Annotated in this window: 205 protein-coding genes and 14 pseudogenes (2 of these 219 running past the window's edge); 115 read left to right on the forward strand and 104 right to left on the reverse strand. The window is 35.7% G+C overall.

Annotated features, from left to right (window positions below; all coding sequences use genetic code 11):
- The 6 genes from GFS03_RS13540 to GFS03_RS05095 form a co-directional block, all read right to left on the reverse strand.
- Positions 1 to 18 carry the start of a Trp family transcriptional regulator gene (locus GFS03_RS13540; RefSeq protein WP_238699215.1) on the reverse strand. It extends 381 nt beyond the left edge of the window, so only the first 18 of its 399 coding nucleotides appear in the window; it begins with the start codon at positions 16 to 18; its stop codon lies off the left edge, out of view.
- Positions 19 to 227: 209 nt separating this feature from the next.
- Entirely contained in the window at positions 228 to 953 is a 726-nt protein-coding gene (locus GFS03_RS05075; RefSeq protein ID WP_153422803.1) for a CRISPR-associated endoribonuclease Cas6, read from the reverse strand.
- Positions 950 to 1,213, reverse strand: a complete 264-nt coding sequence (locus GFS03_RS05080; RefSeq protein WP_153422804.1) for a hypothetical protein — start codon at positions 1,211 to 1,213, stop codon at positions 950 to 952. Before GFS03_RS05080 ends, GFS03_RS05075 begins: the two co-directional genes overlap by 4 nt.
- Complete coding sequence (locus GFS03_RS05085; protein ID WP_153422805.1) at positions 1,210 to 1,764, reverse strand: hypothetical protein; 555 nt, start codon at positions 1,762 to 1,764, stop codon at positions 1,210 to 1,212. Before GFS03_RS05085 ends, GFS03_RS05080 begins: the two co-directional genes overlap by 4 nt.
- A gap of 1,053 nt (positions 1,765 to 2,817) precedes the next feature.
- A complete protein-coding gene (locus GFS03_RS05090; protein WP_153422806.1) occupies positions 2,818 to 3,657 on the reverse strand; it encodes a hypothetical protein in 840 nt (279 codons plus the stop codon).
- A gap of 567 nt (positions 3,658 to 4,224) precedes the next feature.
- Positions 4,225 to 5,091, reverse strand: a complete 867-nt coding sequence (locus GFS03_RS05095; RefSeq protein ID WP_153422807.1) for an NAD(P)-dependent oxidoreductase — start codon at positions 5,089 to 5,091, stop codon at positions 4,225 to 4,227.
- A gap of 511 nt (positions 5,092 to 5,602) precedes the next feature.
- Here GFS03_RS05095 and csa3 point away from each other — a divergent pair.
- Positions 5,603 to 6,262, forward strand: coding sequence for a CRISPR-associated CARF protein Csa3 (csa3, locus tag GFS03_RS05100; protein ID WP_153422808.1), 660 nt, complete (start codon positions 5,603 to 5,605; stop codon positions 6,260 to 6,262).
- A gap of 126 nt (positions 6,263 to 6,388) precedes the next feature.
- Here the strand turns inward: csa3 and GFS03_RS05105 are convergent, their stop codons facing one another.
- The gene (locus GFS03_RS05105) at positions 6,389 to 7,441 is read right to left on the reverse strand and encodes a hypothetical protein (protein WP_153422809.1); all 1,053 of its coding nucleotides are present in this window, start codon (positions 7,439 to 7,441) and stop codon (positions 6,389 to 6,391) included.
- Positions 7,442 to 8,467: 1,026 nt separating this feature from the next.
- Here GFS03_RS05105 and GFS03_RS05110 point away from each other — a divergent pair.
- Positions 8,468 to 9,157, forward strand: coding sequence for a GntR family transcriptional regulator (locus GFS03_RS05110; protein ID WP_153424552.1), 690 nt, complete (start codon positions 8,468 to 8,470; stop codon positions 9,155 to 9,157).
- Positions 9,158 to 9,299: 142 nt separating this feature from the next.
- Here GFS03_RS05110 and GFS03_RS05115 read toward each other — a convergent pair whose 3' ends face one another.
- Positions 9,300 to 10,640, reverse strand: a complete 1,341-nt coding sequence (locus GFS03_RS05115; RefSeq protein WP_153422810.1) for an amidase — start codon at positions 10,638 to 10,640, stop codon at positions 9,300 to 9,302.
- A 729-nt stretch (positions 10,641 to 11,369) separates the two neighbouring features.
- Between GFS03_RS05115 and GFS03_RS05120 the strand changes: the two genes are divergently transcribed.
- Positions 11,370 to 12,320 (forward strand): IS1 family transposase, encoded by a 951-nt coding sequence (locus tag GFS03_RS05120; protein WP_167738480.1) that lies wholly within the window; start codon positions 11,370 to 11,372, stop codon positions 12,318 to 12,320.
- A gap of 339 nt (positions 12,321 to 12,659) precedes the next feature.
- Here the strand turns inward: GFS03_RS05120 and GFS03_RS05125 are convergent, their stop codons facing one another.
- From GFS03_RS05125 to GFS03_RS05135, 3 genes are read right to left on the reverse strand one after another with little or no spacing between them, the layout of a single operon-like run.
- Positions 12,660 to 12,878, reverse strand: coding sequence for a hypothetical protein (locus GFS03_RS05125; RefSeq protein WP_153422811.1), 219 nt, complete (start codon positions 12,876 to 12,878; stop codon positions 12,660 to 12,662).
- A gap of 11 nt (positions 12,879 to 12,889) precedes the next feature.
- A complete protein-coding gene (locus GFS03_RS05130) occupies positions 12,890 to 13,384 on the reverse strand; it encodes an aromatic-ring-hydroxylating dioxygenase subunit beta (RefSeq protein ID WP_153422812.1) in 495 nt (164 codons plus the stop codon).
- Complete coding sequence (locus GFS03_RS05135) at positions 13,381 to 14,682, reverse strand: aromatic ring-hydroxylating oxygenase subunit alpha (protein ID WP_153422813.1); 1,302 nt, start codon at positions 14,680 to 14,682, stop codon at positions 13,381 to 13,383. The genes GFS03_RS05130 and GFS03_RS05135 overlap by 4 nt, the downstream gene beginning before the upstream one ends.
- 239 nt (positions 14,683 to 14,921) lie before the next feature.
- Between GFS03_RS05135 and GFS03_RS05140 the strand changes: the two genes are divergently transcribed.
- The 3 genes from GFS03_RS05140 to GFS03_RS05150 are packed head-to-tail and all read left to right on the forward strand — an operon-like array spanning position 14,922 to position 17,080.
- Positions 14,922 to 16,322, forward strand: a complete 1,401-nt coding sequence (locus GFS03_RS05140) for an aromatic ring-hydroxylating oxygenase subunit alpha (protein ID WP_162000405.1) — start codon at positions 14,922 to 14,924, stop codon at positions 16,320 to 16,322.
- Between the two features lie 12 nt (positions 16,323 to 16,334).
- Entirely contained in the window at positions 16,335 to 16,835 is a 501-nt protein-coding gene (locus GFS03_RS05145; protein WP_153422815.1) for an aromatic-ring-hydroxylating dioxygenase subunit beta, read from the forward strand.
- A gap of 14 nt (positions 16,836 to 16,849) precedes the next feature.
- The gene (locus tag GFS03_RS05150) at positions 16,850 to 17,080 is read left to right on the forward strand and encodes a dihydrodiol dehydrogenase (protein ID WP_181443780.1); all 231 of its coding nucleotides are present in this window, start codon (positions 16,850 to 16,852) and stop codon (positions 17,078 to 17,080) included.
- A gap of 28 nt (positions 17,081 to 17,108) precedes the next feature.
- On the opposite strand, the gene GFS03_RS05155 is transcribed toward GFS03_RS05150, so the two are convergent.
- From GFS03_RS05155 to GFS03_RS05165, 3 genes are all read right to left on the reverse strand, one after another.
- A complete protein-coding gene (locus GFS03_RS05155; RefSeq protein ID WP_153422816.1) occupies positions 17,109 to 17,828 on the reverse strand; it encodes a 4-carboxy-4-hydroxy-2-oxoadipate aldolase/oxaloacetate decarboxylase in 720 nt (239 codons plus the stop codon).
- Positions 17,825 to 18,544 (reverse strand): PIG-L deacetylase family protein, encoded by a 720-nt coding sequence (locus tag GFS03_RS05160; protein ID WP_153422817.1) that lies wholly within the window; start codon positions 18,542 to 18,544, stop codon positions 17,825 to 17,827. Before GFS03_RS05160 ends, GFS03_RS05155 begins: the two co-directional genes overlap by 4 nt.
- 96 nt (positions 18,545 to 18,640) lie before the next feature.
- Positions 18,641 to 19,453, reverse strand: coding sequence for a hypothetical protein (locus tag GFS03_RS05165; RefSeq protein ID WP_162000406.1), 813 nt, complete (start codon positions 19,451 to 19,453; stop codon positions 18,641 to 18,643).
- Positions 19,454 to 19,728: 275 nt separating this feature from the next.
- Here GFS03_RS05165 and GFS03_RS05170 point away from each other — a divergent pair, with 275 nt between their 5' ends.
- The 5 genes from GFS03_RS05170 (at position 19,729) to GFS03_RS05190 (ending at position 25,601) form a co-directional block, all read left to right on the forward strand.
- Positions 19,729 to 21,105, forward strand: coding sequence for an MFS transporter (locus tag GFS03_RS05170; protein WP_153422819.1), 1,377 nt, complete (start codon positions 19,729 to 19,731; stop codon positions 21,103 to 21,105).
- Positions 21,106 to 21,227: 122 nt separating this feature from the next.
- Positions 21,228 to 22,205 carry a hydroxyacid dehydrogenase gene (locus GFS03_RS05175; RefSeq protein ID WP_153422820.1) on the forward strand — a complete coding sequence of 326 codons (978 nt, stop codon included), beginning with the start codon at positions 21,228 to 21,230 and terminating at the stop codon, positions 22,203 to 22,205.
- 121 nt (positions 22,206 to 22,326) lie between these two features.
- Positions 22,327 to 24,396 (forward strand): xanthine dehydrogenase family protein molybdopterin-binding subunit, encoded by a 2,070-nt coding sequence (locus GFS03_RS05180; protein WP_153422821.1) that lies wholly within the window; start codon positions 22,327 to 22,329, stop codon positions 24,394 to 24,396.
- A 4-nt stretch (positions 24,397 to 24,400) separates the two neighbouring features.
- Entirely contained in the window at positions 24,401 to 24,850 is a 450-nt protein-coding gene (locus GFS03_RS05185) for a GlcG/HbpS family heme-binding protein (protein ID WP_153422822.1), read from the forward strand.
- Positions 24,851 to 25,307: 457 nt separating this feature from the next.
- Positions 25,308 to 25,601 (forward strand): hypothetical protein, encoded by a 294-nt coding sequence (locus GFS03_RS05190; protein WP_153422823.1) that lies wholly within the window; start codon positions 25,308 to 25,310, stop codon positions 25,599 to 25,601.
- 809 nt (positions 25,602 to 26,410) lie between these two features.
- On the opposite strand, the gene GFS03_RS05195 is transcribed toward GFS03_RS05190, so the two are convergent.
- The 6 genes from GFS03_RS05195 to GFS03_RS05220 all read right to left on the reverse strand — a co-directional run bounded on the left by GFS03_RS05195 (position 26,411) and on the right by GFS03_RS05220 (position 33,000).
- Positions 26,411 to 26,923 carry an aromatic-ring-hydroxylating dioxygenase subunit beta gene (locus tag GFS03_RS05195; protein WP_153422824.1) on the reverse strand — a complete coding sequence of 171 codons (513 nt, stop codon included), beginning with the start codon at positions 26,921 to 26,923 and terminating at the stop codon, positions 26,411 to 26,413.
- The gene (locus GFS03_RS05200) at positions 26,920 to 28,236 is read right to left on the reverse strand and encodes an aromatic ring-hydroxylating oxygenase subunit alpha (protein WP_153422825.1); all 1,317 of its coding nucleotides are present in this window, start codon (positions 28,234 to 28,236) and stop codon (positions 26,920 to 26,922) included. The genes GFS03_RS05195 and GFS03_RS05200 overlap by 4 nt, the downstream gene beginning before the upstream one ends.
- 67 nt (positions 28,237 to 28,303) lie before the next feature.
- Positions 28,304 to 29,740 (reverse strand): UbiD family decarboxylase, encoded by a 1,437-nt coding sequence (locus GFS03_RS05205; protein WP_153422826.1) that lies wholly within the window; start codon positions 29,738 to 29,740, stop codon positions 28,304 to 28,306.
- Positions 29,741 to 29,756: 16 nt separating this feature from the next.
- Positions 29,757 to 30,791 (reverse strand): NAD(P)-dependent alcohol dehydrogenase, encoded by a 1,035-nt coding sequence (locus tag GFS03_RS05210; protein WP_153422827.1) that lies wholly within the window; start codon positions 30,789 to 30,791, stop codon positions 29,757 to 29,759.
- Positions 30,792 to 30,794: 3 nt separating this feature from the next.
- A complete protein-coding gene (locus GFS03_RS05215; RefSeq protein ID WP_153422828.1) occupies positions 30,795 to 32,132 on the reverse strand; it encodes an MFS transporter in 1,338 nt (445 codons plus the stop codon).
- A gap of 214 nt (positions 32,133 to 32,346) precedes the next feature.
- Entirely contained in the window at positions 32,347 to 33,000 is a 654-nt protein-coding gene (locus GFS03_RS05220) for a helix-turn-helix domain-containing protein (RefSeq protein WP_153422829.1), read from the reverse strand.
- A 78-nt stretch (positions 33,001 to 33,078) separates the two neighbouring features.
- Here GFS03_RS05220 and GFS03_RS05225 point away from each other — a divergent pair.
- The 3 genes and pseudogenes from GFS03_RS05225 to GFS03_RS05235 all read left to right on the forward strand — a co-directional run bounded on the left by GFS03_RS05225 (position 33,079) and on the right by GFS03_RS05235 (position 37,928).
- A pseudogene (locus tag GFS03_RS05225) lies at positions 33,079 to 34,829 on the forward strand (AMP-binding protein).
- A gap of 67 nt (positions 34,830 to 34,896) precedes the next feature.
- A complete protein-coding gene (locus GFS03_RS05230; RefSeq protein ID WP_153422830.1) occupies positions 34,897 to 35,661 on the forward strand; it encodes an enoyl-CoA hydratase/isomerase family protein in 765 nt (254 codons plus the stop codon).
- A 2-nt stretch (positions 35,662 to 35,663) separates the two neighbouring features.
- Positions 35,664 to 37,928 carry a xanthine dehydrogenase family protein molybdopterin-binding subunit gene (locus GFS03_RS05235; protein WP_153422831.1) on the forward strand — a complete coding sequence of 755 codons (2,265 nt, stop codon included), beginning with the start codon at positions 35,664 to 35,666 and terminating at the stop codon, positions 37,926 to 37,928.
- 247 nt (positions 37,929 to 38,175) lie between these two features.
- Here the strand turns inward: GFS03_RS05235 and GFS03_RS13665 are convergent, their stop codons facing one another.
- Positions 38,176 to 38,301: a hypothetical protein gene (locus GFS03_RS13665; RefSeq protein ID WP_256365648.1), complete on the reverse strand. Its 126-nt coding sequence runs from the start codon at positions 38,299 to 38,301 to the stop codon at positions 38,176 to 38,178.
- Positions 38,302 to 38,733: 432 nt separating this feature from the next.
- Here GFS03_RS13665 and GFS03_RS05240 point away from each other — a divergent pair, with 432 nt between their 5' ends.
- The 4 genes from GFS03_RS05240 (at position 38,734) to GFS03_RS05255 (ending at position 44,612) form a co-directional block, all read left to right on the forward strand.
- Positions 38,734 to 41,223 carry a penicillin acylase family protein gene (locus GFS03_RS05240; RefSeq protein ID WP_153422832.1) on the forward strand — a complete coding sequence of 830 codons (2,490 nt, stop codon included), beginning with the start codon at positions 38,734 to 38,736 and terminating at the stop codon, positions 41,221 to 41,223.
- A gap of 5 nt (positions 41,224 to 41,228) precedes the next feature.
- Positions 41,229 to 41,579 (forward strand): hypothetical protein, encoded by a 351-nt coding sequence (locus GFS03_RS05245; protein ID WP_153422833.1) that lies wholly within the window; start codon positions 41,229 to 41,231, stop codon positions 41,577 to 41,579.
- Between the two features lie 533 nt (positions 41,580 to 42,112).
- A complete protein-coding gene (locus GFS03_RS13375; RefSeq protein ID WP_181443781.1) occupies positions 42,113 to 42,895 on the forward strand; it encodes a hypothetical protein in 783 nt (260 codons plus the stop codon).
- A 451-nt stretch (positions 42,896 to 43,346) separates the two neighbouring features.
- Positions 43,347 to 44,612, forward strand: a complete 1,266-nt coding sequence (locus GFS03_RS05255; protein ID WP_153424554.1) for an ATP-binding protein — start codon at positions 43,347 to 43,349, stop codon at positions 44,610 to 44,612.
- Between the two features lies 1 nt (position 44,613).
- Here GFS03_RS05255 and GFS03_RS05260 read toward each other — a convergent pair whose 3' ends face one another.
- The 3 genes from GFS03_RS05260 to GFS03_RS05270 all read right to left on the reverse strand — a co-directional run bounded on the left by GFS03_RS05260 (position 44,614) and on the right by GFS03_RS05270 (position 46,660).
- Positions 44,614 to 45,189, reverse strand: a complete 576-nt coding sequence (locus GFS03_RS05260) for an alpha/beta hydrolase family protein (protein WP_153422834.1) — start codon at positions 45,187 to 45,189, stop codon at positions 44,614 to 44,616.
- 122 nt (positions 45,190 to 45,311) lie between these two features.
- Positions 45,312 to 45,587, reverse strand: a complete 276-nt coding sequence (locus GFS03_RS05265) for a hypothetical protein (RefSeq protein WP_238699217.1) — start codon at positions 45,585 to 45,587, stop codon at positions 45,312 to 45,314.
- A 398-nt stretch (positions 45,588 to 45,985) separates the two neighbouring features.
- Positions 45,986 to 46,660 (reverse strand): TIGR00266 family protein, encoded by a 675-nt coding sequence (locus GFS03_RS05270; protein WP_153422835.1) that lies wholly within the window; start codon positions 46,658 to 46,660, stop codon positions 45,986 to 45,988.
- A 997-nt stretch (positions 46,661 to 47,657) separates the two neighbouring features.
- On the opposite strand from GFS03_RS05270, the gene GFS03_RS05275 reads away from it, so the two are divergent.
- Complete coding sequence (locus GFS03_RS05275) at positions 47,658 to 48,215, forward strand: hypothetical protein (protein ID WP_153422836.1); 558 nt, start codon at positions 47,658 to 47,660, stop codon at positions 48,213 to 48,215.
- Positions 48,199 to 48,582 carry a hypothetical protein gene (locus GFS03_RS05280; protein ID WP_153424555.1) on the forward strand — a complete coding sequence of 128 codons (384 nt, stop codon included), beginning with the start codon at positions 48,199 to 48,201 and terminating at the stop codon, positions 48,580 to 48,582. Before GFS03_RS05275 ends, GFS03_RS05280 begins: the two co-directional genes overlap by 17 nt.
- A 267-nt stretch (positions 48,583 to 48,849) precedes the next feature.
- On the opposite strand, the gene GFS03_RS05285 is transcribed toward GFS03_RS05280, so the two are convergent.
- The 6 genes and pseudogenes from GFS03_RS05285 to GFS03_RS05310 all read right to left on the reverse strand — a co-directional run bounded on the left by GFS03_RS05285 (position 48,850) and on the right by GFS03_RS05310 (position 58,168).
- A complete protein-coding gene (locus tag GFS03_RS05285; protein ID WP_153422837.1) occupies positions 48,850 to 50,970 on the reverse strand; it encodes a nitric-oxide reductase large subunit in 2,121 nt (706 codons plus the stop codon).
- Positions 50,971 to 51,141: 171 nt separating this feature from the next.
- Complete coding sequence (locus tag GFS03_RS05290; protein WP_153422838.1) at positions 51,142 to 51,684, reverse strand: TorD/DmsD family molecular chaperone; 543 nt, start codon at positions 51,682 to 51,684, stop codon at positions 51,142 to 51,144.
- Positions 51,681 to 53,024 (reverse strand): annotated as a pseudogene (locus tag GFS03_RS05295) (4Fe-4S binding protein). The gene GFS03_RS05290 and the pseudogene GFS03_RS05295 overlap by 4 nt, the downstream one beginning before the upstream one ends.
- Positions 53,025 to 53,030: 6 nt before the next feature.
- Complete coding sequence (gene nrfD / locus GFS03_RS05300) at positions 53,031 to 54,326, reverse strand: NrfD/PsrC family molybdoenzyme membrane anchor subunit (RefSeq protein WP_153422839.1); 1,296 nt, start codon at positions 54,324 to 54,326, stop codon at positions 53,031 to 53,033.
- The gene (locus tag GFS03_RS05305) at positions 54,323 to 55,009 is read right to left on the reverse strand and encodes a 4Fe-4S dicluster domain-containing protein (RefSeq protein ID WP_153422840.1); all 687 of its coding nucleotides are present in this window, start codon (positions 55,007 to 55,009) and stop codon (positions 54,323 to 54,325) included. Before GFS03_RS05305 ends, nrfD begins: the two co-directional genes overlap by 4 nt.
- 6 nt (positions 55,010 to 55,015) lie before the next feature.
- Positions 55,016 to 58,168, reverse strand: coding sequence for a molybdopterin-dependent oxidoreductase (locus tag GFS03_RS05310; RefSeq protein WP_153422841.1), 3,153 nt, complete (start codon positions 58,166 to 58,168; stop codon positions 55,016 to 55,018).
- Between the two features lie 275 nt (positions 58,169 to 58,443).
- On the opposite strand from GFS03_RS05310, the gene GFS03_RS05315 reads away from it, so the two are divergent.
- The 3 genes from GFS03_RS05315 to GFS03_RS05325 all read left to right on the forward strand — a co-directional run bounded on the left by GFS03_RS05315 (position 58,444) and on the right by GFS03_RS05325 (position 62,466).
- The gene (locus GFS03_RS05315) at positions 58,444 to 60,330 is read left to right on the forward strand and encodes a 4Fe-4S binding protein (RefSeq protein ID WP_153422842.1); all 1,887 of its coding nucleotides are present in this window, start codon (positions 58,444 to 58,446) and stop codon (positions 60,328 to 60,330) included.
- A 24-nt stretch (positions 60,331 to 60,354) separates the two neighbouring features.
- The gene (locus tag GFS03_RS05320) at positions 60,355 to 61,248 is read left to right on the forward strand and encodes a DUF973 family protein (protein ID WP_153422843.1); all 894 of its coding nucleotides are present in this window, start codon (positions 60,355 to 60,357) and stop codon (positions 61,246 to 61,248) included.
- 753 nt (positions 61,249 to 62,001) lie between these two features.
- Positions 62,002 to 62,466 (forward strand): peroxiredoxin, encoded by a 465-nt coding sequence (locus GFS03_RS05325; protein WP_153422844.1) that lies wholly within the window; start codon positions 62,002 to 62,004, stop codon positions 62,464 to 62,466.
- A 564-nt stretch (positions 62,467 to 63,030) separates the two neighbouring features.
- On the opposite strand, the gene GFS03_RS05330 is transcribed toward GFS03_RS05325, so the two are convergent.
- From GFS03_RS05330 to GFS03_RS05340, 3 genes and pseudogenes are all read right to left on the reverse strand, one after another.
- On the reverse strand, positions 63,031 to 63,927 hold the full coding sequence (locus GFS03_RS05330) for a hypothetical protein (RefSeq protein WP_153422845.1): 897 nt from the start codon (positions 63,925 to 63,927) through the stop codon (positions 63,031 to 63,033).
- Positions 63,928 to 64,352: 425 nt separating this feature from the next.
- The gene (locus GFS03_RS05335) at positions 64,353 to 65,888 is read right to left on the reverse strand and encodes an AMP-binding protein (RefSeq protein ID WP_153422846.1); all 1,536 of its coding nucleotides are present in this window, start codon (positions 65,886 to 65,888) and stop codon (positions 64,353 to 64,355) included.
- Between the two features lie 4 nt (positions 65,889 to 65,892).
- Positions 65,893 to 67,527, reverse strand: a pseudogene (locus GFS03_RS05340) (DNA alkylation response protein).
- A gap of 412 nt (positions 67,528 to 67,939) precedes the next feature.
- Here GFS03_RS05340 and GFS03_RS05345 point away from each other — a divergent pair.
- From GFS03_RS05345 to GFS03_RS05365, 5 genes and pseudogenes are all read left to right on the forward strand, one after another.
- Positions 67,940 to 68,863: a DUF973 family protein gene (locus GFS03_RS05345; protein WP_153422847.1), complete on the forward strand. Its 924-nt coding sequence runs from the start codon at positions 67,940 to 67,942 to the stop codon at positions 68,861 to 68,863.
- Positions 68,864 to 69,022: 159 nt separating this feature from the next.
- Positions 69,023 to 69,632: pseudogene (locus GFS03_RS05350) on the forward strand (IS6 family transposase).
- 23 nt (positions 69,633 to 69,655) lie between these two features.
- Positions 69,656 to 70,009: a GntR family transcriptional regulator gene (locus GFS03_RS05355; RefSeq protein WP_153422848.1), complete on the forward strand. Its 354-nt coding sequence runs from the start codon at positions 69,656 to 69,658 to the stop codon at positions 70,007 to 70,009.
- Between the two features lie 5 nt (positions 70,010 to 70,014).
- Positions 70,015 to 71,050 (forward strand): annotated as a pseudogene (locus tag GFS03_RS05360) (DUF5808 domain-containing protein).
- A gap of 6 nt (positions 71,051 to 71,056) precedes the next feature.
- Entirely contained in the window at positions 71,057 to 71,752 is a 696-nt protein-coding gene (locus GFS03_RS05365; RefSeq protein WP_153422849.1) for a symporter, read from the forward strand.
- On the opposite strand, the gene GFS03_RS05370 is transcribed toward GFS03_RS05365, so the two are convergent.
- Both GFS03_RS05370 and GFS03_RS05375 read right to left on the reverse strand, forming a co-directional pair.
- Positions 71,722 to 73,029: an MFS transporter gene (locus GFS03_RS05370; RefSeq protein ID WP_153422850.1), complete on the reverse strand. Its 1,308-nt coding sequence runs from the start codon at positions 73,027 to 73,029 to the stop codon at positions 71,722 to 71,724. The two genes, GFS03_RS05365 and GFS03_RS05370, sit on opposite strands and share 31 nt — an antisense overlap.
- 181 nt (positions 73,030 to 73,210) lie before the next feature.
- A complete protein-coding gene (locus GFS03_RS05375; protein ID WP_153422851.1) occupies positions 73,211 to 73,747 on the reverse strand; it encodes an adenosylcobinamide amidohydrolase in 537 nt (178 codons plus the stop codon).
- Positions 73,748 to 73,911: 164 nt separating this feature from the next.
- Here GFS03_RS05375 and GFS03_RS05380 point away from each other — a divergent pair, with 164 nt between their 5' ends.
- The 4 genes from GFS03_RS05380 to GFS03_RS05395 all read left to right on the forward strand — a co-directional run bounded on the left by GFS03_RS05380 (position 73,912) and on the right by GFS03_RS05395 (position 77,968).
- Positions 73,912 to 75,321, forward strand: coding sequence for a phenylacetate--CoA ligase family protein (locus GFS03_RS05380; RefSeq protein ID WP_153422852.1), 1,410 nt, complete (start codon positions 73,912 to 73,914; stop codon positions 75,319 to 75,321).
- A 124-nt stretch (positions 75,322 to 75,445) separates the two neighbouring features.
- Positions 75,446 to 76,513: an amidohydrolase family protein gene (locus tag GFS03_RS05385; protein ID WP_238699218.1), complete on the forward strand. Its 1,068-nt coding sequence runs from the start codon at positions 75,446 to 75,448 to the stop codon at positions 76,511 to 76,513.
- A 4-nt stretch (positions 76,514 to 76,517) separates the two neighbouring features.
- Positions 76,518 to 76,937, forward strand: coding sequence for a metal-sulfur cluster assembly factor (locus tag GFS03_RS05390; RefSeq protein WP_153422853.1), 420 nt, complete (start codon positions 76,518 to 76,520; stop codon positions 76,935 to 76,937).
- Positions 76,934 to 77,968 carry an NAD(P)-dependent alcohol dehydrogenase gene (locus GFS03_RS05395; RefSeq protein WP_153422854.1) on the forward strand — a complete coding sequence of 345 codons (1,035 nt, stop codon included), beginning with the start codon at positions 76,934 to 76,936 and terminating at the stop codon, positions 77,966 to 77,968. The genes GFS03_RS05390 and GFS03_RS05395 overlap by 4 nt, the downstream gene beginning before the upstream one ends.
- On the opposite strand, the gene GFS03_RS05400 is transcribed toward GFS03_RS05395, so the two are convergent.
- The 6 genes and pseudogenes from GFS03_RS05400 to GFS03_RS05425 form a co-directional block, all read right to left on the reverse strand.
- Entirely contained in the window at positions 77,954 to 79,462 is a 1,509-nt protein-coding gene (locus GFS03_RS05400; RefSeq protein ID WP_153422855.1) for a thiamine pyrophosphate-binding protein, read from the reverse strand. The genes GFS03_RS05395 and GFS03_RS05400 overlap by 15 nt on opposite strands.
- Positions 79,463 to 79,531: 69 nt before the next feature.
- A complete protein-coding gene (locus GFS03_RS05405) occupies positions 79,532 to 80,737 on the reverse strand; it encodes an RNA-guided endonuclease InsQ/TnpB family protein (protein WP_153422856.1) in 1,206 nt (401 codons plus the stop codon).
- Positions 80,712 to 81,102, reverse strand: a pseudogene (tnpA, locus tag GFS03_RS05410) (IS200/IS605 family transposase). Before tnpA (GFS03_RS05410) ends, GFS03_RS05405 begins: the two are co-directional and overlap by 26 nt.
- 144 nt (positions 81,103 to 81,246) lie before the next feature.
- On the reverse strand, positions 81,247 to 81,768 hold the full coding sequence (locus GFS03_RS05415; protein WP_153422857.1) for a TQO small subunit DoxA domain-containing protein: 522 nt from the start codon (positions 81,766 to 81,768) through the stop codon (positions 81,247 to 81,249).
- A gap of 6 nt (positions 81,769 to 81,774) precedes the next feature.
- Positions 81,775 to 82,296, reverse strand: coding sequence for a DoxD domain-containing protein (locus GFS03_RS05420; protein ID WP_153422858.1), 522 nt, complete (start codon positions 82,294 to 82,296; stop codon positions 81,775 to 81,777).
- A 371-nt stretch (positions 82,297 to 82,667) separates the two neighbouring features.
- Positions 82,668 to 83,213 carry an MBL fold metallo-hydrolase gene (locus tag GFS03_RS05425; RefSeq protein ID WP_413789014.1) on the reverse strand — a complete coding sequence of 182 codons (546 nt, stop codon included), beginning with the start codon at positions 83,211 to 83,213 and terminating at the stop codon, positions 82,668 to 82,670.
- 16 nt (positions 83,214 to 83,229) lie between these two features.
- Between GFS03_RS05425 and GFS03_RS05430 the strand changes: the two are divergent.
- The 3 genes and pseudogenes from GFS03_RS05430 to GFS03_RS05440 form a co-directional block, all read left to right on the forward strand.
- A pseudogene (locus GFS03_RS05430) lies at positions 83,230 to 83,439 on the forward strand (flavin-dependent oxidoreductase); the annotation flags it as partial.
- Positions 83,440 to 83,682: 243 nt separating this feature from the next.
- Entirely contained in the window at positions 83,683 to 83,910 is a 228-nt protein-coding gene (locus GFS03_RS05435) for an AbrB/MazE/SpoVT family DNA-binding domain-containing protein (protein WP_153422859.1), read from the forward strand.
- Positions 83,885 to 84,286: a PIN domain-containing protein gene (locus GFS03_RS05440; protein WP_153422860.1), complete on the forward strand. Its 402-nt coding sequence runs from the start codon at positions 83,885 to 83,887 to the stop codon at positions 84,284 to 84,286. Before GFS03_RS05435 ends, GFS03_RS05440 begins: the two co-directional genes overlap by 26 nt.
- 53 nt (positions 84,287 to 84,339) lie before the next feature.
- Here GFS03_RS05440 and GFS03_RS13545 read toward each other — a convergent pair.
- Positions 84,340 to 84,441: pseudogene (locus GFS03_RS13545) on the reverse strand (IS6 family transposase); the annotation flags it as partial.
- A 48-nt stretch (positions 84,442 to 84,489) separates the two neighbouring features.
- On the opposite strand from GFS03_RS13545, the gene GFS03_RS05445 reads away from it, so the two are divergent.
- Positions 84,490 to 85,314: a DMT family transporter gene (locus GFS03_RS05445; protein ID WP_153422861.1), complete on the forward strand. Its 825-nt coding sequence runs from the start codon at positions 84,490 to 84,492 to the stop codon at positions 85,312 to 85,314.
- On the opposite strand, the gene GFS03_RS05450 is transcribed toward GFS03_RS05445, so the two are convergent.
- The 4 genes from GFS03_RS05450 to GFS03_RS05465 all read right to left on the reverse strand — a co-directional run bounded on the left by GFS03_RS05450 (position 85,276) and on the right by GFS03_RS05465 (position 91,016).
- Positions 85,276 to 87,279 (reverse strand): DEAD/DEAH box helicase, encoded by a 2,004-nt coding sequence (locus GFS03_RS05450; RefSeq protein WP_153422862.1) that lies wholly within the window; start codon positions 87,277 to 87,279, stop codon positions 85,276 to 85,278. The two genes, GFS03_RS05445 and GFS03_RS05450, sit on opposite strands and share 39 nt — an antisense overlap.
- A gap of 456 nt (positions 87,280 to 87,735) precedes the next feature.
- Positions 87,736 to 89,028 carry a hydroxyacid-oxoacid transhydrogenase gene (locus GFS03_RS05455; RefSeq protein ID WP_153422863.1) on the reverse strand — a complete coding sequence of 431 codons (1,293 nt, stop codon included), beginning with the start codon at positions 89,026 to 89,028 and terminating at the stop codon, positions 87,736 to 87,738.
- A 6-nt stretch (positions 89,029 to 89,034) separates the two neighbouring features.
- Positions 89,035 to 89,850, reverse strand: a complete 816-nt coding sequence (locus GFS03_RS05460) for an N-acyl homoserine lactonase family protein (protein ID WP_153422864.1) — start codon at positions 89,848 to 89,850, stop codon at positions 89,035 to 89,037.
- A 419-nt stretch (positions 89,851 to 90,269) separates the two neighbouring features.
- Positions 90,270 to 91,016: an SDR family NAD(P)-dependent oxidoreductase gene (locus tag GFS03_RS05465; protein ID WP_153422865.1), complete on the reverse strand. Its 747-nt coding sequence runs from the start codon at positions 91,014 to 91,016 to the stop codon at positions 90,270 to 90,272.
- A 795-nt stretch (positions 91,017 to 91,811) separates the two neighbouring features.
- On the opposite strand from GFS03_RS05465, the gene GFS03_RS05470 reads away from it, so the two are divergent.
- From GFS03_RS05470 to GFS03_RS05485, 4 genes are all read left to right on the forward strand, one after another.
- Positions 91,812 to 92,306, forward strand: a complete 495-nt coding sequence (locus GFS03_RS05470; RefSeq protein WP_153422866.1) for a hypothetical protein — start codon at positions 91,812 to 91,814, stop codon at positions 92,304 to 92,306.
- Between the two features lie 61 nt (positions 92,307 to 92,367).
- On the forward strand, positions 92,368 to 93,504 hold the full coding sequence (locus GFS03_RS05475) for a radical SAM/SPASM domain-containing protein (RefSeq protein ID WP_153422867.1): 1,137 nt from the start codon (positions 92,368 to 92,370) through the stop codon (positions 93,502 to 93,504).
- On the forward strand, positions 93,477 to 94,526 hold the full coding sequence (locus GFS03_RS05480) for a TIGR04053 family radical SAM/SPASM domain-containing protein (protein ID WP_153422868.1): 1,050 nt from the start codon (positions 93,477 to 93,479) through the stop codon (positions 94,524 to 94,526). Before GFS03_RS05475 ends, GFS03_RS05480 begins: the two co-directional genes overlap by 28 nt.
- A gap of 132 nt (positions 94,527 to 94,658) precedes the next feature.
- The gene (locus GFS03_RS05485; protein WP_153422869.1) at positions 94,659 to 96,068 is read left to right on the forward strand and encodes an aldehyde dehydrogenase family protein; all 1,410 of its coding nucleotides are present in this window, start codon (positions 94,659 to 94,661) and stop codon (positions 96,066 to 96,068) included.
- A 624-nt stretch (positions 96,069 to 96,692) separates the two neighbouring features.
- Here GFS03_RS05485 and GFS03_RS05490 read toward each other — a convergent pair.
- The 3 genes from GFS03_RS05490 to GFS03_RS05500 all read right to left on the reverse strand — a co-directional run bounded on the left by GFS03_RS05490 (position 96,693) and on the right by GFS03_RS05500 (position 99,078).
- Positions 96,693 to 97,322, reverse strand: a complete 630-nt coding sequence (locus GFS03_RS05490) for a type 1 glutamine amidotransferase (protein WP_153422870.1) — start codon at positions 97,320 to 97,322, stop codon at positions 96,693 to 96,695.
- Positions 97,323 to 97,815: 493 nt separating this feature from the next.
- The gene (locus GFS03_RS13550; protein ID WP_238699220.1) at positions 97,816 to 98,028 is read right to left on the reverse strand and encodes a hypothetical protein; all 213 of its coding nucleotides are present in this window, start codon (positions 98,026 to 98,028) and stop codon (positions 97,816 to 97,818) included.
- Between the two features lie 114 nt (positions 98,029 to 98,142).
- Complete coding sequence (locus tag GFS03_RS05500; protein ID WP_153422871.1) at positions 98,143 to 99,078, reverse strand: zinc metalloprotease HtpX; 936 nt, start codon at positions 99,076 to 99,078, stop codon at positions 98,143 to 98,145.
- A gap of 233 nt (positions 99,079 to 99,311) precedes the next feature.
- On the opposite strand from GFS03_RS05500, the gene GFS03_RS05505 reads away from it, so the two are divergent.
- The 4 genes from GFS03_RS05505 (at position 99,312) to GFS03_RS05520 (ending at position 102,998) form a co-directional block, all read left to right on the forward strand.
- Positions 99,312 to 100,154 carry a KaiC domain-containing protein gene (locus GFS03_RS05505; RefSeq protein WP_153422872.1) on the forward strand — a complete coding sequence of 281 codons (843 nt, stop codon included), beginning with the start codon at positions 99,312 to 99,314 and terminating at the stop codon, positions 100,152 to 100,154.
- A gap of 36 nt (positions 100,155 to 100,190) precedes the next feature.
- Positions 100,191 to 101,387: an MFS transporter gene (locus GFS03_RS05510; protein ID WP_153422873.1), complete on the forward strand. Its 1,197-nt coding sequence runs from the start codon at positions 100,191 to 100,193 to the stop codon at positions 101,385 to 101,387.
- On the forward strand, positions 101,332 to 102,267 hold the full coding sequence (locus GFS03_RS05515; protein WP_153422874.1) for a dipeptidase: 936 nt from the start codon (positions 101,332 to 101,334) through the stop codon (positions 102,265 to 102,267). Before GFS03_RS05510 ends, GFS03_RS05515 begins: the two co-directional genes overlap by 56 nt.
- Before the next feature lie 299 nt (positions 102,268 to 102,566).
- Positions 102,567 to 102,998, forward strand: a complete 432-nt coding sequence (locus tag GFS03_RS05520; RefSeq protein ID WP_153422875.1) for a universal stress protein — start codon at positions 102,567 to 102,569, stop codon at positions 102,996 to 102,998.
- Here the strand turns inward: GFS03_RS05520 and GFS03_RS05525 are convergent.
- A complete protein-coding gene (locus GFS03_RS05525) occupies positions 102,991 to 103,380 on the reverse strand; it encodes a metal-sulfur cluster assembly factor (protein ID WP_153422876.1) in 390 nt (129 codons plus the stop codon). The two genes, GFS03_RS05520 and GFS03_RS05525, sit on opposite strands and share 8 nt — an antisense overlap.
- Before the next feature lie 92 nt (positions 103,381 to 103,472).
- On the opposite strand from GFS03_RS05525, the gene GFS03_RS05530 reads away from it, so the two are divergent.
- The 3 genes from GFS03_RS05530 (at position 103,473) to GFS03_RS05540 (ending at position 104,753) form a co-directional block, all read left to right on the forward strand.
- The gene (locus GFS03_RS05530) at positions 103,473 to 103,706 is read left to right on the forward strand and encodes a C2H2-type zinc finger protein (RefSeq protein WP_153422877.1); all 234 of its coding nucleotides are present in this window, start codon (positions 103,473 to 103,475) and stop codon (positions 103,704 to 103,706) included.
- A 67-nt stretch (positions 103,707 to 103,773) separates the two neighbouring features.
- On the forward strand, positions 103,774 to 104,121 hold the full coding sequence (locus GFS03_RS05535; protein ID WP_153422878.1) for a DUF488 domain-containing protein: 348 nt from the start codon (positions 103,774 to 103,776) through the stop codon (positions 104,119 to 104,121).
- A 17-nt stretch (positions 104,122 to 104,138) separates the two neighbouring features.
- Complete coding sequence (locus GFS03_RS05540) at positions 104,139 to 104,753, forward strand: helix-turn-helix domain-containing protein (RefSeq protein ID WP_153422879.1); 615 nt, start codon at positions 104,139 to 104,141, stop codon at positions 104,751 to 104,753.
- Positions 104,754 to 104,825: 72 nt separating this feature from the next.
- On the opposite strand, the gene GFS03_RS05545 is transcribed toward GFS03_RS05540, so the two are convergent.
- Positions 104,826 to 105,101 (reverse strand): hypothetical protein, encoded by a 276-nt coding sequence (locus GFS03_RS05545; protein WP_153422880.1) that lies wholly within the window; start codon positions 105,099 to 105,101, stop codon positions 104,826 to 104,828.
- A gap of 124 nt (positions 105,102 to 105,225) precedes the next feature.
- On the opposite strand from GFS03_RS05545, the gene GFS03_RS05550 reads away from it, so the two are divergent.
- The 3 genes from GFS03_RS05550 to GFS03_RS05560 all read left to right on the forward strand — a co-directional run bounded on the left by GFS03_RS05550 (position 105,226) and on the right by GFS03_RS05560 (position 106,952).
- Complete coding sequence (locus GFS03_RS05550; protein WP_153422881.1) at positions 105,226 to 105,741, forward strand: hemerythrin domain-containing protein; 516 nt, start codon at positions 105,226 to 105,228, stop codon at positions 105,739 to 105,741.
- A 104-nt stretch (positions 105,742 to 105,845) separates the two neighbouring features.
- Positions 105,846 to 106,604, forward strand: coding sequence for a plastocyanin/azurin family copper-binding protein (locus GFS03_RS05555; RefSeq protein ID WP_153422882.1), 759 nt, complete (start codon positions 105,846 to 105,848; stop codon positions 106,602 to 106,604).
- A 3-nt stretch (positions 106,605 to 106,607) separates the two neighbouring features.
- Positions 106,608 to 106,952 (forward strand): hypothetical protein, encoded by a 345-nt coding sequence (locus GFS03_RS05560; protein ID WP_153422883.1) that lies wholly within the window; start codon positions 106,608 to 106,610, stop codon positions 106,950 to 106,952.
- On the opposite strand, the gene GFS03_RS05565 is transcribed toward GFS03_RS05560, so the two are convergent.
- Positions 106,933 to 107,175 (reverse strand): hypothetical protein, encoded by a 243-nt coding sequence (locus GFS03_RS05565; RefSeq protein WP_153424557.1) that lies wholly within the window; start codon positions 107,173 to 107,175, stop codon positions 106,933 to 106,935. The genes GFS03_RS05560 and GFS03_RS05565 overlap by 20 nt on opposite strands.
- Before the next feature lie 590 nt (positions 107,176 to 107,765).
- Between GFS03_RS05565 and GFS03_RS05570 the strand changes: the two genes are divergently transcribed.
- Together GFS03_RS05570 and GFS03_RS05575 are read left to right on the forward strand one after the other, a co-directional pair.
- Entirely contained in the window at positions 107,766 to 108,365 is a 600-nt protein-coding gene (locus GFS03_RS05570) for a DUF2249 domain-containing protein (RefSeq protein ID WP_153422884.1), read from the forward strand.
- Between the two features lie 60 nt (positions 108,366 to 108,425).
- On the forward strand, positions 108,426 to 109,616 hold the full coding sequence (locus tag GFS03_RS05575) for a metal-dependent hydrolase family protein (RefSeq protein ID WP_153422885.1): 1,191 nt from the start codon (positions 108,426 to 108,428) through the stop codon (positions 109,614 to 109,616).
- On the opposite strand, the gene GFS03_RS05580 is transcribed toward GFS03_RS05575, so the two are convergent.
- Positions 109,617 to 110,804, reverse strand: coding sequence for an ABC transporter permease (locus GFS03_RS05580; protein ID WP_153422886.1), 1,188 nt, complete (start codon positions 110,802 to 110,804; stop codon positions 109,617 to 109,619).
- A 33-nt stretch (positions 110,805 to 110,837) separates the two neighbouring features.
- The gene (locus GFS03_RS05585) at positions 110,838 to 111,371 is read right to left on the reverse strand and encodes a hypothetical protein (protein ID WP_153422887.1); all 534 of its coding nucleotides are present in this window, start codon (positions 111,369 to 111,371) and stop codon (positions 110,838 to 110,840) included.
- Positions 111,372 to 111,614: 243 nt separating this feature from the next.
- Between GFS03_RS05585 and GFS03_RS05590 the strand changes: the two genes are divergently transcribed.
- Positions 111,615 to 112,313 carry a class I SAM-dependent methyltransferase gene (locus tag GFS03_RS05590; RefSeq protein ID WP_153422888.1) on the forward strand — a complete coding sequence of 233 codons (699 nt, stop codon included), beginning with the start codon at positions 111,615 to 111,617 and terminating at the stop codon, positions 112,311 to 112,313.
- 363 nt (positions 112,314 to 112,676) lie between these two features.
- Here GFS03_RS05590 and GFS03_RS05595 read toward each other — a convergent pair.
- A pseudogene (locus tag GFS03_RS05595) lies at positions 112,677 to 114,055 on the reverse strand (APC family permease).
- Between the two features lie 46 nt (positions 114,056 to 114,101).
- Here GFS03_RS05595 and GFS03_RS05600 point away from each other — a divergent pair.
- The 3 genes from GFS03_RS05600 to GFS03_RS05610 all read left to right on the forward strand — a co-directional run bounded on the left by GFS03_RS05600 (position 114,102) and on the right by GFS03_RS05610 (position 117,421).
- On the forward strand, positions 114,102 to 114,731 hold the full coding sequence (locus GFS03_RS05600) for a DUF981 family protein (protein WP_153422890.1): 630 nt from the start codon (positions 114,102 to 114,104) through the stop codon (positions 114,729 to 114,731).
- Positions 114,732 to 114,850: 119 nt separating this feature from the next.
- Complete coding sequence (locus GFS03_RS05605) at positions 114,851 to 116,833, forward strand: acetate--CoA ligase family protein (RefSeq protein ID WP_153422891.1); 1,983 nt, start codon at positions 114,851 to 114,853, stop codon at positions 116,831 to 116,833.
- A gap of 57 nt (positions 116,834 to 116,890) precedes the next feature.
- Entirely contained in the window at positions 116,891 to 117,421 is a 531-nt protein-coding gene (locus GFS03_RS05610) for a hypothetical protein (RefSeq protein ID WP_153422892.1), read from the forward strand.
- A gap of 306 nt (positions 117,422 to 117,727) precedes the next feature.
- Here the strand turns inward: GFS03_RS05610 and GFS03_RS05615 are convergent, their stop codons facing one another.
- The gene (locus tag GFS03_RS05615) at positions 117,728 to 118,522 is read right to left on the reverse strand and encodes a DUF4097 family beta strand repeat-containing protein (protein WP_153422893.1); all 795 of its coding nucleotides are present in this window, start codon (positions 118,520 to 118,522) and stop codon (positions 117,728 to 117,730) included.
- 248 nt (positions 118,523 to 118,770) lie between these two features.
- Here GFS03_RS05615 and GFS03_RS05620 point away from each other — a divergent pair, with 248 nt between their 5' ends.
- Entirely contained in the window at positions 118,771 to 119,112 is a 342-nt protein-coding gene (locus GFS03_RS05620; RefSeq protein ID WP_153422894.1) for a hypothetical protein, read from the forward strand.
- A 64-nt stretch (positions 119,113 to 119,176) separates the two neighbouring features.
- Here GFS03_RS05620 and GFS03_RS05625 read toward each other — a convergent pair whose 3' ends face one another.
- Positions 119,177 to 120,430 (reverse strand): MFS transporter, encoded by a 1,254-nt coding sequence (locus tag GFS03_RS05625; protein ID WP_153422895.1) that lies wholly within the window; start codon positions 120,428 to 120,430, stop codon positions 119,177 to 119,179.
- 104 nt (positions 120,431 to 120,534) lie between these two features.
- On the opposite strand from GFS03_RS05625, the gene GFS03_RS05630 reads away from it, so the two are divergent.
- The 5 genes and pseudogenes from GFS03_RS05630 to GFS03_RS13555 form a co-directional block, all read left to right on the forward strand.
- Positions 120,535 to 124,056: a nitrate reductase subunit alpha gene (locus GFS03_RS05630; protein ID WP_153422896.1), complete on the forward strand. Its 3,522-nt coding sequence runs from the start codon at positions 120,535 to 120,537 to the stop codon at positions 124,054 to 124,056.
- A 1-nt stretch (position 124,057) separates the two neighbouring features.
- On the forward strand, positions 124,058 to 125,542 hold the full coding sequence (gene narH, locus GFS03_RS05635) for a nitrate reductase subunit beta (protein ID WP_153422897.1): 1,485 nt from the start codon (positions 124,058 to 124,060) through the stop codon (positions 125,540 to 125,542).
- Positions 125,539 to 126,039 (forward strand): nitrate reductase molybdenum cofactor assembly chaperone, encoded by a 501-nt coding sequence (narJ, locus tag GFS03_RS05640; RefSeq protein ID WP_153422898.1) that lies wholly within the window; start codon positions 125,539 to 125,541, stop codon positions 126,037 to 126,039. The genes narH and narJ overlap by 4 nt, the downstream gene beginning before the upstream one ends.
- Complete coding sequence (gene narI, locus GFS03_RS05645; RefSeq protein WP_153422899.1) at positions 126,032 to 126,709, forward strand: respiratory nitrate reductase subunit gamma; 678 nt, start codon at positions 126,032 to 126,034, stop codon at positions 126,707 to 126,709. The genes narJ and narI overlap by 8 nt, the downstream gene beginning before the upstream one ends.
- 754 nt (positions 126,710 to 127,463) lie before the next feature.
- Positions 127,464 to 127,589: pseudogene (locus GFS03_RS13555) on the forward strand (IS1 family transposase); the annotation flags it as partial.
- Positions 127,590 to 127,690: 101 nt separating this feature from the next.
- Here the strand turns inward: GFS03_RS13555 and GFS03_RS05650 are convergent.
- Positions 127,691 to 128,005 carry a 4Fe-4S dicluster domain-containing protein gene (locus tag GFS03_RS05650; RefSeq protein ID WP_153422900.1) on the reverse strand — a complete coding sequence of 105 codons (315 nt, stop codon included), beginning with the start codon at positions 128,003 to 128,005 and terminating at the stop codon, positions 127,691 to 127,693.
- Positions 128,006 to 128,156: 151 nt separating this feature from the next.
- Between GFS03_RS05650 and GFS03_RS05655 the strand changes: the two genes are divergently transcribed.
- The 5 genes from GFS03_RS05655 (at position 128,157) to GFS03_RS05675 (ending at position 131,327) form a co-directional block, all read left to right on the forward strand.
- A complete protein-coding gene (locus GFS03_RS05655) occupies positions 128,157 to 128,600 on the forward strand; it encodes a hypothetical protein (protein WP_153422901.1) in 444 nt (147 codons plus the stop codon).
- Between the two features lie 27 nt (positions 128,601 to 128,627).
- Complete coding sequence (locus GFS03_RS05660) at positions 128,628 to 129,068, forward strand: hemerythrin domain-containing protein (RefSeq protein ID WP_153422902.1); 441 nt, start codon at positions 128,628 to 128,630, stop codon at positions 129,066 to 129,068.
- A 47-nt stretch (positions 129,069 to 129,115) separates the two neighbouring features.
- Positions 129,116 to 130,159, forward strand: coding sequence for a nitric oxide response protein (locus tag GFS03_RS05665; protein WP_153422903.1), 1,044 nt, complete (start codon positions 129,116 to 129,118; stop codon positions 130,157 to 130,159).
- The gene (locus GFS03_RS05670) at positions 130,156 to 130,878 is read left to right on the forward strand and encodes a hypothetical protein (RefSeq protein ID WP_153422904.1); all 723 of its coding nucleotides are present in this window, start codon (positions 130,156 to 130,158) and stop codon (positions 130,876 to 130,878) included. Before GFS03_RS05665 ends, GFS03_RS05670 begins: the two co-directional genes overlap by 4 nt.
- A 206-nt stretch (positions 130,879 to 131,084) precedes the next feature.
- Positions 131,085 to 131,327, forward strand: a complete 243-nt coding sequence (locus GFS03_RS05675) for a sulfurtransferase TusA family protein (protein WP_153422905.1) — start codon at positions 131,085 to 131,087, stop codon at positions 131,325 to 131,327.
- Positions 131,328 to 131,371: 44 nt separating this feature from the next.
- Here the strand turns inward: GFS03_RS05675 and GFS03_RS05680 are convergent, their stop codons facing one another.
- The 6 genes from GFS03_RS05680 to GFS03_RS05705 form a co-directional block, all read right to left on the reverse strand.
- Complete coding sequence (locus tag GFS03_RS05680; RefSeq protein WP_153422906.1) at positions 131,372 to 132,511, reverse strand: peptidase U32 family protein; 1,140 nt, start codon at positions 132,509 to 132,511, stop codon at positions 131,372 to 131,374.
- 434 nt (positions 132,512 to 132,945) lie between these two features.
- The gene (locus tag GFS03_RS05685; protein WP_153422907.1) at positions 132,946 to 133,752 is read right to left on the reverse strand and encodes a PD-(D/E)XK nuclease family protein; all 807 of its coding nucleotides are present in this window, start codon (positions 133,750 to 133,752) and stop codon (positions 132,946 to 132,948) included.
- Between the two features lie 631 nt (positions 133,753 to 134,383).
- Positions 134,384 to 134,944 carry a hypothetical protein gene (locus tag GFS03_RS05690; protein WP_153422908.1) on the reverse strand — a complete coding sequence of 187 codons (561 nt, stop codon included), beginning with the start codon at positions 134,942 to 134,944 and terminating at the stop codon, positions 134,384 to 134,386.
- The gene (locus GFS03_RS05695) at positions 134,917 to 135,120 is read right to left on the reverse strand and encodes a hypothetical protein (RefSeq protein ID WP_153422909.1); all 204 of its coding nucleotides are present in this window, start codon (positions 135,118 to 135,120) and stop codon (positions 134,917 to 134,919) included. The genes GFS03_RS05690 and GFS03_RS05695 overlap by 28 nt, the downstream gene beginning before the upstream one ends.
- Positions 135,121 to 135,307: 187 nt before the next feature.
- Positions 135,308 to 136,111: an enoyl-CoA hydratase/isomerase family protein gene (locus GFS03_RS05700; protein ID WP_153422910.1), complete on the reverse strand. Its 804-nt coding sequence runs from the start codon at positions 136,109 to 136,111 to the stop codon at positions 135,308 to 135,310.
- 9 nt (positions 136,112 to 136,120) lie between these two features.
- Positions 136,121 to 136,891, reverse strand: coding sequence for a 1,2-phenylacetyl-CoA epoxidase subunit PaaC (locus tag GFS03_RS05705; RefSeq protein WP_153422911.1), 771 nt, complete (start codon positions 136,889 to 136,891; stop codon positions 136,121 to 136,123).
- A gap of 101 nt (positions 136,892 to 136,992) precedes the next feature.
- Between GFS03_RS05705 and GFS03_RS05710 the strand changes: the two genes are divergently transcribed.
- From GFS03_RS05710 to GFS03_RS05740, 7 genes are all read left to right on the forward strand, one after another.
- Positions 136,993 to 137,697 (forward strand): 1,2-phenylacetyl-CoA epoxidase subunit PaaC, encoded by a 705-nt coding sequence (locus GFS03_RS05710; RefSeq protein ID WP_153422912.1) that lies wholly within the window; start codon positions 136,993 to 136,995, stop codon positions 137,695 to 137,697.
- A gap of 69 nt (positions 137,698 to 137,766) precedes the next feature.
- A complete protein-coding gene (locus tag GFS03_RS05715) occupies positions 137,767 to 139,362 on the forward strand; it encodes a benzoate-CoA ligase family protein (RefSeq protein WP_153422913.1) in 1,596 nt (531 codons plus the stop codon).
- 111 nt (positions 139,363 to 139,473) lie between these two features.
- Positions 139,474 to 140,274: a PaaX family transcriptional regulator C-terminal domain-containing protein gene (locus tag GFS03_RS05720; RefSeq protein WP_153422914.1), complete on the forward strand. Its 801-nt coding sequence runs from the start codon at positions 139,474 to 139,476 to the stop codon at positions 140,272 to 140,274.
- Between the two features lie 186 nt (positions 140,275 to 140,460).
- On the forward strand, positions 140,461 to 141,147 hold the full coding sequence (locus GFS03_RS05725) for a class II glutamine amidotransferase (protein WP_153422915.1): 687 nt from the start codon (positions 140,461 to 140,463) through the stop codon (positions 141,145 to 141,147).
- Entirely contained in the window at positions 141,147 to 142,202 is a 1,056-nt protein-coding gene (locus tag GFS03_RS05730; protein WP_181443782.1) for a glycosyltransferase family 4 protein, read from the forward strand. Before GFS03_RS05725 ends, GFS03_RS05730 begins: the two co-directional genes overlap by 1 nt.
- A complete protein-coding gene (locus tag GFS03_RS05735; protein WP_153422916.1) occupies positions 142,199 to 142,999 on the forward strand; it encodes an FkbM family methyltransferase in 801 nt (266 codons plus the stop codon). Before GFS03_RS05730 ends, GFS03_RS05735 begins: the two co-directional genes overlap by 4 nt.
- A gap of 116 nt (positions 143,000 to 143,115) precedes the next feature.
- The gene (locus GFS03_RS05740; protein ID WP_153422917.1) at positions 143,116 to 144,783 is read left to right on the forward strand and encodes an FAD-dependent oxidoreductase; all 1,668 of its coding nucleotides are present in this window, start codon (positions 143,116 to 143,118) and stop codon (positions 144,781 to 144,783) included.
- A gap of 215 nt (positions 144,784 to 144,998) precedes the next feature.
- On the opposite strand, the gene ssh7a is transcribed toward GFS03_RS05740, so the two are convergent.
- Complete coding sequence (gene ssh7a, locus GFS03_RS05745; RefSeq protein WP_012713334.1) at positions 144,999 to 145,193, reverse strand: chromatin protein Ssh7a; 195 nt, start codon at positions 145,191 to 145,193, stop codon at positions 144,999 to 145,001.
- Between the two features lie 209 nt (positions 145,194 to 145,402).
- Positions 145,403 to 145,582, reverse strand: a complete 180-nt coding sequence (locus tag GFS03_RS13300; RefSeq protein ID WP_153422918.1) for a hypothetical protein — start codon at positions 145,580 to 145,582, stop codon at positions 145,403 to 145,405.
- A 160-nt stretch (positions 145,583 to 145,742) separates the two neighbouring features.
- Between GFS03_RS13300 and GFS03_RS13760 the strand changes: the two genes are divergently transcribed.
- The gene (locus GFS03_RS13760) at positions 145,743 to 145,961 is read left to right on the forward strand and encodes an SWIM zinc finger family protein (RefSeq protein WP_153422919.1); all 219 of its coding nucleotides are present in this window, start codon (positions 145,743 to 145,745) and stop codon (positions 145,959 to 145,961) included.
- Entirely contained in the window at positions 145,958 to 146,488 is a 531-nt protein-coding gene (locus GFS03_RS05760) for a DUF1286 domain-containing protein (RefSeq protein ID WP_153422920.1), read from the forward strand. Before GFS03_RS13760 ends, GFS03_RS05760 begins: the two co-directional genes overlap by 4 nt.
- A 22-nt stretch (positions 146,489 to 146,510) precedes the next feature.
- Here the strand turns inward: GFS03_RS05760 and GFS03_RS05765 are convergent, their stop codons facing one another.
- Complete coding sequence (locus tag GFS03_RS05765) at positions 146,511 to 147,068, reverse strand: class I SAM-dependent methyltransferase (RefSeq protein ID WP_153422921.1); 558 nt, start codon at positions 147,066 to 147,068, stop codon at positions 146,511 to 146,513.
- A gap of 91 nt (positions 147,069 to 147,159) precedes the next feature.
- On the opposite strand from GFS03_RS05765, the gene GFS03_RS05770 reads away from it, so the two are divergent.
- The 5 genes from GFS03_RS05770 to GFS03_RS05790 all read left to right on the forward strand — a co-directional run bounded on the left by GFS03_RS05770 (position 147,160) and on the right by GFS03_RS05790 (position 152,530).
- A complete protein-coding gene (locus GFS03_RS05770; RefSeq protein ID WP_153422922.1) occupies positions 147,160 to 147,798 on the forward strand; it encodes an HAD family hydrolase in 639 nt (212 codons plus the stop codon).
- Between the two features lie 90 nt (positions 147,799 to 147,888).
- Positions 147,889 to 148,614 (forward strand): hypothetical protein, encoded by a 726-nt coding sequence (locus GFS03_RS05775; RefSeq protein WP_153422923.1) that lies wholly within the window; start codon positions 147,889 to 147,891, stop codon positions 148,612 to 148,614.
- On the forward strand, positions 148,611 to 150,203 hold the full coding sequence (locus tag GFS03_RS05780; RefSeq protein ID WP_153422924.1) for an ABC transporter ATP-binding protein: 1,593 nt from the start codon (positions 148,611 to 148,613) through the stop codon (positions 150,201 to 150,203). Before GFS03_RS05775 ends, GFS03_RS05780 begins: the two co-directional genes overlap by 4 nt.
- The gene (locus GFS03_RS05785) at positions 150,187 to 151,152 is read left to right on the forward strand and encodes an energy-coupling factor transporter transmembrane component T family protein (RefSeq protein ID WP_153422925.1); all 966 of its coding nucleotides are present in this window, start codon (positions 150,187 to 150,189) and stop codon (positions 151,150 to 151,152) included. The genes GFS03_RS05780 and GFS03_RS05785 overlap by 17 nt, the downstream gene beginning before the upstream one ends.
- 97 nt (positions 151,153 to 151,249) lie before the next feature.
- Positions 151,250 to 152,530 carry an MFS transporter gene (locus GFS03_RS05790; RefSeq protein ID WP_153422926.1) on the forward strand — a complete coding sequence of 427 codons (1,281 nt, stop codon included), beginning with the start codon at positions 151,250 to 151,252 and terminating at the stop codon, positions 152,528 to 152,530.
- Positions 152,531 to 152,535: 5 nt separating this feature from the next.
- On the opposite strand, the gene GFS03_RS05795 is transcribed toward GFS03_RS05790, so the two are convergent.
- Positions 152,536 to 154,194 carry an AMP-binding protein gene (locus GFS03_RS05795; RefSeq protein ID WP_238699228.1) on the reverse strand — a complete coding sequence of 553 codons (1,659 nt, stop codon included), beginning with the start codon at positions 154,192 to 154,194 and terminating at the stop codon, positions 152,536 to 152,538.
- A gap of 63 nt (positions 154,195 to 154,257) precedes the next feature.
- Here GFS03_RS05795 and GFS03_RS05800 point away from each other — a divergent pair, with 63 nt between their 5' ends.
- The gene (locus GFS03_RS05800) at positions 154,258 to 155,355 is read left to right on the forward strand and encodes a CaiB/BaiF CoA transferase family protein (RefSeq protein WP_153422927.1); all 1,098 of its coding nucleotides are present in this window, start codon (positions 154,258 to 154,260) and stop codon (positions 155,353 to 155,355) included.
- 7 nt (positions 155,356 to 155,362) lie between these two features.
- On the opposite strand, the gene GFS03_RS05805 is transcribed toward GFS03_RS05800, so the two are convergent.
- The 3 genes from GFS03_RS05805 to GFS03_RS05815 all read right to left on the reverse strand — a co-directional run bounded on the left by GFS03_RS05805 (position 155,363) and on the right by GFS03_RS05815 (position 158,104).
- Complete coding sequence (locus GFS03_RS05805; protein ID WP_153422928.1) at positions 155,363 to 155,950, reverse strand: zinc ribbon domain-containing protein; 588 nt, start codon at positions 155,948 to 155,950, stop codon at positions 155,363 to 155,365.
- 437 nt (positions 155,951 to 156,387) lie between these two features.
- Positions 156,388 to 156,909, reverse strand: a complete 522-nt coding sequence (locus GFS03_RS05810; protein ID WP_153422929.1) for a hypothetical protein — start codon at positions 156,907 to 156,909, stop codon at positions 156,388 to 156,390.
- 34 nt (positions 156,910 to 156,943) lie between these two features.
- Positions 156,944 to 158,104, reverse strand: coding sequence for an MFS transporter (locus GFS03_RS05815; protein WP_153422930.1), 1,161 nt, complete (start codon positions 158,102 to 158,104; stop codon positions 156,944 to 156,946).
- Positions 158,105 to 158,224: 120 nt separating this feature from the next.
- Between GFS03_RS05815 and GFS03_RS05820 the strand changes: the two genes are divergently transcribed.
- Both GFS03_RS05820 and GFS03_RS05825 read left to right on the forward strand, forming a co-directional pair.
- The gene (locus GFS03_RS05820; protein ID WP_153422931.1) at positions 158,225 to 159,256 is read left to right on the forward strand and encodes a DEAD/DEAH box helicase; all 1,032 of its coding nucleotides are present in this window, start codon (positions 158,225 to 158,227) and stop codon (positions 159,254 to 159,256) included.
- A 37-nt stretch (positions 159,257 to 159,293) separates the two neighbouring features.
- A complete protein-coding gene (locus tag GFS03_RS05825; protein ID WP_153422932.1) occupies positions 159,294 to 160,964 on the forward strand; it encodes a thermopsin family protease in 1,671 nt (556 codons plus the stop codon).
- 2 nt (positions 160,965 to 160,966) lie between these two features.
- Here the strand turns inward: GFS03_RS05825 and GFS03_RS05830 are convergent.
- A pseudogene (locus GFS03_RS05830) lies at positions 160,967 to 161,838 on the reverse strand (metal-dependent hydrolase).
- Positions 161,839 to 162,345: 507 nt separating this feature from the next.
- Here GFS03_RS05830 and GFS03_RS05835 point away from each other — a divergent pair.
- Genes GFS03_RS05835 through GFS03_RS05845 form a run of 3 tightly spaced genes read left to right on the forward strand, consistent with a single transcriptional unit; the run spans position 162,346 to position 166,419 of the window.
- Positions 162,346 to 163,629, forward strand: coding sequence for an MFS transporter (locus GFS03_RS05835; protein WP_153422933.1), 1,284 nt, complete (start codon positions 162,346 to 162,348; stop codon positions 163,627 to 163,629).
- An 8-nt stretch (positions 163,630 to 163,637) separates the two neighbouring features.
- On the forward strand, positions 163,638 to 164,864 hold the full coding sequence (locus GFS03_RS05840; RefSeq protein ID WP_153422934.1) for a metal-dependent hydrolase family protein: 1,227 nt from the start codon (positions 163,638 to 163,640) through the stop codon (positions 164,862 to 164,864).
- A gap of 58 nt (positions 164,865 to 164,922) precedes the next feature.
- Positions 164,923 to 166,419, forward strand: a complete 1,497-nt coding sequence (locus GFS03_RS05845; RefSeq protein WP_153422935.1) for an acyl-CoA synthetase — start codon at positions 164,923 to 164,925, stop codon at positions 166,417 to 166,419.
- 4 nt (positions 166,420 to 166,423) lie between these two features.
- Here GFS03_RS05845 and GFS03_RS05850 read toward each other — a convergent pair whose 3' ends face one another.
- A complete protein-coding gene (locus GFS03_RS05850) occupies positions 166,424 to 167,905 on the reverse strand; it encodes an NCS1 family nucleobase:cation symporter-1 (RefSeq protein WP_153422936.1) in 1,482 nt (493 codons plus the stop codon).
- A 395-nt stretch (positions 167,906 to 168,300) separates the two neighbouring features.
- Here GFS03_RS05850 and GFS03_RS05855 point away from each other — a divergent pair, with 395 nt between their 5' ends.
- Together GFS03_RS05855 and GFS03_RS05860 are read left to right on the forward strand one after the other, a co-directional pair.
- Positions 168,301 to 170,151 carry an APC family permease gene (locus tag GFS03_RS05855; RefSeq protein ID WP_153422937.1) on the forward strand — a complete coding sequence of 617 codons (1,851 nt, stop codon included), beginning with the start codon at positions 168,301 to 168,303 and terminating at the stop codon, positions 170,149 to 170,151.
- A gap of 310 nt (positions 170,152 to 170,461) precedes the next feature.
- Positions 170,462 to 171,721 carry a Glu/Leu/Phe/Val family dehydrogenase gene (locus GFS03_RS05860; protein WP_153422938.1) on the forward strand — a complete coding sequence of 420 codons (1,260 nt, stop codon included), beginning with the start codon at positions 170,462 to 170,464 and terminating at the stop codon, positions 171,719 to 171,721.
- Positions 171,722 to 171,749: 28 nt separating this feature from the next.
- Here the strand turns inward: GFS03_RS05860 and GFS03_RS05865 are convergent, their stop codons facing one another.
- Both GFS03_RS05865 and GFS03_RS05870 read right to left on the reverse strand, forming a co-directional pair.
- Positions 171,750 to 172,052, reverse strand: a complete 303-nt coding sequence (locus tag GFS03_RS05865) for a DUF4898 domain-containing protein (RefSeq protein ID WP_153422939.1) — start codon at positions 172,050 to 172,052, stop codon at positions 171,750 to 171,752.
- Between the two features lie 118 nt (positions 172,053 to 172,170).
- The gene (locus GFS03_RS05870) at positions 172,171 to 173,589 is read right to left on the reverse strand and encodes an MFS transporter (RefSeq protein WP_153422940.1); all 1,419 of its coding nucleotides are present in this window, start codon (positions 173,587 to 173,589) and stop codon (positions 172,171 to 172,173) included.
- A gap of 218 nt (positions 173,590 to 173,807) precedes the next feature.
- Between GFS03_RS05870 and GFS03_RS05875 the strand changes: the two genes are divergently transcribed.
- Complete coding sequence (locus GFS03_RS05875) at positions 173,808 to 174,158, forward strand: DUF4898 domain-containing protein (protein WP_153422941.1); 351 nt, start codon at positions 173,808 to 173,810, stop codon at positions 174,156 to 174,158.
- 9 nt (positions 174,159 to 174,167) lie between these two features.
- Here the strand turns inward: GFS03_RS05875 and GFS03_RS05880 are convergent, their stop codons facing one another.
- The gene (locus GFS03_RS05880) at positions 174,168 to 174,662 is read right to left on the reverse strand and encodes a hypothetical protein (RefSeq protein ID WP_153422942.1); all 495 of its coding nucleotides are present in this window, start codon (positions 174,660 to 174,662) and stop codon (positions 174,168 to 174,170) included.
- Positions 174,663 to 174,727: 65 nt separating this feature from the next.
- On the opposite strand from GFS03_RS05880, the gene GFS03_RS05885 reads away from it, so the two are divergent.
- Entirely contained in the window at positions 174,728 to 175,135 is a 408-nt protein-coding gene (locus tag GFS03_RS05885; protein ID WP_181443783.1) for a hemerythrin, read from the forward strand.
- On the opposite strand, the gene tfs4 is transcribed toward GFS03_RS05885, so the two are convergent.
- The 8 genes and pseudogenes from tfs4 to GFS03_RS05925 form a co-directional block, all read right to left on the reverse strand.
- Positions 175,132 to 175,410: a transcription factor S4 gene (gene tfs4 / locus GFS03_RS05890; protein ID WP_153422944.1), complete on the reverse strand. Its 279-nt coding sequence runs from the start codon at positions 175,408 to 175,410 to the stop codon at positions 175,132 to 175,134. The two genes, GFS03_RS05885 and tfs4, sit on opposite strands and share 4 nt — an antisense overlap.
- 17 nt (positions 175,411 to 175,427) lie before the next feature.
- Positions 175,428 to 176,201 carry a DODA-type extradiol aromatic ring-opening family dioxygenase gene (locus tag GFS03_RS05895; protein ID WP_153424560.1) on the reverse strand — a complete coding sequence of 258 codons (774 nt, stop codon included), beginning with the start codon at positions 176,199 to 176,201 and terminating at the stop codon, positions 175,428 to 175,430.
- A 418-nt stretch (positions 176,202 to 176,619) separates the two neighbouring features.
- On the reverse strand, positions 176,620 to 177,033 hold the full coding sequence (locus GFS03_RS05900; protein ID WP_153422945.1) for a type II toxin-antitoxin system VapC family toxin: 414 nt from the start codon (positions 177,031 to 177,033) through the stop codon (positions 176,620 to 176,622).
- The gene (locus GFS03_RS05905) at positions 177,020 to 177,256 is read right to left on the reverse strand and encodes an antitoxin (protein WP_181443785.1); all 237 of its coding nucleotides are present in this window, start codon (positions 177,254 to 177,256) and stop codon (positions 177,020 to 177,022) included. The genes GFS03_RS05900 and GFS03_RS05905 overlap by 14 nt, the downstream gene beginning before the upstream one ends.
- Before the next feature lie 463 nt (positions 177,257 to 177,719).
- Positions 177,720 to 179,195: a 4-hydroxyphenylacetate 3-hydroxylase family protein gene (locus GFS03_RS05910; RefSeq protein ID WP_153422947.1), complete on the reverse strand. Its 1,476-nt coding sequence runs from the start codon at positions 179,193 to 179,195 to the stop codon at positions 177,720 to 177,722.
- Complete coding sequence (gene hpaD / locus GFS03_RS05915) at positions 179,192 to 180,139, reverse strand: 3,4-dihydroxyphenylacetate 2,3-dioxygenase (RefSeq protein WP_153422948.1); 948 nt, start codon at positions 180,137 to 180,139, stop codon at positions 179,192 to 179,194. Before hpaD ends, GFS03_RS05910 begins: the two co-directional genes overlap by 4 nt.
- 54 nt (positions 180,140 to 180,193) lie before the next feature.
- The gene (locus GFS03_RS05920) at positions 180,194 to 180,661 is read right to left on the reverse strand and encodes a flavin reductase family protein (RefSeq protein WP_153422949.1); all 468 of its coding nucleotides are present in this window, start codon (positions 180,659 to 180,661) and stop codon (positions 180,194 to 180,196) included.
- Positions 180,662 to 180,716: 55 nt separating this feature from the next.
- Positions 180,717 to 182,196, reverse strand: a pseudogene (locus tag GFS03_RS05925) (MFS transporter).
- 132 nt (positions 182,197 to 182,328) lie between these two features.
- Here GFS03_RS05925 and GFS03_RS05930 point away from each other — a divergent pair.
- The gene (locus GFS03_RS05930) at positions 182,329 to 182,961 is read left to right on the forward strand and encodes a helix-turn-helix domain-containing protein (RefSeq protein WP_153422950.1); all 633 of its coding nucleotides are present in this window, start codon (positions 182,329 to 182,331) and stop codon (positions 182,959 to 182,961) included.
- On the opposite strand, the gene GFS03_RS05935 is transcribed toward GFS03_RS05930, so the two are convergent.
- On the reverse strand, positions 182,953 to 184,821 hold the full coding sequence (locus tag GFS03_RS05935) for an AMP-binding protein (protein WP_153422951.1): 1,869 nt from the start codon (positions 184,819 to 184,821) through the stop codon (positions 182,953 to 182,955). The genes GFS03_RS05930 and GFS03_RS05935 overlap by 9 nt on opposite strands.
- Before the next feature lie 100 nt (positions 184,822 to 184,921).
- Between GFS03_RS05935 and GFS03_RS05940 the strand changes: the two genes are divergently transcribed.
- From GFS03_RS05940 to GFS03_RS05960, 5 genes are all read left to right on the forward strand, one after another.
- A complete protein-coding gene (locus tag GFS03_RS05940) occupies positions 184,922 to 186,037 on the forward strand; it encodes an acyl-CoA dehydrogenase family protein (RefSeq protein ID WP_153422952.1) in 1,116 nt (371 codons plus the stop codon).
- 62 nt (positions 186,038 to 186,099) lie between these two features.
- Complete coding sequence (locus GFS03_RS05945) at positions 186,100 to 187,245, forward strand: thiolase domain-containing protein (protein WP_153422953.1); 1,146 nt, start codon at positions 186,100 to 186,102, stop codon at positions 187,243 to 187,245.
- On the forward strand, positions 187,242 to 188,420 hold the full coding sequence (locus GFS03_RS05950) for a thiolase domain-containing protein (protein ID WP_153422954.1): 1,179 nt from the start codon (positions 187,242 to 187,244) through the stop codon (positions 188,418 to 188,420). Before GFS03_RS05945 ends, GFS03_RS05950 begins: the two co-directional genes overlap by 4 nt.
- Positions 188,421 to 188,431: 11 nt before the next feature.
- Positions 188,432 to 188,929, forward strand: coding sequence for a Zn-ribbon domain-containing OB-fold protein (locus tag GFS03_RS05955; RefSeq protein ID WP_153422955.1), 498 nt, complete (start codon positions 188,432 to 188,434; stop codon positions 188,927 to 188,929).
- Entirely contained in the window at positions 188,930 to 189,364 is a 435-nt protein-coding gene (locus tag GFS03_RS05960) for a Zn-ribbon domain-containing OB-fold protein (RefSeq protein ID WP_153422956.1), read from the forward strand.
- On the opposite strand, the gene GFS03_RS13560 is transcribed toward GFS03_RS05960, so the two are convergent.
- Positions 189,361 to 190,263: a hypothetical protein gene (locus tag GFS03_RS13560; RefSeq protein WP_153422957.1), complete on the reverse strand. Its 903-nt coding sequence runs from the start codon at positions 190,261 to 190,263 to the stop codon at positions 189,361 to 189,363. The genes GFS03_RS05960 and GFS03_RS13560 overlap by 4 nt on opposite strands.
- 143 nt (positions 190,264 to 190,406) lie before the next feature.
- Here GFS03_RS13560 and iorA point away from each other — a divergent pair, with 143 nt between their 5' ends.
- The 3 genes from iorA to GFS03_RS05980 are packed head-to-tail and all read left to right on the forward strand — an operon-like array spanning position 190,407 to position 194,627.
- Positions 190,407 to 192,245 carry an indolepyruvate ferredoxin oxidoreductase subunit alpha gene (gene iorA / locus GFS03_RS05970; protein ID WP_153422958.1) on the forward strand — a complete coding sequence of 613 codons (1,839 nt, stop codon included), beginning with the start codon at positions 190,407 to 190,409 and terminating at the stop codon, positions 192,243 to 192,245.
- Positions 192,233 to 192,817: an indolepyruvate oxidoreductase subunit beta gene (locus GFS03_RS05975; protein WP_153422959.1), complete on the forward strand. Its 585-nt coding sequence runs from the start codon at positions 192,233 to 192,235 to the stop codon at positions 192,815 to 192,817. Before iorA ends, GFS03_RS05975 begins: the two co-directional genes overlap by 13 nt.
- Complete coding sequence (locus tag GFS03_RS05980) at positions 192,807 to 194,627, forward strand: AMP-binding protein (protein ID WP_153422960.1); 1,821 nt, start codon at positions 192,807 to 192,809, stop codon at positions 194,625 to 194,627. Before GFS03_RS05975 ends, GFS03_RS05980 begins: the two co-directional genes overlap by 11 nt.
- On the opposite strand, the gene GFS03_RS05985 is transcribed toward GFS03_RS05980, so the two are convergent.
- The 5 genes from GFS03_RS05985 to GFS03_RS06005 form a co-directional block, all read right to left on the reverse strand.
- Positions 194,624 to 195,085 carry a peroxiredoxin gene (locus GFS03_RS05985; RefSeq protein ID WP_153422961.1) on the reverse strand — a complete coding sequence of 154 codons (462 nt, stop codon included), beginning with the start codon at positions 195,083 to 195,085 and terminating at the stop codon, positions 194,624 to 194,626. The genes GFS03_RS05980 and GFS03_RS05985 overlap by 4 nt on opposite strands.
- A gap of 153 nt (positions 195,086 to 195,238) precedes the next feature.
- A complete protein-coding gene (locus GFS03_RS05990) occupies positions 195,239 to 195,496 on the reverse strand; it encodes a DUF3834 domain-containing protein (protein WP_153422962.1) in 258 nt (85 codons plus the stop codon).
- A gap of 1 nt (position 195,497) precedes the next feature.
- On the reverse strand, positions 195,498 to 195,647 hold the full coding sequence (locus GFS03_RS13820) for a hypothetical protein (RefSeq protein ID WP_153424561.1): 150 nt from the start codon (positions 195,645 to 195,647) through the stop codon (positions 195,498 to 195,500).
- 245 nt (positions 195,648 to 195,892) lie between these two features.
- Positions 195,893 to 196,636: an MBL fold metallo-hydrolase gene (locus GFS03_RS06000; protein ID WP_153422963.1), complete on the reverse strand. Its 744-nt coding sequence runs from the start codon at positions 196,634 to 196,636 to the stop codon at positions 195,893 to 195,895.
- Between the two features lie 31 nt (positions 196,637 to 196,667).
- Positions 196,668 to 197,339, reverse strand: a complete 672-nt coding sequence (locus tag GFS03_RS06005) for a TrmB family transcriptional regulator (protein WP_153422964.1) — start codon at positions 197,337 to 197,339, stop codon at positions 196,668 to 196,670.
- Between the two features lie 43 nt (positions 197,340 to 197,382).
- Here GFS03_RS06005 and GFS03_RS06010 point away from each other — a divergent pair, with 43 nt between their 5' ends.
- Positions 197,383 to 198,474: an MFS transporter gene (locus GFS03_RS06010; RefSeq protein ID WP_153422965.1), complete on the forward strand. Its 1,092-nt coding sequence runs from the start codon at positions 197,383 to 197,385 to the stop codon at positions 198,472 to 198,474.
- A gap of 68 nt (positions 198,475 to 198,542) precedes the next feature.
- Here GFS03_RS06010 and GFS03_RS06015 read toward each other — a convergent pair whose 3' ends face one another.
- Positions 198,543 to 198,725, reverse strand: coding sequence for a hypothetical protein (locus tag GFS03_RS06015; RefSeq protein ID WP_153422966.1), 183 nt, complete (start codon positions 198,723 to 198,725; stop codon positions 198,543 to 198,545).
- 403 nt (positions 198,726 to 199,128) lie between these two features.
- Between GFS03_RS06015 and GFS03_RS06020 the strand changes: the two are divergent.
- From GFS03_RS06020 to GFS03_RS06030, 3 genes and pseudogenes are all read left to right on the forward strand, one after another.
- A pseudogene (locus tag GFS03_RS06020) lies at positions 199,129 to 199,838 on the forward strand (IS6 family transposase).
- A 483-nt stretch (positions 199,839 to 200,321) separates the two neighbouring features.
- Entirely contained in the window at positions 200,322 to 200,888 is a 567-nt protein-coding gene (gene dps, locus GFS03_RS06025) for a DNA protection during starvation protein (protein ID WP_153422968.1), read from the forward strand.
- Positions 200,889 to 200,955: 67 nt separating this feature from the next.
- The gene (locus GFS03_RS06030) at positions 200,956 to 201,282 is read left to right on the forward strand and encodes a Rieske (2Fe-2S) protein (protein WP_153422969.1); all 327 of its coding nucleotides are present in this window, start codon (positions 200,956 to 200,958) and stop codon (positions 201,280 to 201,282) included.
- Here the strand turns inward: GFS03_RS06030 and crn1 are convergent.
- The 6 genes from crn1 to GFS03_RS06060 form a co-directional block, all read right to left on the reverse strand.
- Complete coding sequence (crn1, locus tag GFS03_RS06035) at positions 201,279 to 201,815, reverse strand: CRISPR-associated ring nuclease Crn1 (RefSeq protein ID WP_153422970.1); 537 nt, start codon at positions 201,813 to 201,815, stop codon at positions 201,279 to 201,281. The two genes, GFS03_RS06030 and crn1, sit on opposite strands and share 4 nt — an antisense overlap.
- A 33-nt stretch (positions 201,816 to 201,848) precedes the next feature.
- Positions 201,849 to 202,352: a hypothetical protein gene (locus tag GFS03_RS06040; protein ID WP_153422971.1), complete on the reverse strand. Its 504-nt coding sequence runs from the start codon at positions 202,350 to 202,352 to the stop codon at positions 201,849 to 201,851.
- 41 nt (positions 202,353 to 202,393) lie between these two features.
- Positions 202,394 to 203,323 carry a metallophosphoesterase family protein gene (locus GFS03_RS06045; RefSeq protein WP_153422972.1) on the reverse strand — a complete coding sequence of 310 codons (930 nt, stop codon included), beginning with the start codon at positions 203,321 to 203,323 and terminating at the stop codon, positions 202,394 to 202,396.
- A gap of 129 nt (positions 203,324 to 203,452) precedes the next feature.
- Positions 203,453 to 204,226, reverse strand: coding sequence for a dienelactone hydrolase family protein (locus tag GFS03_RS06050; RefSeq protein WP_153422973.1), 774 nt, complete (start codon positions 204,224 to 204,226; stop codon positions 203,453 to 203,455).
- A 62-nt stretch (positions 204,227 to 204,288) separates the two neighbouring features.
- Entirely contained in the window at positions 204,289 to 206,109 is a 1,821-nt protein-coding gene (locus GFS03_RS06055; protein WP_153422974.1) for a S53 family peptidase, read from the reverse strand.
- 47 nt (positions 206,110 to 206,156) lie between these two features.
- Positions 206,157 to 206,777, reverse strand: coding sequence for a TenA family transcriptional regulator (locus GFS03_RS06060; protein ID WP_153422975.1), 621 nt, complete (start codon positions 206,775 to 206,777; stop codon positions 206,157 to 206,159).
- A 116-nt stretch (positions 206,778 to 206,893) separates the two neighbouring features.
- Between GFS03_RS06060 and GFS03_RS06065 the strand changes: the two genes are divergently transcribed.
- The 5 genes from GFS03_RS06065 to GFS03_RS06085 all read left to right on the forward strand — a co-directional run bounded on the left by GFS03_RS06065 (position 206,894) and on the right by GFS03_RS06085 (position 215,748).
- A complete protein-coding gene (locus GFS03_RS06065; RefSeq protein WP_153422976.1) occupies positions 206,894 to 208,987 on the forward strand; it encodes a xanthine dehydrogenase family protein molybdopterin-binding subunit in 2,094 nt (697 codons plus the stop codon).
- A 54-nt stretch (positions 208,988 to 209,041) separates the two neighbouring features.
- Positions 209,042 to 209,527 carry a hypothetical protein gene (locus GFS03_RS06070; RefSeq protein WP_153422977.1) on the forward strand — a complete coding sequence of 162 codons (486 nt, stop codon included), beginning with the start codon at positions 209,042 to 209,044 and terminating at the stop codon, positions 209,525 to 209,527.
- A gap of 20 nt (positions 209,528 to 209,547) precedes the next feature.
- A complete protein-coding gene (gene treZ / locus GFS03_RS06075; RefSeq protein WP_153422978.1) occupies positions 209,548 to 211,233 on the forward strand; it encodes a malto-oligosyltrehalose trehalohydrolase in 1,686 nt (561 codons plus the stop codon).
- A 169-nt stretch (positions 211,234 to 211,402) separates the two neighbouring features.
- Positions 211,403 to 213,559, forward strand: a complete 2,157-nt coding sequence (gene glgX / locus GFS03_RS06080; protein WP_153422979.1) for a glycogen debranching protein GlgX — start codon at positions 211,403 to 211,405, stop codon at positions 213,557 to 213,559.
- Entirely contained in the window at positions 213,556 to 215,748 is a 2,193-nt protein-coding gene (locus tag GFS03_RS06085; protein ID WP_153422980.1) for a malto-oligosyltrehalose synthase, read from the forward strand. The genes glgX and GFS03_RS06085 overlap by 4 nt, the downstream gene beginning before the upstream one ends.
- 34 nt (positions 215,749 to 215,782) lie before the next feature.
- Here the strand turns inward: GFS03_RS06085 and GFS03_RS06090 are convergent, their stop codons facing one another.
- The 3 genes from GFS03_RS06090 to GFS03_RS06100 form a co-directional block, all read right to left on the reverse strand.
- Positions 215,783 to 216,988 (reverse strand): RNA-guided endonuclease InsQ/TnpB family protein, encoded by a 1,206-nt coding sequence (locus GFS03_RS06090; protein WP_153422981.1) that lies wholly within the window; start codon positions 216,986 to 216,988, stop codon positions 215,783 to 215,785.
- Positions 216,963 to 217,358, reverse strand: a complete 396-nt coding sequence (gene tnpA / locus GFS03_RS06095; RefSeq protein ID WP_153422982.1) for an IS200/IS605 family transposase — start codon at positions 217,356 to 217,358, stop codon at positions 216,963 to 216,965. The genes GFS03_RS06090 and tnpA (GFS03_RS06095) overlap by 26 nt, the downstream gene beginning before the upstream one ends.
- Before the next feature lie 89 nt (positions 217,359 to 217,447).
- The gene (locus tag GFS03_RS06100; protein WP_153422983.1) at positions 217,448 to 220,474 is read right to left on the reverse strand and encodes a S41 family peptidase; all 3,027 of its coding nucleotides are present in this window, start codon (positions 220,472 to 220,474) and stop codon (positions 217,448 to 217,450) included.
- Between the two features lie 68 nt (positions 220,475 to 220,542).
- Between GFS03_RS06100 and GFS03_RS06105 the strand changes: the two genes are divergently transcribed.
- Together GFS03_RS06105 and GFS03_RS06110 are read left to right on the forward strand one after the other, a co-directional pair.
- Positions 220,543 to 221,175 (forward strand): 2,5-diamino-6-(ribosylamino)-4(3H)-pyrimidinone 5'-phosphate reductase, encoded by a 633-nt coding sequence (locus GFS03_RS06105; protein WP_181443800.1) that lies wholly within the window; start codon positions 220,543 to 220,545, stop codon positions 221,173 to 221,175.
- Positions 221,176 to 221,244: 69 nt separating this feature from the next.
- Positions 221,245 to 222,780, forward strand: coding sequence for an APC family permease (locus GFS03_RS06110; RefSeq protein ID WP_153422985.1), 1,536 nt, complete (start codon positions 221,245 to 221,247; stop codon positions 222,778 to 222,780).
- 26 nt (positions 222,781 to 222,806) lie between these two features.
- On the opposite strand, the gene GFS03_RS06115 is transcribed toward GFS03_RS06110, so the two are convergent.
- Positions 222,807 to 223,946 carry an MFS transporter gene (locus tag GFS03_RS06115; protein WP_153422986.1) on the reverse strand — a complete coding sequence of 380 codons (1,140 nt, stop codon included), beginning with the start codon at positions 223,944 to 223,946 and terminating at the stop codon, positions 222,807 to 222,809.
- A 194-nt stretch (positions 223,947 to 224,140) separates the two neighbouring features.
- Here GFS03_RS06115 and GFS03_RS06120 point away from each other — a divergent pair.
- A pseudogene (locus GFS03_RS06120) lies at positions 224,141 to 225,519 on the forward strand (MFS transporter).
- A gap of 79 nt (positions 225,520 to 225,598) precedes the next feature.
- The gene (locus GFS03_RS06125) at positions 225,599 to 226,132 is read left to right on the forward strand and encodes a class I SAM-dependent methyltransferase (RefSeq protein WP_153422987.1); all 534 of its coding nucleotides are present in this window, start codon (positions 225,599 to 225,601) and stop codon (positions 226,130 to 226,132) included.
- Between the two features lie 147 nt (positions 226,133 to 226,279).
- Here GFS03_RS06125 and GFS03_RS06130 read toward each other — a convergent pair whose 3' ends face one another.
- Positions 226,280 to 227,353, reverse strand: coding sequence for an aminotransferase class I/II-fold pyridoxal phosphate-dependent enzyme (locus GFS03_RS06130; RefSeq protein WP_153422988.1), 1,074 nt, complete (start codon positions 227,351 to 227,353; stop codon positions 226,280 to 226,282).
- Positions 227,354 to 227,426: 73 nt separating this feature from the next.
- On the opposite strand from GFS03_RS06130, the gene hjc reads away from it, so the two are divergent.
- Positions 227,427 to 227,834, forward strand: a complete 408-nt coding sequence (gene hjc / locus GFS03_RS06135; protein WP_153422989.1) for a Holliday junction resolvase Hjc — start codon at positions 227,427 to 227,429, stop codon at positions 227,832 to 227,834.
- Here the strand turns inward: hjc and GFS03_RS13710 are convergent.
- Positions 227,823 to 229,628 (reverse strand): hypothetical protein, encoded by a 1,806-nt coding sequence (locus GFS03_RS13710; protein WP_181443786.1) that lies wholly within the window; start codon positions 229,626 to 229,628, stop codon positions 227,823 to 227,825. The two genes, hjc and GFS03_RS13710, sit on opposite strands and share 12 nt — an antisense overlap.
- Before the next feature lie 170 nt (positions 229,629 to 229,798).
- Here GFS03_RS13710 and GFS03_RS06145 point away from each other — a divergent pair, with 170 nt between their 5' ends.
- A protein-coding gene (locus tag GFS03_RS06145) for a sodium:calcium antiporter (protein ID WP_181443787.1) crosses the window boundary here: on the forward strand, positions 229,799 to 230,686 show its 5' portion. Its footprint extends 42 nt past the window's final position; 888 of the gene's 930 nt are visible here — the first part of the coding sequence; its start codon is at positions 229,799 to 229,801; its stop codon lies beyond the right edge, outside the window.

Below are 230,686 nucleotides of genomic sequence, written 5' to 3' on the forward strand. Positions count from 1 at the left end.
GAAATTCCCACTAAGCAAAACAACATAGCTATCCTTACTATTACCAATCCTCTTAGCAACACTCTCAGCTATTCCCTCAACACTTAGATAACCACAATTCTCAATTACTTCAACCCTCTTTTCAACCCTCAGCCTTTCTTCCTTAACGTCTCCACAGATAATAACCCTATTAACATTCCTCGTATAATTCTCTATCTCGTAATTAAGGTAAACTAAATCAGAGGCAATTATCGTGACCAGCTTACCTCAACCCCCTTAATTCTCACAACCCCAAACCCATTCCTCCTAGAAGAACCAATACCCCTTACAATTGCGTCCTCCAAAACCTTAATTAAAATCTCATCCTCCCCCTTAACTGAATACCTCAACTTACCAACCATTCCAACAACCAACTTATTATCATACCTCACTTTAGCGTATCCCATGATTGACGGTTCCTCCCAAAGTAATTGAGCTAAACTAGAGGTTACCTCATTTAACTTAGCATCACCTCTACTCAACCCAGTAGCGTCAATAACGTTATTGAAGAAAACGTACTCAGACTTGTTAGTGAATACCTTCCTCTTCTCTTTCACATAAGGAGACACTATTAAAGCTGGTGTCAAAACATCGACCTCAAAGTTCTTCGGTATTGAACTAACCTCAACCTCATGAGTCTCTACGTCAACGACTTTCCATAAAGTGTTAAATAACAAACGCTCATCCTCCAAGCTGAGTAGAGCGGTAATTACACTTCTCTCATCCCCACCCACCTCAAAAGAGTAAATATTACCTCCAATAACCTCTAGAAAAGTTGAATCCGATTCATACTTTATTAGATATTTACCCTTGTACTTCAAAGGCGATATTGAAACGTTCTTAATATCCAATAGAAGCAAACTCTTACCTACTTTGCTACTAAACGGTATGATAGCGTCGTTCTCAGGCTTAATGAAAATTTCCGCAACCATCATATTGAATCACTCAGAAAGTTGATAATTGCGAAGTTATGTCCGAAATCCCTCATTTGGTAGTCCGTGTTCATTGCTTCACTAATGGAATTCACAAGCTTTCTTAATTCACCTATTGTAATCATTACAGCATCTCCGCTAGGCTTATAGGGGAATACGTTGAAGCATAAGCTTAGTTTATCAAAGATAATAGCAACTCCCAGACCGTCAGTTATTGGGTTTTTCGTTATCAATAAGTAAACGTACTTCATACTTATATTCATGCTACCACCTCAATTTTAGGTGTCTTGATGTTATGATGAATATTGTGGAAATACTTCATACTTAGTTTATTCAGAATTATCGTATAGAAGTCGATCCTTTTAATTATAGCGAAATTCTCATCATTTGGGTCCTCTATATAAATCGCCGAAACGTATTTCGCTATTTTGGTTCCATAAAGCATTGCGTAAAATGTTGCCTGCAGTATTCCTTTTTCTTCATAAATTGGATCAACCTCTTCCTTGAAAGTCTTAATCTCACCCGGAATTCCTTTTGTTATGAAGTCAGCCTTCCCACAGATGTAGTCCTTACAGACTTTTTGTGCTGGAACAGCGTTTATTATCTCCCTTACACTATCTTCTAATGTTCTACCATTGCTGGGTCCAATCTCTTTAATTTTAAGCATATTGTTAACTATTTTGCTGACTGAGTAGAAATTATCATAATGATGTTCGTCGTAATTAATATAGTTAAATTTTGCTCTGTAATTTAATTTGTATGAGCCACTTTGATATAGTTGATAGTCTATACCATCCTTAATTAGGAACGTCATAGGGTTCACCCCCTCAGTTCCTGATCATAGAGTTAACTTTCTTTTTCTTCTCCTCTTCTTTGCTTAACTTTAGAAAAATATTACCACTGAATAACATACATTGTTGTGTATACGTATACATAGCTGCTTAACACCCATATTTTTTGGTAATTACGGCTTAAATATTTTTTCATGTTACTGGCTAACGTGATTATATCCCATCCAAGAAGGGCAAAAAATACTCATTGTAGGAAAAATTGCGTGTTAAGCAATATTGATGCGTATACAAAACTATTGTTTATATCAATTCATTCAAGGACATTCATATTCGCTCATTCACAACTTATAAGCTTAACTGAATCTTCATAATGGCTTGTTAGTTAAATAAATATATCATTTATAAGTAGTTCTATTAGTAGTTTCCTGAAAATTACGTATAGTATATACGTTTTATTTTTCCAGTGTGAAATCTAAGGCGTATTTATACTATACACGCTTGGTGTATTTATAATTATTCAAATCTTTTTGAAGAGAATTTAGGTTAGTGTTTAAGGAATTTGAGATAAATTTACGTAAAGTACTATTCTGGCTAGAACAAGCAAACTATCCCAAAAGTAGAGTATAGGAGAACATCTTACAACACGCTAGCATGAGAGAAAGCAAAGCAACTTTTTAGCGATGCTAATGAGTTTATGCTTTTTATTTAAGAATAACGCTAATTGTAAACTAAAGAATTTTATATAATTGAGAACAAGTAAGTCCTATCAATATTTGATAATTTGAATAATCTCTTAGTTTATGTCTAATTATGGGGAGTGCTCTCATGCAGTCATCCTATTCGATATTTAGTTGTAAAATTATATTGAACAATCTCAAAAATGTAGTGCAATCCCTCAGGTGCACCGTGGTCAACAGTTTCGAACAAACTGTGATGTTCGTATACTTTTCGTGAACATTTAAATACACTAGCTTGAATTCTCACTTATTCGTCTGAAGAAAAAGGTAATCTCAAGGATCCATTACTAAAAAGTGATTTCTGCAATGAGCATTTTATGCGGAAAAGTAAAAAGGATGTCAGACTGTGGAATAAAGAATCTCAATTAGGTCTTCGACCTTAACTGAATACACTTCCATTTTACCTTCTCCTTTGGCTGAAATTATCATTGCTAATGCTTCAAATCCCGTTTTTATAATATTGTCAGATCTACAAATTGCCCTCTTCATTTCCTTATTTTGAACAACAATGTCACAAGTAAGGTTGTCAAAGTTTACCTTAATTTTACCTAAGTCCAATTGTGAAATAGTCTCGTTAATTTTACTTAATATACTTCCCGCATTCCCTGTAAACTCAAACAATGGGGTTATGGATAATCCTTGTGTTGATCTTTCCTTGGAAGCTAAGTTTTTTATAATATCTCCGTATAGATATGAAAAGTAGACCCTTGCATACATTCCGAGGTGATCCTCAACTATATGCTTTGCGAAGTCCACCGCAGACTTTCCCAACAGTTTATCTAGTAGTGAATCGTTGTACTTAACTTTAGTTGCAATGTAAAGGGTTGTCTGGCTATCTCCTATACTCTTTGGCATGAACTCAATGGTAAACTCTAATTTCCCATCGTTGGAAATACCGGAATATTTAATACTTTGTAAGGAAACTTCAGGTCCTCTATAAATTCCTTCAGTGTATTTAAAGTCTTTACTGGTTCTCATTAATATGTACAGAGCTTCAAACTCATCAGTTGGTGCTGATAATTCCCTAATCCTATCTCCCATGAGGAACTCGTTCTTTTGTTTATCTTTGAATTTTAGAATTGCAATGTGTCCACTAATTCCACTAGTAAAAAGAGGATCCATAAGAATTTTTCTCACAACAAAAATAGGTGCATTTATTTTCACTTCTGTACTATACATTTCTATCGCCTTATAGACTAAAATATGTCTATTTAAATTTTTTCCTATTATCTTTTCGTCATTTTTTTAGTTATAATATAATATACACGATTAAGTTATAGAATGCTCATTGAAAGATGTATATATATATTACTCAGAACTTATACATTGACAAGGTTTATCATTATCTGATCATTTGGAATAATATGATAATAATAAAGAAAAATGATATAACTGATTTCTCAGCAATTAGGAATTTCCAGATAGATCTTAAATGAGTTAAATAATATGTTTTCGGGTTCACTAATTTAGGATCAATTAGTATATAATATATAAATAATGAGTAAAGTTCTTTTTATAGATATATACGACTACGTTATAATCCTAAAATGCTAGACTACTTCTTCGATATCCAGTTTTCACTCAGTGAGACTTGAAGAAGTTTGACTAATAGATTCGAATGCTAAATGTTATTCCATTTTGTTATTTTAAACTAAAATTAAAGGCATTGCTTATAAATAAAAATAGCGTTTTCAAGGTAAATTCCATGAACACTATGCCCGCGATATTCTCTTATGTGCCATTCTTTCAAGATAAATTCTCATATAGTTTTATTAGTGCTTGCGTTCCCTTTTCTCCTAATCCTTTAGCTACTAGGGCATTGTAAAGTTGTAGTGTCAGTGCAGTACCAGGTAAAGGTACATTTAGCTTATTTGCAGTTTCCAATACGTACTTTAGGTCTTTCTTGAGATGAGCAGCTCTAAAACCTGGTTCGTAATCTCCTTTCATCATTTTCGGCATGTAGTATTGTACAGTAAACGAGTTTGCTGCACCAGTTGACAGTACTGTAAATAACTTTTCCATGTCTATTCCCGCCTTTTTGGCTAACGTCATTGCTTCCACTACTGCTAACATGCTTATCCCAACAACTGTCTGATTTAATAGCTTCAGCATTTGCCCATTTCCCACTTCCCCCGCATGGACTATTGTCTTTCCCATAGCCTCGAGAATGGGCTTAACTTTCTGGAATACCTCGTACTTCCCACCAACCATAATTGTCAGCGTACCTTCCCTCGCTCCCTTGTCACCTCCAGTAACTGGGGCATCCAAGAACTCAATATTGTACTTGGCTAATCTCTCTGCGAAGCTTTTGGCGTGTTCTGGTGAATTTGTACTCATATCGATGACGATTAAACCTTGATGTACTCCTTGAATAACTCCATTAGGACCAAAGAGTACCTCCTCGACATCTGGCGCGTCAGTAACCATATCTATTACTACATCGGATTTCTCAGCTACTTCCTTTGGTGTGTTTGCAATTGGTACGCCAAGTTTCATGAATGGTTCGGTTTTGCTTTTAGTTCTGTTATAAACTATTAGTGGGAATCCAGCATTATGTATTCTCATTGCCATTGAACTTCCCATTATGCCAAGTCCAATGAAACCAACCCTCATACCTGAGTCCACCACATAATAATATTCGTAGTTACTCTAAAACTTTATGGGTTAGTACGTATTGGGATTAAGGAGTAGAATATGCCACTTATCGTCTTTAATATTTAGTCTCTTGTGAACTACCCTTTAGCGTTATTATCCAATCCTTAAAACTACGGTAAATATTTATATGATATGAAGCTGAAATTGTTGTTTGCCCCTTTTTTATTTAATTGATATTATAGAACGTGTTCTGTAAGCTCTTCTATTTAAAAAGCAACTAATCTGCGCTTGGTTTTTCATTATGTTAACCCTTTTGCTAATTTCCCGCTTCGCTTTATGAACTAAGTATGCATTATATCATTTAACTTTACCATTAATTTAAAACCATCTTGTGCTTTTTCTAAACCAATTGTTTTCGTACAGTTTCAATTTCTCACAATTACAACAACTCAGTTTTTATCAGACGAGGATACAGCCTTAATTTTCACATTTCGTCAAACTTATAAGGTTATAATGGAATAACCTTACAATGGAAGGAAATACATTAGTGTTTGGTTTAGGATTTACCTCAGAATACATAATTAGGAACATAACGGAAAGGGGAAGGAGCGATATTGATGAGGTCGTTCTCTTTGGAGTGTTTAACATTGACGATTATAGGAGGAAGCAAGCGGAGAGTGCGTTAGAGGACGTAAAGAAGTTTCTGAATATTATAAACGTAAAGTATAAGTGGAAATACGTTGACATTAATAGGGACTTCGCAGATATCCTCTATGAAATAGCCAATGTCCTATCGGGTAAAAAGAGTCTGGAGTTTTACTTGATTGGTGGAATGAGAATAATAAACTTCGCACTGTACTATTACGCAATGTTGGCTAAAGTCTTTGGGGTAAACGTTAGGGTTTTCAGTTATACAGAGGATATGTCCAAAAAGTACGAATTGCCTGTCGAAATTCCTAGAAGGTTAACTGATAGTGAATTTGAAATCTTGAAATTGTTCAAGTTCGAGGACTCCATTGAGATAAGTAAAATAGCTGATAAGCTTCAAAAAACTTTATCTACAGTGTCAAAACAGGTTAGCCAAATGGAACAGGAGGGATTTTTAGAGTGTACAAAGACTAGGCCTAAAACTTGTAAGAAAACTTCTTTTGGCAGAATTGCTTTGACATTCACAGAAGTTATAGGGTAAGCTACTTGCTTATTTACGCTGTAATCCAAAAATTTCTAATTCAAAGAACTAGCGTTCCACTGTTATCTGTAATGAAACTTTTGAAATGCAATTCTCCTCCCTCGCTAACTATATAATGAATAATTACTACTTCCTATAACTCTCCGTTTCCTTCAATATTCTGCTAAATTCTTTCTCGAAGTTTTCCTTTAACTCACGTAAAGTTATTGACCACTTATTTTCTTTTGTAAAATGCTCATAAGGTATGGAAGCTGTCATTACATATCTAGGTGATAAAGGGTGAAGATATATCTCATGGACGAATTTATACTCAAAAGATAAGGAGTTAATGAACTCTATTATAGGATATAACATGTGCCTCTGACCAACAATAGAAGCGTATATTTTATCATTATGCAAATAAGACACCCTTAAGAGAGTTACAATCCTACTCAACTCCCTAACAATTTCATCATTAACGTCATTAACGATCAACGAAATCCTAAAATCAAGTTTACCCAAATAAGTGTAAAAAGCGTCAACCAAACCCCTACCAACAACGTGATTAAAGTAATGATAAATAACCTCATCCGTTGTCACCCCAATAGATCTCGCTATCTCATCCCACGACCTTAAGGGATTTTCTTGTTTCTTTCCCAACGCGTAAATATCAACCCAATCTGGGCTAAAGTCATCACTCAAATCCGGCAACTGAAAAGCCTCCCTAGGCTTATCCAAAATAGCCCTCTCAAACGTTAAACTCTCAAAATTAAATGCTGAGTAATCAACTGGGTAAATTTCCCTCTTGTATTCTAGATAAGTCTCATAATCCTTAATCAACCCCATCTCACTCATCTTCTCCAAAATCTGAACAAAATCCCACCTACCCCTAGGAAACACGACATCTAGAATAATGGTATTGTTAATCATGGCATCTCTTAATGACGCCATTATCATACCGTCAAGTAAATAGTAGAAATCTTTAGGTTTTAGAGTGAAATCCTTCAATTTAACGGTAGTGTGAAAGAGTGATATTCCTAGGGAGGAGAACCTAGGTGTAGGAGCTACTAGTATTTTAAGCATCGAAAGTACACCCTTTACGTTTTCTATCCCGGTCAACTTACTCAATAAGTCGTAATTGTGATCGCCAAACCTCTGAACGTAGTATAACAGTTTGGACAGTTTTATTGAATTACTCATTGTCTATAATAATGTATAATTTAATATAAAAAGAAAGTGTACAAAGCCTTAAAAAGAGTTTAAGAATATTCCGACGTATGTTAAAAGTTTTTAGTAAGATAAGACAATACTGATATTGATATCGTAATTGACAATATAAGACATATGATGAGAAAACCCTTTTCTAGCAGGAGATTTTTATGAATTAGAGAGTTTTTATTTTATAAAATGGAAAGACTAAAAACTTTTCGCTAATTTACTAGAATTCTATTCTATTATGATATTTCGTTTTAGAGAAAATTAGGAGTGACCTTATCGTTTATTTTACCTTTTATGGGGGGGGGTTAGAGGGTAAAAATCCCTTTGCAGATAACCTCTTTTTATCGGAGAGAAAAAACGTTAGACCTTACCTAAAAGAGCTATTTTTCCACAAGGATTTCAATCTGTGAAGAACAAATTCTCCATAACCTCTCACTTGTATAGAGTTTTCATCTTCAAACTAACGAAAAGAACAATGTATCCTTAAAATTAGAAGTATTCATATGATTAGCTTTATGGAGTTAACATAAACTGTATAAAAGTATAAGAATAGGATTTTTTACAATTATTAGTATTATTAGTGAATGCTTATGAGGATTTGCTTATAAATTTAAAAATGTAGAATTCCAATAGCTTATAGTCTTTGGGGAAGAATCTCAACATACACTTTAATTTAAGTCAGTAAATGTAATTGGAGCAATAATATAATAGATGGTAAAGAAATTTATAAATGGCTACTCATTTCGTCCTTAATAAGAAGAGCTGAAAAGCTATACCGTGTTGAAAGAACCTTTTATTGGGACCATGATTATACAAACTGCTGTACTTTTGGTGTCATATATGTTACAGGTGTGCAGTGACTAGACATGTCATGGATTCTCACTCCTCAAGAAGGAATTAACTATAAAAATATTTTTAATTAAGTAAAAATCAATATAAACTCTATTTTATCATATTGTCTTAGTAAGTCTTTTATATAGGTAGATAATATAAAGTTATAGAGTGACAATGCCCATAGATAACAATCACACTAGGGAGAAAAGTGAACTCATATACAACATGATAAAGGACGGTATATTGAAAGGAAAGTATTTGCCAGGAGAGAGGTTATCTGAGGAGAATTTGGCTAAAGAGTACGGTGTGAGTAGAAATACAATTAGAATTGTCTTGGCTAGATTGGAAAAAGATGGTCTAGTAATGAAGACCTCAAGTGGTAAAATTGTGGCTTTTGTGGATTACGATGAGGCTATACAAATTTTAGAGGTTAGGGAAGTACTTGACGGGTATTTGGCTAGACTCGCGGCGAAGAGAATTACGGATAAACAGCTGGAGGAATTGGAGAGAATACTTAACGAAATGAAGAGAATTATAGAGGCAAAGGAGTATCATAAATACTCTCAACTAAATGAGGTCTTCCATAATATAATATATGAGGCCTCTGGAAATATGGTAGCAGTTAAGTTAATTAAGAGTTTGAGGTTAAGGATGGTACGCGTACAATATCTTACCTCATTGTTGCCAGGTAGATCTAATAAATCAATTGAAGAGCACGAGAGAATATTGAATGCATTAAGACTGCATGATGAGGATGAGGCTGAGAGAATGGCTAGATTACACGTTGCAAGTGTAAGGGAAGCTATAAAGAATAACGTACCGTTATTAAATCTAAAGGTAAAGGAGGAAAATAGTTTAGATTGAACATTATTTTCAATAACTTGTTTATATTCTTCTTCAGAAGTCTATCTTAAGCTGTATCAATTAGATGAAAACCCACTTCAATTAGTTTCGGCATGTTTTTACTCACATGGTTTATTATTACGGATCTTTTTGCTTGTGTTGATTATCTACCAAGAATTCCTTCAATTCGTTTAGCTATTTTAAGGAGCTTTTCGTCCTCCTTAGGTTTTCCTATAATTTGCAAACCCCACGGTAATGAACTAACCTTACCCGCTGGTATTGAGATGGCCGGAGCTCCAAAGAAATTGGGTAATGCAATGTACTTAGTTAACAAGTTTCTGTACTCCAATTCTTTATTCTTAACTTCACTAATCTCTGGTGCAACTATTGGGGTTGTTGGAGTTATGATCGCGTCTACGTTTAGCCTAAGGAAGTCAATTAGCATTGTCTCTCTTAGCTTTAACGCGTTTATGTACTCATAAGCTGGAATTTTTAACCCTATCCGTATCAATTCAGCTATGTCATTAGGATAATCTGATTCCCTTTCTTTAAACTGATCGTGATGAAAGCTAGCGCTCTCACTTAGTCTTATTACCCTGGCTATTTCTGTTATCTTTCTTATAAAGTCGATATTTAGTTTCACTAGATCTATACCATTACTTTCAAGGAAGGGGAGTAATTTGAAGAACTCCTTCTCTACATCGAATTGCTCATCGGCAATATATCCTAGCCTTAGTCTCCCCTCTAAGCCTTTACTCACTTCTAAGGGATCAATACTTTCTATAAAAACGCTTGCAAAGTAGGCTGAATCAACTACACTCCTTGTTAGGAAGCCTATTGTGTCGAAACTCCAAGCAGTAGGATATAAACCCTTTGTGCTAATCAAACCATAGCTGGGTTTATAGCCTACTACTCCACATAATGATGCTGGGACTCTGATCGAACCAAACGTATCAGTACCTATGGAGGCTTTAACACTACCCACAGCAACTGTTACAGCTGAACCCCCACTAGAACCCCCAGATATCTTGTTAGGATCATGGGGGTTCCTAACTGGTCCGAAGTCTGATGATACGTTACTTACACCTCCTGCTAGTGCGTGTAAATTGGTCTTACCTATTATTATGCCATCAGAATTCTTTATCTCCACTACAACATCAGCGTCAAATGAGGGTATGAAGTTCTTGTAGATTTTTGACGCTACTGTTGTCAGAATATTTTTTGTGTAAATGTTGTCCTTAACTGGGATAGGTATACCTATTAGCTTACCTACCTTCATGTTATTTCTTACTATCTTATCTATAAGTCTTAGATGCTCTTCCGAGGGAGGAACAATAGTGATATAACTGTTGAACCTCTCATTCTCAATCCGAATTTTCTCTAAGGTACTGGAGATTAGCTCTGATGGAAGAAGATTCCCTCTTATTATTTCATGAACTTGTTCAATTAGCTCTGCGTTTCTATTATCGGTTAAAAGTTTATCGAGAATTATGTCTAAACTCATAATCTATTTCTTGCCAGTTAGAGTCTTATATTTTTTATACAAGTACTTCTATGAGGTTAATATATGTGAGGAATAAACTATGATGAAAATCGTTTATATAGATTGATGGGATAACTAAAATATTATCTACTATAGTTGGGTTTAAGAAGGAGGAGATTTATTTTTTAAATTTCTTATCATTATTAAGATGAACATCGTTCAAGGGAGTTAAATATTTTTCTCCTTTTTCTTATAAATAATAAGTTTAATTACTAGAGCTAAGGCTTTTAGTGGATAACTGTTAGTTGCGTATAAGAGGAAAGGTGAGCTGGTTGAGTAGTATAGAGGAATTGTTAATGAATCTATACTTTTCTAAATCGGCTTAAACCATAACTTAGCTAATAATTATTTTGATAGTAAGATATAAACTTACATACGAAAGTTGCATGAATATAATTAGGAAATATTAAATCAAGTTCTAAGAGGGCATAATTCTAACTGAACTGGAGTTCTGCCTCTCATAAAGGTGTGTTTCAAAATTAACTTCGTGGAATGAACAAAAAGTAACCATGTTGGGAGTGTTCTCATGCAGTCATCTTATTCGAAAAGTATTAGTAAAATTATATCAGACTAGAAATTTTTATAATTACTCATCTTAACCTATAGGTTAAGGAATTAGAACGCTAAGGACGGTCTCTAGAATAAGGTTTATGTGCGAGGATTACGAGATTCTCTGTGAGGCTATTACAGATGGATCCCGTAATCCTCGCACAACTAATACTTTTGATTTTAAGAAATTTAAATCTTAAGCCAAGAAAGTACGAGCTAAAGGATCTTGCACTAGCGTTAGCAGCATACTCCTTGGGAGTTCAGATCACGAAAATAGGAATCCCACCATCAACACTATACTACTACGTGAAGAAAGTGGGAATAAGAAGGAGAAGGGAGAAGAGACCAACATGCCCATCATGCAACTCCAACAGAGTAGTCAAGAACGGCTCATCCAGAGGGAAAGAAAAATACAAGTGTAAAGCGTGTGGAAGAACGTTTTACAACACGTTGAAGCACAGAATGGATAGAAAACAAAGGGAGAGAATCTTAAAGGAGTACTTGAACAGGATGAGCATGAGGGCGATATCAAGAGTTGAGGGAAAACCATTAACTACTATCTACAGCCTAATGAAGAGGATTGGAACAAAGGCCTTCACGAGCTTGGTAATATTGAGGGGTCAACTCAAGGGTTTCACTGCTAAGTCTACAGTGTTTGACGAGTTCTGGACTTATCTTCGTGTTAGGCATGGGAAGGTTAGAGCGGATCTCTGGATTTGGACTGCTCTTTCTGATGGGGTACCTTTTTACGAGTCTGGGGACAGAAGTTATGGGACTTTCCGTCTCCTCTTGAGCTGGTTACCTAGGAGTGGGATAAACTATACTGATCACTACTGTGTTTATCAAGTTCTTGATAAACGCGTAGCTAGTAAGAAGTACACTTACATTGTGGAGAGCCATAATTCTTGGTGTAGGTCTCATCTTGCTAGGTTAGCTAGGGATACTAGGGCTGTTAATAGGAGTCAGAGGATGGTGGAATATAGCTTGGCCTTGTTGAACGTTATGTATCCTCACGTATTCTCTAGGGAGATAACGCCCTTAAACGAGACTTACTTGAGGGCAGTACAGTATATTAGAGATGATCTGATATAAATTTACTAACAGTTCTCGAATAAGATGACTGCATGAGAACACTCCCACCATGTTTAACTGTAATCTTTTTTTGACAAATTGATACCTATTCTTTAGGCTATTCTAATTAAATCAAGACTAGATAATTGCCACTTTATAGCGCTATCAAGTGGTTCAGCATCATCGTTTGCTATCCTTTAATTCGCTGTATAGTCTAGGACTTTACCATTAAATAATGATATGAACGTAAAGAAAACTATTCTCCCACTTCTATATTAGACGCAAAGTAGGCAATTTTGATAAAACGTACATGTAAAGTACGCTATGGCTTCAAAATCTCATGGAACTTAATTAAAAATTCTATATTTTCTGATACTTTTGTATAATTATACTTTTAATCAATTCCAGTAGTTCGTCTTCATCAAGTAAGGTTAGAAAATCTAGCATTAGTGGGTCGAGCCAAATCTTTCTATTGAATCTTTTAGATTCTATGTTAAGTCTTACCCCATTTGCCTCATTATCAACTTTTATCACCACATGGGCGAACTCGTTAACCAGATCGATTTCATTTTTTGACAAAGGTTGACACCCTAAATTATGACACTTATGTTTCTTTCTTTGAGAATACTTTCCATTATTACTACATCTCTTTTATCCAATTTAAGTCCCTTGTCAGTTATGATAATCTTATCCTTTCTTTTTGCGTAAAATACCTCGTTTTTCAAATCTCCCCTATCTCTATGCAAAATAACATAGCTTCTTACTGTATAAGAATTATCTACCTTTTCCTCAATGATCACATTAGAGATAACTCTTAAAGTATGGGATTGCGGATCTTCAGCCCACGCGTATTCTGTATAAAGTCTATTTACTCTCCTTTCAACAGCTTTTCTATCCTCGTCGAGAACCGTGATTAGTTTTGGTCCTTCATCCGTATAGGGAACGAAATCGGCTAGAAAGATCTTGTACTCAAAATTCTCGCTCAATAAACTTAGCCATTCCTTATACCTTTTATCATCAAGAAGCATGGCTTCATTATATAGGAATGAGAGAACCTTGAGATATTCATCATAAGTCACATTCATTGAGCCTCACCCATTAGGTATTTCTTTAGGGTTGAGTAAAACCCCCTTAATGAGACTTCACTGAAATACTCTCCTACTATCCCTTTAGCGCCTTTTCCTAATACTTCCTCAGCACTTTTATCCATCCCTAGACCTCTAACGTATATCAGTTTAGGATTAATAGAGTGTCTTCTTACTGCGATACCGCTCTCAGTAATTCTGCTCCAGACTTCGGCGTCATCTTGCTCTAATAATCCCGCTGGGCCAAACTCATGTAAGGATCTTTTTAGAACTTGTCTCTTCGTTTCTTCGGGTAGATCACTAAATATCAAGAGACCGCCGTGCACTTCCGTCTGCGTAGGTCCTCTAGGGTGCCATATGTGGAAAATTAGGTAGTTCCATGTAAAGTGAAGAGAGAAGTTAGGAAATACGTTTAATGGACCAAATGGGAACATGTTCTTAACAAATTCGCCGTATCTTTGAGATAGCACCTCAATTGCTTTTTCCAATCTTTCCCTATAGGGCCTTAGTCCCTCAATATCAGCAACTTTACGAGTAGATACTCCAGATGGCACTGAGACTATGCCGTGTCCATTTCCTGGATAAATTATCCTTACATTATTTGGATATCCAGTCCTTAGACCTATTGGTATTGTGGAAGCGTGAGTGAAAGGTGCATGATACGCATCTCCGGCGAAATTCTCCAATGGGATTTTCCAATTAACTGGTATTAGCCACCTATGAATTCCACCATAAACTTCTAAGTTACCTTCAAACATGTCTAAAATTAAGTCCAGATATAACTTCATATCTCCTAAGAAATCCTCAAATGGTATCGGTTTCTCATCAAGAGAAGCCCATATTGTCCCCTTATATACTTTAATATTAGGTATTTGTATTAAACCTAGTTTGTCCTTTTCTAAAATGCCCGCATATCCAGGGTCAAAGTAAGGAACGCCAACTAATTTACCAGTGTTATCAAATGTCCAACCATGATAAGGACATCTAAAGAAGGACGAATTGCCCTGAGTTGCCCTACAAACTCTCATCCCCTTATGGATACAGAAGTTCAAAAAGACTCTAACTTGGTTGTTTTGGTCTCTTGTGACAATTACAGGAGCTTCACCCATGGTGGTTGTAAAATAATCTCCAGCATGACTTATCATGCTATCAAAACCTAAAAACAACCAACTCTTTCTAAATACCGTAGCCAATTCCAAATCATATATATCCTGATCAATGAATAACGATAGAGGTATTTGGCCTTTTTCAGGTTGAAAATCATCAAGGATATTTCTAATTTTTTCCTTAACTTGCATATAAATAATGAGTTAATGGAAGATTATAAAGTTAACTATGTTCTGAAATGAAAAATAATACTATGATATATAACGAAGAGTAATCGTGTTTCTGCTATAGTCACCATAAATTAGTTTATATAATTTGTGTACAATAAATTCAAATTTCTATTATTGAGTATACTAATAATATAAAAAAGGTTTATTAGCTTCTGAATATTAAATCCAAATGATGTGAAATGTTTGGAGGAAAGGAATCTATGAAAGATGTGTATGAAATATTAGAGGAACTAAAGAGTTCCATAGAGGGAGGATATCCGGAATTACCACTGTCAATGTATGCAAGTAGGGAATTATTCGAATTGGAAATGAAGAAATTATGGCCAAGAGTATGGCATTTCTTAGCACATGAAAGTGAAATCCCTAATGAGGGTGACTACGTATTAAGGTACATAGGTCCTAATGTGTCTGTTATAGTGGCAAAAGGGGATGATGGAAAAATAAGGGCTTTCCTTAATGTTTGTAGACACAGAGGAAGGGCTTTCTCCAAGGTAGATAGAGGTAATGCCTCTTTCTTTAGATGCCCATATCACTTTTGGACATATTCTAACAAGGGAGACTTAGTTGGTATACCTCAAGATGAAACCTTTAGTAACGTCCTAGATAGATCCAAATATGGGTTGATTCCGGTAAGAATCGAGAATTATAAAGGATTTATCTTCGGTAATTTAGATGGGAAGGCCGAAAGCCTTGAGAATTATCTAGGTGAGTTCAAATGGTATTTAGATCTTGCAATTAGGGGAGGGGATGTAGAAGTATACGGCAATCCTATAAGATGGGTAGTGAACATGAGTTGGAAAGCCCCAGTGGACAATTTTGGGAGTGACTCTTATCACATTCCCTTTACGCATAGGTCTACCTATAGCATATCTGCAAATCCACTAAAACTAGAGGATGTAGGACTCCAGCCACCGGAAGGAGTTAAAAAAGTTCCAGGCGGATTTTCTGGATATCAATTCGCCTCAGCTAAGGGTCATGGTGGTGGAATAACATCATTATATGACATAACTCAAGAAAACTTAGATAAGATTAAAGAGTTGCCAGTACCGGAGAAAATCTATCAAATATACCCTCCAGGATTACTGGAACATCTTAAAGGGAAGTTAAGTGAAGACCAGTTATTGGCATTAAAGATGGAAATGTTAACTTTAGCAATAACTAGAATTAGAGTTTTCCCTAACCTTGCCTTAATAGTCCATTCTCTATTTTCTGGAGAGGAAAGACAGAAATACGTCCAAGATTATTTACTTAGGGTTTGGAGACCAGTTGACGTAGATAAGACTGAGGTATTAACATACTGTCTAGTTCCAAAGTCTGCTAATGAGGACTATAAGAGGGCTAGTTATAGACAATGTATATTCATGCAAGACGCTTCAGGAATTCTAGATGTCGATGATGTAGAGAATTGGATAATGCAAACACGTATGTCAGCTAGTGTTATTGGAAATAATGTAAAGTTACCAATGGTTCAAAGATTAAAGGAAGGACCAGTTGAGGACTTCCCATTGCCTCATAGTAAAGAGGTACAAGTTTTTAGGGAACCTGCTGATAAATCATCATTAGCTTGGTGGAAGAGATATGTTGAGATTTTACTGAGTTAAGAGGTGAGGGAAATGAATACTATGGAGTTGTGGTTCGAAATAGTGCAATTCTTAAATAAAGAAGCAGAATTATTAGATAATTACAAGTTCAAAGAATGGTTAGAATTGTGGACAGCTGACGCTGAATACATAATGTACTCTAGGCTTAACGTAGTCTCCAATAGTGTAGAACAGCAGTTGGGATCACCTATGATCATGGATAATAGGACTCTCCTTGAAAAGAGAGTGAATAGATTATATACTGAATATGCTTGGGCTGAAATTCCAAGATCTATGACTAGACACTTTGTGACCAATGTGAGAATAGATGCCATACTAAATGAAAATGAAGTTAAGGTTCTTAGTAATGTGTTATTTTATAGACATAAACATGATAACTTATATCATGAATTGTTCTCCTACGAGAGATCCGATATTTTGCGAAAGGTAAATGGAGCCTGGAAGATAGCTAGGAGAGAAATTATACCAGATACTAATATTGTACTGGCTGATAGCCTTACAACGTTTTATTAAATGGTGAAGATAAGTTGGAAGAAATTTACGAAGAGACGGGAGAATATATAGAACTGAAGAACGAGTACGCTTATGTCCTCATAAGGAAAGTCAGAACTAAGAGTGGAGAAAGGTTAGAAATTTTTTCTCCTAACTTTAATCTCAAAAAATTTTTAGATCCCTTAGAACTTGAGTCAGTTCTAACTATAGACCATGAAGAATTTTATAAACTTATAGATAAGCTATATAACTCAAAAAATAAATAATGTTATTTTTTAACAAAATCATTTTTATTTATTTGTTCTCTTCCTTCTTCAGAACCTCATCTAGACTATTTACGTATTTTATTCCCAGATCCGAGATCACTTTCCTAAAGTTATAAATGTCAACTGTTAACTCCCCATTTAACAACCTCTTTCTTACCACATTCTCCCTCTCCTCCCTCTCCTTCGCCTTAGCTAAAACCTCATCGATCTCCCCCCTAGGAACTACTACAACACCATCATCATCAGCCAATATGAAATCCCCAGGATTAATAATCACACCATCAATACTTATTGGAACATTAACCCAACCCGGCCTATTCTTAGAAGTCCCCACTGCAGTAATGTACTTAGACCACACCGGATATTTCATCTCCCTCAAAATAGCCACATCCCTTACACCAGAATCAGTTATGAACGCAGATATTCCCCTAACCCTAAACGAAGTAGCCAAAAGCTCACCGAAAACACCATTAGCAGAACCACTTATCGTCGTCATCACGATCACATCACCCGGCTTAGCAACCTCTAAGGCTACATGTAACATCAAATTATCCCCATCAGCACACTTCACAGTAACTGCAGTACCAGCAGCCTTAAGACCAGGCTGTATAGGCCTAATACTTGGACTTAGCAATCCCAACTTCTCTTGAGACTCAGCGATTGTAGCAACACTTGTCTCAAGAAGCCTCCTTATCCTCTCCGGGTCCTTAGGAGACCTAGGTATTTCCCTAACAATTACCGGCTTCACGGTAAATCCTCCCCAATTATAGGACTATACATATAGAAGGCTTCAGCGTACTTAAAGTAGTTCTTCCACCCAAATCTTCTAGTTTGTAATCCTCTTAACTGATCCCTCAAAGCGTAGTATTCAACCTCGTGCCTTTGAGATTCTAGACAACTCATAGCCTTCTGCTTAGCCTCATAAACGTCTGTTATATTTACGTATACGTGAGGGTAGAAGCCAGCTTGATCCCCAACATGTGGATCGAAACCGAACACTCTGGGTTCTGGTACTGGAGGATAGTCTAATTTAAGCCCATCTATTGCGGCAAGTCTTACTGCTGAGAGTACTGCGTTTGCAGTGGTTATGTGGTCTGGTCTTAGTTTATCGTCTGGGCCGTGAGTTATTATGACGTCTGGTGCGAATTTTCTGATAATGTTTGCGATCGTGAGCATTCTTTCATCATTTATAATTAGTGGGTGATCTCCCCAGTCTAGGTATTCTATTGGTACATTTCCTAGTGCTCTTGAAGCGCACTCTCCCTCTTGTCTTCTTATCTTCTTAACTTCTTCTACTGACTTGGCTCCTTGTCTCCACGCTAGTGGGGATTCTCCTTTCTCTCCATAGGTTAGGGTAACGATTTGAACTGGTTTACCTTGTTTTGCGTATTTGGCTATTACTCCAGATGCTCTCCATACGAAATCCCCTAGGTGTGCGGCTATTATTAACAATCTAGACCCCATCTTTCCACCTCTTGTGATGCATTTATAATTTAGTATCAAAACACGTTTATAAGTTTTTCATAATTAAACTTCTATTTAGAGAAAAAAATTACTTTGTTATAATAAAAATCTTACTACTGCGTAATCTATATGATAAGTTATTTGTCTCTCTATTAGTTCAGCGGGCCTATTACCCACTGATCCTGCAGTTACTATCCAAGTCCTTAATTCTATGTTACCAGTTTCCTCAAGCTCTTCCGGAGTGAAATGGGTTAGTTCCTCTCCTTTGCCTTCTTTAAGCAGAGAAAGAATCTTATTGTCAGTCTCCACATCAATTTTACCGTAGTATGGTGTACCAGGGTAATGGGATAAGCCTCCAGTACCTATTATTGCGATTTTTTCATTACTAGGTCTCTTCTTTGCAATTATCTTTGCAATAGTCCTTCCTAACTCTAAAGCCCTTTTAGGGTGAATTTTTGGATCAACATTAGCGTTTACGTGTATTGGCACTATGGGGACTTTATTCTTTCTGAACATATACATTAATGGGACGTAAGCAGCGTGAGGTATTGCCACTCTTTGAGAGAATGACGGGTCAAATCCATTTTCCACTAAACCAAATAATATGTCTTTAGCAAGTTCGTAATTTATCTCGAACTTCGTTGTACCCCAGCCGGGAATGTGTGCTTCTGTCTCCCTATCAACAATAACATTTATGCTTGGGAAGTTTGTTAAGAAAAAGGTTTCAATGTGATCGGGGTAAATTATTATTAGGGAATCTGGATCGTTTTCGCTCATCTTTTCCCATAATTTCTTTAAGGCATCGTGAATCCTCTTTACTTGCTCTGCGTATATTGATGAATACTTGATTTCTTTTTTACTCAATTGTGGAGCATGAGACGAACATCCAGCGGCTACTATTTCTCCCATATATATCATTAATTACTTATTACCAGCATTTAAAAGCTTTGATGAAATATGTTAAATAAATATACATTGTAAAGCGGTTAGAATCTAATTAAGTATGGTGCTCATTGATGGTGATCAAACTAGTATTTATATATTTTTAAATAAAGATAATTAATGCATTCATCAAGTCGAATTTTTTTAATTCATTTTATCTATCGGAATGTTAAGTTAATTTTTGTAAGTGGGAAAAATTTGACCGAAAGCTTAATAAATAGTTTTTCAAAATAATACTTAGAATGGCTAAGGATACGTCTATATCGGGAGAAGGGGAAATAGAAGTAAGTCCAAAAGAGGTAAGAAACGTATTCCTAATATCTAGCATAGGGAATCTCATTGACTACTATGATTTCTTCGTGGCAGATATTGCTGCAGCACTAGTTTGGCCTTCATTGTTTATTAGTCCAGTTGTTTCAAACAATCCAAATCTTGCACTCGCAATAAGTCTAGCAACTTATGGAATAGCCTTTCTCGCAAGACCTTTAGGGGCTTTTATTTTCGGCCACTTAGGAGATAAAATTGGTAGACAGTCGACTCTTGTTTTAACTTTACTGCTATCATTTATAGGCGTTCTCGGTATCGCGTTATTGCCACCAATAGGACTAGCAGCAGTTATACTACTGTTTGTATTGAGATTCATAGTGGGATTAGGTTTTGGAGGAGAATGGGGAGGAGGTGCCACGTGGTATAGTGAATTCGCATATAAAATGGGTAGCTTGGGAACCTACAGTGCCTTATATAACATAATGGGGCAGATGGGTATTGTCGCTGCTTCACTTGGATTCACAGCCCTCTCATTATTATTGCCTGAACCCGCTATCGTTAGTTGGGGATGGAGATTGTTGTTTTACATTGCAGCGATAGTGCTAGTCGCTGGTGCCATAGTGAGATACCTCTTTAGAGAAAGTCCAGTATTCTTAAAACTGAAGAAAAAGGCTCAAGTAGCAAGATACCCAGCTGCCGAGGTTCTTAGACGTTATGGAGGAAAGGTACTACTGCTTGCGGGTAGTTGGTTCTATATAACTGCAATAATGAGTGGAATAACTGTAGCTTTCTCGGTTTCATACATAGTGACATTGGCTAAAGGAGGTCTTATAGGAGGTTTACCATCTCCAGCAGTAGCCTCATTAGGAGGTGCTATAGGGTTTATAGTAGCATTGTGGACTGCTACCTTAGCTGCTGGTATTTTATTAGATAAAAAGAAAATAAGGTCACCAAAAGTAGTCTTTTACATATCAACAACTGCTAGCGCAATAGCAGTTCCAATATTCTTCATACTTGCAAATACTTTGAGTTTACCATTAATAATGATAGCTTACATAATCCTAGTAACCGCTACAGTTCCCTCAACTGCAGTTCAAGCATATTGGTATACAAAAGAATTTGAAACTAAATACAGAGTATCAGGTGCTGGGTTAGCTTATCAATTTGGAGGACTGTTCTCCGGAATCTATACGACTTTTGTCTTGCCTCCAATAATAGCATTAGCACCCTCTATTTTGCAATCATGGCCTTATGTTGCGGCTAGTGCTGCTGCCGTTTCAATGATCAGTTTAATCTGTACTATTTTGGTGAAGGAAACTAAAGGTGATGATAAGGAGTTATATGAAAGGTAATTAAATAAATAAACAAATAAAAAGGACTGATCTTAATAGAGATATGCAAAGTCAAGTAAAGGTTTTTTCTTACTATGTTTCTAAAAATAAAAGTTAAAAACTAGGTATTCTTACTATTATTCATGAGCTCACATAAGCTCAAAGTCCTCGTTGAAAGAAGTATTTTTGAATCTAATTCAGAAAAAGTTAAAAAATATCTGGAAGAACTAAAGGAATTAGCAGATGTAGAGGCAATAGATCCTTATGCATCAAGGGATGAATGGTTGTCAAAGATTAAGGATGTTATTGCTATAATAAATAGGAAGGCTAAACTCGATAAGGAAATCCTTCAACATGCCAATTATTTGAGGCTTATTGCGAGAACTGGAGTCGGAGTTGACGAGACTAGGATTGATCTTGATGAAGCCAAGAGGAGGGGTATAATAATAACCTATAATCCGGGTGTAAACTCCCCATCAGTTGTCGAACTGACTTTCCTATTGGCATTAGCATTAATGAGAAAACTAACGAGGATTTATGATTTGGTAAAAGGTGGAAAATGGGTTGAAGCTCAAGGTATATTGGGTTGGGAGTTATATGGAAAGACCATGGGCATTATAGGTTTAGGAAATATAGGCAAGAGGGTGGCTAGAGTAGCTAAGGCCTTTGAAATGAGGGTAATAGGATATGATCCCTACGTAATTGAGAAACCTGCAGAGGTTGATGAAATGGCAGAGTTGAGAAGTTTACTTTCCATCAGCGACGTTGTTACTCTTCATATACCGTTAACTAAGGAGACTAAGGGGCTCATTGGTAGGAAAGAACTATTATTAATGAAGAAAAATGCCATAATTATAAACACTAGTAGGGGTGGTATAATAGATGAGGAAGCACTGTATGAGGCACTAGTCAATAAAACAATTGCTGGTGCAGGGTTGGATGTTTTGAGTGTAGAACCTCCCCTTGAAACAAATCCTTTGCTGAAGCTGGAGAACGTTATTATAACTCCTCACATAGGTGGTGTTACAGCCGAGGCGTTTGAAAGGGGTGCGGAAAACGCAATTTTAGAGGTTATGAGGTTCTTAAAAGGAGAGCCCCTTAAGAACGTATTCAAATATTGAATCCTTTCTCCCGTGATTTATTACTCTTCTGTGATCTGATTCTCTATGAAATTTATTGACGAGCCCTACAAAGCATAAAACACCATAAACTTTTTTACTTACGTATATGTAATTCATTATCATGAAACTGAAGGAACATTATGAAGTCATTACTGGAAAATCTACATATCTTGACGACATCAACTTAAAAGATACCGTATACTTAGGGATAGTTAGATCATCCTATGCTAGGGCTAGAATAGTGGATATCTCAAAGCCCTCTAAAGCGTTACTTTTCCTTACTTCAAAGGAACTCAAAGCGTTACTCCCTGCAACTCCCGTACAAAATGCCAATATAGTGAAAATGCCAGTTCTAGCTGATGGTATGGTCAATTTTTATGGTCAACCAATAGCTGCTGTAGTAGTTGAAGATAGATATGAGACTGAGGATATAGTAGAAGAAGTTAAGATAGACTATGAAGTGCTGCAACCAGTTGTAACGATCCAAGACTCATTAAAGGGTAATATAGTAATTCACCAAGGACTAAAGTCGAATATTGCATTAGATCAAGAACTTAAGGGAGGAGAGCTATCACTTGCTAAGGACGCTGATGTCGTCGTTGAAAGGGAGATATATCAAGAGAGAATTCCGGGAAATCCAATGGAACCTAGAGGTATTTTAGCCTATTACGACGGGGATAGATTATTAGTTTACGCTTCAACTCAATCCGCTTTCAGAGTGAGAAATAATCTTCAAGAAGCCTTGGGGATTCCTCCCGATAAAATAACAGTTATTGCACCACCAAACGTTGGAGGAGGATTTGGTAGTAAACTTAACTCACCTGCAGAGTATATTATAGCCGCTTACGCATCAATGAAATTAAGAAAACCTGTAAAGTGGATAGAAACCAGATATGAACATTTAATAGGTCTATCTCAAGGTAGAGGTGTTTTTGGAAAAGTTAAATTATACGGAAAGAAGGACGGTACATTATTAGGTATAGAGGGTGAAATAACGTTAAATTTAGGAGCATATGCGTATGCTATATCGTTAACAACTCCCTCATTTATTGCGAGTAATTTGACTGGCCCATATACTATGAAGTTTGCGAGAGTTAGAGCAATTGGTGTTTACACGAACTTACCTCCTTATGTAATCTATAGGGGAGCTGGTAGACCTGAGGCTACTCTGTTTCATGAAACGCTGATCGAGGACTTTGCAGAGAAAATAGGGATGGATTCCATTGAGATTAGAAGAAAGAACATGGTTAAAGAAGCATATGTCACTCCGTTAGGGTTAAAATTGGATAAGGCGGGTTATGCACAAGTTTTCGAAAAGGGCGTGGAATTATATAAGAGACTTAAAGAGATTTATAAGGATAAAGGAATTGGAGTTGCGTTCTTTGCGGAACTAATTAGAACTTCGCCCGGCGAAGGAGCTAAGGTAAGGGTAGGTAAGGGTAAGGTGGAGGTAATAGTTGGTTCTGGACATCACGGTCAAGCTTATCAGTCTTCCTTTAGTAACCTAATTCAAGAAACCTTTGGAATTGATGGGGATAAGGTAATTATAAGAACTGGAACCACTGAGGGTCTCAAAGAGGGAGTAGGAAGTTATGGTAGTAGAGCTGCTGCTGTAGGAGGATCTGCCATAATTGAGGCATTCAAGGCTTTGAACAAGAAGCTCACAGAGTTAAATATTTCATTAAAGGACGCAATTGAAGGTAATGAGATATATGAGGCTGAGGTTTACCTAAAAGCAGAAGATATCTTCACTCCTAGCTTCCATTTAGCTGTGGTTGATATTGATAAGGAAACTTACACGCCTAAAGTTATAGGGTTTTACGCTGTAGATGATGTGGGAAGGATTTTAGTAAAGGATGAGGTTGAAGGACAAATCGTGGGCGGAGCGTTACAAGGGATATCCCAGGTTACGTTAGAAGCTGCTGAATACGACGAGAATGGAGTACCGAAGTTCAGTTCAGTGAATGATGTTGGATTACCAACAGCTTTGGAGTCATTTAGGGAAGCTGAAGTTTACGAAGTTGAGGTACCTTCAGCGTTAAGTAGCGGTGCTAGAGGAGTAGGGGAATCTGGTACAATAGGGGGATTAGCTGCGACGTTCATAGCATTGGAGAAGCTTCTAAAAGTTAGGTTTAAGAGGACCCCTGTCACTTCTTCCTACATTAATGAGTTAATAGAAGGGAGGGAATGAATTCATGATAAGTGCTCCAAGGCTAACGCTAGATGAGGCTAAGATTTTAATTGAAGGAGGAGAATTAAAGGCAAAGGAATTAGGGATTAGTGTCAATATAGCAATTGTTGATGACGAAGGATACTTAATAGCATTTCATAGAATGGACGATGCTAGAATCATTGGTATAGAAACGGCCATTAATAAAGCATTCACATCTGCACTCTCGAGGAGACCTACCAGAGTTTACTCTGAGAGTGCCCAGCCGGGAAAGCCCTCCTATGGGATTCAAAACATGTTTAATGGCAGATTCACAATCTTAAAGGGAGGTTTACCAATAGAAGTTGATGGAAAAGTTATAGGAGGTATAGGAGTAGGGGGAGCCTATTCTTCTGATCAAGATGAGGAAATAGCTAGGGCAGCATTGAATTATCTTAAAAGTAAAACTGGACTAAATGTGAACACTAATGTTTAGTAAAAAACTATAACTCATGATTTTTGTAACGAAACTGGGATCTTTAGTTCTTAAAATTTGGATACGCAGTTTCAATTAGTTTAATACATAAAGTAGATCTTTTTCCATAGTTAAGTGATTCAATCCATGTCAAGGGTCCCTTAATTATTTAAGTATTCAAAAATGTGCTTTATGACCATAGAGTTATACAAAAATTTACAATTAATTATTATTAGTCTTGCATACGAGTAAAAACAAAAGAGATCGAAGCAAATGCGAAGAAAAACGTTATCACTTCTTATGGGTAGTAAATTCACATTAAGGATTAGCTTAGAAAATGCCGTAAATTATTTTATTTTTCACAAAAAACCCCTTTGCCTATAGTTTCATTCTATATATTGAAGAGACTTCCAAGGTAAGCTCGATAGAAAAGCTTAATATACTAAATTATTATATAATCTCTCACAAGGAGATCAACATGGTAGTGTATTTTACCTTTCCAGATATATCTAGGTATAAGATACATAAGTTAATATATGATCTAAGGGATAACAAGGAATTAAGGGAGAGATTTAGGAAAAATCCACAAGAAGTAATGAAGGAGTACGGTTTGTCAGAAGAAGAAATGAATGTCTTATTGAGAGCTGACCCAGAAGAAATGTTCAGATATGGCATAAATCCGTACATGATCCACGATTACAGACTCGTGGTTTTAGGGTTAGGGGATAGACCCGTAGAAGAACAAGTAGTTTATAAGGAAAACAGGAAGTAATTTTCTATAAAGTCATTCAATTTTTTTATACATTTGTTATATTTAGATCCGATTAGTTGATCTATTAAATATTTTTCGATATAGCTACTGTTATCTTTATTTCAACGAATAATCAGATCTAAAATTTATGTTTAAAAATACAGTAGAGAGCTTAAGAAAATTAGCAGATCCGAACAACATTTCCGAACATTTATTTATGGAGATGCTATTGTAGTCAGAAATATTTCTAATTGTACGTATCCATATAGAGTGGAAATAATGATACTATTATAGTTTTATCGAACGCCTAATTTGGTTAGTTACTGCTTTGTAGAGCTCTTTAATAAATTTCAATAGAATTATATCATAGAGTGATAAAGAATAAACAATTTTATCACATTTCATTACGCTAACCCTTAGCTCAACTCCCAATGAAGTTAGCCATATGAGTCATCGAAGCATAGGCCCAAGATCGCGTCCTCATCATACTTGTTCCGATCCCTCATGTATCTCCTCTTACTCATACGAAATACTCTGGATAATAAATAGGTTTTTGTATAATTTTGAAGTTAACCACAACACAGTCAGTCACAAAATCATTATTATACTTTTTTAAAATTTACCTATTATATCCTTTAGTCTTTGGAAATGAATTAATAACTACACTGTAGTAATAGAAAACTTCCACGTTATGAGTACTCTAGCAGTTAAAAGTATATTTGGACGTACTTTGCATATATATAAGTTGAGGTTCTAACCTATAAATATCACTCCTAAAGTATAAGTAGAGAAAAAAAGATATTTAAATAGAAGGCTCACTTGATAACGGGCTATAGGGGAAAGTAGAGATTATATGACGGATAACTGGTTGAGTCTAAATACACTATCCTTTTCACAATCTTAACCTCATTATCGCCATAGATCCTAAGCGTATCTTCTCTCTTACCAGAGATTAAAGTAGGGTATTCTTTTATATCTTCGGCGTTAAACCTTAAGACTAAGATATTACTTGTCACGTAAACTACGTTATTTTCTTTACGCTCTAGTATCCTTATATTCCCAACTATTCTCCTTGTTTTTGTTTGTGCATATTGATAACTCCATCCATAACTTGAAAGTAACCTATCAATAAACAATTTCCATTTACTTTTGTCAGCGTAGAAAAGAAGTTTCCTATTGCTGAAATCTAATTTCTTCCCTTGTCTAGTTTCACCCTCTATAATATAATATTCGTAATCGTCGTCTAATAGCATTAACCACCTATTGTAATCTTCTGCATCTAGCAACTCCGCCTCTGTAATCTCGAAATTATAAATATGATAAAAGAGTTCTTGAATGTTCATTTTTCCTCCCCCAACATCTCCATTATCCATCTTTTCCAAAAGGTTCTTTGACATTCTTCATGGAATTGTGTCGGCCTTACTATTCCCGGCCCTTCCCACCCTTCTAATGGTTGTAGATCAGGCTCAGCCTTAAGATTGGTGATATTCATTTTAGCAAAATATCCCCTTGAAACTTGAGTTATACCACGCCATATACTTGTATCATCTTGCTCTGCAGCGCCACTTGGACCGAAATGTGATACCGTTATTTCGTAAACCCTTTTAGCTATTTCATCCGGTGTATCTTTGGGAACTATAACCCAAGTTTGAATGAGTGTCTTATCCGGTCCTAATGGTTGCCATACCCTTAAAAGAGATACTGGTGCTCTGTCTTTTCTCGATCCATCTGAAGAGTCTGCTGCAATGAAGCCGGATAAGTTAGGAAAAATTGTAAATACTGTGTGAGATATTTTCTTTAATAGTGTCTCCCTACGATCATTGAATGAAATATTTATCTTAAACCCGAAATAACCTGGAATATGCTCACCAGGAGTAAATCTAAACCCAAATGCTCCTATAACCTTCCCCTCTACATCCTTAAGATCTGCAATAGAGACCTCGTTTAAACCGGGTGTAATGTAACCGAATCTAGATACTGGACTTGCGAATCCGAATTCTGCTACTGTTTTATGTGTGACTACTGTATGTAGTCTATCTTCAGAAAAATTCTCTGCTCCAATTTTCCAGTTGAAGTCAGCTGTGAACTTGAATGGAGTGTTTATCGGTCTCATTCTACCAGTTAGTTTAAATATTATATCTAAATAGTACTTCGCTTCCCCTAAATACTCGTTTAAGCTTATCTTTGGATTTTCACTCCCAAATATTAGGTTTTCATATTGTTGCACTTTTATTTCAATTAAACCCCATTTTTCTAGGTCTAGATTCTTGTAGATCCTCTCACGTAGAGGAACACCTATTAGTTTTCCCTTGTTATTATATGACCAACCGTGATACGGACAAGTGAATATCTTCGCGTTTCCGTATTCACTAGTGCAGATCATTGTTCCTCTGTGTCTACAGCTATTGAAGAATGCCCTTATTTTACCATCCTCTCCCCTAATTACGATAAATGGATCTGGACCAATATATCTCACCATGTAATCTCCTTCATTTGGTATCTCTTCTTCAAATCCTAGAAATATCCAACTTCTTGAGAAGATATTCTCTAGCTCGAGCTCATATATTTGATAATCGTTAATTACTTTTAATGGGATTTCATATTGTTGAGCTGTGAAGGAGTCCCTTATCTTCTTTAACATCTCATATATGCTCATACTGAGTATATGTTATAGGTTATAAAGGTATAAAAAATTTTTTAGTATACAATCGAGAAAAATTACATTAAGGTGAAAATACGTGGCTAAACTTTTTTGTGACTTTTTCTACCAATTCCTCATTAGGTTTAACCTCAACTGGAAACTGATTTCTTATTAGCTTGTCAAAGGGCTTTACTGCATAGATAATTGCTCTAGAGGAGACGTATTCCTTTACGTTCTCTTTTCTTTCAGCCATTGGATCTAGGGGCGTGCTATTAACGTTCTTAATAACATCTATGGTTATAGATGGGTCTGACCTAGTACATATTGCCCATATTACTTGATTTAAATCTGAAGGATCTATATCTTCATCTACGATAATTATGTATCTCCCACCATAGGACGCTAAAGGAGATGTTGCAATTAAATGCCCTACCATAGTTGCGTGTCCTGCAAAAGTTTGCTTAATTGATATAACTATAAATGCCCTAGAGAACCCTACTTCATGTGCCCAAACTCCCTTTACGTTTGGAACTCCAGCTCTTTCTAGGAAATCCCAGATCATCGCGGATCTAATTGGACATCTAAGATATGAATAATCATAGGGTGGTATACTGGGGGCTGTGCCTAGAAGGATTGGATCTTGCCTATAATATACCCTTTTGATTTCTATAAGCGGACTCTTCATTTTACCTCCAGCGTAATATCCCATGAATTCACCGAAAGGTCCTTCATCAGTTACTTCTCCGGTTATATAACCTTCAACAGCTATTTCACTTTCCGCAGGTATTGGTAATCCAGTAACTTCACCCCTAAATACTTTCACCCTTTCTCCCACCACTGCTCCAGCGAAATTATATTCTGATACTCCATAAGGAACTTCCATCCCCGCAAAGATGAAGAGCGATAGTGGAGGGCCAAAGGAAATCGCTATTGGTGCTTTTCTTCCCTGTTTAAGATATTTCTCGATGTGCAATCGCCCGTGATGACTAGCTTCTATAAAGATTGCTAATTTGTTCCTATCAACTAACATTACCCTGTAAGCTCCTACATTAATCCAATCCGAGTCCGGATCCTTAGTTATCACAGCATCTGCAGTACCAATATATCTTCCTCCATCTAATTCGTGCCATTTGGGTGCTGGAAACTTGAATAAATTTACGTTTTCCTCTTTATCTACGTTCTCTAAAAAAGGGCTATCTGAGACTTCTATGGGATCGTAACTCTTATACTCTCTACTCGCGTAGTTTAATCTCTCCCTTAATTTCGTAACAAGTTGGATGTCATTTAAATTAGAGGAAAAACCTAAGGCTAAGCCAACTCTCTTAGAATCTAGGAGGGTCCCCGTTAGCACTCTAAATCCCTTAGGGTAATCTACGATCTCGTCAAACAGTAAAGTATATTTCTTCCTTTTTGCGTTAAGGTCGGTTATTGCGCCTATCTCTAAATTCCAGTGAGCTCCCCTCACCTCTCTTAAGAGGTTTAACTTTTCGACTTCTTCAATGAATCTTCTTATTTCCATACTCTATTTTCTCGTTTCAAGGTATTAATACTTGTCTTCCAGTTACCTTATTTTTTTCAAGATTATCCAATGCTTCATTAGCTTTCTCTAGCCTTAGTTTAGTGACAACTGGTTTTATTCTCCCGTTTTCGGCAAGACTTACGACTTCCAAAAATTCCTTTCTGTTTCCGGTTAGTGTACCTATGAATTGCCATCCCATTGAATGTAATTTTAATCCGGCCTCATTGGGTAAACCCCCACCAAATGTTCCCACTTTGATGTACCTCCCCAATTTAGCTAAAAATGTATAGTAACTTTTAATCGTGTTTTCTGAACCCACGAAATCTATTATGGCATCTACACCTCTTCCATTTGTTATTTTAAGCACTTCTTGGTATACTTCTTTTCCACCGTTTAAAGTGTAGTCAGCTCCGAGTTTTGAGGCTAATTCTAGTCCCTCTTCGTTGATATCTATAGCTATAATTGTGGAACCATAAAGTGCTCTAATTATTTGCACTCCCATACTTCCTAATCCTCCCCCAGCTCCAATTATCGCTACGTAACTAGATGGATTTAACTTAGCTAGTTTACTCGCCCTATATGCTGTAATTCCAGCACAAGCTAATGGTGCTGCTTCATATGGTAAGAGATTTTTTATTTTATACACGTAATTGTGAGTTGAAAGTACGTATTCTTGAAAACCACCATCTGTCGTAATACCTAACCACGTAGGTGAGTCGCAGTATTGGTCTTCTCCTATTTTGCAGTAGAAACAATTTCCCTCACCTTGCCAAGGGTTTATAATAACTTTATCACCTTTAGCTAATCCAACAACTTCATCTCCTATTTCCTCTACAATTCCAGCTATTTCATGCCCAGGTATAAGAGGGAGTTTTGGTGGATTTACATTAATCCTCTTATAAATTATTCCACTTCTCACTGAAACGTCTGTGTGGCACACTCCAGCTGCTTGTACTCTTACCAATACTTGATTTGATTTAGGCCTAGGAATCTCATAGATATCTGTTAGCTCTAATGGTTTCCCAAACTCTACAATTCTCATCGCTTTCATTACTTATTTCGCCTTTTCTTTCTCCATTAATTCTAGCTCCTTCGAGATGTTTCCCTTTGTCTCTTTAGTTAGAATAGATCCTATTAGTATGATTGCAGCTGTGAAGAGTAATGCTGAAAACATTAGCATTGGAAATCTGGATATCCCTCCCACTTCAGCAAGAATTAAGCTTATAATCGTTGGTGATGCACCACCTATTGCAAATCCGGTATTCCACGTAAATGCTACTCCAGTACCCCTAATATTAGTTGGATAGAGTTCATTTAAGTAAACCATGACTATACCACCACCAAAGTCGCTTAAAAGGGATATGAGGAATGTGGCTAGAATTATCTCTCCTAAAGCGTTTGCTGAAAGGGATCCTAAATAAAGATATAGTGGGGAGATGACTATCACTATAACTCCACCTATTATCGACATTAACTTTCTCCCTATGTGCTGTGAGATCTCACCTCCTAATGTTGGTCCGATTAACATACCAACAGAGGCAATGAGCATTGTGATTCCAATCTCAGCTTTAGACAGTCCGTTAACCTTGCTTAAAAACGTCGGGAGCAATCCTTGTGTTAGATAGTACATTAGCGCCCATCCTACAGTGATAATTAAGGCTATACCGAATACTTTACGATATCTTGAAGAAAACAGTTCTCTTACGGGAGTTTTTACGGGTTTTAATCTCTCCTTAGCTCTTTGCCACGTCTCAGATTCTGGCACTAAATAGCTCACGAATGCTAGAACTACTAACGGGAGAAGTCCTCCAAAGAACATAACTCTCCATCCCCATACTAGATATGAAGAGCCAGGGAATAGTAATGCAGTTAAATAAAACCAAGCGGAAGCGATTAGGTAAGCTGCTCCTGCAGCACTAAAACCTATTCCGCCAACCCATCCCCTATGCCTCTCTGGAACTGATTCTGGACCAATTGTGTGACTTCCTGCCGTTATACCACCTACAAAGAATCCCTCCGCTAGCCTTAATATGATTAGTAATATTGGAGCTATTACACCTGCTGCTTCGTAAGTGGGTAATGCTCCTTGTAAAGTTGCAGTGATTGAAAGTGCGATAATTCCATATATTATGGCTTTCTTTCTACCTAACTTATCTGAAATGTTATTCCCAAAGTATACTGCACCAACTGGCCTCATGAGGAATGAGGTTAAAAACCCAGCGTATGTGGCAGCTATTGACAATAATACTACCTTGGAGGGAAAGAATAGTCCCGCAATGTATGGAGTTACTAGTAGAATGCTAAAAAGGTCATATAGGTCAAATGTCCATGTGAAGAATGTGGCTAATATCCACTTTATATGCTTACCAGTTAACTTATCATTTGGTTTCATAACTTACTACCCTCTACTTTAATTAACTTATGTACTTTTTTATAAACCTTACTTGGAATAAGTGTAATTTAAAAATAATAAAAGTTATCTTAAATGTTTATTACATATCAACTTCATCAAATTGGTTAGATTTTTTAATAGGTTGGATCCAACTCTTTTTAATTAGAGGAGAATCCTAAAAATAGGTATTAATGGGGAGGTAGTATTAGTATTATTACTCTCCAAAAGAGCGAGTCTTTTTCAGAAAACTACCAATTACTTTTCTCTCCGCATTCCTTAAATGATAGATCAGGGTCGACTGCTTTATTCCTAACATTTTGGCTAGTTCGTCAGATTTTATCCTTCTAGGGTAATCAAAGTAACCGTTTTCGTAAGCGAGTGATAAGGCCTTTAACTCACTGTCACTTAAGGTAGTGGCTATTGGTATGAAATCACTGACATTCACGTTTTCTATTTCTGCTACTTCATCCAACTCCTTCAGAGTCTTATTGATCTTATGCTCGTATATGAGGAAGTTCCATATTTCCCCACCATTATATTTAGCCGTATTTAATACTATGCCATTATTTTCAGCTATTACGGAGAAAATTGAGTTATCGTAGTCTCTAGCGAGATCCACAAGTATTTTATTATAATACCTATATACGTTAAAAATGTCCCTTATTCTTCCCTCAAACTTAAGCTTTGCTATTTGCTTATAACTTTTTTCTGTAGATACTAGGAATACTCTTAAAAGGTTCTTCTCCTCGTAGGGAATTAAATTTAATATATCCACTATATCATCTTCAAGGTAGTATTTACTCCAGCAGTTCTCATGAATTAGATAAAGGCTAACCAGTTTTACGGGATAGCTATTGAAATTTCTCATATGATAATATATTGAGTCTGGAGCTTATAAACTATTTTATGCTAAATATATAATAAAGAGATCATTTTGGCTAAATTAATGTGGGAAAGGAAAAGATATATAAATAGGAGAGGTTTTTAATGTATATGAGAAACATGGTGGAGATTATAAAGGAGAAGAAGATTGTTTTAAGACCTAATCTGGAAAACTATGAGGAAATTAGGAAAAATTTTAGCTGGAATAACGTAAGAAATGAGTTAAATTACTATGGTAATGTTAACGCAGCTGAACTGGCAATACGTAAGAGAGGTGAACTAGAAGATAAATACGGTATCCTTTGGGTTAGTGAAGAGGGAGAAAGAAGAAAATATACTTTTAGAGAATTGGAAAAAAGAGGTGCCATATTTAGAAGAGTGTTAGAGGATAATGGAGTAAGGAGTGGTGATAGAGTAGTCGTTATGTCTAAAAGGGTCCCAGCGCTCTATTTTTCCTTTATAGCAATAGGAATGTTGGGTGGCGTTATACTTCCCATTTTCTCCACATTTGGTGAAGACGCAATAAGGTATAGGGTTGAAAATAGTGGTGCTAAGGTTGCAATAGTGCACGAGTCGTTAGTGGAAAAGTTTAGGAACATTCATGGGATTAAAATTTTGAAGATTACTGATGATGGTATAGAAGGAGAAAGCAATAGGGGAGTTGATATTTCATATACTAAGAGGTCTATTGATGATCCCTTTTTGATCTTATATACCTCTGGGACTACAGGAAAGCCTAAAGGTATTTGGCACTCTCAAGATATATTGACGTTTTACTATGTATCGGGAAAATACCATTTCGATATGCATCCTCAAGATGTATTCTGGCATACTGGAGATCCTGCGTGGGTAGCTGGATTTGCTGGAGTTTGGACCGCATGGGTTAATGGTATACCGTTAGTCTCCTACGAGGGTAGGTTTAAAGCTGATACGTGGTATAGTATTATTCAAGAGCATAAGGTTTCGGTAATTTCAACTGCCCCAACTGCCTTAAGGTTATTGAAAAAGGAGGGATTAGAATTAGCCAAAAAGTACGATCTCTCCTCAGTTAGGTTTATCCACGCTGGGGGAGAGTACGTTGATCCAGACACCGTGAAAGTTGGAATCGAGTTATTCGGCGTTCCAGTTCATGATGGATATGGACAAACGGAAACTGCAACTTACGTTATCGCTAACTTCATTTCAATGCCAATAAAGGTTGGTTCCATGGGAAAACCTCTTCCTGGAGTCGAGGCTGTAATAGTGGACGAAAATGGGAATCCACTCCCTCCTAATACACAAGGTATACTAGCTCTAAAACCAGATTTTCCAGCCATGGCAAGAGGTATATGGGGAGACGAGGAGAGATGGAGACGTAATTTCAAGAATGGATATTACTTAACTGGAGACACAGCGTATGTTGATGAAGATGGATACTTCTGGTATTTAGGGAGATCCGATGACGTGATTAAGGTTTCTGGATATAGAGTTAGTCCAATAGAGATAGAGAGCGTAATTTCGACTCACCCAGCTGTAGCAGAAGCCGGAGTGATAGCTTTAGAGGATCCAGTTAGAGGTCATAAGATCAAGGCATATATAGTTCTCAAGAGGGACTACGAGCCATCCGAAGAGCTTAAACAACAGATCCAAAACTACGTTAAAGAGAGATTGGCAGCTCATATGGTACCTAAAGAGATAGAATTTGTAAGCGAATTACCACACACATTGAGTGGAAAAATAATGAGGAGGGTATTAAAGGCTATGGAGAGTGGTAGGGAGGTAGGTGATATAAGTACATTGGAAAATCCAGAAATTGTAAAGAAATCAAAACAATAATAAAACCACTGTAGCTAAAGAAAAACTTAAATATTTGATTATCAATTTTAGAATCGTGTGATGATGAATGATAAAGGTTGAATTAGAAAAGGAAAATAAGATAGGTAAAATATTAATAGATAGACAAGAGAAGATGAACGCAATAACTGTAGCAATGAGAAGGGAGATTGGAGAGAAGATACTCGAGTTGGAAAAGAATCAGGATGTAAGGGTAATAATCGTGAGAGGAGTAGGTGGTAAGGCATTTAGTTCTGGTGGAGACATTAGTGAGTTCTTATCATTAACCCCAGAAATCCTACTAGACTGGGGAGAAGATATCTCATCTTCAGAGCGAATTACTAAGCCTGTAATAGCTGCAATAGATGGATACACGTTTGGGGCTGGTTTAGAATTAGCGTTATCATGTGATATAAGGATAGCCACACCCAGAAGTGAATTTAGCTTTCCTGAAATAAGATTAGGAATGGTCCCTGCTAGTGGAGGGATAACTAGAATAGTGAAAATGTTAGGTGTCTCCAGGGCAACATATATGTTAATGTTAGGAAAGAGATTAGACGCTCAAACAGCACTACAGTGGGGAATAGTGCACGAGGTTGTAGAACCAGAGAAATTAGATGAGAGAGTGATGGAAATAGCCAAGGATTTAGCAAGCTTATCACCATTAGCGCTTAAAGCCTTAAAGAAAGTGATTAGAGAGATAGCTGATTCACCGTTCTATGCTGGATTTGATATAGAGAGAAAAACCTTTGGTTTGCTCAGATATAGTGATGACTTCAAAGAGGGTGTAGAGTCCTTCTTAAACAAGAGAAAGGCCAAATTTAATGGTAGATAATAATGTTTAAGGAAGGGTTACGGTTTGTAAAAGGAGAAGGCAATTACATAGACGATTTTGTATTAAAAGAGGTAAAAAATTATTTTTCTGCCTCGATAGTTAGATCTCCCTATGCTCATGCTAAGATAAGATCTATAGATAAAAGTGATGCAGAGAAGTTGAGTGGGGTTATAAAGGTAATTACGTTTGACGATATAAAGAATCTCTTAGATCCCTTTCCCCTCTCTTTGGACATAAATTTAGAGTTCTATCCTATAGCTAGAGATAAGGTTGTATATTACGGTGAACCAATAGCAATTATTATAGCGAAGGACGATTACGTTGCTGAAGACGCTAAAGAGCTAATACAGATAGACTACGAACCTCAGAAACCAATAGTCAATATAGAAGATGCTATAAATAGTGAACCTATTCATTCTACTCTGAAATCTAACGTTATATTAGATAAAACTCTTACTTACGGAAGATTTGAAGATGAAGTCAAGAAATCACCTATAGTAATAGAGGAAACAATTAGGTTTCCAAGATATTCTTCGTCTCCTCTAGAAACCTACGGAATTTTAGCTAGATATAACGGAGAAGAGTACGAAATTTTTTCTAATTTTCAAGGTCCATTTACTGTTCATTACTTACTTAGTAAGGCATTGAAGTCTAAAGTAGTATTAAAAGGACCACGTGACATAGGAGGATCTTTTGGTATAAAGAGCGCAATCTACCCATACATGGCATTGATAGCTGTAGCGAGTAGAGTGGTAAAAAGACCAGTTAGGTGGATTGAAACTAGGAGTGAACATGTAACCTCAAGTTCTGTAGGAGCTGAAAGGAAGTCAATGATTAGAATATATGGTGACAAGGAAGGGATAATTCACGCCATAGAAATGGATCTTATTGATAACTTGGGAGCATATCCAAGACCTCCAGAACCGGGTAATTTGCTTAGGAATCATGGAAATTTAACTGGGGCTTACGATATTAAAGGATTAAAAGTAAGATATAGGGCAGTTTTAACCAATACCGTACCTACTGGGTTGAATAGAGGTTATGGAGGACCTCATTTATATTTTGCCTTAGAAACTGCCATGGATAGCTTTGCTAGGGAGATAGGCGTAGATCCAATTGATGTAAGATTAAAAAACGTATTCAAGACAATACCCTATGAGACATTAACCGGAGGTAGGTATGACGGTTTTAGTTGTTATAACGTATTAAAGAAAATGAAGGAAATATACGAGAAGATTAAGGGAGAAAAGGAAAATGTAGGTATAGGTATATCACTTGTAGTTGAACCCTCTGGGACTAATATAGGCTATTTAGATTTGGCTAGAGAAAGTAAGGATTATTTGCCTAAGTCCGCAGCCCAAGATGTCGTTATAGTACAGATAGACCCCTATGGGAAGGTTAAGGTCTTGGTAAACGGAACAAATGAAGGGCAAGGGCATGAAACAGTAATTTCCGAAGTCGTATCTAAAAGACTGGGTGTAAATCCAGATGACGTAGAAGTAATATACAGTGTTGATACTGATAGACCGTGGGTAGTCTCATCAGGTAGTTACTCAAGTAGATTTACTCCAATTATAGTTCAAGCATTAAATAACGCATTGGACCAATTGGAGAGTAGATTACTCTCCGCTGCATCTGAAATTTTAGCCGTACAGAAATCTGAGCTAAGGATAGACAATGGTAAAGTAAGGACAATTTCTGGAAATAAATCAATTTCTCTGAGACACTTAATTGGGACGTTTTACTGGGACCCTGCGAAGCTGAAGGGGATAGAGGGGGGTTTAGTTGCAGTAGGCTATTTCCAGTCTCCTTATGCTGATGATATTAAAGAGGGCAAAATAAATTCCTCAATTTCTTATGGTTGCATGGGTCATATAGTTGAGGTTATGCTAGACGAAACCGACATACCGAGAATATTAAGGTATGTAGTAGTACATGATGCTGGTAAGATATTGAATGAAAATTTCGCAAGAGGACAGATTATAGGCTCTACTTTTCACGGAATTGAGGTATCATTATTCGCATCGTTAGAGTATAATGAGGAAGGTATTCCTATAACTCAGACATTTGCGGAATACGGCGTAATGACTGCGATGGAATCACCTAAGGTGGAAATAGAGCATTTGGAGAGTGATAGTAACCATTTAGCCGGATTGGGAGAAGGAGGTACTATGGCTGCACCACCAGCAATATTTAATGCGATTAGATCCCTCGTTGAAGTTAAGAATATACCACTATTCCTTGAACTAACCAGTAAGAGGAAATAGTTGGATAGTGTAATAATACCTTAAAATCCTAATTTTGTCATTATCATGGACTTTAAGTGACATAATTACCTATAGATCAAGACAGCTAATTGTGGAAACCTCTATTCTGGTACAATTTTACTATAATATTAAGATGACTGCATGAGAACACACTCCCACTTAATCCTACAGTTATTTAGAATTCCGGATCGAGCCCAATTAGATATCAAAGTCCGATAGACCTAAGGTAATCTCTGGAATTCATCTATTACGACAATTCCTCCCTTTCCTGAGAATGGATTTTATCTCCTCTAATCCTTTCTCCAGTTCTAGTCTTATCATGAGTCAATGCGTTCCTTACGTCACTTATGATAATGTAAAAGCCGAATTTCACGTTATTCCTCGCTAAGGTTATTTTATCAGTCTTTCTTCTTCCATAGATCAGAGTCCAGTTTTTGGTCTTTCTGATCTCCTTTTCTTCTGAGATATAGTCTTCTTATAGAACTATGAATATAAGCTTATATGTGAGTTACGCTTTGAGAGTCTCTTCAATATGTTTTATATGTTATAGATAGCGATCTTTTTTGCTTGAAAATAAATAATTTCACGGTATTCTTTTAACTTAACCCTTGACTTCAGTTCTCTGAATACGACAAACTGATAATGTTCCCTTAGTACTTGCTCCAATCCTTCCTCATGTAGTACTGAGTAACTAATTATGAGTTTTTGTATAATTCAAAAGTTACCAGAAAGCAAATATTATAGAAACTTTTTTATAGAATTTTCTTAACATATCTATAAAAGGGAAAAAGAGGTGTGGTAGTGATTGAAGGGATATAATTACCTTATAATAGCTTTTTTAGTGATTTTATTGGTAATTCTTTCCACTTTTACAACATCCCTATCCGTTTTAAATCCATTTCTTGGAATTTGGTACTCCTCTGGTAATGTGAAAATCCTAACCAAGGTCGTTTCAATTCCTGGATTGAGTGGGGACGTAAACATATACATAGACAACAATGGAATAGCCCACATTTACGCAAATAATCTCCACGATCTCTTTGTCGCTGAAGGTTACTATGAGGCTAGCCAAAGGCTGTTTGAAATGGAGCTATTTGGTCTTTTGTCCATGGGAAATTTAAGTTCTTGGGTTGGCGCTAGAGCCTTATCCTCAGATATCGCTATGCACTTAATAGGAATACCACAAAACGCAATGATGAGTGCCCAGTATTTAGAACGAAACTACCCGACTATTTATTCATATCTCGAAGCCTTCTCGGAAGGTGTTAATGACTATATAAATACCCTAAACTATAGGGATTTACCATTAGAGTTCAAGTTATTAAACGTCAGACCTTATCATTGGTCCCCAGTATACTCTTTAGCATTTGGTGAGTATATGGCGTGGAGCCTAACTTCGGGCTTTAGTGATGAACTTGAATCTGGGCTACTCTACGCTTATTTTAACTATACTGAAGTTAATGAAATTAATCCATATTATCCTCACTTCATAGACGGTAATCTCACTGTTGTCCCTGGCGATGGTACAGTTAACGGTTATAATTTAACTGATCAAGGGATTTCACCGCAGTATCTGTGGTTTCTGAACTGGTATGAATCATGGGCTACTGGTATTAGTAAGGCTCAGTTAAAAGAGCTGGTACCCCTAATGAAGTATGCCCTACTTAACATTTCAGACCCATTTATTCCATTTCCGAAATTCGCAAGTAACTCATGGGTCATAACTTCCAACTTTTCCACTCAAGGTCCAATCTTAGCTAATGATCCGCATTTACCTCTCTTCTCCCCTTCAGTATGGATTCCATTACAGCTTGTAGCACCAGGATTTAACGTAACTGGTTGGTCATTAGTTGGTATACCGGGAGTACTAATTGGGCACACACCTTACACTGCGTGGGGGCTAACAACACCAGAAGGAAGTTCCTCAGATGCTTATTTGGAGATAGTGAACGGAACTCAATATTACTATAACGGCAAATGGTATCAAATGACCGAATATAATTATACATTAATGGGAAAAACGTACACCGTTTACTACACCAATAATGGACCTCTAGTAGCGAGGTATAAGAATTACGGAATAAGCTTGTATTGGTCTGCATGGAAGGAACCAATTCTCACAGTCGTTTCTATAATCCTTTTAGACAATTCGACGTCCTTTAATGATCTAATTAACGCTGCAAGGTATTGGGTTATTCCTCCTCAGAACTTGGCAATCGTAAGTAAGAACCACGCAGGGATAATTGTAGCTGGGCTATATCCGCTTATAAATGAGACTTTACCTAACGGTAAAAGCGTTTTGGTAGTAGGAGCAAGATCATTACTAAACGGTACTGTCACTAAATATGAACCAGTTGGTTATATACCATTCAAATACCTACCGCAAACTTTTGATCCCAAAAGGGGATTCGCATTCGCACCTAATCAACCTACAGTATGGACAAATTACCCATTTCCATTTATTGGTGGGTTCTGGAGTTCTGGTGGTAGGGCTGAGGACATTTATCACTATTTAAAGTACCAACGAATAGTTAACGTCAGTGATATGATGAAATTACAGTCAAACGTTACTGATTATTGGGCATCATTACTTACTCCCCTCATAATAAAGGCTATTGGCAATGAGGTGAATGGAAGTGTCCAAGAAACTGCACTAAACTACTTACGAAATTGGAACTACACATTTTACCAGAATGAAGTAGCACCAACCATCTATACTTACATAGTAGCTGAAATGGTGAATAACAGCATTGCGAAAATACTCAACAATACGGGTTTGGGAATGTTAGATATAGCTAGCATACCTTATATTGTACCAGACTTCATATACATTGCACAAAACGATCCAACGTCAATATGGGTTAATGGGAACTTCACTACCTTAGTTAGGCAGTCTTTCGCTAAAGCCGTATCTTTATTGCAACAGAACTTAGGAAATAATGTAAGCGAGTGGTATTGGGGGAGAGTTCACTTATTAGAAATTTACAATCCACTGGGACTAAAGGCACTCTCGGTTGGACCCATTCCAATATTTGGTGATCCTCATACGCTAGCAGTCGGTTCGACTCCTTATGTCCCCACAGTTCCTTTACCTTACGTGACAGTGGGTTCATCACTCAGATTCATTGCTTCCCCTTATTCCTCACAATATTATGGTGTATTTCCAGGTGGTCCCTCTGAGAGTATAGTGAGTGAGTTTAGAGAGAATCAATTGCCCCTATGGCTTTCCTTCAAATACGTCTCATACTCTGGGTATAATTACACTACGATAGCGAAGATAACATTAAGGGCGTGATAGGGATGAAAGGACTAACTATCATTTACATTATCATATCAATTATACTAGCGTATATAATGCAGATACTCGTATTATATCCATTCACAGCCATAGCTGTGGGGATCCCCCTAGGGTTATTGAGCAGGAAATATTCAGCGATAGGTGGTTTCCTCATAGGGTTATTGTCCTCACTTTCCATTTACCTAATTTACCCTATAAGCGACGTTGTTAAAATAGCAGAAGTAGTTGGGCAACTACTCGGAATTAACTCATTTCTTGTAATACTCCTTTATCCATTAGTTTACGGAATAATATCGTTAATAAGTGCTCTGCTATTTAATTATATAATTAGAGTGAGTAGAATAGCTAAATAAATATTATTAAGATAAACTTTTTTTCCTTATCCCTTATACTAAGGTTTATTAGCTCTCCCGTGCTTAGCGAATTACTCCAAAATTATATTAATAGTTTCATGAAAATTACCTATAGTATATAATGTTTAATTTTTCCAATGTAAGATTTAAGGTGTATTTATACTATACACGCTTGGTGTATTTACGATTACTTGAATCTCGTTAAAGAGAATCTATGTTAGTATTTAAGGTCTAAGGGATTTGAAGTAAATTTACGTAAAGTACTAATTATATAACCATCATAATTAATCAACCAGAATACACTACCTCTGAGTAAGAGGAAAGATCATCGGAGTAAAAATGAGTAAAACGTTATCATTGAGTTGTAGCTAAGGGAGTTAAGGTCAAGGTTAGAAAATAAAATGCTGTAAAATTACTTATTTTTCATGAGGAAAAACGTTGTGTTGCAATATCATTCTATTAAAACTCATTGAAAAGTTTCATAAAGCAACAAATGAGATAAAACTTAAAGCTTCATTTTTCATTAAAATTTTATGACATTTGTAATAGGAATGGTCTGGGGAAAAGGAGTATTAATGGTCTCTGATAGTAAAGCTACTTTAGGTGTTACAGCTGAAGAAGAGAGGAAAATTTACCCTATTTTTATCGTAAATGGAAAAAAGGAAATTGACCTCGCTATTTTAGGTGGATCGGGAGATGCGTCGATTGTTAAACAGTCTTATACTCTCATTGAAAATCTTTTTAAAAGATATTATGAGAAGGAAGGAAAGTTACCAGCTGGGGATGACCTAGATAATTTGGTAGACACAATTCAAGGGAGTTTGATACAGAGGTTTTCTTTTCTTAGATTAAACGGTATTAATCCAGAGGTCAGTCTAATCTTAGGTACATTATCTGAGTGTGAACCAAGACTTTATACGTTTGATTCTAGTGGACTTTATGAGCCTAGACATCGAGACCCTGGATATGCCATGATAGGAATAGGGAGGGACACTGGAGGGTTAACTCTTCTTAAGCTCTTTGGTTATAATCCTCAGAAAATAGATTGGGATATGGGACTATTAACAATGTTTCTAATCGACGTTGTTTCTTCAGTTAACCCTTACGTATCCCCTGTTACCAGTTATCTTGATTCACTTTATCTGCGATGTAATGAAAATGAACCAGTGCTGGGCCCATTAAAACCAGAGTCCTTTGAGGAATATAAGGTCAAAGTGAGAAAGAGGATAGAGATCATAAGAAAGGTCTGGGACTTAAGCGAGAAATTAGGTGAAGATAAAGTATCTAAGGCATTAGAGAAATTGAAGGGGAAGTGACTCAAGAATTCCCACTTTTTAAACAAAGGTAACTCTTAAATGTTAATTGATTTAAATGGACTTTTTTAGCCCTTGTTTTCTATTTGTTGAGACTAACGTTTGGCTACTTTTCTTCCCCTCTCCTTTGTGAAAATTAACTTATACTTTGTTGAACGCTATTTTGATAGGAAAACTACATAATCTTATATTCTCACTTGGTAACGTTGAGTTCCTCACCTCAAATCTTTTTCGAATTTCTTTTATTCTTTGTAGTGTAGCTCTATTATCTTGATATCGGACTTTTTCATAAAAAGATTTTTGAATCTACCGTTAACAGACTATCTATAGGGTCTAGATAACATCTTTAAATCTTGCCACTTTTTTATCAACTTTTCCGGAAAACTTGACAGTATACTGTCAAAATTTATTTAAATCTTGCCACTCTACTATTCTTGTGTCATATATTTCACAAATGAGCTTTCAAAACCCTTGGTGGATTGACAGAAATAAAATACTCGAAGATGAGCACGTAAAAAAGGCTAAGGTTATAATATCACCTATTAATGAAAATGCTTTGATTTTAGGACCTAGACAAGTTGGAAAAACCACATTCCTCAAGACTACTATAAAGACATTACTAGAGAGAGAAGATCCTAAATCTATTCTTTTCTTCACGTGTGACGCGTTTTCGAGGAAAGAGGAATTAATAGGTTTAATTAACGAGTACAGAACGCTAATTAATAGGGAGAAGAGGGCATATATATTTTTAGATGAGATAACGTCAATAGATGATTGGAATAACGCTTTACTACACTTATTTAACGCATTCTATTTTAACAATTCTCTAGTTTACGTTACTGGTTCGTCTTCAATAAATCTAAGAAAAGAGATGTTACCAGGTAGACCGATAAAGAAGTACGCATTTTATCCTTTGAATTTCAGAGTGTACTTTAATACGTTCTACAGAAAGTTGTTATCTGAGGGTGATCATATTAGGATTGATGAGAAGGATAAGATATATGAACTCGCTATAAATCTCTCTCCGTATATTTCTGAGCTAAATAAGGCACTATTGGAGTACGTTAAGCGTGGTGGGTTCTTCGCAACATTATTTTCTGAAAATCCATTATCACTTTATGAGATTTACAAGGATGCAATACTTTCGGAGTTCTTGAAGACTGAGAGAAAGGAAAACTTGTTTAAGTTCATAACTAGAAAATTGATTGAGAGTTATGGTAGTAGGATTTCGGACAACACGATTGCTAAAGATCTAAACGTTTCACACACTACTGTAGGCGATTATCTAGACGTCATGGAAAAATTATTCATTATAAGGGTTTTCAGAAAGGTTGAGAATAATGAGGTAAATTATAGGAGTTTAAAGAAAGTTTATTTCATTGACCCGTTCTTTTTCAGAGTTATGAAGATTTATAGTGTTGGAAAGGACGTGGAGGAATACGAAATACCTTTGATTATAGAAGGAATAGTGGGTGAGCATTTGGCTAGGGAATATAAGGAGGTTGGATATTTACACTTTAAGAGCAGTAGAGAGGTTGATTTTTACGTTAACAATGTGAAAGTTGAGGTTAAGTGGAGGGAAAAAGAGCATAAAAAGTATAACAAAGTTGATTTCCTCTTAACGATTGACGAATTTAAGAAAAGTGACCATCAAGTCACTTTACCGATTTCAATTTTCCTTTACCTCATTTCATCTGATAAGGTATTTTACGAGATCTAGTTCATAACGCTTTTCTCTTAATCCAATCTTCAATGATGTTCCAAATAGTCTCATATTGTTGTCCTAATGGCGTGTGCTTCATTTTTGGAATAATGTACAACTCACAGTCTCCTCCGTTGTTCTTTATCATTTCACAAAGGGTTATTGAATGGTCCTTTAACACGATTTCATCGTTTTCTCCGTGAATTAGTAAGACTTTCTTTAACCTATTTGCGTATGAGAGTGATGAGTAGTCAAATTCGTATTCAGGCATTTTCAGCAAATCTTGGTAAATATTATATTGTATTGTGCCTGGAGGGAACTTCGATAGATATTCCTTTTGTTTTCTTCTATCAGATGGTGCTGAAACTGCAATAGCACACTTTCCTCTTAATGCAGCAGTAATTAACGCTATCAAACCTCCTCTGGAATGTCCAGCTATACAGTCAAAATCGTAAGTTAACGCTTTTTCTACACCTTCCTTTACTTCAATTTCGAATTCTGGCACGATTACTTCTCCAAACTTCCTCAGTGGTTTAGCTAACCATTCTACTTTCTCTGGTGAGGAGTTCTTACCGTGAATTACTAAACTTTTCATCGTTTATGGATTCTCTTGCGTACCTTTTATATTTAGTTGATTTGCTAGAGGTAGGATTCGTTTTTATCAAAAAGAGACTTATTAACGTTAAAAGGCTAAAGGGAAAAAGTTAAATTAATTAGTTACGTGATTTTCCTAGCTGTATAAGAGATAATCTCATTCGTAGATGGGTGTTGTTCAGCGAAACTTGCAAGTTGTTTAGCGTTTAGCCCATAGGCGATTGCTAATCCCAATTCGTTAATTAAGTATTGAGAGTGGACTCCGATCATCCAAGCTCTAATTAACCTCATGCTTCCCCTTTCAAATATCAGCTTAAGCACACCCTCTCGTTGTCCGTAAATTTGAACTGCAAAATCCTCTTCCATGTTGTATTCTGCTTCAATTATCTTAATACCCATTTTTCTAGCCTTACTAGGTATAGTAGTTTCATGAAAATTACGTATAGTATATAACGTTTAATTTTTACAATATAAGATAAGGTGTATTTATACTATGTAAGCTTGAACTATTTTCGATTGCTTAAATCTTCTCGAAGAGAATCTATGTTAACATTTAAAGTTTAAAGGATTTGAGGTAGATTTAAGTAAAGTACTCATCAATATTAACAAGTAAATACTATAAGCTTTTTTATTAAAATAATAAAATTTATTGCCAATTCTTGTTCGAATGGTCACGAATAGGAAAGATAACATCTGACCTCCAGATTATAATATAAACGATAGAATAGAATTAATGGAAACGTTAAAGAATGCTGTACAGAAGATATAGAGATGAGGGAAAACAGGGTTTTTAATTTTTAACCTTGTTCTACCTTTGGCAAGTAGGGTGCTAGTACAGATGCCAATTGCTGTGCAGTCAATGAATGTAGCCATACTCTTCCTGGTCCTTGAATCCTTACGAAGAATATTCCTTCATGTGCGAATAGTATTGATCTTAGCCCACCAACTGTCTCTATATTGTAATTCATTCCGCTTTGAAATGCTAACAAGTGTGATGCCTCAATTTGCATCGTTTCTCCAGGGGCTAAATCCTTCACTATGGCCTCGCCATAGGAGTGCATAAATAGATTACCAACGCCATTAAATTTGGCAAGAAATAATCCTTCTCCCCCAAGCCATCCTACGCTTAACTTTGCCAATTGTGAATCGTAGTTGATGGTGTTTTCAGCTGCTAAAAAGGAATGGGCTTCAGCTAGTATTGTACCTCCTTCTAAGGGTATTTGAATGACCTTTCCCGGAAATATAGTTGAAAGATATACTTCTCCAGGGCCATAGAGTTCTGTTACGAAAAACGTACCTCCAGTTATTAACCTTTTCAGCCCACCAAAAAATCCTCCTTTAAGCTTAGTTTGTAGATTTACAGATGCTCCTTTAGCTAGTATATGACCAGCGTCAGCGTAAATAGACTCTCCATCCCCTAATATTACCTTTAAGTACTGAAGATCGTTTCCTAATATTTCATATTGTGGCATACATGAAATAAATTTGGCCAATATAAAAAGATTTCGTATTAAAATGCTAGGTGAAGCTGTTCAATAGATTCCATTAGAATGATATTACATAACGATAATTTTTAAAGGAAATAAATGATGATTATGTGATATTTTGCTAAGCTATATCTTGACTCCATTACTAACAAGGAAATCAGCCATGTAGAGCACATAATGCCCAGAACTTTAGCCTCGACCATTTAACAAACTAAAATCTTGAATCACTTCAGAATTATATGAAAAATTTTATAATTAATTTTTAGTATAACCTATGAGGAAATATGAGATTAAGCAAGCACGACAAGAAGATTATCACTAGTATGAGTATATGTTCCCTTTTTAAGTCTTCGAATACCAGTGAAACTAGCTGAGGAAAAAGATGTTAAAAAGATGAATGAATTAAACTAGTTTCTGGAGTTCCTCCACATTTAATCAACTGAAGGGTAATTCCAACAGGCCTAGATTGTGGAGATAAAAACTCTATTGAAGCAAATGATCATCCTGAGGTTATAGCTTACAGTAGTGGAATGAGTACTACAAGGGAAGGAAAATACGTTATCGTCAATGTAAAAAAAGAGGAATTCTAGCCATAAAATTGAGGTAATAGTCTCAAGGACCTTGAGGTTATTAGTAATGAGACTCCTTTGGAGAAGTTGAGAGAAAAGGTTGTTAAAATATTTTAGAGAGAGAGGCTTACAATTCTAACGTGATTGATGTTGAGATTGTTTTTCCTCCTAGGATTTCTATGGGTGTGTTTCTAAGAGCTAATCGTGGGGTTGGAGGGATAAGAAGGGTTATGGTTCCGTGTTTATTAATTCTTCTTTTCTCTCTACGTACTTTTAACGGCGAGAACAAAACATCAGTATTAGAAAAAATTTTTAAATTTTTTCTAATTAAAAGACTTTAACGGCGTTAAATTACATTTAGAGTGGTTTAAGATAGTTAAGTATTTATTGGAAAAAGAGGAATAGTAGTTATCATGTGTCTCCTTATAATTACCAATGTTACAAGGCCAATAATTTCAGATGACTTTGTATTACTTAGGGATGATAGTTTCAGCAAAGTAAAAGATTACTTGAGGGTTTTAAGCAATGATAAGAGGAATGGAGAAATTAGTAAGAGCTATTTTTACTTTATCGTCGATAGGTTGAGGAGGATAGGATTGCTAATTGATAACGCAATTGGTTTTAAGGCAGTAATTCCCTTTACGGTGACTAACAAAGGGATAAGTTTGAAGGAGGGAATAATGTATATTACTAATGATAAAAAGTTGATATATTTTAACTACCACGATAGTTCATATCAATGTGATAAGTGTTCTATAATAACCTCTTCTTGTGTCCCATCACTGAAGAAGATCGCTCATGAGTTAAGCGTTAAAATAAGAAACGATAACCCTAACATTGCTTGGTATGAGCTATTAGAAGATATTCAATACAACATTCTCCAATCCTCAATATTTTTAAGAGCTAAGCTGGGTGAAATAGGAAAGCCATTTGAGGTGATTAAAGTTGGTGAATATGCGAGAGATCTATAGGTATTCAATTTTTACTATCGTTATAATGTTTTTGGCATTCTCATTTGGGCTAGTTAGAGCAATGTATGATACTGTTCAAGATACTTTCTCAACTAGTGTATTGATACTTCACATTATCTTTGCTGGAATCACTGGGGGTTTTGGAGTTTACCTTTATATGTTAGCTAATAAGACCGGTTTATTGTTCCCTAAGTTCATTGGTTTGGGGAATTTAGTGTCCATTGGAGTAGCTGGATTTGGTGGTTTGAGTTATTTGCTAACAAATTACGCATTGTTCACGAAAGTAATGCTTTACGGATTTGAGATTTCTTTAGCTTTAACTTCGATGCTTATAGGTTACTTGTATTGTTTTATGAGATATCACTAGATTTTTAATTATAATCTTTATTTCTTTTGCAGAAGACCATTTAGTTTCCAATATCAATGAACTGACTTGCTTCGTCTTTAAAGGCTCACTTGATCGGTTACTATGTCTCACACTTAAGAAGTAGACGAGAAGATTAGACACACCTCCTATAGATGTCCATTGCTTCGACGTAATAGCAATTCCCTTAAAATTACACTTTTTGCAGTTAAACTTACAATAACCAACTTCTTTACAAGCTAAAGTTGTTTAAAAAACATAAAGTTATTTTTATATTTTAACATTGTAAGATTTAATTACGCCTTTGAGCGTATAAATTATAATTACAGCAGCAGCGAAACCTGCAACTACATCACCAATCATTCTAAACCACACTATTAAGTCTGGAATAGGTTGTAGATAGAATAATGTACCTTTAGCTGCCCAATAACCTACCTTTAAAACCGTAGCTAGTTGCACAGCGCCCAAAGCCCATAAATCAATTGTCTGTAACATAAATCCAATAGCATAAATTAATATCATAATTCTTAGTACCTTTAGTTCGTTTTCATTAATTCCACCGGACAAATACAACGCAGCGATCCACATTAGAATAGCAGTTATACCCCATACTAATGGGAACGCTAAATGTGCGTGAGCCATGGTAAATTGTAGACCATGAACATAATAGTTTATCATTGGAGCGTTTAATATTGAAGCCCCGCCAATGATCCCACCTAGAAATCCACCTCCGATAGCTGAAATTAAAGTTGTAGTTATTAACGTCTTTTGAAATTCAGTCCTAGTTTCACCTCTTCTCCACAGTAAAATTGCGTAATAAGTTAAGAAGAGAATAGGGACAACTTCTAATATAGCTGCTGATGCTCCTAAGTACATCCAGAATAATGGTTCCCCTCCAAAATAATAATGATGCGCAGTACCTATCATTCCAGAAAGTATCTCGCTAACGGAATCTATACTCGCTGCCATCGTAGCTAGACTTGGTGGTACTAAGTCATTAGTAACTAAAAGTATTAGTATTATTGGAATTACTATAGAGGGCCAGAATCCTTCCACAAACGAGTGTATCATGATCCATAAGAAGAACTGGTCTTCCGTGAAGTTCGGCCATGGGACAATTATGGGTAATGATCCAAAGATCGCACCTATTCCAGACCCTAAGAGACCTATTGCAGCAATCCTAGTTAATGGTCTTAAAGCTTCCGCAGTTGACTTTGAAGCTTTGAAAAATAATAAAGAAGCTAGAAAGAGTATAAGCGCAACTAGGAGTAACCAGAAGGTCCCTTGATCTACGTCATTTGGCTTTCCTTGAGCACCAAAAATGAACCAGTAGGGTGATGGAATCAGTTGATTATAGGAGAACAATATTCCCAGAAGTAAGCCCACTCCGGCAAATAGGGTTAAACCTAAAATAGAAAATGAGAGCTTTCTGGATAAGGGGACACCCAAATATGGTAACGCGAAGATTGAAAAGGCAATCCACGTAAGTGCTATCCATACCACTGCCATGTTTAAGTGTAAGGCCCTAGTAACGTTAAAAGGCAAGAAGTTTATTAATCCCAGTATTCCCTCTGGATCTGCGTAATAATGCATAGCTAGATATCCCAACAAGCCTTGTAGACCTGCGAGGACTGAGGCAAAGAACACTCCTATCAGTCCCACTCTTTGCGCCGCGGAGGGTGAAGGAAGGAGAATGGATATTCTAGGATCCCTCCAGTGGTCAAGTATTTTTAGACTGACGTAACTAACCATTGAAACTAAAACTGCTAAAAGGACAATTACCATTATCCATGTGGAGAGACTAACATTTACGGTGGGCTGAGTTTGTTGAGGCATATACGGGAACCCATTCGTATAGCCTAGTAGAGAGACCATAGCGCCCCATAAGATAAACGATGTTATATTTCTTAAATCGTTCGGGTTAACTAGATGAGGTTTAAGTCCGTAGTTAGAGGAATTATTGTATAAAATGTTGTATAGCTCATTGTAAAGCGCGTTATAAGCTTTTACGTAATCATTGGACACTATCCATTTGCCTGCTTCTGCATAAGTTATAGAAGAGTATGTTGGACCGTCTACCTTTATCGTAGATGGATCAGCAGTTTGATTTATATATTCCAAAGCTAGGGCGGTATAATCAATTCCGTAATAACCCCCGAATCCCCAGAAACTACCGTAGTCAAATAGCCCGTATTTTTGCATGAGTACCTTTCCGCTTATGACCTCACTTCCCGTGAATAGTATACTGCCATTTTCAGTTTCAACTACTGATGGGATTGGTGGCAAATGCGTTAACGTGTAGCCAGCTAGTGCAATGTAAACTACATATACAAGAACTGTTGCAATTAACACTAAATTCGACCAAGCGTCAGCTTTAGTCTTTTTAGACATTCTTGATCCCCAACGATAATAAAAGAAAAATTCCGATTATATCCCTAACCCCTTATAGGTTAGGTTTTCTTGGAAATAAAATTAATAGCGTTTAAATATTGTTTTTAAATCCTGTAAAAAAGTAATGATTAAAGATAAAAATTTATTATATTTTTTAAAAAGAAAATAAGGTTAACGATTAACTACAAAGATAGTTCGTACTACATAATCTAAGAATTGCTTAAACGCTGTGCCTAGCAGTTTTGTGCACTCCCCTTTACTGTTTTCTAAAATATCCTCAATTAATTTTGGAACCCAGCTTACTATATGCTCTCTTATAAACCTCCTAGCTTCCTCTTCTTGTCCTATGAATAAGAGGAATGATACGAACTCTAATTCAGCAGATATGTGGTCAGGTAATTGTTTCTTTGGATAAATACCATATTTAGTATATTCTTCCAATACTCTCTGTGCTGAAATTCCATACACAGTTTTTTCCCTATACCAAGATTCGTAAGGTGGGCATTTAACGTGCTTATAATCATTTATAAAACATGAAGTGAATTCTGTAGCTACCTTATCGTAATAACTTTCTGTCAATTGTATTATTTGCTTTAATATATCGTAGTATGGTCTATCCTTTATCTCCTCCACAAGTCCCTTAACGTCTTTAATATATCTAGGACTTAGAAATAAAAATGAGAAGATTTTGAAATCTGTAGATAGTGACCTCATCTTAGACCACCTTTAGGTTTAAATCTTGCATTAAATGAAAACTGCTTCTGAAATGCGTACTCTGCCCTATGTTTAGGGCATCTCTCCAACCAATCATCTTCACAAGAAGCTCCCTTTTCCACCATTATTTTCTTAACTTTATCAAGACTTTTTCTCGAACCCACTGGTGCTCCACAAACTCTACATCTCACTAACTCATCTTCTACTACCTTCCTAATCTCTCTGGTAACATTCTTGCTTTTCTCCATTTTAATAACCTTAGTTGAAGGAACTCCCTTCATCTCATCTTTACACGACTCTGGGCAAACATTAACGCACACATTACAGCCTATACATTTCATTGGATCAAAGTCTATTTCTTCCACTCCACTATGCTTTCTGAGCTTTAGTGCTGACGTGGGACACTAATTAACGCAGCTTTCACATAAGGTACACTTGTTATTATCAATACTGACGTCAAACAATATGTATGGCAAATCATCGTATATGTTCCTCCTAGCCTCAGCCCTATTGTAAAATGATTGTGGGGTGGTGGTTAGTTTCTTTGCCTCTTTTGCCTCAATACTTTCAAATGGTGAGTAAAAGCTAATTCCCCCTATTCTTTCGTTGTATTCTTTTATAACATTAACAAAGGGTTTTAAGTTTTCTTGTAATTCACACCCAGGACACTCAAAGGTCAAATTTCCATTAATTCTCAACAACACTATATCTACTTCTGATAGCATTGCTAAACAAGGTATTTTTACTCCTCTATTTTTAGTATTCCTATAGCATGTAATCCTCTTTTCCCCTTTTACTTTTGCTAATTCAAATATTGAATTTTGAGATACTGATGGGAATTGTATTGCACTAACTGGACATGAAGCTACGCATAGACCACACGATCTGCATTTTGTATAATCAATACTTACTCCAGTCTTCTTTTCAACCTTAATAGCGTTATAAAAACAGGATAACTCACATACATTACATGCCTTATATAAGCCATTGCAATATTCACTAAGGTAAACTGGCTTGTCAACCTTGGTAGTCTTTTTTACCTCTCCATGTAATAGGCTTCGTCTATCAATGGATCTTCTCTCTTCAACTGGTGCTAAATCTGCTAACCAAGCGTTTTCTAGAACTACCTTATTATACTCTATTTCTTCCTTACTACTATCCTTGTCAACTACCCTTATAAGTAGAGGATTTAGTCCTAGATCTTCTGCAACTTTTTCCCTATCAATTTCATCTCCCATAACGATTAAGGCCTTAGCATTAACATTTTCTTTTTTTAACTCAGATGAGGATAAAACATCTACTTTGTATTTAATAAGTGGAGAATAAAAAAAGGATGTCATATGAGGTCACTTGAATATAAGATGTTTTGCTTCCTCATCTTCTTCTAACGGCAATAGTAACACGCCCAATGTGTAAATCCCTAGGAATAATAGGACAGAGCCAATGAAGAATACTAGATCATAGAATGAGATATTGAATGATAAAAATGTCCATAATGGGCCATGATTGAAAGTACTACGTAGCTCGTAAATCCAATTGGAATTTGTGGGTGATATTGGTGAGATTGAATAATACCACGTTATCGATTGTGGTATAATATCGGCTAACGAAATTATCGAGAACATTCCCAATAACGTGAATATTGAAGATGCTACTAACATATGGCCACTTCCCTTTTTATATGTTAGCCCGTAAAGGATCAGTGGAATTATCACACCAATTACTATTCCACCTATTAGAAAGACTACACTATATGGTCCAGAAATCATTAGTTCTGCCCAAGGAGAAGTTTGTTGATTTGTTGCTGTTAACCATAACCACCACAGTAGTGAAAACCCAACTGCTATTGTAGCTAATACACCATCCCTTCCTAGTGTTTTATACACGACATTTACGCTTAACCTATTTCGATCTTCCTTAACTTTTCTAAATCTATTATATAATGGAGTCATAAATGACAGCATCGCAATACCGGAATAGAATGATAATATGACAAATAACATTGACATGAATGGACCGAACTCGTAAACCCATGTTGATAAATAACCAAATACTGAACCTAAGTTTGCATCCAATATTAACTCTACTAATACTGCATAGCCAACTATGAATACTAATACCGATTTCGTTGATAGCCAAACTAAGAGTCTACTAATAGGATCCCTATATTCCTTTCTCTTCTCTCCTATTAATGCTAGTATTTCTAGTATTATTCCGATCCCAACAAGCGCGTATAATACACCGTTCCAAGCTATTCTTGATGTATCTCTAAAGCTTGTGTAAATATAGATAGCTTCTCCAGGCTTAAAGGTTGATGCGAAAACCATAATCCAACCCGGTATTAGTACTGCAAGTGCTATCCACTCGTTTCTTAACGAGATACTCTTAAACGGATTCTTTTCTGCATGATTCTTATTGAACACTTCATATAGTGAATTATAAGTGCTTACACCAGTACCTATAACTCCGAAAAACATATAGCCGATTACTAAAAGCCCCCAAGGTATTGGTTCGTCATTAGGCTCAGTAAATGTCACTAGGCCGTTTGCCCATGCAATGGGATTAAAGCTCATACCGTAAAGTAATACTCCACCTCCAATTATAATGAATATTATAGTCCATACTAATAGGAACTTGTTCATGAGTTATCACCTTCTCCTCTACCGAGCTGTCTATTAAACACGTAAAAAACTTTAGGTTGAACGTTTAATTCTGGATTTAACACTACTGCCTGCCCAGTATTAACCAATACACTAACCTCACTATTAGGATCATCAAGACATCCAAATACCCTAGCGTGACCCGGACAAGTTCTTACACATGCAGGGGTATAAGTACCTTCTGGGGCTGTACCGTAGCAGAAGGTACATTTATCTACATGTGGAACCACGTGAATTGAATTCAATCCATAATATTCTTTAGATTTCTCAATATCCTCGTAAGTGTAGAAGTATCTAGCACCATATGGACATGCCTCAACACAATAAAGGCATCCCATGCATTTGTACTCATCAACTACTACAATACCTCCAGCAACTATCTGAGTAGCGCCGGTTGGACAGACATAGTAGCATGGTGGATTTTCACATTGCATACATAATCTAGGTACGAAGACTCTTTGAGTGTTGGGATATTCTCCTAATTCTAGATCTTCAACGTGAGTTCTAAATAGACCTTGCCAAAATGGCGTTTGATTTTCTATTGTACATGCCGCAACACAAGCATCACAACCTAGACATTGGTCTACCTTAACTACGAATCCCCAGTGTTCGCATGGTTGGGTATTTCCAAATTGCGTATATGGATTTGAAATTTGGGTGGACATTAGTGATCACCCTAATGTAGAAACATTGCCATATGAGACGTACTGTTGCCAATCACTCTGAGAAGCAGAAGTATTAGGAGTAGTAACCTTAACTTGTTGCGAAGGTAATGTATCTGGAGTTTGAACACTTGCCAATTGTGTTGCGGCTTGAATTTCATCAAATGTTGCTTTCCTAACTCTAACAGTAAATTGCTCATTCATATGATAACCACCTAAAGGATTTCTCCCTGGTGCCCACATTACTGATACTGGTTGATTGCCAAACTCATTTACTGCTTTAGTTGCTGTAGTTAACGCTGGGTTCCTTTGGCCGAAAGGCTCAGGTACTCCAATCGTATCTGGCCTTATCCACTGAGTCAAATGGGCCCTAACGATTAGTTTTGGTATCGTACCGTCTGGATTTGGTAATTTCCACCTTTCGATAGCGATCCAATCTCCTTCGTTAATTCCTAATTGTGCAGCAGTGATTGGATTTATCCATGCCCTCATTAAGATATCTTTATGGTAACTATCAGAAGCAATAGCCATCAATAGTGGATTGTCAGCGCTAGAAGTATAAGCGAATTGTGGGATCTTATACTCTATGAAGAAGAATTCTGGCGGTGTTGGTTTGAACGTTGGTTCATTATATGGCGCTGGAGGTGGATGATAAACACCCTCCTCAACTGCGTAACCTCCATTCCAATTTGGTGGTATTTCAGCTATTATTGGATCCCATACTGGGTCATATCCATAATTCTGTATAACGTAATAGTATAATATAGTTGAATATATCTCAATCCTACCAGTTGGAGTTGCAACTGGTAAGTCCCAGGGTATTCTTTCATGATCTACAAAATAATCATTAATAGTTTTAATTATAATTACACCATTATTTCTTAAGGTTTGTAATATTTGCTCCTTAGGCATGTTTAGCTCCTCTGACAATACGCTAAGTTGTGCCTCTCTCCACGCTTTGGCTGTGAAACTACCCCATGGTGGGTAACCGTTATTCTGAATTAAATATTGTTGATATTTAGGCATCTCTTGTTGTATAACTGACTTCATTATGTCTAAAGGTACCCCAGTGAACCTTGACATCCATTGTATATAAGCGTCTCCAGCTTGAGGATTTAACATATATGCAAACATTACAAATAAGTCTAGGCCATTTGCAGTATTTGGCCATAATACTGGTATTGTCTGCCACCTACCTCTAATTGCTCGATCCATAGCTGGACCATCATCCCAGAAGAATTCGTCTCTCTCTAGATAAGTTACATCCGGTAGAATTACATCTGCGTATAAACTAGCCTCTGTCGGTAAGATATCTATCATAATGTAAAATGTATTCTCCAACACTTGCTTATACTCATCCCATTTGAAGTTAAATGGCGAACCTCCATAAGACATTACAATTTTAGGTTTATACTGTTGTCCATTCCAATTAACTTGCCCATTAATTGCGACATATGATCCAGATTCTTCAAATAATGTATAAGCTCCAGCTGGTTTCTTCCCTTGTTGCTTTAGAACCTGATTATAGACATAGCTAAGCGCTGGAACACCATGGGACCAAAATGAAGGATTATTATAAACGTATATGATAGGGAACATAGCGAATAAAGCCCCAGGCAAATCATTGACTGGTAATTGTTCCAATACCTCAGGCCTTTGTAGTAATATACCAGGCTTCGTCTTCCCACTACTGACCATGCTATTATAAGCGTTTACAACTTTCTTGACACCTTCTCTGTAGACCGCAGAATACACCCAACCTCCTCTAATGTCTATGTTACCAGTTAGAGCCATTATAATTGCGTAAGCTTTTCTAAATTGTACAGCTTGATCGTTGAAGAAACCCTTTAATCCAGTAATTATCGTCATTGGTTTCATTGTTGCAATTCTAAATGCTAGTTCTTGAAGTTGTGATAGAGGAACGTCTGCTACTTGCGCAGCATATTCAAGCGTATAATTACTAACTTTTTGTGCTAGGAATTGGAATACTGTTTGCACATGTTTACCATTATAAGTTAAACCTTGAGGCGCATATAAGGCTGGTCTGATAAAATTACCGTTAACATCGTATTTATTAGTATTTGTAAATGGTGGTACATTTACAATTTTTCCACTTATTTCGTCGTAAACGTAATATGTATTTACTGTACCATCATTATAATCCTCTTCTAATAATTTGACAACTCCGTTCTCTTCATAGGCTAAGAAGGGAGCATTAGTGTAATACCTCACAAACTCGTCATCATAATAGTTATTTTGGATTAAGTAGTTAATAATAGCCATGGCAATATACAGATCAGAACCTGGTTTTGCTGGAATCCATAGATTAGCCTTAGATGCGGCCTCACTCATCCTGGGATCAATCGCTATAACATACGCACCGTTTTCAATGCCTTTTGCATATCTTATAGCTCTATTTACAAATATTCCAGCGGGAATTCCACTAGTACCCCACGCAACTATTAAAGAAGAATACGCCATGTCGTCCATCATATCGGTTGCGTGTAGATCGAATCCTCCTATTACGAAACCTATTGGCACTTGATCACTAAATAGGCAAGTTTGCATCGGAGTACCATTAATATTAGGTATTTGCATACCTAGTGTGAACGGAATAAAATAAGGCTTGTAGTTTGCACATGGTATTCCACCTCCAATTAAAAGGAATTCATATGGTTGTGGTTTCAGTTGTTGAATGTTCTGCATTATATAATTAATCGCCTCCTCCCATGTGGCCTCCCTAAAACTCCAAGTACCTTTTGGACCTGTTCTAATTAGTGGAGTCTTAAGTCTATCTATGTTGTAAGTTCTGAAAATTCCGGCTCTTCCTCTAGGACAAACTTTACCCTCATTTAGAGGTGAAAGGGGATTACCGTCGATCTCAAGAGCTCTCATATAACCATTTTTATACTCGGTTTCTACTAAAATATCACAAGTTGATGAACAAAATGCGCATATACTAGGTGCATAAGAATATTGCCAACCCGGTTGTAACTCTTCATTATCCACTCTATCCTGTGTTACAAATATGTTGAAATTATATTTTGACGCAAAATAAGTGAGTCCCGCGACAACACCAGCAGCAACAGAAGCTTTTAAGAAGTCCCTTCTACTCAATCTAAGGCCTTTATTTTCTGCCATCATGTTACTATCCTCCTCCATACTTAAAAATTTTTGCAAAAAATACAAAAAATGATAATTACAATAATTTAATAAAACCGTTAAACCGAAAATTCCTAAAAAATTAAATTATTCATATAAACTAAATTTCGTTGAAGAAATAAAAATCTATTCGTAGATATTTATGCAGAAATTTGATTTATAGATTAAATTCATTTAGACATTAAATTGACTAAAGTTGAAAAAATAGTTCTACAATATTATTTTCTAATGGTATTTCAAGTAAAATTTAAATTTTTGAGACTCGAATAAACCACATGGAATATGAGACTATACTTAAGCTGTTCTCTCTTGTTTACATTATTGTAATGATGTCACTTGATTTTTGGATATTTGGTTTGATTTTAAGAAGAGAATACGTCAAGGTTAAAGGTTTGTTACTGCTTGTTTCGATAATATTGGTAATGGGGTTTGAAAGTTTGGCATTAGCTCAGCTTGATATATTATTTTTCACGATTGGAATACTTCTAGTATTTATACCCTTATTCATATCACTCGTAATAAGGGATTATACTGTTAACGTTACTAGAAATTGGATATATGGGTTATTATTGTCGTCGGTAATAGTTTTCGATGAGTTAGCAATGGGTTATCTTTATGGTAGTTATTTCAATCCCTTACCTAACCCCTTACTTACTAGTGTTGATAATCCGGCCTATGGTGCAATGATGTTAGGTGATGCGATTTTCTTCCTCTATATCTTGAGGAGAAAAAGCATTATAGAGTTCGCTATGACCACATTTGCAGTCTCCATGGCCTTCATGCCCTCTCTTTATTTAATGGACAGAATGCTTGAGTTTACAATGTCGCTTTTGACTTCAGTTTTCATGATAATAAACATCGTGTTGTTATATTTAACAGAAATGAGGATATTGACATTTCAAGGGCAATTAATTGCGATCTCTCTATCCTTATTCAACCTCTTAATGATGATTGGCTTAACCTTTTTTGCCTCATTTAGCGACTTATATTTCCTTACCCTATCCATGATTGCGTCAATGATTTGGTACTTCTTTTTAATATTTTACAATGTTCCTGCTAAGAAAATCTCACCTAAACCTTTCCTATTCCTTGTACTAATAAACTTGACTGAGCTTATAATGGGTTTTGGAGAGACCGTATTAGGATTTAGTCTAACGAACTCACTCTTCCTTAGTACGGTAAATAGCAAAATGATAATGGATCCACATATGATGAGATCGTCTTTCTCTAATCCGTTTTGGTGGCTATTCCCATTTAACCCTTTAACGATGATTACTATGGCGACAATGCGATATAGTTTGCTTGGTCAACTAGTGATGATCCCATTTATGACTGTAATGGCAACTACAATGAGTCCATTTTACGTAATAATGATGGGGGTTGAGATGAGCTATTTAGTTTATGAGAGGTTTAAGAAGGTTAGGACTAAGTATCTGAAGGCATGGACACTAGGTATTATAGCTGGGATACCAACGTTTGTGGTGTTGATCCCTTACTATACGAATTACTATATTTTTGGAATGAGCGGTATGATATTTCCAGTCACTTTAGCACCTTTCATAATTTCTCTAGTCGTTATCGCATTATTTTCAACATTATTTGGTAGGGGAGTTTACTGTAACCTTGTTTGTATGTCAGCTCACATGTGGTCTAATGTGTTCTATGAGCAATTCTCTGCTAGGAAAAGCAGTAAGGTTTGGGACTACTTGAGGTGGATTTTCATAATACCGATGATTGTTGCATTTTACCTTTACGTTATGACTCAAATAGGGAATATCAGCCTTTCTATTAATCCCTTGGACTTATACGGCATGTTCACGCTTAACTACGTATGGTGGATTTTCTACTTCTTAACACCAGTTTTTGGAATATATTCGTGTGCTAGGCAAGGCTGGTGCGGTTTCGGCACTTTCACTGGGATATTTAATAAGGTGCTATTTAAGATAAGAGCTAAGGATGTTAGTGTTTGTCGAGGGTGTGCTAGTAAGGAGTGTGATGCCTCTTGCCCGGTTAAGATACCTATTAGTAATGACATATTAGTGAAAGGGTATTCTAATAGGATAAGTTGTATTGGCTGTGCTAGGTGTGTTGATGCTTGTGACAATCTTGAAATTATTAATGTTCTAACTATTCTGAAAAATAGGGAAAGTGAAAGTTTTTAAATTAGTAATATGATATTATTTTATATGGCGCAACAGAATACGGAATTAGAAGGAATAGGAAAATTAAGGAGTGGTTCCCTCTTCATGATACTTGCAGTGTTACTTGCCGCAATAGGAACTCTGGTAATTATATCTGCAGGAATCGCTAGTAGTATGTTTTCTGCTGCGACTGGTAACGCTGCTGGAATAATTGCCAGTGGTATTGGCCTTTTAGCAGGGATTGCTATAGTAATACTAATTGGTGCTATTGTAGGACTATTAGGTGTATTAAGAGTAAGGAGTGGTTTCAGTATTTTGAAGAGCTTAGGTAAAGATGTGGGAATTGGCGAAACTGGGACTACTCTCTATCTAGTGGGGTTAATTATTGTCATTATTGGAGCGTTACTTACAATTGTAATTGTAGGATTACCAATATTGGTTTTAGGAGAAATAATAGCACTGATTGGTGGAATATTAATTGGTATAGGGTTTTACAGGGTTGGTGAAATATATAATGAAGGATTAGTTAAGATTGGTGGAATATTAATAGCAATACCCATAGATCTTCTTAACTTCATCGGCTTTATTTTAGTATACGTAGGTTTAGGTAGAGTGAGACCATCACCAATGGTTACACAACAACCTTTAGTTCCTCAAGTTTATCAGGTTGGCCAAGGAATTATAAGGAATAATGGTTATGCTTATATCACGTTATACTCCTCATCCCCAGCTAGTGTTATATCTGCGAAAATTGAGGGTGCAAATATTATGTCGAGTGCAATAAATCCTACTGTGTTGCAAATCGGCAATAACGAGGTAACAATCTTCTTTGGGAATGTTCAATCATTGGCTCCGAATACTACTTACATTATAACGTTAACATTAAATATTGGAGGAAATATAATTAACATCTCTACGGCTGCCGTTTATCAACCATAATCATTAATAAATAGGTAAAATTTTTTATTATTTATGTAATGATTCATTAATACGAAGTTTCTTAAGAAATCTCTTTCAATGATATTTGAATAAAACCTATTAAATCAGTAGGTGGAGTGTTATAGTTATATGACCTAAAAATCTAGCTCTCAATAATAATTCCTTTTTCGATACTTACTCCAGCAGCCAACTCTCACCACCTCATTGTATCAACAATATTCATTAAGTATTCATAACACTATTTGTACTTAACTAATAACAAGAGGATCTTAAAATACAACAGTAATTCAAAATACGCGATCTTTGAGTTTAGCGTACTAAGGAATGAGATACTTACCGTTTTCAAACGAAGTAGTAACAGAGTTAATGAATTAAACTCAAATAATTACTTTATCTATATATAGAAAGACTATTGTATTGGAAGGACCTATAACGACTTACTACGTTATACGTGAATGCAAATCTTCTCCACGATCATCTGGTTATCTATTTCCGATTAGCACACTAGGAATAGTAGTTATTATTGCCGTGAAATTTGAGCTTTAAGGAAATTTTTCTTTTGAAAGTCTCTGTTCTAACTGTGCAGTTGGAGCATTAATAATTAGACACCTTTCAGGTTGAGTCCTGAACATTGTTTTCGTTAAATTGTTATGATCCGACTGGATAAATCTCTAAAGATTAAATTGTATAATTAATTCATAAGTTTTGCACATTTCCAAATCCTTAAATACTCTTATTATTACAATAATACATATGGAACAAGAAAGAAAGCTTGGGATTGTTGTCCAATCCGGAGCTGCCAATAGAATATGTTGTGTTGTAGTTTACTCAGCCTCTGCATTAGCTAGTGGTTGGAAGGTTGTCTTACACCTAGTAAATGAGGGTTTGATTGCATTTAGAAAAGATACGGCTAAGAAGGTTTGGGCTAGTTTAAACCCCAGAGATTTTAGTATCTATCCTTCATATTACGCACCAAACGTGGAAGTTTTTTTAAAGAACCTACAAGAGTTTATAAAGGCTGGTAAATTCCAAGATTGGCCAGATTACTTAACGGAGTTGAAGAAGGAATATCCAGAAAAGTTTAGGATTTATGCTTGTCCAATAGCAGCAGCTGCTTATAATATTAAAAAGGAAGATCTATTGGATATTGTTGACGATATTAAGGGCGGAGAATCATTCTTAGAAGAAGTATATCCCGGAGTAGTAATGGTATTTTAATTTTTTTCCAAGCTCTTGCTTTTTGGTAACTTCAGAATTATACAAAAATCATTATAAATTATCTCGATATCACTTGGATAAAAGGAATGGATCGTAACAATTTCGAAGTGAACGTTACCACTTTGCAGAGAGTGGAGTTCAAGAATTAACGAACAAAATGCCAGGGCTGAGAATACAATTTCATGAAAATTCCATGAAGCTCGAAAACCCCATAAGGTTATTTATTCTACACGAAAATATGATTTTTCTATAATGTCACTCCATTGAAATTTATTGAAGAATCTAACTATGCATATTTGAGCTCAACCTTTAAAACCTGAATGCCAAATGTTAGACTCAATTTCTTCAAAAATTGGTTCTCTCAAATAGCAGAGGTAGTACTTTACGTAAATTTACCTTAAATCTCTTAAACCTTAAACACTAACATAGATTCTCTTCTAAAAGATTTAAATAATCGTAAATATTTCAAGCGTGTATAGTATAGATACTCTTAGATTTCACACTGGAAAAATTAAACATTATATACTATACGTCATTTTCAGGAAACTACTACAGAGCATATAATTAATAAAGTAAAAGAAATATTATTACAACTACAACAGCAATAGGCGTTAATATTAAGGTGGATCTTACTGTGGTTTCTACATCAAATCCATAAATCCTAGCCCAGATTACGTTAGTTATTGCAGGAGCCATCATTCCGGTTACCATCACTTGCTCAATTATTGTCTTTGAAGTCAAACCCAATACGAGTAAGATAAAAAATATCAGAATGGGGCTAATAGCGAGTCTAGATATATAGATTATTATATAGGGCTTTGATATAACATTCTCAATTTTCATTTCACCAATTACCCTTTTGATTTGATAACCGAATTCATAAAGGACTATTAAGATAAGAATTAGATTTATTGTATTAACATCCTTTTCGCTCAGAATAGAACCTATTACATAATGCAATCCGCTACCTACTAGAAAGGCGATTACAGGGAGATATCTTGAAAGATTCGTCATTAACCCGTTTGGGACTAAGCTCTTACCCTTGTTCAAATAGGTAAAAACTATCATGGCTATTGGTAGTCTTAACGTAGCCATTGCAACTGCAACTGTTGCAGAGATTTCATAGTTTCCTCTGAATACCAGAAGTATTGAGAAAGGCAAATTAATTGTATTCATGAAGATTGAATTTATCAACACAGCCCCTCTAACGAATGGACTAATATCTCTAGTTAAATATAATACTATAGCCAACATTAAGAAGTTATAGAGTACAGATGCTAGGAAAATTTTAGCATCACTTACCTCAAAACCTCGCTGAAGATATGTGATGAAAAATATTGTGGGTAAGTTTATGTAGTTGTTTACAAAGCTTACTATCTTCACGGATAATTTATTGTGTAGAAAATATCCTAGAATTGCCGATAATAATAGGAAAAGACCTTGAAGCTGAAATATGTCCACTTTATGGGTAGTATCGTAAAAACTTTTATTTTTATCCGAAAAAAGGGGATGTCCTTAAGTAACAAGAATTCCCATAAACCCTTAAATTAGACGTACTTGAGGGCAGTACAGTATATTAGAGACAACACGATATAATTTTTTATTTATTACATAATATTGAATAACATGAGAACACTTCCCCCAGTTCTTAGGGACAAAAATAATACAGATCTCTTCCTTTTGAGAATTTTATTATCCTTCTGACTTTCTTAGTATTCTTCAAGAATTTATTTATCTTCATTGTTTTGAATTATTGTGAAGATCTAGCTATAACTATGTTTAACTACACTTGACGTTAGCGGTTAACTGGAAATAATTTTTAATTTTACGATAGCAACACTAAAGGATTTTTAAATACTCCGAATAGATATTGAAAATTAATGAGATTATTTGATTCTATCTCTTAGAACTCTTTTATTAACTTTTCCAGTACTAGTTAGCGGTAAATCTTCCATCACAATTATCTCATCTGGTATCCACCATTTTGGTAACAAACCTTTATCTACACTGTCCTTAAGGTGATTAATTATATCTTCTCGCAGATTTTGCCCTTTGCCTTTAACTATCGCAACTGGTCTTTCTCCCCATTTTTCGTTCTTTCTACCTATTACAGCTACCATATCTACTCCACTTACTTCGGAAATTAAGGATTCAATTATACTAGGAATTATCCACTCTCCACCACTTTTAATTAGGTCTTTTTCCCTATCTAATATTCTTAATTCATTGCTCTCTGTGATCATTGCCACATCTCCAGTTCTAAACCAATCATTCACATATGAGGATCTGGTGTTCTCTGGATCGTTAAGATACTCACCAGGTAACCAAGGTGTTTTAATCCATAACTCTCCTACCTCTCCCTTTTTAGCCTCTTCACCATCTGGTTTTATTATTTTAAGCTCAACGAAAGGAAGAGGATGGGTGTATAACCTAGCATACTCTTCAGGATTTTGAATATTATTATTTGGGAATATTGTAATGGAGATCGCCAACATATCTGTCCCTCCATATATTGATGCGAAAGACACTCCATTTTCCTTCAACATCTTAGCGAGATTGGAAGAGATCGGAGATCCACCAACTAGAGCTTTCAATCCTTTTAGCTGTCCTTGCTTAGCTACGCCTAGTAGCATAAAGATCATCGTAGGAACTGCATTTAGCCAACTGATCCTCTCCTTCTCTATAATCTCTAAAATCTTCATTGGTTCAAATTTTCCACTCGTGACATATTTAGCGCCCAAATATGTAGCGTGAAATAGGGATCCCCATGACCATAAATGGTAAAACGGGATAAGACCCAATATAACATCATCACTTTTCAGTGGAGCGGGACTGTTATAAAGTGATAATTGATGTACCATACCAAGTGCGCCATGAACTGTCTTTTCATTAGTGTATATAACTGCTTTAGGTAACCCAGTTGTACCTGAGGTAAATAGAATAGAATATGGATCGCTTCCCTTTACGTTGACATCAGGTTCTTTAACCGATCTTTTATTTACTAAGTCATCATAAGTTATCTTAGTATCGGAAGAGTCTAAACTGATAATCCTATCCTTGTTGAAGTTCTTGAAAAGAGGTGCGAAATCCTTTGCAGTGAAGATCCATTCAACTCTTGCGTGGTTAATTGTATGAAGTAATTGTTCATAGGGTAACCTTACATTTATAGGGTATATTATCGCACCTATTAAACTGGAGGCAAACAGTAATTCGACAAATTTAAGAGTGTTGTAGTCTGCAACTCCTATTATACTACCTTTAGTTATTCCAATCGATAACATTGAGTTAGAAATCCCTATTACTCTCTCATAGGTCTCTCTATATGTTTGTCTAACATTGCTGAAAGGGTCTACTATTTCCTTATCTGATGCTATTGTAATTGCTCTTTTCAAAAGTGAAAATATTGTAAATCCTTCCTGCATCCCTTTATCCCTCATCTATAGCTATTAGCTTACGTATTTCCGGTATGTAGTCTCTTGAAATCTCCTTACCCATAATGAATTTCTCGTAATAGATTTTCGATATGTCGATAAATCTTTCAATTCCAAGCTTATGACCGATGTGAGAAAGTAATATGACAGAGATACCGTGGCCTACGTTTGTTAATATATCCTTTGAGTAAAATTGCATTTCGTACTCTTTAAAAGATATAAGCGCTGTGAATTTGTCCTTAATGTATTCAAGAGTTTTAGATGCTGTCTCATCTCTTGTCTCATAGACTATTCTCTCTAAATCTTTCAGTAGTTGCTTATGGGCTTCTTTCTTTAGTATAGTCTCAAGCATTTCTAAAGCTTGAATATTTCCAGTTCCTTCCCAAATAGGGGTTATGAGCGCTTCTCTATGAAGTCTCTCTATTGGGAACTCCTCAAGGAATCCTATACCTCCATGAATTTCCATAGCCATTCTCGACACATAAGACGCTATCTCGGCAGTAATGTATTTGGAAATATGAGTTAATAAACGGGCATAATGATACTCCTCACTATAGTAAGGTGGAACTGCTTTCCAGGATCTTTGAAATTCCTCTATTGCCTTAAAGGTTAATATCATACCACCGTCGATCATAATTTCCATTTCAAGCAAATCTTTTTGAATTAAAGGATGTTCAATTAGTGCTTTTCCGAAAGCTTTTCTCAACTGAGAGTAATAATATGATTCAAGAAAAGCTTTTCTCGCTATACCCAATGCTCCTACAGCATTGGCTAATCTCGATACCATGAGATCCTCAGTTATGTAATATATTCCATATTCCTTCTCCCCTATGAGATATGACTCTGAATTGTTAAACTCCACCTCCCCAGTCGGTACACTGTTAGTTCCACTTTTCCTCTTAAGTCTCCTAATTAGGAAATTTCTCTCTCCGCTACTATTCTCTTTAGGAACTAGGAAGAGAGCTAAACCTTTGGCTCCACTTTTACTTCCCCTAGGCCTAGCACTCACCAATGCGAGATCAGCTAATCCCACACCGCTAGCAAAGTACTTAGTATTTCCATTCAATACCCAATACTTACCATTAAACTCAGCTTCTACCATATTAGCCCCTAAATCACTACCACCCTGAACTTCTGTAAACCATGTAGCCCCGAAAAGTAACTCATCAGCATCTCCTATCAAATAGGAAACGTACTTCTTTAACTCATCTCCTCCATACTTATAAAGAGCGTATGCAGTTTGGTTGGTGATTGTTAGTATACATGCAATACCCGGATCTGAAATTAAGTATATGGAAGCGAAATGTTTATGCCAATTTCCTTCTTTATATGGAAACTTATTTACATCGAAATCCTTAATTAATCTATTAATAGCCCATCTCAGAGAAGGGTCAAGCCAGACTTCGTCAACTCTCTTTCCGTTGACGCTCCACATTATATGTATTGGCCTAGCCCTCTTATCCACATGATCCGCTATTTCATATAATTCTCTGCCTGCAAAATCACCCAACTTTGAGAGATCTGCTTTTACATTAAAATAATCAAGTATCCTCTGTAACGGCTTATCTACATCAAAATGATTTTTACCGTAAGCATTTGATCAGTATGAAAATGGATTATCCTTACCCATATATCTCTTTACAAGCTGATGACTTATAAGCTTTCTTCAATACTACAAATTATAATAAAAGATATGATCTATTGAGAGAAATATCTTTATTCACCTCCATATTAGTAATTAATTTCATTCCACTATAGATCAAATATTGGAAAAGTAGTATTTTTTATTATTATTATAAAGTTATTTTGGGTTTACTGTTTAGGGCAAGAAGGAGGTCAGTTGAAATCACTCGTGTTTCCCTGAGTAATTTAATTAATAACACTTGTAACCAAACCACTATTTTTCGCAAAGTTAATACTCTACAATATTTGGAAATACCTCATATAGGACTTTCAATCTGTTGTTCAAGAGAGTAACTCGCTCTTTTCAATTTCCTTTCTTAGGTAGTAGAATTTATAAATCTTTAGTTAAAATATATATCATGTCAAATAGTAATGAAAAAGTGGGCATTGGAAAATTAAGATTAGGCTTCCTAATTTTAATAGTAGTCTCACTTTTGTCTCTCGTAAACTTATTTAGAGGGTTTATAACTACAAATCCTACAGTTTCCCAAAATATAAATAACACAAATACACAGCAATTACTTAGCCAAATACTCTCAAATGAAGTTTCGCAGATAGAGGAAGCGTTAATTTTCACATCAATTGTAGCAGTGATAAATATAATAGGGATGATCATATTGCGAGGCGGTTTTAACGCTTTGAGTAAAGCAGTATCGAATGATATTGGAATAGGGAGTACTGGGACTATACTATACATCATTAGTTATCCCCTAGGTATAATAGGTAATTTAATTCTTCTTAATGGAATTTTGTCCTCGAGCTTTTTTGAAATATTAATTAGCTTGCCGTTCTCTTTCATAGAAATTATCTTACTGTTAATAGGTTCAATACTTCTCGGAATTGGAGTGTACAGAGTAGGAAGAGAGTACAATAATACTCTCGTAAAGGTGGGCGGAATATTTATAGCGATAATAATTCTCGCATTTATAGGTTCAATTTTATCTTATATAGGATTAGGAAAGGTAAAACCAATCTCTGTAACACAAAGTGTGCAGATATACCCACTAGGGCAAGGTGTAATCAAGCGAGATGGAAGTGCAAAAGTAGCTATATATTCATCTACAAAGGCAACAATACTCTCAGTGAAAATTGAAGGGACCAAAATTTTCACATTTAATGTAAACCCAGTAAATTTGAGCCCCGGTAACAACGAGATAGTAATTCAGTTTAACGATATATCATCTCTTGTCGAGAATTCAATATACGTCATAACGTTGATTGTGGACGTTAGCGGAAATAGTATACCAGTAAATGTAAACGCAATATATCAAGGATCACAATAATTTTTACCTTTAAACATATTATTCCGATGAGTATGGCTAACAATTTAATTAATTAGGAATAAACTATATACACCGATTTTATTATGAAAATGAATCATTTTTATTTAGTTTTAGGTGATCACGGGATTTTTATTGGTAAGCAAATGTATTCTCGTGCTCATGAAAATCCTAATGGAGTATATTAAACTTAAGCCAAGATTTCACGTTAAGTCTAGTTATCTCTCTGGTTTATCCCCTTGGAGGATTGGTTTTCCTACTCCACCTTGCTCTACTATTATAAGAGGCTTTGTAGCGTTAAGTACGTTGTATCATTGAGATGCTATTTATGGGACTAAGGTTGTGTGTGATAAGGGTAATTATTATTACGTTTGGATCGTTAGGTATCTTGTGACTATTCCTTTCTTCACGACTTGAGGAGTGATCTTCAAGTGTTGATTGTCCTAGTTAACATGATTGTGAATGAGTACTTCTGGGAGGGTTGATCGAGTTTGCTTGCATTACTGGCTATTAACATATAATGCTTTTGACTGTTTTAATGCACATGAGGGTTTGTGAGAGAGATTACGCTAAAAGATTTAGGACCTTGAAGCTCTCCTCTATAACTTCCCTCGGAATTCGAATAGGCTAACGAGTTGACTCTCAGTTTTCGTCCTAATCTACAACATACGCTTAATTGTATTTTGTGGATAAAGAAGTGTTAATAAATGCAAAAGTTTCAAACACACGAAATTGTTGTCCACGCTCAGCAACTGAAAAATTAAACTTTTAAACTTATTCTGATATAGTTGTTATATGACAGATATAACAATTCGAATAGACCTCAATTCCAAAAAGCAAGTCTACGAACAGATAGCGGATCAGATAATTGAGTTAATAGCTAAGGGAGTACTGAACGCTGGGGATCCTTTACCTTCAGTTAGGGAAATGGCTGCAATGCTAGGCGTAAATATGTTAACTGTGGATAAAGCATATAAATATCTGGAAGGTGAAGGATTCGTAACCGTTTACAAGAAGAGGTTTGTGGTTAAGACTGATATAAGAAATGAGAAGTGGAAGGAAATGATGAGAGAAGCAGTTTATTGGGCTTTGGCTAGTGGGGCTAAAAGAGATGAAATTCTCTTATTTATATCAAGCTTATTAAGGTGAAAAACATGGCACTTTTAGATGTAATCTTCTACGTAGAGTTCGCATTTATCTTTATCAATTTCTTCTTGGTACCTAGCTTACAACCTCCTGATATGTTACTTGGGGCTAGGGTAACTACGGAATTTAAAAAGGGTAAGGGTAGAAAAATAGTTAATAAGTATAGGCTTTCCCTAATAGGTTTAACGTTGGTATCCCTTTCGCTTTATTATTTTGTAAGCTTTGTGTCAGTTTTCATTTACGTCATTCTACTTTTATTAAATGTTGTTTATTGGAGGAGGGTTGTGATAAGAAGTAGGGGAAGTCTACCGTTGGCTTCTTCTAGATATGCGGTAATTAGCACTAAAAAGAAGGAAAGTAGAATGTGGATAATTCCCATCGTACTTGCCTGGGGAATCATGGCAATTACCTTGTTTTTTTGGCTATCTAATATATTCCTCTATACCTCAATTACTTCCTACTCACATTGGTCCTAGTGGTACAACTTTTCTCGTTAAGACACCTTTAAACTTTTACAAAGTCGAGATAATAAATGCTGTCATCTTAGGGTTATTAACAGTACTGGGAATATTAGTTACAAGGACTACTAATGTAGTTAACCCAGCATATCCAGAGAGAAGTTATTATGGATTTCTTAAATTTAAGGAGGGAGTTGCAACCATTACGGGGATTGCAGGAGTCTTTGTTAGTTCACTATATACTGCAATCTCACTCTTCATATGGACAATAATTAACTTAATCGAACTTGAAGTTTTGATAACCTTTCTCATATCTATACTCTTCACAATTCTCATAGTCTATGTGCTTAGAATTGGTATTGAAGGAGCTGGATATTTAAGAGATGTAATAGCTAATGATAACTTACTCAACGATGATAAGTATTGGAAAGGAGGAATAATATATGTTAATCCTAATGACCCGAGAATATGGGTTCCAAGAAGAAACGGTTTAGGTTACACGTTAAATTTCGGTCACGGGATCTCTATTTTGATCATTCTTGTTATAGTTTTTACTGTAGTAACTACGATAATCTTCGTTAGGTGATGGAAGATGAGCTTTGATCCCATTTATTTCCTAACCCCTATAGTGATGATCCTCTCTTTCGGAGTTGTATATAAGTTAGTTAATTGTGTAAAAGTGTTAGTGTTCTCTGCATTGGGGTTTTTCATAGCGATTATATTGAAGGTTTTAGTTCAATTTTTTACCCTAAGTTATCTAGTATCAATTAACAATTTAGTAATTTTAGGTTTATATTATGGGTTACAAACTTCTATGTTTGAAGTAGGTCTGGCATACGCTTTTGCTCGATTGGGGAGGCTAAAGAATGGTTGGGGTTACGGAGCTTCTTTAGCAATGTGGGAAAACGCAGTATTAATATCAATACCCGCGCTCTTTACGTACATGATTTATTACTTCTACCCTTTTCAGCAATCAGTTCCATCCCAACTAGAATATCCAGTTATACAAGCACTGCCAATCATTGGGTTGAGCATACTTGAGAGAATTTCATCACTTCTAATTCACTCGTCATGGGGATATCTTTCAGTGTTAAGTGTTATTACTAGAAGAAAAAGAATAATGCTTGCAACCTTTCCAATGGGTTTTGTAGATTTTCTGGTTCCGTTCACGAAATATTTTGAAACGTTAAAATTTGAGCTAATTGTATTCGGTATTGCATTGATTTGCTTAATTGTTGCTTGGTCTTTAGGTAGGCATTATCGCTCAACTTCTTCTAAGGGTACATGATTTGTGTCTATACCTTTGAAGAACCAGACTATTGTGGTAGCTCCGCCTATTCCCCATAATACGGTGTTAAACACTATGTAATCGGTTAAAGTAAAGGACTGAGTAATGTAAGTGGAAATAGCATATGCTGTAATTGGCACAAATCTGATAAGTCCTATCATGAATGCCCTAAGGTTCTTTGGCATTAATATTGGCTCGTAAATTGTCCTAATTGCCCAACCGAACTCGCTAAATAACATATTCACAAATAGTAATGAGTAAAACATTGCCAAGTTGAAGTTCTCTGTCAAGTATATTATTGGAATCATGCTAAGGGTTCCACCCACATATGATATTAAGGCAAATATTCTAGTCCTAATCTTATTCGCAATATAAGCTGCTATGAAGCCGGATATTGAAGCCCCTAAATTCGCTACGAAAATAATGAATGGAGTTTGTGATGAAGAAAAGTAATAGTCAGCTACCACAAATGCCATCAAACCGTAAGTTAAATATTGGGAAAGTCCAATTATTGCTAGGAATGCGTATCTCGAACCTAAACTCAATTTTTTCCCTACATTAACTTCTCTCACTTCTACTGTACCTTTCTTTAAAACTTTGCTTACTTCTACCTTTGCCTTATCTAAATTCCCTTTTACCTCTAACCATCTCACAGATTCTGGTAACAATAATCTAATAATAATTGCTGTAGCAATACCCAATATCGCGACTATGGAAATTGCTAGGAGTTCTATCACGAAAGAAGTAGTTGTGTTATAAGTTAGGTATCCTATTAGCGCAGCTACCATCGCCCCAATATTATCGAAATTTGGAGCCAATACCAGTATACTTTCTCTATACTTTAGAGGTATCATTTCTGCAGTGTAGGATAGCATTACTGGAACTTCTCCCTCAACACCAAACACTCCTAAAATTATCCCTAAGATTATTAGAATCAATGAGGGGAATTTAGCTAAGTTATCGGTATTAAAACCAGCCATAACTGTTGCTAAAACTAGTAGTATTGTCCCAATGGAGTATAGTGACATGGTTATGAAGAAAGTGGTCTTTCTGCCTAATTTCTTATCGGAAAGTAGTGAAAGGACTAAATCTCCCGCCAGTGTTGCGAAAGTTGGGGTTAGTAAGAATAGTACGCTATTTATATTGGGGTAAATCAAGGGAGCAATAGATGAGATAACTCCCCACATGAAATACCCTACTGCTAGCGAGGCAAACATTAGGGAATGTATTGAAGTCCATTTAGCCATATCTATTAATTTCTCAATACTTTTCTCCATGTGTAAAAATGATAATTAGCAACTTATAAAGTTACTTATTTTGAATATTTAATAAGGCATCACCAAATCAGTCCTGGGACCACTCTTCACCTATCAAGCCCTGCCCATATCTTCTTCTTTATGATAGTATAAAAACCTAATCTTCATATTTTTAGATAATAATTGTAATTGAAATTTAATCTTAACTCTTAGATAGTAATTCAACAATAGTCTTTCTAATATCAAATGCTATCCTCTTACCAAGTTCAGTCCCTGGACCTATAAAGTATTCATTACCCGGCAATGATCCAACAGCTACTGCATCGCTCACTGTTCCAGTAAAGTTATATCCCAAATCTCTTAAGGCACTTGCCTTTGCTTCAGTCACTGTCCTTATTAAATCTACTAGTCCATTTACGTTTAATCCCTTATTTACGAACACCCCGATATTTATGGTACAACCTGCGTCTTCTCCACTTTCACCAATTCCGGCACTTACGAAGAGTTTTCCCCAATCGGTTTCTTTAAAAGTGTAATCCCTTGCAGCAGTCATAAATATAACCGCTGATTTATAAGGACACCAATCAATTACGTCACTCCAAGGGTTATTACTACAATAGCTCTTATCAACGAAAATACTACAAATTTGATTAACTCTAATTATTCCTTCCGGATATAAGGCTGAAGTTAAAGTTATATAATCTGTCCCAAGGTTAAACCTAACCACTTTGGGGTTCATAAACTATAAGGTTCAATACTCCTCTTTAAATTATTGGTTTAGATTAGATGTAACTTAGTTTTTAATAAGATTATAAGTCAAATGTATTAGTTCGATTATTCGAAACAAATGATTCCTAAAGGCGAATCCATAACTTTTTAAACTCTTTAAACATTAGAATATTTATGAGTGGAGTTAAAAAAGAATATGACATAATCCATAAGGAGTTAAGGGAGCAGAGTTTTATTAGAACTGACTATCCACCAAATCCCTCTGAGATATTATGGAATAGAAAGGTAATGGCTATGAAAAGGGAGGAACTTGATAAGATTAAGACACTTAGGCTAAAGAGAATTGTGAAGTGGGCGTGGGAGAACATTGAATTCTATAGGAAGTTCTGGAAAGCTAAGAACTTCGAACCAGAAATGATAAAGGATTGGAGAGACGTAACTAAAATACCAGTTTTGAGAAAGGATGAAATTAGGAAGGATATACAACAAAATCCTCCGTTTGGAAACATATTTCATCCAGAATTAGCTAGGTACATAAGGTTTGTCGGAGCAACTTCCGGTTCAACTGGATTACCCACTTTTCAAGGTTGGGGAGCTTTAGAATTAGACTACTTCCAAGAGGCCCAGGCTAGATATTTGTGGACTTTCGCCGAAGTTAAGCCAAATAGAGTTTACGCTAACTACTTAAACATGAGTGGATTTTACAGCTGGGGTCCTCCAGTTGTTGAGACTGCAATGTGGAGATGTGGAGCAACTGCAATAGCAGGAGGTGGTGAGACTTACTTCTCATGGAAGAATAGGCACAACTTAATCTTCAAACTTTGGAAAGTTGACGTTTTTGCCACTACTCCTTGGCTACATAGGCTCGTGGGGGAGGAGGCTGTGTTAGAGGGATGGGAGACTCCATTTAAGGTTTTGTTGCTTCATGGTGGTGCAGCAGCTGAAAACACAAAGAAGAAACTGTTCAAGGTTCATCCGAATGCTGAATTGGCTATAAGTGTTTGGGGAACTACTGATGGGCATATGGCTATTGAGGTTCCGGGATTAGAAGGGCAATTAGTGATTTGGGAGAACATGGAAATATTCGACGTTGTAGATCCTAAGACTGATGAACCAGTTGCCGAGGGAGAGAGGGGTGAATTGATAGCTACCTTATTGAATCACTTTACCATGCCGTTAATTCGGTATAGTTTAGGAGATTACGTTAAGAACGAGTTCTTAACTGACCCAGATCCCAAATATGGCATAATCCATATGAGATTTGCTGAGCCAGTACCCGGTAGAGTGGAGTGGATGTTCTTCGTTAAAGGAAAATTATTGTTGCCAATTTACGTTGAGGATGCTATAAATGAGATTCCAGATACTACTGGAATGTTTAACATTTTCATCTATGATAATAGTATGGATAAATTAAAGATTAGAATAGAGACTAGGAAGGAACAAGTTGATTCAAATTACGATAAGCAAGCTAGGGAAATATTAGCTAGTAGGATTGGAATTAATCCAGACGACATTGAAATAGAGTGGGTAAAGCCTGGAAATACAATATGGACTGGTTATAAGTTACAAGTATTTGTAGACTAAAGGAAGAAGAAATAGTTCCTTTTTTAATTCCTCATAAGTTATAGTTTATTTTATAAAAAAGCAAAAATAATAACAGAAAAGTTCTTATGCAAGATTTCACAATAAAATAATTTGGGTGAGACAATTGATTATAGTTGAGACAAAGGATGGAAAAAAGGAGGAAATTCCGATAATCGACTACCACGTACACGTTTGGAAGGCTAATGAGGAAAATTGGCTAAGACCAGAACTTGCCAAGGGTTGGATTGATTGTTTCTACGACTATCATAAATCCCTAAGTCCGGAGGATTACCTCATGGACTATAACACTTTCAAATATTACGGTTCAAATAGAATGATCGAGGATGTTTTCATTAACGGTTATGTTGATATTGCTATAACTCAACCGCAATATTTACAATACTTCTATCGTGAACCTTTTGGAAATACCGAGGAGTTTGGTAAACTAGCTTTGAGTAACCCTCATAGGTTTGTTATAGGAACAAGATGGGATCCTAGAGATGGTGAGGAAGGGAAGAAAAAATTGGAGGAAGATGTTAGAAGATACAGGGTTAAGCCCTGGCAGATGAGACATGTTAAGCTGTATACTGCGGAGTGGAAGGACGTCAACGGTAAGCTGTCAAGGGGATGGAGACTAGACTCTAAGGAAGCATTTGATTTCATAGAATTCAGTAAAGGTTTAGGGATAGATATTTTAGTAGCCCATAAGGGACCAACTGTATGGCCATTGGATAAGGACGCATTTGACATAACTGACGTTGATGCTGCAGCGTCTTCTTTCCCAGAAATTAAGTTCGTAGTCACGCATATAGGATTACCTAGATTAGACGATTTCGTGTGGACTGCAGTTCAAGATAAGAACATTTACGCAGGATTAGCTGTAGCTTCTGCCTTCATACATAAGAGACCTAGGTATTTCGCTCAAATAATGGCTGAATTGCTATTTTGGTTAGGTCCGGATAGGATTTTGATGGGTTCAGATTACGCAATTTGGAATCCAAAATGGATATTGGAGGAGTTCATGAAATTTGAATTACCTCAAGATGTGGAGAAGGAATACGGTGTGGAGCTAACGTTAGAGGTAAAGAAGAAGATCCTATTTGAAAATGCATCTAAATTATGGGGCATTTCCCTACCTCCTAAAGATGACGAGATTGGTAAGAGAGCTAAACCACTTATAGTAAAGGTGTGAAGGATTGCTTGAGGATGTGATTGATCCAGAAACTAATTACTCCATAATCGAAATGGGTTTCATAAGAAAGATAGAGGAGATTGAAGAGGGTAAGATAAAAATCACTTTATCACCTCCTACTTTTTGGTGTCCTCCCTTATTTCTATACATGATCTTGGAGGACGTTAGACAAAGGTTAAGTGAGCGTTACAATAATGTCATAATTCAAGTAGTTGATCATCACGATGCAGAGAAGTTAACCAGTTGTATAAATAGTGGAAAAAGATTTGAGGAGTGTTATAAGGATGAAGTTGAGGGAAATAGTTATATGAAGATAAGAGAGAGGTTTAGAATGAAAAGAGAGCGAGGTGATAAATTAAGTAGCCTAGCATTAAGTATAAATGGCGAGTTTTGCAAACTGATATATGAGGCTAAAAGAAAATGAAAGCGGTAAGAATTCACGAATATAATAAACCTTTATCTTTAGATGAGGTTCCTAAACCTAAGATTTCTGGACCATATGATATAATAGTAAGAATTAAGGGTGCTGGTGTCTGTAGAACTGACTTACACATTATTGAAGGGGTATGGAAAGATGTGATAAATCCTAAGTTACCATTTACCATTGGCCATGAAAACGTTGGTGTAATAGAGGAAAAGGGTAATGCTGTAGACTGGTTAGATATAGGAGATCAAGTAATATTACATCCCTACATTACTTGTAGACATTGTAGAGCGTGTAGATCTGGAAACGACATGCATTGTCCATATGGGAAGTTCCCAGGATTAGATGGTACTGATGGTGGTTATGCAGAGTATTTGAAAACGTCGGCTTTCTCTGCAATAAAGATCCCCAAAGGGGTTGATATAATACCAATGGCACCTTTAGCTGATGCTGGAATAACAGCATATCACGCTGTAAAGAAGATTGCCCCATACCTCTACCCTGGGAGCATTGTGGCTGTTATTGGTGTTGGTGGACTAGGTCATATTGGTATTCAAGCCCTTAAGGCGATCACCCCGGCTAGAGTTATTGCTATAGATATAAATGAGGAGAAGATTAAGCTGGCTAAGGAATTAGGAGCTGATGAAGTAATAATTGCGGGAAAAGATGGTGGTATTAGCGACATATTGAAATTAACTGATAACGTGGGGGTAGATGTTGTTATAGATTTCGTTGGTGAGCACTCAACTCCTCAAAATGCCTTAAGGATGATAAGGAAGGGAGGAATATACTCAATTGTTGGCTATGGTGGTGAATTTAGAAATACTACATTAGATTTTATAAATAGGGAGATCATGGTAGTTGGCAATCTAGTAGGGACGTATAATGAGTTAAGTGAGCTAGTCACCTTGTACGTTCAAAATAAAGTAAAATTGAAATTAAAGACGTTCCCCTTGGAAGAGGCAAACAACGCACTTGAGGAGTTAAACTCTGGAAGGATTTTAGGGAGAGCGGTGCTAGTGCCCGGTTAGTCTAATTTCCAACAGTTTTCTCCTATCATCTTCAAATAACCATTTTAAGTCATTTTTTACATCCCTTGATTCCCTAGCCTCAAACCCATAAGCTAATGCGACTTTCCAAGGTGAAGTTGATGGAAACAACCAATCAGCTTCTACTTTATGCTTTGACAAAGACAAATAACCCCCGTTGTTAATTACAATCACTTTCATTTTACTATTATATTTCACAGCACCCCATAATGCTTGAGGAGTGTAGTTAAAACTTCCATCTCCAACTATTGCAAGGACTTTATTACCACTTAAACTATAGCCTACTGATGCAGAAAGTGCCCATCCTAATAATCCAACTCTCGTTATATAGAGTGACGACGCTTTTAAGTCAATAGTTCTTATCAAAGCGTCCCTATAAGTAGGAATTTCAGCGAATATTGTATATTTATCCAAATAGACTCTCAAGTCTTTGAAAATATCTACTACAAAATCACTGTTTAACTCTGGACTAATATTCTCGCGCCTAGTAATGTATTTATTTAGACTTTTGGGAAGCATATTGTTAAGCTTAATGATGAAATCTTTAGGATTACAAACAATAGTATCCCATTTCCTCTTTGACGCCTCCTTTGAATCACTAATTACCTCAACTATATTTAATCCTATATCCACGTCTGGAAATACAACGTAATTTAACCATCCACCAATGACTAAAACAAGGTCATATTTTTCTAACTCCTTCACTACATCAGAAGCCTTATATCTGGATAGAGGGCCTTTAAACAAAATATTAGAGGAGTCAATTGGGAATATGCTCAAATATGGTTCAGTGTAAATTGGAGCGTTAAGCTTCTCAGCCAACTTAGTTAATTCCTCATAAGCGTCAAATATGGAAACTTCATAACCAGCCACAATCGCGATTGAATTAGCACTCCTTATCTTATCTAAAACAAATTCTATTGGAGACGTATCACAAACTCCACTCACAAAATATTTTGGTACATTTATTTTTTCCTCATTAATTTCCACATCTGGAATATCTTGAGGTAGGGATATAAGCACCGGACCATATGGAGGTGTAATACTCTCCTTGTAAGCTCTGATGAACGTTTTAATTGCGTCTCTCCCATTTCTTATCTCATATGCTGATTTAACAACTCCTTGAGAGATTTTTAATAAGTCCCCATACAGAACTGGTTCATCTATTAATCTATCTGAATACTGTTGTCCAACCAATACAATAAGAGGAGTTCTGCTAATAAGAGCTTCATATATAAAACCCATGGCATTGGTAAGCCCGGGTGAGGAATGTAAGTTAACTACTTGCGGTTTTCTCGTTGCCAAATAATATCCCTCAGCCATTCCCACTGAAATCCCGTCTTGGAGCGCTAGATAATAGTTGAAGTCCTTTGGCATGTATTTTAGAAAGCTGAGTTCCGTAGTACCAGGATTTCCAAATATTTGTCTAATACCTAATTCGTTCATCATCTTAAATAACGCATCTCCTACTTTCATTACTAAATAATATGAGCTGATAATTTAAAAAGTGAACTACTCCGCCCTTGCGGACGGAGCATCCCCACCTCACGATGAGGATTTCCTGCTTCTTCCGGGAAACTTGCTATACACTCCCTCTGAGAAGGGAATGTATAGTAGAGGTTTCCCGTCCACAGGCACTAAGGGCAGTCCCGACCCCGCACAAAGAATATTTAGAGAAGCATTATAATCACGATCTGCCACCCAACCACAGCTTGGACAAACAAATGTTCTGTCAGCAAGAGTAAGGTCGTTCCTCACATAACCACATCTCGCACACATCCTTGACGTGTTTCTTGGGTCTACCTTCACCACCCTCCTACCAGCTCTTTCAGCCTTGTAGGAGAGGTGATGAAGGAAGAGGGAGAAGTTTGAGTGAAGAATATGCTTCCTAAGGGTCTTGCTTTTTGGTCTCTCTACCATTTGTTTGGTTTCCAGATCTTCAACGTAAATCTCGTCATATTGTTCCACTAGCCATGTGGTTATCTTGTGTATGTAATCGTTCATAACGTTCTTGGCGTGTTCGTGAAGTTTTGCGAGCTTAACCCTAACCTTCTCGTAGTTCTTAGAACCTTTCTTTTTCCTAGATAATATTCGTTGGATAAGACGTATTTTCTTCTCGATCTTGTCGAACACTTTTGGATTTTCTATAACAATACCATCTGATGTTGTAACTAGTTTCTCAACACCAACGTCAACACCTACTCTCCTACCGTTACTTGGTAATGGTTTCTTTTCAACTTCGGTTTGAAATACAGCATACCAGCCTGTGGCATTTTTCACTATAAGCACTCCCTTCACTCTCCCTTCTAAGGGTCTGTGAAAGAGTACCTTTACGAAACCTATCTTTGAGAGAATTAGCTTATCTCCCTCAACCTTGAAGCCAGATTGGTTGTAGTTTATGAACTTGAGGATCTTCTTATATCTAAGCTTACCGACTTTCTTTCCTTTCTTCTTGAGTTCGTGAAGTGCTCTAATATTATACCACAATACATTGTTTACCATTTGGAGGGCCTTTGAGTATACCAGTTCCTTTCCCTCCACTTTCAAGTCCTTGATCATTGCTTGGGTGTCACTTGGGGTTACATTCTTTCCCTCTCTTCTCGCTTTCGTAATAACGTCTAATAGCGCGTTGTAAACTTTTGCTTCAACTTGCATTACTCTGAGGAGTTTCTCCTCTACTTCTTTAGACGGGTAAATCTTGTACTTGAAGGATAGTTGTACTACGTTACTTTTTCCCTTGGCTCTCCACATAGTTCTCCTCTAACGTAACTTGTCCGCTAGTTGCAAGGAAGTAGGATGGGGACCATAGATGTCCCTTCCATAACTTGTGGAAATTTTCTCTGTATCTCCCTTGAGGTTATTGTCTTTATCGCATTTATGTACCTTGGTATGTTAAGGGTTGGCTTAGCCTTGAATAACATGTGGAAGTGATCCTTGTCAACGCTAATGTCTATAACTTCTACTTCGAATGTTTTGCTTATTTCAAGAATTGTTTCTTTCAAGAAATTTATGATCTCCTCATTGTCGAACACTTTCCTGCGGTACTTGACTACTTGGACATAGTGGTAGTAAAGCACGTAAACTGAATGTGCACTTCTGTCCAATCTTTTCCACATAGTTACATGTATTTTTCAAAAACTATAAAAATCTTTCTATAAGGGGGCTATCCATCCCTCCCTCGCGGAAGGTGACTTTCGCCCCCTTAACCCCCATAAAGTTAAAAGGAAAGAAATGACAGAAAGAAAGGAGGAAAAATAGTTTTAGGAGCTTACTTTAACTGTTATCTGGAACTTACTCCCGTATGCAGACGACTGTCCATCCGCATCCCATACTTTCACAATATAGGTACCAGCTGGTATGGGATGAGGCAATTGTAAGATTATTGTAGAGTTTTGTCCTAATGGAACCTCTATTCCTACTCCGTAGTTTCCTATCTTAATTGGTTCAGAAGGATGTAGTGGATATACATTCTTTATGCTATTTGGTGGTAATAGACCTAATTGTTGACCAGTCCATTGATATACTACTGTACCGTTGGGATACAAGAGTTGAACTAAAACTATGAAACCACCATAAGTGTCTGGACCAGCCGTTCTACTTACTTGCAGGAACAATGTACCGTTTTCGTATAATGTAGTACCTACCAAAGAATATGCTGGAGTTTTAGAATAGTTAGTTAAATGCCCAAGTCCTTGAAAGTTTATCTGATATAGTCCTAATGTGACTCCTGTAGTAAATAGTATCATAATAATTGCAACTAGTGTTGTAATCTTGCCATTCATCCTTCATCACCACAAGGGTATGTAATACTTGCCAATCCTTATTCCCTTTGACTTTTTAGCTAAGAGATAGTCAATTGAAAACCATCTGCTTCCAGTAAATACAAACATAAATGCAGCAGCTCCCTCAACTGCTGCTATTTGCCACTCATCAACACACGTTGAACCTAACCAACCTGCTGCTAAACCAATTCCCCAAGCTAAGCCCGCTAGTACTAATCCAGATAACCTAGTTAGCAATCCTAGTATCATGAAGAGTCCAAAAATAGCTTCTAATGCTGTAAATAGAATTATAAAATCGTAGAGGACGCTAGGGTTTAACAGAATGCTTTCTAGCATTCCTTTTATTGGAGACCAAGCATGAGGTAAAAATGTTATCAATTTTCCTCCTACATAGGCACTGCTGTTTGGATCAAGTTTCGCTGGAACGTTTATAGCTCTTCTAATAAAGGCTGAGAAGAACATGAATCCTAAGGTTATTCTAAGCATAGGAAGAAATTTTTGGGTCTGTTCTACTGTGACTTGTGCCATAATTTATCATCATAAACTATATCTCATAAGAAGTTTATAAAGTTACTTAACAATAAACATTATAAATTTATTTTTTAAGGTGAGATGGACTATACAAATTAACTTATCTAGCAAAATATTGAACTATCGTTTTATCTTTATGGAGTTAAAATGTGCTAAGCTAGACGAGGGTTGATAATTCTTTAGAAAACTCATGATAATAATTATTAAGTGTGTATATGAATGATCTAAAATACTATCAAGGTTTAAATGTGCTAAGATTAGTGCTATCCAATCTAATAATGATGAAGCAAGTATAATGAGCTTATTTGAATATTTCAGTACCTAGAGTTTTTATTCTTATTCAAAACTTCTTTAATTTAATTTAAGAACTATTTCAGTTCTTTCGGGGCTTTCGGATATTTATCCCATAGTTTAGGATCATGTGAAATTATTATATTTGTTCTAGGTAACTTCTGCATTGATTTAAGAAGTCTTATTCTTGTATAGTATTCTTCTGCATTACCTAATAACCAACCTTTACTTTCAAAACTAAGTTCTTCTGGCACATGTATGAAATCTCCAGTAAATATATAGTTATTATCATTTTGCGTTCTTACCTTTAGCAATATTGAACCAGGTGTATGTCCTCCAATCAAAAACAATTCAACTCCTGGGAGTATTTCTAGATAATCAGTGGACATGGGGACAATGTTCATTTCTCGTAAAATTTCCAAATCCCTCAGCAGGTAAGGAGCAGGTTTATTTAACCATACGTTTAGTAACGCGTACTCTAATTCCTTCTCGTGAACAATTATATCTGGTTTAGAATTTTTAAACAGCTCCAGACTTCCAGTGTGATCAAGATGCAAGTGAGAAAATATTATAAAGTGTATATCTTCTGGTTTATAACCTATTTTCTTCAGCTGATTTTCCATTTTATTTTCTTCTGAGAATAGTGTATTATTATTGCTTAGATGTCTGAAACATATCGTTAATCAGATCTATAAAATATGGAAGTTAACCGAGGTTAATAGACTAATGTTCCTAGTAGATTACGGTATGAAACCATTACCTTTAGTACAAGATATACTTGTTAACATTAGGGAGAAAGTAACTAAACTTCTTGAAGAGAAAGGCATAGAGCTTGACTTCATGACTTAGACCTAGACAATGATTTAGTACAAACCTCATAAACCCTAATTTTAGTTTCATCGCTAAGCAGTCTTCAACGAGTTCTGGACTTATCTCAGTTTTTTGCATGGGAAGATGAGAGGATCTATATAAGTGGTCGTGGCGATTGTAGCTAATTTTGTTGTTACTATATCGAATAAGATGACTACATCAAAATACTTCCAGTGAGATTAGTAGAAATATTTATATACTAGTAAATTAAGAAGTAGATGCATGGAAAGGGTTAAGGTTACCAGAAATTATCAGATAACAATACCTGCTTCAGTGAGGAGTAAGATTGGAATAAAGGAAGGAGATGTACTTGAGGTTTACCTAAATAATGACGAGATAGTTCTTAGGAAGGTTAGGAGTGAGAGACCTAGAATAAGGCTCGGGAAACGCCTTTCTTTAGAAGATATAGAGGAGGCAATAGAACGTGGAGAAAGCAGTGATCGATACTAACATAATAATTTATGACTACATTGAAGATTCCGAGTATCATAAGAGGGCTGAAGAGTTACTCGACAGTCTCGATAAGTGGATAATACCAGTAACGGTTGTCCACGAACTTGTATGGTTTCTAAAGGGTATGAAACTTGAGGATAAGATAGATGACTTGTTAGCTTACATTAGGAATGAAAAGGCTGAGGTTGTATGCGATTGTGCAGATAACGTAAGAAGTGCTATAGAAATAGTTAAGGAAGAAAAGCTTCCATTAGCAGACTATAAGGATATCGTTATACTGTCTCATGCGATTAGAGAAAGATTACCTTTGATTACCTTCGATAGAAAGCTTTCAAAAATAGCTGAAAGGTACGGTGTGACCATTATTAAGTAAAGCTCATTCTCACGATAGGATAGTTTTCTAGTTTATGAACGTGAGCAACAATTTTATGCATTAGAAATATCTACATTTAAAATTATTACTCCCCTATTCACTAAATACACTTGATAGTAAAGAAGGTCGTAGATTAGGAAGAAGTCCACAAACCAAATCAAAACTGAAGTTTTTAAATCTTTAAACCTTTTCTGTTCTACTGCATGCAGAAAACCACAATCTCTTTCCTTAGATGGATAGTTCCATTATCATTATTCTGGGGTTTTGCCTTCCCCTTAACTAAGATAATTGCATACTCTGCATCGCCTATGATCATTAGTGCCTTTAGAGTTGGGATAGCAGCTGTTTTCTTTTTAATTCTAGGTAGGGGACTATCAGTAGGTAAAAAGCAATTCATAAACGGTTTAATGAATTTCGCATTCTTCTTAATCCTCATAAATCTGGGAATTGGATTATCTCCAGACCCGGGTTTAGTGGCAGTAATGATTTATACACAGCCGATATTCGTTCTGATAATTGAGAGATTGCTTGGGAATAGGATTACACCTAAAGGTATTGTCGGTGTGCTTTTAGGAGTTATAGGAGTGATATCCTCAGCAACTCTATCGTTTAACATTGGGCTAGTTTTCGGATTGTTGGCTGGGATATTGTGGGCTGGAGGTACTATTTATTATTCCAGAAATTTAGCTAAAGAAGATATTGCAAAACTTAACGCATTCATGACCTTAACCTCACTTCCCATAGTTCTAGCTTTTACTCCAATTGACTATTATTTCAGATTTAGTTTAGTTACACTATCCTTACTTTTACTGTTAGCGATCCTAGCCCAAATATTGGGATTCTACTTCTGGTTTAATGGAGTTAGGGAATTGGGAACTGTTTACGCCAGCACTGGATCCTTATTAGTGCCAGTGATGGCTTACATTACTAGTTTCGCAGTGTTGGGTGTGGTTCCTACGCTACCTCAAATAGTCGGTTCCGTTATAACACTACTTGGAGTCTACCTTACCATTACTAGTAGAAGTTAGTTTATAAAAATTAACCAAACTATTATAGGCTATTACAAGAGAATTTAATTTAGCCAACTTCTCATCTTTGAGGTTATAGTAATTTATTTGAACTTTAGGATTCACAGTAACTGAATCAACACTAGCTGAGATTAGAATTTGAGCCATAAGACCATTCCCAACTTTGCCCATCGTGACCTCAACATTATAATCTTTTCCCTCCAACTCCTTCTCGTACTCACTTTTCTTACTGCTTAACTCGTTAATTACCTCGTCCAAATTACTGGAGAGAAATAACTTCATGAAAAGTCTGAGAGAGCTTTTCTTATCCAATTTTATGCTCCCTTTTTTCTTCCATAAAATCTCTCCAATTTTCTTATATTCACTATTGCATAACCTCATGTAAGTCTCTCCAAAACCTATGTTACAATAACTCCCCAATAGGACTTGGCTAATTACCTTTCCCATCATCTCCTCATCGTAGTAGTATAACGCTTTACCGTCCCTCAACGTTCTATCAACGTACTCATCTATATGTGACTTACTTTCATTTGATTCTAAGAGAGATAGTAACGAGAGAGTGCTTCTCTTTTTCGTATCATCTATCTGATTAATTAGGACTCTCCCACCGCTTTTGTTAATAATATCTACTACCCTAGCGACTGGTCCCTTATCTTCTCTCTTTTCAATAAGATAACTCACATCAACTCCCTCTAAGTAAAGATTCCTTAATGCCTCATCTAGATTGTCATATTCTGAAGTTTTTGGAGTTAACGTTACAACTAAATATTTTATAGCTGATTCCCCTTCCTCTTTTTCCTTTCCTCTTATTAGTCTTCCCAATCTTTGATAAAACCTCAATGCGCTTTGAGGAACGTCTGTCATTATTAATAGTTTAGCTTCCGGTATATCAATTCCCTCTTCTCCCACAATTGTTGATATTAGAACGTCAATTTCCCCTTTTCTAAGATCGTGAACTACTTTCAACCTTTCATATCTAGGTGAGTCCCCAGTTATTACTTTTACCTTCCCCATATCTGAGATGGCCCTTTCGAATTCATACGCTGTTGACTTCCTGGAGGTAAATATTAGTACTGGCTTAAATTCCTCAACCTTATAAATATTTAAGACACTCCTCAATGCTCTAGCTTTGTGACTTAAATCTTTTGAGTCACAAATGGAATCAATGTAAGGGTTCTCCTCTATTTTCCCAATTAGTCTTCTATAGCTTTCACAGAAAGCCTCTTTACCATAAGTGTAGAATGTGAGTTCTAAGAACTTGACCGTTTCCTTTTTTCCTTTTATTAATCCCTTAAAGAAGGCCTCATAGACAGAATCCTCTAAGTTGTTGAACTCTGAATCGAAGATATCGGCTATTGCTTTAGGAAGCTTAAAAGATGGATCTATTGTCGAAAGGCTCTTGAAATCATAGGCTAAATACTCAGGCTGACCTAATAACTTAACTAATCGGGAGTCTATAAGATACTTTTTATAAGAAGGTAGTAAGGCAGTAAAGCCTATCAAAAAATTAGGCTCTAAATCTACTAACACCTCCTCGTATCTTGCATCTCCAATGGCGTGATGTACTTCATCGACTATTATTGCGTCAGCTTTATCTAGGCATTTAGCTGTTGTAAATGGGGTTGACACTATGATTTTCTTCCCTTTTTCAAAGGACTCGCAATTTCCCTCATATTCTACACCAACATCATCACCAAAGACCTTCCTCCAGAATCTTTGGTACATTTGGTCGCATAGAAGTCTAGTGGGTTCTAATACAACTATATTACTAACCTTCTTCTTCGTCAAATAATAGGCAACGGATAATTCAATTAGTGTCTTCCCGCTTCCAGTAGGCATTGAAACTAAAATGAATCTTTTTCTATCAAGATTTTTCTTTATTTCTTCACTAACGTAATTTTGGTAAGGATAAGTTTCGATGCCAAGTTTCTCCCTAATTAGCTCATTTAACTCATTTAATGGCACAACATAGATATTGATGTATTAAAGTGATAAAGTTAGCCGTCGTCAGCAGTTTCAAACAAGCCTTGAAGTTTGTACACTTTTCGTAAATATTTAATACTAAAACAAAAAAGATCCATCAACTTTCTTGGACAACATTATACGTAAAGAAAAGATAGATTACATATATAAGAGTATAAAAAAGATAGAGGTCAAAGGTTTAGAAATTAATGATGATTACGTGGTTCATACTGCTTATCCTTACAAAAATCTCCAATCCTCACACATAAAGTCAAACAGTTTAGCATTTTCTAGTTTCGTGGTTACCCCAAGATAATGACGACTAATTGTGAAAATTTTTAGTTTACTATATTTTTTAGTATATTGAATAAGACGACTGGATAAGATCACTTCCGGAATTGTTTGAAGAAGAAACTTTTAGAAAAATTACGTCTCTTCTCTATAAAATTTTTTTCTTTCTTACAACGCTTCCATAAATATCTTCTTTATTTCTTCTCTAGTCAACCTTTTAGGAGATTGTTCAAGTAACCTTCTCTGAGCTAACGTACCTTCTACAAGCTTATCTAAATGCGACTCACTGAAGCCTATATCCCTTAGCTTTGTTGGTACAGATATGTCTTCTAATAAGTGTAAATAGTATTCTGATATGGCTTCTGATATCTCTTTAGGATCATTGCTTGTTTCAATTCCTACAATTTTCAATATTTCTTTAAATCTCTCTGGATAGAATTTAGCTAAATATCTAAATGCATATGCAGCAGGAATTGCAGTAGCTAAACCGTGAGGAACTATAGGATAGCCGAACTCATAATCTGAAGGATACCACTTTTCAACCATTCCGGCAATAGGATATGCCATAGCATGTGGTAAATGAACTCCAGCATGGCCAAATCCTATCCCCGCTATGCTTGCACCTAACATCATATAATATCTAGCTTCTATATCGTTAGGATTTGCATATGCTCTCCTTAAGTATTTATTAACCCATTCAATAGATTTAGCCGCAAAAATATCGCTAATTGGCGTTGATCCAGCATATACTGCTCTCTTTAATGGTGACTCTGGATACTGCCTTGAGGTGTAAGGTCTAGAAGTAAAAGATTCTATAGCATGATTTAGAACATCTAAACCAGTAGATGCCGTAATCATCGGAGGTAAAGTTACAGTAGTTAGTGGATCAACTATTGCAACAGTAGGCCTAATGTAAGGATTACTTATTCCAGTCTTAACTTTTAATGATTTAACATCGAGAACTGCAACCGAAGTACTCTCACTTCCAGTACCAGCAGTTGTTGGTATGGCAATTAGTGGCTTTATAGGGCCAGGGGGAATGTTACCCTTTCCTATTGGCGCGTTTATGTAATCTGAAAGCTCTGCAGGATAAGTATGAAGCAAGTCCAATACTTTAGCAGTATCTATAGTTGAACCTCCTCCCAAAGCTACAAATCCGTCTACATTCTCATCTTTAATTTTTCTATACGCCTCAATTAAGGCCTCATCTTCTGGCTCTATTCTAACTTCGTTAATTACCTTTACTGAAATAGAAGCTTCCTCTAACTTTTGTATAACCTTCTCGGTCAATTTCATTTGAGAAAGTCTCTTTCCTACAACCAACATTACTTTTTTTAAACCTAAGCGCTTTGCCTCGATTCCTACTTCTTCTATAGCATTAATTCCAAATTTTATTCTTGGAACTTCAATTACAAATACGGGATCGTTGTTAGGAGTATATGCAATATAGTTAGAGGACATTGTATCTCACTCGAGCGCCTTCGGAGCCTTAGGGAAGTTATTCCAAAGGTTTACGTCATGTCCAGCTACTAGCTTAGTTTTAGGTTTAGAAACTAAATATTTTAGTTTTCTGATGTAAGTGTGCCACTCATCTGCGTCACCCAATAACCACCCTTTAGCCTCTAATTCCATTTCCTTAACTAAATGCAGATAATCTCCAGTTAAGATGTAAGTATTTCCAGCTTGTGTCTTTACATGAAGTATTTGATGACCAGGTGTGTGACCACCAGTAAATTCTGCAATAACACCATCAGCTATCTCAAATTTTTCATCAGCTATCGGAACCCAATTAGCACCTCTTAATGGTCCAAGATCGGCGAAATCATAAGCACCTCCCTTACCTTGCCACATCATTAATAAGGCGTATTCTAGCTCCCTCTTTTGAACGATAATAGGGGTTCTTAAATCCTTGAATATAATAGCTTGACCAATATGATCTAAATGGAGATGAGATATTACTACAGCCTTAATATCCTCTGGTTTAACATTTACTAAAGCTAACTGCTTTTCTAACCTATTTTCCTCAGCGAATTTAAGTAACGGGAAGGCTTCTACCAGACCCTTCTCATGAGTTTTCATTACATCTGGTGAAATTCCGGTATCGAATAAAATGTAACCTTCTGGATGCTCAATTAAGGCTGCGGAGACTGGAATTTCTAACCATTGACTTGTTGCGTTTCTATTGCTATATGTTTTTGCTCCTCCAGCAGCTCCTGGTAAAAACCATCCAGAATCTCCGCCTAGTATACCTAAATCTAAAAGATAGACTCTTTTTGCAACCATAAAATATATTTATAAACATTTGTTTTTAAAAGTTTCTCTACAAATTGTTATAAACTGTTTATTTAAATTTGAGATAAAATTCATAACTTTTATTTTTACGTCTCATTTTTGCCCATAGTGATAACTTTTTATAATAAGTAACAATAGAATTTCTCCGAATAAAAAACTATATGAAAAGGCAGACTTTGTTATCTTTTGAGATGACTAATTTTCCTTCCTATTCTCTTACTGTGAACCGTTATACTTTAGCGTTAAGAGTTAAGGTATTATGGTGATATATTAAGATACTTTACTAAGCTTAGCTCTATCTAAATAGTTTTAGAACTAGATCTCTTACTATCTATATTCATTTTTCAAAAAATGGAATAAAATTAAAAAACAACCTTAAAAACTCTAATTATTTTTATTTTAGGATCTCCTCAATGTACTGTATATCCTCCATCAACTACTATCAATTGCCCGGTTATGAAACTAGATTCTTGGGAGGCTAAGAAAATTACCACGTTGGCTACATCTCTTGGTTTACCTAACCTCCCAACTGGTATTGCCCTCAAAAACGCTTGATAGTCTGCTTGTTGTGAAGAACTAGTGGACGTTCTCTCAGTTTCTATTGGCCCAGGAGCAATAGCATTTACTGTTATTCCATAAGGAGCGAGCTCTAAAGCCATTGCCCTAGTTAAACCTACCACGCCAGCTTTACTAGCACAATAGTGGGCTAAACCAGGGAAGCCCACAATTGCTGCATTGCTTGAAATATTTATTATCCTCCCATACTTTCTCTGAACCATATGTTTAGCTACGCTTCTGGAAAAGAGAAATGTGCCCTTAAGGTTAACATTTAATACTTTATCCCAATCATCTTCAGTCATTTCCAAGAAGGGCTTAGTTGGATAAATTCCAGCGTTATTTACTAATATATCAATTTCTCCAAAAGTATCTATTGCATCTTTTGTTGCTCTTTCTACATCTACCCTTTTAGTCACATCACCTACTATTGCCAACCCATCAACTCCACGGTCCTTAACCTCACGGAGAGTATCCTTAACTTTTTCTACAATGTCAAATAAAACTACGTTAGATCCCTCTTCAGCTAGTCTTAGTGAAATTTCCTTTCCTATACCCATTGCAGAACCAGTTACAATCGAAACCATTCCCTTTAAACTCATGAATAATAGATTACCAGTAAACAATTAAATTTTTTCTTACCTTGAAGTATTAAAAGGAGATTATGGAGTAAATCTTTAGGTTTATAGAAGTTTATAATTTAAGTATTTTTATATTTTTAATTTTTCAATTAGTTTTCTGCGTTGGTATGAGATATATCAATTATCAAACAATAAGATTAGTGAATCTTGAATAACATTCTCGTCAGCACATATCATTTTGGCAGTTCATCCCTCCATCAATTATAAAATTCACTTAGTACTTTACGTAAATTCACCTTAAATCCCTTAAACCTTAAATACTAACATAGATTCTCTTCGAGAAGATTTAAGTAATCGTAAATAGTTTAAGCGCATTTAGTATAAATACACCTTAAATCTTACATTGGAAAAATTAAGCGTTATATACTATAAGTCATTTTTCAGGAAACTACTATTTACTCTTGTTATCCATGATGCGTTATTAGACACTAAAAATGATGCTAATGTTGGTACATCCTTGGTCTTCCAACTCATCTTGTCTAATGTTGTTTTCCCTCCCTACGGTAATTAAGCACTTTATTAACTTTACTTCAATTTTTTCTGGGATTAGATTCTTTTTATTCTATCTTTTCAATTTCGTCTTCATCTTTTATTACCTCCTTATCCACTTATTTTATGAAACTTACTACTTCCTTTAAATTAGGAAAAAGATTGATATTAAGAAGCTTTAGGAGATGTCCAATTTGTGAAAACTCAACGAGTCATGAACGTTTAGGTTAGGAAAAAATTTTTAAATGTGTAATACATGTTTAACATATGAGTCAAGAAAACAATGAAAACAATAAGAAAACAATTACAATAAGAGGAGTAGATGAGAAAATATATAAAAAACTAACAGAAATTGCTAGATCCTCTGGCAAGACTATTGGAGAGGTCACAAATCAGGCCTTTAGGACATTCTTGGATTTAACTGATGCTGCCAAAAGAACTGCAAGTGGCGTAGTTGAAAGTGGTAAAACGTTCATTGAGGGATTTAAGGAAGGAATGGGTAATTTAATTATAATTTCCGATATAGACGAATTATCGGTAAACAAGGAGGAGATAATGCAAACGAATAAGCCTATTGTATTTAAAGGTATTAAGAAATTAAGCCTAGTTAATATCTCTGATGACGATGTGGAGAAATATATTCAAGAAATAAGTGACGTTGATGAGCTTATAATACCACCAAGCGTCAATAAGTTGAAACTATTGCAGAAGTGTAGGAGAGTTAAGAAAATAGTTGTACAAAATGTGAACAACCCCGTTTAAGAAAATAATTGCTAAAGGATTAGGGATCGCCTTTTTATGATTTAAATACCTTTTTATTTTCATGATTCCAATAAGCGTTCTAGTAACTAATTCTGGCACAGTATCATTTCACATTAAGGGTGAGTATAATAAGGATAGACCTAGTAAATTCAGTGACGTATTTAGACCAGTTGTAACATGGAATCTTACTCGGAAATGCAACTTGAAATGCCTTCATTGTTATATTAACGCATCGCCTGAGGGGGAAGATGGGTTATCTACAGAAGACGCATTAAGGCTAATAGATGAAATGGCTGAAATGAAGATTCCGTTAATCATAATGAGTGGAGGAGAGCCTTTAATGAGGAGGGACTTCTTCGAGTTAGCATCGTATGCTAGGAGTAAGGGAATAAAATTGGCCTTATCTACTAATGGCACATTGATAAGCCAGAGCGTTGCAAAGAAATTGAAGGAACTGGATTTCTCTTATGTAGGTATAAGTTTAGATAGTTACGATCCAGAATTTCACGATAAATTTAGAGGTCTAAATGGAGCCTTTAATATGACAGTAAAGGGAATTGAAAATGCAATAAACGTTGGATTAAATGTTGGACTCAGATTCACTATTACGGCTAAAAATATTCATCAAGTAGACGAGTACGTGAAATTGGCCTTGAAACTGGGAGTTAAGAGGATAACGTTTTATCATTTATCAGCTAGTGGTAGGGGTAAGGAATTAAGAGAGTGGATGTACACTTCTGAGGAATATGTTAGTTTCATAAACAAATTAGTTGACTATGCAATTAAGCTAAGTGGAAAGATTGAAATTGAAACTACTTTAGGACAATTTGATGGGATTTACATTGCTAAAAAGTTAGCTAGAAATGAGGAAGAGCTTGAAAAATATATGAAATTCGTTGAAAATAGTGGAGGATGTGGAAGGAAGATGATATCAATATATCCGAATGGTGACGTTTATCCTTGTCAATTCATTGACTTTTACAAGTTAGGTAACGTTAGGGAAAAACCACTTAAGGAGATAATTAAGAATATTCCAGACTTTTTCATAAATACGGACAAGTACTTGAAGGGAGAGTATTGTGGAAAATGTAAATATAGATCTGCATGTAAAGGAGGAGATAGAGCTAGAGCGTATTATTGGAATGAAGACATTTACGGGGATGATCCGTTATGCCCTTTGAAAACTCTCCACATCTAGTCTTCTGGGAAGTAACTAAGGCTTGTCCATTAACTTGTAAACACTGTAGAGCTAATGCTATAGATAAGCCGTTACCAGATGAGCTTAATACTGAAGAGAGTAAAAAATTACTAGAGGATATAGCGAAATTTGGAAAGGTTGTTATAGTTTTCACTGGTGGTGATCCGTTAAGTAGAAGTGATATTTTTGAACTGATGGAATACGCTAAATCATTAGGATTAATAGTTTCAATAGCACCCTCTCCTTCATATCGTCTAAACGATGAGACAATGAAGATGATAAGCAATTACGCTAAATACATGTCAATTAGCCTAGATGGAGCTACTCCTCAAACCCACGACTGGTTAAGGGGATTTGGTAGTTACAAGCACGCTTTAAGGGGGATTGAGCTTGGACTAAAATACGGGATACAAGTTCAGGTTAATACCCTAGTCTGGAAGAAAAGCTATAGTGAGTTACCTTTTCTAGTAAAAACGCTAAAAGAGATTGGAGTAAAGATTTGGGAGGTGTTCTTTCTAATTCCAGTGGGTAGAGGAGTTATTGAGTTGGACATACCTAAAGAGAGATATAAAGATGTTATAGACTTTCTAGTTGAAGTCACAAGATATGATTTAGTTGTAAGAACTGTTGAGGCACCTTTCTTTAGGAGAGCTAAACTCGAGTATACTTCAGCTACTGGTAACAATGAACTAGTTTCTAAATTACGTGAGCTATTAGGTGAACCAGTAAGGGAAATTGATAAGAGTATTTTGCCTACTAGGGACGGAGCTGGCGTTATCTTTGTCGGTTACAATGGTGATGTCTACCCTAGTGGCTTCTTACCATTATATTTAGGTAATGTTAGAAAGGAAAGTATCGTCAATATCTATAGAAAGTCCGAGGTTTTGAAAAAAATAAAAGATGGAAAATTTGAAGGGAAATGTGGTATTTGCAAGTACAATAATATTTGTGGAGGAAGTAGGGCTAGAGCTTTTGCAGTATATAATAATCCGTTTGCAGAAGATCCGATGTGTCCATATTAATACGTTTTTACTCTTAATTATTTTAAACTAGAGATGATATGTTTAAAAACTTACCACAAACATTGTGTGTTCAAAAAATTGGATTAATTATTTCATAATTGCTTAAAAACTCCTAATACAAATATATACTTAATGAGTCTAGAGGTTATTGAAATTCGTTCCCCCTCTAATCTTAAGGTAATTGGAACTGTGAAAAGAATGAGTAAAGATGAGGTTAGAGGAGAGATAGAGGAGGCATACAAGGGATTTGAAATAATATCAAAGATGCCCCTCTATAAAAGGACTGCTATACTGAGGAAAGTATCGGAAATTTTAGAAAGAGAGCAAGAGAGATTAGCCAGATTACTTGCAATGGAAGCCGGTAAGCCAATTAGGGATTCCAGAGTTGAAGTATTGAGAGCTTCCAGATTATTTAGACAGGCCGCTGAAGAGGCTGGGATGGTTTTAGAAGGTAAGAATTATAGAGTAGACGCTTATGAATACCCTCCTGGGAATGAGAATAGAATAGTTGTAAGTACAAGGGAACCAATAGGTGTTGTAACTGCAATTTTACCCTTCAACTTCCCCATAAACTCGTTTGCTCACAAGGTTGCTCCAGCATTGGCAGTCGGAAATTCAGTAGTGGTTAAGCCAAGTATAAATACACCTCTTGCTGCAATAGAAATGAAGAAAATATTAGTTGAGGCTGGATTACCTGATAGCGTAGTTAGAGTAGTCACTGGTTATAGTAGTGAGATCGGGGATGAGATAATTACACATCCATTAGTTGGTTTGATTACACTAACTGGTTCCACGCAAACTGGCCTTAAGATAGCCTCTAAAGCCGTTTCCTTAGGGAAGAGAATAATAATGGAACTAGGTGGTTCCGATCCCATAATCGTCCTAGAAGATGCAAATATAGATAGAGCTTCCTCAATAGCTGTTAGAGCTAGGTTTGAGTACGCTGGACAGAACTGTAATGCTGGTAAGAGAATTATAGTTAGGCAAGAGGTATACGATAAGTTCGTAAAAGCATTTAACGAGAAGGCTAGAGCGTTAAAAGTAGGTGATCCATTGGATGAGACTACTGACGTTGGGCCAGTGATTAATAGGGAAAGCGTTGAGAATTTGAATAGTGTATTAGAGGATGCTAAGAGTAAAGGAGGTAAGATTGAGATTCTTAATAAGGGTCCAGAGGGTGGAAGCTATTTCCCATTGGCTATGGTTACTAATCCTTCTTTAGATATGTTAGTGCTAAAGACTGAAGTGTTTGGGCCAATAGCACCAATTGTGAGTGTAAAGAGCGATGAGGAGGCAATTCAAATAGCTAATTCGACTGAATATGGTTTGCAGTCCGCAATCTTTACTAATGATGTAAATAGAGCTCTAAAGTTAAGTAGGGAGTTAAAGTTTGGTGCGGTTATCATAAATGATAGTACAAGATTGAGATGGGATTCATTACCCTTTGGCGGATTTAAGAAAACAGGTATCGGTAGAGAAGGAGTTAGAGAAACGATGCTTGAGATGACTGAAAACAAATTGATAGCAATTACGCTTCTCTGAATTTTTTTAATTTTGTAATAAATAGTTTATTATATTCTCGATGGTGCATAACAGACATGAGATGGGTAACAGTATCTACTAGAAGAGTTGAATAATGGATCTTAGAGAGCTAAATGACCGCTGAATAAACTACTCTGAAGAGGGTTTGAAAGAGATTATAAGGAGAAGAGAAATCTAGAAAAGTATGGATGAAATTTTTGAAAATCTTAGATGTGAAAGATATAGTGAAATCGATCAGTGAGATGAAAATATCGGATAAAGAAATATGCTACATATCGGATATAAGCTTTATAATTAATATTATCTAAATTATAAGAAGGAAAAAGTATAGATGTTCTAAAGATAAGAGAGTACTATAATAATAATAGCAGACTTAGTACAGTATGAAATTGGAATTTCTTGTAGGCGAGAAAACTCATAAGCATCTTCAATCTCTCTATATAAAGATACTAAAAGTTATTGAGGAGATAGAGTAAGTTAAATAAAATTATAGATTTTCTAAATTAAGTGAGAGAATAATCTATTACGAGACAGAATATTTTAAAAAATACAATATCCCAATCGATAGTTAACCAAAGGACTTGTCAGAAAAAGGGCGAAATCTTAGGTTCTGAATTGAATAGACTATAATTGCATCCAGTACTTTATCAATTTTGACGCTGAATTTTCAAGTTCACTTTCAAATTTCTTCACATCGTCAACTATACTTTCATTCCCACCATATAGCTTTACCCACTTGCTGATCATTTCCGAATTTATCTCAACATGAAATTGTACGCCTAAAGTTCTTTTTAGCCTAAACGCTTGGAAATATTTGTTACTGTAGCTTAGTAATACAGCATCATCTGGCAATGAGAATGTATCACCATGCCATTGAAATACTAATAACTCATCAGTACCCATAAAATCCTTTAAGTCTCCCAACAACCTAACTTTCTGAACACCAATTTCTTGTCCAAAACCACCCTTAATTACCTTACCGCCTAAGGTTTCCGCAATTAACTGTGAACCTAAACAAACTCCTAAAACTCTTTTATCTAGCCTATACGCCTTTTTTATTAACTCCATCTCTACGTTCAAAAAATGATATTTATCCCTTTCATAAACGCCCATTGGTCCTCCCATTATTATTAACGCGTCAAATTGTTCATCTCCCTTAAGTTCTTCAGCCATTATTTCCTCAACATGAGGTAAGAATTTCTTTAATGTGCCTAGGGTTTCCACGGGATGATTGTAAACTGCCAGTATCCTCATATGTATAAAAGTAAGGAAATGTAAAAATATAAATATTAATGGCCAACAGCCCTAGCTATTCTTTGCCTTGCTAAAGCCCTTAAGATCCCAATCAAAGCATCTGCTGGGATTAAAGCTAGTAGGTCAAATTGCATAGTAGTACAGTTCACTACAGCGCGGTGGATCAGAGGATTTAGAAATCCTAAGATAAAATAATAGGTCCGGAATTGCACATAGTATACCAATTATTATACCCTCAATTACGGCAAATCCCACTATTTTTGTCCTAACTGAAATTCTGCTATTGCCGTTATACCTAATATCGAACAAGTTACCTCGAGTGGCTATAATAATAGCTTCTGCAAAAAGGCTGTAAGTAACTCATAGACAACAGTTAGTCACCAAAGCCGTAATGGAACAAATTTGCTAACAATGTGTAAACCGCTAAGCTTATCACACCGACTCTTGGCTTTCTAACCTGTAATTCGACTATCAGAAAGATAAAAAGTCTTCCCTAGAACCCAATTTCTAAAAAAGGAGAGCTAGGGAAGAACCTCGCTATGAAGCTACGCACGTAGAATTCCCAAACTACACTAAATGCTCCACCAACTGCTATATATACAAAATCAAGTGTTATAAAATCACTCTTAACTAGTCTTTTACCCAGTCCATATACCACTAAAGGTACCGGGATGAAATACACCACGACTATTTCCCAAGGTATCATTCCCGGGAACGATGTGCCGAATTTTATTCTATTGGATTCTATAATTATATATTTTTATATGAGAGATTATAAAGATTTTTTATGTAGAAAATATATTATTTACTGATATAGAATCTATATATTATTACCATAGATTAACTTGTAAATCATTTGGGCTCTCTTGGCTGGATAAGGATGGGTAGATAAAATGTCCTTAAATACACTAACCTTAGTTCTTAACCACTGTTCAACTAATAAGTAAGGATCTTTCTCTTCCACTTTCACTGGTGGTGCAGTTACTATAATTCCAGTAAATGGGTCAATCCTAATGTTTTGCATATAAATTTCGATTTTAGCTAATGCAGTAGCTAAAGCTTTTGATGCCTCTCCTAATACTAGAAATGAGTTATAATCCGCGTATGATTCTCTAAGCCTATTAAACCATAAGACGAATATTTGCAGTATGAAAGTTACAATAAAGATAACAAATCCTATTGCTAAAGCCGCTATAGCGAATAATAGTTCAATTTCATCGGCTGCAAGGAACAATGCTAAATATCCGAAATTCATCAGTAGTGTACTAATATATCCTAATACTGTAGGAATTAGACCGATTGTCATACCTATCTCGACATCTCTATGCTTTATATGTCCTACTTCGTGAGCTATAACTGCCGTCAATTCATCAAGGTTAAGGATATTTAACAAAGGTAAGGTTATTCCAACTCTCATACCGCTCAATCTATTACCGTAAGCAAAGGCATTAGGGTAAGGTGCGTCAATCACGAAAACCCTAGGGGGCTTAATTTTAGACTCTTCAGCTATTTTCCTAACTAAGTTGTAGAGCCAGCCGTATTGAGGATCGTCTGGAAAAACCTCATAACCACCTCTTCCCACTACATAAGGTGAAATAATCCATTGAAATATCCAGAAAATTAAGAGTGCTGGAAATATAAAAAATAATGATATATGAAGTAAAGAGGCTATTGCTATTAATACTATGCCTTCTGATATAATTGTGAGGGACAATGATATAATCATACTTAATATCAATCTTTGTTTTACATCCATCAATAGAATCTCACACACATCTTATTAAAATATTATGCAATGTTACTTAAGATTCTATCGCTAATCGCACATTTCACCAAATTCAGTAATTGGGAGTTAGAAATAATCCCTTATCTGACTTGACATATCTACTCCTTGTAATTTCGATACAGAGTAAACACTGAATGCAAGTCTTATAACAATATAAACTTTAAGAATTAATTTTATATTGCTATATAAAATTATGTCATGCTATGAGAAGAGTAAGATCCTATATTCCGGGACTTGACGAGATACTTTACGGAGGTATTCCAGAGAGGCATATTGTTTTAATTTCAGGAGGTCCTGGTACAGGAAAATCGATATTAGGTAAACAATTCCTCTACAACGGTTTAACTAAGGGGGAAAGCGGGGTATTCGTAGCTTTAGAAGAACACCCAGTTTCTGTGCTAAGAAGTTTCGAGCACTTCGGATGGAACGTTAGGAAATATGAAAAGGAGGGGAAGTTCGCAATCGTAGATGCTTTCACGGGAGGTTACGGTAGCACAGCACAAAGAGAGAAATACGTTGTGAAAAACATTGATGACGCTAAAGAATTATCAGAAGTTTTGAGAACTGCAATAAAAGAGATAAATGCGACTAGAGTTGTTATAGACTCTATAAGTACACTTTACTTGAATAAGCCAGCGATGGCGAGAAGTATTGTAATGCAGTTGAAGAGAGTTATATCCGGTCTAGGCTGTACTGCAATTTTCGTTAGCCAAGTTTCAGTGGGTGAGAGGGGATTTGGAGGCCCCGGTGTAGAGCATGCTGTGGATGGTATAATAAGGCTAGATTTAGACGAGGTTGAGGGTGTAATGTATAGGTCAATAATCGTTTGGAAGATGAGGGATACTAAGATTTCGATGGTTAGACATCCAATGGATATAACGGATAATGGAATTATTGTACAATGGGATAAGTATTTGAAAATTACCAATTGGTCAGTCTCAGTACAGCCCTTGCCACAAAAGGATATAGATGAGATGAAGAGAGCTGTGGCAGAAGTTGAAAAAGAAGTTGAAGTGAAGGAAGTAGAAAGGGAAGAGGAGGAATAGAGTTAGTTATTTAACAAACTGTATAACTTTTAACTTATGGATAAGGTTAGCATTTTTTCACTAATTGCCTCAAGGATTTTAAGAAGTCTGTCAGCTGGGATAATATTCGTTATCTTACCTTATCTGGTTTTAGTTGAGTTGAAATATTCATCATTAATCTTGGGATTTACATACACTACTGGTACCTTTGCTACAGCCATATTCGGCCTAGCAGTAGGTTACCTCGCCGACTTATATGGAAGGAAAAATACCTTAGTCCTAGCCTCAATTCTCCTACCACTAAGTGCTTTACTGATATTCCTAAATCACTCACTAATCGCACTTTTTGTTGCATCAGCACTAGGAGGGTATTCAGCGACTGGAGCAGTTGCCGGTGGTGGAATTGGAGGAATTGTAGCCCCCATACAAAACGCTTTAATTACCGAACTGACTGACAACGATAATAGAACGTTTTATTTCTCTCTATTCACATTTCTATCTGGAATATCAGCCTCAATCGGCTCTCTCGTAGCTGGGTTATTTAATACGGAGCAAGGATTTTTAATTGCAATGGTAATGGGGTTTTTATCAGTTCTTGTACTGTTTCCAGTAAGGGCTAAAAACATAAGGGCTAAGTCAGCTTCCTTGAAAAGCAAAGTGGTAATAGGGAAGTTCTCAATTACGGGGTTATTAAATGGTATATCTGTAGGTCTAATAACTCCATTTCTGATTCCGTTCTTCATCCTCGTATACCACACACCAAAATCTGAAATGTCAATATTCACTTTCCTCAGTAGCCTTATCGCTTCTACGTTAATCCTCATAGCACCACTGTTGGATAGGAAGATGGGATTTGTGATGAGCATAGCTATTACAAGGGGTATAGGTGCTTTTCTTTCAATTATAATGCCCATCATAAGGATCTTTCCGATATCCTTAGGGATTTACCTTATTCTTCCTGCTATGAGAATATTAGCACTACCTATACAACAAAGGGCGATTGCGGAAATGGTAAGCCAAGATGAGATAGGTAGAGCAATGGGGATTAATCAAGTAACTAGATTAGCAGCTTCCTCTGGTTCAACAAGCTTAACCGGCTACTTGTTCTCCGAATCTCAGATTGATTTGCCATTCTTGGCTTCTGGTATAATAATGGCTTTAAATGTTTACATGTACTATAAATTCTTTGGAGGCAAAAATGAAGTTAATAGACCTTCACGAGGATCTAGCCTACTCAAACCAAATGGGAATTGACGTAATTGAAGGTAATAGGCAGTCCAGTATAAAAATGCTAACTGAGTTTGATTCATTAGTCTTTGCCTCACTCTTCCCACATGTTGATACTTTAGATGAGAGAAGCGAGGAATTAACTGCTCTTTATGGAAGTCCAACTAAGTCAACAAACTTTTCTCTTGAACTATTTTTAGATCAAGTTAAGTTTTACTATTATTTGGAGAGAAAAGGTATAGTGAAAATTGTGAGAGATGTTAACGATATTGAGCCTAAAGATGTTAAACTACTATTGTCATTAGAAGGTGCTGACATTCTAAGGGACTACACTGATCTATATCTTTTAAAAGAACTTAACGTTCTCAATTTAGGTTTAACCTGGAATTACGACAATAAGTTTGCATCGTCTTGTATGTCCAAGAAGGATTACGGATTGACTTCAGAGGGCGAGGAGTTGGTTAGATTGGCTAATAAACTGGGTATAATAATAGATTTAGCCCATGCTGGCAAGAGGACTGTTTTAGATGTTACGTCAATTTCTAAGAAACCAGTTATCGATTCTCACACTAACTTTACCAGATTAAAACAGCATAAGAGGAATTTGGACGATGAGGAGATAGAGGCTATAGTTAAGACTAAAGGTGTTATAGGAGTTACTGCAATAGTATCCACTTTAAAGGAGGCTACCATTAATGGTATTGTTGAGAGTATAAGATACTTAGGAGAGTCGTTTGGTTGGGAATACGTTGCCATAGGTACAGATTTTCTAGGAATAAGCGAAACGCCAAAAGGATTTGAGAACATCTTGAAGGTTAAGGATTTGGCTAAAGCGATAGAGGGACATGAAGAAGAGGTTTTATGGAAAAACGCCTATAGGGTAATAAAGGAGAATTTATCCTCATAAATTATAATGATTGTTATAAGGTATTGAGGTTTTATCTTTATAGTCTATTTCTTCTCTTCTCCTTAAAAGTTCTATTCTGACCTCTCTTCTCTAAGTAATTAGTAATCTCCTAGCAAATTGTAACAATTAATACTGTTTCAGTAACTCACTTAAAAGTGCAGATGAAATTACATATTATAACTGAACAGTGTTTAGTCTTTTAAATATGATATTGATTCTCCCTTATACTACTAAGCTCATAACTAAGTGGATAAAGGTTTTTATATTTGTATGTCTATATTATTACGGGGGTTTAAAATATGGTGTTTAAAAATATAATCGTAGCATATGATGGCTCTGAAAACGCTAAAAGAGCATTAGATGTAGCAATAGATTTGGCGAAAAAGTATGAGGCTAAACTTACAATAATTGAGGCAATTGATACTTCAGTACTTGTAGGAATGGGGTTAGGCCCAGTGCCTGGGGAGGTAATAAATGAAATGTATAATAAGGCTAAAAGAGACATAGAGGAGGCTAAGGCGAAAGCTATAAATAGTGGAGTTAAAAACGTTGAAGGTGTAAATGTTGAGGGAGACCCAGCCACTGTAGTAATAGACTATGCAGGAAAAACGGGAGCTGATTTGATAGTTACTGGAAGTAGAGGATTATCAACTGTTAAGAGAATATTCCTAGGTAGTGTTTCATCTAGAATTGTTCATGAAGCTAAAACACCAGTATTAGTTGTTAAGTAACTTTTTCTTCCTCTAATTTTATACCCATCCTCTCAGTCCATCTTCTAACTATATCATACCCAAATTTTCTTATGAACTCTTTTCTACCCTCTTCAGTCATCATTAATGGCGTCCACTCAGTATCCAAATCCAACTCTACTTTTATACTTTTAGCCTTTACACTTTCCTTAACTACTTGCTCCACAGTATATTGCAAGTCTTCAGTAACTGGACAAGCTGGTGTAGTAGCTCCTATCCTAACGTATACATCTCCATCATCACTGATATCTAATTGGTAAATTAATCCCAAGTTAACTATGTCTATTGGTATCTCAGGATCGTAAACTTCATGTAAACCTTGAAGTATCCTTTTCTTCCATTCATCCTTTTCCTTTTCATTCATACATGTCTCTTTTCTGTCTTTGGAAAATTTATATAACACCCCTAAATGATGAGGTATTGATTACTCATATACTACCAAGAATAATTATAATTATGGTTAAGCGTATAGTTCTAAAATGTGAAGTGTGTGGGGAAACGTTTAGTTCCAATTCCTTATATTATCAGCATAAGGCGCTCCAGCACTCTAACTATAAGCCAATAGTAAGGGAAGATGGATACGAATGCCCTGTTTGTCATGAAAAGAGAAGAGGAGCTGCTAGTATGCTTACACATATTGGATTACATCATGCAACTAACAAACCGTTAAGAGTAGAACTTCAACAGTGAGTCCCCACTCTTGTAAACCTAATCTATTAGTGTTTTCCTTTTTAAACCAATATGAAAAGTTTAAACTATGATCAGAATAAAGAGGATTTACGATCCAATAGAAAAGGATGACGGAGTAAGAATCTTAGTAGATAGGCTATGGCCAAGAGGTGTTAGCAAGGATAAAGTCGACTTATGGCTCAAAGACATAGCGCCTAGTGACGAATTACGAAAATGGTTTAGTCATGATGCTAGCAAATGGGATGAGTTCAAAAAGAAATATTTTGAAGAACTGGATGCTAATCCAAAGATAGGTGTACTATTCCAATTAGTTAAAAAAGGTGGAAATATTACTTTACTTTATGCCTCGAAGTCACCGTATAATAATGCAGTAGCGTTAAAGGAGTACCTAGAAAAAAAGATATTAAAACAATAGTTGAGATTCTTTACTAGATGTTTAAATCACCGTTTGAAGTGACTATCCTAATTGAGGAGCACCCTTGTGAAGTGATGAAGATAATATCCAGTCCTGGGCTTAAAGGTGTTGTTGATAACGTTAAGCTTGGGGATAATACAACCGATCACATAGTACTTTTCGAAAAAGAGGTCCAAAAAGATGATCTAATTAAGCTTAAATCGCATAGTACTAAGGTCTTAAGGCTTAATGACAACAAGGTATGGGTTAGAACTTACGGATGTGCAGTATGTAAAATTCTATATATTTCGAACGTTGTTGTAGAGAAAATAAAGGTAGTAAAAGAGAGGACTTTGCTCTATACACTCTTGGTACCCAATACGATGGCACTGAAGGAATTTTTAGGAAACCTAACGAGTCAAGGTATAAAGTTTACAGTGCTAAGCACTTCTGAAATAAGTAGTAATGAATTAACCGATAGACAAATGGAAATATTGAAGCTTGCGTACAAGATGGGTTATTTTGATGATGATAGGAGGGTTACTTTAACCGAATTAGCAATGCAACTAGGAATTTCCACACCAACTTTAGAGGAGATTTTACGTAGAGCATTAAGGAAAGTTGTCAAATATTACTTAGATAAGGTAGGATAGACTTTTTGTTTAGGATATTAAATGAGGAGAAGCATAAAGGAAAAAAGAAATTAAGTCCTTATTTATTTTTTGTTAAAAGAAAGACTTATGCTCGTATAAGGTTTGCGGGACTAGTGGTGTAATTTTCCATGAGATATTAAATTGTTTTGCTGCTTGTATCAACAAATCCATATTGTCTACATTCCATTCACAAATTGCAGTTTTAGCGTCTTGAGAAATCCTTATGCTTTCCAATTTCATTCCTTTAGGGAGTTTTTTACCTTTAGCCATGCTGACTAATTGGTTAAAGAAGTCAGTTACGGCTCCCTTTTGGCTATCTTCCCATTGATGCACTACAACTATTTTCATATGTTTTTATTTGAAAAAACTAGTATTTATATTTTATTGTTAATTTTCATATTACTTAACATTTCTTACCATCCCTTAACAATTAGGTGTTCAGTATAATACTCGATAATGAAAAAATACAGTGATGTTAAACTCCATAAAGGCCTTAATGGATGAACACAATGTAATTCTAAAAGCACTGGATGTATTAAACGTTATAGACGCTAAAATGGATAATATACAAGATATTAAAACCATAATAAATTTCATAAAGAACTTCGTTGACGATTGTCATCACGTTAAGGAAGAAAAAGTATTGTTTAACTTCTTAGAACAAAAAGGAATGGTAGGTGGTCCAACTTATGTTATGGTCTATGAGCATAATAAATTGAGGGACCTAATAAGTAAGATTGAGGCAGAATATAGTGAACCTCAAAACCTACGGGAAGATTTGAATAACCTTATCATGCTGTTAGCTAGTCATATCGACAAGGAAAATAATGTCTTATTTCCAACTGCGGAAAACTTAATATCTGATGACGAGGATAAAGTGATTTATAATAAATTTGAAAAAATTGAAGAAAATTTTGGTAGAGAAAAGCACGAGAAGTATATAGAGCTAATAAATGAACTCTATGGAAAATACGTTAATAAAAGATAAAAGAATAAGTTATCTAACTATTTTTTATACTTTTTAAATTAACTTTGTAATTTCTATAGTGCATTTATCACAAAATTTTTAAACCTCTATGAGAATTAATACATATGGAAAGCAAAAAACTCCTAATTATTGGTATAATAGTTGCATTAGTTGTCGCAAGCTTTGTAGGATATGCTTATTACTACAATTATTATTTACCAGTACAAAATTCTGTAATGTACTATAACCAACAGCTACAACACATGGGATATTATCCACTGGGAAACTACGGCCAATACGGAATGATGGGAAGTGGAGGAATGTACCATATGATGGGATATTCTGGAGGTTACGCTGTAATGTATGAGAACACTATCCCAATAACCGAAGCAATATCCATGATGAGAACTGTACCGCCTTACGTTAAGATATTCTCCAATAATAATACTATACTATTCACCTCTTCAAATATAGTATTAGTAGTATTGGGAATGGGTCATGAGAGGGCGATTAACTTAACGGGACAAACTCCACCAGCTTATGCGCTACATGACGTCTTCGTAATTTACGGTCTGATTAATCCAACACTCATAATTCCAAGAGGAGCTACTGTCCAAGTTATATTCATTAATTTAGATGAGGATATGTGGCATAATATCGCAATTACACCGGTCCCACCACCTTATCCTTATTACCCAATGATGTACATTAGAATGAATACAATAGGAATGACGCCAATGCTAGGTTACGCCAACTACAACTCTGGGCAAGCATACGAGTTCAGTTTTACGACCACTTTTGTCCAACCGGGGATTTACTACTACGTTTGTGAGTATCCGGGTCATGCTGAAATGGGAATGTATGGAGAAATAATGGTGGTGTAGAAAATGGAAAACTATCAAATTTTGGGATTAATTGGCTCCTTACTTCTAATTGTTGGAATTGGTTTTTCTTTTGCGTTTTACTATCCAAGTTATGGGATGATGGGCGTTTATGGATACGGAATGATGGGTAGAGGAATGATGTTCTTTGGCTTTATGGGACTTTTAATAATCCCTGCGTTTGTTTTGGGTATTATTGGTTCATTAATTTCAGATAGAACAGTAGCTGGCGTATTATTAATTTTGGCCTCAGTACTTTCGATACCTGCAATGGGATTGATTGGAATAATATCATTTATCCTCTTGTTGATCGCTGGAATCCTAGCACTTACTAGCGGTAAGAAGACTTAATCAAATATATTATCCACTTCTTTTCTTTTTGATTATTTTTATGTATGAGTCTTACTATAACGTCAACCTTTTTCCGAATTTTTAACCTCGCAAGTATTCTAATTGGATCAATCTCTGAAATTATCACTATAGCTTCACTCTCTCTTATCTCGTCAATCTTCCTTTCAATTATCTCGTAATAGGGGAGTTCTAAAACTCTAGTGTCAATTATAAACCTTATCATCATCACGAGAAATTATACTTCTTCTTCATAATATAAAATGAAGACCTAACATATAAGTTGATACAAAAATTAGGGGGTTGAAGGATTAACTTGTTTATCCGTGACTTTAGTTAAGAGTAAGGGTTAAGGATTGTTATTAAATATAGTGAAATCCTATGGGAGCGTGATCAATGATTTCATGCGTTTGAAACTGAGTTTAAATTCACCTAATCACTTTAGCCAAATGCTTTAATTACGTAATAGAATTTTGGGAAAAAATAAAAAATTACAGCATCTTCACTTTTTCAACATCCGAATCGCTTGTTGAATTGAAGATAAACGAATACTTTATGTGATTTTATACTAAACTAACAAAACTGCTATCAACACTCATTCTTTACCGATAAAGTAATTTAGTGAACTCTAGTGAAATGCAATTCTTTACTTAAACTTACATCAAATACACCTTTATCCTTACTTTAAATGTTTTCTATCGCCTAATAGCATAGCTCTGAATCTATTCGTAGTTATGGGAAGATCGTTCTAAAAACCGTAGTAACCCTAATACTTTAGTGTCCCATTTTTTATAATATAAGATAATACACTATCACATGGAATTAGATCTGAGGCCCGTACAACCAGAATATAGACATAAGTTAGTCTTGGAAAGCTTCAGTAAGTTAAAAGAAGGAGAGGAGCTAACAGTAATAGCTGACCACTATCCATCTCATTTAATACAACTACTATCAGGTCATATTGAGAAGTATAAGGTTGAAGAAACTGCGAATGGGGATTTCGTGTTGAAGCTCACAAAAAAGAAGGGAAGTGCTAATAGACCGATAATTTCGCACATCTCTGAATTTAGAAAGACTGGGGAGGTCTTTACTCCAATTCCGGTGCTTAGGAAAGATGAATATGGGGTTATTTTAGTCTTTTTTAAGCCTGGACAATATATCCCAATACATGCACCAGATTCAGATCTGATCTTTTACGTATTACAAGGTCAAGGAAAAGTTAGTGTAGACAATAAGGAATACGAAGTACGTGAAGGATCGATCGTAATAGTACCTAGAGGTATTAAGAGAGGAGTTAAAGCTGATACTTATATGGAGGCCATTCACATAGTTGTACCAAGCCCTTCACCAGAAGATCACGAAAAGGTAATGAGCGCCGCTATGAATGGTATTGCAGAAGTTGATCTAAAACACTAGACAGACTGTATATCTTTTTTATGTAATGATTTTTATACTTTCATCTCTTATTTTAACAAGATGATAACTCTCGTAGGGAAAATATTCGACGGAGAAAAAATTATTGAACAAGGTACTGTAGTTATAGAGAATGATAAAATCGAAAGAGTTACCGAAGGAATTGATATCCCGCAAGGAAGTGAAGTAATTCAAGCTAACTTCATAATGCCCGGTTTAGTCGATGCACATTTACACTTTTTCGGAGTAGAAGAAGATAACGTTCTTTCTTGGAATATAGTAAACGAAATTGATGTAGCTATAAGGAGTACTAGAGACATGGAAAGACTATTACGTTCCGGGTTCACTCTAGTAAGGGACTTAGGAAGTAAGGTTGCTGTAAGGTTAGATTACCTCCAGAGAAGGGGAGAGATATTGGGGCCGACCGTCATTGCCTCTGGATACTCTTTAGCAATCACTGGCGGTAATGACGATCCAAAGGATTTGCCAATAGACATTGCGCAAAGGCTCTCATATTCATTTTATTGTGATTCTCCTTATGAGTGTAGAAAAGCTGTGAGAATGGCGATTAGACAAGGGGCTAGAGTAATAAAAGTTTACGCGTCCGGAGCCTTTTCTCAAGGTGGAAAAATTCTACCTGGATTTGCATTGGATGAGCTGAAGGCTATAGTTGACGAATCTCACAGATTTGGTTTAAAAGTTGCATCCCATGCCTATGGAAAAGAGGCAATTATGAACTCTATTCTAGCTGGCGTTGATACAATAGAACACGGTTTGGGGTTAGACGATGAAACTGCGAGTATGATTAAAGAAAGGGGAATTTGTTATATTCCAACATTAGCTACTTATGAAGTACCATTTGAGGTAAAGGATCCTGAGGTTAGGATTTACAGAGAAGAGCTTGTCAAGAGACATTTTAGTGAGGACATTAGGATTGCCGTTTCCCACGGGGTGAAAATAGCTACCGGTACGGATTATGTGGGATCTAAGAAAAGACCTCATGGGCAGAATTATAGAGAGGCCGTTCTCCTATCTAGGTATATGAGTAATTTAGACGTATTAAGGGCATCAACATCGGTAGCTTCAGAATGTCTTGGTGTCAAGGCGGGTTACATAAGGGAAGGATATAAGGCTGATTTAATAGTATTAAAGGATGACCCCACTAGGGATATTGAGAACCTGAAACCCAATAACGTTTCATATGTCATTAAAGATGGTAAGTTGTATACTGGTTATGGATTATATCAAGACTAACTAATCTTTTCTTACTGCTTCTATAACGGTCAATTTCGATGCTTTCCACGCTGGATATATCCCAGCTATAATACTTGTCACTAGGGCTATTAGGATTGATATTCCTACGTCAGACATTGAGAGAAATGGACGTATGACCACGATTAGATTTGAACCATTACTGGAGCCCGCATTAAACGGTATACCATTTATGTCCATTACATATGTTCCCATTACAGTTAACGTTAACCCCACTATTCCACCTAGTACTCCTACGATTAAAGCTTCTAATAGGAAGACCAATAAGACTTGCCTAGTGGTTAATCCTACAGTTTTCATAATTCCTATTTCCCTAGTCCTCTGATAGACTCTAGCTAGGGTTATTCCCATTATTCCAACAGCGCCAACAAATAATGAGATAGACCCTATTAATATTACTAGGAACGAGAAGCTGGTTATTATAACTTGAACAGAGGATATTGCTTGTTGTATTGTGGTTACTGTTAATGAATTGCCGTAGATATAGTTTAACAGAGTGGTAATTGTATTAACTTCACTTATGCTACTACCTTGCAATACTACCAGAAAATAGCCGGGAGGATTTACCAATGCCTTAGCCTCACTTAATGGAATGAAAATAACATCGGAAGTATCACCTATTACAACAGACTCGCTTGGACGCAAAATTCCATATACTGTTAACGGTACAGTATTTCCATTGGAGAGTTTTAGAATTATAGTGGAACCAGGTTGAACGGTTACGTCTGGGATAGGATGAGCTATATCGTGCCCTATTACAGCGTATGGTACTGTCACTGGAGGATATACCGTACCGTTCTCAAGCTCTACTTTTCCTAGCAATGACGATATATTATCCACACCTACTACTAAAACATTAATAACCCTCCCTCCTATTTGGACTACTCCATGGGCTTCAATTACTGGATATACTGCATATACCCCGGGTAATGAACTCATAAGTGATACGTCAGTAGGAGATACATAGCCTATCTCGTTAAAAACGTAAATGTTTGTTGGATTAAGTTGAAAAAGTGTGGAAATTACTGACCGTTCTACTCCTTGACTAAAAGCCTCGATAAAGGAGACACTTGTTATACCGATCATGATAGCTATTATGGATATTATCGCTAAAGTTTTCCTCGCCATTAAACCTTTATAAGCAAGCCATAAAATATCTATACCATTCATAAGGCACTTAAAGCCTTTAACATTAAAAATCTATCAATTTGAGATACTGATAGTTCTTAATGACTTATATCTTTGTTGCTCCCTACAGAACTCCCTATTAGTTAATCCGAATTCTATGGCTTTCTCCTTTCCCATTTTTCTAAACATTTCAGCCCCTTTATAATATACCTTGAAGTAATACTTCGGTACTGAAAACCAGTACTTGTCTCCTCTATAACCCATAATCTCCTCATCAACCCATGTGGCAAAGCCCTCAACAAATTGGAAATACCTTAATAGTTTCCCATTTCCTACTCCAAAAGCTAAAGGAATAGCCTCAATTAACGTGTGGAGATAAGGGAACTTAGGTCTACAGATCTTATCTTGAACGAAATGAGCCAATTCATGTATTAATGTTCTCTCCAACGCGTATTCATCATCATCAAAATAACCTATTATCACTGCATCGTATCTATAGGATCCATAAAAGGGAATACTGGTTTCGATTACGAGCGGAGTTGGAAAGGAAAATCCGAGGAACCGCTCTAATTTACTTTTAGCTCTATCTATTATTTCAGTATTCCCCATATGTATATGTTAGTAATGATAATTATTAAATTTTCTGCCAAATTGTTGAGAATTATTGCGGAAAAACTTTAATTTAGTAAATTAGTAGATAAGTTTAAACTGAATCTCTATACTTTAAATACCATCAGTTTGTTCCAGATAAGCTAATACGAAGTAATGAAAATAAAACTCTGTAGTCAAATAAACTCAACTTTGATGTAACCGAAAAAATTTTAATAGGTTCTTTTTTAATAACAAATGAAAATGACCAATAAAGTCATTAAGGCGACGAACGAAGAACTGCAACAAGTTTACAACGATATACCTAAAGCTTATGATAGGGCTAATAGGTTTATTTCATTTAATCAAGATGTAAAATGGAGGGCAGATCTCGTCAAGACCATACTGAAGTACTGTAAGAGACCAAAGCTAATCTTAGACGTTGCAAGTGGAAAAGGTGAGCTCTCATATACGTTTAAAAAAATTTACAAAGATAACTCCAATTACGAGATTATATTATCGGATTATGCTGAAAACATGCTTAAAATGGCGCTGATCGAAGATGATAAGGTACTTTGCTCGTTTGATGCACTACCATTTAGAGAAAAGGCATTCGATATCGTAATGAGTAGCTTTGCCTTACATGCCTCTGATAATATAGAGGATGTAATAAGGGAGATCACTAGAGTTTCAAGAAAAATTGTAGGATTTATAGCTATGGGAAAACCTGATAGTTGGATAAGGAGGGTTTACTTAAGTATATACCTAAAGTATATTATGCCATACATAGCAGTCTTAGGAGGAGCTAAGGCGAGGAATTTCAAATACATTTACTATATTTACGAGAGAGTCCCCACCAATTCTCAACATAAAAGGATTTTCGAAAAATATATTGACATCAAAGTATACGAGGAAAGGGCATTAAATTTATTCTATTTTGTTGTGGGATTTCCTAAAGAGTAAATTTTGCAAGAATAGAGTAAGTGAGATTGGGATCGTAATCTCTGAGAAAGGTTTAGTTAAAAAATATAGCTGGTTAAGTAAAAGGAAGGTTACTTCGACTATTTTCACTGAAAATTTACGTTAGAATTAACTGATGGATGAAAAAGGTTACTTCCTGATGAAATATCAGATATCACATAAATCGGTTTTATAATACTAAAGGATTGGGTATTAACCATACGATCCAAGGAAAAAATACGTTAGTAGTTATGAGATTTTAACGCAGCTTAAAGGTTTTCATTAACTCCACTATTTCCTCCTAAACACCTTTCAGCTAGACTCTACAGTTCCTTTACGCTACTTAATACAAGTTGTTAGAAAAAGTTATCTCTTAATCAAGAAACTAATTACACCTATTAATAAACCTCCAATAAGAGAGATTATACCTATTAGCGAATTTGGGTAACTGTAGGGTAGAATGTAACTGTAAACACCATAACCCATTAAGATAACTGCTGCTATTGCCAATAATACATCAAGAACGTTTAACCTTGAAATTTTATTTATAAATGATGGAAATACTCCAGCCACCAGCACGTGAGAAGCATAAAGCGTTACTAACGAGATTTCGGTGGTAATAGTATAAACGTTTAAGTATTGTCCCGTAAATGATGCCACTAAATTAACTAAAGTAAACGGTATTGCTACTACAAATATTGATTTTAGCATATCTTTTCTTATTAATGAATAGGAAAGTCTAGAAAGCGCTACGTATGCTGCTAGTACTGAACCTATTAAACTATTTGCGGTAAATATGAAAAATATTAAGGAAAATGTACTACCCATAAATTTACTAGCAATATAAAACCCCGGATAACTTGTGACGTTAAGTAAATTAGCTATGCCAACATTGGAATAACCAGCGGCTGCGATTTCAAAATACGCAGCAAATATCACCGCAATTGCGGCAACCCAGTATGAGATAAGGTAGCCTCTTCCTACAGTCCTTCCTTTTCCAATTGCTTCATATCCCAGAAAGAACGATGCTCCTCCCCCAGCTAATGTAAATCCAACTCCTAAAGCACCTTGGAAGAAATCCGGAACTTGTACTTTAAGCGTTAATGGTTCTATTGATAATCCGGTAACGCTTAAGACCTTTACGCCTAAGACTAAAATTAAAATCACTTCTATGGTAGACGTTACTAAAGCGTAAAATAGGGGTGGTCTAACTCCAACAAGCAAAAATAGAGTGAGAATAATCGGTATTAAAACTTCAATAACGGATATTATCATTGGAGTTAAGCTGAACTCTGAAGGTAGAACCACACTTGCTAGATACGTTGTTGCAGATGGCAAGTAGATCATATAACTTATCCAGTAAAGCCAACCGGCAATTCTCCCAATTAACTCTCCACCTCCTGCTCTAGCGAACTCGTACGTACCCCCAGTAGAGGCTATTACTTTGGAATACCTATACCCTATTAAAACCCAAAGAAAGTATATCAAAGCTCCTAATATACCGGCAATGACTGTGGATGAAAGAGAGTAGGTTAAAGCATAAGTCAGATAGGCTGAGGCTGAGCCCAGAGGTGCAATTGATGCCAATGATTGAGCGTAAACTAAGATTGGTGGGATCGTATTTTCCTTTGGTTCAAGCTTTTTGGATAGTCTATCCATACGGATCGCTTACAACAATCTTTTATTAAAAGTTATCTATACATCTCTTTGTGTGAAAATTTTAACTTATAACTATAGTTTAACATATTGAGCTTATATATTTTAAAAGGCTATCTATATATTGGTGATAAAATGGTTTTCATAGATAACTTGGGTTTGATGTTATTTATATTACCACTAACATCAGTGTTAATTGCATATACTACAATTCAAGCGTTCATAGGATTTAGAAAGAGCGGTTATGAAGCAATAAAGAAAAGTCTTGACGATTCAATACTTCCAGCTGCAATCTTAGGTACCATAATCGTAATACTCAGCCTATGGGGAGAGTTCACATGGACACTACCCGGAAGTTATAACATACTATTTTACGATGTATATTTATTGCTAGGTATTACAATCCTTTCATATTCATTTGCAGTCTACATGGGAAAGAGATTGCAAAGTACTGGAATTTTCGCGTTATTCGTAGGCTTGATAACAATATATTACGGTGTTTCAGGTTATAATTTGGGACTAACTAGGGAACCGTTGGCACTATTAGCCTTATATACCACTTACGGAATAGCCGGTATCTTAGGATATCCTGTAACTTTAGCGTTAGATAAACTTAGGGATCAACAAGGAGTTAAGGATCCAAAATTAGAAGGTTGGATGTACGCATTCTTCATATTATTCTGGATATTTGTTGTAATTGCGGGAATCGTGGCAGCGTTCATTGGAGTTGAGACTATCCCAGCTCATCTTGCGCACCCTCCATAAAAGTGTATTTTTTATTTTATCTTTTTGTCTTTTTGTTTGAAAAATAATTATCTTTTAGATAGAAAAGGCTTAGTTCAACATATGGAAAGATTTATTAGAAATAAATAAAGAAGAATTATATGAGTGAACTGAATTACTTATTTAAACCTAGAAGTATAGCAGTTATTGGTGCATCAAGGTATAAGGAGAAAGTTGGAAACGTTATATTCAGAAATTTGCTCTCTACATTTCATAATAAACTCTACCCAGTTAACGCTAAGGCCGAAGACGTTGAAGGGATAAAGGCTTACAAAAGCGTAAAGGAAATCCCAGACGATATTGACCTAGGCATAATTACAGTTCCGAGGGAAGCTGTTCCCCAAGTGATGGAAGAATTAGTAGAAAAAGGAGTAAAAGCTTCTATAATTATAACTGCAGGATTTAGAGAGGTTGGAGAGGAAAGATTAGAAAATGAAGTAATAAACATTGCACGAAAAGGAGGGATTAGGGTTCTAGGACCAAATACATTTGGCATTATAACTCCAGAATTTAACGCAACCTTTACTTACACTGACGTGAAGAGGGGAAACATTGGCTTGGTAGTTCAAAGTGGTGGGTTAGGAGTTTACATGTTGAACTGGGCGCAGAAGTATAGGATAGGGATAAGCTATATGGTGAGTTTAGGTAATCAGGCTGATATAAAGGAGTATGAAGTTATCAACTACTTATCTAGGGATGCTGAGACAAGGGCAATATTTGTGTATTTGGAAGGAGTTTCAGACGGAAATGCTTTTCTTGAGACACTACCAGAGGCAACTAGAAGAAAACCAGTAGTCTTTTTAAAAGGAGGAGTTACCAATAGCGGAGCGTCAGCTGCTAAAACTCATACTGGGAGTTTAGCTGGTTCGTTTGAGGTATTTAAGGCAGCTGTTAAGACAGTTGGAGGGATTTTGGTAGAGAATCTTCACGATATGCTGAACTTAGCTAAGATATTAATGTACTCTGAACCTATAAGTGAAGAGATTCTAGTTATAACTAATTCCGGTGGACATGGCGTACTGGTTTCAGATGAGATAGATAGAAATAGGCTAAGACTCGTAGAAATTCCAGAATGGATGAAGAAAGAGCTAACTAAAATACTCCCACCGACATCACTTCCTAAAAATCCACTGGACCTAACTGGAGATGCCGATAAGGAGAGATATTATAACGCGTTAAAAATAGTTAGTAATTTAGATTGTACTAAATTGATAATAGTACAATCGTTACCCATGGTAAGTTGTAGTGACGTTGCTAGGACTATATCGAATTTTAAAGGAAAAGGAATAATCGGCGTAACCATGGGCTTAGATGAGGATATGGCATTAAAAATATTGGAGACGACTGGGATTCCAGGATATACTTTCCCGGAGGATGCGGTAAAGGCAATTAAATATTACACTTCTAGGCCTACACCCAGAAAGAAGATAAGAACTGTACAACCAATAGAATCAGCTTTAGAATTGGTTAAGGGGAAGAAGACTCTTAAGGATTTCGAAGCTCTGAAACTTATGGAAATTTACGGGATTAGGACACCAAAATGGGGATTAGCTTCCAATGAGAATGAGGCTCAAAACGTTGCAGATAATATAGGTTACCCAGTTGTAATGAAGATATCTCCAGATACACCAGTACACAAAACTGAACTTAAAGGAGTTGTAGTAAACGTTGAGAAAGAAGACGTTAAGAAGGTTTACAGCGAATTATCAAAGATAACTAGTAGAGTACTAATCCAACAGCAGCTAAACGGGCTGGAAGTATTTATAGGAGGTTTAAAGGATCCAGCATTTGGACATGTAGTATTGGTAGGCAGTGGCGGAATCTACGTTGAAGTGCTTAAAAATATAGCCTACGCCCTTTCGCCAGTATATGAGGATGAGGCTCAAGAGTTATTAATTGAGAGTAAGATTCACGACATGTTAAATGCCAGAAAGAGAGGATATGATGAGAGCTCAATAATAAGGACAATTACCAGGGTGTCAAGAATGATAGTTGACTTGAACGTAAAGGAAATGGATATCAATCCTCTGTTCGTTAACGAGAACGGTGCCTTTGCTGTAGATGTGAGGATAGTATTAGACTAATTTTCATAAAAACCTTTTTAACAAGAGTTTATTTTGACAAAAAACTGATAGATAAATATGAATGGGAGATTCTTACTACAAGGGAACATAATAAGCCTAATCGCCTCAATAATCATACTATATGGGCTAATTCTATTGTTAGAGAATGGTATCTACTTTGCCTTATCTAAAACTTTCTTAATCTTAATGACCTTAGTGTGGATTTTGGCAATCCCGTCTTATATTAGCTATCGTAGAAGTGAGTTAAGAAAACAATGGATCTTGAATAGTTTCGCGATTCCTGCAATGATAATAACATTCATAGGGATGATTCTAGCGTATATGGGAAATTTTCTAGGTATAGAAATTATAGTTTTGGGGTATTTATTTGAACCTATTGCTGGAATATCGATTTATTTAAGTACGTTAAGTTCTTCCAAAATCTACTCCTCGTTATTCTTTTGGGGTGCGGTAGCGTTTACAATTGGACTCCCGCTATATATAACTAACTTGGGAATAGTTGCGGTAATAGGGGATTTAATAAAAATGGTTGGAATACTAGGATTGATAAACATAGGTAGAAAGACGTATCTAACCAAACCTAGCTGAGAACTTCAGTGCATGGAGATTTCTCTTATTTTATCTTGATATGGAATAGAAAGTATTAAAACCGCATTGATTAGTGTTTTCTTTGTAAAAATGTGTTGTACTAAAGTAGGAGAAAAATAGTACGTCCGTTGGGGACAAGCGTAATTAACTGAAGTAGTAATGTTTGCATAATATTACTTCACGCTTATCCCCTATTAGTTTCACCATAAAAATGTGGAATCAATTATTCTAAACAATTCTATATAAATAAGTTGAAATCACCAAGGAGACGTGAATTAACCAGTATCACGGAAAGACCTAACTAAGCTATGAATTGGTATAATATATCTGTATTTCCCCATTTCCAACGAGGGCATGGATAACGGGCTTCGAGGAATTCGTTCCCGAACCGGGGATCGAGCTTACCCTCTCCCCATTTAGATAGATCTCTCCGTTATCTACGGTAGGAAAGATATTCATTGGTACATTGGTGTATACCTTTATATTCCCGTTACTCACCATTATTAAGTACGTCGAGTTAGGGTAATTTTTCGTGAAGTTCAAGATTATCTCCCCATTTCTCACCACAGCGTTAAGGAAGTTGGCTCCACTGTTTTCCAAATTTATCACTCCGTTACTGGTAAAGATGTAACCTTCGGAGACGTTAGTTGAACTCAGTTTTATGAGTCCATTGTCGCTCTCCAAGTAGATTAACCTTGAACTGATATTATACAAATATATCTCCCCATTAATTACGTTAACTGTTACGTTCTTGAAATAATTCGTCGGTAACTCCAAGCAAATATTTACGGATTGAAAGAAGTTGATGGGAGCCCTCACATAAACGTATAGAATATCATTTGATGTGTAGAATGAGACCTTTATATTGCTTAATAGAGTGAGGAGTCCCCTAGCGTAAACGGTAATATGAAGAGTTGAGCTGTTATCTCTTGTAATACTAACGTTACCATCTATATCAACAACATATATACCCTTTATGTCGGGATTTATAGAAGCGATTTCGCTCTCAACCCTTTCAGGGTAGAAGAATAACGCTACTGCGACAACCCCTATGACCAGAATAAAGATGATCAGCGCTAGTTGAAGAGATTTCCTTATCATAGCTATATGTTACTCCATTAATATATAAGGATTTTCTAGGGAAATGCTTTGTGAGGTTGTTCAATAAATCTCAATAGAATGATATTGGAGGTTAATCACTTTTACATGTAGAGAATAAATACTGTGCAACTGCACCAATATACTATTCAATTGAACGTTAAATCCAAAATAAGTCTTAGCTACTATGATAGAGACCCTAATATTTTAGGCAAAAAATCTTAATCAGTAAATTTTGTAGAGGAAAAGCGATGATACTACTTTACCTAATTTCGCTCATGATATTGGTACACTTAATAGGCTCAATAATATCATTTCTTGGAAAGACATTTCCTAAAAGGGTAGGAAATATCATAGCAATTTATGAGATTGTTTTTTACATTATCGTTGTAATATTTTATCCCAATATGGTAACCGTTCTACTGGCTATAGGGTACTTATACTTAGTAATTCATGTGATCGGTGGCATTCTTTATATCAAGGGAAGTTTACATAAAATCTATTCTAATCCAAATGAACTCTTATATTACGGAATTTATGAATTTGTAGAGATGATCTATTTAATTTCATTACTAATTGAGCTAGTAGTATGAGATTAGAATGCATAAAAAATCTTATATAGTTTAATATAGGTCGATCAAAAAGTATATTATTTAGTCAATATATTTCCTTTCTTCCATATTTTCTTAGTAATTCTATGGAAAAGATAGCTGAGATCATACTAATAACGACAAATACCGAAAATGCTGTTGAGAAATTTGTCATCGATGCAATATAACCCATTGCTGGAGGGATTAATAGTCCTCCTGCAGATCCTATTCCACCAACCCATCCCGAGGCACCACTAACGGCTTTAGGAGAGTACTTTGGAACTAGCTTGTAAACTGCGCCGTTGGCGATACCCATACCAATAGCCATCACAACTTCAGCAAGTATAGAGACTGTAAAAGCGTATGAGAACATGAATATTAAACTACCTCCTAACATCGTAATATATGATATAAGCGATATGAGCTCCCCACTAACTTTATCAGATGCATAACCACCAAAAACTCTTATCAGCGCAGTTATTAAAGAATACACTACACCAGTTAATATTCCCGCTTCAACTGGGGGAACGTGATAAAGTCCTTTCCAATAAGTAGGTAACCATTCAGTTAAAGCCTCAAAACCACCAAATGACGTAAAGTACATAAACGTTAATAGCCAAACTTTTCCATCACTCACCGCAGTCTTTATGGATTGTTTAAGAGAATCGGTTGGAATTATATTTATACCTAAATTGCGAGTTAGCCTTTCTGCCTCTTCCTTGGACCTCCCTTCCTTAATAAATTTAATATAGGGTGGATCGATTGAGATTATTATGTAAATTATTATCATTGTTGTCAAAAATATTGCCCATGCTATGTAAGAGTATATTAAGCCTAGCGTTCCTAATGCGAAAGGTAGGATTACTGTGAATATTCCTGGTGCGGTATTTCCTAAACCAGCAAATATTCCTAATGCGGTACCTTGCTTACTTTGTGGATAAAAATATGAGACGTAAGTTATACCACTAGAAAATGTTGAAATACCAGTACCAGCAATAGCTCCAAAAATCAACAATAACTCATATATTAACATATGAGGGAACACATAAATCTTCTCTAGAGTGTATATTATACCTATAAGTCCAATTAAACCAATAATTAGTTGAATAGCTAACACCCACCTACTAAGTTTATCAACTAATAGAGAGAATGGAATTCTAAGAAAAGCACCAGTAACAAGAGGAATAGCAACCAGCCAAGAACTCTCAATCAAATTCAGTTTTAGAATAGGACCAACCTTTAACACAGTAGTACCAAACAATGCAACAGCAGCAAATCCAGAAAAGAAGGCTAAAGTACCAGAGACCAATCCCCTATTCACTCAAACTCACTTCCTCACGTTTTCATAATTATAATTATTTTTAAACTTATACCCTAATCTATGAGGGGGTATATTTATAATGTTAAATTCTTTCTATTACAAAAATGACGTGGCAGAAATTTGAAAAGGGCAATAGAGAGTGGGAATCCTTTTACAGAAATAGATGGCAATATGATAAAGTTGTTAGAAGTACGCATGGCGTTAATTGTACTGGCTCTTGCAGTTGGATGATTTATGTAAAAGATGGTATTATAGTTACAGAGATGCAGGCACTGGATTATCCTATTATTAACCTTGAAATACCACCCTATGAACCTAGGGGCTGCCCTAGGGGAGCCAGCTTTTCGTGGTATGAGTACTCACCACATAGAATTAAGTATCCATATATCAGAAGGGTATTACTTGAATTATGGAGAGAAGAATTACAAAAAACCAAAGATCCAGTTAAGGCATGGGAAAATATAGTAGAAGACCAAGAAAAAGCTAAGAAGTATAAATCCGCAAGGGGCAAAGGTGGATTTGTTAGGATTTCGTGGGATGAGGTGTATGAGTTAATTTCTGCTGCCTTAATATACACTATAAGGAAATATGGTCCGGATAGAATATTTGGATTCACTCCAATTCCAGCTATGTCGATGGTAAGTTATGCCGCTGGCACTAGGTTTCTCTCGTTGATTGGAGGAGTTGCAATGAGTTTCTATGATTGGTATGCGGACTTACCTATTGCATCCCCTCAAGTATGGGGAGAACAGACAGATGTTCCTGAGAGCGCCGATTGGTTCAATTCCACTTATATTATCGATTGGGGGACGAACATTCCACAAACTAGAACCCCAGATGCTCATTTTTACTCTGAAGTAAGGTACAGGGGGACAAAAATAGTTGCTATCGCCCCAGATTACGCAGAATATGTAAAATTCGCTGATTTATGGATTCATCCTAAACCTGGCACTGATGGTGCTTTAGCATTAGCTATGGCTCACGTTATAGCTAAGGAATTCCATGTAGATAATAAGGTGGACTATTTTGAGAATTATATTAAAAAATACACTGATGCACCTTTCTTGGTAATTTTGGAAGAAGAGGATAATAGGCTGGTACCGGGAAGATATTTAAGAGCCTCTGATATAACTACAGTTGATAATGGTGAATGGAAATTAGTAGTATTTGATTTAAATAGTGATACCCTTTCAATCCCGAATGGGAGTATAGGTTTCAGATGGAGTAATGATAAAAAATGGAATTTGGAGCTTAAAGATAGTATATCGGGAAAAAATATTAACCCAGCGCTATCGTTATTAGGCATTCACGATCAGATAGTAAATGTAAGTTTTCCTAGGTTTGATGAAAAAGGATACATAGAAAGAGAAGTTCCAGTAAAGGTAATCAGAACCACCAAAGGGAAAAACGTTTACGTAGCTACTGTTTTTGATCTATTGTTAGCGAATTTAGGTGTAGGGCGGGAAGGTTTGAAAGGATATCCGAACAGTTATTATGATGATGTACCATATACTCCAGCATGGCAAGAGAAGATTACTGGCGTTCCGGCAGATTTAGCTATTCAAGTGGCTAGAGAATTTGCTCAGAATTCTGCTGAAACAAAGGGTAAATCTTTGGTTTTAGTAGGTGCAGGGACGAATCATTGGTTCCATAGTGATCTAATTTATCGTGCCATAATAACAATACTAATGTTAATAGGTGCAATTGGCGTTAATGGAGGAGGATGGGCGCACTATGTAGGACAAGAAAAAGTTAGACCTTTTGAAGGTTGGAACACTATTGCATTTGCTAGAGATTGGATTCCAGCACCTAGGTGGCAAAGTACTGGATTATGGGTATATATGCATACTGATCAATGGAGATACGAAGAAGTTCTAATGGACACATTGGCAGTTGGAAAAACAACATATAAACATCCTGCTGATTATGTAGTATTATCGGCAAAAAAAGGTTGGCAACCATTTTATCCTCAGTTTAATGCTAACCCATTACATGTTGGTAAAAGCATAGAGGAGGTTTTAGCTAAATTAGAGAACAATACCATTTCATTTGCGATTTCGGATGTCGATAATCCCGTTAACTTTCCTAGAATATTATTTGTATGGAGAGCTAATCTTTTATTCTCTAGCGGTAAAGGAAGCGAGTACTTTTTAAAGCATCTCTTAGGCACTGAGAATTCAGTTGAGAATAAAAACGAAGTAGCTAAAAATTATGTAAAGGAAATAAAATGGCGAGATCCTGCACCAGAAGGCAAACTAGACTTGTTAATTGATGTAAACTTCAGAATGGATAGTACGGCACTATATTCAGACATTGTTTTGCCTGCAGCAACTTGGTATGAAAAATACGATCTTAGTTCAACTGATATGCATACATTTGTTCATCCTTTTACTCCAGCGATAAATCCACCATGGGAAGCTAAAAGTGATTGGAAAACCTTTGTGGGATTAGCAAAGAAATTTTCAGAGATGGCATCTAGGTATTTTACTGATAAAACAACAGATGTAGTTTACCTTCCACTCCTACACGATACGCCAGATGAGATCGCTTATCCCCTATTAACTGATCCAGATGCGCAAATTTTAATGAAGGAAAAAATGATACCAGGCAAAACTATGGGAAAGGTACTCTTAGTAGAGAGAGACTATTCAAAAGTTTATGAAATGATGATAACCCTAGGACCCCTAGTAAAAGATAAGAAGCTAAATTACTTTGGCATAGAAGTTAATTACTCCAAGGAATACGAAGAGTTGAAAGAGTCTCTTGGTGATTTTAACGGAAAACCCTTAATTAATGAAGATAAAAAGGTGACTGAAGCTATTTTAAGATTAAGTGGTTCTACTAACGGTGAGGTCTCTGTAAGAGAGTATAAATATTTAGAGGAGAAGACTGGGCTTAACTTTGAAAATTTAAGAGAAGGTATCGAAGAAATAAGGATTCAATTTGACGATATAGTTACCCAACCACGTAGAGTTATTGATAGTCCTATAGAGTCTGGAATAGTTAAAGGAGGTAGAACGTACTCCGCGTTTACATTTAATATCGAATATAACGTGCCATGGAGAACTTTATCTGGTAGACAGCACTTCTATCTTGATCATATGTTAATTAGAGAAGTGGGCGAGCAGTTACCAGTATATAAACCTCCATTAGAAATTATAAAAATAAATAAATCTGATCTAAATGGAATGTTAATAGCTAGATATTTGACCCCTCATGGAAAATGGCAGATACATTCAACATTCATGGACAATCTTAGAATGCTAACTCTATTTAGAGGAGGTCCAGTAATTTGGATAAGTGAGGAAGATGCTAAAAGTATTGGAGTTAAGGATAACGACTGGGTAGAGGTTTTTAATGAGAACGGGGTTATAGTTTGCCGTGCTGTAGTTACCAATAGAATTCCAAGAGGCACAGTAATTATGTATCATGCGCAAGAAAGGACAATTTACGTTAAGCAAGCTAAAAATGGAAAAATGGGAGGATCACATAATGCAGTAACACGAGTTCATATTAAACCAACATGGCTCATTGGAGGTTACGCACAGTTCTCCTTTAGTTTGAATTATTATGGCCCAGTAGGTACTCAAAGAGATACAATAGTTGCAATTAGGAGGTTGGAATGAAATGAAAGTATTAGCTCAATTTATGGGTGTGTTTAATTTAGATAAATGCATAGGATGCAACGCATGCACTGTGGCATGTAAGAACTTATGGACTAACCGACCCGGTACAGAATATATGTATTGGAATAACGTGGAAACTAGGCCCGGTCCAGGGTATCCGTTAGAATGGGAAGATCAAGAAAAGTATAAGGGTGGATGGATTCTAACCAAGGATGGGAAGTTGAAATTAGCTATAGGCGGAAGAATAGCGAGATTACTGGAGTTATTCCATAATCCCTATTTGCCTACGATTGACGATTACTTTGAGCCATTTACTTATACATATGATAATCTAGTTAATGCTAAAGAATCAGATAAGCAACCAGTGGCAGAACCAGTCTCACTAATTACTAGCAAGAAGATAGAATTAAGATTAGGACCTAACTGGAACGATGATCTAGCAGGAGGTTCAGAGAGTATACTACAAGATCCAAATATTAAAAAATTAGAGAATAAAATAAAGACCGATTTCGAAAACGTCTTCATGATGTACCTCCCAAGAATATGTAACCATTGTTTGAATCCAGCTTGTGTTGCTGCATGCCCTGCTGGGGCTATGTATAAGAGAGAAGAAGACGGAATAGTTTTAAATGATCAAAACAAGTGCCGTGGATGGAGATTTTGTATAGCCGCATGTCCATATAAGAAAGTATATTATAATTGGGTGACAGGTAAAGCAGAAAAGTGCATATTATGCTATCCTAGGTTGGAAACGGGTCAGATTCCCGCTTGTTTCCATGAATGTGTTGGAAGAATAAGATATCTGGGTGTTATGCTTTATGACGTTGATAGGATTGAATGGGCGGCATCTGCTAAAGATCCCAAAGAAATAATGGATAGAATGCTCGAGATAATCTTAGATCCTTTCGATGATGAAGTGATAAAAAGTGCAAAAAGCAATGGAGTGACTGATGATTTTATAGAAGCCGCTCAAAGGACTCCAGTCTATAAAATGGTTAAAGTTTGGAAAATAGCCCTACCTTTACATCCGGAATTTAGAACATTGCCAATGATATGGTATATTCCGCCTTTAAGCCCAATTGTAGAGAACATCAAGGTGAAAAGTGATGAAGAATTCTTCCCTATTGTTGAGCACATGCGAATACCAATAGAATATCTAGCAAACATGTTTACTGCCGGTGATACAGAGAGAATTAAATCTGTCTTGAAAAAATTAATAGGCTTAAGAATTTACATGAGACAAAGAAGATTAAATAGGAATGTAGATGAAAAACTTTTGAAAGAAATTTCATTGGGAGAGAAAGATCTTGAAGAGATGTATAGAGTACTAGCTATAGCGAGATTAGAGGATAGATTTGTAATCCCCACTGCCCATAAGGAGAAGGCCTTAGGGTTTTTCGAAGAGACAATAGCCCCAGAGTATATTCAAGGTAGTAGAGGATTGCAACAAACTGTTAGAAGAGATTTGAGGTTGAAGAAAAAATGAAGACATTACAATTAGTCAAAAAATTATTAGAATATCCTTCCATATGGATGAAGGAAAAAGAGGAGATCATAAATCAAATAATTCAGACTTCATCTCCTTATAGGCAATTTTTACTTAGATTTCTGGAAAATATATCCAACTATAAACAACTCGATTTAGAGGAGATTTACGTAAATACCTTCGATAATAATGATTATACTACGCTATATATGACTTACTATATAACAGGAGAGGAGAGGGAAAGAATAGGATTACCTAAAAGAGGTTTATTACTAGCCTGGTTAAAAGAGAGAGTAAAGATAGCCAACAATGAATTGCCAGATTATTTACCAATATTATTGGAGTATCTAGATAATCATGACGATGAGGAAGTTAAAAAATTAATACAAGAGCCGATGAAAATTCTCTTAAACAGACTGAAAGAAAGAAATTCTATTTTTTATCCTCTTGTGTTTACAGCATATTTAGAACTTTATGGGGGGATAAATTATGAGTAATCTTTTCTGGATATTCTACCCTTATACAACGATAACCATATTCTTCTCTGGATATATATACACATATTTTACGAGAAGATATTATTGGTCGGCAAGATCTTTCCAATTACTTTCGAAAAGTACACACTCCCTAGCCTCTAATTTATTCCACTACGGGATTATTGTAGTCCTTCTAGGACATCTATTCGGAATAGTCTTACCAGCCTCGGTACTGATCGCAGTAGGAATATCATATAGCCTTCATATAACTCTTGCGTTCTATCTAGGCGCAGTATTCGGAATAATAACTATAATAGGACTTATATGGCTATTAGCTATTTCATACACTACTAGGGCAGTAAATTCCTTATCTATTACTGATCATCTAGTGTACATATTGTTAGCCTTAGTATTAATCACTGGACTCATTAATACGCTTGTAGTACATCCGGATTATGAAAATACAGTAGCTCCATGGTTTCAAGGACTAATAACGTTTCATCCTAATCCGAATCTAATGGAAAATACACCATTAATTCTGCAAATTCATATCGCCCTATCTTTCTTGCTGTATGCCTTGTGGCCATTCTCCAGATTAGTTCATGTGTTCACATTTCCAATAACGTATTTATGGAGACCTTATATCGTTTACAGAAGACATGAATTTTATAAGGTATTTAAAAGAAATTGATTTTTATTTTAGATTAACGCTTTATGGATTTTATCATAGTTTGAACGCTCTTCACAATCTAAGATTCTTTATATATTCAAGAGTAAGAGTTTCTTGAAAATAATTTATAGGAACGTTCTATATTGAATTTATACTGAAAAGAAGATTTTTGATCTTTGTTTGGGACAAGAAGAGGCCAGATCTCCCTATTAATCCGATAATTAAGTTATCACACTTTCTTTGCAATATTTTTGTTTTTATAAACTCAAAAGAATAAAAAATTATTATAGTCATATCTTCACTTCGCTTAGCAATGATATTAAGTACAAGGTTCTCGTCCAGCCTAAAACAAAAGAAATACAATAGAACATCAAAGTAATGTTCCCATCCTTTACACTAAACTTAATTATCAGTGGTTTTACGTTTATTACTTCCTATAGTTGATATTCCATTTCTCTATCTCTCATAGATATACTCCACCTCTAAGATGTTTATCTTTCCTTCTTCGTTTCGATAAATTACTACTCTCGCTTCATGATATTCTACTTTACTCCAGTTGTCACTAAAACGTATTATAATACAAGCCTCGTTATCTAGAATAATAGGAGAAATATTAATAATTTCTGATTAATTTTAACTATTGGATATAGTTGAATCAATAACAAGGTTAATGAATTGATTTTGTGGATTCATGTTCTAAAGCTAGTGAAGAAGTATCAAATCTTTTCTAAATTCCTCTCCGTTCTTTGAGGGATACTAAGGTTAATAGGGTGAAAGAATAGCGGAGTATAGCTTGACCTTGTTAAAGGTGATCTATCTAAACGTATTTTCAAGGGAGATAACTCCCTTAAATGAGGCATACTTTAGGGAAGTACAGTGTATTCTAGATCATCTGATATAATTTTACTATTAAATATCAAATAAGATGACTGCATGAGAACACTCCCATCTACTTGATAACTTGAATATTAAAAAACATTATTATATTTCCTTAAACCTGAATTATGGTGGTTTCACATCTATTGCAGCTACTGGGCAAACGTTAACACACGCCATACAGAATATGCAAGCTTGTTCATTGAACGGATCGGCCTTCTTTTCAGACACTGGATTTCCCGGAGTATCAAACCATCTGAAAACGTTTACTGGGCAAGCGGTTATACATGAACCATCTGCTATACATATATCGAAATCCACACCGACAATAGTACCATGAATACCTAGGACTTTAGGCTCATCAACCGGTCCATATATCTTATGGCCCTCATGCTCTCCTACGACTTGCCTGTTCTGTCTATAGTTAGGATCTATGCCCACACTGTTTCACCAAGCTACATTGTATTGTAAACTGCTAAAATAGAACTCGCCTAATGTTTTAGGTAGTTTTAAGGACTTGGTTATTTTTTGACTAAAATGTAAGGGCTATGTCTTATTTTAATACTAAACAAGTATAACCATGGCGAGAAAAATGATAGCCCTTCAGCATATAAGGGAAAAGGAAAAAGAGGCAAAGAAAAAATTAGGAATAGCTAAGACGATTGAGTTACCCATAGGCGGTTCCATGTTTTATTTTGATATTCCAGACCATCCAATGGTATACGTTAGTGAAACAAGTGGAATAATCTACATAAACGGGTCAAGCTATTGGGAACCCGAACTACTCATGTTGAAAGACTTGAGTAATGAATTCGTAAATCAAACCATAGAGTTAGCTAAGGTAATTAGCAAACCCGTAACTAAGATTGACGATATTCAACTGGGATTAGATGAGAAGAAAAATATTGAGAAGAGGAAATTTTACGTTCTAATTGGGGATACCATAGAGATAGGATTCTACTACAACCTTTACCTTCCAGACGGAAAGAGGAACGGTATAGTGGAGATAATACCTTACTATAAGCAGTATAAATAATAATAGAGTGTTCGTATTAGTGATAATATGCTATCACTTATTTTAACATTAGACCACAGAAGACTTGAGGGCTTAATAGATGAATTTTTGGCAAATCCCAATCTTTCTCTTTACGACGTAATATGGAAAGCATATAAAAATCACATTTATTGGGAAGAGGAAATTCTATTCAAAAGGGTTACAGACACATCTTTATTTGCCATTATAAGAGGTTTGGAGACTGAACATGGGAGTATGTGGATACTACTAAAACAAACAGAGGAATTGTTGAGATCTAATGAGATTGAAGGAGCAAAGGAGAAAATACGCGAATTCATGAGAGTACTTTTGGAGCATGATGGTGCTGAGGAGGGAAGCATATATCAGTTTTTAGAGTCCCTATCAGATGAGGAACAAGCTAAGCTAATCTTGGAAGACATAGCATTAGCAGAACCTCCAAGAGATTGGAAATGCCACGCAATTACCTAATACCTTAGGTGCTTCATATAAATCCTTATTTTTAAAGGAAAAAGCATATGAGATTACCACTTTTACTGATGATCGTTGGAATATTATTATTACTACTTGGAGGTATACCGGCGGTATTTGAATTCATGGACATGCAAGGGTTCTTCTTAGACCCTACAGCCTCTCTATTTCCAGCACACTGGTTTATAATGATATACGGATTCTTCGGTGCCTTAATAGGAAACGAGATACTGGTAGCCCTAAGTATCGAATGGAGTGGAAAAACTGCTGATAATAAGTTAATAGTAATCTATTTGTTGTCTATAATTTTTGCCTCAATCTCATTTCTTTTCATTAGCCAACAGTTGGGATTTATTTTTACTTTATTAGGCATGGCAATCCTTCTTTATTATTCACGAGAATATTTGGGAACGTCAAAGTTAGGCTTACAACCTACAACTTACAACTGGTTACTGTTTTACTCAATTATGATATCAACTACAATTGTGGCACTTCAACTGGGATTAGGATATACAATACCTTATGTAAATCTAATATTCCCAGCTAGTATGATTTTGGCTGTAATGGATAGGGATGTAGCGCTTGTCACTGGAATAAAGATAGCTAGACATTGGGAAAACGTTTTAGCCTTCATATTATTAATCATAGGGATGGGGGTTTACCCTAATGGTAGTGTTTTAATGTTTATAGCCTGGATCTTGTCATTTCACGCTTCTGGGTTATACAGATTTAAGGGGAGGAAATATCCAATTCTCCACTTAACAACTGCATGGATATACCTTTTACTTGCATCAATATTTGTTTTCAACTACGACATATATATTCACGCATTGGCAGTGGGTTTCCTCTTCAACACGGTATTTGGAGTAGATGTAGTATTAATGGACTTGTTCGTAAACGCCTTTGAAAGAAGGATACGTATTAAGCCATCTTATGTTCCTTTCGTGCTAGTAAACCTCGGTTTAATGATGAGGTTTTTGTACGATTTTGGGTTGTCAATACCAATCCTTTTATTGTCTGCCCCGTTACAAGGAATTGGAATACTCTCATTTTTCGCACTAACACTTAAACAAGTGGTGATGACTAAATGAACAGAGGTAAGGTTAGAAATCACGCACTGTATTTTTTAGGAGCCCTCACTTACGTAGTTGCTCTAATACCATTCCTTACTGTTAATCTAGTGAGGACATTAATACTTGTTCCAATAATAATTTATACTCTACCAATAATGGAATATTTACAACCCAAAGTCATGTCCCTAAAGATAGGATATAAGGACATACTATTAATGATACCTCCAATTATTCCCTATGTGTTCCTCCCGTATAATGAGCAATCAGTTTACATTTTAATACCATTAGCACTAATGTTACTTACATTCACGTTATATCTTGCAAAATATACCATGTGGGGAAACGTAATAGGTACTGCGTTTGAAGCATCCATATCGATAGTATGGGGATTATTCGTCTATAACTTCCTATTCCTCATACCCTCAATATACTGGTTACTATACATCTTTGTTGGGGCATTATACGTGGAATACAAGATACCATTTAGAAGGCTAAATAAAAGGATCGTACAGATAAGTTGGATCATCTCATTAATTTCGCTAATAGCGTTAAGTTTAAAGAATCCAATCACCCTAATAACGTTGCTAGAGCCGTCAACTAGATATCTAATACCGGGAGAAAAGTTGAAGTCCACTAAGGAAATAAAGGATTTAGGTAAGAGAGGCTCAAAGCGAGATATGCTCTTTGTGGCACTATTAGCGATAACATATACATTGTCAATAGCATTCCCAATATAAATGATACTGGAAAAGCGTATGCTATGATGTGAAAAACCTCTTGCCCCCGTGTAAGGCACTTTTTGACAAATCTATCGTTAAAGCTAGACTTATCTTTCCTTTGTTAAAGAAAGCAGAGGAGAGCTTAAGTAGTGGGATAATAGGTATAAAAATGAAAAAATTGCATATATGACAAGTTTTATAAACCTTAATAAGTATTCTATATTATGTCTCAAGAGATTAAGATTGCGAAAACTTTAGATGCAAGGGGAATGTATTGTCCCGGACCAGTTTTAGAGACAGCTAAGGCAATTAAACAAATAAATGTTGGTGAGGTTTTAGAGATATTGGCTACTGACCCAGCAGCTAAACCAGATATTGAAGCTTGGGCTAGGAGGACTGGAAATCAAATACTAGATATACAACAACAAGGAGGAGTAACAAGAATATTAATTAAAAGAATGAAATAACCTTAGAGGATAACTAATTATTGTTGTTCCTTTTTTAAAAACTATTATTTTCTTTCTTTAAATTTTGGTATTAAATTGATCGGATAAGGTTGTCTTATGTTCCATTCACTGCTCTTAAACGGTTCTCCATTTACAGTCATTACTCTTTCAGCTACAATATCACAATACTTACATTCCTTACAGCTTCTCGTATCACAATCATTAGTGAAAAAGAATCTTATCCATCCCTCAGGGAACTTAGTATTATCTATCTTAATTGAAGTTAGTATAAAGTAGGATGAAGGCCCATTAACCATCTGAACAGCCTTTGTTGCAGCTCTCCCTTGGGGATAACTAACGAGATCTAAGAGATCTCCTTCATACTTTCTCTCAGCAAAAGCCTTTACTACCTTTAATAACCAATCTGTCTTTTTATTTCTTCCAGCTATTTTAAATCTATTTATCCCTATCTCCTCATAATATTTTATATCCTCTGGTCTAATCCATCTGCTCCTTATCAAATTCGCTGGATCATTTAAAACATCCGTTGCACATAGTAATACTGGATACTCAAACCAAACGTCGTTTACTCCATTTACCATTGAAGTAAGTGAGGAGATATTATCGTGTGTAAGTCTAAATGGGCAACCATAAAGACAAGAATTATTAAGTATTAGCTCTATTTCAAACCTATTACTTCTTGATAATATAGCGATTTCCTTTAGCAATTTGAAATCCCTATTTGCATCCTCATGTATTATAATAGTGTTTACACCTAAATTTACATACTCTTCAACTTCTCTCACATTGCGAATCCTGGAAAAAGATGATGCTGACACTTCTAAGTCAGGATATTCACTTCTTATAATTCTAATTAGAAAAGGCAATGCTATTATAAATCCATCAACTCCTAGATTTATCAATTTTTCTATTTCTTTCATTACTTTATAAATAAATTCCGTATCATATTCTTTACCCAGTAGCGTATTAGTATTCATCGTATAAAGAAATTTTATACCGTAGGCATGTGCTAAATCAATATGATGCTTGAACTGCTCTTCATTGATATCTGGTACAATAAAACCAGCCCTACCATGACCAGTTACTGTTCTCTTGAAACTTCCAAAAACATATTTGACCTCTGGATATTTTCTTAATCCCTCTAATAGAGAATCATCGAAATTTGTCGCAACTACCAACTTCATATGATATCAGACTACTTATTAAAAATAAGATTAGCTAAGGTAAAAATTAAAAGAAATAGTTTAACGGGGTTTTTCATACCTTTATCAGAAAAAATCTGCTTTAGCTTGCCATCTTACTCCTAATTCTGAGAAGAACGACACTCTCCTTGGCTGGTTGACCTAATAGGATGATATAAAATATTACTCACATTAATTAATTTAATTATTATTAAGCCCAATCTCAACTTGGCCTGCTCATAAATGACTAACCTCATCATTAGCTAAAGAAGGTGAGGCCGGGAGTTAGGCTAGTAAATTATAATTTTATAGGAATAATTTCCCTATAACAACATTCTATTGAGATATATTGAAGAGCTAAATTTATATTTAAACGATACGATTCTATTAATTAGGCCAATGGATCGTATAATTTGTTTTGATTTGTATTTTGCCAATCAGCTTGATGGATATATTATTTCTATTCCCATATCTTTAGCCATTGCTTTAACTCTCTCAGGGTATCTATCATGGACAAAGGGTGTTATAACGTAAACTAAATTTACTTTAACATTCTTAACCTTTTCATACAGCTCTTTCTTCTTCTTTATTACTGGCAAGTCTCCTCTTTTTATAGAGGAAGTGATCTCAACCAATATAACATTTCCGTCCTTAATCACGATATCATATTCAACATCAGAAGGTTCATCATAAACATATCCATTCTTATCATAAAGCACTTCCCTAGAGATCTTCCAGCCACTACTACTTAAAAGCTCGCTAATTCCTTGTCTAAAGGCGTCCTCATTCATAATTCCCCATCTAGCTCCAAGAGCCGTAACAATATTTTCTAACCTCTTTAAGTCCTCTTTCGTAGCCATCGCCTTTAGATCCTCCTTTGTAGCCATCACGCTCTTAATTTCCTCCACAGCCCTATCCAGCCTATCAACGTCTTGCTTCGTAGCCATCGATTTTAAGTCCTCTTTCGTAGCCATCGCCTTTAGATCCTCCTTTGTAGCCATCACGCTCTTAATTTCCTCCACAGCCCTATCCAGCCTATCAACGTCTTGCTTCGTAGCCATCACGCTCTTAATTTCATTAATATCCTTTTCTAGACTCTTTAAGTCCTCTTTCGTAGCTAAGCTTTGCCATGGAGTTATTTTAGCTAAAACCTGATATATTATCTCTGGTTTAGCAGTTAGAACGTCCACTAATATCGATGGATTATTGAGCAATACTTTTTTAATTTCTTCTTCTAGGCTCACATATTAAATTACTCCTATAGAAATTTAAATCTACCTTGAGAGTGTCTCAACTACAAATAATCAAATAAATTGACATTATATATATTTATGTAAGATGATTCAGTGAGAATATTAATTCCCTAGGTTTTAATTTCATTTCATCAAAAAATTCGATGGGAATATATCAATAGGGAATAGGAAGGTTGTGATTTTTGTCTACTTATCATATTTCTCTTGGTTCCTTCCTAGCATTAGAAGAAATATAAAACAATTACTAATAAAAATCTTGATCTAAGTTTATGTCTTATTCAATATAACGGAAGAGAAGCTAGTTTAAGCTTAACCTGTAGATTATAAACGCATAGCAATGACGAGTATGTTTGAGATTTTTCTTTATCGCACTATATAAGAATCTCATCTTACATTGAAAAATATGATTAACTTTTATCCCCAAATTCTTCCACTTTGGTTACCATCTAATTAGAATAATTGAATTATCTATAACTATTATACTTTTTTGAGGAACTATCGAGATTCATTGAAAGACGTTTAGTATAGTAGCGAGATTGATGGAAATCCTTAAACTCCACCAAAATCTCACAAACTATTGTCATATCTTATAACAAAGAGATTTTGTTGGTCACGTCCTAACCTAACAATAATTCTTAATTTTCTCAAGATAATCTTTCACTTGTCTTCTTTCACTCTCTGAATTTAGATACTCAATATCTAGTCTATTTAGTTGGGAGCAATAAACTAGAATAGTCTTATTTCGATCTTCAATGCTGTTCCAGAATTTCCACGCCTCTAAGTAGGTTAATATAACCTCCTCTGGCGGAATTATGAAAACATGATAAGAGTCTACTTGTATCTTGAGAGGAGGCTTAAGTCTGTTATAAACTTTACCAACTATATCTATTCCTTTCTCTGATATTTCTCTTATCTTTGGTAAGTATATTCTAAGTCCAAAGTCTGAGATCTGCTTTAGTACTTGAATAACTAGATCAATTGCTTCTCCTTCGACTATTATATCTACATCACCAGTCCTATAGCTTCTACCAGAATAAATTTCGGCTGCGAAACCTCCAACGATTATTATCCTACCTAGACCTTTTTCCTCTAAAAGTGTATTTAGAATTGCTAGAAATTTCAAAAAACGATCGGCTTCACTACCTTTTAACTCATCTATTCTTTGAAGTAGTTCCCTAAGCAGCCAGTCTTGTAGTATATTACTTCACCTTCCATCTTCCAACAACCCATTTCTTCTAATAATTTTACATTCTCCTCTCCTAATTTAGCCAATCTCCTCAAATCCTCTTCCTTAATCTTACTTCCCCTTGGTCTCGGCCTATCCTCTAATAACTTTATTAATACCTTAGAATCTACCACATGAATATATATTTCCGGATTCTTAATAAATTTTTAACTTTACGTAATCAAGGTTCACCGTATACACAAAATCACTCCAAAATAAATCTAGAAAAATTAAAAATAAGATTAGCTAATGTAAAAATTAAGAGAAACAGCTTAGCGGGGCCTATTATGAAAAATTTTCATATTTAGTTAGAAATTATTGTCATTTACCCTTAAATACTGGTTTTCTTTTTTCAAAGAAAGCTCTAGATCCCTCCTTAGCATCTTCTGAGGCTAAAGCTTGATTTTGCATTTCCCTCTCTAAAGCAAACGCATTATACAAAGGCAAATCCATTCCTTCGTTCACTGCTAGTTTTGCAAATCCTATAGCTAATGATGGGCCTTTAGCTACTTGCTTCGCAAACTCAAAGGATTCCTCGAATAGTTTCTCCGGTTCTACTAATCTATCTAGTATTCCGAGTTCGTATGCCTCCTTAGGAGAGAGCGTCTTTCCGGTCACCATTAAGTATATTGCCTTAGACCTACCCAACAACCTTGCTAAAAATTGTGTTCCACCCTCTCCTGGTATTAGAGCTAAGTTAGCTACTTCCGGCATACCAAACTTTATATTTTCATCGTTAGCTCCAAATCTTAAATCACAAGCTAGCGCAAGTTCCAACCCGCCTCCCATACAATGCCCGTTTATACTTGCGATAATTAATTTTTTCGTAGACATCATCCTGAGCATAACCTCTTTACTGAACTGACTCGATAAGCCAATATACTCCGGCGACTTGTCCTTTATTTCATTTATATCAAATCCCGCGGAGAAGAACCTAGGAATATTGCTAGTTATAACTATGGCTTTAACGCTCTGGTCAAATCTAGACTCAACTATTATGTTATCTAATTCTCTCAACATCTCAAGGTTATGTGCATTTGCTGGAGGTCTGTTTAGCTTAATAATTCCTACTCCATCTTCGACTTCTATTTTGAAGTACTTTGGGCTTAACTCATTCAAACCCATCAGTCTCACCTAGAAAACTCTTCTATTCCTATTTGTATCCGGTAACTCTAGGCCTAGAGGAGTGACTAATTCTCTAACATCTTTAATGTATAGTTCCCTCATTTCATCATTTTTCATCTTCTTTATCCCATACTTATAAGCCAAATCTATCGTAATCGACTTAGAGTGGCCAAACATGTCCAAGCCTCTAGGGAACCACTTATTTATTAATGCTTGTGCTAATTCCTTCTTTCCTTCCTCAACTAGTTTCTTAATACCAGTATATCCAAAGTTGATATGAAATTCCTCCTCCATAAGCATTGTAGGGATTATTCTAGATAAGGGACCAAAACTAGAATCCTCAAAGGCTAGTAACTGGTATAATCCTACTCTATCTATTAAAAAGGTAAAGCCTAGAGTATCTTCCCACATATTGAATGGAATATTAAACGCATCAAGCTTGTGTTTGCCCATTCGCCTAGATAGTAGATCTTCAGCTATTTTCTTTCCCTCCTCACCGAACTCCTTTAATATCTGAATTACTTGCCACCCATGTCTCATTTCATCTACCATGATTCTTGAGATCGTTACCCTATCAGATAATTTAGGTGCGTGAATTAACCAAGGCATATGTTGTTCTATTGACGCAAATTCCGTATCTCCTTGAACGGTCAATAGCTTCAACAAGACTTCAACTCCTTCTGGTGGTAAATCGTAAATTGACTCAAACTTCCTTAATCCCTTATACTCTCCCCATCCAATTACTCTTTTAGGCTTTTTGTACTCTATGACAGTCATCATTATAATACTTCTACTTGAAAGTATATAACGTTTTCTATCCGTAGATAGAAAAAAGCGAAAAACATAAAAGTTTCTAAAAATTAGATACTTAATGAGCTCCTATGCAAAAATTTAGTAGCATAAAGGAACTATCACTAGATCTAAAGAACACCTTAATAGATATAATAGCGTTGAGGGCGGACTTTGAATTAGCTATGGTAGAACAAATTTCACCTTGGTTAGTGAATGCACCAACAGTAGATGATAGGTTATTTTCAGCTAAGGTAGTTTCAGATGAACTTAATCACGGCTGGCAATTAGTGAGATTATTGGAAGAGTTTAACGTTAAGGATAAACTAGCGAAAATCGTAGATGCGAGATTGGGAATTCACATGTTAGAGGTTTCCAATTTACCTTTATTTAACTGGGAAGATGTAATAGCGTTTGTATTTCTGGTAGATAGGGCCGGATTGTATCAGTTGAGAGCAATTAAAGACTGCTCATTTGAACCATTAGCAAATTTAGCCTCTAGCATGATTAAGGAGGAAGAGAGCCATTTATTTTACTCTGAGAACGTATTAAAAGCTTATCAGAATAGGAATAGAGTACAAGCTGCGCTTAACTTCTGGTTCCCTAGAGCTTTAGAGATGCTGTATAGAGCGAAATCCCTAAATGAGGCTCATCTTAGAGATCTTAATATTTCCGAATTAACAAATGATAAACTCATTGAGGAGTATGTAAGCTCAATTAATGAAGAAATAAGGAAGCTTGGATATACTGAAATAGACTACGATAAAAATCTCCGTTATAATATTGTACTAAAGTAAATTGCGAGATTTTTACGTACTATATAAACTGCGTTAACTATATAAATTGGTTTTTAAAATTAAATAATAATGGCTACAAGATATGGCAGATTTTTAAACATAACTGATGCTTTATTCTCGAAATGGGATAATAGCGAGGCAAATAAGAGGATAGCAATTTATTATAAAGACGAAATTTGGTCATATCGCAAGGTAATAGAGGAAATAAACAAAGTAGGGAATGTTCTAAAGGAATTAGGAGTAGAGAAAGAAAATAGAATATTGATGATAGCGTATGATACCCCTTTCTTCATATCGATTTTCTATGGTGCGATGAAAATTGGTGCAATCCCAGTACCAGTTAATACGTATCTGAAACCAGAAGAGTATCTTTTCCTATTAGAGGATACCGGAGCTAAGGTATTAGCAATCGAACCCGACATTTGGACTAAGTTAGCCCCATATCTTAAAGGTAGAGCTGATAGACTTAAACATGTAATTATTTTACCAGGTATATCCGAAGCACAAAAAATCACTTTGGAAAATCACGATCACAAAGCAGAGTTAGCATTTTATTATGGGCTTGTTTCAACAGCCTCTACTCATCTAGAACCTGAAAAGACTTCACCAAACGATATGGCATTTTGGCTCTATACGTCCGGAACTACAGGGCATCCTAAAGCAGCAGTTCACTTGCATAAAGATATATTAGTCGTTCTCGATACCTATGTGAAGAATATTCTCCAAATCAATGAAAAAGATAGACTATTCAGTGCGTCTAAACTGTTCTTCGCATATGGGCTAGGAAATGGATCCTATTTCGCCTTTGGTAATGGTGCTTCGACCGTTCTAATGCCAGATAGAGTTGAACCCAGAAAGGTATTGGAAACTATACATAAATATAAACCGACTATCTTCTTTGGAGTGCCTACTTTGTATAACGCAATCCTTCATGTAAAGGATTGGGAGAATTACGACTTAACTAGTTTAAGATTTTGTGTTTCTGCTGGAGAACCCTTACCCCCATTAATATATATTAAATGGAAAGAGAGATATGGTGTAGAAATTCTGGACGGCATCGGTTCCACTGAGGCTCTTCACATATACATCTCTAACGTTCCAGGTAATTCTAAGCCCGGCTGTACTGGGAAGCCAGTCCCGGGGTATGAAGTTAAAATAGTGGATGAAAACGGCAATGAGGTTCCACCTAAAACGGTTGGAGATCTTTACGTAAAAGGAGATAGTGTAGCAATGTTCTATTGGAACGATTACGAAAGTACTAGAAAGAACATGGTCGGATTTTGGTTTAGAACTGGAGATAAGTTTTACAGAGATGAAGAGGGGTATTATTACTATGTTGGAAGGTCAGACGATATGATTAAGACTTCTGGGTTATGGGTTTCCCCAATAGAAGTGGAAGCAGCACTTTTAACACATCCAGCTGTTCTAGAAGCTGCAGTCGTAGGTATTCCAGATGAAGTGGGACTAGTAAGAGTGATTGGGTTTGTCACGTTAAAACCAGGATATTTGCCTAGTAGTGAATTAGCCGAGGAAATAAGGAATTATCTTAGGGAAAAATTAGACCATTATAAGGTTCCTAAAGAAATAAGGTTTGTTAATGAAATTCCTAAGACTGCAACTGGTAAGATACAACGATATAAGTTTAGAATAGGGGAGATCAAGTAATTTATAAAAATGAATTAAAACTAAAACCCTCTATAAAGAAGTAAATGAAGTTTTATAGCACTTGCTGTAACTAAGAAAATTTTTTAGTATTAATCTAAAAGGTTATTATTAATGAAGATACAGTCATTGTTCTTTACACTCTATGGAGATTATGTGAAGGATTCTGGAGGAACAATAAGTTCTAAAAGTTTAATCGTAATCTTTAAGGAATTCGGATTTTCCGAAGGAGCGATAAGAGCAGGATTATATAGAATGAAGAAAGCTGGACTCATAGTAGGAATAAGAAGAGAAAATAAGAAAATTAGCTATAAATTATCTGAGAAAGGTATGGTAAGATTATTGGAAGGAACTAAGAGAGTTTATGAAAAGGTAAGAAGAAAGTGGGATAATAGGTGGAGAATAGTAGTATATAATATTCCAGAGACCAATAGGGAACTAAGAGATAGGTTAAGGAGAGAGCTGAGGTGGCTTGGATTTGGCATGCTAGCACAATCAACGTGGATCTCACCAAACCCAATTGAAGATACATTAAAGAATTTCATCAACGATAATTATATTTCATCTAATGGCATACAAATAGACATTTTTGTTGCGAATTATCTAGGAGAACCTAAACGGTTAGTGGAAAAGTGTTGGAATTTATCTGAAGTTGAACAAGCTTATAAAGCGTTCTTAGAGAAATGGACTGGAGTCCTCGAAAAGGTAGGTAGTCTAAAAAGTAATGAGGCGTTCGTAACGAGGATACTACTTGTTCACGAATACAGAAAATTTCTGAACATAGATCCAGATTTACCGGAGGATTTATTACCTCAGAACTGGATAGGATACAAAGCATATGAGTTATTTATGAAGTTAAGGGAGGAACTTACTCCTAAGGCTAATGAGTTCTTCTATAAGGTTTATGAACCATAATTACCAGTCTTTTCTAGTAGACCCAAACACATCTTACATAATAAACTCTTTTTACAGTTAAAGAAAAATATATGAGAATTCAATTGATTTATATTTATAAAAGGTTTTTGATCTACCGATATGGATGGGTCTCTATTCAAAAAGATGAAACATTTTTATCCCCCTCATATCATGTATTAAATCAACATGTGTAGAATGTTAGCATATAATGGAAATGATAAGGAGTACTTAAAGAGACTTACTAATTGTCTAGTTAAGGCATCACTAAAGGACCCACTAACTAACGAAACTCATGGGGATGGCTGGGGAATTGTAGCAATTACTAGTAATAATCTAATACATTATAGAAGTCATCTCCCAATATTTAAGGACGAAAATCTAGAGAAAATCCTAAACTTACTAGATGGTGAAATGAAAGTAATAATTCACGCTAGACAAGCTAGTGATAAAAAACTAGTCTCTCCTTATTATTCACATCCTTACTTAGAAAGTACTCCAAAATCACTACTATTCTTAGCCCATAATGGTAGTGTTGACAAATATAGGTTAGGTAATGCACTGGGAATGGACCCCACGTTTATGGTTGATTCGGAACTTATTTCTAAATATTTGGCAACATATAGCGTTAAAGAAGTTGACAAGTTACAAGACTTTACACAATCCGCACTAAATCTCTTCATCATGGAGATAAATAGGGCTGATAGGTCCTCTACTATCTACTTTTATAACTATTATAGGAAGGATAAGATGACAAGAAAGGAAGAGTATTATAAGTTGTACTTTAATAGGAGGGCTGTCTACTCTTCATCTTTAGCCTATACTGGTTGTGAAAAGGGTGAAGAAGTTAAGTTTGGGAATCTGGGAGAGCTATAATGATTAACATTGTACTGAGGATACTCTGGAGTGGAGGTGTAACTAGAGTAGCTTTGGAAGAAGCTAGAAATATGAACGCTAAATTAATAGCCTATAGGAATGCTGGGACTAAATACGATCTGTCAAACGTTAACTTACAAGTACTTTTCGAGAATAATAGCAGTAAGTTCATTTACAAGTTCATAACATCGATTTACGCTAAAAATAGGGGAGGCGTAGCAACAGTAGATTTGGATAGAATAATAAAGGCAAGAGATATGATAAAGGGACCAGCAATATTTCATGATCAATTCGCTGGAATAACAGGTTATTTAAGGAAAAGAAAGTATGGTGAAGACTACGCCTTATATATTCATGAGACTTCTCTCGATAGTAAAAGCCTAAAATGGGCTTTTCCAAGAATGTTAGAGAAGAAAATAATAGGCAAGAGTAAGCTTACTTTAGTCAACAGTTATTGGAATAAAAAGATACTAAGTGAAAACGGATTTAGAGCAGAAGTAGTTTATCCTGGATGTTATCCCAAAGATAAAATTAACGTGGAAAGAGATAAGATCGTTTTAGCTGTATCGATGTGGGATGCTGGGAGAAAGCCAGAGATTTACGGCGAAATTGCTAAGAAAATTAAGGGAAAATTAATTATGGCGGGATCTTGGGCAAGAGAGGATACAATGCGCGAGTTTATGAGTAAATATAAAGAGGTAATGGTTACTGGACCAATAAGTGAGAAAGAATTACAAAATCTATACGATAAATCTGCAGTACTTATTAGGTTTGGTTTCAATGAGAAGGGTCCAGGAATGGGAGTTTTGGAGGCAATGGCTAGTGGAATGCCAGTTATAGTTAATGATGGTTTGGGAAGTAAGGAATTTATAAGGGATAATGGTTTCGTAGTTAGAGATTGGATGGAGGCTGTAGATAGGATAAATGAGATTTTAGAGGATGAGAATTTGAGGAGGAAAATGAGTTTAAGCTCGTGGGAGATTGCCAAGACTTTAAGCTGGAAAAATCACGCCGAAAGGATAAAGGAATTAATGGAAGAGGCCAATTTGATTTGAGAATAGAGGAGTTAAAACCCAAACCTCCCTCATTAAGAGATTATCTTAGTGTTAAACCTTCAAATTTCTCATCTGGATTATTTCTATATTATACCTATTTAAAAACATACATTAACTTAAGGTATTTTAACAAGTTTCCTAAAATAAGCGAAGAATATACTAAATTACTAAAGGTGAAATTTGATGATATGTATTGGTATGTGAGAAAGGAAAATCTAATTCATGATATTTGGATGATATTGCTTCACAATGAACCAGAGGTTAGGAATTGGATTAGCTTTGAAAAGGGTATGGTATTTGTAGATGTAGGAGCATATATAGGTTCATATACCATAAGGGCTGGAAAAAGAGGTGCAAATGTTATAGCCTTTGAACCAAATCCTATCTCTTTCAAAATCTTAGAACTAAACGTTAAGGAAAATAAATTGATGAATAACGTTAAACTTTTCAATATGGCTGTCTGGAGTACAATTTGTAAAATTGAGCTCTTTGCCAATAATGACATGACCTCAGCTTATGAGATTAGTGGTAACAAGATTTCGGCTGATGCAATAACTTTGGATTCTCTTAGTCTCAAAAAGGTCAATTTATTAAAGATTGACGTTGAAGGTGCAGAGGTGGAAGTGTTGAAAGGCGCTACTAACACTTTGGATGTTACTGATAAAATTTTGATAGAAGTTAGGAAGGAATTCGAGAAAGAAGTAAATGAGTTATTACGAAACAAGGGATTTAGATTAGCTAAAGTCGACATGACATATGATAATATTGGAAATTTCTTATATGAGAGAGCTTCATAGCAATTGTCGAATATGTAATTACTTTTCAGTTATTATATTTATTTAAGATTAATTAGTAATAGGAAAATACAGGGCCTTACAGTTAACTTTTTAACTATATCATTCTAATAATCCTCATGGATTTATCGAAGTTACTAGAACCAATAAGAGTTGGCGATGTTATTTTAAAGAACAGAATAGCCATGTCTCCAATGATTAGTAATTTAGGTACGCCAGAGGGCTATCCCAGTGATGCTCATATAGCCTACTTAGCTGAGAGAGCTAAGGGAGAAGTTGGATTAATAATAACGGAATATACATACGTTAATCATATAGACGCTAGAGGATCAGTTAACGAACTGGGAATGTACTCAGATGAGTTAACGCCAAAGTTCATGAGGTTAACTGAGTTAATTCACGCTTTGGGAAGTAAGATTTTCGTACAATTAGTTCACGTTGGTAGGAAGACTAGGAAGGACATAATTTGGGGTAACAAACCTATAGCTCCTTCACCCATTCCTATAATGGACGAAGTAAGGGAGATGACGAAGGAGGATATAGAGAGAGTTAAAAACGATTTCATAAACGCAGCGATAAGAGCTAAGAGAGCTGGATTTGATGGAATTGAACTTCACGGAGCTCATGGATATCTATTAGCCCAATTCTTATCACCCGCAACAAATAAGAGGAGCGATAAGTATAAAGATGGTGTAAAGTTTGTAGAGGAAATCCTTAAGGGCATAAAGGAGAAGGCTAAAATCACTGTAGGTATAAGGATCAGCGTAACCGAATTTGATAATGAGGGTTTAACTCCAGAGATTGTGGCTGAAATAGGTAAAAGGTTAGAAAAGGCCGGAATAGACTACATTCATTTATCAGCTGGTAGAGATGGTCCTTTAGGTTCTAGTATGCCATATTACTACAAGAGATTAGCATTTCTTGAAGAGGCAAAGATAGTAAGGGATGCAGTTAACATTCCAATATTTCTCGTTGGATCTATTATAACTCCGGAGGAAGCAATTAAGGCGAGAGAAATTGCTGATGTAGTCGTATTAGGAAGGCAATTGTTAGCTGATCCCTATTGGCTAGAGAAAGCGAAAAGGGATTTACCAATAAGACCATGCATTAGGTGTAATCAGTCATGTAGAGGGGTTGTATATAAAGAGGTAAGATGCGATGTTAACCCAGAATTAGGCTGGGAATTGCTACCACCATTGGAGAAGGGCAAAGGAGAGGTTATCGTTGTGGGAGGAGGTGTAATGGGTTTGGAGGCTGCTAGAGTTTTAGCTTTAAGGGGCTTTACGGTAACCTTATATGAACAAACTAATAAATTAGGAGGTCAATTCCTACTCTACAAAGATCCGTGGAAAGTTAAAGAGTTTCAAGAGTTAATTAATTACTATGAGAGGGAATTAAGGAGACTTAATGTAGAGGTAAAGCTTAACTCTAAGATGGAGTGTTCAGACTGTATAATGGCTATACCAGATTACGAAATACCTAAAATGCCGGACGTCAAGGGAGAAAAAGTGCTGATAGATTCTAACCTTTACGTTTATCATGACTACGCATTTGAATTGGCTAAATATAATGAGGTTTACATGACGGAGAGGTCATTCAAAGGATTGGACAGAACTAGGGAATACTTGCTAAGAAAGGAGTTAAGTGAAATTGGCGTGAAGTTTTTGGAGGATAGAAATAGCATAAAGTTTGACGTGGAAATACATAATATTGTTGATGATCAACCCAGTATAGGTAAGGCTGTACAAAGAGGTTATTGGTTAGGTAGAACTTTCAAGTCATATTAAAAACATTTCATCACATTTTTCAGCCCTGGCCACTCTAATCATTCAAAATAACATATTGTGTTAATTCTTTATTAAAGCTTATGAAGAACGTGATCAGTTGAAACACCCATACTATTTTAACTTGCCTAACTCTCATAAATAACTGAACAACAGAACAAAGGTATAATAAAACAGAAAGACAAAAAAGATTCTAGCTTTACGTTTTCCTAATTACTTTATTTCTTTTGTTTCTCTAACATTTGTAATAGCTCTTTTGGAGCGTCTTTCTCGCTTACTGCTCCTCTACCAGTCTTTCCTCCACCCTCATCATAGGTGAAGCTTATCATCTTGCCGACTCTCCACACCTTCTTTATCTTACTTATATCTACTTGTTTCTCTTCTCCCTTATACTTGAACTTTACTGTTGTCATATTTCTTCAAGTTATCGTTATGTTAATCTCTTAAATATACTTTACGGTTTTAACTCAAGTATAACTTAAGGTATTATCATAAGACTAAAAAGGGTTAATCCTCTAAGAGAAGAATATAACTTATTTTCAGAAATATAGGTACTAAATAACAAACATTCAAAAAACTTGATTTAGGAGAAGATTAAAATTTAAAAAGGTTTTAGTTAAGGTTAGGAATACCAGATCCAACCATAATATTTCTTTTCTTTTTGCAATGAACGCCACTCTTCTGGAAACTCATTTCTCAGATATTCCTCTGGTAGTCTCGACATGTCGTAAGTAATCGGAATGCTACTCCAGTTGTCATTCTTTTTATCATCTTTTTTGTGACTAATTTTGAGACTTATCATACATTTCACCCTATCTATATATCTGACTTCTAATTTATAAACTTATCTAGCATAAGTTAAAAGGGTTAAAACGTATAAAACCTTAGGAATACTTTCCCAATTTCAATGAATAATACTTTCACTGAACTGGATCTAATTCTTTTTTAGAAGAAATGGTAATATGTACCCGTACTTAGTCAGAGTAACTAGGAATACTTATTACATCATTATAGACTCAGAGAGGAACCCATTAGAATCATACTTGGTAAGGATAGTGTATAAGGATAAACGAGTAATCAATTATTCGTGTAGTTGCAAGGGATTTGCAATAAGAGGGAAATGTAAACACATAGCGATTGCTAAAAATAAGGTGAGATTTATAAACGAGGAGAGGGAATGAATCTTGTGAAGCTCAGAACCCACTACGTCTTCTCGACAGGTTTATTGACACTTCTGGACTCTATGCTCTTTCATGAATATTTTTACTACACTGTTATCTTAAGCGGAATAGTTTCAGTAATTGGCAATTCATTGATTGATAGAATTGGTCATAAGGAGATTGCTACTAGGTACGGATATTTGCCAGTAAGGACACCGTTAACGCATACAATTCCTAGGAGTGTAGCTTGGGGTATTGTATCCACAATACCAATCATTATCCTTCTTTTAATTTATTACTATGGATTTAGCTATCACGAGTATTATTTCTCCCTTAACAATAAAGTAGTGTTACTAACATTGTTAAACGGTCTAGTTGTTGGACCCTCTCACATGTTCTTGGATATATTCACTGAAAAAGGAATTTACATTAAAAAACATGGAAGATGGAGGAGATTTGCCCTGGCGAATTTCAGATATGATAACCCTGCAATTAACGGTTTGGCAATTATTGCCGGTGCTATAATGATATATTTAGCTTACCTCTGAAAGCTTTTTAAGATATATAACCTCAACCGATTTGTTGCACTAGAGCCCATCTCTCCACTAAATTCTTTCCTTCCTTTATTATCTTAAATCGACCAAGAATTTCTTTCCATTCATCCCCACTAACGTCCCTTTTATCTTTCATGATAAGGCTCCTTGTAACACTAATGTAAGCTAAGCCATTGTCCTTTATAATCCTCTTAATTTCCTTAAGAGCACCATTATGGTCTGAAGTACAGCATAGCATTAGGTTAGAGAAAACAAAGTCAATACTTTTATCTTTAATAAATTCTAACTTCTGAGCTGGAGCAACGTAGGGTATAACGTTATTCAAAGACATTTTTTGGACCTTTTCCTTTAATCTCCTTATTGCCCTATCGTCTGGGTCTACTGCATAAACGGTTTTCACAATTCTAGCAAGGATTACAGTAAAGAACCCTGGGCCACATCCCAAATCTACTACCGTGTAGTCTTCTTTTAGATATTCAAGAAATCTTGATAATATCTTATTAGGGGGAGAAACTAAAGACCTTAAAGGATTATCGAGGATTAAAGGATTAATGTATCTATCGTTTTTACTCATTAATGTCTACATTTCTTTCTATCTAGTAAAGTTTTTCCCAATATTTTAGGGAGAACAAAAGCATATAACCTTAGAAATTTAGTAAAAGCACGTGTATAGAGCGATTTTCTTAGATTTTGGAAACACATTAGTTGGTTTTAAACCAGCATTTTATGAGAAATTGCAAACTATTCTCAAAGAACACGGTTACGATTTTGAAACTAAAAGGGTATTTAGAGCTTATGTGAAAGCCATGGCAATTAACAACTATTCCCAACCAACTGATATTAAGGAATTTCTATATAATTTGAATATCCCTCCAAATGATAAATTAATTAATGATATAAAGAGTTCTGATATAAGGGATGGGGAAGCTTTCGTATATGATGATGTGATTGAGTTTTTAGAAACCATTAAGAGTATCAACATGAAATTAATCTTAGTAAGTAATTCATCACCTAGAACCAAAAAATTGTTGGAAGAGTTAGGATTAGTAAAGTACTTTGACCATTTAGTCTTATCTCATGAGATTGGTATTGTCAAACCCAATCCTAAAATCTTCGCAATTGCGATTTCTAAGGGAGGATATCCAGCTTTGCATATAGGGGATATATATGAAATTGATTACGTAGGAGCTAAGAGAAGCTATGTAGATGCAATCTTGTTAGACAGATACGATTTCTACCCTGAGATCATCGAAAAGGCAAGAAATTTAAAAGAGATAATTCCCAGAATTATGAAAAATCTCTAAATGTAAGGGAAAATATTACCATAAATAGACTATATAGTTTATATTACCATTATAGGAAATCCTTTTAAATATTTATAGCAGATATTAAATATGGCATTCAATGGGATAAAGTTCGATACTTCAGTTCCTGGTATGATTCCTTGGGAAATAGTTACTATCTATTTTATAGTTGGGCTGGCAATAGTTTTCTACTTCGCTAGGAGATTCGGTTTAAAGAGTTTTACAACTATTGATCTAGTCTATATCGCGGTAGGAGCAGCCTTTAGCGTGGTTTGGGAATTCTATATAGGCAGTTTCATTGGAAGATTTTTACCCAGTACACCTTTCATAGGAGTAGGATTTTGGGGGAGAATGTTCATTCTACTTATCGTAGCTGCCTTAGTAAGAAAACCTGGTACTGGAATGTTAAGTTTGCTAATTTTCAACATACTATCAGACTTATTTTTCTATGGTTTTGGTGGAGAGCCGATGTATACAATTTATGAAGCTCTAACTTATGGGCTATTTCTCGACCTTGTTATTATTGGTAGTAGAGGTAAATTGTTCGGTATCGGGCATAAAAGTACAGACGGGTCATCGGTTGCAACTAGAACTGTTTTGGGATTAGCTGTACTAGAAGGGATAATAATTGGTATATTGTTTGCAATTCCAGACCCAATTTTTTATCTTGGCTTCTTTAGGCCATTAATAAGTGGGGCTATAGTAAACTGGGCTACTATACAATTTGACCTTCTAGCCTTTATACCAGGTGATGTGATCATAGGAATCTTAGGAGCTTTAGCTGGGCAAAGGATAGCCAAGGCGGTGGGACAGTGAAATTCGTGGAAATTAGGGATCTCCAAGTAACGTATTTAGGCAAGAATAAGCCCAGCCTAGTTGTAGATAAGCTTGATATAGAAGAAGGAGAGTCAGTTTTAATAACTGGAAGGTCGGGAAGTGGGAAGTCAACATTAGTAAGTGTTATTAACGGCGTAATTCCACACTTGATCAACGCTGAAGTAAAAGGAGAAGTTAGAGTTTTTGGACTTGACGTAAAGAGTACACCAACTCATGAAATATCTAAATACGTGGGTACGCTATTACAAGATCCAGACACTCAAGCTTTTAATTACACTGTAATAGATGAGGTAGCTTTCGGCGTAGAGAACTATATGATAAGTAGGGATGAGATGGTAAAGAGGGTTGAAGAGTCGATGAAAATATGTGGCATTTCTCATTTGAGGGATAGAGAGATAAATACCTTATCTGGAGGAGAGCTTCAAAGAACTGTCCTAGCTTCAGTTTTAGCCACGAAACCTAAGGCTCTAATTTTAGACGAACCCACTTCTAATATAGACCCTCAAGGTACTAGGGAAATTTTAGAGTTAGTAAAAGCCCTCAGATCTGAGGGAATTAGCCTAGTCTTAGTTGAGCATAAAATAGAGAGAGTATTGCCCTTTGTGGATAGAATAATTGTAGTAGAAGAGGGAAAAATTGCTATAGATGTCAGAAAAGATGAGATTGTTGATAAGGCCGATTTCCTTCACTCTCTGGGTCTCGAAATACCAGATTATATGCTATTTCTAAAGAAAAGCGGTTTTAAGAAAATAGATTATGAGTACTTAAGGAAAACTTACACATATAAACCACCTTCTAGAGTTGAGGGAAATGGAGAAGCTCTTTACGCAAGTGTAAAGGTTAAGACAAAAAGTGGAAGGTATTTAATTAATACCAAAATATCATTAAAACAAGGTACTATAACGGCGTTAATGGGTAAGAACGGCTCTGGGAAAACTACTTTATTGAAGACAATTGTTGGTTTAATCGACAAGAAAAGGCTAATAGTAGAAGAAGAGAAGGTTGTAGTTAACGGTATAGATTTAAGTAAGGCTAAACTAGTGGAGAGGGGAAAGTTCTTAGCGTATTTACCTCAGTTCTTTGACGTTATGTTTATAAAGAGAACCGTTGAGGATGAGATTAAGTTCTCAATGAAGAATAGAGGTATATATAACGAGAAGAGGTTAGAAGAAGTTATGAAGACGTTCTCTCTAGACGCCTATCGAAAGGAAGATCCCTTAGTTCTTTCCATGGGACAAAGGAGAAGAGTTGCAATGGCTTCGATACTAGCAGGTGGGGCTAAGGTCATACTGATGGATGAGCCGACAAGTGGGCAAGATTGGTATCATAGGCAAATCTTAGGAAAAGAACTCTTAGAATTAAGGGATAAGGGATATACTATACTGGTTGTAACTCATGATTCTAGATTTGTAGATAGATTCGCTGATTATTTATTAGTAATGAATGAGGGAAAAATCGTCTTAGAGGGAAAGCCGGAGGAGGTTTTCAGTAGATCACTAAAGCATGGTATAGAGCCTCCATTAGAATACGAATTAGGAGGATTGATAAAAAATGAACAATTTAGTTGATCAAATAATAAGTTGGGTAATTGTTCTCTACGGATCTGCAGTACCAGCTTTATTTGTGATTTTCTTAGTGGGTATAACGGGTTTAAGGGAAATAACGCGTTATGAGAGTGGAAATACGTTTCTCTACAAGTTAAATCCCGTTATAAAACTAGTACTTACAATTGTAGTAATGACTGTAGCTGCTACTACTATATGGTGGATAGGTGCTATATTGACCTTAATTCTCCTATTATCATATCTAACGTTGAATGAGGGAGTAAGGAAATTCGGATATGCGTTCTTTCTGACGCTTTCGACAATATTAGGTGGAACATGGAGCATTGCTCCTTATACTCCACCTAGTATATTACAATTAGCCTTCCCTAATGTGAAACAATTTACGGTTATTTGGACCTTCCCATCGTATTTCCAAGTCATGGGTTATGAGCAACAATTGACGTTAGAAGCTCTAATTTACGGTCTTCAGACTGCATTTAGAGTAGCCCCAGTCTTATTATCAGCATTACTATTTATTACTACAACAACTGGGTCTGATATATTCAGGATGTTCACTAAAATAAAGATACCTATAGCAATAACGTTTTCAGTGTTAGTTGGCATAAGGATGATACCTAGGATATTCGAGCTATTGGATACTTCAGTGAAGATGCAATATATAAGAGGTTTAGGATACGGTAAGCCAAGGATAATATCATCACTGTTAATAGTTTACGCAATATTTGAGGCGATAATACCAACTATGGTATATTTATTTAGGGGAGCTAAGAATTTAGCAATTTCTGCTGATACTAGGGGATTTAGGGCTTATCCAAGTAGGACTAGTCTAGTAGAGCTTAAGTTTACTAGTCTTGACTATTATGGCTTAATGATAATCGTAGCTTTAATAATTTTAGCAATAGTTGCTAATTTATTGGGATTTGGGAGAACGATACCATACGTTGGAGCTTAATTTTTATTTATTAAAAAAATGGTAAAAATAAATAATTTCATGATAATCAATTAAAAAGAAGATATCTTTATCTACAAGAATTAAGATAGTTAATAACATGTCAAATAAAGATTTAACAACCTCATTAAAAGTAGCAATATCTGCAAACCTAGGTTGGGGATTTGAGTTATTTGATCTCGTTGTGTATTTATATGTCGCAAATACTATAGCCCCATTATTTTTCCCCGCAACAGATAAGACCGCCAGTCTGCTCGAATTCTTACTGACTCTAGTAGTAGGATATTTTGCTAGACCAATAGGTGGTATTTTCTTCGGGCATTATGGTGATAGGATAGGAAGGAAAAGATTATGGTTTATTTCTCTTCTAGGAATGGGATTAGTGACAATATTTATAGGATTTTTACCAACCTATTATCAGATTGGAATACTTGCAACTATATTATTGGTTATACTAAGGATTCTACAAGGTTTCTTCTTAGCGGGAGAGTGGGGAGGAGGAATGACCTTAGTAACGGAATTCGCTCCAGACACGTTAAGAGGACTTCTAGGGGGTTTGCAACAAGGTGGAGCAGCTTTAGGCTTAATATTTGCAGTTATAGCGAATGAGGTAGCGTTAGCTTTAGCACCCGGAACAGCTTTTCAAACATTAGGTTGGAGGATAATGTTCTGGTTCGGGGCCATCCCTTTAATAATAGCTTTAGCGGTTAGATGGAAAGTTGGTGAAAGTGTGGAATGGTTAACTAAGGTAGCCGATAAACCTGAAAAAATACCAATAGCCACTGTATTTAGAAGATGGTGGAAGATGGTCATCATAGCAACTATTGTATTATTTGCCAATGGTTCTATATATTACGGTATAATAGCTTATATGCCAACCTTCCTAGCTCTACATACAAGTTTATCTAGTTATGAAATAGATAATATTGTGCTAGCAACAAACTTAATTTGGTTATTTATATCTCCTTTGACAGGTTATTTAAGTGACGTCTTAAAGAGAAGAAAGTTACTGATTGGTATTTTAGGATTCGTAATCGGAATACTGGTTTATCCAATAATCTCCTTATTGTACACTGGATCCTACATTTCAGGAATTATAGCAGGCATTATTATGGGATCCTTGTTCGCATTTCAGTACTCAATTTTCCCTGCATGGTTATGTGAAAATATATCTACTAATGTTAGATATTCATATATAGCTTTCTCAATAAACCTAGGCGTAGCGTTCTCCTCGTTCGCACCTTACATAGTAACCGCGCTAGGTTTAGCTTTTAATAATCCAGTACTAGGAATTGCGACTTTCGATATTTCAGTAGCCATAATAGGGGGAATAACTGCATTACTGTCACCACCCGATAAGGTAGGAACAAGCCTACAATAATAACTTTAGCCTATTTTTTCATTCTCTCTTTTTCTGAGTTCAAATCGCTTAAGTTTTCCAGTTTCTGTCCTAGGTAATTCTTTCACATATTCTATTTCCCTAGGATAAGCATAGGTTGCTAACTTGTCTTTAACTAGTTGCTGTATTTCTTTTGTCAAGTTATCTGACGCTGAAAAATCTTCCTTTAATACTATAAACGCTTTAATTACATTTCCCCTTAAAGGATCTTGTTTACCTATTACTGCTACATCTTGAACTGCAGGATGTTGTAAGATTACTCTTTCTATTTCTTCTGGACCTAGCCTATATCCAGAAACCTTTATCACATCATCAGCCCTACCCTTAAACCACAAATAACCTTTCTCGTCCATAATTCCCACATCACCTATTAAGAACCAATCTCCTCTAAACTTCTTTGTAGTGGCCTCAGGGTTTTTAAAGTAGCCCAAAAATAGTACTGGATCTCCGTTTTTCACAGCAATATCTCCGATTTGATTAATTACTGGATTACCGTTCTCATCGATAACCCCTACCTCATGTCCGGGTGTAGGTTTACCTACAGATCCTATTTTTCTCCATACAGAATTATTAACTGCAACTAAATTAGCCTCAGTACATCCATAGAACTCATTTACATTAGGGCTTAGCTCCTTAATTGCCCAGTTAATTAACTCCTCACCTACTGCTTCTCCTGCACTGCTTACAGCCCTTAATTTTAGATCATACTCTTTAGATGGCTTCTCCACATCCCTTCTGATCATCCTTAACGCGGTTGGCGGTATAAAGGCACAAGTAACTCCATATTTTTGCATTATTGCCAAATGGTCTCTTGGACTAAACTTCCCTTCTCTCCTATAGGCTATTATAGGTTTACCAAAGTAGAGACTTGGTAGTATTACGTCACCTAAGGCACCTATCCATCCCCAATCAGCCGGAGTGTAAAAAACATCATTATCTTTAGGTGCCATTTCGAAGTACAATTGATAAGCAGGAATATGACCTAAGAGAAATCTGTGAGCGTGAAGAACACCTTTAGGTGCTCCAGTACTGCCAGAGGTATAAAATAATTGAGCGGGTTCTTCACTATCAGTTTCTACAGCATTAAACTCAGCACTCTCTTTCCTTATCTCATCAAATCCCACTACATCTTTCGAATCTTCACCTACTAATACAATATTAATAACATCCTTAATTTTCCCAATTACACTTTTTCTATCCGTGACTAGAACTTTAGCTCCACTATGCCTTAACCTATACTCAACTGCTTCAATTCCCATTAGAGGGGATATAGATAACGTAATCGCTCCTAAACGATAGACGGAAAGAATGGTAATTATAGTTTCTAGCCTTGGTTGAAGATAAACTCCCACAATGTCTCCTCTTCCTATCCCGAACCTTTCCTTGAAAAGTTTAATGAAGGCGTCAGACAATCTTTTAATTTCACGAAAAGTGTAAACTCCTTTATTGCCTTCTTCATCTTCGTAGTATAATGCAATATTGTCACCTAATCCTTCCCTAATTTTCCTATCTAATATTGCCTCACCTATATTAAATTTCCTAGGAATCTCCCACGCAAATGACTTCATCAATTCTTCATATGTGGAAAATTTTATCTTTCTCAGATCAATCTCAAGATTCATGAAATAACTATATTTTTCTACCATTAAATTATTTTCGTATATTATACTGTATAAAACTTTAAAAGGAAACGCTATCAACATCTAAATATGTATAGAGTTATCGAGCTAGGTCATGTTATATCAGCTCCCTTTGCTGGCGAGATGTTAGCTCATTTAGGATTTGAGGTAATAAAGGTAGAACCTATTCAAGGTGATCCCAGCAGAAGAGATGATGTCATGGGGGATTCCATGTTTATTTTTAATAACAGAGGTAAGAAGTCAATTGCAATAGACCTAAGGAGTAAGAAGGGAAAGGAAGTCTTTTTAAAGCTAATTAAGGAATCTCACGTGCTTATAGAAAATCTATCCCCATATACAATGGAGAAGTTAGGATTCGATGAAAAAACTCTCTTCTCACTTAATCCAAGTTTAGTCTATTGTTCAATAAAGGGCTATCCTAAGGGAAAATACGAGAATTTACCAGCCTTCGGTACAATCATAGAGAGCGTTAGTGGGATAATGGATGCTAATGGAAAAGCTAGATTACCAGCATCGATCACCGATATGAATACTTCAACTTACTGTGTAATCACTATACTTTACGCGTTATTGATGAAAAAACCTGGACATTATAGGGTGAATATTGTGCAAGCTGATGCAGTTTGGTTGGGATATTATTTGATTGAATATGAGAAATTTGGAAAGGTTTTTGAGGGAGGTAAAGACGAATTACCTTTTTGGGCTCCATATGAGCTATTCCGAAGTGAAGAGGGAGATGAATTTTATTTGGCAGTAAACGATGACGTTAAATTCAGCAAGTTATGCAAACTATTAAGATTAGAGAATTTGCTAAATGATGAGAAGTTTAGAACTAACTCTGCCAGAGTAAAAAATAGAAAGGAATTACATGAACTGTTACAAGATAAGTTCAGTAGAATGAAACTCGATGATATAATTAACTTACTAAGTGAGAATGATATACCAGTAGCCAAAATGAATAAGTTAAAAGATGTTGTAAATGCTGACTTCATAGAGTGGGAAAAAAGATATAATAGCAATATACTAATTCCAAAGCTTCCATTACCTGGCTCTTTAGATAATAAAAGGGAGCCTAATTTAGGGGAAAATACCATGGAGATACTAAGGGAATTAGGATACAATGAAGAGGAAATAAAAGTAATGATCAAAGAAAATATAGTTAAGTAGGAAAAAATTAAATATAATTTAGTACTTCTTCCATCTGCGTTATTGAAGCGACATATCCATTTAAAGTGACTTCTATTAATGTTGTACCCTTATATGCTATTAGTATAGTATGTGGGTATGGAGAAGTAGATGCGAAGTAAATTACCCTATACCCATTATATTCAGTAGAGTTATAGATTAGCATGAAGTCATGTGAGAAGTGATGGTGATGTTCGTCCTGTATGAAATGAGATAAAGGAAGAACAAAATGACTAACGTTTGAAGTGAATTGAACTACGTTTATCACCATTTTAACTTTAGTACCATTTATATTCCCTACAAGTACTTCATGATCTAGTGACTTGACATGTTGCGGATATGGTATAGTAACGTTAGTACCATTGGCATAGTATATAGTAATATTTTCTGTAGAATATACTTTCAAATAAGTTTGGTTTTGCAAAACTTCCCATGATCCTCCAAAGATTGTCTGAGCTTCAGAAGAGGAGAGAGCAACTATTTTGGATGAAGAACTAATAAGGGCTGACATCGTAGTTACTGAAATTGCAACTACGGCTATTGCGAGAATTCCAGCGATTAGCAGTTTTGTTTTCATTAAAGATGAAGCTTGCTTGCAAATATTTAAACTCTTTCGAAATAGGTTTGTTAATCAGTATTTAGAGATCCCTTTTTCACTCATGAACGTAAGTCTAGAACTCATTAAACACTGTGGATTTAGTCATAAAGCGCTTGATTTGACGCCTCAAAATTACCAAGTCCACTGACGCTCTTACGTTAGCTTTCTTTTTTTAGGCTGTATTTAAAAGCGTTCAATAGTATACCTACATTGGTTTATCCTTAACCCAAGAAATTGCTCTTATGCTCATTCTGTTCATGCACGTCTTAAGAATTCTATTTCCCTTTGTTTTCTATTCATCTTGTGTCCTAGTATATTACACCTTACTACACTTGAATACTTCCCTAAATGTACAAAGTGTGGCTCTGAGGATAATCGTACCTATATAGTAACTTGTACGTAGTCAAGTAGAAGATCTAACTTTGCAAGTCACTTATTAATTCCTTAATCTGAGAAAATGAGGCTTTGTACCCATAAAGTGTTATTTCAACTAGCGTTGATCCCATAAAAGCGACTATAACTGTTCTAGGATACGTAAAAGAGGTTGCCGAATAAATTATGCAATATCCATCATACTTATAGTAACTGTTATTGATAGTAAAGATCTCATTCCAACTCACATTTGATGAGAACTTCACAACAACTATTACCATCTCTACGTTAGTATTATTTAGTAGATTACCTACAAGTGTTTCTTGTTCAATCGACTTCACTTTTATTGAATGTTGTGTAGTGATATTTGAACTGTTAACGTAGTACATTGTTATCGTGCTAATATACTTTAAATTAGTATCATTCTGTAGAACTTCCCAATTTCCACCAAAGATCGCCTCAGCCTCTTGAGGGGAGAGTAAAAGATCATTTGAGGGATATAGCACTATTAAAGCAAAAGAAATTATAACTATTAAAACTACAAAAATCAAGAGTTTCTTATCCATATGGATATGCGGAGTCCTATAGCTATTTAAATTTTCATCTCTTAACTATAATATTATCGTTCCAAAACATCTTGAAGAAAGCTATTGCGGTAATGACAACGGGTATTACTAAGGACGACATAGAGAGTGATAACCCAACTATTTCTGATACAAATCCGATTATGGCTGGAACTACTAGGAATAATAAATTGTTATAAGCTAAGAAATACGAATTCACTGCGTTCCTTTCAGCTATACTGGTAGCTCTACTTATCATTATAGTAGCCATAGGAAATATTGAGCCGTGAGGTATCCCCAGTAGCGCTATAACTACTAGAAATATAGAGTAATTAGGAGCGTATAATATTCCGAATAACCCCAAAATCGTTATAATGATAGAGATTAACATTGGCGTTCTGAGGTTTTCAAATGGTCTAATGGTCATCGTAAGTCTAGTCAAGAAAGACATTATATAGAATGGCAAAAAGACAAAGTACGCATCAAAGCTAGGTAAGTTGAATCTATCCTTAGCTAATATTGCTAAGAAAGTCGTGAATGCTGCGAATGGTATATTATAAGTGGTAATCGATAAGGCAGCTGCTATTAGACCCTTATTTTTAATCACTGAAATTCCACTATTTTCTCTCTTAACATCTGGGAATCTAATTCTCGATGCAATTATAACACCTATGAACGCTAATGGAATAAACCATAAGAATATACCCCTATAGTCATATTTTGTTAGTAAATAGACTTCAATTGCTGGGCCTAGGATCAAACTGGTACTAAGGCTAGTTGAGTATAAAGATAGTAATCTCTCGACTGATCTCTTATCACTTGCTAAACTCGCGGCAGTCACTAGATTAGGCATTACTAAACCAAATGCAACTCCAGCGAAGATTGAGATTATCCATATTGATAATGAGTTAGACAGATAATAAAGTGGTAAAGAAAGTAAAATTACAACATTGGATATTATAAGTACTCTCTTTCTTACCTTGGAATTAAGTTTAGGATTAATAAATGTTGTAGAGATAAAATTGAAGGCAAATAATAAGGCTGACAAAAGACCAACCAACGAGTTAGATAGTTGAAGGCTATATTTAGCCAATAGTGGAACTGTAGTAGTAACCATGTTATTAGTGGCCCTTGCTGAGATTGTCATTAACACAAGGATTATAGCTGAGTAAAACAATGAGTGTTTTGAGCTGTCCATGGCAAATAATGTAGTTGACAAGTTAAATTTAAACTTACTTACAAAAGTAGTAAACGCATAAATTTTTTTATTGCTCGAATAAGCATAGCTTTATTAGACTAACACGAGCAGTTACCCATTATGTTTGAAAATTTAAGTGAAGAACTAAGAAAGGCTTTGAATGAAGCTGGCTACATTAAGCCTACCAAAGTTCAAGAAGCTGTAATTCCGGAATTGATGAACGGTAAGAGTGTAATAGTTCAAGCTAAAACAGGATCTGGTAAGACTGCAGCATATGTTATTCCAATTCTAGAACGAAATAGTTCGGCTTTAATTTTATCACCTACTAGGGAATTGGCAATACAAATTCTAGATGAGATAAGGAAACTAGGGAAATACAAACAAATTGACGTTAGCTTGGTAATAGGCGGAATGAGTTACGATGATCAAAGACAATCCAAGATAGTTGTTGGTACCCCAGGTAGGCTTTTGGATCTATGGAGTAAGGGTAAGATTGACTTCTCTGCTTACGATTTTGTTGTAGTTGACGAGGCGGATAGGATGCTAGACATGGGTTTTATAGATGATATTAGAATGATATTGAATCACTGTAATCCTAAAATCACGGGGTACTTCTCAGCTACAATACCAGATGAAATTATGACTCTTGCAAAAGAGTTCTCTAAGGACCTTAGAGAGATCGTATTAGATGAATATAAACCAGTGGAGGAGGTTAAACAGAAATTCGTGAAGGTTAGGAATGATTGGAGTGATAAAGTATCGAAATTATTGGAGGAAATAAATGGCGAGAAAATTCTAGTATTCACTAGGACTAGGGATAGGGCTAGGAAATTATTCTACTTATTAAAGGGGAGGGGAGTAAATGTGGGACTTTTAAGTGGTGATATGCCTCAGAGCGTTAGATTGAAGAACTTTTATGGATTTAAGAAAGGAAAGTACAACGTTCTAGTTGCAACTGATTTGGCTTCAAGAGGAATCGACATTATAGATGTTAACAAGGTAATAAACTTCGATATTCCAAGGGATGTGGAAACTTACATACATAGAGTAGGAAGGACTGGCAGAATGGGAAGAGTAGGCCAAGCAATAACGTTCTATACGTTCAGAGAAGCTGATATGATTAAAAGAATTAATAACTTGCTTGCAATTTAGGAAAACGTTTTTATTTTTGAACATTCATTTCCCTTATGTGATAAGGAATACAATATTAGCTCTCCTTTTGCTCTTTCCAACACCATTAATTGTAATCTCATTACCCACTGGAGTAGTAGCTTATAACGGTCCTATATACACGAATCAAGTATTAGGATATGCGAATGTGACATCTTTATTAGCTTATAATGCATCTGGGTCAAAACTTGGAGTTCCACCTTATGGCGCTTCGCTTCAATTGAACGTTATGCTACAAGTTAACACTAGTAGTGAAGAGTACTATTTCTGGTTACAAAATGTAGCCGATTTCATTACAAATGAAAGTAAGGTATTCTTTAGTAATAATATTTGGAACTCAACAACTCCTTTCGCTGGAATAAACAACGTAACTGGAAAAGGTGAAATATATCCTACCTTAGAACTTTTCTCTCATTCCTCGTATTACGCTTATGGCACTTATTATACTAATTACAATTTTCCCTTTTCGTTTTACCTTATAATAAATGAGAGCTATGATACTCAAGGAGTATATGTTAGTTTCGGTTATGTTATTCTTCAGAATGGAAGTATAACTCCGCCTAATCCAATATTTTACGATACGGTTTTCATCCCTGTCAATAACTTAACTTCAGCCTCAATTATAATAGCCAATCAGACTACTCCTAGCGTAAATTTAGGTATTATAACATATTTAGGAGACTACTTAGATGCTGAATTGGTATGGGGAGGATTTGGAAATGGTGAATCTACGACCTTTTTAAACATGTCTTCTTTCCTAGCACTATTGTATATCAAAAACGGTAAATGGGTACCATTTTCGCAAGTATATAACTACGGGAGTGATACAGCGGAATCAACTAATAATTTACGTGTTACCATATACAAAAACGGTGATGCTTACGTCACAGTTGGTGAACAAGAACCAGGATTGTTGACTACTAATTTTGGCCCCTCAATTCCAGGTTTCTTATATTTAAATATTAGTAGTAAAGTACCATTTCTGATTAATAACGTCCTTTCACGTAATTTCTCTGGTTACGTTTCAGCCCCAATTAGTTTGGGCTTCTTTACGAATTATTCCATTAACTCATCATCCTTTGCAGTCCTTCATGGAAGCTATCCTAGCTTGATAGAACCCAATGTCAGTTGGTTCAAGATTATAAACATTATACCAAATTACACATATTACTACTTGGTGAAAGTAAACTCATCAATTCCAGTTATTGCTATTGTAAATGGCAAACAAGTTACCTTAAACAATACAAATTGGTTTGCTCAAGGTACTCAAATCAATATAATCAATTACACATATTATAATGGTAGCAATGAAAGATATATCATTTCATCAATTTTTCCATCCCAATCGTTTAACATTAGCTCACCTTTAAACGTAAACATAACCACGATAAAACAATATCGAGTTATAATAAACTCTAATGTACCGGTATATTTGAATGGCAAAAGGGTTAATGGAAGCGTATGGATTAACGCCAATACAGCTGTTAAAATAAATGCAAGCATTCCCTTTTATGAAGTGGGAAGGTTTATCGGAAATTATAACTTAACATCAGGTGGAACCTTAGTGGTGAATGAACCGATAGTTGAGACATTACAATTGTCCATAAATACTATGCTTTTATTAGAAATGACGGTGGCAATAGCAGTATTAGCCATTGTCATAGCGTTGATACTAAGAAAGAGAAGATAACGTTATAGTGTAACTTTTTTGAACCTTAGCCTTACGTGAATATATGCCAAAGATAACCCTATGAGCATTGAGACAATTATAAGCCCTAACGTATTTAGATTAATTATGGGCTTCATGGGCGAATATAGACTTATACCTTGAACTACAAGAAGAGATAGCCCTAAAGCCATTGTACCTATTATTACGTATTTCAATTTGTTATTTACCTTCTGAAATTGTAACCTTCTTCTCCATAATTCCCCTGTAAAGTAAAATATTATAATTCCAATTGTAATGAAGATGTATTTCACAAATATGGTATATAGAAATAACTCCCACCATTCAACAAGATGATGCAACTCATACAATTGAATAAAAATGAAGGAAGAGTAGAATATCATCCAATCAACTAATCTGCTATTTTTAAAGGGACCATAAATTCTGATCCAAGGCATCTTAATTACATCTTTTAATCCCGGATCTGCCGTCCTATTTATTATCCTTACTGGATCTTCAAGATACCACATTACCCCCTATTTTTCCTTATGTTACCATCATAGTCTAGTTCGTAATTCTTAACTAATCTACCAAAAGGGAAAAACAACTCTACACCCCTATCTGTAGGCGATGTAAGTAGATCTAAGGCTATATGAAGAAATATTCCTAGTCCTAAGTAAAAGTTAAAATAAGTTACTAACAGAGCGAAAAAGACGTTGTGGAATAGAGCCCTATGCAGTTGATATTTTGCAAATATTTTCCTCTTAGTGAACACATATTCCCTATCCAGATCAGGTATTGCCGCTCCGATCCCTACCAAAACAGCTAAGGTTATATCATTATGAAAGAAAATTAAGCCAAATGCTAAAGCTAGTGTTATGTGACTGTGTAAATTCATATTATGTTGTTACCTTTTGTTGTCATAATAAATTTTATGGCAACATGAAATCAATAAACCTCTTGGTTACATAATTTAAGCAATTAACTCAAAAATTTTGCTATATGAAAAATTGAATAGCTAAAAAGAGAAAAATTGATAGAGTTTATGAAACGTGAGAAGAAATAAATGGATTGTAGAATCTAAAAATATTGTTATTTTAAAAAGATATTTTTCTCTGCAAAATTTATCATAGATAGTTTCAGATTTCTAGAATTTATTATATTAAAGCTCGTCTTTGCACGGATACTACTATTTAACCAAAATAAGATTTGTAAAGTTTAATTAATGTTATTGAGAGAAGAGTTATCTCTTTAAGGTTATAGATTAAGTGAAAACTTTTAAATCCATTATTATCTTTAACTAGAACCATTTCAGTTATATTTAAAAAACTCTCTTCATCATAATAAATTGATGTTAAACTTTTAATGGAAAAAAATTTAAGACATTAAAAACAATTACCGAAATATGAAGGAAGAAACAAAAGTTTCAATCGCAGCTATGATAGGTATAGCATTCGAATTTTACGACTTTTTAATATTCGGTTTCGTAGCTAGTATTTTAGCCAGCCTATTCTTTCCATCTGGAAATAAAATAGTGTCACTTCTTGACACACTTGCAGTATTTGCTACGGGTTTTGCTGGTAGACCTCTAGGTGCAATAGTATTTGGTCATCTAGGTGATAAAATAGGAAGGAAATATACGTTAATAATCACAATGACATTAATGGGTTTATCGTCATTATTCACGGGTTTACTACCGAGTTACGCTGCAATAGGTATTTTAGCACCTGCATTGTTAACAATTTTGAGATTGCTCCAAGGATTTTCGCTGGGAGGTGAATTCGGAGGAGGAATTACTCTCTCAGCGGAATTTGCGGATCCTAGGAAAAGAGCTTTCTATACCGGAATTGCTCAAATGGCCCAAGGTTTAGGACCACTAATGGCTACTGGATTAATATTCATCTTCAGTAGTTTTATGCTACCTAATACTTTCGCATCTATAGGCTGGAGAATACTTTTCATAATTGGTGCATTTATAGCAGTAATAGGAGTCATTATAAGACTGAAAATTTCTGAATCACCAGTATTCAAAAAGGTTAAGGAGAAGAACGAGATTTCTCATTTTCCATTAGTTGATGCGTTCAGAATGTATTGGAAAAGAATACTGTTGGGTTTAGGGTTCATAATAGGTGGAACTACGATGACATATGCTACTAGTGTTTTTGCATCATCGTATCTAGAAACCGTAATAGGAGTACCTGCACGAGTTGTTTCATTAGCATTAACGATAGGATACATTGTCGAAACAATATCTATAATCTTGTTCGCAATGCTTGCTGATAAAATTGGGAGAAAGCCATTGATGGTAGCAACTGCAGCAGGCTTACTAATCCTTGTATATCCATATTTCTACCTAATCTCTACTGGCCAATTCGCACTAATATTGCTAGCTCAAATAATATATTCCGTGGTAGGTTCAATGTCAACTGGTGCATATGCAGCCGCATTAACAGAGTTATTCCCAACCAAAGTAAGGTATACAGCATTATCCTTTGATTACCATGTGGGAGTCGCAGTATTTGGAGGAACAACGCCATTTATTGCAAGCTACTTGATTTACGCTACTGGTTATAGATTAGCACCAGTATATTGGGGAATAGCTGGAATGATTGTGACGTTAATAGCGTATTTATTGTATAAAGAAACTAAAGGGACAACATTTGAGGGACAAGAAATAGTAAAAAGATAGTGATAACCATGGAACTAGCTATAAGAAACGGAATAGTTTTTAATGGAAAGGAATTAATAGGGAAAGTTAACATCTATATTAGAGAAGGAAAAATCGTAGAAGTGTCTAGAGAAGATCACAGTGCAAAAATGGAAATTGACGCTAAAGACATGTTCGTGATGCCGGGATTAATTGACGCTCATATTCATCTTTCTGGAATCAAAGGTGGTAGTCTATTAAAGATAATGTTTGAGAAACCGGAGTATAGAGTACTTCGCTCTAGTAAATGGCTAGAAAAATTATTGTTAGCAGGATTTACAACTGTCAGAGATTGTGGAGAAACAGTGTCTTTAGCCTTAAAGAGAGCTGTAAATGAAAGGATTATAAGCGGACCTAAGGTAATTGCTGCAGGGAAACCTATTACACAGACTTTTGGACATGGAGAATTGAGCCATGATGTACCGTTAGAGTTTTCAAAAACTATGAGCTTTTCAGAATTTTGCGATGGAGTGGAATCATGTATTCACGCAGCCAGGAAAGTTCTAAGAGATGGTGCTGATTTCATCAAAATATTTGCAACTGGTGGAGTATTATCACAGAGGGATAGACCAGAACACCCTCAGTTAAGTTATGAGGAAATTAGGGCGATAGTAAACGAAGCTGAAAAAGTAAATACTTACGTAGCAGCTCACGCTCATGGAGATAGAGGAGCAAGAATTGCAATAGAGGCTGGGATAAAAACGTTAGAACACGGTACTTTGCTTAAGGATGACACGTTGAAGTTAATGAGGGAGAAAAACGTAACGCTAACTCCGACATTGACTATTCAAGAGTTAATATACAAATACGGTAAACAGATAGGAGTTGATGAGTGGGGACTTCAAAAGATAGTCTCTGTAAGGGAAAGTGTCTCAGAAGTAGTTAGAAAAGCTAAAGAGTATGGGGTTACAATAATAAGTGGCACCGATTTAGGTTTTGAAACTGGAATAGAGGAGATTGATATTGGAAAGAATTGGATGGAGACGGTTTTACTAGTTGAGAGAGGAGGACTATCTCCAATAGAGGCTCTGAGAGCTTCGACCTATAACGCTGCTATGGCAATTGGAATTAACACTGGAAACATAGAGATTGGAAAAGACGCTGATATTATAATTATTAACGGCGATCCTACACAAAATATAAGGGATATCTCTAATGTTATACATGTAATTCAAAATGGGAAATTAGTAGTGGAGAATAAGTCGATTAAGAGTTAGTGTTTTTCCCTTTTCATTTTTTCCCAACATTTTTAAGTTTTAAATGTATAATTAATTTATGGTAAGTTATGAGGAGATTAGAAGAAGCTTCTCGTGGAGTGAGATAATTAATTATTTAGATAAAAGTCCATTAGACGTTTTAACTTCTCATGATGGTATAGCGGTTAAGAGGCTCTCTAATGAGATTATAGAGGAGATAAGCTTCAGGGATCTTAAAAGAAAGGCGTTAAGACTTGCCTTATATCTTAAGGAGTTTCATAACGCTAAGAAAGGAGACGTAATAGCAGTATTAGCTTCAAAGAAAATTCAACAAGTTATAGTACTTTTAGCAACTCTATCATTAGGAGCAATTTATCAGCCATTATTTACTGCATTCGGGCCCGAAGCAATTAGGATGAGGACTAGAGACGTGAAACCAAAAGTTATCTTTTGTCAAGACGATCAAAAGGATAAGGTAAATGATGCAATACCCTTTTCCAAGTTCGACGAATTATTAAGTTACGGTGAATTAAAAGAGATTGAAAAGATAAATTGGGATGACCCTATAATATTACTTTACACTTCTGGAACTACGGGAACACCTAAAGGAGCTCTAATCGCTAAGAGGTTATTACTTAACACTTATGTCTACATGAAGTATGGTATAGGTATTAGGGAGAATGACGTATTTTGGAATCCCGCAGATCCTGGATGGGCTTACGGATTGTATTATGGTATAATAGGACCGCTAATGTTTGGAAAAGCCGTAATCTTTCTTGACGAACCATTTAACCCTGAAAGAACAATGGAGTTCCTAGAAGAAAATAAGGTCACCAATTTTGCCTTTGCACCTACTGCGTATAGAATGATAGCCGGAACGGTTAAGAGGAAATACGGTTTAGTACTAGAAAGAGCTAGTTCTGCCGGTGAGCCACTTAACCCAGAAATTATAAAGTGGTTTATGGATAAGTATAATGTTAGTATTAAAGACCATTATGGACAAACTGAGGTTGGAATGGTGGTTTATAATGGCTGGGGATATGAGGCCAACCTAAAGGTAGGAAGTATGGGACTGCCTGCTCCTGGTTATGAAGTAGATGTATTAGAAGATATTATAGCTGTCAAGAGAGATTCTCCAGGTTTCCACTTCTTAGGATATTTAAATAATCCAGAGAAGACTAAGGAGTCATTTAGGGGAGATTGGTACTTGACTGGTGACAATGCGTATAAGGATGAAGAAGGATATTTCTGGTTTATTGGAAGGAAGGATGATGTGGTTAAGGTATCCGGTTACAGAGTAGGTCCATTTGAAGTTGAGAGCATTTTATTAGAATTTCCCGCAGTATTAGAATCTGCTGTTGTTGCTGATGAAGATCCGATACGAGGACATATATTGCACGCTTATATTGTTCTTAAAAGTGGATATAGTCCAACTGAGGAACTAAAGAAGGAGATTATCTATTTTGTAAACACTAAATACTCTAAGCATGTGCATCTAGAAAAGGTTGACTTTGTTGATAAATTACCAAAGACTGAGAGTGGTAAAATACAAAGATATCTACTTAAAAGAAAATAAAAAATTAAGGCTCTAATTTCTCCTGCTCCCTTCTTCTTTCTAATCCTAAATATATAGCTAGGCTTAAAAATAGTCCCAAGTACCAGCCATAATCATATAGCAAGGATAGTTTAGGAATTAGAAATCCTATTACTGGTATAGAGAACCCTATTATCATTGCAATTATTGCATTAATGTTATAACCTGACATGTACCAATATATTCCATCTGGCTTAAATAGATCTGCAAGTTTAATTTCAGTTTTCCTTAGAATCCAGTAGTGAGCAATCATGACTCCTGCAACAGAACCTAGACCAGCACCAATCAAATTTATCACGTTTTCTATACTTGAAGCGTTATTATACCATAGCCATGGTGCGTAAAGCAAACCTAAGATAGCCGATATAAGGGCTGATTTAGACCAAGTATTGAGCTTCTTTGGGAATAGGCTTATCAAGTCGTAAACGGGTGAGACGATATTAGCTGCAACATTAACTGAAATTGTTGCAATAACGAGACTAATTCCTAAGATAAGCGTTATGTAAGAATCGTTAGTAAAGAGATACATTATATTTACTGGGTTCACATAATTAATTGCCTCACTACTTGGAATATGGTAAATGTAAATCACTGCGGATGCTAGACCAACTGCTATAAGGCTGAAAAGCAACGTAAGGATAGGTAGACCAATAGTTTGCCCTATTAGTTGGTCCTTCTGACTTCTTGAAAATCTAGTAAAGTCTGGAATGTTTAGAACTAGGGTTGCCCAAAAGCCGGCCATTGTGGATACTGCTAAGGCTATGTTGGGCAATGAAACGTCACTACCCTTTATTTGAAAGAGTGGTGATATACCATTTGAAAGAGTAATCACGTGAATCATTAAACCTCCTAAGATTACTATTACCAAGGGACCAGCAATTAGTTCAAATTTCTTTATCTCATCCATTCCCTTAAACAAGACTAGCACGTTAAGGAACCAGAAGAGAAAGAACGAAATTGCAAGATGAAGTGGCATTCCTAAGAAGTTAGCCGAGATCGTTGACCATGAGGGGTAAAAGATTGAGATGAGTGCATCCAATATTAGGCCACCCGCATAGGTCTCAACAGAGAACCAAAATAACGCTGAAATTGCCCTCATTATTACCGGTATTCTTGCACCCTTTATTCCAAACATAGGTCTAATTGATGAGGGAAATGGAATCCCCCATTTTGTACCTATATGGCCGTTTAGATAGAGTGCTATTAGCAAGGTAAAGTAAGCTACCGCTATAATCATTAAGGCTATTAGTGGACCGAATTCAAACGTTAGTAAACCAGCAAGCATAAATGCGGGAACATTGTGTATCATTCCAGCCCATATGGTAGTATAGTTGATCCATGTCCATGTTTTTGCGTTTTTAGGGAGTGGTGCTATGTTTGGATTATAGTAATTATCTGGTACTATAGCCTTTCCTTGTCTATATTCTGTCAAGTCCAAATTAACCTGGTTTGTTTCTTGTTCCGACATCTTTCACTATTGCTAAAAAGCGGTATATAAATTAAACTGATTAAAAGGGGAAGTATTTTTAATCTAATTATGAGTTAGGAAATACCAAAAGTTTTCAATATTGTCAAATTATATTTCTCTAATTTAATAGAGTTGATGTAACTAGATAAGATGAGAAAAAGGCTTATACAATATTATATATCTATTATCTATTGGGTGTGTTTTTTGACATATAATAATTCTGAGAAAAAATTGAGAATTCATCCTAGTTCATCTCTTCTTAGGTTGCCAGTTTAGTAAGAGTACTATCACGTATTTTCGAATTACGAAATCATTTCCTATTAAGTTGTACAATTAACGTATACTTCTTTAGATGTTACTTTAAAAAGACCTATCTTACTTCGTAAACAAATTGTATGACAAGCATAAGTAACTCAGATAAATTGTTAAGGAAAGAGTTAAGTCTCTTGGATCTTACCTTTTTATCTTTAAGTGCAATGATAGGTTCAGGTTGGTTATTAGCTTCCTTAAGCGTTGCTTCAATAGCTGGACTATCTGGAGTCTTATCTTGGGTAATAGCTGGGATAATGGTAATGTTTATAGGGTTAGCTTATGCAGAACTCGGAAGTTCAATACCTAAAACTGGTGGAATAGTTAGATATCCAGTTTATTCCCACGGAAGTTACACCGGATTTGTTATAGCATTCCTTTACCTACTCTCCGCAATCTCTACACCTTCTATAGAAGCTTTAGCAACAATCGAATACTTGACAAGTGTGAATCCTACTTTGAGTCATTTGCTTACTATTTCAGAAGTCGTTAATAATACGCCAGTTACTATATTAACGCCTTTAGGACTATTGCTTTCAACTCTTCTACTATTTATCTATTTTTTAGTGAATTATTATGGTATAAAGGTCTTAGGGAAAACGAATTCTGCTATAACAGTTTGGAAATTGATCATACCGGTCGTTACATTTATATTACTATTTTTTGCTTTTAAATCAAGTAATTTTATAAATTATGGAGGAATATTCCCTAAAAGTGTTGCATCGAATTATATTGGCCCAGTCGGTATGCTATATGCAATACCCTCTGCTGGGATAATTTACTCGTATTTAGGATTTAGACAACCCATAGAGTATTCTGGAGAAGCTAAGGACCCCGAAAAGACCGTATGGAAAGCCATAATTCTCTCAATAGTAATTGCCATATTAATTTACACTTTCCTACAAATAGCTTTTATAGGCGCAATAAATTGGGTATCTGCTGGAATAACCCCCGGCAATTGGTCAGCGCTATTGAGCAGTAAGTGGGCTAATAGTCCATTCTACAGTGAGTTAGAAGCTGAGGGTCTCGCCTTGGCTGGAGCTTGGGGATATGTACTTTTAATAGATGCAATTATATCTCCCAGTGGAACTGGATTAGTTTATACTGGGACATCAGCTAGGACCCTTTATGGTTTATCAGCAGAGGAATATTTCCCGTCAATATTCAAGAAATTAAATAGTTATAGAATACCTATATGGTCCTTAATAGTATCTTTAATAGCCAGTATCGTTTTCTTGCTTCCATTTCCAAGTTGGTATTTATTAGTAGGATTCAACTCCTCAGCTACTGTACTTACGTATATCATGGGCGGTATAGGTTTACAGACGTTGAGAAAAACAGCCCCGGATTTAAAGAGAGGAATTAAGATACCTTTTGCAAGCATTATAGCACCGATTGCTACAATAGTTTCCTTGCTGATAGTTTATTGGTCAGGATTTACAACATTGTTTTATATAGTCTCTGCTTTATTTATTGGAATTCCAATCTTCTGGATGAATTATGCAGTGAAAATGCTAGGAATAAAGAAATGGCTTGGCATTAGCTTAGGATTATCACAGTTAGTTGCAAACATCATATTGTCAATAATAGGATATTATGAGCTAATTTTAGATAACGATTACCCTATACTATACTTTGCATTGTTTACATTGATAGCATTAATTCCCGTAATAATTGCTTATCTAACTGTAAACTCTAATGGAAAAGAACATTTGAAGAGTGGATTTTGGCTTATGGGCTTGATTCTTGCTATTTACATTATCAGTTATCTTAGTGAATTTGGACCATTAGGCAACTCTGCGCTTATAACATTTCCTTACGATATTATAATAATTTCAACTATAGGTATAATATTTCATTATATAGCAGTTTTGAGCGGTTTTAGAACTAGAGAAATAGAGGAAATTATTGAGGATCAGAAAGAGAAAGGAGATTAATTGAAAAAATGTTACTGTGAATCCTAATGAAAACTTTTTAGTAGAGGAACTATGCCTTACTTTAGCTCGAAAAATCCTACTAAAATAATGAAAAGTAGAAACTGTTTATTGTAATGGCTGTAAGCTTCAAAACAGTTTCTAAAAAATCAATAATAACTAAAAATCTTTTATTACATTTTGATAGCATATCAATTAATAAATTCCCTTTTTATATCGTTTTGACTTTTTCACCTAAAGAAAATTGTGAGTAAAGTAAATTTTAAGGCTATGCTGGAAAAAATTTTTATTCTTAAAAAACGATATTATAACGATGGAAGAAGTTCTTAGTTCGAGTCTCTATACTCAACAAGTCAAAAAGTTATATAAAGTCGGAGAATTATTGGGTCTGGATAACGAAACTTTAGAGACTCTTTCTCAACCCGAAAGGATAATTCAAGTTAAGATACAAATTAGGGGATCAGACGGCAAGTTAAAGACGTTTATAGGTTGGAGAAGTCAGCATAATTCTGCACTAGGCCCCTATAAGGGTGGAGTTAGGTACCATCCTAATGTTACGCAAGATGAAGTGGAAGCGTTATCCATGATAATGACGTGGAAAAACTCATTGCTATTATTACCATATGGAGGAGGAAAAGGCGGAATTAGAGTTGACCCTAAAAAGTTAACTAGGGAAGAGCTAGAACAATTATCGAGAAAGTATATTCAAGCTATTTATAAATATTTAGGTAGTGAATTAGATATCCCAGCCCCAGATGTGAACACAGATTCGCAAACCATGGCTTGGTTCCTAGACGAGTATATAAAGATAACCGGAAAAGTTGATTTCGCAGTATTTACAGGGAAGCCGGTGGAGTTAGGCGGAATAGGTGTAAGACTATACAGTACTGGACTTGGAGTTGCTACCATAGCTAAAGAAGCTGCAAGTAAGTTTATAGGAGGTATTGAAGAGGCTAGAGTAATAATTCAAGGATATGGAAATGTTGGCTATTATGCTGCCAAATTCCTAAGTGAAATGGGAGCTAAAATAGTTGGAATTAGTGACTCTAAAGGCGGAGTAATTAATGAGAAAGGAATAGATGTTGGAAAGGCTATGGAAATAAAGGAGAAAACTGGAAGCGTTATAAACTACCCCGAGGGAAGAAAAGTAACAAATGAAGAATTGCTAATATCGGACTGTGATATATTAATACCTGCAGCGCTTGAAAACGTTATAAATAAGTTTAATGCTCCTAAGGTTAAGGCTAAGCTAATTGTAGAAGGTGCAAATGGTCCATTGACTGCAGACGCTGACGAGATAATGAGGCAGAGAGGTATAGTTGTTGTTCCGGATATACTTGCTAATGCTGGTGGGGTTGTTGGGAGTTATGTGGAGTGGGCTAATAATAAAATGGGAGAGATAATAAGTGATGAAGAAGCTAAGAAGCTTATAGTTAACAGGATGAACAATGCGTTTAATACACTGTACGATTATCATCAAAAGAAGTTAGAAGATCAGGATCTAAGAACTGCTGCTATGGCGCTAGCTGTAGATAGAGTAGTAAGAGCCATGAAAGCTAGAGGTCTATTATAAGCACTTTTTTCCTTCCTTTTTATTTCACTCAATCATAACCTATTATAAACATTTTATCCTTAAGCTTATAGGAATAAAGAATTGTAAGATTAAAATTGCTTCTCGACATAGATATAAGCTCATCTTTTACCTCTTCATTTTTCATATTATGTGGAACTATTACTACATAATACTTAGCAGTAGGTACAAAAGTCTTGAAAAATTTCTGGGCGTCAACTATCAAATCTGGACTAAAGTGCTTTATAAACTTCATATTTCCACTTCTACTTATCATTTGAATTAGGCCGTCCTCGATATGTTGAGATAATTCGTTAATTGGTACAGTAGACATTATTTCTACAAATTTTTTTCCATATTAATAAGTATTTATGTATCGTACCTCATAGGAAGTATATAGGATTTGTATAAATTGTACTGTAGTACTTAAATAGAAAAAATAAGTGGAAATTTCACGCATGCTGTCCTGCCTTAATTACGTAATTCCTAGTGAATAGAGCAACAATAAGATTTAGGAACATTATACCGACTGCAGCAGTGTACATGTAATGAAAGGCAGAATAAGAGGGTACTTGAGCTACTGGTATAAACTGATTATTATAATCGTATATTATCCACGTAGTGTAAGTGTCCATAAATACTGTTGAAATTACCGGGCCAATTGAACTTCCGATAGTTCTTATTAAAGTGTTCATACCTATTCCTATTCCCCTTTGTTCCTCTGGTAAAGATACTGCAACCATGTTAACTAGTGGAATCATAATATTGACTAACCCTACCGCTGTTATCATAACATCTAATACAACTTCATACACGGTATATCTAAAAGTGTCTAATAATAAGTAACCAACAATGCTAATTAGAGAACCTACGATAAGTAATGGCTTAGGTCCAGTGTTGTTAATTAATCTTCCAACTATTGGTCCAACAATCATCATCACTAACGCTACCGGTGCCATTAAGATCCCAGACTCTATTATTGATAAGCCTAGTCCATAAGGCTTAGGCAGTTGAAGATAGTAAACTAGTCCCGTAAACATAAGAAACATTCCAGCTCCAGATATTAGCCCAGCTATATTTGCGACCATTATATTTCTTATTCCAAATAAATCAAGTCTCATTAAAGGTTCATTTGTTCTTCTCTCTACCCATAAAAATATGGGAAATGCTATTACTGAAATTACAACTAATAATAACTGACTAATTGAAGTCCAGCCAACACTAGGACCATTAGATAAATATACTAATAATGGAACCACTGTTAACATAAGGAACGTAGCACCCAAATAATCTATCTTCTCCTTAGTCTTCTCGGGTATTTCGACTATGTACTTTGCGGAAACTATTACCAAAATTATCGATAGTACAAATGCAGTGTGAAAGGCATAAGGCCATCCCAGATCTTGAACTATATAGGAACCAATTAGTAGTCCTAAAGCTGGGCCAGCTGCGAGCGTTGCACTTAAAATACCTTGAGCCCAAGCTACCCTCTCTTTAGGAAATAGATCAGTTATAATCGCTATAGCAAGAGGAAACGTCGCATAGCCTAGCCCTTGAATCGCTCTAGCGAAAATTAAAAAGTAGATGTTTGTTGAGAACCCAGCTAATAATACGGCTAGCGAATAAAAGCCAATTGACAAGAGGTAAACTTTCTTCTTTCCATACCTATCACCTAGTTTTCCAAAAAGCGGTGATGCAATTGCACCGACTATAAGGTAAGCTGATGTAACCCAAGCAACAGTCGTTGCTGTAGTAGAGAATTGATCTTCAATTTTCGGCAAAGCAGGTATGACCATAGTCTCTACGTAATTTACTAAAGTTAGCATAAGAGTAAGAGTAATTAATGTGCGCATGATACTTTTTGAATCCATGGAGTAAAGGACACCATAAAGGCAAATAAATTTTTCGATATATCTTTTTCAATAGACGTCAAAAAAATAGCTTACAAAATTGCGGAAAGATAACCTTTAGAGAGTTTAAGAAACTAGATAGAAATCTCCCAGTAAGAAATAGTTTAGTCGTAAGTCTCCATTATTACTAGAAACAACTAAAGGAGTTAAATTAATATATAACTTAGAATCAATTATACATGATGAAACAATTAAGTGTTAAAGAACTTGATTACTATCTTGACGATGACTTATTAAAGCTATTAAATAAAGAAGATATAAGATACATATACCTTATAAACGTAAAAATTATATCGAACTTTGAAAAATTCTTTACCACGTTCATTCCTGATAGTATAAAATATTTCGTGGTAGTATCTCCTGATTTACCGATTAAGATAATTAAGGAGAGTTTAGCTAGAGCTAAAGACGCCTTAGAAGTCTCTTGCTATATCTCATCAAAGTTACTCCAGAAATCGATGATAGTAATAGGATTACAATCGGTAAGTAAGAAAGAAGAAGTAAAAGAACCTTCCGGTTCCCTTGCATAATATTACCTCTTATTTTCTCTTTTTCCTATTTTGCAAAAGTGTATATAAGCCTAGTGAAAATATTGCAACTAACACCATTACAATAACCCCATTATTATAAAAAGTGTTTAAGGTTAATGATGACGAATAGGTAGTTATCAACGAGATATTTGTGAGGTTATTACCAAAATTGCCATTATCGTTAGATTGTGTGGAGTTTATTGTAATGTTTGCGTAATAGATTCCATTATAAATTATTGAGAAAGCGGTGTTAATAAGATAATAAGGTACTATTATTTCAGAGAAATTCGTTAAGTTCCTTATTTCTAATATTCCCTTAATTGTTTGAGGTTCTATTGTAAAATTCTTTACACTTATTAAAAATTTTATACCAATCGTGGAGTTCTCAACATCTTGAACTATCGGGAAATTCTGATTTACGTTAACGTATATTATGTAATTGCCCAACATGAACGTTTTCGAAATTACTGCAATTGCTAGTATTAGAAGCAATAAAAGTCTCATTATTACTTCTACAATTTACTCCCCTTAATATAAGTTTTTTTAATCTCCCAAGATTAATGAAAATTGTGGATATAATAGAACTTCTTAAATTCGAACATGCTATATTTAGGATAAGATTCTATTTTTTAGAAAAAATTGACGATCCTTGGCAAGAATTGGAAGCAGTACATAACTTTATAGTTAATGTCCACGCTAAGATGGAGGACCTATATGTCTTCAAAGATATACCAGAAGCTAAACCTTACTCTAACGACCATAAACTAATTGAGAAGTATGGAGACTCAATAATAAAAGAGAAGAGAAAAGAATGGCTACCTAGGTATGTAAAGATAGTATTAGATCACAATATGAATGAGGAGAAATATATATTTCCTAAGGTAAAGGAGAAAAAAGGTTTAGCCTTGGATATAATTGAACAATATGGTTTTGAAAATTACCAAAAGATGACTGGTATAGATATAAGAGATTTCTAAATGTTATAAACAAAATTACACGCCATGCACCTATACAATCTTTTCCTTTTATTAAGTAATATTGCTCTTACCGAACCACATCTAGGACACAGTGATATAGCAACTCTACCCTCTAAGGTCTCCCCATCAGCGATTATAGTCTTATCATTTTCATGAGAGATATTCTCCTTTAGTATCACTTTTTCTACATCATGATCAGAGTATTTACACCTACTGCAGACCATTTTGTTACCTTTTACCTTCATCAAGGAACCACATTTAGGGCAAAAACGCATATCTAAAAATGAGTCTTTTAATCATAAAAGCTTGCAGCTAGCATACTAACTCCAGGCCAAGGTGTGTCATATCCTAAAATCTCAGCCTTCTTAGGTTTAACAAACCCTAAGAGCATGTATAGAGTATTTAGATTTCCTTCAGGCATGGCAGATTGATACTCCTTAGGATATAGTTCGCCAATTTTCAATATTTTATCAAACTCGCCTGATTTTATCAGATCCATTAGTATTATATCAAACTTTGTAGGTTTAGGAGTTATCTTGAAGTAGAATAGGTCTAGTCTGTGAGTTGGTGAACCAGTAGCTAGGAATAATACTTTCCTTCCCAGTTTCCTTACCGCGTTTCTAATCTTTTCACCTACAGCATAGTGTGATTCTGGGCTATTGTCAGTAATGGATATTGTTACTACTTTTGGCTTATACTCCGGAAACATGAATAAAAGGGGGATCCACGCACCATGATCTAAACCCCATCTGTTATCCTCTTTTATGATTCCATCGGAACCCTTTACGATTTCGTTTACTAGTTCTACATCATTATATGCCTCATAACAATACTTGTAGGTCTCTTCTGGGAAACCGTAATAGTCTTGTATACACTCTAATTTCTCACTGTTTTCTATATAATAATCCCCAGTCCATGATATGAAATGAGGACTAGATACGATTATTGTATCTGGCTTATATTTTTCAATGACACTCTTTCCTATATTTCTGAGTAGATCCTTCCACTTGTTTTCCTCAATAAGGATAGTAGGAGAACCATGAGATATAAATAATCCAATTGTCATCATAAAATCCTCTCTCTAAGTTAAAATAAAAAACTAAGTTAACTTATGGTAACTGCTACTGGATCTTTTTATCTTCATATATGCTTGTTTCTCTTATTCTATTTTTCCAATTTTTACACGAATATTTATAAATTTTGCTATATATTCTTGTGAGGCCGTTAGTTTTCATATCTCCAGTCTTAAGGGATGTGGATAACAATTTCATGCATTTGAAAATTAGTTTAAATTCCTCCTAATCACTCTAGTCAAACGCTTTAATTCTAACGAAACTCTAGAAAAAGATCAAGAATCGCCAAATCTTGTCTTGTGAAAATCTAAATCATATGTTAAGTTGAAAACAAACTGAGACTTAATTTAATTTGAAATTCATACTTTTTCATTGGTAGCTATATAGTGGTATTTGTTAGAAAATCTTTAATCAAGGAAAGACAAAATATTTTGAAATCTCTGGAAAATTTCTAACTCCCCTTAATAGTTTTTCATCTGCAGTTAATATTACGTCTCCTACTTTCTTTGCCAAAGCTATTAATGAAGCGTCATAAGTTGTTAAGCTATACTTTAAGCTAATGTCATAGGCAGTCCTAGTTAATTCCTTTCCATTCACTACAATACATAGATCAACAAAAGATAAAGCTCTAATTAATATCTCATCCCCTTTCTCTTTACTTAGTTCATTCCTCACTATCCTTTTACGAATTACGTTAGGGAATTCATAAAATATTAGATCAAGAAAGTAACATTCCTCAACTTTTTCAATTTCTCTCCTTATAAAATCGGTCATTTTCTCTGGAAAATAAATTGCAAACAGAGCAGAAGTATCAATGATAGCCATCTCTATCTTCTCTTACAAGTTCTGCCGAGGGCGAGTAATGTCCATGAGATTTTAAGAGTTCCTCTCTAATCACGTCTGCCTCTCTTAATTCTCTCCTCATTTTTTCCTTCCTCACGATCTCCTCTAAATACTTTCTAACTAGCTCCGGGTAATCTATTCCTAACTCTTCTAACTCCTTCTTTAACCTCTCGTCAACTCTTATTGATATAACAGTAGTAGTCATTATGTTTTCTTCTCTTGTAAACATTTAAAGTTTACTCACTAGTATTGACATAAAGAGATATGCTTATTATTCTACATATCTTCTTCTTTTTGTGAGTATTGACAAAAATTTCATGCATTTGAAAATTAGTTTAAATTCCTCCTAATCACTCTAGTCAAACGCTTTAATTCTAACGAAACTCTAGAAAAAGATCAAGAATCGCCAAATCTTGTCTTGTGAAAATCTAAATCATATGTTAAGTTGAAAACAAACTGGAAACTTTATATGATTTATACTACATTAGCAAAATTATTATCCACACTCAAACTCCAGCACAATTTATATATTTCTAGCATAAACCTATTTCGAATATAAGTCCACATCATCTGGTTATGTACTTGATATACCGATCTCCTCCCCACTCTAAAGAGTCGTTGTTCTTTTGCCAATATAGACTTCACAGCTAGCTCGATACTGCTGACCGTTATGCTTTGGGATTTGGCATTTGATCCAATATCTCTTTAACCAATCTTACGAACTCGTGTTTCCTGTCTCTAAATACTTCAGTATATGTCTGAGCCCATCTTATTGTTGGATCTCCCCTACTAAATCTATCATATTGTTCATATCTCATACCAGCTTCAGACCCTATCACATCCCACAACAGATTAAACAATTTGACCCTATCCAATGCGTTCAGGCCCTTCATTGCCATGTATTTATCTAATAGTTTTCTCTCCTCAGGGTTTTCGAAATCCCTTATGCCTGCTGGTATTGGTATAGAAGCGCCACCGGAAATTGATCTTAATATTTCATTAGCCCTAGGTAATGCCTTCATATTAAAGTGACTTACTGATATTGAAGTGTATGGATCTGGTCTAGTAATGTTAGGTAACTCTTCTGCTCTCTCAACCGATGCGTAAAGAGCAGCTTCGTTTAATGAGACGTATATTAATATTTCACCTATCTTTTCTTGGACGTTGATAAAATTGCTAGTCCCTGCTGCTTCTGCGATTGCAATGGCTAAACCAGCTAAGAATTTAAGTCTGGAGTAATGCTGAATTGCGAAGTGCCAATTAAACCAGCCTCTAAGCCTTACAGTGTGCCACATCAAGTCTTCAATTAATTCTGGTTTTTTGAAGAATATTATTCTATCCCACGGAACAAGCACATTATCTAATATTAAAATGGCATCAGATTCCTCGAATTTAGATGAAATTGGATATTCAAACTCTCCTCCTTCTCTAGGTTGAAATCCTCTTCTAGCTAAGAATTTAACTCCCTTAGCATTAGTTGGTATTGAAAAGTAAATTGCATATCTAGGGTCGCTGTCCCTTCTAACGTTTGGCATATACCACAGCATTTCAGCATATGGACCTGCAGTACTTATCATCGCCGCACCCCTTACTAAAACCCCTTCTGGTCTTTCTTCAACTATTCCTATTTGAATATATGGATCTTCCCACTGGGAAGGTGGTCTAGATCTATCGTACATTGGTGCCACAATAGCGTGAGTATAAAATAGATCCTTTTTTGTAGCTTCCTTATAAATTTCTATGGCATTTTCCATGAACTTTGAGCCAAAATGTTTTCCAAAATAATCTTCAGCATGAGCGTAAAATACCATCGTCCATATATTTAGATAGTCTGGACTTCTGCCAAAAAATCCCCTATAGAAGTCATAGATTTTTATCAACCCATCCCTCATTTTCGCTAAGTCTTGCTTATTTCTAGGTCTTAAGAAGCTAATACTTGTTTCTTCACCCACATCTGGATTATAAACTCTTAAATATTGTTTATAATGTTCTTCCCAGTGTAAATCATAGTATTTTGCCACTGTAGATATAGGTATTTTAAACGCTGGATGTTCAGTAACATCACTGACTATATCTCCTTCATAGTATACTACTGGTTGATTCTCTTTAATACTTTTTACATAATCTATTCCTTTTCGTATCATTTAGACCACCCCTTTAATTGACCTGTGGAAATGTCCTCCACGGGAACCCACTCATTTAACCAAGATTGAGGAATCGGTCTACTCCAGAAATCACTTCTGTACCTATATTGATCATGGGTCCAAACTACTGGTTTCCATTTATCCGGATCCAATACTACGTAATCATTTGTAAAAAATTCTATTCTATTTCTATCGAAATCTCTCAAATAAATATAATAACCTTCTGTCGCTCCATGTCTACCTGGTCCTCTCTCTATATTATCCCATAATCCTACCGAAGCTAAAATATCAGCTGCCTTTATAACATCCCTAACGTCATGAACGTAATATGTCTCATGATGAAAACCTGGGAAGTTTTTATCAGATCTAGCTATTGCAATTTCGTGAGAATCCCCTCTTTTAGTTAACCATACAACAGTTCGATTTCCATCTTTATCCAAATACATCTCAGTTTCGTAATAACCCATTATTTTCCTAAGAAAATCAGTTTCTTTCTCTAAATCGTTCACAATATAATTCACATGTGCTAATCTTACCGGGCTTACGCCTCTATGCTTATGGAACGCTAACCTCAGATCTCCAACATACTCCATTTCATAATATAGGAAAATTGGGATACCTTGAGGAGTTTCAAATAATAACCCGTCACTTACCCCTTTTTCCCTAAATCTCATCACTTTAAGACCTAAACCCTCTAATTCTCGCTTTGCCTTATCCAGCTCCTCTCCCTTAGTAACCCTTAGCCCAATATAAGATAAACCAGCAGAATTTGCCTTCTTTAATATTAAACTGTGATGCTGACCTTCTTCTATACCCCTCAAGTAAATGTAGTCGCCATCCTTTTCCGTCTCCACAAGTCCTAAAAGCTCTGAGTAAAAATATCTGGCCTTATCTAAATCGCTAACTCTTATACACACATGGGATACGCGTAAAATATTGATCATCAAATCACAAAGTGTAAAAAGGATAAATTAACCAACCATTAAACTGATTTAAGGTTATTTACATAATTTCCAATAGTTTCTATTATAATAGACTAAGGGCGAGAAATTATCTCTTAGAACCTTTCCATTAACTACCTCACCTACTACTATGGTATGATCACCAATATCAATAGTCTTATACTTTCTAGCTTCTATGTAAGCGTAACTATCAGCCAATATGGGCATTCCGTTTAAACCTTCAAAGAACTTTACCTCCTTGAATCTTTCCTTTACAGGTTTAAAAGCAAACGTATTGAATATTTTCTCATCTTCAACAAAATTTACTATGAAACCATTGCTCTCGATAAAAGGTACATCATTACCCTTAATTTTATCTGCTGTAAACATAACTAATGGTGGGTCTAAAGAAAGAGAATTAAACGTGTTAACTGTCATTCCTACTAAATTATCACTCCATTTAGTTGTAACTACTACTATTCCTAGTGGGAATAATCTCATTATGCTTCTTATTGTCTCACTCATGAGAGTACATACTTAAAAAAATTATTTAAGTTTATCATTAAACTGAGTTGATATCTTAAGGAGAAACCTCATCCAATCTCTTGTTAGCTGACCTATGACCTATTGATATCGCAATTATTGTTGAAATTACTTGAAACAAGGCTATCAGCAAAAACACCTCTATTGCCAAGGTTGTAGTAACGCCAGAAGCTATCAGAGAACCTATAAAAGAGGAAATTGCAATAATCCCTATCCCACCCCCTATATGACCTACACCGTCGCATAAGGCAAAACCAGTACTCCTAGCTCTCGTAGGAAAACTCTCAGCAGTCCAAGCATATGAAGTAGGAACCCATAAATTGAACCCATAAAAGAGAATTATAGATCCTAGGAAAGATAAAACGACGTTGGTACCTGCTATAGCTATTAATAACCCCCCCAATTATTGTGAAGATTACTGAAATGGCTGTCCATGTCTTTCTTTCAAGTCTGTCTCCAATAAAGAAAGTTGTTATAGGAACCAATATGAAACCTAAAACGCCTATTGCTGCAATCATTCCAGCTTCTGGTGGAGCAAATCCTAACGAGGCTAATACAGACGTTAAACCAGCTGCCAAGGTATAGACGGTCATATAACCAAATAACCACATCGAGACCAGTATACTAAACCTCTTTATGTAAATTGAGGAACTAAATACGGTCTTTAATGCATCCAAATAGGAAAACCTCTCTGCAATGTAAGGCTGAATTATGTTTGGTAGTGGTGGGAGATTACCAAACTTACTACTAGCCTTCTTCTCCATCATCTCAACTATCCTTTCAGCCTCAGTCAATTTACCCTTAGATAGCAACCACCTTGGAGATTCCGGTAAGCTAAACCTTAACAGCAATCCTATTAAAGCCAACAATGCACCTATACCATACATTACTCTCCATCCATTAACTGCAAAAAATCCACTTCCACCAAGTGCAAACGGTAAACCTAGAGGAAATGGAGCAGAGGGCGTTGTTAAAAACAATCCTAACCATATGCCTAGTGTAGCTCCTAGTGTTGAAAACAAGAATACTAGGCTAGTGTATTTAGCCCTACCGTTAATGGGAGCGACTTCCCCAATATAAGTGTTAACTATGGCTAAATCGGCACCAACTCCTATTCCAGTTATAGTCCTAGCTAAAAGGAAATTAATATAGTCGTTAGCTAATGCGTTATATAAACTACCTAGCCCAGTTATTAGCATAGTTATCATTAACATTCTTCTCCTACCTATTACGTCAGATATTGGGGAAAGTATGAGGGATCCTATTATATACCCTATGAGGTTTAATAGGACTATGGGACCTAGTAATGCTGGAATTTGAGGAGAGGATGGACTGCTAACGTGGAATAGCGTTAATGCTGTTTGTATAAATGATACGTTTATATCGAAAATATCATAAAAAGTAAAGAGAAATCCTACCCCTAGTATCCCTATAAAAATATATGATAATCCCCATATAGGAATCCTATCCATTCTTGCAATTATTTCCCCCGCTTTTACTGCAGCTTTTTCTGCCATATTTTTGCTTTTCAAATCAATAATTTAATATTCTATATTAAACTAGTTTAATAAACATACGACTAACAGTATACTATATAATAGTTCCTTATAATACATAACATTTATATTATTAAAGAGTTTAAATAGTACATGATTAACTTGATTAAACATGTAGATATTGTTGTAAACCATGAAGATTGTTGGACTTCACATATGCCATTTACCGCATATACCATTAATTTGGAAGTTTATCCACATAAGAACTATTTAAGGAGTAGAATTCTTATTGAGTCAACAGAAGATAAGGTTATATCAAATTTAATGAAAACGCACAGAAGCGTTGTAAAAGTTATAAAGGTGGATAGGTTTAAGGGAGGAACTTATGTGGATTTTTTAAATAAATACAAGGGATCAATAGCTGGGGTCCTCTACGACAAGGAAGTATTGATCCTAGGTAATCTCATAAAAGAAAAAGAAGAAAGATGGTCATTTGTAACTTCTAGCAAAAATCTTCGAGAGATTCTAGGTGAGATCAAAAGTTTAGGAAAGGTAAATAAGGTGGAGATAACAGACTTTAACCCAATTCTCTACCCTAATCTGACTGAATGGGAAAAGAGAGTGCTTACAGTAGCGTATTCCCATGGTTATTTAGACTATCCTAGAAGAGCAACTGCAGATGAATTAGCTGAACTACTAGGAATAAGCAAGGTAACGTTCCTCTACCATTTAAGAAATGCCCAAAGGAAGCTAATTGAGTTTTCGATAAAAAACATTTTAGCTTAGGCTCTTTAATGATTCCTTGAGTTCGTCCATTATCCTTATATCATCCAACGTTGAAATATCACCAGGGTTCTCATTGGCTAGGATAGCCTTTAGTAACCTTCTCATTATCTTCCCGCTTTTAGTTTTAGGCAGTCTCTTCACAAACACCACTTTGTCCACTATGTATCCAGCGTTCCTACAATAGTTCTTAATATCATTTCTGAGGACATCACTAACCTCAACCCCATGTCTTGGGACTACAAATGCTACTACATTAGCACCTTGGCCTACTACAGCAGCTTCTGCCACGTTTGGATGAGTTACTATTACACTTTCAACTTCAAGTGTTCCTATTCTCTCCCCTTCTGCTCTTATTACGTCATCAGCTCTTCCTAGCACGAACAGATATCCATCCTCATCAACATAACCGTAATCTCCAGTGTAGAAGTATCCTGGGAATCTAGACCAATACTTCTCCTTTATCTTCTCGTAATTGGGATCATTCCACATTTTAGCTAAAGCTGGATTAAGTGGTTTTAACACTATGTAACCCTTTTGCTTAGGAGGCAATGGTTTTCCTTCATCGTCAACAATTAAGAAATAGGTTCCTCCCGGGAATTGTATTCCAGCTGAACCTGCTTTAAAGGGAATCTCACCAATTCCGTAAGGAGTTGCGCCCACGGGGGATAAATGTTCAGTCATCCAGTACGCATCTGCTATCTTAACGTGAGGAAGATTCTGATTTAACCAGAGCCATGCTCCAATGTTTAAAGGTTCCCCAGTATTGAGAATCATTCTTAAGCTTGACGTATCACCACCTTTAACTGACTCCTCTCCTAAACTTTTCAGAGTGTAGAGAGTTGTGGTTGAACTCCACACTAGACTTACATTATACCTCTCAATTATTCTGGAGAATAGGTCTCTTTTATAGCCAACATATCCCTCAAAGAGCACGCCAGGTATTCCCATAACTGGTATTGTATATAAATTGGCCATTGGCCATACTGGCCAACCTAATTCTGAAACAGTCCACCAAACATCGTTCTCCGTTGGGTTAAATATCGCTTTAAAGGCCCAGTTAAGTGCAATTACATATCCTCCATTAGTATGATATAATCCCTTAGGTCTCCCTGTAGTTCCAGATGTATAGTAAACTGTTGCAGGTTCGTTAGCTTCAACTTCTACTGGTTTAACGTAGACTTTTCCCCTAGGTTTAACATCATCGTAAACAATATCTCTTTGTGTATTAACATTAATATCAGAATATCCCCTCGGCACTATCAAGACTTTCTGTATAGGTGTAGTATGAGAGTCCAAAACTTTATCCACAAAATCCTTAATTCTTATCTCATTTCCATTCCTAAATGTCTTTGAAGCAACAATCAATACTTTTGAATTACAATCGTTGAACCTATATGCTAATGTCTCCTCACTCAAACCTACGTAATGTATAACTAAAATTGCCCCTAGTCTATGGGCTGCTAGGGAGAAGTATACAGCTTCTGGTATATTAGGCATCAGCATAGATACAGTATCGCCTTTTTTAACGCCTAATTCGCTTAAGACATAAGCTGCTTTATTTACTTCTTGATACAAATCTTGAAAGGATATTGACCTAAAACTATCTAATCTCTCATTGGTCCAATAAAATGCCACCTTGTCTTTCTTATGTGGCAAATGCCTATCTATCGCATTATAGGATATATTAAGTGTTCCCCCGACGAACCACTTCTCGTATGGTGGTTCTCCCTCCAGTATCTTCTCTGGTTGTCTAAACCAACTTATGTAATTAGCTTTATCCCTCCAGAAGGCTTCTGGGTTTTCTGTTGAGAATTTCGCCAAGGCTCTAATCTGATCTAGAGAATATATTTTCCAGCTCATGTTATCATATATATTTGTAAATTAAAAATTATATATACCTTTCGTTCAATAACGATAGATTAATATAAGATTTAAAAGTTACTAGATGTAAGATAAATATATGAGCGAAAAAGAACTTTTTATACAATCCCTAAGGGAGTTCCTCAAAAGAGACGTTGAGAAAACAGCAACTAAAATAGATAAAGAAGATTATTACCCTAGGGATTTAGTTAAGAAGCTTGGAGAGTTAGGCTTTCTAATACCTTTAACTAGTGGACTATCACACTACGATATGATGATAATTTTAGAAGAAATTGCCAAGGTTAGTGGGTCTTTAGCGTTAATCGCTGATGCTCAAGGAGAATTGGCTGGAGAAATGATTAGATTATATGCGGATGAAAGACAAAGGAAAGAGTTTCTAGAACCGATGAGTAAGGGAGAGATGATAGGTAGTTTTGCTCTAACTGAACCTTCAGGTGGAAGTGATATAGGTTCGATAAAGACTTTTGCTGAAAAGAGAAATGGATTGTGGAGAATAAAAGGACATAAGATGTGGATAACTCAAGGACTTTACGCTGATATTTTCGTCACTGTTGCGAAAACTGGCCCATCTAGACATGATTTATCTGTCTTTATAGTGCCTAGAGATAATTGCATTGAGACTAGAAAAATAGAAGTCATGGGTAATAGAGGAACTGGAACCGCTGAGGTAATCTTTCATGATTGTGAAGTGTCAAACGATTACGTTGTTGGAGAAGTAAATAGTGGATGGAATATGGTGAATTCAGTGCTAGAAATAGGTAGACTTGCTATATCGGGGATTGCAATAGGTTTAGCTGAGGCTGCATTAGAAGAAGCTCTTAAGTGGGCTAAATCAAGGACAGCATTTGGCAATTCCATTTATGATTTTCAAGGCATAAGGTGGTACTTTGCCGATTCCATAGCTAAACTAAACGCGGTAAAGTCAATGGCTAAGGATATTAGTAGTAAGTTCGATGAAAATTCAAAGGATAAGGGAGTGTATGTGGCAATGTTAAAGCTATTATCCGCGATTATTGCTAACGAAATAATTGATATCTCCTTACAAGTATTTGGTGGTATGGGTTATGCTAAGGGAACTACTATTGAACGAATATATCGTGATGCCAGATTACTTAGGATAGGTGAGGGAACTGATGAAGTACAAAGACACATTATTGCTAAATATATTGAACGGTATGGAATACCGTATATTTAATTAGTTTTGATCCTTTCCGACTTAGGGTAAAAAGCTTTAATAATTACGCAAATAGAATATAGTTGGGGACTTTTTTGAATCGAATTGCTATAATAGGCGTAGGTTGGTTTGGCTTTAGACCTACAACGCCAGAAGTCTCATTTAGAGAAATGGTTTTTGAGGCTGCGTCTAGAGCATATAAAGATGCAGGGAATATAAATCCTAGATATGATGTAGACTCTTTTATATCTTGCCAAGAGGACTTCTGGGAGGGAATTTCGATATCAGATGAATTTGCACCAGACCAAATAGGAGGGGCAATGAGACCAACCATGACTGTAGCTGGAGACTCGCTCCAAGGATTAGCCCATGCAGTAATGCATATTAATTCCGGTGTAGCTAACGTAGTCTCAGTTGAAGCCCATTCTAAAGTAAGCGACATACTCACGTTTAGTGACTTGGAGAAATTCGCCATGGATCCAATATATGTCAGATCCATTAATCCACCAAATTTTCATTTTATTGCAGGGTTAGATGCTGTAAAATTCATGCATAGAAAAGGGATAACAAGAGAAGATTTGGCATTAGTCGTGGAAAAAAATAAGAAGGCTGGTCTCTTATCTCCTAGAGCATCTTATGCTAGTAATATATCGGCTGAAGACGTGCTAAAGAAAGATTACGTAGTTTATCCTCTTAGTGAATTGGATATAGCACCTTTTGTGGACGGGGCAGTAGTTATAGTAGTTGCTGATGAGGAAGTCGCTAGAAAGCTGAAAAAAGACGATTATGTAGTAATCAAGGGACTAGGATTCGCAACGGATTCTTCAAACTTAGAAACTGCGGAACTAGGAAAGGCAAACTACATGAGGATAGCCTCTGATATGGCATATAGAATGGCTGGAATTGAGTCGCCTAGAAAATACTTTGATGCTGCTTTCGTTGATGATAGATACAGTTACAAAGAATTACAGCACTTAGAGGGATTGAGAATTTCCGAGGAACCATCAAAAGACTTAAGGGAGGGTAATTTCTCTCTTCAAGGAGAAATTCCAGTAAATCCATTAGGTGGGCATATGGCTAAGGGGGTTCCTTTAGAAGCTTCAGGTTTTTCATTATTGTTAGATGCAATAGATTATATCAAACAAGGGAAAGGTGAAAGGGCTCTAGTCGCATCTTGGCGTGGAATTCCCACGCTTACTGGATCAGTTGTGGTGGTGGAAAAGCCGTGAAGGTAAATATTCATTTAAATAAAAGAGTTGCTGTAATAGGTGCTGGCTTAACTCTATTTAGGAGAAGACTACTAGAAACTCCACAAGAGATAGCGTGGGAGGCTGCGAATAAAGCATTAAATGAGGCTGGACTGGAGTTAAAGGATATTGATTGTGTTGTTATTGGAAGTGCACCAGATGCTTTTGATGGAGTTAACCTAAAGGGTGAATACTTATCACATGGTGCTGGAGGCATTAGAAAACCAGTAAGTAGAGTTTATGTAGGTGGGGCTACAGGAGTTATGACTGCAATAGCAGGATGGTATCATGTTGCCAGTGGTTTATGCCAGAAAGTCTTGGCTGTTGCTGAGGAAAAGATGAGCCCAGCTAGACCTCATCCTCAAGCGGTATTCAGATATATATGGGATCCGATTTTGGAAAAACCATTGAACCCCAACCTAATTTGGATATTCGCAATGGAAATGCACAGATATATGGCAACCTATGGAATTAAAAAAGAGGAGATTGCATTAGTTTCTGTAAAAAACAAGAGGAATGCGATAAACAACCCATATGCGCAATTAGGATCAAATATAACGGTAGAGGACGTGCTGAAGAGTGAAGTCTTAGTTTGGCCAGTTCAACTCTTAGACGTTAGCCCAGTTAGTGATGGCGGGGCTGCAATCGTATTAGCTTCTGAAGATGTAGCAAGAAGGTATACTGATACACCAGTTTGGGTTGAAGGTGTTGGATGGACGTTAGATAATACAGAATGGCCTGCTAGAGATCTAGCTTATGCTAGATATGTGGAATTCGCGGCTAGAATGGCTTATAAGATGGCCGGAATTGAAAGACCCAATAAGGAAATAGATGTTGCTGAACCGTATGATCCGTTTGATTACAAAGAACTACATCATTTAGAAGCATTACAATTGGCTAAGAGAGGAGAGGCTCCAAAATTATTAAAGGAGGGAGTATTCGACATTGATGGAGATATACCCAGTAGCCCTAGTGGAGGCTTACTGGGAGTAGGTAACCCTATTGCCGCTGCGGGTTTAATGAAAGTCATAAGTATATATTGGCAACTTAAGGGGACCGCTGGGAAAATGCAAGTTAAAAGACCAGTACATACTGGCGTAGCCCAAGCTTGGGGAGATTTAATGCAAGCGGGTACGGTTATAGTTTTACGTAATTAAGGTGATATGAGATGGTAACTCCTCTAAAGGAAGAAGACTTAAGTAAACATTATCTAGTTTCATATAAACCAAACGCCAAATACGCGTACACAGCTGGACAAGCCCAAAGTAAATACCTACTTGGACTTAAGGAAGGTAAAATATATGGAAGGAAGTGCAATAAGTGCGGTAGGATACATGTACCACCAAAAATGTATTGCGATGAATGTTTTAGACCTACTGATGAGTGGGTGGAGGTAAAAGATGAAGGGATTGTAATGACTGCAGTTGCTAGTTTCATAAGTTGGACTAGGGCTAAATTAGAGGAGCCAGAGATAGTAGGTGTTATAAGATTATTACCTTCTAATGATAGAGATTTCGTATACCCTGGAATATTCCACAGAATATGTGTAAGTTATGAACAGGTTAAGAGTATGGAAATCATAGGGAAGAGGGTTAAGGCAGTGTGGAAACCAAAGGAGGAAAGGAAAGGAAGTATCGAAGATATCCAGTGCTTTAAGGTGATCTAAATGTCCTGGGAGAAAAGCGGAAAAGAAGGAAGCCTATTAAGATGGTACGACATAATGGAAGCTGAAAAATATGAGTATACAGTAGGTCCAGCGGGAGAACAGTTCTTCAACGGACTGAAACAAAGTAAGATTGTGGGAAGTAAGTGTAGTAAGTGTGGAAGAATCTACGTTCCCGCTAGATCATATTGTGAGCACTGCTTCGTGAAGATAGAGAATTATGTGGAAATAAATAAGGATGAGGCTTACGTGGATTCATATACAATAATTTACAATGATGATGAAGGGAACAAATTAGCACAACCAGTCTATATTGTCCTAATTAGATTTCCTAACGTTGAAGGAGGATTATTGTGCTACGCTGAAGGGAATGTTAAAGTAGGGGCAAAAGCCAAGATCATGAACTTTCAGTGGCCTTTACGAGTTAAGGTTGACTAATTTTTTTCGAAAATACTTTCACCCTTATATATATATTCTGTATTCGTATCTAACTCTATACTACAAGGAATCATTCCATATAACGTACTGCCGGATAAGAATATACAGACGTCTTGAACTTTACGCAGAAGCTTAACTGAAATATCAGAGTTTTCTCTTAAATTTAATATTTCCTTGGAGTTAGCGAAGCTTATCATAACATTTATGATATTTCCATTCCTATCTTTTATCTTACTTATTGTGAAAACTTCTCCCAACAGTTTCTTATTTCTTATTTTATTCTCTTCATCTAGCAACAATTTCAACGCGGAGTGAAGTCTAAAACTATCGGGGGATTTCCTCTCATCTTCGCTTAGTTCATTAACTTTTAACTCGTATATATTATTACCAAGAATTAAATGAAAAACCTCATCTCTTATTATTAAATATGCTTCATCACTATCTCCTTGAGTAGAAACCAAATAATTGATTAGAGCTTTTTTCATATCGCTGATTTTTTCAAGAGTCTTCCCCAATTCTACATCCTTAGTCTGACTCTTATTAAGCTCCGATAGATGATGTTCAAATTCCTCTAATTCCTTCCATGCTAAATCGATGTTATTTTCCGTTACTATTTTACTAAGTTTATCCATAAAAAGATAATATAACTCTGGAGTGGTAGATGTTGATTCTAACCATAAATATACGTTACTTAGACTTTCTTTTATTTTCTTAGTTTTATCATTACCAAATTTTCTTCTCGTAACTCCTATGGAAAGATCTAGGGCAATATCACTTGATACTTTTACGAGTCTCTCCAGGTTACTCATATCTATCTCTACATTCAATAATTCACTCACTATTATTAATTTAAGAAAATTATTTAGGAATTTCTCTAGCATTTCATGAGTTTGAGCCATGTGATAGAGTATGCATTGATAGATTAAAAAGATTAAACTACCCATGTACTAAAATAAACTTTACTTCTGAAGTTTAATCAAATTATTAAAATCTTAAACTTTAGAAAGCAACACTTATTAACGTTTAAACTATAATTATAAATGTGATTGAACTTTCTACAACTAAGAGAGTAATTTTGGGGAATGAGGCAATAGCCTTTGGCGCATTAAGTGCTGGAGTGTCCATAGCTACAGGCTATCCGGGCACGCCATCTACTGAAATAATAGAAACTTTAATGAAATATGGTAAAATATATGCAGAATGGAGTACAAACGAAAAAGTGGCATTTGAAACGGCTTATGGAGCAGCTATCAACGGAGCTTTTGCCCTAACTGCTATGAAACACGTAGGGTTAAACGTTGCAGCAGATCCGTTAATGAGCTCATCATATACTGGAGTTGAAGGAGCGCTAGTTATAGTTTCTGCAGATGATCCTTCTATGTGGTCATCACAAAATGAGCAAGATAACAGATACTACGGTTTACATGCGTTAATTCCAGTTATAGAGCCATATGATCCGCAATCCGCTCATGACTTAACCGTAGAGGCCTTCAAGCTAAGTAACAAAGTTAAACACCCAGTAATTCTTAGATCAACTACGAGGATAGGTCACATTAGAGGGCCAGTAGAACTTAAACCTCCCTCTAAACCAGTCCTAGGCAGTCTTATTAAGAATCCTAGACGTTATGTGTTAGTCCCAGAGAACGCTAGAAGAAATAGAGTTGAACAGTTAAAGAGATGGGAAAAAATTGAAGAGGAGGTAGAGAATTTGAATGAACTAATCGACAACGATAGTGAAAATCTAATAATTGCCTCAGGTATCTCATTCGGTTACGTAATAGATGCGATAAAAGAGTTAGAGATTAAGACGAACGTATTAAGATTATCTACTCCCGTCCCTATACCCAAAAGGCTAATTCTCGATGCAGTGAGCAACTCTAAAAGGGTTTTAATAGTAGAAGAAGGTGAGCCAATTGTGGAATATCAAGTAAAGGATCTCCTATATGATCAAGGGGTAAGAGTGGAATTACATGGAAAGGATTTAGTAAGTAGAGTTGGAGAGATGACATTAGATAAGATATACTATGCCTTTAGCAAATTCTTTGGGTTAGACCTTGTATCAGAGTACTTAGAAATTCCCCAAGATATACCACCGAGACCTCCAGCACTATGTCCAGGATGTCCACACAGAAACTCATTCATAGATTTGAAGAAGGCAATTACAATGGCTTCCTTTAAGCCTAACGAAACGTTCATCTCTGGTGATATTGGATGTTATACATTAGGATTTTTACCACCTTTTGACGCCCAAGACTCTTCTACCGATATGGGTTCAAGTATAGGAATTGCAAATGGCGTTTATAGGTCTACTGGAAATATACCGATAGCAGTTATTGGAGATTCTACGTTCTTCCACAGCGGGATTTCAGCACTCGTAAATGCTGTTTATAATCAAACTCCAATGCTCGTGTTTGTCTTAGATAATAGGTCTACTGCAATGACCGGACAACAGCCGAGTCCATCAAAGGAAATTGATATAGGAGAGGTTGCTAAGGGTTTAGGAGTAAAGTATGTAAAGTATGTTGATCCTTTTGACGTTAACTCTTCAATAAAGGAGTTATCGAACGCGTTAAAGTGGGTTAAGGATAATAAACAACCAGCAGTTGTTATAGCTAAAAGAGCTTGTGCGTTATTAGTTATGGATAATGTGGAGGAAGATAATCTACCAAAGGCTATAGTAGACCTAGAGAAATGCACCGGTTGTAGCATATGTTATGACTACTTTACATGCCCAGCCATAATTCCCAGAAAGGATAAGAAAGCTGAGATAGATAATTATACTTGCATAGGTTGTGGGGCTTGTGTACCAGTTTGCCCGTTTAAAGCAATATCCTTAAAGGGTAACAAACCGGAAAAATGGGATGAATTATGGCTAGGGTAAACATTTTAATCGCCGGTGTGGGAGGCCAAGGTATAATAACTGCCGGTAAGATGATAGCTGAGGCTGGGAACTATTCAAATACCAAGGTCTTAATAGCAGAAACTCATGGTTTAGCGCAAAGAGGTGGAGGAGTTAACATTCACGTGAGAATAGGTGAAGTTAATTCTCCATTAATACCATTGGGAAAGGCTGATTATCTAGTCGGCTTAGAGGCTACTGAGGTTTTAAGAAACTTAAACTACGCTTCAAGAAAACATACTACTATCATTATAAATAACTACGTAATGAGACCAGTTTTACCTAAAGTTAAATTACTTAGTTTACAAGAGGTTCTCGATAAATTAAAAGGGTGTAATGTTCACGTAATTGACGCTAATCAAATAGCCGTAAAGGCTGGAAATATTAAAGCTGCAAATGCTGCAATCCTAGGGTTTTTATATTCCCTGGGAGCGTTTGAAGGTTTAATAAATGAGGAATCTTTCATCAAAGCCTTAAAATATGAGAGTAATATAAAAGCGTTTAAAATTGCCCAAGCCATAAAAATTAATGGGATAGATATTAATGGTATTTAATCCAGATAAGGAGTGGATAGAAAATAGCAATGTATACAAGTTCATGATTGAAAAGAACCTCGATAAACTAGAAGACTTTATTAAGTACACATACGAGAATCCAGAATTTTGGAATGAATTTGTAAAGTTAATTAACGTCCGATTTCAAGAACCTTACACCAAAGTTTTAGATCTAAGTATGGGGAAACAATGGCCCCGATGGTTTATAGGGGGAAAATTGAATATTGGCGATCAATTACGTGATAGTGCTAATGTGTTTATTAAGTGGATGGATGAAGATTTCAATACTAGAACGGTAACTTATTCTCAAATTCTAAATGAGAGTAAGTCAATTGCAAGTTGGTTAAAGAGAATAGGTTTAAAGAAAGGAGATAGGGTTGCAATTTACATGCCGATGATCCCTGAAATTGTATCGGTAATGTTAGGTGCAATTAGAGCAGGGATGATAATCGTACCTTTATTTTCGGGATTTGGTCCAGAACCAATAAGAGTTAGAGTAGATGATAGTGAGGCTAAAGTAATCTTTACTGTTGATAAGAGTATTAGAAGAGGAAAAGAAGTTGATATGTTGAAAAATCTGGAAGGACTAAATATAAATAAAGTAGTATTAAATAGGGGAGGCATTAAAGGTGATTTTTATGAATATAAGGATATAGTAAGAACAAGTGGAGACTATGTAGAAAATACTGATACTGAAGACCCAATGATGATAATTTACACTTCTGGGACTACTGGAAAACCCAAGGGTTGCGTTCATACTCACGATGGGTTTCCAATAAAGGCTTCTGCTGACATTTACTTTCAGTTCGATCTGAAAAAAGATGAGACATTAATGTGGGTTACTGACATGGGGTGGATGATGGGACCATGGATGGTATTTGGAGCACTATTACTAAACGCTAAAATGGGAATGATCGAAGGATATACAAGTGGAGATGTGATACAGAAGTTCGTTGAAGATATGAAGGTTGATGTTTTAGGAGTTTCTGCTAGTCTGGTTAGAGCGTTAAGAAGTCAAGGTAATTTTAATCTAAACGTTAGATTAACAGGTAACACTGGAGAGCCAATTGATCCGGAAAGTTGGTATTGGTTATTTAACGCTAGTGGAAAGAATCCCATTATAAACTATTCCGGAGGTACTGAAATCTCCGGAGGTATTTTAGGGAATTACGTTATAAAGAAGATAAAGCCTTCATCGTTCAATGGCCCTTCACCGGGGATTAATGCCTCAGTATTTAGTGAGGAAGGAAGAGAAGCTCCGCCAAACGTTGAGGGGGAGTTAGTTGTGTTAAGTGTTTGGCCAGGTATGACCAGGGGATTTTGGAGGAATCCAGAGAGGTATATTGAAACTTATTGGTCAGTTTGGAAGGATGTATGGGTTCATGGAGATTTAGCCTATAGAGACGAGGAAGGGTACTTTTACATCGTAGGTAGAAGTGATGATACAATAAAAGTTGCAGGAAAGAGAGTAGGTCCTGCCGAAATCGAAAGCGTGTTAAATTCATTTCCAAATGTAGTTGAATCAGCATGTATAGGAGTTCCAGATCCAATGAAGGGAGAGAAAATAGTCTGTTTCGTAGTCGCAAAGCTTAGCGGGATCGAAAAGGACTTGATAAGATATACGGAGGAGAAGCTGGGTAAGGCATTTGCACCATCAGAAATAAAGATCGTCAAGGAGTTACCCAAGACTAGAAATGCGAAAATAATGAGAAGACTGATAAGGGCAATATACTTAAATAAACCCTTGGGGGATACCTCTGCACTAGAAAATCCATCGGCTTTAGAGGAAATAAAGAGGGTAATCGGTTAGCTTATCTCTTCCGCTTTTATTTGTTTTAACGCCTTAAGAGCTTCATTAACGTGATTTGCTGGATTAGTTTGCGAATTATAAATATGCCTTATTATTCCCTTTTTATCAATAACGAAAGTAACCCTTGCTGGTAATATGAATCCTTTAGCACCGTAAAGTTCCCTGATTTTCTTATCTGGATCACTAATTAGAATAAACGGGAGTTTATACTTTTCCTTGAACCTTTTGTGAGATTCTATATCATCTGAACTAACTCCTATTACTACAACGTCATAATCCTTAAGGAGATCCCAATTATCTCTAAAAGCACAAGCTTCCCTAGTACAGCCTGGTGTATCGTCTTTAGGGTAGAAATAAAGGACTATATTGTGTTTCCCTATAAAGTCTGACAGTGAAATCTTCTCACCGTTGTCTGCAATTCCGTCAAATAGGGGTGCCTTATCTCCAACTTTGACCATAAATTAGATATATCTTTAGTGGTAAAAAACTCACCTTATAAAATTTTCTAATTTTACATAGTTAGTCAGAAAAATTTTGCCCTAAAAATTAGTCCTTTATCCTTAACTCCTTTAGTTCAAGTCCTACTCTTTCATAATCATTCTTGGCTTTCACTAATTCTGACCTGGTCGTAGTAAGCTTATGATTATATTCCCTAAATTATTATTTTCATGATAGTCTCCGGATAATATTCCGATAATTTGGAGATAGTTTTTAGCCGATTTCTCTGGATCGTTTTTAAAAACTTCTATTCCTTCTCTGTAAGCTTCTACTGCAATGTCTGCATCAACGTTAGGCTTTAAGTATATCATACAAGAAGGAGCCAATAGACATAATCTAGAGATATAGTCTGAGAAACTAATCCCTTTCATGTTAAAACCCCTCTCTTACCTCGATTCCTATTAATGCTAAGGAACCATTTTTAACTTCTAAAAGTGCTTCTTCGGGGGTTGTGTTAATAACCTCTTTTACTAAAAGTCTTGAATTGTAGTCAGCCAAGGTTGCTTTTCTTATAGTGTAGATTTTTTCTTGAGTCTAGATTTCCTACAAGGGAGTAGATGTTTATATAAATACCAGCTACTATTTCGTAACCTTTAGGTTAATTCGTAATTGAGTCTAGGGCAACATCTCCTATTTCATTGGTCTTACAAGAATTGTGTAATGTGAACTGCAATTTGTCCTTAATTACAAGATAGGAAATGATACGGGACCAGCTAAAGGTGCTGTTGCAAACATAATTTAAAACATTTAAAAGATTTTTCTCTTCCTCAAATAATCCCCTCTAAATTCTTCCTTATATACTCATCAAATTCCTTAGGTTTAGGCATTTTAATTTCTCTAATTTTATTTATAAATTCGTCTTTATTGTTTATTCTAAATAAAGCATTGAATCTCTTTTCAAACCCTATTGTAGAACTAGGTTTTCCACTTATCCCAATACCACATACTGAACCTGCAGTATGTGCTGGGTAAATTTCGACATAATCTGGCAATTCTTTTAGCTTACCTAGACTATAATATAAATTCTCTTCAGCATTCTCCCCACCTATATCGATTCTCCCTATACCACCTACAAACAATGTATCCCCAGTTAATACAGCCCATGGTTCATTCCAACTTTCATCCCTTCTTCTATCATATATTAGAACTGAAATACTGTCTGGAGTATGTCCAGGAGTATAAACTACCTTTATCTTAACATTTCCAGCCTTTATTTCCTCTCCATCCTTAATCCTCTCCACCTTAAATTTAACTTTTGACTCCTCATGATAGTAAACGTTAGCGTTAGTCAAAGACTGCAGTTTCTTAACACCAGATAAGTGATCTGCATGAGTGTGTGTATCTATTATGTAAGCTATTTTCATATCCCCTAGATCTTGGGCAAGCTTAACGATTTCATCTACCATTTCGTACTTAGGATCAACTACAAACAATTCACCAGCTTGAGTACAGCCAAAAACGTAAGTGGCGCAACCTCCATTTTTGCTTATAATTTGCCTGAATATCATCATTTATTTAAATATAAGTAATTAGATATAAGAGTTATTCACTCTTGTAAGTTAATAGATCAAAGTGTTCTTCTGCTTGGAGTACACATCCCTTACAAGAATTTACAACGATCTCATCTTGGTCATCGAAAGTAACCAATACTGAATCGTCAAATATTATAAATTTCGATTTGACATTTCTAACATATTTAATCTCAGCATTTAGACTTAAATTATTGGAAGAAGTTATTAAAGTTAAATTACCCCTATAGTTTTTAAGAATGGTAACTAACCACTCAGGCAAAATATCCCAGACGACCTTCATCTTGCCACTTTTCTCCGCTAATTCCCTTATTACCCTCATAACGGTCTTTTTACCTTTAATGTGTAAACTACGGTCGGCTTCTCTTTTTCTCTTTTCATTCCAAAGCGAAATAATATTACGTATTATATAATCTAATTCACTTACAACTTTATCCCTATATACTTTTAAAGATATTGAGGGATCTATTAGTTTGACTTTCTTCGGCCTTCCTTCAATTACCTTAACTAAACCCTTATCCTCTAACGACCTCACAACTTCATAAACTTTCTGATAAGGTATTTTAGCATTTTCTGAAAGTTCCTTCATCGTGGAGTTACAGAGATTTAATAAAGTTAGATAAACTTTGGATTCATAGACTGAAAATCCTAACTTTCTTAAGTTATTTTCTAATTCACTATCCACAGTGAATAATCGTTTTTATCCCTTTTAAATCTTAGTGCATGTAATGAATAGACAATTTATTATGTTTACAATATTAGTCTTTTTTACAGGATTATATTTAGGAACTCTAAGAATAGCTATACCGGTATTTGAGAAGCAAGTAAATATTCCAATAGCGTTGGGCCTATTATTACCATTAGTATCCTTTGGTTTTGTAAAAGGTGCGTTTAACTTCGTCGCAGGGAAACTCTCTGATGACTTAGGAAGAAAGAGAGTACTCATAATAGGCTGGTTAGTAGCGTTGATATCAGTCTCATTATTTTTCTCAATTAACATATATACCTTGGTTGCAATTTCGATTTTACTTGCAATAAATCAAGCCTTTACGTGGACTACTACTGTCACTTCGCAAATAGACATTAGCGGTAAATTGAGGGCAGGCTTAGCTACTGGAATAAATGAAATGTCCGGCTATTTAGGAGTCTCTTTCGGAAGTCTCTTCGCTAGCTCTTTGTTCAGGCTAAGTTATATTTTCATTGGAATAATTAGCTTGATAGCCCTAATTTTATCCTTTAACGTAATGGAGACCAAAACCTTAATACCAACCGGTTTATCAAAGAAGGACGATCATATAAATTACCTTTCCATTACCAGTATAGGCATCGCAGGACTCCTAGAGAAGTTTGTTGATTCCGCCTTCTTTATCCTAATACCCACATTTCTATTGTTACAACACTATGCCCTACTTCTAATAGGAATAACCGTATCTAGCTATACGTTTACCTGGTCACTTTCACAACCACTATTTGGATATCTGGCAGATGCTTACAATAAAAGAAGACAAATACTTGTAATAGGTTTTTTCTTAATGTTTTTAGGTTTCATAAAATATTCCGAATTTCCTATTTTATTTTCGATAATAGAAGGTATTGGTATGGGCATGATCTATCCTAATTTAATAGCTTTTGTTAACGATAGGATTAGCGAGAGTGTGAGAGGTAAAGCATTAGGCTATTACAGATTATATAGGGATAGTGGTTATGGTATAGCTGGCTTATTGCTTCCGCTACTTTACTCATTTTATGGATACGATTACACATTGTTAGTAGTAGGAATATTGCAAGTCTTATCTCTCCTTTTAGTAGCAAGAACTTAATTACATCTTTTCATAAACAGAATCTATTCTATAACAAAAAGAAAAACAAACACTAATCTCCAGACTAGTTAGCATAATATAATATATGCTCCTATGAAGCTCTTGCCAATCTGCATATCGCTACTATCATTTGAGAAAGCGGATAGTAAAAATACTAAACCTCCTATTACAGCTGGTACTAAACCTAGAAACCCAATCATAACTGCAATCAGTACATCTAATGTCTTTTTTGGACTACCATGAAAATACAATTATTCTCAGAATGGACACAAAATGAAAAACTAATAACCTTAAGGAAGGACAAGTAGCAAATTCAACCTCGATTTTGGAATAAATGATGGTAAAAATATAGATTACTTTCAAGTAGACTTTATATTTACACACACAGATTTACTTAAAATAAATAAGGGTTACCTCGATAATCGTTGACAGTAACTGAAGAAAGAATTGAAAGAGTTAAACATAAAATTACCCTAGATTTAGTCAGAGTTATATCTGAAAGAACTAGAAAAAGAGAAAAAGTTAATAGAGAGCTGGAGAGTGTGGTCAACAATTTAATTAATTTGAAAGTAATTGTATAAATTGCTTCTATTATAGAAATAAATCCTTTTATTTAGCGTAATACCTTTTTGGGTGAGCACGGGATTTTTATTGGTGAGCACTTGATGAACAGATGGAATATCCCCGTGCTCACCCAAGTTATTTTAATCCTAATGGAGTATATTAATCTTAAGCCCAGATTTCACGTTAGAGAGGAGGTCGCGTTAAGCCTAGCGAGCTATCTAGCTGGCTTATCCTCTTGGAGGACCACATTACCACACTCCACCTTGTTGTACTATTATAAGAGGCTTGGTAGAGTTAAGTACGTTGTGTCCTTGAGTCTTTACGCTATTGACGAGACTAAGGTTGTTTGCGTTAGGGGTAATTACTATTACGTTTGGATCGTTAGGGATGTTGTGACTAAGGCTATCCCCTTCTTCATGGTCACTAGCTTGAGGAGTGGTCTTCACGTGTTAATTGTCCTAGTTAACATGAGGGGGATTGAGGAAATTGCGAGTAAGTACTTTAAGAAGGTTGATCGAGTGGTTTACTTGCATGATGGTTTACCAGCTTATAATGCCTTTGACTGGTTTAATGTTGGGCACAAGTGGGTTACGTTTGGTAGGAGGGATTACGCTGAGCAAGGGTTTAGGACATTGAAGCATAGGCTCTCCTCTATGGACTTTCATTTCCCTTGGAGTTCAAATAGGTTAACGATTACGAGTTGGCTCTCTACCTTCTTCCTAATCTACAACATTCTTTACACTCAAGTGTATTTAGTGGATAGGGGAGTGATAATAAATGCAAATATCTCAAATGCATAAAATTGTTGACCACACTCGATAATAACATCACAAACCATATTAGTTTGTACCCATATTCCTCTCCTGTAGATAATCCTCCTAGTATACTCGCAGCATCAGCATCAGCCATCAATGCTATCCAAGCTGGTCCAAAGAGTTTCACAGAGTCTCTTATGCTAATCTCACATCACCCCACATAAGTAATTATAAACTCCTTTTTTAGGTAAAAAGCTATTATAATGAATAAAAACGCAAAAGCTGTATTCACTATGCATTCACTGGTATATTCTAATACTCACTAACTTATAAATGTTTTTATTTAAGAATCACTTTTATTTAGTATCGACTTCGGTTTCATCTTATCCTAGTCCTTCATTTTAACCTTACTTGGTGTGAATATTACTTAACGATTTATTTAGAATAACTCTTAACTAATAGTTAAAGCGACTTCTAATTAGAAAATTTTATAAATTAGAAATGAGTATAGTCTTTTAGGGTGTCTGAATGCAAGAAAAACCCCAAGAACCAAAGGTAGTCGGAGTCGAAATCTTGGAAAAATCCGGATTAGATGTGAAAAAGTTAATAGATAAATTAGTTAAAGCAACCGCTGCAGAGTTCACCACATACTATTACTACACTATATTGAGAATGCACCTAACTGGTATGGAAGGAGAAGGTCTTAAGGAAATAGCTGAAGACGCTAGACTTGAGGATAGACTTCATTTCGAACTAATGACACAGAGAATTTATGAACTAGGAGGAGGTCTACCCAGAGATATAAGGCAACTCGCTGATATTTCAGCGTGTGCTGATGCTTATCTACCAGAGAATTGGAAAGATCCTAAGGAAATATTAAAGGTTTTATTAGAGGCAGAACAATGTGCAATAAGAACATGGAAAGAAGTATGTGATATGACATACGGAAAAGATCCTAGAACATACGATCTAGCCCAAAGGATACTTCAAGAGGAAATAGAGCACGAAGCGTGGTTCTTAGAACTGCTATACGGAAGACCATCAGGCCACTTCAGAAGAAGTTCGCCAGGTAATGCTCCATATTCTAAAAAATAATAAAATGTAATTGTTTTTTATTATTATTATTTTTATTTCCCTATATTTTAGTAATGGTGATCATCTAATGCTAATAAAGGTCTGTAATATTTCAGACCTTGAAGATCAAAAACCTAAGAAATTTTCGATAAATAGTATAGAAGTATTAGCAGTTAAGATTAAGAATAAGGTCTTTGTTATCGATGCCTATTGTCCCCATAAGGGAGGAAATATGGAGTACGGAGATGTGGACGGATATAAAATAAAATGTCATTTACATGGATATGAGTACAGTTTAGAAAACGGTAAATTAGTATACAATCCTTACGGCAAATCGTCGGGATGGTATTTCTCACCTAACTTAAAGGTCTACAAAGTCGAGATAAAGGGTGAAGAAATTTTCATAGAAGTTTAAATTTCAAATTCTATTGTTCTAGCGTTTTGCACGATTAAACTGCAATAGGTTTCTTTTATTTGTTCATTGCATTCACTTCTATTCTTGATTTCAACAACATCCTTTAACTCCCTAATCCTCTTACTAATCCTATTGTAGTCATCTTGTGAGATAATTGAAGTTACTATTTTAGCCCCCTTACTCTTTGCCGCTAAGGCTGCTGCAATACTCATACTTTTTCTCCCTCCAGTTATATCTAGGTAATCTCCTTCATTCAATTGCTTTTTAACAAAATCCCTGACTTTTTTCAAGTCTTCTTCACTGTAAATATCTTCAATATCGAGTGGATGTTCACTAATTTCTACTTTAGGAAATTTTTCTTGAATACAACAGATGAACATCAGTCTTATTATTTTCCATGCTTTCTTTACTTCCGCATTCGATGTAGTTACCACTCTTATCTCATCAATAGTTTCTCCTTTTCTTACTAGGTAAAGAAAAGTTTCTATTACTCCTCCAGGCGAGGTTCCTAAAGTAGCTACTAATTTAACCATGCTAAGAGTTAAAAGTTGATTAAATATTTATTTTTACTGTTTTTTACCTCTACCTCTTAGGAATAGCACTAAGCCTACTAGCAACACAATTACACCAATAATAGCTAGAAAGAAACCAAGGCCCGTATATAGTGCAACGTTTACTAATGAAGAGGCTAACTCTTGACTCAAAATGTATTTCACTGAAATTGGAGCAGAGAGATTATTTACCATTATAGCATCGTATTTAGGACTTAATAACGCTATTACATATCCCTTTTCTGCTATTTGCGGTACCGATTGGTTCGTTCCATTTATTACTTGTAGTACCTTTAACACTTGTCCAGAGCTCGTATTGTACAGCAATATTGACAACTTAGTGGGTACACCTAAATCTTGTGATCCACCTGGTTGTAAAGTAGTTGCAGTTGCTGTGCTTAATGTGTTAATCACTTTAATGAGTCCAGTGGAAGCCAGATATCCTCCAATAAAGAACAATGCAATACCTACTATTAATATTATTACCCCTACTATTAGAACTGTTTTACCTATAGCCATAATTTAAAAGTTTAAAGGAAACTATTAAGTCTTTTCAAAAGCTATATTACGTCTAAAGGATTGGTGGACACGAACTCTATGTTCTTTATAACATATTTGCTGACACTCACACTACCGAAACTCTTCAGCTCCTTATGAACCTCAAACGTAACTATGGAAGGGTCGCCCAATTGATATAAGCTTCCCGGGTTTATTGCGATAGTTTCCCCTATTTTATCCATTGAGGTGCTTTCATGAACGTGACCATGGAGTGAAATAAGCGGCTGGAATTCGGTGATTAGATCAAGTACTGCCTTTGAACCAACGTGAGATTTCCTAATACCTATCTTTACATTATCCAATTTAGTATTCAAAGGAGGCATGTGAAAGTTTATAATCGATCTTTCCTTATCGGCATCCTTAAGTAATGATTTACCCTTTATGTATAATTCAGAGTCCGGAATCTCCCTATATGAATTTCCCATTGGAGAACCGTAACCTAATGAGACTATCTGAATCTCCTCTAGATTTATTACATTCTCATTAATTAGTTTACCTCCATAATTCTTAAGAATAGAGTCAAGTTGTGGTATATCGCCATGTGCTGGAGACCAAAATATCCTTTCTAAACGAAATACTTCATCTGATATTTTAACCCATCTTGACATTTGCTCAGTAACTTTTTCAACTAATAGTCTTTCCAGCTTACTCTTATCACTCCTTATATCATTAATTACCTCCTTCTTGTCAATTACTATATATTTTCCAGACCTTAACGCATCTTCATTTAGGTTATTCAAATTAACCTTCTTCCCATTTAGAAAATACTTTCCACCAACATCTTCTACAAATAATATCTCTTTAGCCATTAACCCCCCACTTACAATGAGATAGTCAACTTTCCTAGTTTTTGCAATATTTAGGGATCTCTTAAATGAATACTCCGACCCATGAACATCTGTCAAGAATCCTATCTTAAATTTAAAGACCATCTTATCTTAAATCTGTAATTACAAATTAAAAAATTAATTAGTCCTTTTTCTCCTTCTTTTCTATTACTTCCAGTAAGTAAACCCACGCTAAAAAACAAGGATCTACTTCTTGCCTTTTCTTTTCCTCACTCACTTTGAAACCCTCCTCAGAAAGTTTTTAACTCTTTCCCATGCGTCTTCCGAAGCTTCCTTATTAAATGAACGTCCCCTGTCATTAAAAAACGCGTGATAAGCTCCAGGATAAATTTTGAGCTCTAAATCCTTCTTATACTTTATTACCGCGGATATGAGATCTGGTAACCCCGCATTTATTGGAGGATCCTCTCCAGCGTACAGACCTAATATTGGTCCCCTTATTTTTTGAATCGCCTCCAACGGCTGTGGATTTCTGCCATAGAAAACTATTGTTCCATCTAAGGGTACTTCAGTTGCTAGCTGAAATGCTAAACCTCCACCCATACAGAAGCCCATACTAACTATTTTTTTAACGCCTTGTGAGCTTACGTACTCATAAGCCTTAATCGCGTCCTTTATCATCTGTTCTTCTGTCTTTTGTCTATTTAAAACCAGCAATTCAGCTACTCTTTTGCCTTTTTCGTCTAACGTTGACATTATCTGTTGATAGGAATTTGGATCATTCCTCTTCTCTGGTGGTATACTCCATACTTTCATCATTACATTCTGAATGTTCTCCTGATTTAGAACATCCTCATATCTAGTGTATAATTGTGGAGCGAGTGCCATGTAGCCCTCGTTCGCTAACCTTCTTGAAATATCTTTTATATTATCATTAAGACCCCATATTTCGTGTATTACTATTACTGCTAACTTAGGATTTTCTGGTGAAGCTAAGAAAGCCCTTATTTTAGCTCCTTCCGAATCGTAAAATATCTCCCTTTCCATATTAACTTTTAATGGTAAATGGTTTAAAAGTTAACTATCTATTTTTGTTAGATAAAAAATAATTAACTTTTAATTAAGCCAGAATATAGCAACAAATCATAAACCATTGCATAAGCATTATATGTTCCAGGACCTGTAACATAATTCCACCCATAGTGGGCTGGTAATGGATTATTTCCACTAGTTATTGGTATCCATGCAATCTTACCTACAAAAGTACCTAATGGAGATTCTATTACACCTTGATATGAAATATGATAGAATGCAAAGTTCAGAGCACCTAATCTAGTACCCGTTAATGCTATCATTGCAGCAGTCATTGGTGCTGCTCCACTAGTTCCATACCATACGAACAATTGGCCTTGGAATACAAGAGGTAAGCCGAAACCGAATTCTGGAATATTGTATCCACCTGCTGAGACAAATGCGATATCTGGATAAGTCCTTACGTTGGTTGGAGTAAATGGAATCAATGAAGTTATCTCGTAAATTTGTGCTGGATAAACTACGCTATTACCTCCAGTACTATAATCCCAGCCACTTATTTCTACAATACTACCATTCGATGACGCGTTAAGGAATATCCCACCTACAGACGTTACGTAAGGATCAGACTCAGGGTACCATATTGTATTATACGTTCCTATGTGAAAATTAGGAGGAGGATGATCACTCTCAAATCCCCAATCTCCAGAAGCTGCTAATACAGAAATTCCTTGTGCTGCAGCTTGCAACATTATGTTATTAATCATATCTAACATAGCGGGGTAGTAAGCTGCTAGAAAACTTTCTGGAACCGTTACGGAAATTGAAATAACATTCGGATTCAGATAGTTAACCATGTAATAATACTCATAATAATAGTTTAGTAGATTGCCCACTAACTGTGGACCACCAACATAACCATTACTGAAGACTACTGTAACGTTAGCTGCAGGAGCAAAGGCACCAGACCATTCCGCATCAAGCTCATTCTCTCCAGATTGGCCTCCGGTTGTAACATTACCTAAATATATAACATTTAAATGACCAGTTCTAGGAATATTATAAAGTTGCCAGAACAGATAGATGTCTGATACATTTATAAAGGACTCAGGTACCCCTTCAATCGCTATATTACTGCCATTGCCATTGTAACCATGTTCATAGGCCATTGTAAAGTTGAAATATTGCTCTATTGTTATTGGTGAGATTATTGCTTTTGAAACTAGCCCGCTTTGGGCTTTAACCATGGGTAAATGCCACGCTTGTACCACTACGCTGACTACCTTAGGATCTAGACTATCTATCCCAACTATTCCTAATACATATTTTCCAACATTGTATGGCAATGATGGAGTGACGTTATTAGAGTAGTAGTAAAATGGACCAATGTCCTTAATTCCCAGAAGACCAAACCAATAGAGGTTCTTAAAAGGATAATAATAAACGTTAATGTAAGTGTTAAACGCTTTCTCTATATTTCCCACGGTCCCATTAAATACTAGTATTAGACCATAATTACCTAAAAATTGTAAGTTATAAGATTTCAAATACTCTATTAATGAGTTCACATAGGACTGTGAAGGATAATAATATTCTCTAAACTGTAATGGACTCAACCAGTGATGGAACTGTGGAGCAGAGAGGTAAATTTCGTTAAGGTATGATTGTAAGGAGGATAAATTAGTGAAATTTAAGAGAACCGCTATGTATAATGTTTGACTACTGTTAAGAGGTTCCACAAATACCGATCCCGGAACTATTGAGTATTGTGGAGAAGATGTTTGTATATAGTAATATTCCCCTTGACTTTGTGCGATAGTCACTAAGAAAGTCACAGTACTTAGAATTAATATTAGAATTAACATTATCCTCCTTAGGATTACACTTTCATTATGCATATTATGCTTTATATATCATATAATATTAAATTTTATTCACATTTCAATTATCCCTTATGATCTACATATATTGAGTCCCAGAAGGACTTCTCATAATATTGAATAGTGTAAGCAATTCTTCTAAGCCTCTCAACTTTACTATTCTCAATTAACTTTACTATCCTATCCTCTAACTCCTTATAAGAACCTTTAAATGCATCAAAGAACCCTGTCTCCCTTATACCAAATTTCTCCTTTATTGCATCTCCAAACCTGGTTACAACATTAGCCCATACCGGTAAATTAACAATCCCAGCAAATAGGAATTCAGAGGGTTTTGCGTAATTAGCTAACCAGGATAAATAATGAGTATAGCTTATGGCTAGAGGAGAAACGTCATACAGTAGTGGATCCTTTACCTCAATTTTTAACTCATTCATAAGTTTCACTAACTCCTTTAACGCTTTATGATCACCGTCAAGTAATATCTTAAATATGTCGAGCTCATCTAAATTAGTACTCCTTGACAGACCTATTGCAAGTGATCTTAAATCGTGATTTACAATATACCACTGATTTATAACGAAACTATGAACTACTTCCTTTTTTAAGTCTTTCAATATTGGATGATTAATTATTTGCTCGTTTAATCCCTCTAATTCCTTCCTTATCTGTTCTAGTACATTCATAATTATAAATTACAAAGCTAGATTATAAATTATTTTATAACTCACTTATATCTAGGTATAATGAATTGCCTCTTTAACCAGATAAACTTTTATGTTAGTCAGTTAACCAACAAGTAATGAAAAGAATAGATGCGTATGATCTATTAATAGGAAAGGGTAATTACGTAGACGATATAACCTATAAAGGAAAGTACGCAGTATTCATCAGAAGTCCATACCCCCATGCCAGAATAATTAATATCAATAAAGAATATGCGGAAAGGAGAGGCGCGTTAGTTCTAACCGGTAAAGATTTAGTATCTAGAAGCGTTGAATCCGGTGAAAGAGAAGGAGCGAGTTTAACAACTCCATTAATGGCAATAAATAAGGCATTATACGTTGGCCAACCAATAGCTCTAGTTATTGCAAATGACCCATACGAAGCTACAGATTTAGCTGAACTTGTTCAAGTAGATTACGAACCATTGGAGGGCATAGGAAGTATTGAAAAATCTTTAGAAAATAAAGTATTAGTCTTTGAAGATTTAAAGACGAATGTAGTAAGAGAACAAACCTTTGAATTTGGAAAGATGAATACACAAGGTAGGCACTTAGAATTGGAATTGTATTGGTCTAGGAGTTCTGGTAACCCGATAGAGCCTAATGGAGCAATAGCAATCCCAACAGACGATGGATTAACCTTAATTTCGAATCAACAAGCAGGGAACGTAGTATCAAATGAAATACAAAAGGCACTAGGAGTCAAAGTAATCCATAAGAACGCTAGGCAAGGAGGAAGTTTTGGTGAGAAGTTCTCTTTAGTCAGATACTTGACGGTATTAGGCTTTGCAGCGTTAAAGTTTAAGGTACCAATTAAGTGGATCGAGACTAGAACAGAGCATTTAATGGCATCAAACGGAAGTGGACCAGAAAGGAAATTCAAAATTCACGCTTACTACTCCTCTGATGGAAGAGTAAATAGTTTAGATATCCACATATGGGAAGACGTCGGCGCCTCTAAAGATGCTGGTCAACCATTTAAACCTTTAGCGTTCTTGACGGGACCATACAAGATCGGAGGAATAAGATACACTGGTACCCTTGTTGCGACAAATAAGAACCCAGCAGGTGCGTTTAGAGGGGCTGGCACTCCACCTCATACTTGGGCATTGGAAAGAACAATGGATGCCATAGCTGACGATTTAGGTATTAGTAAAGCTGAAGTGAGAAAGATTAATGCAATAGATAGTTTCCCCTACGATAGTGGATTTGCATACTATGATTCTGGAAACCCAAGAGGCTTACTAGATTTAGCGTTATCAAGAAATGATATCTTTGCTATGAGGAATAAAAACACCGGGGTAGGTCTAGCACTATCAACAGACCCAAGTACGCCTTCTGGTAGTGAGAGAGTGAAAATTAAGGTTAAGAATAATAAAATTGTAATCGGTTTGGGATTTGGTCCTGAAGGTCAAGGTAATGAACATTCAGCAGTAGTAATAGCTTCAAGATTACTAGGAATAAGTCCCGAGGACATTAAATATGAGATCTTAGATAACACTGAACTACCAACATCCTTTGGTCCAGGAGGAAGTAGAATGGCGATTTACACTTTCGGTGCAGTTTCTGGGGCAGTAGAAGAGTTAAAGGCTAGATTAAGGAGAAAAGCTGAAGTTATCTTAAACGATAAAGTAATAGATTATAGAGATGGGTACTTTATAGGAGAAAATGGAGGAAAAGTTAGGATTACTTCGCTTGAGGGAGAAGAAGTCGACTTTACTTACACTCTGCAAGGTAAGTATAGATTCAATGCTTATCCATTCGCTTGCGACCTAGCAGTAGTTAGAATAGATGAGGGTAAGATAAAACCGATAAAGCACGTAGTTTACATTGATCCGGGAACTCCAATAGATGAGGATCTAGTAAAGGAACAAGTAATAGGAGGCACTGCGATTGGAATTTCTCTGGCGTTGTACGAGCATTACGTATACGATGAGAACGCTAACTTGTTGACTACTAGCTTAGCAGATTACGGAATGCCAACTGCTGCTGATTTACCGGAAATAGAGGTTAATATAGTTCCAACTCCTTCTCCCTCAACTCCTTATGGAGCTAAGGGGATAGGGGAAATCCCAGTGGGAGTAGCTGCAGCTGCAGTCACTAGCGCTATAGAAGACGTTATAAAGAGAAGGATAAATAAGGTTCCAGTAAGACTAGAAGACCTTTATTAATAAGAGCTTTGATATCATTTAAATTTATTTTTCGGAATATACTAGGTTTAGCCTATGAATATAATTTTCGACGTACTAAACGAGATCCATGGTTTTTTTGGTGCATTGTGGGCAGGAGCAGCATTACTTAACTTCTTAGTTAAACCTCAAGATAAGAGACAATTTGAGAGAATAGGTAGATTCTTTATGATAACGTCATTCATCACAATAATAACTGGGATAATAATTTTTGCATATATTTACCTAGTACCTTATCAAGGTAATCTATTCTTAGTTGCGGCAATTCTACGTTCAAGTATAGATATTAGGATAAGAGCCTTCCTAAACCTAATAGGGGGAGCATTTGGGTTATTGGCATTTGGAGCGGGAATGGTAATAAGTAATAGGATAAGACTTATGGTACGTGCTAAGGAGGGAGATGTAACGATACTGGAATTAAGAAATAGTGTAAGCAACTTATCTAAAATAAGCCTAATCTTCTTACTCCTCTCGTTAGCGATGATGATATTAGCTGGTTCAATAGCACAAGTTATATCTTAGAAAAAGATAAATGTAAATAAATGACGTTTGGTTATAGTTTTTACGAAAACAGTGTGACCTTTAATTTATGGGCTCCCTATCAAAGGAAAGTTAAGTTAAAGATACTAAACAAGGGAATTTATGAAATGGAAAGAGATGAGAAGGGATACTTTACCATTACGTTAGATAACGTGAGAGTTGGTGATAGATATAAGTATGTTCTAGATGACAACAGCGAAGTTCCAGATCCGGCTTCAAGGTATCAGCCCGAGGGAGTTCACGGATATTCTGAAATTATCTCACCGGAATTTGAATGGAATGATGAAAACTCCGTAAAGGTAAAAAGGGAAGATCTTATAATTTACGAGCTTCATATAGGTACGTTTACCTCTGAAGGTACCTTTGAAGGAGTGATAAAGAAATTAAACTACTTAAAAGAACTCGGAATAACTGCAATAGAGATAATGCCTATTGCACAGTTTCCAGGGAAAAGAGACTGGGGTTATGATGGGGTTTATTTATACGCTGTACAGAACTCTTATGGAGGACCAATTGAGTTTAAAAAATTAATAAATGAGGCCCATAAACTAGGATTAGCGATAATATTAGACGTAGTTTACAATCACGTTGGACCAGAAGGGAATTATATGGTAAAGTTAGGGCCCTATTTCTCAGAGAAATATAAAACACCCTGGGGCTTAACGTTTAATTTCGACGATGCTGGGAGTGACGAAGTCAGAAAGTTCATACTGGAAAACGTAGAATATTGGATAAATGAGTTTCACATTGATGGATTCAGACTTGATGCTGTTCACGCTATTATTGACAATTCTCCGAAACACATCTTAGAGGATATTGCTGATGTAGTTCATAAATATAATAAGATTGTAATAGCCGAGAGTGATTTGAATGATCCCAGAGTTGTTAATCCTAAAGAGAAGTGTGGATATAATATTGATGCCCAGTGGGTAGATGATTTTCATCACGCAATACATGCTTTATTGACTGGTGAGAAGCAAGGCTATTATAGTGACTTTGGTAGTATAGGTGATATAGTTAAATCGTACAAAGATGTCTTCGTATATGATGGGAAGTACTCAAATTTTAGAAGAAAAACTCACGGAAAACCGGTTGGCGATCTAGATGGTTGTAAGTTTGTAGTTTACATACAAAATCATGATCAGGTTGGCAATAGGGGTGGAGGAGAAAGATTAATTAAACTAGTTGATAAGGAGAGCTATAAGATTGCTGCAGCGCTTTATATACTTTCACCATATATTCCAATGATCTTTATGGGAGAGGAATACGGTGAGGAAAATCCGTTTTATTATTTTTCCGATTTTTCAGATCCTAAACTAATACAAGGGGTTAGGGAGGGTAGAAAAAGAGAGAATGGACAAGAGACTGACCCACAGTCTGACTCCACATTTAACGACTCTAAGTTAAGCTGGAAGATAAATAACGATATTCTTTCATTTTACAAGAGTTTAATAAAAATAAGGAAAGAGTATGGTTTATCTTGTAATAGGAAATTAAGGGTTGAGAATGGCGATCATTGGTTAACCATAAAAGGAAATGAATATTTAGCGGTTTACGTGTTTTCCAAATCGGTAATTGAAATGAAATATAGAGGGACTTTAGTTCTGTCCTCCAATAACTCTTTTCCATCACAAATTACAGAAAATAAGTACGAATTAGATAAAGGATTTGCTTTATATAAACTTTAGGGCAAGAGAGTTTAAAAATTCCTATTAATGATTATACTTTAGATGATAAGTAAAAACAAAATGGATGAGGAAGAGAAAAGGAGAAGAGAAGAAGTTAAAAGGTTGGTAGTGCTTTTGGCAATGCTAAGATAAAAGTTTTTTTAAAATCTAAATAATAGTGAGTATAATTATGTCAGTATTCTTCAGAACTAGAGATAGACCTCTACGTCCGGGAGAACCATATCCATTAGGTTCAAATTGGATTGAAGATGAGGACGGAATAAATTTTTCTTTATTCTCAGAAAATGCGGAAAAAGTTGAATTACTACTCTACTCACAAACAAATCAAAAGTACCCAAAGGAGATAATAGAAGTTAAAAACAGAACTGGAGATATTTGGCACGTATTTATTCCGGGACTGAGACCCGGTCAACTATACGCATATAGGGTTTATGGTCCATATAAACCGGAGTTGGGATTAAGGTTTAATCCAAATAAGGTTTTAATAGATCCTTACGCCAAAGCCATAAATGGTAATGTAATTTGGAACGACGCAGTGTTTGGTTATAAGATAGGGGATCAAAATCAAGATTTAAGTTATGACGAGAGAGATTCCAGCGAATATGTACCTAAAAGTGTCGTGATCAATCCATACTTTGAATGGGATGATGAAAATTTCATTAAGGGAAATAAAGTTCCATTAAAAGATACTGTAATTTACGAAGTTCACGTTAAAGGATTTACAAAACTTAGATTGGATTTGCCAGAGAACATAAGGGGAACTTATGAAGGTTTGGCTTCAGAACAGATGATCAGTTATCTCAAAGATTTAGGGATTACAACTGTAGAATTAATGCCAGTTTTCCACTTTATTGATCAAAGATATCTAATTGATAAAGGACTATCAAATTACTGGGGATATGATCCAATAAACTTCTTTTCCCCTGAATGTAGATATTCCAGTAGAGGCTGTTTAGGAGAACAAGTAATCAGTTTCAAGAAAATGGTAAACGAATTGCATAACGCAGGAATTGAGGTTATAATTGATGTTGTTTATAATCATACTGCCGAGGGGAATCAATTAGGGCCAACGTTGAGTTTCAGAGGTATCGATAATACAGCATATTATATGCTCCAACCAGACAATAAAAGATACTATTTAGATTTTACCGGAACCGGTAATACATTGAATCTTAGCCATCCTAGAGTAATTCAGATGGTTTTAGATAGCTTAAGGTATTGGGTCACAGAAATGCACATAGATGGCTTCAGATTTGACTTAGCGGCCGCTTTAGCTAGGGAATTGTACAGCGTTAATATGTTAAATACGTTCTTCATTACACTACAGCAAGACCCAATATTGTCACAAGTAAAACTAATAGCTGAACCGTGGGATGTGGGACAAGGAGGATATCAAGTAGGCAATTTCCCGTATCAATGGGCGGAGTGGAATGGAAAGTATAGAGATACAATAAGGAGATTTTGGAGAGGGGAAGCATTACCATATAGTGAGGTTGCTAACAGATTATTAGGCTCACCTGACATCTACTTAGGTAATAACAAAACACCATTTGCCAGTATAAATTACGTAACTTCACACGATGGCTTCACATTAGAAGATTTAGTTAGTTATAATCAAAAGCACAATGAAGTAAACGGTTTTAATAATCAAGATGGAATGAACGAGAACTATAGTTGGAATTGTGGTGCTGAAGGACCTACAAATGATCAAAACGTAGTAATATGTAGGGAAAAACAGAAAAGGAACTTCATAATAACGTTGCTAATTAGTCAAGGAACTCCTATGATATTGGGAGGAGATGAGTTAAGCAGAACACAAAGAGGAAATAATAACGCCTTCTGTCAAGATAATGAGATAAGTTGGTTTGATTGGAATTTAGATGAGAGAAAAACAAAATTTTTGGAGTTTGTTAAAAAGATGATTCAATTTTATAGAGCACATCCGGTATTTAGAAGAGGAAGCTATTTCCAAGGAAAGAAACTATTTGGAATGCCATTAAAAGATGTAACATTTTTCACTCCAGATGGGAAGGAAGTTGATGAGAAAACATGGAATTCCCCAACACAAACGGTTATTTTCGTGTTAGAGGGAAGCGTAATGGATGAAATCAATAGATACGGAGAGAGAATTGCAGATGATTCCTTCTTGATAATTCTTAACGCAAATCCTAATAACGTAAAAGTGAAGTTTCCAAAAGGTAAATGGGAACTAATCGTTAGTTCTTATTTAAGAGAGGTAAAACCAGATGAGAGAATTGTGGAAAGTGAAAAGGAACTGGAAATTGAGGGAAGGACAGCATTAGTTTATAGGAGGATAGAACTATGATAATAGGCACGTATAAAGTGCAACTCAATAGAGAATTCAATTTTTATAATTTAATAGAAAATATGGATTATTTTAAAGAATTGGGAGTATCACACCTATACCTATCCCCAATACTTAAAGCCAAACCGGGAAGCACTCACGGTTACGATGTAGTAGATCATAGTAAAATTAACGAGGAATTAGGAGGAGAAGAGGGATACTTTAAACTAATTAAGGAAGCTAAGAGTAGAGGTTTAGGAATTATACAAGATATAGTGCCAAATCATATGGCAGTACATCATACTAATTGGAGACTCATGGACTTGTTAAAGAATTGGAAAATTAGTAAATACTATAACTATTTCGATCACTATGATGAAGATAAAATAATTCTTCCAATTCTTGAGGACGAATTAGATGTCGTTATAGAAAAGGGATTGATAAAAGTAGATAAGGATAAAATAGAGTACAGGGGACTTATATTACCAATAAATGATGAAGGAGTCGAGTTCTTGAAAAAAATTAATTGCTTTGATAATTCATGTTTAACGAAAGAGGATATAAAAAGACTGCTATTAATGCAATATTATAAGTTAACTTACTGGAAGAAAGGTAGCCCAAATTATAGAAGATTCTTCGCAGTAAATGATTTAATAGCAGTTAAGGTAGAATTAGACGAGGTATTTAGAGAATCACATGAGCTAATTGGTAAGCTACCTATAGATGGTTTGAGAATTGATCATATAGATGGACTATACGATCCTAAGGAGTATTTAGATAAGTTAAGACAGCTAGTAGGAAATGATAAGATAATATACGTAGAGAAGATATTGACAATTGACGAGAAATTAAGAGATGATTGGAAAGTAAACGGTACAACTGGATATGATTTCTTAAATTACGTTAACATGCTATTAGTAGATAGAAACAGCGAGGAGGAATTAACTAAGTTTTATGAGAGTTTCATAGGAAGGGAAATTAATATAGACGAGCTAATAATACAAAGTAAACGATTAGTAGCAAATCAATTGTTTAAAGATGACATAGAAAGGCTAAGTAAGTTGTTGAACGTTGATTACAATTATCTGGTAGATTTCCTAGCATGTATGAAAAAGTATAGGACATATGTACCATATGAGGACATTAACTCAATAAGGGAGTGCGATAAGGAGAGAAGGATAAAAGATGTAAAGAAAATTATGAGACTACAGCAATATATGCCAGCAATCTTCGCTAAGGGATATGAGGATACCGCTCTCTTCATCTACAATAGGTTAATCTCACTGAATGAAGTTGGTAGTGACCTAAGAAAATTCAGTATAAGCTTAGAAGAGTTTCATAACTTTAACCTAAGCAGAGTTAATACCACATCAATGAATACTCTCTCTACGCATGATACTAAATTCAGTGAAGACGTTAGAGCTAGAATTTCAGTGCTATCTGAAATACCAAAGGAATGGGAGGAGAGGGTAATATATTGGCACGATTTATTAAAGCCAAGTATAGATAAAAATGATGAATACAGATTTTATCAAACATTAGTGGGATGTTATGAGGGATTTGATAATAAGGTAAGGGAGAGAATAAAGAGCCATATGATTAAGGTCATTAGAGAAGCTAAGGTACATACAACATGGGAAAATCCAAATACAGAGTATGAAAATAAAGTTTTGAATTTCATAGATGACACATTTGAAAATGTAAGTTTTAGAAAAGATTTTGAAAAGTTTGAATTAAAAATAGCTTATTTCGGCTATATGAAATCATTAGTTGCTACAACACTTAAATTCCTTTCCCCCGGTGTTCCAGATATTTATCAAGGAACCGAAGTTTGGAGATTCTTACTCACAGACCCAGATAATAGAATGCCAGTGGATTTCAAGAAACTAAGAGAATTATTAAATAATTTGACTGAAAAGAAATTGGAACTTTCAGATCCAAGAGTTAAAATGTTTTACGTTAAGAGATTGCTACAGCTTAGAAGAGAGTATTCGTTAAATGATTATAAACCGTTACCCTTTGGTTTCCAGAGGGGAAAAATAACTCTACTTTTCTCACCAATGGTGACTAGGGAGATTAGAGAGAAGATTATTATAAGGCAAAAGAGCCTTGATTTGATTAGAAATGAGGAAGTTAGTAGTGGAGAGTACAATCTGAATGACTTAATTGGGGAGCATAAAGTTATCATATTGGCTCAAAAAGGTAAGTGAACTACTCCACCCTTGCGGACGGAGCATCCCCACCTCACGATGAGGATTTCCTGCTTCTTCCGGGAAACTTGCTATACACTCCCTCTGAGAAGGGAATGTATAGTAGAGGTTTCCCGTCCACAGGCACTAAGGGCAGTCCCGACCCCGCACAAAGAATATTTAGAGAAGCATTATAATCACGATCTGCCACCCAACCACAGCTTGGACAAACAAATGTTCTGTCAGCAAGAGTAAGGTCGTTTCTCACATAACCACATCTCGCACACATCCTTGACGTGTTTCTTGGGTCTACCTTCACCACCCTCCTACCAGCTCTTTCAGCCTTGTAGGAGAGGTGATGAAGGAAGAGGGAGAAGTTTGAGTGAAGAATATGCTTCCTAAGGGTCTTGCTTTTGGGTCTCTCTACCATTTGTTTAGTTTCCAGATCTTCAACGTAAATCTCGTCATATTGTTCCACTAGCCATGCGGTTATCTTGTGTATGTAATCGTTCATAACGTTCTTGGCGTGTTCGTGAAGTTTTGCGAGCTTAACCCTAGTCTTTTCATAGTTTTTAGAACCTTTCTTTTTCCTAGATAATATTCGTTGGACAAGACGTATTTTCTTCTCGATCTTGTCGAACACTTTTGGATTTTCTATAACAATACCATCTGATGTTGTAACTAGTTTATCAACACCAACGTCAATGCCTACTCTCTTACCGTTACTCGGTAATGGTTTCTTTTCAACCTCAGTTTGAAATACAGCATACCAGCCTGTAGCATTTTTCACTATAAGTACTCCCTTTACTCTCCCTTCTAAGGGTCTGTGAAAGAGTACCTTTACGGAACCTATCTTTGAGAGAATTAGCTTATCTCCCTCAACCTTGAAACCAGATTGATTATAGTTTATGAACTTGAGGATCTTCTTATATCTGAGCTTACCAACTTTCTTTCCTTTCTTCTTGAGTTCGTGAAGTGCTCTAATATTATACCATAATACATTGTTTACCATTTGGAGAGCCTTTGAGTATACCAGTTCCTTTCCCTCCACTTTCAAGTCCTTGATCATTGCTTGTGTATAAACTGGAGTTACCTTCTTTCCCTCTCTTCTCGCTTTCGTAATAACGTCTAATAACGTGTTATAAACTTTTGCTTCAACTTGCATTACTCTGAGGAGTTTCTCCTCTACTTCTTTAGACGGGTAAATCTTGTACTTGAAGGATAGTTGTACTACGTTACTCTTTTCCTTGGCTCTCCACATAGTTCTCCTCTAACGTAACTTGTCCGCTAGTTGCCAAGAAGTAGGATGGGGACCATAGATGCCCCTTCCATAACTTCTCCTTAACTTGTGGAAATTTTCTCTGTATCTCCCTTGAGGTTATTGTCTTTATAGCGTTTATGTACCTTGGTATGTCAAGGGTTGGTTTAGCCTTAAATAACATGTGGAAGTGATCCTTGTCGACGCCAATGTCTATAACTTTGAATGTATTGCTTATTTCATGAATTGTTTCTTTTAAGAAATTTACGATCTCTTCATTGTCGAACACCTTCCTGCGGTACTTCGCTACTTGGACATAATGGTAATAAAGTGAGTAAACTGAATGTGCATTTCTGTTCAATCTGTACCGCAAGTTATAGCTGTTTTATGAAAAGTATAAAAGTCTTTATATAAGGGGATCTCTCACGGAAGGGGACTTTCGCTCCCTTAACCCCCATAAAGTTAAAGCTGTTTCAGTGCTAACTCTATCGCCATGTCTAATTGAGTATCTCTACTATTTGCGTAATCCTCAGGTTTAATCTCAACAACAATATCTGGATCCACACCATAATTTTCTATACCGAAACCTACATCCTCAAAGTTAACAGCAAACTCTGGTTGGCTAATATAAGTCTTATCCACTAATCTATATCTAGGTCTTATACCGACAACACCTCCCCAAGTCCTTCTACCGATAAGTACTCCTAACTTGTACTTCTTGAACAAGAATGAAAAGATATCACCATCAGATCCAGCATGCTCATTAGTTATTCCCACTAAAACCTTAGGAGATGAGAAGTAAGGCATGGGTATTGGTTTTCCATTTCTAGGATAATCATAGCCTACTCTCTTCAAGAGTAACTTCTCTAAGAGTAATCCAGAGACGAAACCACCCCTATTGAACCTAACGTCAACAACCAACCCTTCTCTATGGAATTCAGACATGAAAAGTCTATAAAATTCAGCAAACCCTTGATACATCATATCTGGTATGTGAATATACCCTAACCTACCCTTGCTTTTCTCATGAACGTATTCCCTATTCTTCTCAACCCAATACCTATATATTAAGAACCTTTCATCTTTTAACACTTTAACCGTAACGCGCTTACTCTTGCCCTCAGTAGTTATTACGTCAAGAATCACTTGATCCTTATTTATTAGATGAGAGTAAATGTTATCATTCGCCTCCTCTCCATCAATAGCCTTTATACAATCTCCAACGTTTAATTGAACACCAGGATCCCTTAATGGACTCCTCTCATTCTCGTTAGTGGAATCCCCAACATAAATCTTTGTAATCCTGTAGCATTTATTATTCTCATCATACTCAAACTCAGCACCTAAACCACCAACTGACAACGGTTCTGGAGTATCATAATCGTATGCTGTTTCATAAGAATGGGAAGTCCTCGTCTCACCTTGCATCTCTTGAATTATATCGGAAAGCTCAAACCTAGTACTTATCCTATCTAAAAGTCTCTCGTATTTGGGCAACACAGAATCCCAATTCTTTAATCTTTCCTCATTCCAATAATTCTGTTTCATCAACTTCCACGTTTCTTTAAGCATTTGTCTCCATTCCTTCTCTGGCTCAATGTAAACCTTAACTCTAGATAAATCTACTACTCCACCTTTCCTTCCAGTTGAGTTAAGATCTGGTTTAGTATTAACGTCAAATAGTCTTAGATTATCCTTAAGCATTAAAAGTATTTTACTTTTATCGCTAGACAAGGAGAAGCTTGACACATTATCTGCATATAGTTCCTTTGTCTTATTCTCTAGGTCATAAACCTCTAACCTACCAAATACATCTCCAGTCTGTGACCTCAGACCCCTTATCGGATAGGAAAATAGGAAGATCTTATTGTTCTTAGCTCCAGCTATTTGCACGTAATTTTCCTCTTCAATTGGGAATGGAACTACCCTATCTTCAATTCCTTCGATTATGACGTTTTTATCGTTAATACTAGCCTCATCTAATGGTTGATTAAAGGGGGAATAGTAATTTCCTAAAACTACTAGGTATGGTTTAACGACTCTCTGGAAACTTAAATTAAATATTACCTTATCGTTAGTTGGATCCAAATGCCTAGCAGCCAAGAAATATAAATATCTACCATCTGGATCAAATGATGGCGAAAAATCATACCCATAGGGAGTTGTTATCCTAACAACCTTCCCGTCAATGTGAGCTAGCTTTATTGACTGAGTATAATAGCCTTCTGGAAAAGCATAAGCAAACCACTCACTATTAGGATGCCAATCAAATTCTAAAATTAGATCGTATTCACTTTTATCTATTAGTCTAGCATTATCGTTATCAATCTCGTAAACCCACAACTCAAGTTTATTGTTAGATAATAACACTTTCTTACCATCTGGAGAAACTTTGACTCTCTCTATCCTACCAAAATCCCTATTTATTACCTTCTCGCTTCCATCCTTACCTAAAATCACCAATTTGTCCTCATCGTTTACTCCTATCACATCGCCATTAGGCAAAACTTGTATCTGCCTATATTTTACACCTTGTTTCTTGCCTAATTGAACTGCAGGTCCATCCCATGGTCTCATTAAAAATGCCTTACCTCTGGTTACTAACGCTATATAATTACCGTTTACAACAGCCTCATTCATGTACTCTATTACACTTACGAATTTTGGTTGTCTCTTCTTCCTGTCAGTAGGTAAGTCAATATCCAATTTAGATAAACTGTCCTTTTCTGGATCGTATAAATATATGTCTCCAGCGTTTTGAAAAACAATCTTCTTACCATCACTACTAGCATTTCTACAATAGTAATCAGTGAAATTAGTATGCCTCTTTAAATCCTTACCTTCTAAATCAACGGAATACAAGTTACTAATTCCCTCATGATCAGACAAGAAGTAAACCCTATTCCCAACTATCATAGGCCAACTAACGTTACCATCTAGACTAACAAACTTCTCAAAGGTTTTACCGCCATTACGAGAAATCCATAATTCACCCTTAGTACCACCCTTATATCCTTTCCAATTTGGTAAGTCTTGATAACCTCTGGCAATTACTATTACATCGTCCTTAATTACAATGTTGGATAACATACCAAAAGGCAATTTCTCTGCCACTCCGTTATTTACATTCACCTTATACGCCTCAGTCCATTGAGCAAAAGGAGTGTGAAAATCAGTTATGACTATAATCTCGTCTTCTGAAATCCAACCAACAACCCTACTATTCCTACTTCCAAAGTAAGTAACCCTCCTAGCTTGTCCATCTTCGACAACGTAGATATCTCCACCTTGCTTTCCGCTCTTAAGCCAAATAACAGTAAATGCAACTTTTTTACCGCTTGGACTTATTTTAGGCCTTATGGAAACCCCTAAACCACTTGTTATCCTGATTGGTTTCATGTCTTTTAACGAAAGAAGCCATATATCATCATCTGAAGTAAAGGCTATTAGATCCCCTCTAATATCGGGGTACATGTAGTATGCCTTCATATGATAAGGTATAATTTAGAGTATAATAGTGTTTTTCCACAAAACTCTTTTACTTTAAACGAATCCTTATCGTAATGAGACCTTATGTAATAATTTTTAGCACAGTATCAATGGATGGTAGACTTGCAACTAAAACTGGTTATAGTAAATTAAGTTGTCCTTATGATAAACAAAGACAACATGAGCTAAGAAGCGAAGTTGATGCAGTAATGGTAGGAGCTAATACAGTAAGAGTAGATAATCCATCATTGACAGTTAAGTACGCTAAAAATAAGAGAAATCCCATTAGAGTAGTGGTATCTGGAGATTTTAATTTAGATCCTTCGTATAAGATATTCACTACACCTCCCTTAACAATAATTTACACGTCCAAATACGAAAGGGAAAAAGTTGATGAGTTTAGTAAAAAAGGAGTTATTATTAGGAAATTCGTTAATTTGGAAGACCTTTTAGGAGATTTATACCATAATTTTAATGTTAGAAAATTGATGATTGAAGGAGGTGGACATCTAATATGGTCATTTATAAGAAACGATCTCTATGACGAAATTAGAATAACAATTTCCCCCAGAATTTTTGGAAATGGAGTCAGTTTTGCACAAGGAGAGGGATTTATCGACGAGGACTCTCCAAAACTTAAGCTAATTGATGCCAAGATTTGCGAATGTGGGAATGAAGTTCATCTTATGTACAAGAAATAGATTTACCAGTCTAAGTTGTGCAATAATTACAGGAAAAGCTTATAAAAATAAATATTTTTAAGTTTTCATATGGATAGAGGTAAAGAATCATTAAGAAAGGAACTTTCTTTATTAAATCTAACAATAATGGGAGTCGCAGGTGCAGTGGGAACTGGAGTGCTATTCAGTTCAGCAGCTATGGCCGCAAATGCAGGTCCAGCCCTAATAATTTCGTGGATTTTAGGAGGCATCTTCTACTTCTTTGTAGGCTTAACTTACATCCAATTAGCTTTAAACTATCCTGAAGCCGGAGGACCTTCTAGATATTCGATCTACTCCCATGGAAAAGTGGCTAACATGATAAACGCGTTTTCAGATCTAATTTGGTATTTATTTATTCCACCTATTGAGGCAATTGCGGTAGTCTACGGAATTAACTACTTCACATCATCCAAACTAGCCTTAGTAAATCCACAAGGTATACCAACAACAATTGGTGCATTTTTGGGAGTTATACTAACATTATTGTTCGTGCCCTTTAACTACTATTCGGTTGGAACATTTGGAAAATCAACAACGTTCTTCGGAATATTCAAAGTGTTATTATACCTCATAGTAGGATTTGGCTTTTTAGCCTTATTATCTCATTTATCCAATTTCACAGCATATGGTGGATTTGCCCCTTTTGGAATTCTCGGCATATTTTCAGCAATTCCCCTAGCAATGTTCGCCTTTGGAGGAATAAGAGTTATACCAGATTATGCAGAGGAAACTAAGGATTATACAATATTGAACAAGGCGATATTATATACAGTTCTAGGACAAACTCTAATTTATCTCTTGTTTTCAGTGGCGTTTGTAGCATCTATTGATTGGAAGAGCTTAGGGATAAGTCCGGGTAATTGGAGTGCATTATCTAAAATTTCTGGAAACCCATTCATAGATATCGCAGGTAGCAGTAACGTATATTCCTTATTACTTTTAACTGCAATAATAGGAATAATAGGACCATTTGTAACTGGATATATTTACATGGGAGCTGGAATGAGAATATTATTCGCAATGGCTAGGTCTAAGTACGTCAGTGAGAAGATGAAGGAACTAAACCAATATTCAGTTCCCCTATGGGCTCTAATAGTATTTGCCATAGTTGGGGCATTAGTTGCATATCTGTCATCACCAGTACCCACAATTTACGGACTAATTTCAGATGCAGTAGTTGCTGGATATATAGGGTTCTCAGCCTCACCGGTAGCCCTTGTAGCATTAAAAAGAGAAGGGAAATTAAAGGAGTACATTCCGGGTAGTGAAATATTCTCGCCTTTAGCATTTATCTTTGCATCATTAATAATATTCTGGAGCGGATGGCCATCTGTACCTTATGCAGTGGCGTTATTAGCAATTGTTAGCCTAATCTTTTCAATAATATACAAAATAAGGGAAAACGCAGTAAACGCGTTATGGTACATTGGATACATAATAACCTTATTAATAATGACATATATTGGAAGCGATGGAGCGTTGAACATAATAAACTTCTATTACAGTAGTGCAATAGTAGTAATAGTTGCCATCATCTTCTACTTCATTGGAGTTTATTCAAGAATACGTTACAATAGAAGTTAAACCCTATGTTTTTCCAAAACATTTTTCTAACTTTTTAGGAAAAATGATAACAAACCAGCTATAAGCTCAATTATAACTACTATTACTACTCCATCAACTATAGTTGAATTATCGCTGAATAAAACTCCAACTGTCACTGGAATTATTGAGACTCCAACATTCGTTATCACACTATACATGGAAGTAGCGAAACCAGCCTTGCCTGGATCATTCACATAAAGAGTTGTCGAAGCCATAGCCATTGACCAATAGGCATTTCCGAAGAAGCCAAATAGAAAATAGCCCAAAGCTATTAACGGGAAATTAACGGTAAAAGAAATTGAAACTGCAGAGATAATCGAAGATAAAAACGTTAATACACCGGTTAATATTAAACCTAATCTCAGCCTATTTTCCAACAAGGATGGCAGTATTATAGCACCAAGCCCCGAGCCTAGAAAGCTAAGACCAGTTAGAAAACCTCCCATACTAACTGCTAACGGAGTAATTACACCGTGAATCTGCAAAACAGTTGAAGCAATACTACCTAGCATCACTGAAATAGACGCAACAGCTAATCCAACATACCAATTCTTAATCATTCCCGGAGTAAAACTACCTTTAAGGGATCTCTCATAATCACTAGGATAATTCCTCAAAGATGGGATAATCAAAACCAGCGCTATTAAGGCTAAAATCGCAGAGAGCATTAGAGTTCCTCTTAAGCCTATGAAAGAAAATATTGACGGACTGAAAAATGAGCCTAATGCCATTCCAATAAATAGGATACCAACGCTTACTCCAACAATAGTACTAGCCCTTCCTTTAAACATTGACCTTGCTATACTTCCAACTGGCGCAACTGCTAAAGGATAAGCTACTGACGCCACTATTGCGAAGAGGAAGAAAGTAGGAAAGCCATTAGATAAAGCCCTACCTAAAAGTCCTATAAAGGATAAGACGGATGAGATCAATAAAACGCTTCTAGTGGTGAATTTAGCCGATAAGAAACCCGCTAATAAGCCCAGAATAGCCATGCTGTAGCCATAAGATGATATGATAAAAAGAATTGAGCTTAAGGGAACATTAAAGTAATTTTCCAACACTGGTACCAATGGTGCTAAAGAAAACCACCCAAAACCTATTGTGAAGATTAAAAACCAATACGGTACTATTCTCGTTTCCATCAACCCAAATAATAGAATTGAGTAAAAAAGTCTTACTCTATGCTTCTATATAGTCTACGTAAATTAATTACTTAAAAAGTTAACTAAAAGATAAAGAGACGTAAAACGAATTAACTATATAGATTATATATAAAACATGTCAACATATAGATTTTATACGATATTCTTAATACCCCTCATAAAAACTTTTACTCATGAACATAAGCGATGTATTCAAACCGTTAGATGAAGCAAAGTTCAGTTGGTTCCACGTGAAGTCACTAATAACAACTGGAATGGGAGTTTTCACTGACGGATATGATCTATCTTCTATTGGTATAGTACTTCTCTCAGTACTAGCGTCATTTGGCATAACTAAAAACAGTCCAAACTATGTAGAAGTAACATCCTTAATAAGCGGTTCTGCATTAATTGGAGCTGCAATTGGTGCAATACTTTTCGGTTTCTTATCAAACATGGGTAGAAAGAAGTTTTATGGAATTGACGTTACACTGATGACAGTTGGAGCATTGCTACAAGCGTTCGTACAGAATCCCCTTGAATTAATAATAGTTAGATTTCTTTTAGGATTAGGAATCGGTGCAGATTACGTTCTCTCGCCAACGATAATGGCCGAACACAGCAACGCTAAAGATAGAGGAAAAACCTTAGTATTAGGTTTTGGACTATTCTGGGGTTTCGGAGCTAGCACAGCTGCTGGGTTATATCTTATACTACAAGCATTGGGACTGCCTTTAGACCTTATATGGAGAATCGTATTAGCGTGTGGTGCTATTCCAGCAGCTTCCGTAATATATCTTAGAAGAAAGATTCCTGAAACTGCAAGGTATTTAGGTAGAATAAAAGGCGACTTAAATGAGCTTAGAAATGTAATTAAGAGCGTTGCAGGAGTAGAAGTTAATACTACAAGAGACGTTAAGGACAATGTCAAATCATTAAAATACTTTAGAATGAATTGGAGATTAATATTAACAGCCGCAATTTTATGGTTCCTATTTGATATCGTAGCATACGCGGGAATTCTATTTGGACCCAGTTTGATAGCGAATAGTCTAGGTATAAATTCCGAATATTCCAATTATTAGTCGAGGGAGCTTTCGTCATTCCGGGTGGAGTTATAGCTCTTATACTAATAGATAGAGTTGGCAGGAAACCATTACAAGTAGTTGGTTTCATAGGAATGGCACTATCCTTATTATCCTTTGCGTTTTACAAAAACATTGGTGTAAAATTCAATCCATTAATCGCTTTCTTCTTATACGGACTTAACAACTTTTCATCACAAGCTGGACCAGGTTCAGTATCAGCAGTTGGAATATTAGGAGTAGAGTTAGCTCCAACTAAAATAAGAGGAGTAGCACAGTCGATCACCGTAACTGCGGGAAGAATAGGAGCTGCATTAACTTCATTCGTATTTCCATCGCTTTTCGCACTTTATGGCGAATCCTTCGCAATAACGTTCCTAGCAATAGTAGCGGGTATAAGTTCAATAATAACTTTCCTACTTATACCAGAGACTAAAGGCAAACCTTTAGAGGAGACCTCAAGAGAAATACAAGTATTAAAAGCTTAACTTTTTTCCACAAATGGTTTTTTTCAGTCCCTACATTATGATGATTAGGCTTTTTTAACTAAAAGAACTTATAACCAATATGCACCATCATCATGGGCATTATTACCCTCCAGAAGATTTTAGACGTACCTTTGAGAGACCAGAGGAATTTCTACCAGAGGTATTTGAGGGAAAGAAAGGAGTTATAGTAGATTACGGCTGTGGAAATGGGTTCTACGCTAAATATTTGCTAGAATACGCTACCAAACTATATTGCATTGACATAAACGTTATTGCCTTGGAAGAGGTTAAAAAGAAGTTCAAAAGTGTAATAACCCTTACGAGCCCTAAGGAAATCCCAGATAATACAGTTGACTTCGTTTTGTTCGCTAATTCATTCCACGATATGGATGATAAGCATGACGTTGTAAATGAGGTTAAGAGAATCCTAAAGAATGATGGCAGGGTTATTATTATAGATTGGAAAAAAGAGAATACTGGATTTGGTCCTCCATTAAGTATTAGAATGGATGAGAAAGATTACATGAAATGGTTTAGTGATTTTATAGTAGAGAAGAGATTTACACCAACACCCTATCACTTTGGATTGATACTGAAGAGAAAGACTAGTTGATATACTAATACACTTACTAGTATACTAGGTTTGTAGAAATAAAAATACTAAGTCTTTTTAGCAATTTTGGGCTATACCAAACTGTTGAGATGCGTGGAGTATTATCGATTTGCGTATTACTTAACAATTATTAAAAACCATTTCTTTTTATTTATATTCCTTTAAATACCTTACGAATAATGATAAAGCTTCACTTAAAAACTCTGTATTTACACTTCCCAAACCTATCCTGACGTAACCGGGCATTTCAAAGCACTCTCCAGGGTTAACCAGCACGCTATATTTCTCAAATAATTTCTCACTGAAATCGTAAGTGTTCCTAACGTTCAATTTGAGATATGCTAGTACTGTAGCATTAGGCTTAACCCACTTTACGTCAACATCACTAATCAATCTTTCCATTAACCTCATGTTATTTAACGCAATCCTCCTCGCCCTATCCATGAATTTCTCCCTCTCTAAGAGCACGTTATATGCAATTTCTTGCCCTATAACTGAAGGGGAAATTGAGGTGTAATCTCTAAGACTCCACATCCTATCTACTAACTCTTTACTTGCTACAACCCATCCTATTCTTATCCCCGGCAATCCATAAACTTTCGACATGCTGTTAGTACTTATTGCTTTATCGTATAGATCAACAAAGCTAGGTCTTACGTTCCCATCATGCTCTAAACCCCTATAAACCTCATCAGCTATTATTGTAATGTGGTTATCCTCAGCTATCTCAACTATTCCCTTAATTTCACTTTCTGAAAGAGACATGCCAGTGGGGTTATTAGGGTTTGTTATTACTATAGCCTTAGTGTTTTTACTGACCATTTCATTGAGCTCGTTTAGGTCTAATTTGAAATTATCCTTAAGCCAAATGTACTTTAATCTGGCGTTTATTCCCCTTAATAATCCCGGGATTTGCATGTAGTTGGGCATTTCTACAATTACTTCGTCACCGGGATTTATGATGGAGAGGATTGTCAGATAGTTAGCTTCTGCACCTCCAGCTGTTATTATAACGTCATCCTCTTTCTTCCCGGGATAGAGAGATGATATTAGCTGTCTTAATTTTATTAATCCCTTAGTATGACCATATTCTAGTTTGATGTTGTTAGGTATTTTAATCTCACTTAGATCTAATGGTTCTACTCCACTCTCTGAAAGGACGTATTTGGCTCTCCAATCCCTTAAGGATTGCCATCTTTCAAGGCAAAAATCAGGATACATTGTGATTATTGTATTGTTTTTGCGTATTAAAAGGTTCCATGCTTATTAACTCTTTGAACTTTATGTAAAACTAATGAATAGGGAGATTGGTAAGAACGCCGAGAGGGAGTTAGTGGCTATTTTAAGGGGGGAGAGGTTTAACGCTGTTAGGATTCCCACTTCTAATTCTTCTCCGAATCCATTACCGGACATTTTCGCAACTAAGGAGAATATTTTATTGTCAATTGAGTGTAAGAGCACTTGGGAAAATAAGGTCAAGGTTAAGAAAAATCAAGTTAGGAAGCTATTTGATTTCTTGTCAATGTTCACTATGAATGGTATACCAGTAATAGCAGTGAAGTTTAAACAAATTCATGAGTGGAGAGCGATTGTTCCAGAAAAGGTTGAAGATGTAATAGTGACGATTGATAATTCGATCCCTATAGAAGACCTTTTTAAGATATTGGAAAAGAGAGTTGAGGAAAAAATATTAACGCCTTAAGAGGATTATTACCACTGCAGCTATTACGATAATTATGACAGCTGCTATTCCTCCTAGAACTAAGTAGTTTGGTGATACTTCTAGTGTTTCAGTTATTGGCTGGTTCACTGTAATTGTACTACCTGGAGAGACATTATACGTACCCTTAAACATGGCAGTTTCATAGAACGGCACACTTGCATTGAGGACTATCTTTGATCCCGAATTGTAGAATTTGGATACACCATTTATTGTGACTAGATATTGCGTAACTGTGAGTAGTTTTAGGGTCATTGGAGCTTTCACTGTAAATAATTGTGAGGGAGATACACCAACTATTATAATCCTCTCTTGAGGACTAACATTGTAAGTGTAGTTTAACACCTGTATTGTTGTTCCGGAATTTATCCATGAGGAGTTAAGTATTGTCTTGGAACCGTTAATTAGTACTTGTACTGGTATGGGCGAGGAGACGTTGACGAAATATTGGGTTATTGTTGTTGCGGTTATTGTATAAGAGGCATTTATAGTTAGTTGAGGAGCTGGAAGAACTCTACCTATGATTAACCTTTCGCCATTCCCTATATAGTACGTAAGGTTCTCAATTTTGATTGTAGTGCCTTGATTATACCAACCTGATGTGAGGCTTTCGTTTGCACCATTTATAAACGCACTTAGCTGAACTGGAGAGTTAACGCTAATGAAGTATTGAGTTATAGTATTAACTTTTATTGTAGTAGGTTGATTTACTGTTATTAACGCTGAGGGGGAGAAATTGGCTATTATGTATCTCTCTACATTGCTCACATAGCGAGTTATATTTTCTAATTTGATTGTAGTACCTTGAGTGAACCAGTTAGTGGAATTTAAGGTCTCGTTTACACCATTTACTATCGCGTAAACTGGGACTTGTGATTGCAGGGTAACTAGATATTGGTTAATATAATATACATTAATTTCACCAGCTGACTTAACGATTCCAGTGTAATTTGATGCTATCCATCTTTCTCCTTGGACATTAGATTGAAGTTGTGGTGAATAATAATAGGCTGAATTAGCATCCACCCAAACTGTAGCTGGTACTTGTGAGGTTTCGTTTGTTCCAAGACTGCGGTAGTAAACTTTAGGTGGAGTGTAACCACTCCCGCCTTGGACTGTGAAGTTAAAGGTAACTAGATACTGCTGATAGTAGATAGGCCCTATGGTTGTGATAGCTGGAGTTATGGTACCACTAGTGTAATTGGTTGCCCATCTAACATTACCTTCAATAATTGTCTGTTGAATTTGATATGATGTACCGGAAGGAACATTAATTGTACCTTGGAGAGGAATTGTATTTGTTGAACCATTAGGGAAAGTTAAGGTTATAGTTGGAGTTTGGGGTGGTGCTTGACCGACAACACCGTAACCTAAGTGCACTGTAACTAATGGAGTTTTTTGAATAACGTTAACGTTAATACTACCAACTGCAGCGCCTCCTGCAACTTCTATTGCAATTTGCCATGTCCCGGGAACATTAGGGAAAGTATAAGCGTTGGGTACGTAAATTCCACCGCTTCCATTAATTTGAACGGGTATTGTTGCTGCTAATGATGAGTTTGGGAAGAAGAAGTTTATGGTCGCTGCATCTGTTGCGAACTGTTGTGGAAGTACTGCATCAATTGTTATTGATTGCCCAGTATAATATGATTCACCGTTATAGCTTGGGCTGTAAAAAGTTATACCACCTGAAGTATAGACTGCATTGGTCATTAAAGTAACTAATGGAATTAATATTACTACTAAGGAAATTAAATATTTTGCTTTCATCTGCATCCCACTTTAAGTATTATCCCAAAGTAATCCTTAAAAAAGCTTTTAGCTATATCCATATGTTAGCTCAATGCTTGTTTGCGCAATGTTCTCATCCTAATCTTATATGAATGGAAAGTTAGATTAGTTCTATGGCGAGAGATTAAGCTTATAAGGATATTACTCGATTAATTATGAAAATGTTACTGTTTTGGTTAGAATTCATCGGAATTTTTATAGCCGTCTTCGTATCTGCTGAGCTCTTAGCTAAAGGGGCCGACGATTTAGAGGATTTCTTAGGACAAGGTATAACTGGTGGTATAGTTCTCGGATTCCTCACGGCATTACCAGAGACAATTTTCGTGATTGTAGCCTCTTTAGAAGGTAGTTTTGATGTGGCGTTAGGCTCAGCAATTGGAGGTAACGTATTATTATTTACACTAGGTATTGGATTGGTTGGAGTATTCTACGCACTAAAATGGAGAACTGCACTTCAAATTTCTAGTGAGTATAGTGTTGAAAATATTTTTCTGATAGTAACTACCATTGGAATGTTACTAGTTCTGATTTACGGTAAATTAAATATCATTACGGGGCTTTTATTTATATTAATCTACGTCATTTACGTTGTCTATAGGGTAGCTAAATTTAGGAGAGAGGGAATGAAGAGAGAAAAGGGTAATTTGATGAAGCCAGTTGCGTTTATAATTGCTGGAGGAGTTCTGCTAGTCGTCTTTTCGCATTATTTTGTAGAGTATATAAATGAGATAGCAACAATGTTCAGTGTTCCCGCAATATGGCTTTCACTAGTAATAGCGCCTATAGCGGGAGAACTTGAAGAAAAGCTCTCGGCATTTAGGTTGGTTCAAATGTCTAAAGATGGGGGATCGCTTTCAATTTTAAGTTTCGTTGGAAGTAAGATCGAGAACGCAACTGTGTTGTTAGGGATTATAGGGATCTTTACGGATTACGAATTACAACAAGCCCTACCAGAGTACATTTCGGCTTTGGTCGCTAATATAATAGCCTTATACGTACTGTTTGATAAGAAGCTTAAGATATTTGAATCTATAATTCTGATT

The organism is Sulfolobus sp. E5-1-F (genome assembly GCF_009601705.1).
Taxonomy (GTDB): Archaea; Thermoproteota; Thermoprotei_A; order Sulfolobales; family Sulfolobaceae; genus Saccharolobus.

Bases quoted from the DNA above. Each gene is read 5' to 3' on its own strand.
- GFS03_RS05075 (WP_153422803.1), bottom strand. From the start codon at position 953: ATGATGGTTGCGGAAATTTTCATTAAGCCTGAGAACGACGCTATCATA.
- GFS03_RS05080 (WP_153422804.1), bottom strand. From the start codon at position 1,213: ATGAATATAAGTATGAAGTACGTTTACTTATTGATAACGAAAAACCCA.
- GFS03_RS05085 (WP_153422805.1), bottom strand. From the start codon at position 1,764: ATGACGTTCCTAATTAAGGATGGTATAGACTATCAACTATATCAAAGT.
- GFS03_RS05090 (WP_153422806.1), bottom strand. From the start codon at position 3,657: ATGTATAGTACAGAAGTGAAAATAAATGCACCTATTTTTGTTGTGAGA.
- GFS03_RS05095 (WP_153422807.1), bottom strand. From the start codon at position 5,091: ATGAGGGTTGGTTTCATTGGACTTGGCATAATGGGAAGTTCAATGGCA.
- csa3 (WP_153422808.1), top strand. From the start codon at position 5,603: ATGGAAGGAAATACATTAGTGTTTGGTTTAGGATTTACCTCAGAATAC.
- GFS03_RS05105 (WP_153422809.1), bottom strand. From the start codon at position 7,441: ATGAGTAATTCAATAAAACTGTCCAAACTGTTATACTACGTTCAGAGG.
- GFS03_RS05110 (WP_153424552.1), top strand. From the start codon at position 8,468: ATGCCCATAGATAACAATCACACTAGGGAGAAAAGTGAACTCATATAC.
- GFS03_RS05115 (WP_153422810.1), bottom strand. From the start codon at position 10,640: ATGAGTTTAGACATAATTCTCGATAAACTTTTAACCGATAATAGAAAC.
- GFS03_RS05120 (WP_167738480.1), top strand. From the start codon at position 11,370: ATGGATCCCGTAATCCTCGCACAACTAATACTTTTGATTTTAAGAAAT.
- GFS03_RS05130 (WP_153422812.1), bottom strand. From the start codon at position 13,384: ATGAATGTGACTTATGATGAATATCTCAAGGTTCTCTCATTCCTATAT.
- GFS03_RS05135 (WP_153422813.1), bottom strand. From the start codon at position 14,682: ATGCAAGTTAAGGAAAAAATTAGAAATATCCTTGATGATTTTCAACCT.
- GFS03_RS05140 (WP_162000405.1), top strand. From the start codon at position 14,922: ATGAAAGATGTGTATGAAATATTAGAGGAACTAAAGAGTTCCATAGAG.
- GFS03_RS05145 (WP_153422815.1), top strand. From the start codon at position 16,335: ATGAATACTATGGAGTTGTGGTTCGAAATAGTGCAATTCTTAAATAAA.
- GFS03_RS05160 (WP_153422817.1), bottom strand. From the start codon at position 18,544: ATGGGGTCTAGATTGTTAATAATAGCCGCACACCTAGGGGATTTCGTA.
- GFS03_RS05165 (WP_162000406.1), bottom strand. From the start codon at position 19,453: ATGGGAGAAATAGTAGCCGCTGGATGTTCGTCTCATGCTCCACAATTG.
- GFS03_RS05170 (WP_153422819.1), top strand. From the start codon at position 19,729: ATGGCTAAGGATACGTCTATATCGGGAGAAGGGGAAATAGAAGTAAGT.
- GFS03_RS05175 (WP_153422820.1), top strand. From the start codon at position 21,228: ATGAGCTCACATAAGCTCAAAGTCCTCGTTGAAAGAAGTATTTTTGAA.
- GFS03_RS05180 (WP_153422821.1), top strand. From the start codon at position 22,327: ATGAAACTGAAGGAACATTATGAAGTCATTACTGGAAAATCTACATAT.
- GFS03_RS05185 (WP_153422822.1), top strand. From the start codon at position 24,401: ATGATAAGTGCTCCAAGGCTAACGCTAGATGAGGCTAAGATTTTAATT.
- GFS03_RS05190 (WP_153422823.1), top strand. From the start codon at position 25,308: ATGGTAGTGTATTTTACCTTTCCAGATATATCTAGGTATAAGATACAT.
- GFS03_RS05195 (WP_153422824.1), bottom strand. From the start codon at position 26,923: ATGAACATTCAAGAACTCTTTTATCATATTTATAATTTCGAGATTACA.
- GFS03_RS05200 (WP_153422825.1), bottom strand. From the start codon at position 28,236: ATGAGCATATATGAGATGTTAAAGAAGATAAGGGACTCCTTCACAGCT.
- GFS03_RS05205 (WP_153422826.1), bottom strand. From the start codon at position 29,740: ATGGAAATAAGAAGATTCATTGAAGAAGTCGAAAAGTTAAACCTCTTA.
- GFS03_RS05210 (WP_153422827.1), bottom strand. From the start codon at position 30,791: ATGAAAGCGATGAGAATTGTAGAGTTTGGGAAACCATTAGAGCTAACA.
- GFS03_RS05215 (WP_153422828.1), bottom strand. From the start codon at position 32,132: ATGAAACCAAATGATAAGTTAACTGGTAAGCATATAAAGTGGATATTA.
- GFS03_RS05220 (WP_153422829.1), bottom strand. From the start codon at position 33,000: ATGAGAAATTTCAATAGCTATCCCGTAAAACTGGTTAGCCTTTATCTA.
- GFS03_RS05230 (WP_153422830.1), top strand. From the start codon at position 34,897: ATGATAAAGGTTGAATTAGAAAAGGAAAATAAGATAGGTAAAATATTA.
- GFS03_RS05235 (WP_153422831.1), top strand. From the start codon at position 35,664: ATGTTTAAGGAAGGGTTACGGTTTGTAAAAGGAGAAGGCAATTACATA.
- GFS03_RS05245 (WP_153422833.1), top strand. From the start codon at position 41,229: ATGAAAGGACTAACTATCATTTACATTATCATATCAATTATACTAGCG.
- GFS03_RS13375 (WP_181443781.1), top strand. From the start codon at position 42,113: ATGACATTTGTAATAGGAATGGTCTGGGGAAAAGGAGTATTAATGGTC.
- GFS03_RS05255 (WP_153424554.1), top strand. From the start codon at position 43,347: ATGAGCTTTCAAAACCCTTGGTGGATTGACAGAAATAAAATACTCGAA.
- GFS03_RS05260 (WP_153422834.1), bottom strand. From the start codon at position 45,189: ATGAAAAGTTTAGTAATTCACGGTAAGAACTCCTCACCAGAGAAAGTA.
- GFS03_RS05265 (WP_238699217.1), bottom strand. From the start codon at position 45,587: ATGGGTATTAAGATAATTGAAGCAGAATACAACATGGAAGAGGATTTT.
- GFS03_RS05270 (WP_153422835.1), bottom strand. From the start codon at position 46,660: ATGCCACAATATGAAATATTAGGAAACGATCTTCAGTACTTAAAGGTA.
- GFS03_RS05275 (WP_153422836.1), top strand. From the start codon at position 47,658: ATGTGTCTCCTTATAATTACCAATGTTACAAGGCCAATAATTTCAGAT.
- GFS03_RS05280 (WP_153424555.1), top strand. From the start codon at position 48,199: ATGCGAGAGATCTATAGGTATTCAATTTTTACTATCGTTATAATGTTT.
- GFS03_RS05285 (WP_153422837.1), bottom strand. From the start codon at position 50,970: ATGTCTAAAAAGACTAAAGCTGACGCTTGGTCGAATTTAGTGTTAATT.
- GFS03_RS05290 (WP_153422838.1), bottom strand. From the start codon at position 51,684: ATGAGGTCACTATCTACAGATTTCAAAATCTTCTCATTTTTATTTCTA.
- nrfD (WP_153422839.1), bottom strand. From the start codon at position 54,326: ATGAACAAGTTCCTATTAGTATGGACTATAATATTCATTATAATTGGA.
- GFS03_RS05305 (WP_153422840.1), bottom strand. From the start codon at position 55,009: ATGTCCACCCAAATTTCAAATCCATATACGCAATTTGGAAATACCCAA.
- GFS03_RS05310 (WP_153422841.1), bottom strand. From the start codon at position 58,168: ATGGAGGAGGATAGTAACATGATGGCAGAAAATAAAGGCCTTAGATTG.
- GFS03_RS05315 (WP_153422842.1), top strand. From the start codon at position 58,444: ATGGAATATGAGACTATACTTAAGCTGTTCTCTCTTGTTTACATTATT.
- GFS03_RS05320 (WP_153422843.1), top strand. From the start codon at position 60,355: ATGGCGCAACAGAATACGGAATTAGAAGGAATAGGAAAATTAAGGAGT.
- GFS03_RS05325 (WP_153422844.1), top strand. From the start codon at position 62,002: ATGGAACAAGAAAGAAAGCTTGGGATTGTTGTCCAATCCGGAGCTGCC.
- GFS03_RS05335 (WP_153422846.1), bottom strand. From the start codon at position 65,888: ATGCAGGAAGGATTTACAATATTTTCACTTTTGAAAAGAGCAATTACA.
- GFS03_RS05345 (WP_153422847.1), top strand. From the start codon at position 67,940: ATGTCAAATAGTAATGAAAAAGTGGGCATTGGAAAATTAAGATTAGGC.
- GFS03_RS05355 (WP_153422848.1), top strand. From the start codon at position 69,656: ATGACAGATATAACAATTCGAATAGACCTCAATTCCAAAAAGCAAGTC.
- GFS03_RS05365 (WP_153422849.1), top strand. From the start codon at position 71,057: ATGAGCTTTGATCCCATTTATTTCCTAACCCCTATAGTGATGATCCTC.
- GFS03_RS05370 (WP_153422850.1), bottom strand. From the start codon at position 73,029: ATGGAGAAAAGTATTGAGAAATTAATAGATATGGCTAAATGGACTTCA.
- GFS03_RS05375 (WP_153422851.1), bottom strand. From the start codon at position 73,747: ATGAACCCCAAAGTGGTTAGGTTTAACCTTGGGACAGATTATATAACT.
- GFS03_RS05380 (WP_153422852.1), top strand. From the start codon at position 73,912: ATGAGTGGAGTTAAAAAAGAATATGACATAATCCATAAGGAGTTAAGG.
- GFS03_RS05395 (WP_153422854.1), top strand. From the start codon at position 76,934: ATGAAAGCGGTAAGAATTCACGAATATAATAAACCTTTATCTTTAGAT.
- GFS03_RS05400 (WP_153422855.1), bottom strand. From the start codon at position 79,462: ATGAAAGTAGGAGATGCGTTATTTAAGATGATGAACGAATTAGGTATT.
- GFS03_RS05405 (WP_153422856.1), bottom strand. From the start codon at position 80,737: ATGTGGAGAGCCAAGGGAAAAAGTAACGTAGTACAACTATCCTTCAAG.
- GFS03_RS05415 (WP_153422857.1), bottom strand. From the start codon at position 81,768: ATGAATGGCAAGATTACAACACTAGTTGCAATTATTATGATACTATTT.
- GFS03_RS05420 (WP_153422858.1), bottom strand. From the start codon at position 82,296: ATGGCACAAGTCACAGTAGAACAGACCCAAAAATTTCTTCCTATGCTT.
- GFS03_RS05425 (WP_413789014.1), bottom strand. From the start codon at position 83,213: ATGGAAAATCAGCTGAAGAAAATAGGTTATAAACCAGAAGATATACAC.
- GFS03_RS05435 (WP_153422859.1), top strand. From the start codon at position 83,683: ATGGAAAGGGTTAAGGTTACCAGAAATTATCAGATAACAATACCTGCT.
- GFS03_RS05445 (WP_153422861.1), top strand. From the start codon at position 84,490: ATGCAGAAAACCACAATCTCTTTCCTTAGATGGATAGTTCCATTATCA.
- GFS03_RS05455 (WP_153422863.1), bottom strand. From the start codon at position 89,028: ATGTCCTCTAACTATATTGCATATACTCCTAACAACGATCCCGTATTT.
- GFS03_RS05460 (WP_153422864.1), bottom strand. From the start codon at position 89,850: ATGGTTGCAAAAAGAGTCTATCTTTTAGATTTAGGTATACTAGGCGGA.
- GFS03_RS05465 (WP_153422865.1), bottom strand. From the start codon at position 91,016: ATGAGTTTAAAGGGAATGGTTTCGATTGTAACTGGTTCTGCAATGGGT.
- GFS03_RS05470 (WP_153422866.1), top strand. From the start codon at position 91,812: ATGAGTCAAGAAAACAATGAAAACAATAAGAAAACAATTACAATAAGA.
- GFS03_RS05475 (WP_153422867.1), top strand. From the start codon at position 92,368: ATGATTCCAATAAGCGTTCTAGTAACTAATTCTGGCACAGTATCATTT.
- GFS03_RS05480 (WP_153422868.1), top strand. From the start codon at position 93,477: ATGCCCTTTGAAAACTCTCCACATCTAGTCTTCTGGGAAGTAACTAAG.
- GFS03_RS05485 (WP_153422869.1), top strand. From the start codon at position 94,659: ATGAGTCTAGAGGTTATTGAAATTCGTTCCCCCTCTAATCTTAAGGTA.
- GFS03_RS05490 (WP_153422870.1), bottom strand. From the start codon at position 97,322: ATGAGGATACTGGCAGTTTACAATCATCCCGTGGAAACCCTAGGCACA.
- GFS03_RS13550 (WP_238699220.1), bottom strand. From the start codon at position 98,028: ATGATACCTTGGGAAATAGTCGTGGTGTATTTCATCCCGGTACCTTTA.
- GFS03_RS05500 (WP_153422871.1), bottom strand. From the start codon at position 99,078: ATGGATGTAAAACAAAGATTGATATTAAGTATGATTATATCATTGTCC.
- GFS03_RS05505 (WP_153422872.1), top strand. From the start codon at position 99,312: ATGAGAAGAGTAAGATCCTATATTCCGGGACTTGACGAGATACTTTAC.
- GFS03_RS05510 (WP_153422873.1), top strand. From the start codon at position 100,191: ATGGATAAGGTTAGCATTTTTTCACTAATTGCCTCAAGGATTTTAAGA.
- GFS03_RS05515 (WP_153422874.1), top strand. From the start codon at position 101,332: ATGAAGTTAATAGACCTTCACGAGGATCTAGCCTACTCAAACCAAATG.
- GFS03_RS05520 (WP_153422875.1), top strand. From the start codon at position 102,567: ATGGTGTTTAAAAATATAATCGTAGCATATGATGGCTCTGAAAACGCT.
- GFS03_RS05525 (WP_153422876.1), bottom strand. From the start codon at position 103,380: ATGAATGAAAAGGAAAAGGATGAATGGAAGAAAAGGATACTTCAAGGT.
- GFS03_RS05530 (WP_153422877.1), top strand. From the start codon at position 103,473: ATGGTTAAGCGTATAGTTCTAAAATGTGAAGTGTGTGGGGAAACGTTT.
- GFS03_RS05535 (WP_153422878.1), top strand. From the start codon at position 103,774: ATGATCAGAATAAAGAGGATTTACGATCCAATAGAAAAGGATGACGGA.
- GFS03_RS05540 (WP_153422879.1), top strand. From the start codon at position 104,139: ATGTTTAAATCACCGTTTGAAGTGACTATCCTAATTGAGGAGCACCCT.
- GFS03_RS05545 (WP_153422880.1), bottom strand. From the start codon at position 105,101: ATGAAAATAGTTGTAGTGCATCAATGGGAAGATAGCCAAAAGGGAGCC.
- GFS03_RS05550 (WP_153422881.1), top strand. From the start codon at position 105,226: ATGTTAAACTCCATAAAGGCCTTAATGGATGAACACAATGTAATTCTA.
- GFS03_RS05555 (WP_153422882.1), top strand. From the start codon at position 105,846: ATGGAAAGCAAAAAACTCCTAATTATTGGTATAATAGTTGCATTAGTT.
- GFS03_RS05560 (WP_153422883.1), top strand. From the start codon at position 106,608: ATGGAAAACTATCAAATTTTGGGATTAATTGGCTCCTTACTTCTAATT.
- GFS03_RS05565 (WP_153424557.1), bottom strand. From the start codon at position 107,175: ATGATAAGGTTTATAATTGACACTAGAGTTTTAGAACTCCCCTATTAC.
- GFS03_RS05570 (WP_153422884.1), top strand. From the start codon at position 107,766: ATGGAATTAGATCTGAGGCCCGTACAACCAGAATATAGACATAAGTTA.
- GFS03_RS05575 (WP_153422885.1), top strand. From the start codon at position 108,426: ATGATAACTCTCGTAGGGAAAATATTCGACGGAGAAAAAATTATTGAA.
- GFS03_RS05580 (WP_153422886.1), bottom strand. From the start codon at position 110,804: ATGAATGGTATAGATATTTTATGGCTTGCTTATAAAGGTTTAATGGCG.
- GFS03_RS05585 (WP_153422887.1), bottom strand. From the start codon at position 111,371: ATGGGGAATACTGAAATAATAGATAGAGCTAAAAGTAAATTAGAGCGG.
- GFS03_RS05590 (WP_153422888.1), top strand. From the start codon at position 111,615: ATGACCAATAAAGTCATTAAGGCGACGAACGAAGAACTGCAACAAGTT.
- GFS03_RS05600 (WP_153422890.1), top strand. From the start codon at position 114,102: ATGGTTTTCATAGATAACTTGGGTTTGATGTTATTTATATTACCACTA.
- GFS03_RS05605 (WP_153422891.1), top strand. From the start codon at position 114,851: ATGAGTGAACTGAATTACTTATTTAAACCTAGAAGTATAGCAGTTATT.
- GFS03_RS05610 (WP_153422892.1), top strand. From the start codon at position 116,891: ATGAATGGGAGATTCTTACTACAAGGGAACATAATAAGCCTAATCGCC.
- GFS03_RS05615 (WP_153422893.1), bottom strand. From the start codon at position 118,522: ATGATAAGGAAATCTCTTCAACTAGCGCTGATCATCTTTATTCTGGTC.
- GFS03_RS05620 (WP_153422894.1), top strand. From the start codon at position 118,771: ATGATACTACTTTACCTAATTTCGCTCATGATATTGGTACACTTAATA.
- GFS03_RS05630 (WP_153422896.1), top strand. From the start codon at position 120,535: ATGACGTGGCAGAAATTTGAAAAGGGCAATAGAGAGTGGGAATCCTTT.
- narH (WP_153422897.1), top strand. From the start codon at position 124,058: ATGAAAGTATTAGCTCAATTTATGGGTGTGTTTAATTTAGATAAATGC.
- narJ (WP_153422898.1), top strand. From the start codon at position 125,539: ATGAAGACATTACAATTAGTCAAAAAATTATTAGAATATCCTTCCATA.
- narI (WP_153422899.1), top strand. From the start codon at position 126,032: ATGAGTAATCTTTTCTGGATATTCTACCCTTATACAACGATAACCATA.
- GFS03_RS05655 (WP_153422901.1), top strand. From the start codon at position 128,157: ATGATAGCCCTTCAGCATATAAGGGAAAAGGAAAAAGAGGCAAAGAAA.
- GFS03_RS05660 (WP_153422902.1), top strand. From the start codon at position 128,628: ATGCTATCACTTATTTTAACATTAGACCACAGAAGACTTGAGGGCTTA.
- GFS03_RS05665 (WP_153422903.1), top strand. From the start codon at position 129,116: ATGAGATTACCACTTTTACTGATGATCGTTGGAATATTATTATTACTA.
- GFS03_RS05670 (WP_153422904.1), top strand. From the start codon at position 130,156: ATGAACAGAGGTAAGGTTAGAAATCACGCACTGTATTTTTTAGGAGCC.
- GFS03_RS05675 (WP_153422905.1), top strand. From the start codon at position 131,085: ATGTCTCAAGAGATTAAGATTGCGAAAACTTTAGATGCAAGGGGAATG.
- GFS03_RS05680 (WP_153422906.1), bottom strand. From the start codon at position 132,511: ATGAAGTTGGTAGTTGCGACAAATTTCGATGATTCTCTATTAGAGGGA.
- GFS03_RS05700 (WP_153422910.1), bottom strand. From the start codon at position 136,111: ATGGGTTTGAATGAGTTAAGCCCAAAGTACTTCAAAATAGAAGTCGAA.
- GFS03_RS05705 (WP_153422911.1), bottom strand. From the start codon at position 136,891: ATGATGACTGTCATAGAGTACAAAAAGCCTAAAAGAGTAATTGGATGG.
- GFS03_RS05710 (WP_153422912.1), top strand. From the start codon at position 136,993: ATGCAAAAATTTAGTAGCATAAAGGAACTATCACTAGATCTAAAGAAC.
- GFS03_RS05715 (WP_153422913.1), top strand. From the start codon at position 137,767: ATGGCTACAAGATATGGCAGATTTTTAAACATAACTGATGCTTTATTC.
- GFS03_RS05720 (WP_153422914.1), top strand. From the start codon at position 139,474: ATGAAGATACAGTCATTGTTCTTTACACTCTATGGAGATTATGTGAAG.
- GFS03_RS05725 (WP_153422915.1), top strand. From the start codon at position 140,461: ATGTGTAGAATGTTAGCATATAATGGAAATGATAAGGAGTACTTAAAG.
- GFS03_RS05730 (WP_181443782.1), top strand. From the start codon at position 141,147: ATGATTAACATTGTACTGAGGATACTCTGGAGTGGAGGTGTAACTAGA.
- GFS03_RS05740 (WP_153422917.1), top strand. From the start codon at position 143,116: ATGGATTTATCGAAGTTACTAGAACCAATAAGAGTTGGCGATGTTATT.
- ssh7a (WP_012713334.1), bottom strand. From the start codon at position 145,193: ATGACAACAGTAAAGTTCAAGTATAAGGGAGAAGAGAAACAAGTAGAT.
- GFS03_RS13300 (WP_153422918.1), bottom strand. From the start codon at position 145,582: ATGATAAGTCTCAAAATTAGTCACAAAAAAGATGATAAAAAGAATGAC.
- GFS03_RS13760 (WP_153422919.1), top strand. From the start codon at position 145,743: ATGTACCCGTACTTAGTCAGAGTAACTAGGAATACTTATTACATCATT.
- GFS03_RS05760 (WP_153422920.1), top strand. From the start codon at position 145,958: ATGAATCTTGTGAAGCTCAGAACCCACTACGTCTTCTCGACAGGTTTA.
- GFS03_RS05765 (WP_153422921.1), bottom strand. From the start codon at position 147,068: ATGAGTAAAAACGATAGATACATTAATCCTTTAATCCTCGATAATCCT.
- GFS03_RS05775 (WP_153422923.1), top strand. From the start codon at position 147,889: ATGGCATTCAATGGGATAAAGTTCGATACTTCAGTTCCTGGTATGATT.
- GFS03_RS05785 (WP_153422925.1), top strand. From the start codon at position 150,187: ATGAACAATTTAGTTGATCAAATAATAAGTTGGGTAATTGTTCTCTAC.
- GFS03_RS05790 (WP_153422926.1), top strand. From the start codon at position 151,250: ATGTCAAATAAAGATTTAACAACCTCATTAAAAGTAGCAATATCTGCA.
- GFS03_RS05795 (WP_238699228.1), bottom strand. From the start codon at position 154,194: ATGGTAGAAAAATATAGTTATTTCATGAATCTTGAGATTGATCTGAGA.
- GFS03_RS05800 (WP_153422927.1), top strand. From the start codon at position 154,258: ATGTATAGAGTTATCGAGCTAGGTCATGTTATATCAGCTCCCTTTGCT.
- GFS03_RS05805 (WP_153422928.1), bottom strand. From the start codon at position 155,950: ATGAAAACAAAACTGCTAATCGCTGGAATTCTCGCAATAGCCGTAGTT.
- GFS03_RS05810 (WP_153422929.1), bottom strand. From the start codon at position 156,909: ATGGATAAGAAACTCTTGATTTTTGTAGTTTTAATAGTTATAATTTCT.
- GFS03_RS05815 (WP_153422930.1), bottom strand. From the start codon at position 158,104: ATGGACAGCTCAAAACACTCATTGTTTTACTCAGCTATAATCCTTGTG.
- GFS03_RS05820 (WP_153422931.1), top strand. From the start codon at position 158,225: ATGTTTGAAAATTTAAGTGAAGAACTAAGAAAGGCTTTGAATGAAGCT.
- GFS03_RS05835 (WP_153422933.1), top strand. From the start codon at position 162,346: ATGAAGGAAGAAACAAAAGTTTCAATCGCAGCTATGATAGGTATAGCA.
- GFS03_RS05840 (WP_153422934.1), top strand. From the start codon at position 163,638: ATGGAACTAGCTATAAGAAACGGAATAGTTTTTAATGGAAAGGAATTA.
- GFS03_RS05845 (WP_153422935.1), top strand. From the start codon at position 164,923: ATGGTAAGTTATGAGGAGATTAGAAGAAGCTTCTCGTGGAGTGAGATA.
- GFS03_RS05850 (WP_153422936.1), bottom strand. From the start codon at position 167,905: ATGTCGGAACAAGAAACAAACCAGGTTAATTTGGACTTGACAGAATAT.
- GFS03_RS05855 (WP_153422937.1), top strand. From the start codon at position 168,301: ATGACAAGCATAAGTAACTCAGATAAATTGTTAAGGAAAGAGTTAAGT.
- GFS03_RS05860 (WP_153422938.1), top strand. From the start codon at position 170,462: ATGGAAGAAGTTCTTAGTTCGAGTCTCTATACTCAACAAGTCAAAAAG.
- GFS03_RS05865 (WP_153422939.1), bottom strand. From the start codon at position 172,052: ATGTCTACTGTACCAATTAACGAATTATCTCAACATATCGAGGACGGC.
- GFS03_RS05870 (WP_153422940.1), bottom strand. From the start codon at position 173,589: ATGGATTCAAAAAGTATCATGCGCACATTAATTACTCTTACTCTTATG.
- GFS03_RS05875 (WP_153422941.1), top strand. From the start codon at position 173,808: ATGATGAAACAATTAAGTGTTAAAGAACTTGATTACTATCTTGACGAT.
- GFS03_RS05880 (WP_153422942.1), bottom strand. From the start codon at position 174,662: ATGAGACTTTTATTGCTTCTAATACTAGCAATTGCAGTAATTTCGAAA.
- tfs4 (WP_153422944.1), bottom strand. From the start codon at position 175,410: ATGCGTTTTTGCCCTAAATGTGGTTCCTTGATGAAGGTAAAAGGTAAC.
- GFS03_RS05895 (WP_153424560.1), bottom strand. From the start codon at position 176,201: ATGACAATTGGATTATTTATATCTCATGGTTCTCCTACTATCCTTATT.
- GFS03_RS05900 (WP_153422945.1), bottom strand. From the start codon at position 177,033: ATGGCTATCATTGATACTTCTGCTCTGTTTGCAATTTATTTTCCAGAG.
- GFS03_RS05905 (WP_181443785.1), bottom strand. From the start codon at position 177,256: ATGACTACTACTGTTATATCAATAAGAGTTGACGAGAGGTTAAAGAAG.
- GFS03_RS05910 (WP_153422947.1), bottom strand. From the start codon at position 179,195: ATGATACGAAAAGGAATAGATTATGTAAAAAGTATTAAAGAGAATCAA.
- hpaD (WP_153422948.1), bottom strand. From the start codon at position 180,139: ATGATCAATATTTTACGCGTATCCCATGTGTGTATAAGAGTTAGCGAT.
- GFS03_RS05920 (WP_153422949.1), bottom strand. From the start codon at position 180,661: ATGAGTGAGACAATAAGAAGCATAATGAGATTATTCCCACTAGGAATA.
- GFS03_RS05930 (WP_153422950.1), top strand. From the start codon at position 182,329: ATGATTAACTTGATTAAACATGTAGATATTGTTGTAAACCATGAAGAT.
- GFS03_RS05935 (WP_153422951.1), bottom strand. From the start codon at position 184,821: ATGAGCTGGAAAATATATTCTCTAGATCAGATTAGAGCCTTGGCGAAA.
- GFS03_RS05940 (WP_153422952.1), top strand. From the start codon at position 184,922: ATGAGCGAAAAAGAACTTTTTATACAATCCCTAAGGGAGTTCCTCAAA.
- GFS03_RS05955 (WP_153422955.1), top strand. From the start codon at position 188,432: ATGGTAACTCCTCTAAAGGAAGAAGACTTAAGTAAACATTATCTAGTT.
- GFS03_RS05960 (WP_153422956.1), top strand. From the start codon at position 188,930: ATGTCCTGGGAGAAAAGCGGAAAAGAAGGAAGCCTATTAAGATGGTAC.
- GFS03_RS13560 (WP_153422957.1), bottom strand. From the start codon at position 190,263: ATGGCTCAAACTCATGAAATGCTAGAGAAATTCCTAAATAATTTTCTT.
- GFS03_RS05975 (WP_153422959.1), top strand. From the start codon at position 192,233: ATGGCTAGGGTAAACATTTTAATCGCCGGTGTGGGAGGCCAAGGTATA.
- GFS03_RS05980 (WP_153422960.1), top strand. From the start codon at position 192,807: ATGGTATTTAATCCAGATAAGGAGTGGATAGAAAATAGCAATGTATAC.
- GFS03_RS05985 (WP_153422961.1), bottom strand. From the start codon at position 195,085: ATGGTCAAAGTTGGAGATAAGGCACCCCTATTTGACGGAATTGCAGAC.
- GFS03_RS05990 (WP_153422962.1), bottom strand. From the start codon at position 195,496: ATGAAAGGGATTAGTTTCTCAGACTATATCTCTAGATTATGTCTATTG.
- GFS03_RS06000 (WP_153422963.1), bottom strand. From the start codon at position 196,636: ATGATGATATTCAGGCAAATTATAAGCAAAAATGGAGGTTGCGCCACT.
- GFS03_RS06010 (WP_153422965.1), top strand. From the start codon at position 197,383: ATGAATAGACAATTTATTATGTTTACAATATTAGTCTTTTTTACAGGA.
- dps (WP_153422968.1), top strand. From the start codon at position 200,322: ATGCAAGAAAAACCCCAAGAACCAAAGGTAGTCGGAGTCGAAATCTTG.
- GFS03_RS06030 (WP_153422969.1), top strand. From the start codon at position 200,956: ATGCTAATAAAGGTCTGTAATATTTCAGACCTTGAAGATCAAAAACCT.
- crn1 (WP_153422970.1), bottom strand. From the start codon at position 201,815: ATGGTTAAATTAGTAGCTACTTTAGGAACCTCGCCTGGAGGAGTAATA.
- GFS03_RS06040 (WP_153422971.1), bottom strand. From the start codon at position 202,352: ATGGCTATAGGTAAAACAGTTCTAATAGTAGGGGTAATAATATTAATA.
- GFS03_RS06045 (WP_153422972.1), bottom strand. From the start codon at position 203,323: ATGGTCTTTAAATTTAAGATAGGATTCTTGACAGATGTTCATGGGTCG.
- GFS03_RS06050 (WP_153422973.1), bottom strand. From the start codon at position 204,226: ATGGAAAGGGAGATATTTTACGATTCGGAAGGAGCTAAAATAAGGGCT.
- GFS03_RS06055 (WP_153422974.1), bottom strand. From the start codon at position 206,109: ATGCATAATGAAAGTGTAATCCTAAGGAGGATAATGTTAATTCTAATA.
- GFS03_RS06060 (WP_153422975.1), bottom strand. From the start codon at position 206,777: ATGAATGTACTAGAACAGATAAGGAAGGAATTAGAGGGATTAAACGAG.
- GFS03_RS06065 (WP_153422976.1), top strand. From the start codon at position 206,894: ATGAAAAGAATAGATGCGTATGATCTATTAATAGGAAAGGGTAATTAC.
- GFS03_RS06070 (WP_153422977.1), top strand. From the start codon at position 209,042: ATGAATATAATTTTCGACGTACTAAACGAGATCCATGGTTTTTTTGGT.
- treZ (WP_153422978.1), top strand. From the start codon at position 209,548: ATGACGTTTGGTTATAGTTTTTACGAAAACAGTGTGACCTTTAATTTA.
- glgX (WP_153422979.1), top strand. From the start codon at position 211,403: ATGTCAGTATTCTTCAGAACTAGAGATAGACCTCTACGTCCGGGAGAA.
- GFS03_RS06085 (WP_153422980.1), top strand. From the start codon at position 213,556: ATGATAATAGGCACGTATAAAGTGCAACTCAATAGAGAATTCAATTTT.
- GFS03_RS06090 (WP_153422981.1), bottom strand. From the start codon at position 216,988: ATGTGGAGAGCCAAGGAAAAGAGTAACGTAGTACAACTATCCTTCAAG.
- GFS03_RS06100 (WP_153422983.1), bottom strand. From the start codon at position 220,474: ATGAAGGCATACTACATGTACCCCGATATTAGAGGGGATCTAATAGCC.
- GFS03_RS06110 (WP_153422985.1), top strand. From the start codon at position 221,245: ATGGATAGAGGTAAAGAATCATTAAGAAAGGAACTTTCTTTATTAAAT.
- GFS03_RS06115 (WP_153422986.1), bottom strand. From the start codon at position 223,946: ATGGAAACGAGAATAGTACCGTATTGGTTTTTAATCTTCACAATAGGT.
- GFS03_RS06125 (WP_153422987.1), top strand. From the start codon at position 225,599: ATGCACCATCATCATGGGCATTATTACCCTCCAGAAGATTTTAGACGT.
- GFS03_RS06130 (WP_153422988.1), bottom strand. From the start codon at position 227,353: ATGTATCCTGATTTTTGCCTTGAAAGATGGCAATCCTTAAGGGATTGG.
- hjc (WP_153422989.1), top strand. From the start codon at position 227,427: ATGAATAGGGAGATTGGTAAGAACGCCGAGAGGGAGTTAGTGGCTATT.
- GFS03_RS13710 (WP_181443786.1), bottom strand. From the start codon at position 229,628: ATGCAGATGAAAGCAAAATATTTAATTTCCTTAGTAGTAATATTAATT.